The organism is Streptomyces sp. NPDC029836 (assembly GCF_055574495.1).
This window is the reverse complement of the sequence record NZ_JBVHZI010000001.1, coordinates 1,132,329-1,363,014: the sequence shown is the minus strand read 5'-3', so window position 1 is coordinate 1,363,014 and position 230,686 is coordinate 1,132,329. Positions and strand designations below refer to the sequence as shown.

At 73.5% G+C, this 230,686-nt stretch carries 105 protein-coding genes, 1 tRNA gene, 2 pseudogenes and 1 riboswitch (2 of these 109 only partly in view); of the genes and pseudogenes, 61 read left to right on the top strand and 47 right to left on the bottom strand.

Annotation, left to right across the window (positions count from 1 at the left end):
• The 8 genes from ACZ4XJ_RS05755 to ACZ4XJ_RS05720 form a co-directional block, all read left to right on the top strand.
• Positions 1–6,935, top strand: the 3' portion of a protein-coding gene (locus tag ACZ4XJ_RS05755) for a type I polyketide synthase (protein WP_468495421.1). Its footprint begins 3,592 nt before the window's first position; only the last 6,935 of its 10,527 coding nucleotides appear in the window; its start codon lies off the left edge, out of view; the stop codon is at positions 6,933–6,935.
• Positions 6,936–6,959: 24 nt separating this feature from the next.
• Positions 6,960–27,206, top strand: a complete 20,247-nt coding sequence (locus ACZ4XJ_RS05750) for a type I polyketide synthase (RefSeq protein WP_468495420.1) — start codon at positions 6,960–6,962, stop codon at positions 27,204–27,206.
• 246 nt (positions 27,207–27,452) lie between these two features.
• Complete coding sequence (locus ACZ4XJ_RS05745) at positions 27,453–32,426, top strand: type I polyketide synthase (RefSeq protein ID WP_468495419.1); 4,974 nt, start codon at positions 27,453–27,455, stop codon at positions 32,424–32,426.
• A gap of 251 nt (positions 32,427–32,677) precedes the next feature.
• Complete coding sequence (locus ACZ4XJ_RS05740; protein ID WP_468495418.1) at positions 32,678–48,340, top strand: type I polyketide synthase; 15,663 nt, start codon at positions 32,678–32,680, stop codon at positions 48,338–48,340.
• A 145-nt stretch (positions 48,341–48,485) separates the two neighbouring features.
• Complete coding sequence (locus ACZ4XJ_RS05735) at positions 48,486–64,733, top strand: type I polyketide synthase (protein ID WP_468495417.1); 16,248 nt, start codon at positions 48,486–48,488, stop codon at positions 64,731–64,733.
• A 118-nt stretch (positions 64,734–64,851) separates the two neighbouring features.
• Complete coding sequence (locus tag ACZ4XJ_RS05730) at positions 64,852–74,490, top strand: type I polyketide synthase (protein ID WP_468495466.1); 9,639 nt, start codon at positions 64,852–64,854, stop codon at positions 74,488–74,490.
• Between the two features lie 60 nt (positions 74,491–74,550).
• Positions 74,551–97,023, top strand: coding sequence for an SDR family NAD(P)-dependent oxidoreductase (locus tag ACZ4XJ_RS05725; protein ID WP_468495416.1), 22,473 nt, complete (start codon positions 74,551–74,553; stop codon positions 97,021–97,023).
• A gap of 103 nt (positions 97,024–97,126) precedes the next feature.
• Complete coding sequence (locus tag ACZ4XJ_RS05720; protein WP_468495465.1) at positions 97,127–113,974, top strand: SDR family NAD(P)-dependent oxidoreductase; 16,848 nt, start codon at positions 97,127–97,129, stop codon at positions 113,972–113,974.
• 105 nt (positions 113,975–114,079) lie between these two features.
• Here ACZ4XJ_RS05720 and ACZ4XJ_RS05715 read toward each other — a convergent pair whose 3' ends face one another.
• The 3 genes from ACZ4XJ_RS05715 to ACZ4XJ_RS05705 form a co-directional block, all read right to left on the bottom strand.
• A complete protein-coding gene (locus ACZ4XJ_RS05715) occupies positions 114,080–115,021 on the bottom strand; it encodes an ACP S-malonyltransferase (RefSeq protein WP_468495415.1) in 942 nt (313 codons plus the stop codon).
• Positions 115,022–115,287: 266 nt separating this feature from the next.
• Positions 115,288–116,145, bottom strand: coding sequence for an ABC transporter permease (locus tag ACZ4XJ_RS05710; protein ID WP_362884137.1), 858 nt, complete (start codon positions 116,143–116,145; stop codon positions 115,288–115,290).
• The gene (locus ACZ4XJ_RS05705) at positions 116,142–117,146 is read right to left on the bottom strand and encodes an ABC transporter ATP-binding protein (protein WP_468495414.1); all 1,005 of its coding nucleotides are present in this window, start codon (positions 117,144–117,146) and stop codon (positions 116,142–116,144) included. Before ACZ4XJ_RS05705 ends, ACZ4XJ_RS05710 begins: the two co-directional genes overlap by 4 nt.
• Before the next feature lie 331 nt (positions 117,147–117,477).
• Here ACZ4XJ_RS05705 and ACZ4XJ_RS05700 point away from each other — a divergent pair, with 331 nt between their 5' ends.
• From ACZ4XJ_RS05700 to ACZ4XJ_RS05690, 3 genes are all read left to right on the top strand, one after another.
• Positions 117,478–118,206, top strand: a complete 729-nt coding sequence (locus ACZ4XJ_RS05700) for a sugar phosphate nucleotidyltransferase (protein WP_468495413.1) — start codon at positions 117,478–117,480, stop codon at positions 118,204–118,206.
• Positions 118,207–118,286: 80 nt separating this feature from the next.
• Positions 118,287–118,931, top strand: a complete 645-nt coding sequence (locus ACZ4XJ_RS05695; protein WP_362884143.1) for a thioesterase II family protein — start codon at positions 118,287–118,289, stop codon at positions 118,929–118,931.
• A 151-nt stretch (positions 118,932–119,082) separates the two neighbouring features.
• On the top strand, positions 119,083–120,492 hold the full coding sequence (locus ACZ4XJ_RS05690) for a class I adenylate-forming enzyme family protein (RefSeq protein WP_362884145.1): 1,410 nt from the start codon (positions 119,083–119,085) through the stop codon (positions 120,490–120,492).
• 90 nt (positions 120,493–120,582) lie between these two features.
• Here ACZ4XJ_RS05690 and ACZ4XJ_RS05685 read toward each other — a convergent pair whose 3' ends face one another.
• The 4 genes from ACZ4XJ_RS05685 to ACZ4XJ_RS05670 all read right to left on the bottom strand — a co-directional run bounded on the left by ACZ4XJ_RS05685 (position 120,583) and on the right by ACZ4XJ_RS05670 (position 127,035).
• The gene (locus ACZ4XJ_RS05685; RefSeq protein ID WP_468495412.1) at positions 120,583–122,244 is read right to left on the bottom strand and encodes a flavin monoamine oxidase family protein; all 1,662 of its coding nucleotides are present in this window, start codon (positions 122,242–122,244) and stop codon (positions 120,583–120,585) included.
• 174 nt (positions 122,245–122,418) lie between these two features.
• A complete protein-coding gene (locus ACZ4XJ_RS05680; RefSeq protein ID WP_468495411.1) occupies positions 122,419–123,234 on the bottom strand; it encodes a 4'-phosphopantetheinyl transferase family protein in 816 nt (271 codons plus the stop codon).
• Complete coding sequence (locus ACZ4XJ_RS05675; protein WP_468495410.1) at positions 123,231–124,148, bottom strand: metallophosphoesterase family protein; 918 nt, start codon at positions 124,146–124,148, stop codon at positions 123,231–123,233. The genes ACZ4XJ_RS05680 and ACZ4XJ_RS05675 overlap by 4 nt, the downstream gene beginning before the upstream one ends.
• The gene (locus tag ACZ4XJ_RS05670) at positions 124,129–127,035 is read right to left on the bottom strand and encodes a LuxR C-terminal-related transcriptional regulator (protein ID WP_468495409.1); all 2,907 of its coding nucleotides are present in this window, start codon (positions 127,033–127,035) and stop codon (positions 124,129–124,131) included. The genes ACZ4XJ_RS05675 and ACZ4XJ_RS05670 overlap by 20 nt, the downstream gene beginning before the upstream one ends.
• Before the next feature lie 472 nt (positions 127,036–127,507).
• Here ACZ4XJ_RS05670 and ACZ4XJ_RS05665 point away from each other — a divergent pair, with 472 nt between their 5' ends.
• From ACZ4XJ_RS05665 to ACZ4XJ_RS05645, 5 genes are all read left to right on the top strand, one after another.
• A complete protein-coding gene (locus ACZ4XJ_RS05665) occupies positions 127,508–129,064 on the top strand; it encodes an acyl-CoA carboxylase subunit beta (protein WP_468495408.1) in 1,557 nt (518 codons plus the stop codon).
• 98 nt (positions 129,065–129,162) lie between these two features.
• Positions 129,163–130,152: an agmatinase gene (gene speB, locus ACZ4XJ_RS05660; RefSeq protein WP_362882183.1), complete on the top strand. Its 990-nt coding sequence runs from the start codon at positions 129,163–129,165 to the stop codon at positions 130,150–130,152.
• Between the two features lie 549 nt (positions 130,153–130,701).
• Complete coding sequence (locus ACZ4XJ_RS05655; RefSeq protein WP_468495407.1) at positions 130,702–131,526, top strand: inositol monophosphatase family protein; 825 nt, start codon at positions 130,702–130,704, stop codon at positions 131,524–131,526.
• 96 nt (positions 131,527–131,622) lie between these two features.
• Positions 131,623–133,041 carry a phytoene desaturase family protein gene (locus ACZ4XJ_RS05650; protein WP_468495406.1) on the top strand — a complete coding sequence of 473 codons (1,419 nt, stop codon included), beginning with the start codon at positions 131,623–131,625 and terminating at the stop codon, positions 133,039–133,041.
• The gene (locus tag ACZ4XJ_RS05645) at positions 133,041–133,571 is read left to right on the top strand and encodes an O-acetyl-ADP-ribose deacetylase (RefSeq protein WP_468495405.1); all 531 of its coding nucleotides are present in this window, start codon (positions 133,041–133,043) and stop codon (positions 133,569–133,571) included. The genes ACZ4XJ_RS05650 and ACZ4XJ_RS05645 overlap by 1 nt, the downstream gene beginning before the upstream one ends.
• A gap of 46 nt (positions 133,572–133,617) precedes the next feature.
• Here the strand turns inward: ACZ4XJ_RS05645 and ACZ4XJ_RS05640 are convergent, their stop codons facing one another.
• Positions 133,618–134,100 (bottom strand): Lrp/AsnC family transcriptional regulator, encoded by a 483-nt coding sequence (locus ACZ4XJ_RS05640; protein ID WP_362882190.1) that lies wholly within the window; start codon positions 134,098–134,100, stop codon positions 133,618–133,620.
• Positions 134,101–134,246: 146 nt separating this feature from the next.
• Between ACZ4XJ_RS05640 and ACZ4XJ_RS05635 the strand changes: the two genes are divergently transcribed.
• The 7 genes from ACZ4XJ_RS05635 to ACZ4XJ_RS05605 all read left to right on the top strand — a co-directional run bounded on the left by ACZ4XJ_RS05635 (position 134,247) and on the right by ACZ4XJ_RS05605 (position 142,263).
• On the top strand, positions 134,247–135,242 hold the full coding sequence (locus ACZ4XJ_RS05635) for a DMT family transporter (protein WP_468495404.1): 996 nt from the start codon (positions 134,247–134,249) through the stop codon (positions 135,240–135,242).
• Entirely contained in the window at positions 135,235–136,452 is a 1,218-nt protein-coding gene (locus ACZ4XJ_RS05630; protein ID WP_468495403.1) for an aromatic amino acid transaminase, read from the top strand. The genes ACZ4XJ_RS05635 and ACZ4XJ_RS05630 overlap by 8 nt, the downstream gene beginning before the upstream one ends.
• A 346-nt stretch (positions 136,453–136,798) precedes the next feature.
• Positions 136,799–137,380 carry a BTB/POZ domain-containing protein gene (locus tag ACZ4XJ_RS05625; protein ID WP_362882196.1) on the top strand — a complete coding sequence of 194 codons (582 nt, stop codon included), beginning with the start codon at positions 136,799–136,801 and terminating at the stop codon, positions 137,378–137,380.
• Positions 137,371–138,585, top strand: a complete 1,215-nt coding sequence (locus tag ACZ4XJ_RS05620; protein ID WP_468495402.1) for an MAB_1171c family putative transporter — start codon at positions 137,371–137,373, stop codon at positions 138,583–138,585. The genes ACZ4XJ_RS05625 and ACZ4XJ_RS05620 overlap by 10 nt, the downstream gene beginning before the upstream one ends.
• Positions 138,582–139,520, top strand: a complete 939-nt coding sequence (locus ACZ4XJ_RS05615) for a DNA-binding protein (protein ID WP_362882199.1) — start codon at positions 138,582–138,584, stop codon at positions 139,518–139,520. The genes ACZ4XJ_RS05620 and ACZ4XJ_RS05615 overlap by 4 nt, the downstream gene beginning before the upstream one ends.
• A gap of 63 nt (positions 139,521–139,583) precedes the next feature.
• Complete coding sequence (locus ACZ4XJ_RS05610) at positions 139,584–140,075, top strand: DUF3574 domain-containing protein (protein WP_362882201.1); 492 nt, start codon at positions 139,584–139,586, stop codon at positions 140,073–140,075.
• Positions 140,076–140,205: 130 nt separating this feature from the next.
• Positions 140,206–142,263 carry a SpoIIE family protein phosphatase gene (locus ACZ4XJ_RS05605; protein WP_468495401.1) on the top strand — a complete coding sequence of 686 codons (2,058 nt, stop codon included), beginning with the start codon at positions 140,206–140,208 and terminating at the stop codon, positions 142,261–142,263.
• Between the two features lie 57 nt (positions 142,264–142,320).
• On the opposite strand, the gene ACZ4XJ_RS05600 is transcribed toward ACZ4XJ_RS05605, so the two are convergent.
• Positions 142,321–145,185, bottom strand: coding sequence for a SpoIIE family protein phosphatase (locus ACZ4XJ_RS05600; RefSeq protein WP_362882205.1), 2,865 nt, complete (start codon positions 145,183–145,185; stop codon positions 142,321–142,323).
• Positions 145,182–146,168, bottom strand: coding sequence for a GlxA family transcriptional regulator (locus ACZ4XJ_RS05595; protein WP_362882207.1), 987 nt, complete (start codon positions 146,166–146,168; stop codon positions 145,182–145,184). The genes ACZ4XJ_RS05600 and ACZ4XJ_RS05595 overlap by 4 nt, the downstream gene beginning before the upstream one ends.
• 113 nt (positions 146,169–146,281) lie before the next feature.
• On the opposite strand from ACZ4XJ_RS05595, the gene ACZ4XJ_RS05590 reads away from it, so the two are divergent.
• Positions 146,282–146,929: a cysteine hydrolase family protein gene (locus ACZ4XJ_RS05590; RefSeq protein ID WP_468495400.1), complete on the top strand. Its 648-nt coding sequence runs from the start codon at positions 146,282–146,284 to the stop codon at positions 146,927–146,929.
• 115 nt (positions 146,930–147,044) lie between these two features.
• On the opposite strand, the gene ACZ4XJ_RS05585 is transcribed toward ACZ4XJ_RS05590, so the two are convergent.
• Positions 147,045–148,193 (bottom strand): glycerate kinase, encoded by a 1,149-nt coding sequence (locus ACZ4XJ_RS05585; protein WP_362882209.1) that lies wholly within the window; start codon positions 148,191–148,193, stop codon positions 147,045–147,047.
• A 143-nt stretch (positions 148,194–148,336) separates the two neighbouring features.
• Here ACZ4XJ_RS05585 and ACZ4XJ_RS05580 point away from each other — a divergent pair, with 143 nt between their 5' ends.
• From ACZ4XJ_RS05580 to ACZ4XJ_RS05570, 3 genes are read left to right on the top strand one after another with little or no spacing between them, the layout of a single operon-like run.
• Positions 148,337–150,055: a BCCT family transporter gene (locus tag ACZ4XJ_RS05580; RefSeq protein WP_468495399.1), complete on the top strand. Its 1,719-nt coding sequence runs from the start codon at positions 148,337–148,339 to the stop codon at positions 150,053–150,055.
• 52 nt (positions 150,056–150,107) lie between these two features.
• Positions 150,108–150,605: an NUDIX hydrolase gene (locus ACZ4XJ_RS05575; protein ID WP_362882212.1), complete on the top strand. Its 498-nt coding sequence runs from the start codon at positions 150,108–150,110 to the stop codon at positions 150,603–150,605.
• A gap of 57 nt (positions 150,606–150,662) precedes the next feature.
• Positions 150,663–151,091: a hypothetical protein gene (locus ACZ4XJ_RS05570; protein WP_281206374.1), complete on the top strand. Its 429-nt coding sequence runs from the start codon at positions 150,663–150,665 to the stop codon at positions 151,089–151,091.
• A 22-nt stretch (positions 151,092–151,113) separates the two neighbouring features.
• Here ACZ4XJ_RS05570 and ACZ4XJ_RS05565 read toward each other — a convergent pair whose 3' ends face one another.
• From ACZ4XJ_RS05565 to ACZ4XJ_RS05515, 11 genes are all read right to left on the bottom strand, one after another.
• Positions 151,114–151,605, bottom strand: coding sequence for a methylated-DNA--[protein]-cysteine S-methyltransferase (locus ACZ4XJ_RS05565; protein WP_468495398.1), 492 nt, complete (start codon positions 151,603–151,605; stop codon positions 151,114–151,116).
• Positions 151,606–151,616: 11 nt separating this feature from the next.
• The gene (locus ACZ4XJ_RS05560; RefSeq protein WP_468495397.1) at positions 151,617–153,101 is read right to left on the bottom strand and encodes an AlkA N-terminal domain-containing protein; all 1,485 of its coding nucleotides are present in this window, start codon (positions 153,099–153,101) and stop codon (positions 151,617–151,619) included.
• Between the two features lie 174 nt (positions 153,102–153,275).
• Positions 153,276–154,058 carry a CDP-diacylglycerol--serine O-phosphatidyltransferase gene (pssA, locus tag ACZ4XJ_RS05555; protein ID WP_384001646.1) on the bottom strand — a complete coding sequence of 261 codons (783 nt, stop codon included), beginning with the start codon at positions 154,056–154,058 and terminating at the stop codon, positions 153,276–153,278.
• 73 nt (positions 154,059–154,131) lie between these two features.
• Positions 154,132–154,788 (bottom strand): phosphatidylserine decarboxylase, encoded by a 657-nt coding sequence (locus tag ACZ4XJ_RS05550; RefSeq protein ID WP_356881049.1) that lies wholly within the window; start codon positions 154,786–154,788, stop codon positions 154,132–154,134.
• Positions 154,789–154,974: 186 nt separating this feature from the next.
• Positions 154,975–156,180, bottom strand: coding sequence for an acyl-CoA dehydrogenase family protein (locus tag ACZ4XJ_RS05545; protein ID WP_362882220.1), 1,206 nt, complete (start codon positions 156,178–156,180; stop codon positions 154,975–154,977).
• 2 nt (positions 156,181–156,182) lie between these two features.
• Positions 156,183–156,695, bottom strand: coding sequence for a MaoC family dehydratase (locus ACZ4XJ_RS05540; protein ID WP_073909130.1), 513 nt, complete (start codon positions 156,693–156,695; stop codon positions 156,183–156,185).
• 16 nt (positions 156,696–156,711) lie between these two features.
• Complete coding sequence (locus ACZ4XJ_RS05535) at positions 156,712–157,686, bottom strand: HpcH/HpaI aldolase/citrate lyase family protein (RefSeq protein ID WP_281206378.1); 975 nt, start codon at positions 157,684–157,686, stop codon at positions 156,712–156,714.
• Positions 157,683–159,743: a protein meaA gene (locus tag ACZ4XJ_RS05530; RefSeq protein ID WP_362882223.1), complete on the bottom strand. Its 2,061-nt coding sequence runs from the start codon at positions 159,741–159,743 to the stop codon at positions 157,683–157,685. Before ACZ4XJ_RS05530 ends, ACZ4XJ_RS05535 begins: the two co-directional genes overlap by 4 nt.
• Positions 159,744–159,765: 22 nt before the next feature.
• Entirely contained in the window at positions 159,766–161,103 is a 1,338-nt protein-coding gene (gene ccrA, locus ACZ4XJ_RS05525; RefSeq protein ID WP_468495396.1) for a crotonyl-CoA carboxylase/reductase, read from the bottom strand.
• A gap of 417 nt (positions 161,104–161,520) precedes the next feature.
• Complete coding sequence (locus ACZ4XJ_RS05520) at positions 161,521–162,336, bottom strand: TetR family transcriptional regulator (protein WP_384001593.1); 816 nt, start codon at positions 162,334–162,336, stop codon at positions 161,521–161,523.
• A 163-nt stretch (positions 162,337–162,499) separates the two neighbouring features.
• Entirely contained in the window at positions 162,500–164,302 is a 1,803-nt protein-coding gene (locus ACZ4XJ_RS05515) for a 3-hydroxyacyl-CoA dehydrogenase family protein (RefSeq protein ID WP_362882229.1), read from the bottom strand.
• A 459-nt stretch (positions 164,303–164,761) separates the two neighbouring features.
• On the opposite strand from ACZ4XJ_RS05515, the gene ACZ4XJ_RS05510 reads away from it, so the two are divergent.
• A complete protein-coding gene (locus ACZ4XJ_RS05510; protein ID WP_468495395.1) occupies positions 164,762–165,331 on the top strand; it encodes a HEAT repeat domain-containing protein in 570 nt (189 codons plus the stop codon).
• 66 nt (positions 165,332–165,397) lie between these two features.
• Here ACZ4XJ_RS05510 and ACZ4XJ_RS05505 read toward each other — a convergent pair whose 3' ends face one another.
• Both ACZ4XJ_RS05505 and ACZ4XJ_RS05500 read right to left on the bottom strand, forming a co-directional pair.
• Entirely contained in the window at positions 165,398–167,011 is a 1,614-nt protein-coding gene (locus ACZ4XJ_RS05505; RefSeq protein ID WP_468495394.1) for an alpha/beta hydrolase, read from the bottom strand.
• Positions 167,012–167,123: 112 nt separating this feature from the next.
• Positions 167,124–168,248, bottom strand: a complete 1,125-nt coding sequence (locus ACZ4XJ_RS05500; RefSeq protein ID WP_468495393.1) for an Rv2578c family radical SAM protein — start codon at positions 168,246–168,248, stop codon at positions 167,124–167,126.
• 173 nt (positions 168,249–168,421) lie between these two features.
• Between ACZ4XJ_RS05500 and ACZ4XJ_RS05495 the strand changes: the two genes are divergently transcribed.
• The 8 genes and pseudogenes from ACZ4XJ_RS05495 (at position 168,422) to ACZ4XJ_RS05460 (ending at position 177,239) form a co-directional block, all read left to right on the top strand.
• Positions 168,422–168,865: an SRPBCC family protein gene (locus ACZ4XJ_RS05495; protein WP_468495392.1), complete on the top strand. Its 444-nt coding sequence runs from the start codon at positions 168,422–168,424 to the stop codon at positions 168,863–168,865.
• A gap of 239 nt (positions 168,866–169,104) precedes the next feature.
• Positions 169,105–169,938, top strand: a complete 834-nt coding sequence (locus ACZ4XJ_RS05490; RefSeq protein ID WP_362882239.1) for a M55 family metallopeptidase — start codon at positions 169,105–169,107, stop codon at positions 169,936–169,938.
• Between the two features lies 1 nt (position 169,939).
• Positions 169,940–171,283: a M20/M25/M40 family metallo-hydrolase gene (locus ACZ4XJ_RS05485; protein ID WP_468495464.1), complete on the top strand. Its 1,344-nt coding sequence runs from the start codon at positions 169,940–169,942 to the stop codon at positions 171,281–171,283.
• Between the two features lie 10 nt (positions 171,284–171,293).
• Positions 171,294–173,313, top strand: a pseudogene (locus ACZ4XJ_RS05480) (prolyl oligopeptidase family serine peptidase).
• A 33-nt stretch (positions 173,314–173,346) separates the two neighbouring features.
• Entirely contained in the window at positions 173,347–173,595 is a 249-nt protein-coding gene (locus ACZ4XJ_RS05475; RefSeq protein ID WP_362882245.1) for a LapA family protein, read from the top strand.
• Between the two features lie 83 nt (positions 173,596–173,678).
• A complete protein-coding gene (locus ACZ4XJ_RS05470; RefSeq protein WP_468495391.1) occupies positions 173,679–174,281 on the top strand; it encodes a GNAT family N-acetyltransferase in 603 nt (200 codons plus the stop codon).
• On the top strand, positions 174,278–175,177 hold the full coding sequence (locus tag ACZ4XJ_RS05465) for an arginase family protein (protein ID WP_468495390.1): 900 nt from the start codon (positions 174,278–174,280) through the stop codon (positions 175,175–175,177). The genes ACZ4XJ_RS05470 and ACZ4XJ_RS05465 overlap by 4 nt, the downstream gene beginning before the upstream one ends.
• A gap of 64 nt (positions 175,178–175,241) precedes the next feature.
• Positions 175,242–177,239, top strand: a complete 1,998-nt coding sequence (locus tag ACZ4XJ_RS05460; protein WP_468495389.1) for a DUF5107 domain-containing protein — start codon at positions 175,242–175,244, stop codon at positions 177,237–177,239.
• A gap of 144 nt (positions 177,240–177,383) precedes the next feature.
• Here ACZ4XJ_RS05460 and ACZ4XJ_RS05455 read toward each other — a convergent pair whose 3' ends face one another.
• Entirely contained in the window at positions 177,384–178,247 is an 864-nt protein-coding gene (locus ACZ4XJ_RS05455; protein WP_362882252.1) for a methyltransferase domain-containing protein, read from the bottom strand.
• A 235-nt stretch (positions 178,248–178,482) separates the two neighbouring features.
• On the opposite strand from ACZ4XJ_RS05455, the gene ACZ4XJ_RS05450 reads away from it, so the two are divergent.
• The 3 genes from ACZ4XJ_RS05450 (at position 178,483) to ACZ4XJ_RS05440 (ending at position 181,951) form a co-directional block, all read left to right on the top strand.
• Positions 178,483–179,742, top strand: a complete 1,260-nt coding sequence (locus tag ACZ4XJ_RS05450) for an aminotransferase class I/II-fold pyridoxal phosphate-dependent enzyme (RefSeq protein WP_362882254.1) — start codon at positions 178,483–178,485, stop codon at positions 179,740–179,742.
• A gap of 72 nt (positions 179,743–179,814) precedes the next feature.
• Positions 179,815–180,555: a formylglycine-generating enzyme family protein gene (locus tag ACZ4XJ_RS05445; protein WP_468495388.1), complete on the top strand. Its 741-nt coding sequence runs from the start codon at positions 179,815–179,817 to the stop codon at positions 180,553–180,555.
• Positions 180,542–181,951: an amidase gene (locus ACZ4XJ_RS05440; protein ID WP_468495387.1), complete on the top strand. Its 1,410-nt coding sequence runs from the start codon at positions 180,542–180,544 to the stop codon at positions 181,949–181,951. Before ACZ4XJ_RS05445 ends, ACZ4XJ_RS05440 begins: the two co-directional genes overlap by 14 nt.
• Positions 181,952–181,977: 26 nt before the next feature.
• On the opposite strand, the gene ACZ4XJ_RS05435 is transcribed toward ACZ4XJ_RS05440, so the two are convergent.
• On the bottom strand, positions 181,978–182,604 hold the full coding sequence (locus ACZ4XJ_RS05435; RefSeq protein ID WP_468495386.1) for a DedA family protein: 627 nt from the start codon (positions 182,602–182,604) through the stop codon (positions 181,978–181,980).
• Positions 182,601–183,377, bottom strand: coding sequence for an MBL fold metallo-hydrolase (locus ACZ4XJ_RS05430; RefSeq protein WP_362882261.1), 777 nt, complete (start codon positions 183,375–183,377; stop codon positions 182,601–182,603). Before ACZ4XJ_RS05430 ends, ACZ4XJ_RS05435 begins: the two co-directional genes overlap by 4 nt.
• A gap of 147 nt (positions 183,378–183,524) precedes the next feature.
• On the opposite strand from ACZ4XJ_RS05430, the gene ACZ4XJ_RS05425 reads away from it, so the two are divergent.
• From ACZ4XJ_RS05425 to ACZ4XJ_RS05415, 3 genes are all read left to right on the top strand, one after another.
• Entirely contained in the window at positions 183,525–183,929 is a 405-nt protein-coding gene (locus tag ACZ4XJ_RS05425; RefSeq protein WP_362882262.1) for a hypothetical protein, read from the top strand.
• A gap of 155 nt (positions 183,930–184,084) precedes the next feature.
• On the top strand, positions 184,085–186,199 hold the full coding sequence (locus ACZ4XJ_RS05420; RefSeq protein WP_468495385.1) for a phage holin family protein: 2,115 nt from the start codon (positions 184,085–184,087) through the stop codon (positions 186,197–186,199).
• Between the two features lie 75 nt (positions 186,200–186,274).
• Positions 186,275–187,687, top strand: a complete 1,413-nt coding sequence (locus tag ACZ4XJ_RS05415; RefSeq protein ID WP_468495384.1) for an amino acid permease — start codon at positions 186,275–186,277, stop codon at positions 187,685–187,687.
• A gap of 121 nt (positions 187,688–187,808) precedes the next feature.
• Here ACZ4XJ_RS05415 and ACZ4XJ_RS05410 read toward each other — a convergent pair whose 3' ends face one another.
• Together ACZ4XJ_RS05410 and ACZ4XJ_RS05405 are read right to left on the bottom strand one after the other, a co-directional pair.
• The gene (locus tag ACZ4XJ_RS05410; RefSeq protein WP_362884242.1) at positions 187,809–189,383 is read right to left on the bottom strand and encodes an RNA polymerase sigma factor; all 1,575 of its coding nucleotides are present in this window, start codon (positions 189,381–189,383) and stop codon (positions 187,809–187,811) included.
• 237 nt (positions 189,384–189,620) lie between these two features.
• On the bottom strand, positions 189,621–190,382 hold the full coding sequence (locus tag ACZ4XJ_RS05405; RefSeq protein ID WP_468495383.1) for a methyltransferase domain-containing protein: 762 nt from the start codon (positions 190,380–190,382) through the stop codon (positions 189,621–189,623).
• A 57-nt stretch (positions 190,383–190,439) separates the two neighbouring features.
• Positions 190,440–190,532, top strand: a riboswitch (ZMP/ZTP riboswitch).
• A 27-nt stretch (positions 190,533–190,559) separates the two neighbouring features.
• Here ACZ4XJ_RS05405 and ACZ4XJ_RS05400 point away from each other — a divergent pair.
• From ACZ4XJ_RS05400 to ACZ4XJ_RS05390, 3 genes are all read left to right on the top strand, one after another.
• On the top strand, positions 190,560–191,429 hold the full coding sequence (locus ACZ4XJ_RS05400; protein WP_468495382.1) for a bifunctional 5,10-methylenetetrahydrofolate dehydrogenase/5,10-methenyltetrahydrofolate cyclohydrolase: 870 nt from the start codon (positions 190,560–190,562) through the stop codon (positions 191,427–191,429).
• Positions 191,430–192,100: 671 nt separating this feature from the next.
• Positions 192,101–192,577, top strand: coding sequence for a nuclear transport factor 2 family protein (locus tag ACZ4XJ_RS05395; protein ID WP_468495381.1), 477 nt, complete (start codon positions 192,101–192,103; stop codon positions 192,575–192,577).
• 88 nt (positions 192,578–192,665) lie between these two features.
• Complete coding sequence (locus ACZ4XJ_RS05390; RefSeq protein ID WP_468495380.1) at positions 192,666–193,283, top strand: TOPRIM nucleotidyl transferase/hydrolase domain-containing protein; 618 nt, start codon at positions 192,666–192,668, stop codon at positions 193,281–193,283.
• Between the two features lie 115 nt (positions 193,284–193,398).
• On the opposite strand, the gene ACZ4XJ_RS05385 is transcribed toward ACZ4XJ_RS05390, so the two are convergent.
• Both ACZ4XJ_RS05385 and ACZ4XJ_RS05380 read right to left on the bottom strand, forming a co-directional pair.
• On the bottom strand, positions 193,399–193,659 hold the full coding sequence (locus ACZ4XJ_RS05385; RefSeq protein ID WP_468495379.1) for a hypothetical protein: 261 nt from the start codon (positions 193,657–193,659) through the stop codon (positions 193,399–193,401).
• A 307-nt stretch (positions 193,660–193,966) separates the two neighbouring features.
• A complete protein-coding gene (locus ACZ4XJ_RS05380) occupies positions 193,967–196,006 on the bottom strand; it encodes a TerD family protein (protein ID WP_468495378.1) in 2,040 nt (679 codons plus the stop codon).
• 418 nt (positions 196,007–196,424) lie between these two features.
• Here ACZ4XJ_RS05380 and ACZ4XJ_RS05375 point away from each other — a divergent pair, with 418 nt between their 5' ends.
• Positions 196,425–196,847 carry a hypothetical protein gene (locus tag ACZ4XJ_RS05375; protein ID WP_468495377.1) on the top strand — a complete coding sequence of 141 codons (423 nt, stop codon included), beginning with the start codon at positions 196,425–196,427 and terminating at the stop codon, positions 196,845–196,847.
• On the opposite strand, the gene ACZ4XJ_RS05370 is transcribed toward ACZ4XJ_RS05375, so the two are convergent.
• The gene (locus ACZ4XJ_RS05370; protein ID WP_468495376.1) at positions 196,833–197,621 is read right to left on the bottom strand and encodes a helix-turn-helix domain-containing protein; all 789 of its coding nucleotides are present in this window, start codon (positions 197,619–197,621) and stop codon (positions 196,833–196,835) included. The genes ACZ4XJ_RS05375 and ACZ4XJ_RS05370 overlap by 15 nt on opposite strands.
• A 153-nt stretch (positions 197,622–197,774) precedes the next feature.
• On the opposite strand from ACZ4XJ_RS05370, the gene ACZ4XJ_RS05365 reads away from it, so the two are divergent.
• Positions 197,775–198,080: a 4a-hydroxytetrahydrobiopterin dehydratase gene (locus ACZ4XJ_RS05365; RefSeq protein WP_362884232.1), complete on the top strand. Its 306-nt coding sequence runs from the start codon at positions 197,775–197,777 to the stop codon at positions 198,078–198,080.
• Between the two features lie 36 nt (positions 198,081–198,116).
• Here the strand turns inward: ACZ4XJ_RS05365 and ACZ4XJ_RS05360 are convergent, their stop codons facing one another.
• The 6 genes from ACZ4XJ_RS05360 to ACZ4XJ_RS05335 all read right to left on the bottom strand — a co-directional run bounded on the left by ACZ4XJ_RS05360 (position 198,117) and on the right by ACZ4XJ_RS05335 (position 206,458).
• Positions 198,117–198,542, bottom strand: a complete 426-nt coding sequence (locus tag ACZ4XJ_RS05360) for an RICIN domain-containing protein (protein WP_362884230.1) — start codon at positions 198,540–198,542, stop codon at positions 198,117–198,119.
• Between the two features lie 10 nt (positions 198,543–198,552).
• Positions 198,553–199,401, bottom strand: a complete 849-nt coding sequence (locus ACZ4XJ_RS05355) for an aldo/keto reductase (RefSeq protein ID WP_468495375.1) — start codon at positions 199,399–199,401, stop codon at positions 198,553–198,555.
• Between the two features lie 239 nt (positions 199,402–199,640).
• Entirely contained in the window at positions 199,641–200,411 is a 771-nt protein-coding gene (locus ACZ4XJ_RS05350) for an ABC transporter ATP-binding protein (RefSeq protein ID WP_468495374.1), read from the bottom strand.
• Positions 200,408–203,191 (bottom strand): ABC transporter permease subunit, encoded by a 2,784-nt coding sequence (locus ACZ4XJ_RS05345; RefSeq protein ID WP_468495373.1) that lies wholly within the window; start codon positions 203,189–203,191, stop codon positions 200,408–200,410. The genes ACZ4XJ_RS05350 and ACZ4XJ_RS05345 overlap by 4 nt, the downstream gene beginning before the upstream one ends.
• Before the next feature lie 16 nt (positions 203,192–203,207).
• A complete protein-coding gene (locus ACZ4XJ_RS05340; RefSeq protein ID WP_468495372.1) occupies positions 203,208–204,473 on the bottom strand; it encodes an ABC transporter substrate-binding protein in 1,266 nt (421 codons plus the stop codon).
• Between the two features lie 161 nt (positions 204,474–204,634).
• Positions 204,635–206,458, bottom strand: a complete 1,824-nt coding sequence (locus ACZ4XJ_RS05335) for an AMP-dependent synthetase/ligase (protein ID WP_468495463.1) — start codon at positions 206,456–206,458, stop codon at positions 204,635–204,637.
• 335 nt (positions 206,459–206,793) lie between these two features.
• On the opposite strand from ACZ4XJ_RS05335, the gene ACZ4XJ_RS05330 reads away from it, so the two are divergent.
• On the top strand, positions 206,794–207,219 hold the full coding sequence (locus ACZ4XJ_RS05330) for a (2Fe-2S) ferredoxin domain-containing protein (RefSeq protein WP_468495371.1): 426 nt from the start codon (positions 206,794–206,796) through the stop codon (positions 207,217–207,219).
• Between the two features lie 49 nt (positions 207,220–207,268).
• On the opposite strand, the gene fdhD is transcribed toward ACZ4XJ_RS05330, so the two are convergent.
• Complete coding sequence (fdhD, locus tag ACZ4XJ_RS05325) at positions 207,269–208,105, bottom strand: formate dehydrogenase accessory sulfurtransferase FdhD (protein ID WP_362884244.1); 837 nt, start codon at positions 208,103–208,105, stop codon at positions 207,269–207,271.
• 205 nt (positions 208,106–208,310) lie between these two features.
• Between fdhD and ACZ4XJ_RS05320 the strand changes: the two genes are divergently transcribed.
• The 3 genes from ACZ4XJ_RS05320 to ACZ4XJ_RS05310 all read left to right on the top strand — a co-directional run bounded on the left by ACZ4XJ_RS05320 (position 208,311) and on the right by ACZ4XJ_RS05310 (position 209,915).
• Positions 208,311–209,252 carry a beta-ketoacyl-ACP synthase III gene (locus tag ACZ4XJ_RS05320; RefSeq protein ID WP_362884218.1) on the top strand — a complete coding sequence of 314 codons (942 nt, stop codon included), beginning with the start codon at positions 208,311–208,313 and terminating at the stop codon, positions 209,250–209,252.
• A gap of 161 nt (positions 209,253–209,413) precedes the next feature.
• Positions 209,414–209,659 carry a hypothetical protein gene (locus tag ACZ4XJ_RS05315; RefSeq protein WP_468495370.1) on the top strand — a complete coding sequence of 82 codons (246 nt, stop codon included), beginning with the start codon at positions 209,414–209,416 and terminating at the stop codon, positions 209,657–209,659.
• Between the two features lie 168 nt (positions 209,660–209,827).
• A tRNA-Leu gene (locus ACZ4XJ_RS05310) sits at positions 209,828–209,915 on the top strand.
• Between the two features lie 380 nt (positions 209,916–210,295).
• On the opposite strand, the pseudogene ACZ4XJ_RS05305 reads toward ACZ4XJ_RS05310, so the two are convergent.
• Together ACZ4XJ_RS05305 and ACZ4XJ_RS05300 are read right to left on the bottom strand one after the other, a co-directional pair.
• A pseudogene (locus ACZ4XJ_RS05305) lies at positions 210,296–211,015 on the bottom strand (IclR family transcriptional regulator domain-containing protein); the annotation flags it as partial.
• Between the two features lie 794 nt (positions 211,016–211,809).
• Positions 211,810–212,412 (bottom strand): RNA polymerase sigma factor, encoded by a 603-nt coding sequence (locus ACZ4XJ_RS05300; protein WP_362882872.1) that lies wholly within the window; start codon positions 212,410–212,412, stop codon positions 211,810–211,812.
• A gap of 238 nt (positions 212,413–212,650) precedes the next feature.
• On the opposite strand from ACZ4XJ_RS05300, the gene ACZ4XJ_RS05295 reads away from it, so the two are divergent.
• The 3 genes from ACZ4XJ_RS05295 to ACZ4XJ_RS05285 all read left to right on the top strand — a co-directional run bounded on the left by ACZ4XJ_RS05295 (position 212,651) and on the right by ACZ4XJ_RS05285 (position 218,026).
• Positions 212,651–214,624, top strand: coding sequence for a hypothetical protein (locus tag ACZ4XJ_RS05295; protein WP_468495369.1), 1,974 nt, complete (start codon positions 212,651–212,653; stop codon positions 214,622–214,624).
• Positions 214,625–214,926: 302 nt separating this feature from the next.
• Positions 214,927–216,642 carry a methionine--tRNA ligase gene (metG, locus tag ACZ4XJ_RS05290; RefSeq protein ID WP_468495368.1) on the top strand — a complete coding sequence of 572 codons (1,716 nt, stop codon included), beginning with the start codon at positions 214,927–214,929 and terminating at the stop codon, positions 216,640–216,642.
• A gap of 193 nt (positions 216,643–216,835) precedes the next feature.
• Positions 216,836–218,026, top strand: coding sequence for a glycosyltransferase 87 family protein (locus ACZ4XJ_RS05285; RefSeq protein WP_468495367.1), 1,191 nt, complete (start codon positions 216,836–216,838; stop codon positions 218,024–218,026).
• Between the two features lie 37 nt (positions 218,027–218,063).
• On the opposite strand, the gene ACZ4XJ_RS05280 is transcribed toward ACZ4XJ_RS05285, so the two are convergent.
• Positions 218,064–218,723 carry a response regulator transcription factor gene (locus ACZ4XJ_RS05280; RefSeq protein ID WP_362882877.1) on the bottom strand — a complete coding sequence of 220 codons (660 nt, stop codon included), beginning with the start codon at positions 218,721–218,723 and terminating at the stop codon, positions 218,064–218,066.
• A complete protein-coding gene (locus ACZ4XJ_RS05275) occupies positions 218,711–220,021 on the bottom strand; it encodes a sensor histidine kinase (RefSeq protein WP_468495366.1) in 1,311 nt (436 codons plus the stop codon). The genes ACZ4XJ_RS05280 and ACZ4XJ_RS05275 overlap by 13 nt, the downstream gene beginning before the upstream one ends.
• Before the next feature lie 215 nt (positions 220,022–220,236).
• Here ACZ4XJ_RS05275 and ACZ4XJ_RS05270 point away from each other — a divergent pair, with 215 nt between their 5' ends.
• The gene (locus ACZ4XJ_RS05270; protein ID WP_468495365.1) at positions 220,237–220,845 is read left to right on the top strand and encodes a hypothetical protein; all 609 of its coding nucleotides are present in this window, start codon (positions 220,237–220,239) and stop codon (positions 220,843–220,845) included.
• A 55-nt stretch (positions 220,846–220,900) separates the two neighbouring features.
• Positions 220,901–221,677 (top strand): bestrophin-like domain, encoded by a 777-nt coding sequence (locus tag ACZ4XJ_RS05265; RefSeq protein WP_362882882.1) that lies wholly within the window; start codon positions 220,901–220,903, stop codon positions 221,675–221,677.
• A gap of 37 nt (positions 221,678–221,714) precedes the next feature.
• On the opposite strand, the gene ACZ4XJ_RS05260 is transcribed toward ACZ4XJ_RS05265, so the two are convergent.
• From ACZ4XJ_RS05260 to ACZ4XJ_RS05250, 3 genes are all read right to left on the bottom strand, one after another.
• Entirely contained in the window at positions 221,715–222,899 is a 1,185-nt protein-coding gene (locus ACZ4XJ_RS05260) for an MAB_1171c family putative transporter (RefSeq protein WP_362882884.1), read from the bottom strand.
• Between the two features lie 19 nt (positions 222,900–222,918).
• Entirely contained in the window at positions 222,919–223,476 is a 558-nt protein-coding gene (locus tag ACZ4XJ_RS05255) for a toxin-antitoxin system, toxin component (protein WP_383990962.1), read from the bottom strand.
• A 64-nt stretch (positions 223,477–223,540) separates the two neighbouring features.
• Positions 223,541–224,209 (bottom strand): helix-turn-helix domain-containing protein, encoded by a 669-nt coding sequence (locus tag ACZ4XJ_RS05250; RefSeq protein ID WP_362882888.1) that lies wholly within the window; start codon positions 224,207–224,209, stop codon positions 223,541–223,543.
• A gap of 334 nt (positions 224,210–224,543) precedes the next feature.
• Here ACZ4XJ_RS05250 and ACZ4XJ_RS05245 point away from each other — a divergent pair, with 334 nt between their 5' ends.
• From ACZ4XJ_RS05245 to ACZ4XJ_RS05230, 4 genes are all read left to right on the top strand, one after another.
• Positions 224,544–225,416: a helix-turn-helix domain-containing protein gene (locus ACZ4XJ_RS05245; protein WP_362882890.1), complete on the top strand. Its 873-nt coding sequence runs from the start codon at positions 224,544–224,546 to the stop codon at positions 225,414–225,416.
• 248 nt (positions 225,417–225,664) lie between these two features.
• Complete coding sequence (locus ACZ4XJ_RS05240; RefSeq protein WP_362882892.1) at positions 225,665–227,014, top strand: 6-phospho-beta-glucosidase; 1,350 nt, start codon at positions 225,665–225,667, stop codon at positions 227,012–227,014.
• Between the two features lie 36 nt (positions 227,015–227,050).
• Positions 227,051–229,147 carry an MDR family MFS transporter gene (locus ACZ4XJ_RS05235; protein ID WP_468495364.1) on the top strand — a complete coding sequence of 699 codons (2,097 nt, stop codon included), beginning with the start codon at positions 227,051–227,053 and terminating at the stop codon, positions 229,145–229,147.
• 211 nt (positions 229,148–229,358) lie between these two features.
• Positions 229,359–230,021 (top strand): GOLPH3/VPS74 family protein, encoded by a 663-nt coding sequence (locus ACZ4XJ_RS05230; protein WP_468495363.1) that lies wholly within the window; start codon positions 229,359–229,361, stop codon positions 230,019–230,021.
• A gap of 58 nt (positions 230,022–230,079) precedes the next feature.
• On the opposite strand, the gene ACZ4XJ_RS05225 is transcribed toward ACZ4XJ_RS05230, so the two are convergent.
• On the bottom strand, positions 230,080–230,568 hold the full coding sequence (locus ACZ4XJ_RS05225; protein WP_468495362.1) for a nucleotide triphosphate diphosphatase NUDT15: 489 nt from the start codon (positions 230,566–230,568) through the stop codon (positions 230,080–230,082).
• A gap of 66 nt (positions 230,569–230,634) precedes the next feature.
• Between ACZ4XJ_RS05225 and ACZ4XJ_RS05220 the strand changes: the two genes are divergently transcribed.
• Positions 230,635–230,686: the 5' end (the start) of an NAD(P)/FAD-dependent oxidoreductase gene (locus ACZ4XJ_RS05220; RefSeq protein ID WP_468495361.1), read on the top strand. It continues 941 nt past the right edge of the window; only the first 52 of its 993 coding nucleotides appear in the window; its start codon is at positions 230,635–230,637; its stop codon lies off the right edge, out of view.

The window sequence follows — 230,686 nt, the reverse complement described above, 5'->3', positions numbered from 1 at the left end:
TCCGACCGGCCGCCGACGGGACGTACGCCCTCGACCTCGCCGACGACCTCGGCGACCCGGTGGCCACCGTCGGCCGACTCGCCCCGCGCCCCTTCACCGCCGCGACCACCGGCGCCCCCGACGCCACGGACCGGGTCCCGGCCGTCGTACGCGACGCCCTGTTCCAGCTCGCCTGGACGTCGCCGGCCCCGTCCGCCGGCCCGGCAGCGACCGAACCCGCCGGCGGCTGGACGGTGCTCGGCGCCGCCGACTCCGGCCGGGCCCCCGGCCACGCCGACCTGGCGGAGCTCGGCGCGGCGGTCGAGGCGGGCACGCCCGTACCCGCGTACGTCCTGGCCCCCTTCCCCCGGCAGGCCGACGACGCCTCGCCCGACACCCTGCGCGAGGCCGCGCACCGGGCCCTCGGCCTGGCCCAGGCCTGGCTGGCCGACGACCGGTTCGCGACGTCCCGGCTGGTCGCCGTGACCGCCGGCGCGGTCGCCGGACCCGGTGAGGGCATCGAGGACCTGCCGCACGCCGCCGTGCGCGGACTGCTGCGGTCCGCGGAAACCGAGAACCCCGGCCGCTTCGTCCTCGCCGACCTCGATGACCTCGCCGACCTCACGGCCCCCGCCCTCGCCGCCGCCCTCGACTCGGGCGAACCGGAGCTGTTGCTCCGCGACGCGGCCGTGCACGTGCCGCGCCTGCGCCGCACCCCGCCGACCGACCCCACCGCCGGCGTCGGCGTCACCATCGACCCGAACGGCACCGCCCTGATCACCGGCGGCTCCGGCAGCCTCGCCGGGATCGTCGCCCGCCACCTGGCCGGCGCCCACGGCGTGCGCCGGCTGCTGCTGCTCAGCCGACGCGGCGCCGACGCCCCCGGCGCCGCCGAACGCACGGCAGAGCTGGCCGCGTTGGGCGCCGAGGTCACCTGGGCCGCCTGCGACGCCGCCGACCGGGACGCGCTCGCCGCCGTCCTGTCCGCGATCCCCGCCGCACACCCCCTCACCACCGTCGTCCACACCGCGGGCGTCCTCGACGACGGCGTCATCGGATCCCTGACCCCCGACCGCCTGGACGCGGTCCTGCGGCCGAAGGCCGTCGCCGCCCTCCACCTGCACGAACTGACCCGCGACCTGCCGGTCACGGCGTTCGTCCTGTACTCGGCCGTCGCCGGCACCCTCGGCGCCGCCGGCCAGGCCAACTACGCCTGCGCCAACGCCCACCTGGACGCCCTCGCCGAACTGCGCCACCACCAGGGCCTGCCCGCCACCTCGCTCGCCTGGGGCCTGTGGGCCGAAACCGGCGGCATGATCGGCGGACTCGACGAAACCCAGCTGCGCCGCATGGAACAGCACGGCATGGGCGCCCTCTCCGCCGCCGACGGCATGACCCTGCTCGACGCGGCGCTGGCCTCCGGCCGGCCCGTCCTCGTCCCCGCCCGACTCAACCCGGCCGCCCTGCGGGCCGCCGCCGCGCCCGGCCCCGTCGCCCCCGTGTTCCGGGACCTGCTGGGTCCGGCGGGCCGCCGCACCGCGCACACCCGCGCCGACGCGAGCGACTCGCTCGCGGGCCGCCTGGCGGGCCTGACCCGCCCCGAACAGGAACGCGCCCTGCTGGACCTCGTACGGGAGCGGGTCGCCTCCGTACTGGGCCACGCCTCGGCCGAACGGATCGAACCCGGGAAGGCGTTCAAGGACCTCGGCTTCGATTCGCTGACCGCCGTCGAACTGCGCAACGGCCTCGGCGCCGCCACCGGACTGCGCCTGGCCACCACCCTCGTCTTCGACCACCCGTCACCCACCGCGCTCGCCCGACAGCTGCTCGTCGAACTCCTCGGTGAGGACGCCGAGAGCGACGACCCGCGCGCGAAGGCGAGCGGTTCCGCGGCCGACGCCGACGATCCCATCGCGATCGTCGCCATGAGCTGCCGCTACCCGGGCGGGGTCGGCAACCCCGAGGACCTGTGGAGACTCGTCGCGACCGGCGGCGACGCCATCGCCGGCCTCCCCGCCAACCGAGGCTGGGACATGGCCGAGCTGTACGCGGGAGACACGGGGAACGCCGGGCACCCGGCCGGCACCGGGACCCCGGCCGGCACCGGCAACCCGGCCGGCACCGGGAACACCGCCGGCGACGCCGGACGCCCCTTCGCGGGCGGATTCCTCTACGACGCGGACTCCTTCGACGCCGACTTCTTCGGCATCTCCCCGCGCGAAGCCCTCGCCATGGACCCCCAGCAGCGCCTCCTCCTGGAAGCCTCCTGGGAAGCCGTCGAACGCGCCGGCATCGACCCGTCCTCGCTGCGCGGAACCCGCGCCGGCGTCTTCGTGGGCGCCGCCTACACCGGCTACGACGCCCAACTGGAGCGCTCCGCCGACGCGGACGGCGTACTCGGCCACGTGATGACCGGCAACGCGGGCAGCGTCATGTCCGGCCGCGTCTCCTACGTCCTCGGCCTGGAAGGCCCGGCGGTCACCGTCGACACGGCCTGCTCCTCCTCGCTGGTCGCCCTGCACTGGGCGATCCAGGCCCTGCGGGCCGGGGAGTGCACCCTCGCCCTCGCGGGCGGCGTCACGGTCATGTCGACGCCGGGCACCTTCACCGAGTTCAGCCACCAGGGCGGCCTCTCGCCCGACGGCCGCTGCAAGGCCTTCGCGGCGGCCGCGGACGGTACCGGCTGGGGCGAGGGCGTCGGCATGCTGCTCGTGGAGCGACTGTCGGACGCCCGCCGCAACGGGCACCCCGTGCTGGCGGTGGTCCGCGGCTCCGCCGTCAACCAGGACGGCGCGAGCAACGGCCTCACCGCCCCGAACGGGCCCTCGCAACAGCGCGTCATCCGCGCCGCCCTCGCGAACGCCGGCCTGTCGGCCGCCGAGGTCGACGCCGTCGAGGCCCACGGCACGGGCACGAAGCTGGGCGACCCGATCGAAGCCCAGGCACTCCTGGCCACGTACGGCCAGGACCGGCCCGACGGGCAGCCGCTGCTCCTCGGCACCGTCAAGTCGAACATCGGCCACACGCAGGCCGCCGCCGGCGTGGCGGGCATCATCAAGATGGTCATGGCGATGCGCCACGGGACCCTCCCCCCGACCCTGCACGTGGACGAGCCCACTCCGCACGTCGACTGGACGGCCGGCGACATCACCCTGCTGACCGAGGCCACGGCCTGGCCCGCGACCCGACGGCCGCGCCGCGCCGCGGTGTCCTCGTTCGGCATCAGCGGCACCAACGCCCACACGATCATCGAGCAGGCCCCGCAGGACACTGACGCTCCGGCGCCGACGACCCCGCCCACCGGACCGGTGCCCTACGTCCTGTCGGCCAGGACCCCGCAGGCACTGCGCGACCAGGCCGCCCGGCTGCTTCCCGTGGCAACGGCCGTGGTCGAAACCTCCGCCGACCTGAATGAGGCCGAGGACGGCTCCGCCCTGGTGGACCTCGCCTACTCCCTCGCCACCGGCCGCGCCGCCCTTGACCACCGCGCGGCGTTCACCGCCGGTGACCGCAAAGACCTGCTGCGCATGCTCGCCGCCCTCGCCGCCGGCGAGCCGGCGCCCGGGCTGATCCGCGGAACGGCCACCGGCGGCACCCTGGCCTTCCTTTTCACCGGGCAGGGCAGCCAGCGGATCGGGATGGGGCGGGAACTGTACGAAGCCTTCCCGGTGTTCGCCGCCGCGTTGGACGCGGTGTGCGAGCGGCTCGATCTGGAAGTGCCGCTGAAGGAGGTGCTGTTCGGGGCGGATGCCGGTCTGCTGGATCGGACCGAGTACGCCCAGCCGGCGTTGTTCGCGGTGGAGGTGGCGCTGTTCCGGCTGCTGGAATCGTGGGGCGTGCGGCCGGACTTCGTGTCCGGGCATTCGGTCGGTGAGATTTCTGCCGCGCACGTGGCGGGTGTCCTGTCGCTGGACGACGCGTGCACGCTGGTCGCGGCGCGCGGCCGGTTGATGCAGGCGCTGCCGGCCGGTGGCGTGATGATCGCCCTGCAGGCCTCGGAGGACGAGGTCCTGCCGTTGCTGACGGACCGGGTGAGCGTCGCCGCCGTCAACGGCCCGCAGTCGGTCGTGATCGCGGGTGACGAGGACGCGGCGATGGCGGTCGTCGCATCCTTCACCGGTCGCAAGTCCAAGCGGCTCACGGTGAGTCATGCGTTCCATTCGCCGCACATGGACGGCATGCTCGCCGACTTCCGCAAGGTGGCGGACGGGCTGGCGTACGCGACGCCGCGCGTCCCGATCGTCTCGAACCTGACCGGCGCCCTGATCGCCGGGGACGAGATGGGCAGCGCGGACTTCTGGGTCCGGCACGTCCGCGAGGGCGTCCGGTTCCTCGACGGCGTCCGCGCGCTGGAAGCCGTCGGTGTGACCACGTACCTCGAACTGGGCCCCGACGGAACCCTGTCCGCCCTCGCCCAGGACTGCCTGGCCGAGGACGCGGACGCCGCCTTCGTGCCCGTCCTGCGGACCGGCCGGCCCGAGTCCGAGACCCTGAACACCGCCCTCGCCCACACCTGCACGCGTGGCGTCCCCCTCGACTGGCGGGCCTACTTCGCCGCCGCCGGGAGCCACGGCCGGCGCGTCGACCTCCCCACCTACGCCTTCCAGTCCCGGCGCCACTGGCCCGAGCCCGCCGCCCCGCACACCGGCGCGGCCGCGCACACCGGACCCGCCGACGCGAGCGAGGCCGACGCCCGGTTCTGGGACCTCGTCGAGCGCGCCGAGCCGACCGCGCTCGCCGACGAGTTCGGCATCGACGGCGAACAGTCGTTCAGCGCCGTCCTGCCCGCCCTGTCCGCCTGGCGGCGTGACCGGCAGGCCCGCGCGGAAGCCGACGCGCTGCTCTACCGCGTCATCTGGCAGCCGTGGTCCGGCGAGGGTCGGAAGCCGGCCCAGGGCCGGGGGAAGGCCGCCGGCACCTGGCTGGTCGCCGTTCCCGCGCCGCTCGCGGCGGACCCCTGGATCCGCACGCTGACCGAACGCCTGAACGGCGAGGGCGCCACGATCCTCCCGCTCCCGCTCGACGTCACCCACGCCGACCCGGCGACCCTGCGCGCCCACCTGGACGAGCTGCTCCGCGAAGCCGCGGCGGACCTCGTCACCGGGCCGGTCACCGGCGTCCTGTCGCTCCTGGCACTGGACGAGCGGCCGCACCCCGAGCACCCCGCGGTGCCCGTCGGGCTGGCCCTCACCGCCGCGCTGACCTCCGTACTCACCTCGCAGGAGTTCACCACCGGCCCGGACGCGCGGGACAGCGGCTGCGCCACCGCCCCCCTGTGGTGCGTCACCCGCGACGCGGTCGCCGCCGCACCCGCGGACACCCTCGGCGGCGCCGTCCAAGCGCAGGTCTGGGGCCTGGGGCGGGTGTTCGCACTGGAGCACCCCGACCGTTGGGGCGGCCTCCTCGACCTCCCCGAGGTGTGCGACGAGCGCGTGCTGTCCCGCCTGCCGGCCGCGCTCACCGCGGCCGGTGACGAGGACCAGCTCGCCCTGCGCGCCGCCGGCCCGTTCGTACGACGCCTCGTACACGCCGGCGTCCCGGCCGACGCTGCCGGCGCCCGCTGGACCCCGAACGGCACGGTACTGATCACCGGCGGCACGGGCGCCCTCGGCCGCCACGTGGCACGACGCCTCGCCGAACGCGGCGCCCGGCACCTCGCGCTCGTCAGCCGCGCCGGCGCCGACGCGCCCGGCGCCGGCGAGGTCCGTAAGGAACTCGAAGCGCTCGGCGCGGCCGTCACCCTGGCCGCCTGCGACGTCACCGACCGGGAGGCGCTGAGGTCCCTGGTCACGGGGCTGGCGGCCGACGGGACTCCCGTACGCGCCGTCGTCCACGCGGCCGGCATCTCCCAGCCGCCCGGCACCGGCACCGACCTGCCCGGCTTCGCCCGGGTCGTCACCGCCAAGACCGCCGGCGCCGTCCACCTCGACGCCCTGTTCGACGCGCCGGACTCCCTCGACGCGTTCGTCCTCTTCTCCTCCATCGCCGGAGTCTGGGGCAGCGGCGGACAGCCCGCGTACGCCGCCGCCAACACCTTCCTCGACGCGCTCGCCGAGCGCCGAGCGGCCCGCGGGCTCACCGCCACGGCGGTCGCCTGGGGACCGTGGGCGGAGGGCGGCATGGCCGCCGAGGGCGACGCCGAGGAACAGCTCACCCGACGCGGGCTGCCGCCCGTCGCCCCCGGCACCAACCTGACGGCCCTGGAACGCGCCCTGGCCGGCCGGGACGCGACCGTCACCGTCGCCGACGTCGACTGGGCACGGTTCGCCCCGGTGTTCGCCGCCGCCCGCCCCCGCCCCCTCATAGGCGACCTGCCCGAGGTACGCGACGCGCTGCGCGGCGACGCACCCGACCACGGCACCGCGGCGGACGATGGCGACGCGGACGTCCTGCGCAAGCTCACCGATCTGTCCGGCGACGACCGGGCCGCGGCCCTCCTCGACCTCGTGCGCGAGCACGCGGCCACGGCACTCGGCCACCCCTCGGCGGACGACGTCGCACCGGACCGGGCCTTCAAGGACCTGGGCTTCGACTCGCTCACCGCCGTCGAGCTGCGCAACCGCCTGGGCGCCGCCTGCGGCCTACGACTGCCCACCAGCCTGGTCTTCGACCATCCCAACCCGCAGGCCCTCACCCGCCACCTGCTGCACACCCTCTTCCCCGAGGGCGGCGGCGCCCCCGCCGGCGCCGACCTGGACAGCGACCCGCAGGACGCGGAACTGCGCCGCACCCTCGCCGGCATCCCGATCGGCCGGATCCGCGAAGCGGGACTCCTGGACACCCTCCTGCGGCTCGCCGCCCCCGACGCCACGGGCTCCGGCCCCGGCCCGGAGACCGCCGACGCCGTCGACTCCATCGACTCGATGGACCTCCAGGACCTCCTCGACCTCGCCCTGGACACGGGCGGGTCCGACGACGGCGGCCCCACCGGCGACACCCCCACCAACAGCTTCTGACCTGCCCGAAGTGCGGAGTAACTGATGACCACCCCGAACGAAAAAGTCGTTGAAGCGCTGCGGGCCTCCCTCAAGGAAACCGAGCGGCTGCGCCGCCGGAACCAGGAGCTCACCGACGCCTCCCGCGAACCCATCGCGATCGTCGGCATGAGCTGCCGCTTCCCCGGCGGGATCGCGTCCCCCGAGGACCTGTGGAAGCTCGTCGAGAGCGGCGGCGACGCCATCTCCGAGTTCCCCACCGACCGCGGCTGGGACGTCGAATCGCTGTACGACCCCGACCCCGACCACCCCGGCACCACGTACGCCCGCCACGGCGGCTTCCTCCACGAGGCCCCCGACTTCGACGCCTCCTTCTTCGGCATCTCGCCCCGCGAGGCCCTCGCCATGGACCCGCAGCAGCGGCTGCTGCTGGAAACCTCCTGGGAGGCCTTCGAGCGGGCCGGCATCGACCCGGCGACCCTGCGCGGCAGCCGCGCCGGCGTGTTCGTCGGCGCGTCCGCCAACGCCTACGGCGCCGGCTCGGGCGAGCTCCCCGACGGAGTCGAGGGACACCTCCTCACCGGCACCGCCTCCAGCGTGGTCTCCGGCCGGCTCGCCTACGTCTTCGGCCTGGAAGGCCCCGCCGCCACCATCGACACGGCCTGCTCCTCGTCGTCCGTCGCCCTGCACATGGCCGTCCAGGCGCTGCGCCAGGGGGAGTGCTCGCTGGCCCTGGCCGCCGGCGTCACAGTCCTCGCCGGGCCGGAGGTCTTCGTCGAGTTCAGCCGGCAGCGCGGGCTGTCGCCCGACGGCCGCTGCCGGTCCTTCGCCGAGGCGGCGGACGGCACCGGCTGGTCGGAGGGCGTCGGCGTCCTGCTGGTGGAACGCCTCTCCGACGCCCGCCGCAACGGCCACCACGTCCTGGCCGTCGTCCGGGGTTCGGCCGTCAACCAGGACGGCGCCTCCAACGGCCTGACCGCCCCCAACGGCCCCGCGCAGCAGCGCGTCATCCGCCAAGCCCTGGAGAGCGCCCGCCTCACCCCCGGTGACATCGACGCCGTCGAGGCGCACGGCACCGGCACGACCCTCGGCGACCCGATCGAGGCCCAGGCGCTGCTGGCCACGTACGGCCAGGACCGGCCCGCAGACCGGCCGCTGTGGCTGGGCTCCCTCAAGTCGAACCTCGGGCACACCCAGAACGTCGCCGGTATCGCCGGCGTCATCAAGATGGTCATGGCGATGCGGCACGGAGTGCTGCCCCGCACCCTGCACGTCGACGAGCCGACCTCGCACGTCGACTGGACGGCGGGTGCGGTCGCGCTGCTCACGGAGCAGCGGGCCTGGCCGCGGACCGGACGCCCGTACCGGGTCGGCGTCTCCGCCTTCGGCGTCAGCGGCACCAACGTCCACACCATCATCGAGCAGGCTCCGGAAGCCGACCGGACCCCCGAGGAGGGGACCGCGACCCCCGCGCCCACGACCGCCGGTCCGGTCGTGCCCTGGCTCCTCTCGGCGAAGACCCGGGACGCCCTGCGCACCCAGGCCGGACGGCTGCTCGCGCACGCCGCGGATCATCCAGGGGTGAACCCCGTGGACGTCGCCACGTCACTGGCCGTCGGCCGGGCGGTGTTCGAGGACCGCGCGGTGGTCGTCGCCGCCGACCGCGACGGCCTGCTGGCCGGCCTCGCCGCACTGGCCGAGGACGGCACGGCGACGGGCGTGGTATCGGGCACCCCGACCGTCGGCAAGCTCGCGTTCCTGTTCACCGGTCAGGGCAGTCAGCGGCTGGGGATGGGTCGCGAACTGTACGACGCCTACCCGGTGTTCGCGGAGGCGTTGGACGCGGTATGCGAGTCGTTGGATCTCGAACTTCCGTTGCGGGAGGTTCTGTTCGGGTCGGATGTCGATCTGTTGGGTGAGACCCGGTTCACGCAGCCTGCGTTGTTCGCGGTCGAGGTGGCGTTGTTCCGGCTGCTGGCGTCGTGGGGTGTGAGGCCGGACTTCGTGTCCGGGCATTCGATCGGTGAGATCGCTGCCGCGCACGTGTCCGGTGTGTTGTCGTTGGCGGACGCGTGCGCGTTGGTGGCGGCGCGTGGTCGGTTGATGCAGGCGCTGCCGGCGGGTGGTGTGATGATCGCGCTGGAGGCGGCGGAGGACGAGGTCCTGCCGTTGCTGACGGATCGGGTGAGCATCGCGGCGATCAACGGTCCGCGTGCGGTGGTCGTCGCGGGTGACGAGGACGCGGCCGTGGCGGTCGTGGATGCTTTGGCCGGTCGTAAGTCCAAGCGGCTCGCGGTGAGTCACGCGTTCCACTCGCCGCACATGGACGGCATGGTGGACGCCTTCCGTCAGGTGGTGTCAGGCCTGTCGTTCGCCGCCCCGAGCATTCCGATCGTCTCCAATCTGACCGGCGCTCTGATCGCCGACGGTGAGATGGGTTCGGCGGAGTTCTGGGTACGGCACGTCCGCGAGGCGGTCCGCTTCCTCGACGGTGTCCGCACGTTGGAAGCCGCCGGCGTGACGACGTACGTGGAACTCGGCCCGGACGGGATCCTGTCGGCCCTCGCCCAGGACTGCCTCACCGCGGAGTCCGCCACCCGGGACGCCATCTTCGTACCCGCCCTGCGCAAGGGCCGCCCCGAGGCCGAGGTGCTGGTCACCGCCCTCGCGCGGGCCCACGTCCGCGGCGTCCGCGTCGACTGGCGGGCCTTCTTCGCCGGCGCCGGTACCGGACGCGTCGACGACCTGCCCACCTACCCCTTCCAGCGGCAGCGCTACTGGATCGAGCCCGGCAGCCCGATCGGTGACCTCGGCGCGGCCGGACTCGACGCCGCCGCGCACCCGCTGCTCGGCGCGACCGTCGCCCTCGCCGACTCAGGGGGCCTCGTCTTCACCGCGATGCTCTCCTCGACCACCCACCCCTGGCTCGTCGATCACGCCGTGATGGGCAGCGTGCTGCTCCCCGGCACCGCCTTCGTCGACCTGGCGATCTGGGCCGGCGACCAGGTCGGCTGCGGAGTCCTCGAAGAACTCACCCTCGAAGCACCGCTCGTACTGCCCGAACGCGGCGGCGTACAGCTCCAGATGCACGTGAGCGCGCCCGACGCCGACGGCAGCGGTCGCCGCTCCCTCGGCCTCTCCTCCCGCCCGAAGGACGGCGAAGCCGACGAGCCCTGGACACGGCACGCCGGCGGCGTCCTCGCCCCCGCCACCCTCTCGGCGGCCCCGACACCCTTCGCCGCCGGCCAGTGGCCCCCGGCGGGCGCCGAACCCCTCCCCACGGAGAACCTCTACGCCGACCTCGTCGAGGTCGGCATGGGCTACGGCCCCGTGTTCCAAGGGCTCACCGCCGCCTGGCAGCGGGGCGACAGCGTCTACGCCGAAGTCGCCCTGCCCGAGCAAACCGCCACCGCGGCGGCCGACTTCGGCCTGCACCCCGCGCTCCTCGACGCGGCGCTCCACACGCTGGGCCTCGGAGTCCTCGGCGGCACCGACGGCGAGGGCCGGCTCCCGTTCGCCTGGAGCGGCGTGACCCTCCACGCCAACGGCGCCGACGCCCTGCGCGTGCACCTCACCCCGACGGGCCGGGGCGGCGGCATCCGCCTGGAGATCGCGGACCCGACGGGCGCGCCCGTCGCCACCGTCGACTCGCTCGTCCTGCGCGCCGTATCGGCCGAGCAGGTCCGGGCGGCGGCCACCGCGCACCACGAGTCCGTGTTCCGCACCGAGTGGACGCCGCTGCCCGCGACCCCCGCCGCCACCCCGGCCGGCGGCCGTTGGGCGGTCCTGGGCGCCGAGGTGCCCGCCGCCCTCCGCGCCGCGGGCGCGACCGGTGTCACGATCACCGTCCACGCGGACCTGGCCGAACTCGCGGCCGCCGTCGACGCCGGAGCAGCCGTCCCCGACGTCGTGTTCACCGGCTACGGACAGGCGGCGGCCGAACACCCGGCCGGCTCCGAGGGGCAGGACGCCGACGGCCGGCCCGCCACCGCGCCCGAGTTCTCCGCCGATGCCGTGCACCGGGCCGCGCACCACGCCCTCGCCCTCGCCCGAACCTGGCTGGGCGAGGAGCCCTTCGCCGGCGACCGGTTCGCCGCCACCCGTCTCGTCGTCCTGACCAGCGGCACCGTCGCGGCCGGCGACGGTGGGACCGACACGGTCACCGACCCCGTCCACGCGGTCGTCCGGGGCCTGCTGTCCTCCGCGCAGGCCGAGAACCCCGACCGGATCCTGCTGCTGGACACCGACGCCGCCACCGACACCGACGCCGGTGAAGCCTCCGCCACCGCCCTGCCCGCCGCCTTGGCCGGTGCCGTCACCGCGGGAGAGCCGCGCCTCGCCCTGCGCGCCGGGACCGTCCACGTACCGCGCTTCACCCGGGTGGCCCGGGAGACCCCGGAGACCGACACGGACCGGCCGGCGGGCGCCGGCGTCACGTACGCGCCGGAGTCGACCGTCCTGATCACCGGAGCCGGCGGGCTCCTCGGCGGGCTGATCGCCCACCGGCTCGTCGCCGAGCACGGCGTACGCCACCTGCTGCTCGTCGGCCGGCGCGGCGGATCCACCCCCGGAGCACAGCGGCTCACCACCGAACTCACCGCCGCCGGTGCCTCGGTGACATGGGCGGCCTGCGACGTCGCCGACCGGGACGCGCTGGCCGCCGTACTGGAGGCGATACCCGCCGCGCACCCGCTCGGCGCGGTCGTCCACACCGCCGGCGTCCTCGACGACGGCATCGTCACGTCCCTCACGCCCGAACGCCTGTCGGCCGTCCTGCGGCCCAAGGCCGACGCGGCCTGCCACCTGCACGAACTGACCCGCGACCTCGACCTCTCCGCCTTCCTGCTGTTCTCCTCCATCGGCGGCGTCCTCGGCGGCGCCGGCCAGGGCAACTACGCGGCGGCCAACGTCTTCCTCGACGCCCTCGCCCAACACCGCCGCTCCCTCGGCCTGCCCGCCACCTCCCTCGCCTGGTCCCTGTGGGCCGACGGCTCGGGCATGGCCGGCAGCCTCACCGACGCCGACATCAGCCGCATGACCCGTGGCGGACTGCCCCCGCTCACCTCGGCCGAGGGCCTCGACCTCTTCGACCTCGTCCACCGCATCGACGAACCCGTACCCGTCCTGATGCGCGTCGACCTCCCCGGCCTGCGCACGCAGGCCCGCGCGGGTGCCCTGTCCCCGCTGCTGCGCGGACTCGTACGGGTCCCCGTACGCCGTACCGCGGGCGGCGCCGCGGCCGGTGTCTCCGGCCTGCGGGCGAGCCTCGCCGGGCTCCCGGCCGCCGAACAGGACCGTGCGCTCCTCGACCTCGTACGCAAGCAGGTCGCCTCGGCGCTCGGCTACCCGGGCGCCGCCTCCGTCGAGCCCGGCCGGTCCTTCAAGGAACTCGGCTTCGACTCGCTGACCGCCGTCGAACTGCGCAACCTGCTCGGCGAGGCCACCGGCCGTCGACTGCCCGCCACCCTCGTCTTCGACTACCCGACGGCCACCGCCCTCGCCCAATACCTCCGCCAGGAGATCGTCGGCGACCTCGCGGACGACGCGGGCGACCGCGCGAGCGGCCCCACTTCCCGCCGGGCCGCCGCCACGGCCGCCGGCCAGGACGACGACCCGATCGCCATCGTCGCCATGAACTGCCGCTTCCCCGGAAACGTCGCCTCTCCCGAGGACCTGTGGCGGATGCTCGCCGAGGGCCGCGACGGCATCACCGCCTTCCCCGCCGACCGCGGCTGGGACCTCGACACCCTCTACAGCGACGACCCCGACCGCGAGGGCACCAGCTACGTCCGCGAGGGCGGCTTCCTCCACGAGGCCGCCTCCTTCGACGCCGCCTTCTTCGGGATCTCCCCGCGCGAAGCCCTCGCCATGGACCCCCAGCAGCGCCTGCTGCTGGAGACCACCTGGGAGACGTTCGAACGCGCCGGCATCGACCCGACCACCCTGCGCGGCAGCCGCACCGGCGTGTTCATCGGCTCCAACGCCCAGGACTACCTCCAACTGTGGCTGAACGACGGCGACGGCCTCGAAGGACACCTCGGCACGGGCAACGCCGCCAGCGTCGTCTCCGGCCGCATCTCCTACAGCTTCGGCCTGGAGGGGCCGGCCGTCACCGTCGACACCGCCTGCTCCTCCTCGCTCGTCACCCTGCACCTCGCCGCGCAGGCCCTGCGCAGCGGCGAGTGCGCCATGGCCCTTGCCGGCGCGGTCACCATCATGTCCACGCCCGGCGCGTTCACCGAGTTCAGCCGCCAGCGCGGCCTCGCGGACAACGGCCGCATCAAGGCGTTCGCCGCCGCCGCCGACGGCACCATCTGGTCCGAGGGCGTCGGCCTGCTCCTCCTGGAACGCCTCTCCGACGCCCGCCGCAACGGACACCCCGTCCTCGCCGTGGTCCGCGGCACCGCCGTCAACCAGGACGGCGCCTCCAACGGCCTCACCGCCCCCAACGGCCCGTCCCAGCAGCGCGTCATCCGCGAAGCACTCGCCGACGCCGGCCTGACCGCCACGGACGTCGACGCCGTCGAAGCCCACGGCACGGGAACCCGACTCGGCGACCCCATCGAGGCCCAGGCCCTCCTGGCCACCTACGGCCAGGACCGACCCGAGGGCCGGCCGCTGCTGCTCGGCTCGGTGAAGTCGAACATCGGCCACACCCAGGCCGTCGCCGGCGCCGCGGGCGTCATCAAGATGGTCATGGCGATGCGGCACGGCATCCTGCCCCAAACCCTCCACATCGACGAGCCCACCCCGTACGTCGATTGGACGGCCGGCGACATCGAGCTGCTGACCGAACAGCGGACCTGGCCCGAGACCGGCCGTCCGCGCCGCGCCGGCATCTCCTCGTTCGGCTACAGCGGCACCAACGCCCACGCCGTCATCGAGCAGGCCCCGCACCCCGCGGACGACTCCGCGTCCCCGACGCCCACCGCGCCCGGGATCCCGGTCCTGCCGTGGCTCGTCTCCGGCCGCACCGCAGCCGCCCTGCGCGCCCAGGCGGACCGCCTGCACCCGGCCGCGGCCGACGCCGTCGCCGCCACGGGAACCCGCGGCGCCCTCGACCTCGGCCACTCCCTCGCCGCCCACCGCGCCGCCCTGGAACACCGCGCGGTGGTGCTGGCCCCGGCGTCGGACGCCGAGTCCCTCCTCGGCCGCCTGACGGCCCTGGCCGCCGGCGAACCGGTACCGGGCCTCGTCCAAGGCGTGGCATCGAGCGGCGGCCTCGCCTTCCTGTTCACCGGCCAGGGCAGTCAGCGACTGGGTATGGGGCGCGAACTGTACGACGCGTATCCGGTGTTCGCGGCCGCGTTGGACGAGGTGTGCGGTCGGCTGGAGCTCGATCTGCCTTTGAAGGACGTGTTGTTCGGGTCGGACGCGGTCCTGTTGGACGAGACGCGGTTCACGCAGCCGGCGTTGTTCGCGGTCGAGGTGGCGCTGTTCCGGCTGCTCGCATCGTGGGGTGTCCGGCCGGACTTCGTGTCGGGGCATTCGATCGGTGAGATCGCTGCCGCGCACGTGGCGGGTGTGCTGTCGCTGGACGACGCGTGTGTGTTGGTGGTGGCGCGTGGTCGGTTGATGCAGGCGCTGCCGGCCGGTGGCGTGATGATCGCGGTGCGGGCTTCGGAGGACGAGGTCCTGCCGCTGTTGACGGACCGGGTGAGCATCGCGGCCGTCAACGGTCCGCAGTCGGTGGTGATCGCGGGTGATGAGGACGCCGCTGTCGCGGTGGTGGAGTCGCTCGTCGGCCGCAAGAGCAAGCGGCTCACCGTCAGCCACGCCTTCCACTCGCCCCACATGGACGGCATGTTGGAGGACTTCCGCCAGGTGGTGGAGGGCCTGTCGTTCGCGGCGCCGCGCATTCCGATCGTGTCGAACCTGACCGGCGCCCTCATCGCCGAGGGCGAGATGGGCTCGGCGGACTTCTGGGTCCGCCACGTCCGCGAAGCGGTCCGCTTCCTGGACGGAGTCCGCACCCTGGAAGCCGCCGGGGTGACGACGTACGTCGAGCTGGGACCGGACGGTGTACTGTCCGCCCTCGCCCAGGAGTGCCTGACGGGCGACGCGGAGACCGCCTTCGTTCCCGCCCTGCGCGCGGACCGGGGAGAAGCGGAGACAGTCGTCACCGCCGTGGCCCGGGTCCACGTCCGGGGTGTTGACGTCGACTGGTCGACGTTCTTCACCGGCACGGGCGCCCGGCGCATGGAGCTGCCGACGTACGCCTTCCAGCGACAGCGCTACTGGCCCGAGACCATCCTCTGGAACGGCCCGGTCGCCTCCACGCCGGCCGCCGGCGGGGTGGACGCCCGGTTCTGGGACGCGGTGGAGAGCGGCGACCTGACGTCGCTGGCGTCCGAACTGGACGTGCCCGGCGACGCACGCATCAGCGACCTCGTCCCCGCCCTGTCGGCCTGGCGCCGACAGGGCCAGGAACAGTCGGAGATCGACGGCTGGCGCTACCGGGTGTCGTGGAAGCCGCTGACGGACGCCGGTGCCGGTGTGCGGCTGTCGGGTGTCTGGCTGGTGGTGGTTCCTGCCGGAGGCGTGGATGACGCGGCTGTGGTGGGTGCGTTGGTCGGGCGTGGGGCCGAGGTGCGCCGGGTGGTGGTGGAGGCGGGTACCGAGCGGGAGTCCTTGGCCGGTCTGTTGTCGGGCGTCGGCTCTGTGGCCGGTGTGGTGTCGCTGCTGGCTCTGGGGGAGTCGGCGGGTGTCGTTCAGAGTGCTGTTCTGGTGCAGGCGTTGGGTGATGCCGGGGTGGGGGCGCCGTTGTGGTGCCTGACGCGTGGTGCGGTGAGTGTGGGTCGTTCCGATGTCCTGGTGTCGGCGGTTCAGGCGCAGGTGTGGGGTCTGGGTCGTGTGGCGGCGTTGGAGGTTCCGGAGCGTTGGGGTGGTCTGGTGGACCTTCCCGAGGTGTGGGACGAGCGGGCGATGGGCCGCTTGGCGGGTGTGTTGGCCGGTGGTTCTGTCGGTGAGGACCAGGTCGCGGTGCGTTCTTCGGGCGTCTTCGGGCGTCGTTTGGTGCGTGCGGTGGCGGGGGGTACGGATTCTTGGGTGCCGTCGGGGACGGTGTTGGTGACCGGTGGTACGGGTGCGCTGGGTGGTCGGGTGGCCCGGTGGTTGGCCGGGGCGGGTGCCGGGCGTCTGGTGCTGACCAGTCGTCGGGGTGTGGACGCTGCGGGTGCGGCCGAGTTGGTTGCCGAGTTGTCGGAGCTTGGTGTCGAGGTGTCGGTGGTGGCGTGTGATGCCGCTGACCGGGATGCGTTGGGTGCGCTGCTGGCCGCCGAGGCGGACACGTTGACGGCGGTGGTGCATACGGCTGGGATCCTGGACGACGGGGTGCTCGACGCTCTGACTCCGGAGCGGTTCGAGTCCGTGTTGCGGGCCAAGGCGGTTTCCGCGCTGAACCTGCACGAGCTGACCGTCGAGCTGGGTATCGAGTTGTCCGCGTTCGTGTTGTTTTCCTCGATGAGCGGCACGGTGGGTGCGGCCGGTCAGGGCAACTATGCTGCCGCGAACGCCTATTTGGACGCGTTGGCCGAGCAGCGTCGTGCTGCCGGTCTGGTCGCGACGTCGATCGCGTGGGGTCCGTGGGCCGAGGGCGGCATGGCGGCCGATGAGGCGATGGACGCCCGGATGCGCCGTGGCGGCGTACCGCCCATGAACGCCGACCTGGCGATCACCGCTCTCCGGCAGGCCGTCGGTTCGGACGAGGCGGTACTGACCGTCGTCGACTTCGACTGGGCTAAGTTCGCGCCCGGGTTCACCGCCGTACGCGTCGGCAAGCTGCTCGCCGACCTGCCCGAGGCCGAGGCCGTCACCCGGGGTGCGGAGCGGGCGGGCGACCGTACCGAGCGCGCGGGCTCTTCGCTCGCCGAGCGCCTGCGGGGCCTGCCCGCCGACGACCGGGAGGCCTTCCTCCTCGACCTCGTGCGTGCACAGGTCGCCGAGGTCCTCGGCCACTCCGGCGCCCAGGACGTCGAGGCGGGACGCGCCTTCCGCGAGATCGGATTCGACTCGCTCACGGCGGTCGAACTCCGCAACCGGCTCGGCGCCGCCACCGAACTGCGGCTGTCGGCCACGCTCGTCTACGACTACCCGACCCCGGCCGCGCTCGCCGCCCACCTGGGTTCCGAACTCCTCGGAACCCAGGTCGAGGCCGCGGGCCCGACGGTCAGGGCCGTCGACGACGACCCGATCGCGATCGTCGCCATGAGCTGCCGCTTCCCCGGCGGAGTGCGCACGCCGGAAGACCTCTGGCAGTTGGTGGCGTCCGGTACCGACGCCATTTCCGACCTTCCCCTGGACCGCGGCTGGAACGTCGACGCCCTCTACGACGCCGACCCGAGCACGCAGGGCACCTCGTACGCCCGCGAAGGCGGCTTCCTCTACGACGTCGCCGACTTCGACGCCGGCTTCTTCGGGATCTCGCCGCGCGAGGCCCTCGCCATGGACCCGCAGCAGCGCCTGCTGCTGGAAACCTCGTGGGAGGCCTTCGAGCGCGCCGGCATCGACCCCGAGACGCTGCGCGGCAGCCAGGCCGGTGTCTTCGTCGGTACCAACGGACAGGACTACCTGTCCGTGCTCCTGGAGGAACCGGCCGGTCTGGAAGGGCATTTGGGTACGGGCAACGCGGCGAGCGTGGTGTCCGGCCGGCTGTCGTACGTGTTCGGCCTCGAAGGACCGGCGGTCACCGTCGACACGGCCTGCTCGTCGTCCCTGGTCGCGCTGCACTGGGCGATCCAGGCGCTGCGTCAGGGTGAGTGCGACCTGGCCCTGGCCGGTGGCGTGACCGTGATGTCCACGCCGGGCACGTTCATCGAGTTCAGCCGTCAGCGCGGGCTCGCGGCCGACGGCCGGATCAAGGCCTTCGCCGCCGGCGCGGACGGTACCGGTTGGGGTGAGGGTGTCGGCATGCTGCTCGTGGAGCGCCTGTCGGACGCCCGCCGCAACGGACACCCGGTGCTGGCGGTCGTACGTGGTTCGGCCGTCAACCAGGACGGTGCGAGCAACGGCCTGACCGCGCCGAACGGGCCGTCGCAGCAGCGGGTGATCCGTGCGGCGCTGGCCGGCGCGGGCCTGACCGCCGCCGACGTGGACGCCGTCGAGGCCCACGGCACCGGCACCACCCTCGGCGACCCGATCGAAGCCCAGGCCCTGCTGGCCACCTACGGGCAGGACCGGCCCGAGGGCCGGCCGCTGCTGCTCGGTTCGATCAAATCGAACATCGGGCACACGCAGGCCGCGGCCGGTGTCGCGGGCGTCATCAAGATGGTGATGGCCATGCGGGAGGGGGAGCTTCCCGAAAGCCTCCACATCGACGAGCCGTCCCCGCAGGTGGACTGGCAGGCGGGTGACATCGAACTGCTGACCGAGCGGCGGCCCTGGCCGGAGACCGGCCGTCCGCGCCGGGCCGGCGTCTCCTCGTTCGGCTTCAGCGGCACCAACGCACACACGATCATCGAGCAGGCCCCGCCGGCGCCGCAGCTGTCACAGCTGTCGCAGGCGGAGCTCGGCGCGGGCGACGCGGGAGCCGTGGAGCCGAGTGCCCGGCGGATGCCGCTGCCGCTGGTGATTTCGGCGAAGAGCGGGACGGGGCTGCGGGCCCAGGCCGACCGGCTGCGGGCGCGACTCCAGGCGGACCCCGAGCTGTCGCTGACGGACGTCGGCAGGACGCTGGCGACCGGCCGCTCGGCGTTCGAGGAGCGGGCGGCGGTGACCGCCACGGACCGTGAGGGCCTGCTGGCCGGTCTCGCGGCCCTGGCGGACGGAGACACGGCGCCGGGAGTGGTGACGGGGTCGCCGGTCGGCGGGAAGGTCGCCTTCCTGTTCACCGGTCAGGGGAGCCAGCGCCTCGGCATGGGGCGTGAACTGTACGACGCCTACCCGGTGTTCGCGCAGGCTCTCGACGCCGTGGGTGCGCGTCTGGATCTCGAAGTGCCGTTGCGGGACGTTCTCTTCGGGTCGGATGCGGGCCTGTTGGACGAGACGCGGTTCACGCAGCCGGCGTTGTTCGCGGTCGAGGTGGCGCTGTTCCGGCTCCTCGAGTCGTGGGGTGTGAAGCCGGACTTCCTCTGCGGGCATTCGATCGGTGAGATCGCCGCCGCGCACGTGTCCGGTGTGCTGTCGCTGGACGACGCGTGCACGTTGGTCGCGGCGCGTGGTCGGTTGATGCAGGCGCTGCCGGCCGGCGGCGTGATGATCGCCGTTCAGGCTTCGGAGGACGAGGTCCTGCCGCTGCTGACGGACCGGGTGAGCATCGCGGCCGTCAACGGCCCGCAGTCGGTGGTGATCGCGGGTGATGAAGACGCCGCGGTGGCCATCGCCGCATCCCTCAGCGGTCGTAAGAGCAAGCAGCTCTCGGTCAGTCACGCGTTCCACTCGCCGCACATGGACGCCATGTTGGAGGACTTCCGCCGGGTGGTGGAGGGACTGTCGTTCGCGACGCCGCGCATCCCGATCGTGTCGAACCTGACCGGGTCCCTCGTCACCGAGGAACTCGCCACCGCGGACTTCTGGGTCCGCCACGTCCGCGAAGCCGTTCGCTTCCTCGACGGCATGCGGGCCCTGGAGGCCGCGGGGGTCACGACGTACCTCGAACTCGGGCCCGAGGGTGTCCTGTCCGCCCTCGGACAGGAGTGCCTGACCGAGCCGAGTGCGGTGTTCGTGCCGGTGCTGCGCAAGGGGCGGTCCGAGACGGAAACGGCCATGGCCGCGCTGGCCGGCAGCCACGTCCGCGGGATCCCCGTCGACTGGCAGACGCTCCACGGGAACGGCGCCGTACGCGTCGACCTGCCGACGTACGCCTTCCAGCGCAGCCGGTACTGGCCGGAAACGGCGCTCGGGCGACGCGGCGGGGCCGCGGGCACGGGCCCGGAGGTCGACGGGTGGCGGTACCGGGTGTCGTGGAAGCCGCTGGCGGACGTCGACGGCGCCGGCGCGGGCCTGTCCGGGTCCTGGCTGCTGGTGGTTCCGACCGCCGGCGTGGACGACACGGCCGTGGTGGGCGCGCTGAGCGGGCGTGGGGCTGAGGTCCACCGCGTGGCGGTCGAGTCCGGCACCGATCGGGAAGCCCTTGCCGGGCTGCTGTCCGGTGTGGAAAGCGCCGTCGCCGGTGTGGTGTCCCTGCTCGCATGGGACGAGTCGGCCGGTATCGGCGCGACAGCCGTCCTGGTGCAGGCGCTCGGCGATGCCGGGGTCGGGGCGCCGCTGTGGTGCGTGACGCGTGGTGCGGTGAGCGTGGGTCGTTCGGATCGGCTGGTGTCGCCGGTTCAGGCGCAGGTGTGGGGTCTTGGTCGGGTGGCCGCGCTGGAGGCGCCCGAACGCTGGGGTGGTCTCGTCGACCTTCCCGAGGTGTGGGACGAGCGGGCGATGGGCCGGTTGGCCGGGGTCCTGGCCGGTGCTCCTGCCGGTGAGGACCAGGTCGCGGTGCGTTCGTCCGGGGTCTTCGGGCGCCGTCTGGTCCGTGCCGCCGCCGTTCAGGGCGAGCCGTCCTGGGCGCCGTCCGGGACAGTGTTGGTGACCGGTGGTACGGGTGCGCTGGGTGGTCGGGTCGCGCGGTGGTTGGCCGGAGCCGGCGCCGGGCGTCTGGTGCTGACCAGCCGGCGGGGCATGGACGCCCCCGGGGCGGCCGAGCTGGCCGCCGAGCTGTCGGAGCTGGGTGTGGAGGTGTCGGTGGTTGCGTGTGACGCCGCCGACCGGGATGCGCTGCGCACGCTGCTGGCCACCGAGGCCGACACGCTCACCGCGATCGTCCACACCGCCGGAATCCTGGACGACGGCGTGCTCGACGCCCTCACGCCGGACCGGTTCGAGTCCGTACTCCGGGCCAAGGCGGTCTCCGCCCTCAACCTGCACGAGCTGACCGTCGAACTCGGCATCGAACTCTCCGCGTTCGTCCTGTTCTCGTCCGTCACGGGTACGTGGGGCACGGCCGGCCAGGCCAACTACGCAGCGGCCAACGCCTACTTGGACGCGCTGGCCGAACAGCGGCGTGCCGACGGCCTGGCCGCCACGTCGATCGCGTGGGGCCCGTGGGCCGAGGGCGGCATGGCCGCCGACGGCGCGCTCGACGCCCGCATGCGCAAGGGCGGCGTACCGCCCATGGCCGCCGGGTCGGCGATCGACGCCCTCCACCGCGCCCTCGACGCGAACGACACCGTCGTCACCGTCGTGGACGTGGACTGGGACCGGTTCGCCACCGGCTTCACCGCCGTGCGCCCCGGCAACCTCTTCGCCGAACTACCGGAGGCACGCGGTGCCTTCACCGCACGCGGGGCCGACGCAGGGTCGTCCGACGGGTCGGGCCACGGTCGGCAGTCCCTCGTGTCGCGGCTGGCGGGACTCTCCGTCGCCGAGCGGGACCGGCTGCTGCTGGACCTCGTCCGCAAGGAGGTCGCCGCGGTCCTCGGTCACGCCGGAGCGGAAAGCGTCGGCGCGGGACGGGCGTTCAAGGAACTCGGCTTCGATTCGCTGACCGCCGTCGAACTCCGCAACCGGCTGGGTTCCACCACCGGACTGCGCCTGCCGGCCACACTCATCTACGACTACCCGACCTCCACGGACCTGGCGGACCACCTGCGCGGTGAACTGCTCGGCAACGCGGAAGCGGTGAGCGCTCCCGCGGCGCGGGCGACGGCCAAGCCGGGCGACGACGATCCGATCGCGATCGTCGCGATGAGCTGCCGCTTCCCCGGTGGCGTGCGCACCCCCGAGGACCTGTGGCAGCTGCTTGCCGCCGGCGGCGACGCCATCGGCGAGTTCCCGGCCGACCGGGGCTGGGACGCGGAGGAACTCTTCGGGCCGCGCTCCGAGCAGGAGACCCCGTACGCCCGCGAAGGTGGATTCCTCTACGACGTCGCGCAGTTCGACCCCGGATTCTTCGGGATCTCACCGCGCGAGGCCCTCGCCATGGACCCGCAGCAGCGGCTGTTGCTGGAGACCTCGTGGGAGGCGTTCGAGCGGGCCGGCATCGACCCGTCGTCCCTGCGCGGCAGCCAGGCCGGCGTGTTCGTCGGGACCAACGGGCAGGACTACCTTTCGCTCGTGTTGAACTCCGCCGACGGCGGAGACGGGTTCATGAGCACCGGCAACTCCGCGAGCGTCGTCTCCGGCCGCCTCTCCTACGTGTTCGGCCTCGAAGGGCCGGCCGTCACCGTCGACACCGCGTGCTCGGCATCGCTCGTGGCCCTGCACCTCGCCGTACAGGCGCTCCGCAACGGCGAATGCTCGATCGCTCTGGCCGGTGGTGTGACGGTCATGTCGACACCGGGAGCGTTCGTCGAGTTCGCCCGCCAGGGCGGCCTCGCCGCGGACGGCCGGATCAAGGCCTTCGCGGAGGGCGCGGACGGTACGGGTTGGGGTGAGGGTGTCGGCATGCTGCTCGTGGAGCGGCTGTCGGACGCCCGCCGCAACGGTCATCCGGTGCTGGCGGTGGTGTGTGGTTCGGCGGTCAACCAGGACGGTGCGAGCAACGGTCTGACGGCACCGAACGGGCCGTCGCAGCAGCGGGTGATCCGTGCGGCGCTGGCCGGCGCGGGTCTGACCGCCGCCGACGTGGACGCCGTCGAGGCCCACGGCACGGGCACGAAGCTGGGCGACCCGATCGAGGCGCAGGCGCTGCTGGCCACGTACGGGCAGGACCGGCCCGAGGGCCGGCCGCTGCTGCTCGGTTCGATCAAGTCGAACATCGGGCACACCCAGGCCGCGGCCGGTGTCGCGGGCGTCATCAAGATGGTGATGGCCATGCGGCACGGCACGCTGCCGCAGACCCTGCACGTCGACGGGCCCACCCCGCACGTCGACTGGACGGCGGGCGAGGTGGAACTGCTGACCGAGCAGCGGGCGTGGCCTGAGACCGGCCGCCCGCGCCGGGCCGGTGTCTCCTCGTTCGGTGTGAGCGGCACGAACGCCCACACCATCCTGGAGCAGGCCCCTGAAACGCCCGATGCGATGGAGGCCCCCGAGTCACCGGAGGCCGACGAGTCCGGCGCCTGGCCGTGGATCCTCACCGGCCGTACGCAGGCCGCTCTGCGCGACCAGGCCGCCCGGCTGCTCGGCCACCTCGCCGGCGGCGGCGGGGCACGGCCGGTGGACGTCGGTCACTCGCTCGCGACCGGCCGGGCCCTGCTCGACCACCGCGCCGTGATCGTCGCGGACGGGGAGGAGGCTTACCGAGGGGCGCTGACGGCGCTCGCGGCAGGCGACTCCGCCGCCGAGCTGACCCGGGGTGTGGCGAACACGGAACAGATGGTGGCTTTCCTGTTCACCGGGCAGGGCAGCCAGCGGATCGGGATGGGGGGTGAACTGTACGACGCCTTCCCGGTGTTCGCCGCCGCGCTGGACGCGGTGTGCGAGCGGCTCGACCTGGAAGTGCCGCTGAAGGAGGTGCTGTTCGGGGCGGATGGCGGCCTGCTGGATCGGACCGAGTACGCCCAGCCGGCGTTGTTCGCGGTGGAGGTGGCACTGTTCCGGCTGCTGGAATCGTGGGGCGTGCGGCCGGACTTCGTGTCCGGGCATTCGGTCGGTGAGATATCTGCCGCGCACGTGGCGGGTGTCCTGTCGCTGGACGACGCGTGCACGCTGGTCGCGGCGCGCGGCCGGTTGATGCAGGCGCTGCCGACTGGTGGCGTGATGATCGCCCTGCAGGCCTCGGAGGACGAGGTCCTGCCGTTGCTGACGGACCGGGTGAGCGTCGCCGCCGTCAACGGCCCGCAGTCGGTCGTGATCGCGGGTGACGAGGACGCGGCGACGGCGGTCGTGGAGGCCTTCACCGGCCGCAAGTCCAAGCGGCTCACGGTGAGTCACGCGTTCCATTCGCCGCACATGGACGGCATGCTCGCCGACTTCCGCAAGGTGGCGGACGGGCTGGCGTACGCGACGCCGCGCGTCCCGATCGTCTCGAACCTGACCGGCGCCCTGATCGCCGGGGACGAGATGGGCAGCGCGGACTTCTGGGTCCGGCACGTCCGCGAGGGTGTCCGGTTCCTCGACGGCGTCCGCGCGCTGGAAGCCGCCGGCGTGACCACGTACCTCGAACTCGGTCCCGACGGGATCCTGTCCGCCCTCGCCCAGGACTGCCTGGCCGAGGCGACCGTCACGTGTGTGCCCGTGCTCCGCAAGGCACGCGCCGAGGCCGTGACCCTCGTCACCGCCCTCGCGCAGGCGCACGTCCAAGGCGTCACCGTCGACTGGACGGCCTTCTACGCCGGGACCGGCGCGCGGCGCGTCGACCTGCCGACGTACGCCTTCCAGCGCGAGCGCTACTGGATCGACTCCTTCGCGGCGCTGGAGGACGCCGCCTCGCTCGGCATCGAGTCGGCGGGGCACCCGCTGCTCGGCGCGGCGGTCGAACTGCCGGACACGGGAGGGTTCCTGTTCACCGGCCGACTGTCCCGCCGTACGCACCCCTGGTTGGCCGGCCACGTCGTGGCCGACTCGGTGGTCGTGCCCGGTGCGGCCTTCGTCGAACTCGCGCTGCGGGCCGGCGCCGAGGCCGGCTGCGGCCGGCTGGAGGAGCTGACCCACGAGGCACCGCTCGTGCTGCCTGAGGTCGGAGCCGTACAGCTCCGGCTCACCGTCGGCGGGGCGGACGACGCCGGACGTCGCACCGTCCAGGTACACAGTCGGACCGAAGCGACGGACGGCCCCACGGCACACGGCGGGACCTGGTCCCGCCACGCCACGGGCCACCTCGGCGAGACCGAATCCGAGACCGAATCCGAGACCGAATCCGGGGCCGCCTTCGAAGCCCCCTTCGAAGCCGAGTGGGCAGCCGGGGGCGTCGTCGGCTCCGTCGGCGCCGAAGCGTGGCCGCCCGCCGACGCCGTGGAGGTTCCCGTCGAAGACGTGCACGAGCGCCTCGCGGTCGCCGGGCTCCACCACGGACCGGAGCTCAGGACCCTGAACGGGATCTGGGTGCGCGGCGACGAGGTCTTCGCAGAGGTCGGACTCTCCGACGAACTGCGCTCCCCGGCAGCTGGGTTCGCCCTCCATCCCGCTCTCCTCGACGCGGCGGTACAGGCCCTGGCCGCCACCGCCGCGGACACCACCGCCCGCGAACCGCTCGCCTGGCGCGGAGTACGGCTCCACGGGGCGGGCGTGGACGTGGCCGACACGCTGCGCCTGCGGATCACCCCGGGCGGCGCGGACACCGTGTCCGTCGAACTGGCCGACGCGCAGGGCGTGCCCGTCGCGTCCGTCGCGACCCTGGTGACCCGGGAAGTCGACGTCGAGCGGTTCACGGCGCCGGCCCCCGACGGGGTCCACGACTCGCTGTTCCGCCTCGACTGGGTGCGGACGACGGCGGCCGCCCGGGTGGGCTCCGCGACCCTCGCGGTCATCGGCGCCGGCTCCGGCGCCGACTCGTTCGCCGCCGCCCTGGGCGACGCCGGGGTCCCCGTCGCGACGTACGAGGACCTGGTGGCCCTGGAGGAAGCCGTCGCCGCCGGGCGCCGGCCCGCGCCCGACACCGTGGTCGTGCCGTTCACGGCGAGCACCGGCCGCACCCCGGCCCACCCGACGGCGGACGAGGTCCACGAGGTGACGCACCGGGCGCTCGCGACCGTGCAGACCTGGCTGGACAACGGCCGCTTCGCCGGCGCACGCCTCGCCGTCGTCACCCGGGGCGCCGTGGCCGCGCACACCGACACCGAGGCCGTCGACCTCGCCCACACCCCGGTGTGGGGCCTGCTGCGCGCGGCGCAGACCGAGCACCCCGACCGGTTCGTACTCGTCGACCTCGACGGGAGCGATGCCTCAGGGCGGGCCCTCGCGGCCGCCCTCACATCCGAGGAGCCCGAACTCGCCGTACGCAACGGAACGCTGTACGTACCGAGGTTGGCCCGGGTGGACACCGTCGCCGGGACGACGGACGGGGACGACACGAAGAGCCGCATCGACACCCGCGGTACGGTCCTCGTCACCGGGGCCGGCGGCGGACTCGCCGGCCTCCTCACCCGCCACCTGGTCACCGAACACGGCGTACGCCACCTGCTGCTCACCGGCCGCCGCGGCGGCGACACGGAGTCGGCCGGCGAACTCACCACGCGGCTGACCGCGTTGGGGGCGCAGGTCACCTGGGCGGCGTGCGACGTCGCCGACCGGGCCGCACTGGCCGCGCTGCTGGACTCCGTACCGGCCGAGCGTCCGTTGACGGCGGTCATCCACACGGCGGCCGTCCTGGACGACGGCGTCGTGGACCTGCTCACTCCCGAGCGCGTCGACCGGGTGATGCGGCCCAAGGTCGACGGGGCGCTGAACCTGCACGAGTTGACCCGTCACCTCGACCTGTCGGCGTTCGTCCTTTTCTCGGCCGCCGCCGGCACCCTCGGCGGTGCGGGTCAGGCCAACTACGGTGCGGCGAACGTCTTCCTCGACGCGCTCGCCCGGCACCGCCGGGCCGGCGGGCTCGCCGCACTGTCCCTGGTGTGGGGCATGTGGGCCGAAGAACGCGGCATGGCGGGCCGGCTCACCGACGCGGAGCGGGGACGCGCCGCGCGCGGCGGTGTCGCGCCGCTGTCGGCACGGGAAGGCCTCGCGCTCTTCGACGCCGCCCTCGCGGCGGACGGCGAGCCGGTCCTGCTGCCCGTGGCCGTCGACCTCCCCACCCTGCGGGCCCGGGCCGCGGACGGCGGGATCCTCCCGATGTTCCGCGGCCTGGTCCGGACCCCCGTCCGACAGCGGCGACGGGCGACGGCGTCGTCCGTCACCTCCCCCGCCGACGGCACGACCGCGCCCGACGGGGCGGGGGAGCAGTCGCCGGCGCAGCGGCTCGCCGGGCTGGCGCCGGCTGAGCGGGAGCGGACCGTACTGGACCTTGTGCGGGGGCAGGTCGCCGCCGTACTCGGCTACCGGTCCGCAGAACAGATCGGGGAGGAGCAGGCGTTCAAGGAGCTGGGCTTCGACTCGTTGACCGCGGTCGAGCTGCGCAACCGGCTCGGCGCGGCCACCGGGCTGCGCCTGTCCGCCACCTTGATCTACGACTACCCGACCCCGGCCGCTCTCGCCCGGCAGGTGCTCGGCGAGCTGGCCCCCGAGGGGACGAGCGGCCGCAAGCTCTCCGTACTGGAGGAACTCGACCGCCTCGAAAGCACCTTCTCCTCGCTGGACCCGACGGAACTGGCCGCGACCGCCGGCGACGACGCGGCCCACGCACGGGTCGCGGTACGGCTCCAGACCCTGCTGGCCCAGTGGAACGAGGCCCGCGGGACGGACGACGAGGCGGGCGCCGGCGAGATCGAGGACGCGAGCGACGACGAGCTGTTCGCCCTCATCGACAAGAAGTTCGGTCAGGGCTGAACCCCAACCACCCCCAGGCCGTACCGCCGGAACCCCTGTTCCGGCGGTACGGCCCCGGGCTTGCCGATATTCCTCAAATATCCTCGGGCTACCCCCGGCTCCCGGATCCGACTCGAACTCACTCGAACTCACTCGGACTCACTCGATCTCCCCGGATCTCCAAGGATCCGTCCGGCCTCCCCGGAACTCCCTTGAATTCTTGAGCCGTCCCTCCACGGTCTCGACACGCGAATAGGTGAAGCGCCAGTGGCGAACGAAGCAAAGCTCCGCGAATACCTCAAGAAGGTCACGACGGATCTCGACGAGGCGTACGGACGTCTGCGGGACATCGAGAGCCAGGCCCACGAGCCCGTCGCCATCACGGCCATGAGCTGCCGCTTCCCCGGCGGCGTCCGCTCGCCCGAGGAACTGTGGGACCTGCTCGCCGCCGGCGGCGACGCCCTCACCGCGTTCCCCACCGACCGGGGCTGGGACCTGGACCACCTGTTCTCCGACGACCCCGACGAACAGGGCACCTCGACCACCCGCGAGGGCGGGTTCCTCGACGGTGCCTCCGCGTTCGACGCCGACTTCTTCGGGATCTCCCCGCGCGAGGCCATGGCGATGGACCCGCAGCAGCGGCTGCTGCTGGAAACCTCCTGGGAGGCGTTCGAGCGGGCCGGCATCGACCCGCACACCCTGCGCGGTAGCCGGAGCGGCGTCTTCGTCGGCATGAACGGCTCCGACTACCTCACCCCGCTGCTCGAAGCGAGCGAGGACTACGCGGGCCACCTCGGCACCGGCAACGCCTCCAGCGTCCTGTCCGGTCGCCTCTCTTACACCTTCGGCCTCGAAGGCCCGGCGGTCACCGTCGACACCGCGTGCTCGGCATCCCTGGTCGCCCTGCACCTCGCGGTGCAGGCCCTGCGGGCGGGGGAGTGCTCCATGGCCGTCGCCGGCGGCGTCCACGTCATGTCCACGCCCGGACTCTTCGTCGAGTTCAGCAAGCAGCGCGGACTGTCCACGGACGGCCGCTGCAAGGCCTTCGCGGCGGGCGCCGACGGCTTCGGCCCGGCGGAAGGAGTCGGCGTCCTGCTCCTGGAACGACTCTCCGACGCACGAAAGAACGGTCGCCCGGTGCTCGCCGTGGTCCGTGGCTCCGCGATCAACCAGGACGGCGCCTCGAACGGCCTGACGGCCCCCAACGGCCCCTCGCAGCAGCGCGTCATCCGCCAGGCCCTGACCAACGCGCGGCTCTCCACCGATCAGATCGACGTGGTGGAGGCCCACGGCACGGGAACCTCACTCGGCGACCCGATCGAGGCACAGGCCCTGATGGCGACGTACGGACAGGCCCGCGCCGAGGGACAACCGCTGTTCCTGGGCTCGGTGAAGTCGAACATCGGGCACACCCAGGCCGCGGCGGGCGTGGCGGGCGTGATCAAGATGGTGCTGGCCATGCGGCACGGGGTCCTGCCCCGCACCCTGCACGTCGACGAGCCCTCGCCCCACGTGGACTGGCAGTCCGGCGCCGTCGAACTGCTCACGGAACGTACGACGTGGCCCGAGACCGACCACCCGCGTCGTGCGGGTGTGTCGTCGTTCGGGTTCAGTGGGACGAACGCGCACGTGATCGTGGAGCAGGCGCCGGAGGTGGAGGCCTCCGGTTCTGGTGTGGGTTCTGGTGTGGGTTTGCCGGTGGTGCCGTGGGTGTTGTCGGGCAAGAGTGCGGCGGCTTTGCGGGCGCAGGCGGATCGTCTGGTGGGTTGGTTGCCGGGTGGTGCGGGTGTGGATCCGGTGGATGTGGGTTGGTCGTTGGTGTCGTCGCGTGCGGGTTTGGATCATCGTGCGGTGGTGCTGGGTGATCACGTGGCGGGTGTGGGTGCGGTGGCGTCGGGTGCGATGGCCGCGGGTGTGGTGACGGGGTCGGTGATCGGTGGGAAGACGGCGTTCGTGTTCCCGGGTCAGGGTTCGCAGTGGGTGGGGATGGCGGTGGGTCTGTTGGACTCGTCGGCCGTGTTCGCGGCGCGGATCGATGAGTGTGCGAAGGCGTTGGAGCCGTTCACGGACTGGTCGTTGATCGATGTGTTGCGGGGTGTGGAGGGCGCGCCGTCGTTCGATCGGGTGGATGTGGTTCAGCCGGCGTTGTTCTCGGTGATGGTGTCTCTTGCCGAGGTGTGGCGGGCGGCGGGTGTGCGTCCGGGTGCGGTGATCGGGCATTCGCAGGGTGAGATCGCTGCCGTGTGTGTGGCGGGGATCCTGTCGCTGGAGGATGCGGCTCGGGTGGTTGCCCTGCGCAGTCAGGCGATCGGTCGGGTGCTGGCCGGTTTGGGTGGCATGGTCTCCGTGCCCCTGTCCGCTGTCGAGGTGCGTGAGCGGATCGCGCCGTGGGGCGAGGCGCGGATTTCCGTCGCCGCTGTCAACGGCCCGTCCTCGGTGGTCGTTTCCGGTGAGGTCGAGGCCTTGGAAGAACTCCTGGCCGCTTGCGAGGCTGACGGGATTCGTGCGAAGCGGATCGCGGTGGACTACGCCTCGCATTCCGCCCAGGTCGATCTCCTGAAGGACGAACTGGGCGAGTTGCTCGCGCCGATCGTTGCGCAGCCCGCGCGGGTGCCGTTCCTGTCGACCGTGACGGGTGAGTGGGTCAATGGGCCCGAGCTGGACGCGGGTTACTGGTTCCGCAACCTCCGCCAGACGGTCGAGCTGGAGGAAGCCACTCGCACGCTCCTCGATCAGGGTTTCGGCGTGTTCATCGAGTCGAGCCCCCACCCCGTGCTGACCGTCGGGATGCAGGAGACCGTGGAGGACGCGGGCCGCGAGGCGGCCGTCCTGGGCTCCCTGCGCCGCAACGAGGGCGGGTTGGAACGCTTCTGGTTGTCGCTCGGTGAGGCGTACGTGCGGGGTGTGGCCGTCGACTGGGACGCCGTGTTCGCCGGTACGGGTGCCCGGCGCGTGGACCTGCCGACCTACGCCTTCCAGTCGCAGCGTTTCTGGCCCGAGCCCGCCCCCGTCGAAGCGGGGGAGCAGGCTGCGGAGAGTGTGGTCGACGCCCGGTTCTGGGACGCCGTCGAACGGGAGGACGTGACGGCGCTCGCCGAAGCGCTGGCCTTCGACACGCCCGACGCGATCCAGTCGCTGGGTACCGTCCTGCCGGGTCTGTCCTCCTGGCGGCGACAGAGCCGCGAGGAGTCCACGGTCGACGGATGGCGCTACCGGGTCACCTGGAAGTCCCGGGCCGACGATCCGACCCGGCAACGCCTGTCCGGGGTGTGGCTCGTCGTCGTACCGGAGGCCCCGGCCGGGGACGACGCCGCCGCCGGTGTGCTGCGTACGCTCGCCGAGCACGGCGCGGAGGTCCGTACGGTCACCGTCGCCGCCGGAGCCGCCGACCGGGACGCGCTCGCCACCACGCTGAAGGCCGTCACCGCCGGGGCGGACGACCCCGCGGGCGTCGTCTCCCTCCTCGCCCTCGCCGGCGATGCCGCCTTTGCCGCCGGGCTCGCGCTGTCCCAGGCCCTCGGTGACGCCGACGTGGCCGCGCCCCTGTGGTGCGTCACCCGGAACGCGGTCGCCGCAGGGCGGACCGACCGGGTCGAGGACCCGGAGCAGGCGCTGATCTGGGGTCTCGGTCGGGTCGCCTCCATGGAACAGGGGGGCCGCTGGGGTGGCCTGGTCGACCTGCCGTCGGAGGTCGATGACCGGACCTTGGGCCGGCTCGTAGGGGTGCTGGCCGGTGACGGCACCGAGGACCAGGTGGCCGTGCGGGCTTCCGGGGTGTTCGTACGGCGTCTCGTGCGGGCCCGCCTCGCCGAGTCGCCGGTCGTGCGCGAGTGGCGTCCGGCCGGTACGACGCTGGTCGCCGGGGGGACGGGCGCGCTCGGCGCGCACGTGGCCCGCTGGCTCGCTTCGAACGGTGCGGAGCACCTGGTCCTTACCAGTCGTCGTGGTCCGGACGCGCCCGGCGCCGCCGAGCTGCGCGCGGAGCTGATCGCGCTCGGCGCGGACGTCACCGTCGCCGCCTGCGACGTCGGCGACCGCGAGGAACTCGCCGCCCTCCTGGCTTCCGTACCCGCCGACCGGCCGCTCGGCGCGGTGATCCACGCGGCGGCCGTCGTCGATGACGGGGTCATCGAGACGCTCACCCCCGAGCAGGTCGCCGGTGTCCTGCGGGTCAAGGTCGACGCGACGCGGAACCTGCACGAGCTGACCCGTGACCTCGACCTGTCGGCGTTCGTCCTCTTCTCCTCCTTCGCCGCCACCTTCGGCGCCCCCGGCCAGGGCAACCAGGCCCCCGGCAACGCGTTCCTGGACGCCTTCGCCGCGTACCGGCGGGCCGAAGGCCTGCCCGCGACCTCCCTCGCCTGGGGTCCCTGGGGCAGTGCGGACGGCGACGACAGCGCGGCGGGCGACCGGATGCGGCGCCACGGCATCATCGCCATGTCGCCCGCCCGGACGCTGGCTTCGCTCCAGCACGCCCTGGACCGGGACGAGAGCACCCTCACCGTCGTCGACATGGACTGGAAGCGGTTCACCCTCGCCTTCACCGCCGACCGGGACCGTCCGCTACTGCTGGAACTCCCCGAGGCCCGGCGGGTCATCGAGAGCGCGGAACGCGAGACCGCCGACGACCTGGCCGGGGGCGCGCCGCTGACGCGGCAGCTCGCCGGGCTGCCCGAGGTGGAGCAGGAGCGCCTGCTGCTGGACCTGGTCCGCACGGCCGTCGCCGCCGTCCTCGGGCACCCCGACCTGACGGCCGTCGAAGCCGGGCGGGCGTTCAAGGAGCTGGGATTCGACTCCCTCACCTCCGTCGAGCTGCGCAACCGGCTCGGCGCCGTCAGCGGGCTGAAGCTGCCGGCCAGCCTCGTCTTCGACCACCCCACCCCGGCCGCCGTCGCCGCCTACCTGCGCGCCGGGATCGTGCCCGACGCGGTGGCCGGCGGGGCCCCGCTGCTGGAGGAACTCGACCGACTGGAATCCGTACTGGAACAGGGCACGGGCGACAACGTGGTGCGGGCCAGGGTGACGATGCGGCTCCAGTCGCTGCTGACGAAGTGGAACGACAGCGAGGACCCGACCGCCGCCGGTCCGACGGAAAACGTCGCGGCGGCCCTCGGGGTCGACGGCGCCGGTGGCGACGCGACGGCCGGTGCGGACGGGGACGTCGACGCGGCGGACCAGCTCCAGGACGCCAGCGACGAGGAACTGTTCGCCTTTATCAACAAGGGACTCGGTCGTTATTGACGGTCTGCCGATTTTCGGTGAAGATGACCAGCTCCCGTGAGTAATTGCCCGGGAAACACTGCCCCCTACGCATTCCCCCACCAGGGGTGCGTAGGGGGCAGTTAGGGGTTGTAGGGCGGGTTGGGCCGGAAATAGCCTGCGGTCGGGAGTCGCTTCGCCCGACGAGTGAAGCACTCGCATTTCCGATGTCAATTCTCGGCGCTGCACACAGTTTTCCGATGCCGTCTGCTGCAAATGGGTGGTTGCGTTACATGGCGAATGAAGAGACGCTGCGGGACTACCTGAAGCTGGTGACGGCGGATCTGCACCGGACGCGTCAGCGGCTTCGCGACGTCGAGGCGAAGAACCAGGACCCCGTCGCCATCGTGGGCATGGGCTGCCGCTACCCCGGTGGGGCGACCTCGCCCGAGGAACTGTGGCAGTTGGTCGCCGACGGAGTGGACGCCATTTCCGGCTTCCCCGTCGAGCGCGGCTGGGACATGGACACCGTCTACCACCCCGACCCCGAACACCCGGGCACCAGTTACGCCAACCAGGGTGGCTTCGTACGGGACTTCGCACGGTTCGACCCGTCCCTGTTCGGGATCTCCCCGCGCGAGGCCCTCGCCATGGACCCCCAGCAGCGGCTCCTGTTGGAAACCTCGTGGGAGGCGTTCGAGCGTGCGGGCATCGACCCGACCTCGATGCGCGGCAAGCAGGTCGGCGTGTTCGTCGGCACCAGCAACCACGACTACCTGACGGCGCTGCTGAGTTCCTCCGAGAACGTGGAGGGCTACCTCGGCACCGGAAACGCGGCGAGCGTCGCCTCGGGCCGGCTGTCCTACACGTTCGGCCTCGAAGGCCCCGCCGTCACCGTCGACACGGCCTGCTCGTCCTCCCTCGTCGCCCTGCACCTGGCCGTCCAGGCCCTGCGCAACGGCGAGTGCTCGATGGCGCTCGCCGGTGGTGCCACCCTGATGGCCGCGCCCGGCACGTTCATCGACTACAGCAAGCAGCGCGGCCTGGCCACCGACGGTCGCTGCAAGGCGTTCGCGCCGGACGCGGACGGCTTCAGCCTCGCCGAAGGCGTCGGCGTCCTCCTCGTGGAGCGGCTGTCCGACGCCCGCCGCAAGGGGCACCGCGTCCTCGCCGTCGTCCGCGGCACCGCCGTCAACCAGGACGGCGCCTCCAACGGCCTGACCGCCCCCAACGGCCCCTCCCAGCAGCGGGTCATCCTGCAGGCGCTGTCCAACGCCCGCCTCACGCCCGACCAGGTCGACGCCGTCGAGGCGCACGGCACCGGCACCGGCCTCGGTGACCCCATCGAGGCACAGGCGATCATCGCCACGTACGGCCAGGACCGCCCCGACGGGCGCCCGCTGTGGCTGGGCTCCCTCAAGACCAACATCGGGCACGCGCAGGCCGCCGCCGGCGTCGCCGGCGTCATCAAGAGCGTCATGGCGATGTGCAACGGGCTGCTGCCGCGCACCCTGCACCTGGACGAGCCGACCCCGCACGTCGACTGGTCCGCGGGAGAGGTCTCCCTGCTGACCGAGGCGCGGCCGTGGCCGCGGCACGAGGGGCCGCGCCGCATCGGCGTGTCCTCGTTCGGCATGAGCGGGACGAACGCGCACGTCATCCTGGAGAGCGCCGAGGAGGCGGGCGAAGGTTCCGCCGAGGAGCCGACCCCAGGCCGCGCCGATGGCGTTCCGGCACTCGAACCGTGCGCCGAGCCGGCCGTCGTGCCCGTGGTCCTCTCCGGCAAGACCGAGGCCGCGCTGCGTGCGCAGGCCGCGACGCTGCACGCCCACCTCACGGCCCTGCCCGAGCTGCGCGTCCAGGACGTCGCCTACGCGCAGGCACTCACCCGGGCCGCCCTGGACCGGCGGGCCGCGGTCGTCGCCGAGGACCGCGAGGAACTGCTGGCGGGGCTCGCCGCCCTCGCCGAGGGTCGGGCGTCCGCCGACGTGCTCGAAGCGTCCGCCACCGATGGCAAGCTGGCGTTCCTGTTCACGGGGCAGGGCAGTCAGCGGCTGGGTATGGGGCGTGAACTGTACGACGCGTATCCGGTGTTCGCGGCCGCGTTGGACGAGGTGTGCGGTCGGCTGGAGCTCGATCTGCCGTTGAAGGACGTGTTGTTCGGGTCGGACGCGGCCCTGTTGGACGAGACGCGGTTCACGCAGCCGGCGCTGTTCGCGGTCGAGGTGGCGCTGTTCCGGCTCCTCGAGTCGTGGGGTGTGAAGCCGGACTTCCTCTGCGGCCATTCGATCGGTGAGATCGCCGCCGCGCACGTGGCCGGTGTGTTGTCGCTGTATGACGCCTGCACGTTGGTGGCGGCGCGTGGTCGGTTGATGCAGGCGTTGCCGGCCGGTGGTGTGATGGTCGCGGTGCGGGCTTCGGAGGACGAGGTCCTGCCGTTGTTGACGGACGGGGTGAGCATCGCCGCCGTCAACGGTCCGCAGGCTGTCGTGATCGCCGGTGACGAGGACGCGGTGGCGGCGGTCGTGGCGGCCTTCCCGGACCGCAAGTCCAAGCGGCTCTCGGTCAGTCACGCGTTCCACTCGCCGCACATGGACGGCATGCTCGACGCCTTCCGCCGGGTCGTGGAGGGGCTGACGTACGCGGCTCCGCGCATCCCCGTCGTGTCGAACCTGACCGGCGCCCTCGTCACCGACGGTGAGATGGGTACGGCCGGGTTCTGGGTCCGCCACGTCCGCGAGACCGTCCGCTTCCTCGACGGCATCCGCTGGCTGGAGAGCCGCGGCGTCAGCGCCTACCTGGAGATCGGCCCCGGCGGGGTGCTCTCCGCCCTCGGCCAGGACTGCCGGAGCGCGACCGGCGCCCGCGCCGCCGCGTTCCTGCCCGCGCTGCGCACCGGCCGCCCCGAAGCCCGCTCCCTGGCCGCCGCCGTGGCGGGTGCCCACGTACGAGGCCTGTCCCCGGACTGGGTCGCCCGGTTCGCCGGGACCGGGGCGCGCCGCGTCGACCTGCCGACGTACGCCTTCCAGCGCGAGCTGTACTGGCCCCGCGACCCCTTCACCGACCTGGCCGGACCCGCCGACGGACGCGAACTGGGCACCAGCGACGCCAAGTTCTGGGAGGTCGTCGACAGCGAGGACCTGGCCGCGTTCGCCGACACCCTCGGCATCGGCGGCGACGAGCCGCTCAGCAACGTGCTGCCCGCACTGTCCGCCTGGCACCGCCGGCACCGCGACCGCGACACCGTCGGCGGCTGGCGCTACCGCGTCACCTGGAAACCCCTCACCGACACCGGGTCCGTACCCCTGTCCGGGCACTGGCTCCTCGTCGTACCCGCCGGTCACGCCGACGCCCCGTGGGCCGTCGCCGCCGCCCGGGCCCTGGCCGCGCGCGGGGTCACCGTCAGCACCCTGACGGTCGACGCGACCGTCGAGGACCGGGCCGCCGTCGCCGCCCGGATCGCGGAAGCCCTGGCGGGCACGGACGCGCCCGCCGGCGTGCTCTCGCTGCTCGCCCTCGACGAGCGGGCGCACCCCGAGGACCCGGCGCTGCCCGCCGGCCTCGCCGCCACCCTCGCACTCGTCCAGGCACTCGGCGACACGGACGTCGACGCCCCCCTCTGGGCCGCCACTCGGGGCGCGGTGTCCACCGGCCGCTCCGACCGGCTCACCGCACCGGCCCAGGCGCCGGTCTGGGGTCTCGGCCGCACCGCCGCCCTCGAACTGCCCGGCCGCTGGGGCGGCCTCGTCGACCTGCCGCCGACCGCCGACGCGCGCTCCGCCGCCCGCCTGATGGACGTGCTGGGCGGCATCGGCGCCGAGGACCACCTCGCCGTCCGCTCCACCGGTGTCCTCGCCCGCAGGCTGGTCCGCGCACCCCAGGAGCAGAGCCCCGCCGCCGAGTGGACCACCACCGGCACCGCCCTGGTCACCGGCGCCACGGGCGCGCTCGGTCGGCACGTGGCGCGCTGGCTCGCCCGTACCGGAGCCGAGCACCTGCTGCTGGTCAGCAGGCGCGGCCCCGCCGCCGACGGCGCGGAGGAACTCGCCGCCGAACTGCGGGACATGGGCGCCTCGGTCACCCTCGCCGCCTGCGACGTCGCCGACCGCGACGCGGTGACCGAGCTGCTCGCCGGTGTTCCGTCCGCATTCCCGCTGACCACCGTCGTCCACGCCGCGGGCGTCCTCGACGACGGGGTCCTCGACGCGCTGACCCCGGCGCGCCTGGCCGCGGTGCTCGGCCCCAAGGCCCACGCCGCCCAAGTCCTCGACGAGTTGACCCGCGACCTGGACCTGTCCGCGTTCGTCCTCTTCTCCTCCCTCGCCGCCGCCTTCGGCGCCGCCGGACAGGCCAACTACGCAGCCGCGAACGCCTCCCTGGACGCGCTCGCCGACCGGCGCCGCGCGGACGGCCTGCCCGCCACCGTGATCGCCTGGGGTGCCTGGGCCGAGGGCGGCATGGCCACCGACGAACTCGTCGCCGAACGTCTGCGCGCCGCCGGCCTCCCCGGGCTCCCGCCCGAACTGGCCGTCTCCGCACTGCACATGGCGCTCAGCCTCGACGAGACGTCCGTGGTCGTCGCCGACATCGACTGGGACCGTCTGGCGCCCGGCCTCACCGCCGTACGCCCCTGCCCGCTCATCGCCGAACTCCCCGACGCGGTACGGGCCCTCGCCGCGGCCGGCGCACCCGGCACGCCCGGCGCTGGTGGCGGCGCCGACGCACCCGACGGCTTCACCCGGGACCTCGCCCAGGCCTCGGCCGGTGAGCGCGAGGGGCTCGCGCTGGAGTTCGTCCGTACGCAGATCGCCGCCGTCCTCGGCTACCCGGGGCCCGCCTCGGTGGATCCCGCCATCGCCTTCCGGGACCTCGGCTTCGACTCCCTGACCGCCGTGGAGATCCGCAACCTGCTGACCGCCCGGACGGGGCTGAGGCTGCCCGCGACCCTGATCTTCGACTACCCCAACTCGCTGTCCCTGGCCGCGTTCCTCCAGGACGAACTCCTCGGCGCCCTGCCCGCCGCACCCGTCGCCCCCACCGCCGTGACCGCCCCCGACGACGACCCCATCGCGATCGTCGCGATGAGCTGCCGCTTCCCCGGCGGGGTCCGCACGCCGGAGGAGCTGTGGGAACTGCTCGCCGAGGGCCGTGACGCGATCTCCGCGTTCCCCGACGACCGTGGCTGGGACCTGGACGGGCTGTACGACCCGGAGTCCCTCACCGAGAACACCACCTACGTCCGCGAGGGCGGCTTCCTCGCCGACGCCACCACGTTCGACCCCGGCTTCTTCGGGATCTCCCCGCGTGAGGCCCTCGCCATGGACCCGCAGCAGCGCCTGCTGCTGGAAACCTCCTGGGAGGCCTTCGAGCGGGCCGGCATCGACCCCGCCACCGTGCGCGGCGAGCGGATCGGCGTCTTCACCGGCACCAACGGGCAGGACTACCTCGACGTCATCCTCGCCGCCCCCGACGGCAGCGAGGGGTTCCTCGGCACCGGCAACGCGGCGAGCGTGGTCTCCGGCCGCGTCTCCTACGCCCTGGGCCTGGAGGGCCCGGCCGTCACCGTCGACACGGCCTGCTCGTCCTCGCTGGTCGCCCTGCACTGGGCGATCCAGGCGCTGCGCGCCGGCGAGTGCACGATGGCGCTCGCGGGCGGTGTGACCGTCATGTCGACGCCCGCCTCCTTCGTCGACTTCAGCCGCCAGCGCGGTCTGGCCGCCGATGGCCGCATCAAGGCCTTCGCCGCCGCCGCCGACGGCACCGGCTGGGGCGAGGGTCTCGGCATGCTGCTCGTCGAGCGGCTCTCCGACGCCCGCCGCAACGGGCATCCGGTGCTCGCCCTCGTCCGCGGCTCGGCCGTCAACCAGGACGGCGCGAGCAACGGCCTGACCGCTCCCAACGGGCCGTCCCAGCAGCGCGTCATCCGCCAGGCGCTGGACTCCGCCGGTCTGACCCCCGCCGACGTGGACGCGGTCGAGGCCCACGGCACCGGCACCCGGCTCGGCGACCCGATCGAAGCGCAGGCCCTGCTGGCCACGTACGGTCAGGACCGGCCCGACGGGCGGCCGCTGCTGCTCGGCTCCATCAAGTCGAACTTCGGCCACACCCAGGCCGCCGCGGGCGTCGCCGGCGTCATGAAGATGGTGCTGGCCATGCGGCACGGGGTACTGCCCCGGACCCTGCACGTGGACGAGGCGTCCCCGCACGTCGACTGGACGGCCGGCGACATCGCCCTGCTGACGGAGCCGGTGGAGTGGCCCGGGACCGGGCGTCCGCGCCGGGCCGGCGTGTCCTCGTTCGGCATCAGCGGCACCAACGCCCACACCATCATCGAAGAGGCCCCCGCGCCCGCGCCGGCCGAGCCGCCCGCGCCCGCCGAGCCGTCGACACCGCACCGCGAGTCGCCGTCGCCGCTGCCGTGGATCCTGTCGGGCAAGAGCCGGGACGCGCTGCGCGACCAGGCGCGCCGCCTGCACGCCCACGCCGCACGACACCCCGAGCTGCGCCCCGCCGACCTGGGACTCTCCCTCGCCCTCGGCCGCTCCGCGTTCGAACACCGCGCCGCCGTGGTGGCCGCCGACCGTGACACGCTCCTCGCGGGCCTGGAGGCACTGGCCGAGGACGCGCCGGCCGCGGCGCTCGTGGCGGGCGCTCCGACCGCCGGCAAGCTCGCCTTCCTGTTCACCGGCCAGGGCAGCCAGCGCCTCGACATGGGCCGAGAACTCCACGACACGCAACCGGTGTTCGCCGACGCGCTCGACGAGGTCTGCGCCCACCTGGACGTCCTGCTCGAACTCCCGCTCAAGGACGTCCTGTTCGGCTCCGATGCCGCGCTGCTGGACCAGACGCGGTTCACGCAGCCCGCATTGTTCGCCGTCGAGGTGGCACTGTTCCGCCTGCTGGAATCGTGGGGTGTGAAGCCGGACTTCCTCTCCGGTCACTCCATCGGTGAGATCGCCGCCGCGCACGTCGCGGGGGTGCTGACCCTGGCCGACGCGTGCGCGCTGGTGGCGGCGCGCGGTCGGCTGATGCAGGCGCTGCCCGCGGGTGGAGCCATGATCGCCGTCCAGGCCTCGGAGGACGAGGTGCTGCCGCTGCTGACCGACCGGGTGAGCATCGCCGCCGTCAACGGCCCGCGCTCCGTCGTGATCGCCGGTGACGAGGACGCGGCCGCCGCGCTCGTCGCGTCCTTCCCCGACCGCCGGACCAAACGCCTTACCGTCAGCCACGCCTTCCACTCGCCCCACATGGACGGCATGCTGGACGACTTCCGCCGCGTCGTGGACGGACTCGACTTCGCGGCGCCGCGCATCCCGATCGTGTCGAACCTGACCGGCGCCCTCGTCACCGACGCCGACACGGGTACGGCGGACTTCTGGGTCCGGCACGTCCGCGAAGGCGTCCGCTTCCTCGACGGCGTCCGCGCCCTCGAAGCCGCCGGCGTGACCAGCTACCTCGAACTCGGCCCCGACGGGGTGCTGTCCGGGCTCGTACAGGACTGCGTCACCCCCTCGGCCGACACCCCGGACCCCGTCCTCATCCCCGTCCTGCGCAAGGGGCGCCCCGAGGGCGAAGCCCTCGTCACCGCCCTCGCCCGGGCCCACGTCCACGGCATCGGCGTCGACTGGACGGCGTACTTCGCCGGTACCGACGCCCACCGCGTCGACCTGCCCACCTACCCCTTCCAACGGCAGCGCTACTGGCCCGCGCTGTCCTACCTGCGCCTCGGCGACGTCGAGGCGATCGGCCTCGACGACACCGCCCACCCGCTGCTCACCGCCGCCGTCGCGCTGCCCGAGTCCGACGGCATGGTGTTCGTCGGACGCCTCTCCCTGTCCACGCACCCCTGGCTGGCCGACCACGCCATCCTCGGCAGCGTCCTGCTCCCCGGCACGGCCTTCGTGGAACTCGCGACCCGCGCCGGGGACCAACTCGACTGCGACCACCTCGAAGAACTCACCCTCGAAGCGCCCCTGGTGCTGCCCGAGCGCGGCGGCGTCCAACTGCGCGTCCGGGTCGGCGCCGCCGACGAGGCCGGCCGCCGGCCGCTCGCCCTGCACTCCCGCGCCGAAGGCCTGGCCGCCGAGGAACCCTGGACGCGGCACGCCGCCGGCGTCCTCGCCGAAGCCGGCCGCACCGCCGCCGACTTCGACCTGAGCGCCTGGCCGCCGTCCGGCGCCGTCGAGGTACCGCTCGACGGCCGCTACGAAGGCCTCGACGGCATCGGCTTCGCCTACGGACCCACCTTCCGCGGCCTGCGGACGGCCTGGCAGCACGAGGGCGCGGTGTACGCCGAGGTCGCCCTGCCCGAAGCCGCCGCCGACCAGGCGGGCCGTTTCGGCCTGCACCCCGCGCTGCTCGACGCCGCCCTGCACGCCATCGGCCTCGGCGGCCTCGGAGCCGACGACGGCCGGGGCCGGCTGCCCTTCGCCTGGTCCGGGGTGTCCCTGTACGCCGGCGGCGCGAGCACCCTGCGCGTACGCCTCACCCCGGCCGGCGCCGAAGGGGTCCGGCTGGAGATCGCCGACGCCGCCGGCGTCCCCGTCGCGACCGTCGACTCCCTCGGGCTGCGCCCGGTGACCGCCGACCAACTGCGGGCCGCCCGCACCACCTACCACGAGTCCGTGTTCCGCCGTCAGTGGACCGAGCTCACCGGCCTCGCCGGCCCGCAGGACGCGACCCGGTACGCCCGCCTCGGCGCGGCCGCGGACCCGGCCGCGCAGGACGCGCCGGACACCGCCCGTTACCCGGACCTCGCCGCGCTCGCCGCCGCCGTCGACGCGGGAGCGCCCGTACCCGACGAGGTCCTCCTCGACTTCGCGCCGACCCCCGGCCCGCTCTCCGCCGCGGCCGTGCACGACGCCGCGCACGACGCGCTGGCCCTCGCCCGGACGTGGCTCGCGGACGAGCGGTTCGCCGCCGCCCGACTGGTCGTCGTCACCCGGGGCGCCGTCGCCGCGATACCGGGCGAGGACGTGAGCGACCTCGCCGCCGCCACCGTATGGGGCCTACTGGGCTCCGCCCAGACGGAGCACCCCGGCCGGATCGCCCTCGTCGACGCGGGCCCCGACACGATCCCCGACGACCGCCACCCGGCCGCGCTGCGCGCCGCGCTCACCGCCGACGAGGAACGGTTCGCCCTGCGCGACGGCGCCGTACTCGCCCCGCGCCTGGCCCGCGTCGAAACCGGCGAGGACGCCCTCGCAACCGAGGCCGGCGCACCCGATGCCGGCGCGCAGGACGCTCCCCGTCGCGCCCCGGCCTTCGGACCCGACGGAACGGTCCTGATCACCGGAGCCACCGGCGCGCTCGGCGGCCTCCTCGCCCGGCACCTGGCCGCCGAACACGGGGTGCGCCGGCTGCTCCTCGTCGGCCGGCGCGGCGCCGACGCCCCCGGCGCGGCCGACCTCGTCGCCGCGCTCGCCGAGGCCGGCGCCACCGCCACCTGGGCCGCCTGCGACGTCGCCGACCGGGACGCCCTCGCCGCCCTGCTCGCGGGCATCCCCGCCGAGCACCCGCTGACGGCCGTCGTGCACACCGCAGGCGTCCTCGACGACGGCGTCATCACCTCCCTGACCCCCGACCGGCTCTCGGCCGTCCTGCGCCCCAAGGTGGACGCGGCCTGGAACCTGCACGAACTGACCCGGGACCTCGCCCCGGACCTGTCCGCCTTCGTGCTGTTCTCCTCCACCTCCGGCCTGTTCGGCGGTCCCGGCCAGGGCAACTACGCCGCCGCCAACACCTTCCTGGACGCCCTCGCCCAGCACCGCCACGCCCGGGGCCTGCCGGCCACCGCGCTGGCCTGGGGCCTGTGGTCCGTCGCCGACGGCATGGCCGGCGCGCTGGACGCCGCCGACGTCAACCGGATGCGCCGGGCCGGACTGCCCCCGCTGACGGCCGGCGACGGCCTGGAACTGTTCGACACAGCCGTCGCCCTCGACGACGCGGCCGTCGCCCTCATGCGCGTCGACACCGAGGCCCTGCGCGTCCAGGCCGCCGCCGGCGCCGTCGCCCCGCTGCTGCGCGGCCTCGTACGCGGCGTCGCCCGCCGCTCGGTCGACGCCACCGCGACCGCCGCCGGCGACGGGTCCGGTCCGCGGGCCCGACTGGCCGGGCTGTCCCCGGCCGAACAGGACCGCGCTCTGCTGGACCTGGTCCGTACGCAGGTCGCGGCCGTCCTCGGACACGCCGGTCCGGCCGCAGTCGAGTCCGGGCGGGCCTTCAAGGAGCTCGGCTTCGACTCGCTGACCGCCGTGGAGCTGCGCAACCGGCTGAACGCCGCGACCGCCCTGCGGCTGCCCGCCACCCTCATCTTCGACTACCCGGACCCGACCGTCCTCGCCCGGCACCTGCGCACCGAACTGTTCGGCGACGCGGACCCGGACACCACCCCCGGCGCCCCCGGCGGCGCCGCGGCGCCCACGACGGCCGACGACGAACCCATCGCGATCGTCGCGATGAGCTGCCGCTACCCCGGCGACGTCCGCACCCCCGAGGACCTCTGGCAGCTCCTCACCGCCGGCGAGGACGGCATCACCCGCCTTCCCGAGAACCGCGGCTGGGACACCGACGCCCTCTACCACCCCGACCCCGAACACCCGGGCACCTCGTACGCCCGCGAAGGCGGCTTCCTGCACGACGCCGCCGAGTTCGACGCCTCCTTCTTCGGGATCTCCCCGCGCGAGGCCCTCGCCATGGACCCGCAGCAACGCCTGCTGCTGGAGACCACCTGGGAGGTCTTCGAACGCGCCGGGATCGCCCCGTCGGCGGTGCGCGGCACCCGCACGGGCGTCTTCGCCGGCGTCATGTACCACGACTACGGCGCCCGCCTGCACGCCGTGCCCGACGGCGTCGAGGGCTACCTCGGCACCGGCAGTTCCAGCAGCATCGTCTCGGGCCGCGTCGCCTACACCTTCGGCCTGGAGGGCCCCGCGGTCACCGTCGACACGGCCTGCTCCTCCTCGCTCGTCGCCCTGCACCTCGCCGCGCAGGCCCTGCGCAACGGCGAGTGCTCCCTCGCGCTGGCGGGCGGCGTCACCGTGATGTTCACTCCCGGCACGTTCATCGAGTTCAGCCGCCAGCGCGGCCTCGCCGCCGACGGCCGCTGCAAGTCCTTCGCCGCCGCCGCCGACGGCACCGGTTGGGGCGAGGGCGCGGGCATGCTCCTGCTGGAGCGGCTCTCCGACGCCCGCCGCAACGGCCACCAGGTCCTGGCCGTCGTCCGCGGCTCCGCCGTCAACCAGGACGGCGCCTCCAACGGCCTCACCGCCCCCAACGGGCCGTCCCAGCAGCGCGTCATCCGCCAGGCCCTCGCCAACGCACGGCTGTCCGCCGCGGACGTCGACGTCGTCGAGGCCCACGGCACCGGCACCACCCTCGGCGACCCCATCGAGGCACAGGCCGTACTGGCCACTTACGGTCGTGAACACGGCGACGACCAGCCCCTGTTGCTCGGTTCGGTGAAGTCCAACCTCGGTCACACCCAGGCCGCGGCCGGCGTCGCCGGCATCATCAAGATGGTCATGGCGATGCGGCACGGCGTCGTGCCCAAGACCCTCCACGTCGACGAGCCCACGCCGCACGTCGACTGGTCGGCGGGCGCGGTGACGCTGCTCACCGAACAGGTCGAGTGGCCCGACACCGGGCGCCCGCGCCGCGCCGGCGTCTCCTCCTTCGGCATCAGCGGCACGAACGCCCACGCCGTCATCGAACAGGCCCCGGACACCGGTCCCGCGCCGGCCACCGCCCCCGTGCCCACCACCGCTCCCGAGCCGGCCGCCGACCCGCAGCCGCAACCGTCGTACCCGCCCGTGGTCCTCTCGGCCCGCGGTGAGGACGCGCTGCGCGCCCAGGCCCGGCTGCTCCACACCCGCGTCCACGACGACACCGACCTGCGCCCCGCCGACCTGGCCCTGTCCCTGGCGACGAGCCGCTCGGCCCTGGAGCAGCGCGCCGCGCTGGTCACCGCCGACCGTACGGAGCTGCTGGGCGCGCTCGACGCGCTGGCCCGCGGCGAGGACGCGGCCGGCCTCGTGCGGGGGACCGCGCACGAGGGCCAAGTCGCCTTCCTGTTCACCGGGCAGGGCAGCCAGCGCCTCGGCGCGGGACGCGACCTGTACGCGGCCGAACCCGCCTTCGCGCAGGCCCTGGACGAGGTGTGCGTCGAACTCGACCGACACCTCGAACTCCCGCTGCGAGAAGTGCTGTTCGGTACGGACGCCGCCCTCCTGGACCGTACGGAGTACACCCAGCCCGCGCTCTTCGCGATCGAGGTCGCCCTGTTCCGGCTGCTGACGAGCCGCGGACTGCGGCCCGACGTGCTCGCCGGACACTCCATCGGCGAGATCACCGCCGCGCACGTCGCGGGGGTCCTCACCCTCCAGGACGCCGCCGAACTCGTCGCCGCGCGCGGTCGGTTGATGCAGGCCCTGCCGGCCGGCGGCGTGATGATCGCGATCCAGGCCTCCGAGGACGAGGTCCTGCCGCTGCTCACCGACCGGGTGGGCATCGCCGCCGTCAACGGACCGCGGTCGCTCGTGATCGCCGGCGACGAGGACGCGGCGACGGCGGTCGTGGCGGCCCTCCCCGACCGCAAGTCGAAGCGCCTGTCGGTCAGTCACGCCTTCCACTCGCCGCACATGGACGCCATGCTCGCCGACTTCCGCAAGGTCACCGAGGCCCTGACGTACGCCGCCCCGCGCATCCCCGTCGTGTCCTGCCTGACCGGGGCGACCGTCACCGACGAGATGGGCTCCGCCGACTTCTGGGTCCGCCACGTCCGCGAAGCCGTCCGCTTCCTCGACGGCGTCCGCGCCCTGGACGCGGCCGGGGTGACGACGTACGTCGAACTCGGCCCCGACGCCACCCTGTCCGCGCTCGTCCCCGACTGCCTGCCCGACGACGCCCCCCGGCCCGCGCTGTGCGTGCCCGTGCTCCGCAAGGACCGCCCCGAGACGAGGACGTTCACCGACGCCCTCGCCCGCGCCCACGTCCACGGCGTCCCCCTCGACTGGACGGCGTACTTCGCCCGTACCGGCGCCCGCCGCGTCGAGCTGCCCACCTACGCCTTCCAGCGCAAGCGCTACTGGCTCGACGTCGGGGTCTCCGCCGAGGACGTGTACGCGGCCGGCCTGGACGCCGCCGATCACCCGCTGCTCGGCGCCACCGTCCCGCTGCCCGCCTCCGACGGACTCCTCCTCACCGGACGCCTCGCGCTGTCCACGCACCCCTGGCTCGCCGACCACACCGTCATGGACACCGTCCTGCTGCCCGGCACCGCCTTCGTCGAACTGGCCCTGCGGGCCGGCGCGGAGACCGGCTGCGACACCGTGGAGGAACTGGCCATCGAGGCCCCGCTCACCCTCGGCGAACAGGGCACCGTCCAGCTCCAACTGACCGTCGACGGCGCCGACGGGACCGGCCGGCGCACGCTGACCGTGCACTCCCGCCCCGCCGACGCCCCGGCCGAGGAACCGTGGACCCGGCACGCCACCGGCGTCCTCGCCCCCACCGGCCCGGCACGCCCCGTCGACCTGTCCGCGTGGCCGCCGACCGGCGCCGAACCCGTACCCACCGACGGCTTCTACCCGGCCGCCGCCGCGGCCGGCCTCGGCTACGGCCCCGTCTTCCAGGGACTGCGCGCCGCCTGGCGCGGCGAGGCCGAACTGTTCGCCGAGGTCGCCCTCGACGAGGCGTACGGGACCGACGCCGGCGCCTACGCCGTGCACCCCGCGCTCCTCGACGCCGCCCTCCAGGCCATCGGCCTGGGCGTACCGGGCGACACCGAAGCGGGCGACGGCGCCCGCCTGCCGTTCGCCTGGACCGGCGTACGCCTCCACGCGAGCGGCGCGACCAGTCTGCGGGTCCGGGTCACCGCCGGCGCGCCCGGCGGCGGCGTGGCCCTGGCCATCGCCGACCACACCGGAGCCCCGGTGGCCTCCGTCGACTCGCTGATCCTGCGTCCGGTGTCCGCCGACCGGCTCGGCGCCCACCGCACCGCGCACCACGAGTCCCTGTTCGGGGTCGAGTGGACGAAGCTGCCGCTGACCGCGGGCCCCGTGCCCGCCGACGAGCGGTGGGCGGTGCTCGGCGAGGACCGGGCCGCCCTCCGCATCGGTGGGGCGCCCCTCGACGGCCACGCCGACCTCACCGCCCTGCGCGGGGCACTCGCCGCGGGCGCCCCCGCACCGGACGTCGTGATCGTCCCGCTGACCGCGACCGCCCGCCCCGGCGGCCGGGCCGCCACGGCCCGCACCGCCACCCACCGGGCGCTCGCCCTGGTCAAGGAGTGGCTCGCCGAGGAACGCCTCGACGCGTCCCGGCTGGTCCTGCTCACCCGGGGCACGATGGCCGCCGTACCCGGCGAACACGTCACCGACCTCGCCCACGCCCCGGTGTGGGGTCTGGTGCGGTCGGCGCAGTCGGAGAACCCCGGCCGGTTCGTCCTCGCCGACACCGACGGCTCCGACGCCTCCCTCGGCGCGCTGGCCACCGCCCTCGCGGGCGACGAACCGCAACTGGCCCTGCGGGCCGGCGAAGCGTACGCCTTCCGGCTGCGCCGCGTCCCCCGCACCGACCCCGCCCCGGACACGGTCGCCCCGGCGATCGACCCGACCGGCACCGTCCTCGTCACCGGCGCCGCCGGCACCCTCGGCTCGCTGTTCGCCCGGCACCTCGCCGCCACCCACGGCGTACGGAACCTGCTGCTGCTCAGCCGCCGCGGCGACGCGGCACCCGGCGCGGCCGACCTGACGCGGGCCCTGAACGCCCACGGCGCGGACGTCACCTGGGCCGCCTGCGACGCCGCCGACCGGGACGCCCTGGCCGCCGTCCTGGCCGCCGTCCCCGCCGACCGGCCACTGACCGCCGTCGTCCACGCGGCCGGTGTCCTCGACGACGGGATCATCGACTCGCTGACCCCCGAACGACTCGACACCGTCCTGCGGCCCAAGGTCGACGCCGCCTGGAACCTGCACGAGCTGACCGAGGGCGGACAGCTCACCGCGTTCGTCCTGTTCTCCTCGGTCGCCGGCTGCTTCGGCGCCGCCGGCCAGGCCAACTACGCCGCCGCGAACGCCTTCCTCGACGCCCTCGCCCACCACCGCACCGGCCGCGGCCTCGCGGCCAGCTCCCTCGCCTGGGGACTGTGGGCGACCGCCGACGGCATGGCGGGCGCCCTCGACGAGGCCGACCTGACCCGGATGGCCCGCTCCGGCGTCGCCGCCCTCGCCCCCGACGAGGGCCTGGCCCTGTTCGACACCTCCCGCACCCTGGCGGACGCCGTCCTCGTCCCCATGCGGGTCGAACCGGCCGCGCTGCGCGCCCAGGCCGCCGAAGGCACCCTGCCGCCGCTGCTGCGCGGACTCGTCCGCACCCCCGCACGCCGGGCCGCCGCCGGCGCCGGCCGCGCCACCTCCCCGGCGGCCGGCGAACCGGTGGGCTCCCTCCAGGAACGGCTGGCCGGCCTGCCGGCCGCCGAACGCGACCAGGCCCTGAACGAACTGGTCCGCACCCAGGTCGCCGCCGTCCTCGGCCACGGCACGGCCGACGACGTCGACGCCGACCGCGGCTTCCTCGACCTCGGCTTCGACTCGCTGACCGCCGTCGACCTGCGCAACCGGCTCACCGCCGCCTCCGGGCTGCGGCTGCCCGTCACGCTGATCTTCGACTACCCGTCACCGGCGGCGCTCGCCGCGTACATCGCGGAGCGCACCGCCCCGACGGAGCCCGGCCGCGCGTCCGTCCACACCGAACTCGACAAGCTCGCATCCCTCCTCACGGCGGTCGCCCCCGACGACGCCGAACGCGCGGGCATCACCACCCGACTGCGCGACCTTCTGGCGAAGTGGAACGACACGCACAGTGCACAGGACAGCGACGCCGAAAAGCAGGACATCCAGGCCGCCACGGCCGACGAACTCTTCGACCTCCTCGACGACGAACTCGGCCTGTCCTGACCACCGACCCGGGACGGCGCCCCCGGCGCCGTCGGCGCCCCTGACGGCCCCGACGGCGCTGCGGGCCCCCACGGAACCGCGGGCCCCCGGGGCCCCGGCCACCTTGACCACTTTGAACACTTCGATCACGGGGATGGCGTAAAGAATGGTGAACGAGGAGAAGTACCTCGATTACCTCAAGCGGGCGACTGCCGATCTCCGCGAGGCACGGCGACGGCTGCGCGAGGTGGAGGAGCGGGACCAGGAGCCGATCGCGGTCGTGGCCATGAGCTGCCGCTATCCCGGCGGCATCGACACCCCCGAAGCCCTGTGGGAGCTCGTCGCACGCGGCGGCGACGCCGTCACCCCGTACCCCGCCGACCGCGGCTGGCCCACCGAGGTCCTCTTCGACCCCGATCCGGACAGCGGCATCGACGCCTACGAGCAGGTCGGCGGCTTCCTGCACGAAGCCCACCACTTCGACCCGGCGTTCTTCGGGATCTCCCCGCGCGAGGCCCTCGCCATGGACCCGCAACAGCGGCTCCTCCTGGAGACCTCCTGGGAGGCCTTCGAACGCGCCGGCATCGACCCGACCACCCTGCGCGGCAGCCGCACCGGCGTCTTCGCCGGCCTCATGTACCACGACTACGCGGCACGCCTGTTCAGTGTCCCCGAGGAGATCGAGGGGTTCCTCGGCAACGGCAGCTCCGGCAGCATCGCCTCCGGCCGCATCTCCTACACCCTCGGCCTGGAGGGCCCGGCCGTCACCGTCGACACGGCCTGCTCGTCCTCCCTCGTCGCCGTCCACCTCGCCGTCCAGGCCCTGCGCGGCGGCGAGTGCACCCTCGCCCTCGCCGGCGGCGTCACCGTCATGTCGACACCCGGCACCTTCACCGAGTTCAGCCGCCACCGCGGCCTCGCCGGCGACGGCCGCTGCAAGTCCTTCGCGGCCGCCGCCGACGGCACCGGCTGGGGCGAGGGCGCCGGCATGCTCGTCCTGGAACGCCTCTCCGACGCCCGCCGCAACGGACACCCCGTCCTCGCCGTGGTCCGCGGCACCGCCGTCAACCAGGACGGCGCCTCCAGCGGCCTGACCGCCCCCAACGGGCCCTCCCAGCAGCGCGTCATCCGCGAAGCACTGGCCGGCGCCCGCCTCGCGCCCACCCAGATCGACGCCGTGGAGGCCCACGGCACCGGCACCACCCTCGGCGACCCCATCGAGGCCCAAGCCCTCCTCGCCGCCTACGGCCAGGACCGCCCGGAGGACCGGCCGCTGCTGCTGGGCTCCATCAAGTCCAACATCGGGCACACCCAGGCCGCCGCGGGCGTCGCCGGGATCATCAAGATGGTCATGGCGATGCGCCACGGCGTCCTGCCCCGGACCCTGCACGTGGACGAGCCCACCCCCAACGTCGACTGGTCGCAGGGCGCCGTCCGGCTGCTCACCGAAACCCGGCAGTGGCCCGAGACCGGCGCGCCCCGCCGCGCGGGCGTCTCCTCGTTCGGCATCAGCGGCACCAACGCGCACACCATCATCGAGCAGGCCCCGGCCGCGGAGGCCGTGGCGGAGCCCGCCGCACCGGCCACCGCCCCCGTACCGGCCCTGTGGAACCTGTCGGCCAAGTCACCGGCCGCCCTGCGTGCCCAGGCCGAGAAGCTGTACGCCCACCTGAGCACCCACCCCGCACCGGGCGCCGGGGACGTCGCCCGCTCGCTCGCGGGCGGACGCACCGACTTCGAACACCGCGCCGTCCTCACGGCCGCCGACACGCCCGGCCTCCTCCGCGCGCTGGCATCCCTCGCCGACCCGGACCCGGAGACGACCGCACCCGGCATCACCCGCGGCCGCCCGGTCGCGGGCAAGCTGGCGTTCCTGTTCACGGGGCAGGGCAGTCAGCGGCTGGGTATGGGGCGTGAACTGTACGACGCGTATCCGGTGTTCGCGGCCGCGTTGGACGAGGTGTGCGGTCGGCTGGAGCTCGATCTGCCGTTGAAGGACGTGTTGTTCGGGTCGGACGCGGCCCTGTTGGACGAGACGCGGTTCACGCAGCCGGCGTTGTTCGCGGTCGAGGTGGCGCTGTTCCGGCTCCTCGAGTCGTGGGGTGTGAAGCCGGACTTCCTCTGCGGGCATTCGATCGGTGAGATCGCCGCCGCGCACGTGGCCGGGGTGTTGTCGTTGGAGGACGCGTGCACGTTGGTGGCGGCGCGTGGTCGGTTGATGCAGGCGTTGCCGGCCGGTGGTGTGATGGTCGCGGTGCGGGCTTCGGAGGACGAGGTCCTGCCGTTGTTGACGGACGGGGTGAGCATCGCCGCCGTCAACGGTCCGCAGGCTGTCGTGATCGCCGGTGACGAGGACGCGGTGGCGGCGGTCGTGGCGGCCTTCCCGGACCGCAAGTCCAAGCGGCTCTCGGTCAGTCACGCGTTCCACTCGCCGCACATGGACGGCATGCTCGATGCCTTCCGCCGGGTCGTGGAGGGGCTGACGTACGCGGCTCCGCGCATCCCCGTCGTGTCGAACCTGACCGGCGCCCTCGTCACCGACGGTGAGATGGGTACGGCCGGGTTCTGGGTCCGCCACGTCCGCGAGACCGTCCGCTTCCTCGACGGCGTCCGAACCCTCGCCGCCCGCAACGTCGCGCACTTCGTCGAAATCGGCCCCGACGCCGTCCTCTCCGCCCTCGCCCCCGACTGCCTGCCCGAGGACACCGGCAACGCCGCCTTCGTGCCGCTGCTCCGCACCGGCCGATCGGAGACCGACACCCTGACCGGCGCCCTCGCCCGGCTCCACGTCCGGGGCGCGGCCGTCGACTGGGACGCGTACTACGCCGGTACCGGCTTCGAGCGCGTCGACCTGCCCACCTACGCCTTCCAGCGCGAGCCCTACTGGCTCGACGCGGGCCGCCCCCCGGGCGACGTCGCCGCGGCGGGTCTGGGAGCGGCCGGCCACCCGCTGCTCGGCGCGGCCGTCGCCCTCGCCGACCTCGACGGGTTCCTCCACACCGGCCGGCTCTCGCTGGACACCCACCCCTGGCTCGCGGACCACACCGTCGCGGGGTCCGTCGTCCTGCCCGGCAGCGCGTTCGTGGAGCTGGCCATCCGGGCCGGCGACCGGGTCGGCTGCGACCTCCTGGAGGAACTCACCCTCCACGCACCGCTCGTCCTGCCCCCGCACGGCGGCGTCCAACTGCAGCTCTGGGTGGGCGCCCCCGACGCCACCGGTCGCCGCCCCCTCGGCGTGCACTCCCGCCCCGAGCCCGAGGCCGACGCCGCCGGGTCCGACACCGACGCCGCAGGGCAGCCCTGGACCCGGCACGCCGACGGCGTCCTCGCCGTCGGCGCCCCGCAGCCGACCTTCACCCCAGAGACCTGGCCGCCGGCCGACGCCACCCCGCTGAGCGTCGACGCGCTGTACTCCGGGCTCGCCGAGGCCGGGCTCCACTACGGGCCCGCGTTCCAGGGCGTCCGCGCGGCCTGGACCGGCGACGGGGCGACGTACGTCGAGATCGAGGCGACCGACGAACAGCGCGCCGAGTCGCACCTGTTCGGGCTGCACCCCGCACTGCTGGACGCCGCCCTGCACACCATGGGCCTCGCAGGGCTCGTCGAGGACACCGGCCGCGGCCGGCTCCCGTTCTCCTGGAACGGGGTGGCCCTGCACGCCGTGGGCGCCTCCACGCTGCGCGTACGCCTGTCCGCCACCGGTCAGGACACCGTGTCGTTGGCTCTCGCCGACGGCGCCGGCCAACCCGTCGCCGACATCGCCTCGCTCACCCTGCGCACCATCCCGGACGGCCGGCAGGCCCCCGGCGCGGGAAGCGCCCACGAGCACCTGTTCCAGGTGGCGTGGGCCCCGCTGACGCTCCCCGCCCAGACCACCCCGACCGACACGATTCCTCCCGTGCTCGACGCGCCCTCCGCGGTCGAGGCGCTGGACCGGCTCATCGCCGCCGACGGGCCCGCGCCCGCCACCGTCCTCGTACGCCTCCCCGCCGATCGGACCCTGACCCCCGGGGCCGTCCGCGCCGCCACGCACGACACGCTCCGCCTGCTGCGGCGCTGGCTCGCCGACGACGACCTCGCCGACAGCCGGCTCGTCCTGCTGACCCGGGGCGCGGTCGCCGTCCGCGCCGGCGACGCCGCACCCGACCCGGTCTCCGCCGCCGTCCGAGGCCTCGTCCGCTCCGCACAGTCCGAACACCCGGGCCGTTTCGTCCTCGTGGACGTCGACGCCTCGGCGGACGCCGACGCGCAAACGCCGCCGGCCGCACCGTCCGCGACCCTGCTGGACGCCGTCCTCGCCTCCCCGGAGCCGGAGATCGCCCTGCGCGACGGCGCCCCCCACGCGCCCCGGCTGGCCCGGGTCCCCGCCGGCGCCGGCAGCGCGGCCGGGGCACCCGCGTACGACGCCGAAGGCACCGTCCTGGTCACCGGGGCCACCGGTACCCTCGGCCGGCTCGTCGCCCGGCACCTCGTGGCCGCACGCGGCGTACGGCACCTGCTGCTGCTGAGCCGCCGCGGGGACACCGCGCCCGGCGCGGCGGAGCTGACGCGGGAGCTGACCGAACGGGGCGCCGCCGTGACCTGGGCGGCCTGTGACGCCGCCGACCGGGAGGCGCTCGCCGCCACCCTCGCGGCCGTCCCCGCCGCCCACCCGCTGCGCGCGGTCGTCCACACCGCCGGAGTCCTGGACGACGGCGTCATCGACTCGCTGACGCCCGAACGCCTCGACACCGTCCTGCGACCCAAGGTCGACGCGGCCCTCCACCTGCACGAACTGACCCGCGACCACGACCTGTCCGCGTTCGTGCTCTTCTCCTCGGCCGCCGGTGTGTTCGGCGCACCCGGCCAGGGCAACTACGCCGCCGCGAACTCCTTCCTCGACGCCCTCGCCCAGCACCGCCGCGCCCACGGCCTCCCCGCCCTCTCCCTCGCCTGGGGGCTGTGGGAGGACACCGACGGCATGGGCGGCGCCCTGGACAGGGCCGACCTGGAACGCATGAAGCGCGGCGGCGTCCAAGGCCTCACCGCCTCCGACGGCCTCGCCCTCCTCGACCTCGCCGACGCCCTCACGGCCGAAGCCGTCGACGCCGTCGACGCCGCGACCGGCGCGGAGCACGCGCTGCTCGTCCCGATGCGGCTGACGCCGCCCGCCGCCGGTACGGCCGTGGCCCCGCTGCTGCGCGGCCTCGTCCGCACCCCCGTACGCCGCACGGCCGCCGCCGGCCCCGCCCGCACCGGGGGAGAGCCGACCGGCCTGGAACGCAGCCTGCTCGGCCTCGACGCGGCCGGCCGGGAGCGACTGCTCCTCGACCTGGTCCGCGGCCACGTCGCCGACGTGCTCGGCCACGGCAGCCCGGACGCCATCGAACCCGAACACGCCTTCAACGACCTCGGCTTCGACTCCCTCACCGCCGTCGAACTGCGCAACCGGCTCGGCGCGGCCGTCGGCCGGCGGCTCCCCGCCACCCTGGTCTTCGACCACCCGACCCCGCTCACCCTGGCCCGCCACCTCGACGCCGAACTCGGCGGGAACACGGGCGCCACCACGACCCACGACCCCGCCGCCGCGATCGGCGTCGACGCCGGCGACGATCCGATCGCCATCGTCGCGATGAGCTGCCGCTACCCCGGGGGCGTGAGCACGCCCGAGGACCTGTGGCGGCTGCTGGAGAGCGGCGCGGACGCCATCACCGGCTTCCCTGCCGACCGCGGCTGGGACGTCGAGTCCCTCTACCACCCCGACCCCGACCACCCCGGCACCTCGTACACCCGCCACGGCGGCTTCCTGCACGACGCCGCCGCGTTCGACCCGGCGTTCTTCGGGATCAGCCCGCGCGAGGCCGTCGGCACCGACCCGCAGCAACGGCTGCTCCTGGAGACCACCTGGGAGGCCTTCGAGCGGGCCGGCATCGACCCCGCCGCCGTGCGCGGCAGCCGGACCGGCGTCTTCGCCGGCGTCATGTACCACGACTACGCCGCCCTGCTGGAGCGTTCGGCCGACGGAGCGGACGGCTCGCTGGGCTCCGGCAGCACCGGCAGCATCGCCTCGGGACGCGTCTCGTACACCTTCGGCCTCGAAGGCCCCGCCGTCACCATCGACACCGCCTGCTCGTCCTCGCTGATCGCCCTGCACATGGCGATCCAGTCGCTGCGCACCGGTGAATGCGACCTGGCCCTGGCCGGCGGCGTCACCGTCATGGCCACCCCGGGCACGTTCGTCGGCTTCAGCCGCCAGCGCGGCCTGTCGGCCGACGGCCGCTGCCGCGCCTTCTCGGCGGACGCCGACGGCACCGGTTGGGGCGAGGGCGTCGGCATGCTGCTCGTGGAGCGGCTGTCGGACGCCCGCCGCAACGGACACCCGGTGCTGGCGGTCGTACGTGGTTCGGCCGTCAACCAGGACGGTGCGAGCAACGGCCTGACCGCGCCGAACGGGCCGTCGCAGCAGCGGGTGATCCGTGCGGCGCTGGCCGGCGCGGGCCTGACCGCCGCCGACGTGGACGCCGTCGAGGCCCACGGCACCGGCACCACCCTCGGCGACCCGATCGAAGCCCAGGCCCTGCTGGCCACCTACGGCCAGGACCGGCCCGAGGGCCGGCCGCTGCTCCTCGGCTCGATCAAGTCCAACCTCGGGCACACCCAGGCCGCGGCCGGTGTCGCCGGGATCATCAAGATGGTCATGGCCATGCGCCACGGCGTCCTGCCCAGGACCCTGCACGCACAGACGCCGTCACCGCACGTGGACTGGTCGGCGGGCGCCGTCAGCCTCCTCACGGAGTCGGTGCCGTGGCCGGAGACGGGCCGCCCGCGCCGCGCCGGCGTGTCCTCGTTCGGCATCAGCGGCACCAACGCCCACACCATCATCGAGCAGGCCCCCGCCGACACCGGGACCGGTGTCCCGGCCGCCGACACCCCGGTACCGGGCGGGTTCCCGCTGCCGTTGTCCGGCCGTACGGGCCAGGCCCTCGCCGACCGGGCCCGCGCCCTGAGCGCCCACCTGGCCGCCCACCCCGACCTCGAACTCGCCGACCTCGCCCACTCCCTGGCCACGACCCGCGCCGCCTTCGACCACCGTGCGGTGATCGTGGCGCCGGACCGCGCCACGGCCACCACCGCCCTCGACGTGCTCGCCGACGGCCGTACCGCCCCCGGGCTGATCCGGGACACCGCCGGCAGGAGCGGCCGCAGCGCCTTCCTGTTCACGGGCCAGGGCAGCCAACGCCTCGGCATGGGGCGCGAACTGTACGACGCCCACCCGGTGTTCGCGGCGGCGTTGGACGCGGTGTGCGACCGGCTCGGCCCGGAACTCCCGCTGAAGGACGTGCTGTTCGGTACGGACAGTGCTCTCCTCGACCGTACGGAGTACACCCAGCCGGCCCTGTTCGCCGTCGAGGTGGCCCTGTTCCGGCTCCTCGAAGCCTGGGGCGTACGGCCGGACTTCGTCGCCGGCCACTCCATCGGCGAAATCGCCGCCGCGCACGTCGCGGGCGTCCTCACCCTGGACGACGCCTGCGAACTGGTCTCGGCACGCAGCCGGTTGATGCAGGCGCTGCCCGCCGGTGGCGTGATGATCGCCGTCCAGGCGACGGAGGCGGAGATCCTCCCGCTCCTCACCGACCGGCTGGGCATCGCCGCCGTCAACGGCCCGCAGTCCGTCGTGATCGCCGGTGACGAGGACGCGGCCGTCGCGGTCGTGGCGGCCTTCCCCGACCGCAAGTCCAAGCGGCTCACCGTCAGCCACGCCTTCCACTCGCCGCACATGGACGGCATGCTCGACGCCTTCCGCGAGGTGGCCGAGGGGTTCACGTACGGCGCCCCGCGCATCCCGCTCGTCTCGAACCTGACCGGCGCCCTCGTCGGTGAGGACGAGATCGGCACGGCGGACTTCTGGGTCCGGCACGTCCGCGAAGGCGTCCGCTTCCTCGACGGCGTCCGCGCCCTCGAAGCCGCCGGCGTGACCACGTACCTCGAACTCGGCCCCGACGGAACCCTGACCACCCTCGCCCAGGAGTGCGTCACCGACCGGACCGCGGCCGCCTTCACCGCCACGCTCCGCGCCGACCGCCCCGAGCCGCACACCCTCACCCGCGCACTCGCCCGGGCCCACGCCCGCGGTGTCACGATCGACTGGAACACCTACTTCGCCCGCGCCGGCGCCCGGCGCGTCGACCTGCCCACCTACCCCTTCCAGCGGGAGCGCTTCTGGCCGGAGACGTCCGCCCCGCTGCCCGGCGACGCCACCGGACTCGGCCTCTCGGCCGCCGGACACCCCCTGCTGGGCGCGGCCGTCTCCCTCGCGGACGCCGATGGGCACGTCCTCACCGGCCGGCTCTCGCTGCGCACCCACCCCTGGCTCGCCGACCACGCCGTCATGGGAGCCGTCGTGGTCCCGGGCACGGCCCTCGTCGAACTCGCCCTGCACGCCGGCGACCGGGTCGGCGCCCCCGCCGTCGACGAACTGACCCTCCAGGCACCGCTGGTCCTGCCGGACTCCGGCGACGCCGTCGAGGTCCAGGTCACCGTGGGGGCACCCGACCCGGCGGGCCGTCGCCCGGTCGCCGTCCACTCCCGCCCGGCCGGCGCCGACGACGCACCCTGGCTGCGGCACGCCGCCGGACTACTGACGGACGAGGTCCGCGCCGCCGGCGCCGACCTCGCCGTCTGGCCGCCCGCCGGCGCCGGCCCCGTACCGGTGGACGAGGCGTACGTACTGCTCGACGCCGCCGGACTCGCGTACGGGCCCCTGTTCCGCGCCCTCCGGTCGGCCTGGCGCCGGGACGGCGAACTCTTCGCCGAACTCGCCCTGACCGGACGGGCGCAGGACGAAGCCGACGCGTTCGGACTGCACCCCGCCCTGCTCGACTCCGCACTGCACGCCCTCGCCCTGGACGCCTCCCTCACCACGGGCCCCGACGCCGACACCCCGCAGGGCGCACGACTGCCCTTCGCGTGGAGCGGCGTACGGCTGCACGCGACGGGCGCCGCAGCGGCCAGGGTTCGCCTTGCCTCCGCCGGCCGGGGCGCGATCTCCCTCGAACTGGCGGACCCCGCCGGACGGCCCGTCGCCTCGGTGGACTCGCTGGCCCTGCGCACGGTCTCGCCCGACCAGATCGGCGCGGCCACCCGCGACGGCCGCGCGGAGTCCCTCTACCGCGTCGAATGGACGACGCTCCCCACCGACCGGGCGGCCGCCGACCCCGTCTCGCGGGCCGTAGTGGGCGGCCCCGTACCGGGCCTGGACGGCACCGCGTACGCCGATCCGAGCGCGCTGGCGGCCACCGAGGGCGACGTCCCGGACCTGGTCTTCGTCGCCCCGGACCCGGCCACCGCCGGCGCCGTGCTCCCCGCAGCGGCGCACGCCCGGACGGCCGAGGGACTGGCCCTCGTACGCGCCTGGCTCGCCGAGGAACGGTTCGCCGCCTCCCGCCTGGTGTTCGTCACCCGTGGCGCCATGCCCGCGTCGCACGGTCCGACGCCCGAACCCGTCCGCGACCTCGCGGGCGCCGCGCTGTGGGGCCTGATCCGCTCCGCCGCAACCGAACACCCCGGACGCTTCGCCCTGGTCGACCTGGACGATGCCGACGCGGGGGCCCTGCCCGAGCAGGCGCTCGTCGCCGTACTGGCCTCGGGGGAGTCCGAGGTCGCGGTGCGCGGGGGCGCGGTCCTGGTGCCGAGGCTGGCGCGGGCGTCGGCCGCCGTGGACGCGTCCCCCGAGTGGGAAGCCGACGGTACCGTCCTGGTGACGGGTGCGAGTGGCTCGTTGGGCGGGTTGTTCGCCCGTCACCTGGTGTCCGAGCATGGTGTGCGTCGTCTGTTGCTGGTGAGCCGTCGTGGTGAGGCGGCCGCAGGGGCTTCGGAGTTGTCGGCGGAGCTGGCTGGTCTGGGTGCCGAGGTGTCCTGGGCGGCTTGCGATGTCGCCGATCGGGCCGCGCTGGCGGCCGTGCTGGATGGCATCCCGGTGGAGCACCCGCTGACCGGCGTCGTGCACACGGCCGGTGTGCTGGACGACGGTGTCATCGGCTCCCTGACCGCCGAGCGGCTGTCGGCGGTCCTGCGCCCGAAGGTCGACGCCGCGTGGAACCTGCACGAGCTGACCCGCGACCTCGACCTTTCCGCGTTCGTGCTGTTCTCCTCCGCTGCCGGTGTGTTCGGTGGTGCGGGTCAGGCCAACTACGCGGCAGGCAACGTGTTCCTGGACGCCCTCGCCGCCCACCGCAACGCCCAGGGTCTGGCGGGGACCTCGCTCGCCTGGGGTCTGTGGGCCGAGACGGGCGGCATGGGGGACACCCTGGATGCCGAGGACGTCTCCCGGCTCGGTCGGGGTGGCGTGAACGCGCTCACCGCCGCCGAGGGACTGGCGCTGTTCGACGCCGCGCCGGCCTCCGGGCAGCCGCTGCTGGTGCCGGTCAAGCTGGACCTGGCCGCACTCCGCGCCCAAGCGGGCGCGGGAATGCTCCCGCCGCTGCTCTCCGCCCTCGTCCGCACGCCCACCCGCCGGGCCGCCGGGTCCGTCGAGGTCGGGGACACCCCCGCGGCAGCGCTCATCGGCCTGACGGACGCCGAACAGGCCGCGTACGTACTGGATGTGGTGCGGACCCAGGTCGCGGCCGTGCTGGGCCACGCCGGGCCCGAGGCCGTCGAGGCCGACCGGTCGTTCCGGGAGCTCGGCTTCGACTCGCTGACCGCCGTCGAGCTGCGCAACCTCCTCGGCGCGGCCACCGGGCTGCGCCTGCCGGCCACCCTCGTCTTCGACTACCCGACCTCCCTCGTCCTGGCCGAGCACCTGCGGACCGAGCTCCTCGGAGCGGTGCCCGCGACGCCACGGGCGGCGGTCGCCGTCGCCGTACGCGACGACGAGCCCATCGCGATCGTCGGCCTGGGCTGTCGCTACCCCGGGGACGTCCAATCGCCCGAGGACCTGTGGCGGCTCGTCCTGGACGGCCGGGACGTCGTCTCCGGATTCCCCGACGACCGGGGCTGGGACGTGGACGGCCTCTTCGACGCCGACCCCGGCCGGGAGGGGACGAGCTACGCTCGCGAGGGCGGTTTCCTCACCGAGGCCTCCGCCTTCGACCCGGCGTTCTTCGGGATCTCCCCGCGCGAGGCCGTGGCGATGGACCCGCAGCAGCGGCTGCTGCTGGAAACCTCGTGGGAGGCGTTCGAGCGGGCCGGCATCGACCCGCGGTCGCTGCGCGGCAGCCGGACCGGCGTTTTCGCCGGAGTCATGTACCAGGACTACGCCTCGCGGCTCGCGGCCCTGCCCGAGGGCGTCGAGGGCTTCCTCGGCACGGGCAACGCGGGCAGCGTCATCTCCGGCCGGCTGTCCTACACGTTCGGGCTGGAGGGTCCGGCCGTCACCGTCGACACGGCGTGCTCGTCCTCCCTGGTGGCCCTGCACCTCGCCGTACAGGCCCTGCGGAGCGGTGAGTGCGAACTCGCCCTCGCGGGCGGGGTGACCGTCATGGCGACCCCCGCCGCGTTCGTGGAGTTCAGCCGGCAGCGGGGCCTGGCGGCCGACGGCCGCTGCAAGGCCTTCTCCGCCGACGCCGACGGCACGGGCTGGGCCGAAGGCGCCGGCGTCATGCTGGTGGAGCGGCTCTCCGACGCCCGCCGCAACGGACACCCGGTGCTCGCCGTGGTCCGGGGTACGGCGATCAACCAGGACGGCGCGTCCAACGGGCTGACCGCCCCCAACGGGCCCTCCCAGCAGCGCGTCATCCGCCAAGCCCTGGCCAACGCGGGCCTGTCGCCCGCCGAAGTGGACGCCGTCGAGGCGCACGGCACGGGTACGACCCTGGGTGACCCGATCGAGGCGCAGGCGCTGCTGGCCACGTACGGCCGGGAGCGCGAGGGGGACCGGCCGCTGCTGCTGGGCTCCATCAAGTCCAACATGGGCCACACGCAGGCCGCCGCCGGCGTCGCCGGGATCATCAAGATGGTCATGGCGATGCGGCACGGCGTCCTGCCCCGGACCCTGCACGTGGACGAGCCGACCCCGCACGTGGACTGGGCGGCCGGTGCCGTCACGCTCCTGGAGGCGGCCACGGCCTGGCCGGAGACCGGGCGGCCCCGCCGCGCCGCCGTCTCCTCGTTCGGCTTCAGCGGCACCAACGCCCACGCCATCATCGAGCAGGCCCCCGAGCCGACCGGGACCGAGGAACGGCCCGAACCCGCCCGGACGCCCGGCAGCGTGCCGTGGCTCCTCTCGGCGAAGGACCCGCAGGCCCTGCGCGACCAGGCCGCCCGCCTGGCGGCGCACGTGATCGCACACCCCGCCCTGTCGCCCGGCGACATCGGCTACGCCCTGGCCACGAGCAGGACCGACCTCGACCGGCGGGCCGCCGTCGTCGCCGCCGACCGGGACGGATTCCTGGCGGGCCTCGCCGCGCTCGCCGCGGGCGACCGGCCGGCCGGCGTGCTGGAGGACGTACCGGCCGCCGGAAAGCTCGCCTTCCTGTTCACCGGACAGGGCAGCCAAAGCCTCGCCATGGGGCGCGAACTGTACGAGACCTTCCCGGTGTTCACCGCCGCACTGGATGCGGTGGCGGAGCATCTCGACCTCGAAATGCCCCTGCGTGAGGTGCTGTTCGGGGTAGACGCGGCTCTGCTGGACGAGACGCGGTACACCCAACCCGCACTGTTCGCCGTCGAGGTGGCGCTCTACCGGCTGCTCGCCTCGTGGGGTGTGACGCCGGACCTCGTCGCCGGACATTCCGTCGGTGAGATCGCCGCCGCCCACGTCGCCGGAGTGCTCTCCCTCGCCGACGCCTGCGAACTGGTCGCAGCTCGCGCCCGGTTGATGCAGGCGCTGCCGACCGGCGGCGTGATGATCGCGCTCCAGGCGGCGGAGGAGGAGGTGCTGCCGCTGCTCTCCGAGCGGGTGAGCATCGCGGCCGTCAACGGCCCGCACGCGATCGTGATCGCCGGGGACGAGGACGCCGCGACCGCCGTCGTGGACGCCTTCCCCGACCGGAAGACCAAGCGGCTCACCGTCAGCCACGCCTTCCACTCACCGCACATGGACGGCATGCTCGACGCCTTCCGCGAGGTCGCGGAACGCCTGACGTACGCAGCCCCCCGCATCCCGATCGTCTCGAACCTCACCGGCCGCCCCGTCGGCGACGGCGAGATGGGCAGCGCGGACTTCTGGGTCCGCCACGTCCGCGAGACGGTCCGCTTCCTCGACGGGATCCGCGCCCTCGAAGCCGCCGGTGCGACCACCTACCTCGAACTCGGCCCCGAAGGCGTCCTCTCCGCCCTCGCACAGGACTGCCTCATCCGCGACGAGTCCGCCGACGCGGCCTTCGTCCCCGTGCTCCGCGCCGGTCGCCCCGAGGAAGCCTGCCTCGCCACGGCCCTCGCCCGCGCCCACCTGCGGGGGATCCCCGTCGACTGGGAGACGTACTACTCCGGCACCGGCGCCCGACGCGTCGACCTGCCCACCTACGCCTTCCAGCGGCAGCGCTACTGGCTGGAGGCACCCGCCCAAGCCCTCGCGGGCGACGTCGCCTCCGCCGGACTCGGCGCGACCGCTCACCCGCTGCTCGGGGCGGCCGTCGACCTGCCCGACTCGGACGGGTTCCTCTTCGCCGGGCGGCTCTCGCTGCGCACCCACCCCTGGCTGGCCGATCACCGCGTCGCGGGCACCGTCCTGCTGCCGGGCGCCGCGCTGGTGGAACTGGCCGTCCGCGCCGGCGACCACGCCGGCTGCGGCCGGCTGGACGACCTCATCCTCGAAGCGCCCCTGGTGCTCCCCGAGACGGGCGGAACACAGCTGCGGCTCGCCGTGGCCGAGCCCGACGCCGACGGACGCCGGGCCTTCCAGGTCTACTCGCGCCCCGAGCAGGCCGCCCCCGACGAACCGTGGACCCGGCACGCCGACGGCGTCCTCGCCCCGGACGCCCCGGACGCCCACTCCGACACCGCCGTCGAGCCCCTGGCGGAGTGGCCGCCGGCCGGCGCCGTCGACTGCCCGCTGGACGGGCTGTACGAGGATTTCGACGCCATCGGGCTCGGTTACGGCCCCGCCTTCCGCAACCTGCGCCGCGCCCACCGGCTCGGCGACGAGGTGTACGCCGAAGTCGCCCTGGACGCGGACCGCCTCGCGGAAGCCGCCCCGTACGGCCTCCACCCGGCGCTCCTCGACGCCGCCCTGCACGCAGTCGGCGTCGGGGAATTCTTCCCCGAGGGCCCGCAGGGCGCGCGGCTCCCCTTCTCCTGGGACGGGGTCCGGCTGTACGCGGCCGGCGCCGCCCGCCTGCGCGTACGGATGGCACCCGCCGGCCGGGACGCCGTGGCCCTCACCCTGTGGGACGGGGACGGACAACCCGTCCTGAGCGTCGACTCGCTCGTCCTGCGCCCCCTGTCAACCGACGGCATCGCCACCGGCCCCGCCCGCGAGGCCCTGTTCCGGATCGACTGGACCGTCCTGCCGCCCGCCGCGACGCATCCGCCGTCCGACAGCCGGTGGGCGCTGCTCGGCGCGGACCCGCTCAAGGTGGGCGCCGCCCTGGAACGCGCCGGAATCCTCGACGACGCCGCCGAGGCCACCCACGCCGACCTCAGCGCCCTCGGTGAGGCCTTCGACCTCGCCGGGGCCCTGGGGGAGGACGTACCGGAGACGGTCCTCGTCACCCCGGCCGTCGACCTCGCGCCGACCGACCCGGCCACCGCCGCGCACGCCGTGACCCGCCACGCCCTGGAACTCGTCCAGGGCTGGCTCGCCGACGAGCGGTTCGCCGCCTCCCGGCTCGCGGTCGTCACCCGTGGCGCCGTCGCCACGGACCCCGAAGGGGACGTGACCGACCTCGCGCAGGCGGCGGTATGGGGCCTGGTGCGCTCCGCCCAGGCCGAGCACCCCGACCGGTTCGTCCTGATCGACCTCGACGAGGAGGACGGCTCCCACCGCGCCCTGCCCGCGGCGCTCGCCGGCGACGAAACCCAACTCGCCCTCCGGGAAGGGGTCGCACGCGCCCCCCGGCTGGCCCGCGCCACCCTGACCCCGGCCGCGTCGGACTCCGTCCCCGCAGGCCGGGGCCCGGACCCCGAGGGCACCGTCCTGATCACCGGAGCCACCGGCACCCTCGGCGGCCTCCTCGCCCGGCGCCTCGTCACCGAGCACGGCGTACGCCACCTGCTGCTCACCAGCCGGCGCGGCGGCGCGGCGGCCGGAGCGACGCAACTCGGAGACGAACTCGCCATGTTGGGGGCCCGCGTCACCTGGGCGGCCTGCGACGCCGCCGACCGGGACGCCCTCGCCGCCCTGCTGGACTCCGTACCGGCCGAGCGTCCGCTCACCGCCGTCGTGCACACCGCCGGCGTCCTCGACGACGGCACCATCGCCTCACTCACCCCCGAGCGGGTCACCAAGGTGCTGCGGCCCAAGGCCGACGCGGCCTGGAACCTGCACGAACTGACCCGGGAACTCGACCTGGCGTCGTTCGTCCTGTTCTCCTCGGCGGCCGGCGTGTTCGGCAACGCCGGACAGGCCAACTACGCGGCCGGCAACACCTTCCTCGACGCACTCGCCCAGCACCGCCGGGCCCAAGGACTGGCGGGCCTCTCGCTCGCCTGGGGCCTGTGGGACGACGGGGCCGGCATGGCCGCCGGACTCGACGAACAGGACCGTCGGCGCATCGAACGCGGCAACATGAACGCACTGTCGCAGGCCGACGGACTGGCCCTCTTCGACGCCGCACTGCGGGCCGACACGCCCCCGCACGAGGACGACGAACCGCGCACCCCGAGCCTCCTCGTGCCCGCCCGACTCGATCTGGCCGCCCTGCGATCCCGGGCCGGCGACCACGTCGCACCCCTGCTGCGCGGCCTGCTCCGTACGTCCGTACGGCGCAGGACGAGCAGTGGCACGAGCACGGACGCCCCGGACTCGACGGCGGAGCGGCTCGCCCAACTGCCGTCCGCCGAACGCGACCGGGTCCTGCTCGACACGGTCTGCACCCACGTCGCCCGCGTGTTGGGCCACAGCGGTGCGGCCGCCATCGCACCGGGCAGCGCGTTCAAGGAACTCGGCTTCGACTCGCTGACCGCGGTCGAACTGCGCAACAGCCTCGGCGCGGCCACCGGACTACGACTCCCGGCCACGCTCATCTTCGACCACCCGACCCCCGAGCGACTCGCCGGGCACCTGCGCACCGCACTCGGCCTCGACGGCGACGGCCCCGCCGTCTTCGACGAACTCGACCGGCTGGAAGCCGCGTTGGCAGCGTCGGAGGCGACGGACGCCGACAGCGTCACCCGTTCGCGGATCACGATGCGCCTCCAGGCCCTCATGACCAAGTGGCACACCGGCCAGGACACCGGCCGCACCACGGCCGCCGAGGACACCGACGACGACCTCGACACGGCCACCGACGACGAACTCTTCGACCTGCTCGACGACGAACTCGGCGCTTCCTGACCCGAAGCGCCCGAGCCCGCCGGGCGCGGCACGACACACCCCGTGCCCGCCCGGCGGCCCCCGACCACCACGGACAGACCCGTACGACCGCCTCTCTGGCATGGAGCCCACGCACATGGTGAACGAGGACAAGCTTCGCGACTACCTCAAGCGGGCGACCGCCGATCTGCGCCAGGCCCGCAGGCGGTTGCGCGACGTCGAGGAACAGAACCAGGAGCCCATCGCGATCGTCGCGATGAGCTGCCGCTACCCGGGCGGTGTCCGCACCCCCGAGGACCTGTGGCAGCTCGTCGCCGACGGCCGCGACGCGATCTCCGGATTCCCGGCCGACCGCGGCTGGGACGTCGAGACGCTCTACGACGCCGACCCCGACAGCGCCGGATCGAGCTACGTCAGCGAGGGCGGCTTCCTCTACGACGCCGCCCGCTTCGACCCGGCGCCCTTCGGGATCTCGCCGCGCGAGGCCATGGCGATGGACCCGCAGCAACGGCTGCTGCTGGAAACCTCCTGGGAGGCGTTCGAGCGGGCCGGCATCGACCCGACGTCGATGCGCGGCAGCCGAACGGCCGTCTTCGCCGGCGTGATGTACCACGACTACACGGCCCGCCTGGACTCCGTCCCCGAAGGCGTCGAAGGCTTCCTCGGCACCGGCAGCTCCGGCAGCATCGCCTCCGGCCGGGTGTCCTACACGTTCGGCCTGGAGGGCCCGGCCGTCACCGTCGACACCGCCTGCTCCTCCTCCCTGGTCACCCTGCACCTCGCCGTGCAGGCCCTGCGGGCGGGGGAGTGCACCATGGCACTGGCCGGCGGTGTCACCGTCATGGCGACCCCCGCCACCTTCACCGAGTTCAGCCGCCAGCGCGGCCTCGCCTCCGACGGCCGCTGCAAGCCCTTCGCGGCCGCCGCCGACGGCACCGGCTGGGGCGAGGGCGTCGGCATGCTCCTCGTGGAGCGGCTGTCCGACGCTCAGCGCCACGGACACCCCGTCCTGGCCGTCATCCGCGGCAGCGCGATCAACCAGGACGGCGCGAGCAACGGCCTCACCGCGCCCAACGGCCCGTCGCAGCAGCGCGTCATCCACCAGGCCCTCACCAATGCCCGACTGGCGGCGGCCGACGTGGACGTCGTCGAGGCCCACGGCACCGGTACGACCCTCGGCGACCCGATCGAAGCCCAGGCACTGCTGGCCACGTACGGCCAGGACCGTCCGGCCGAACGGCCGCTGCTGCTCGGCTCCATCAAGTCGAACATCGGCCACACGCAGGCCGCGGCCGGTGTCGCGGGCATCATCAAGATGGTCGAGGCGATGCGCCACGGCATCGTGCCCAAGACCCTCCACCTCGACGAGCCCACCCCGCACGTCGACTGGGAGGCGGGCGCCGTCTCCCTCATCGGCGAGACCATCGCCTGGCCGCGCACCGGTGCACCGCGTCGTGCGGGTGTGTCGTCGTTCGGGTTCAGTGGGACGAACGCGCACGTGATCGTGGAGCAGGCGCCGGAGGTGGGGGTGGAGGCCTCCGGTTCTGGTGTGGGTTCGGGTGTGGGTTCGGGTGTGGGTTTGCCGGTGGTGCCGTGGGTGTTGTCGGGGAAGAGTGCGGTGGCGTTGCGGGCGCAGGCGGATCGTCTGGTGGGTTGGTTGCCGGGTGGTGCGGGTGTGGATCCGGTGGATGTGGGTTGGTCGTTGGTGTCGTCGCGTGCGGGTTTGGATCATCGTGCGGTGGTGCTGGGTGATCACGTGGCGGGTGTGGGTGCGGTGGCGTCGGGTGCGATGGCCGCGGGTGTGGTGACGGGGTCGGTGATCGGTGGGAAGACGGCGTTCGTGTTCCCGGGTCAGGGTTCGCAGTGGGTGGGGATGGCGGTGGGTCTGTTGGACTCGTCGGCCGTGTTCGCGGCGCGGATCGATGAGTGTGCGAAGGCGTTGGAGCCGTTCACGGACTGGTCGTTGATCGATGTGTTGCGGGGTGTGGAGGGCGCGCCGTCGTTCGATCGGGTGGACGTGGTTCAGCCGGCGTTGTTCTCGGTGATGGTGTCGTTGGCCGAGGTGTGGCGGGCGGCGGGTGTGCGTCCGGGTGCGGTGATCGGTCATTCGCAGGGTGAGATCGCTGCCGCGTGTGTGGCGGGGATCCTGTCGCTGGAGGATGCGGCCCGGGTGGTTGCCCTGCGCAGTCAGGCGATCGGTCGGGTGCTGGCCGGTTTGGGTGGCATGGTCTCCGTGCCGCTGTCCGCTGTCGAGGTGCGTGAGCGGATCGCCACGTGGGGCGAGGCGCGGATTTCCGTCGCCGCTGTCAACGGCCCGTCCTCGGTGGTCGTTTCCGGTGAGGTCGAGGCCCTGGAAGAACTCCTGGCCGCCTGCGAGGCCGACGGCATCCGTGCGAAGCGGATCGCGGTGGACTACGCCTCGCACTCCGCCCAGGTCGATCTCCTGAAGGACGAACTGGCCGAGTTGCTCGCTCCGATCGTTCCGCAGGCCGCGCGGGTGCCGTTCCTGTCGACCGTGACGGGCGAGTGGGTCAACGGGCCCGAACTGGCCGCGGGTTACTGGTTCCGCAACCTCCGCCAGACGGTCGAGCTGGAGCAGGTCACCCGTACCCTCCTCGATCAGGGTTTCGGCGTGTTCATCGAGTCGAGCCCCCACCCCGTCCTGACCGTCGGGATGCAGGAGACCGTGGAGGACGCGGGCCGCGAGGCCGCCGTCCTCGGGTCGTTGCGCCGCAAAGAGGGCGGGTTGGAACGCTTCTGGTTGTCGCTCGGTGAGGCGTACGTGCGGGGTGTGGCCGTCGACTGGGACACCGTGTTCGCCGGTACGGGTGCCCGGCGCGTGGACCTGCCGACCTACGCCTTCCAGCAGGAGCACTTCTGGCTCGAAAGCGGCACCGCCGCGGAGCCCGAAGCCGCCGTTCACCCGACCGGCGCCGCCGACGCCCGGTTCTGGGAAGCCGTCGACGCCCACGACGTGGCGGCCCTCACCGCCGAGCTGGACATCGACGCCGACGAGGCGCTCACCGCGCTGCTTCCCGCACTGTCCTCCTGGCGGCGCCAGAGCCAGGAGCGGTCCACGGTCGACGGCTGGCGCTACCGGATCACCTGGAAGCCGGCCCCCGAGCCCACCTCCGCTCCCCGGCTCTCCGGTACCTGGCTCGTCGCGGTCCCCGAGGACCCGGCGGGCGCCGCGCCGGCGGACGCCGTCCTGCGCGTCCTCGCGGCGCACGGCGCCGACGTACGGCAGGTCGCCCTACCCCGCACCGACGACGCCCGGGCCGAGCTGGCCGGGCGGATCCGGGCTGCGCTCACCGACGGCCCCGCGGCGACCGGTGTGCTGTCGCTGCTGACCTCCGCCGGGACCGACGCGGCCCCGGGCGTGATCGACACGCTCGCCCTCGTCCAGGCCCTCGGCGACGCCGAGGTGACCGCCCCGCTGTGGTGCGCCACCCGGGACGCGGTCTCCGTCGCCCGCTCCGAGCAGGCCACCGACCCCGCGCAAGCCCCCGTCTGGGGCCTCGGCCGGGTGGTGGCGCTGGAGCACGGCGAGCGCTGGGGCGGCCTGGTCGACCTACCGTCGGAGGCCGATGACCGGACCTTGGGCCGGTTGGTCGGGATCCTCGCCGGCGACGGCGCGGAGGACCAGGTGGCCGTGCGGGCTTCCGGGGTGTTCGTACGGCGTCTCGTGCGGGCCCGCCTCGCCGAATCGCCGGTCGTGCGCGAGTGGCGTCCGGCCGGTACGACGCTGGTCACCGGGGGGACGGGCGCGCTCGGTGCACACGTCGCCCGGTGGCTGGCCTCGAACGGTGCGGAGCACCTGGTCCTTACCAGTCGTCGTGGTCCGGACGCGCCCGGCGCCGCCGAGCTGCGCGCGGAGCTGATCGCGCTCGGCGCGGACGTCACGCTCGCCGCCTGCGACGTCGGCGACCGCGAGGAACTCGCCGCCCTCCTGGCTTCCGTACCCGCCGACCGGCCGCTCACCGCCGTCGTGCACACGGCGGCCGTCCTGGACGACGGGGTCATCGAGGCGCTCACCCCCGGCCAGATCGAACGCGTCCTGCGGGTCAAGGTCGACGCGACGCGGAACCTGCACGAGCTGACCCGTGACCTCGACCTGTCGGCGTTCGTCCTCTTCTCCTCCTTCGCCGCCACCTTCGGCGCCCCCGGCCAGGGCAACTACGCGCCGGGCAACGCGTTCCTCGACGCGTTCGCCGAGCACCGGCGGGCCGAAGGCCTGCCCACCACGTCCATCGCGTGGGGCCCCTGGGGTGACGGAGGCATGGCCGAAGGCGCCGTCGGCGACCGGATGCGCCGCCACGGCGTCATCGAGATGGACCCCGCACGGGCCGTCAGCGCGCTCCAGCACGCCCTGGACCGGGACGAGACGACCCTGACCGTCGCCGACATGGAGTGGAAGCGCTTCGTCCTCGCCTTCACCTCCGGCCGCGCCCGCCCCCTGCTGCACGACCTGCCCGAGGCGCGACAGGCGACGGAAGCCGCCCGCACGGACGCGGCGCAGGACACCGGAGACGCCGCCGTGCTCCTGCGGCAGCTCGCCGGACAGCCCGAGGCGGAACAGGAACGCCTGCTGCTGGAACTCGTCCGCACGGCCGTCGCCGCGGTCCTCGGCTACGCCGGACCCGACGCCGTGGAGGCCGGCCGGGCGTTCAAGGAACTCGGCTTCGACTCCCTGACCTCCGTCGAACTGCGCAACCGGCTCGGCGCCGCCGCCGGCCTCAAGCTGCCGCCCACCCTCGTTTTCGACCACCCGACGCCCACCGTCCTGGCCCGGCACCTGCGGACCGAACTCGGCGGCCGGGACGCCATGGGCGCCACGTCCGCCCCGACGGCCAACGGCCCCACCGCCGGGGCGGACGCCGAACCGATCGCCGTCGTCGCGATGAGCTGCCGCTTCCCCGGCGGCGTCCGCAGCCCCGAGGAACTGTGGCAGCTGCTCGCCTCCGGCGGCGACGCCCTGTCCCGGTTCCCCGTCGACCGCGGCTGGGACGTCGAGGCGCTGTACGACCCCGACCCCAACGCCCAGGGCACCTCCTACACCCGTGAGGGCGGCTTCCTCACCGACGCGGCCTCCTTCGACCCCGGCTTCTTCGGGATCTCCCCGCGCGAGGCCCTCGCCATGGACCCGCAGCAGCGGCTGCTGTTGGAAACCTCCTGGGAGACGTTCGAACGGGCCGGCATCGACCCGGAGTCCCTGCGCGGCAGCCAGTCCGGGGTGTTCGTCGGGACCAACGGCTCCGACTACTCCCACCTCGTACGCGGCGCCTCGGAAGGCCTCGAAGGGCACCTGGCCACCGGCAGCGCGGGCAGCGTCGTCTCCGGCCGGTTGTCCTACACCTTCGGCCTCGAAGGCCCGGCGGTCACCGTCGACACCGCGTGCTCGGCCTCCCTCGTCGCCCTGCACCTCGCGGTGCAGGCCCTGCGGTCGGGGGAGTGCACCATGGCGCTGGCCGGCGGTGTGACCGTCATGTGCACACCCGGCACCTTCATCGAGTTCAGCCGCCAGCGCGGCCTGTCCACCGACGGCCGCTGCAAGGCCTTCTCCTCGGACGCCGACGGCTTCAGCCCCGCCGAGGGCGTCGGCATGCTCCTCGTCGAGCGGCTCTCGGACGCACGGCGCAACGGCCACCCGGTCCTCGCCGTGATCCGCGGTACGGCCATCAACCAGGACGGCGCCTCCAACGGCCTGACCGCCCCCAACGGCCCGTCCCAGCAGCGCGTCATCCGCCAGGCCCTGGCCAACGCCGGTGTGACCGCCGCGGAGGTCGACGTCGTGGAGGCGCACGGCACGGGCACCACCCTCGGCGACCCGATCGAGGCCCAGGCCCTGCTGGCCACCTACGGTCAGGACCGACCCGAGGGCCGGCCGTTGCTGCTCGGCTCCATCAAGTCCAACATCGGTCACGCGCAGGCCGCCGCGGGCGTCGCCGGCGTGATGAAGGTCGTGCTGTCCATGCAGCACGGCGTACTGCCGCAGAGCATCCACATCGCCGAGCCCACCCCGCACGTGGACTGGAGCGCGGGCGAGGTCTCCTTGCTGACACGACAGCAGGCATGGCCCGAGAACGGTGACCGGCCCTGGCGCGCGGGTGTTTCGTCGTTCGGATTCAGCGGGACGAACGCCCATGCCATCATCGAGCAGGCCCCGGCCGAACCGGGGCCCGACGAGCAGGGGACCCCTGTCCCGTCGAACCCCCACCCCCTACTGGTCGCGACGCACCCCGACGCCGGCGGATCCGACCGGCCGGCCCCGCTGCCCTGGCCCCTCACGGCCAGGACGGAGAAGGCCCTGCACGCCCAGGCCGACCGCTTGCTGAACCACCTCTCCACCCGCCCTGACCTGCGAAGCGGCGATGTCGGCCACTCCTTGGCCACCACCCGCAGCGCCCACGACCACCGCGCCGTCCTCATCGGCCGGCACCGGGAGGACCACCTCGCGGGCCTGGCCACCCTGGCCGCCGGAGGCACCGCACCCCTGCTCGTCCAGGGGTCGGTCATCGGGGGCAGGACCGCCTTCGTCTTCCCCGGACAGGGGTCGCAATGGGTGGGCATGGCGGAAGCGCTGTTGGACGCTTCACCTGTGTTTGCAGCCCGGGTGGACGAATGTGCGAAGGCGCTGGAGCCCTTCACCGACTGGTCGTTGGTGGACGTGCTCCGCGCCGCCGACGGCGCGCCCTCCCTCGACCGGGTGGACGTGGTCCAGCCGGCCCTTTTCTCCGTCATGGTGTCGTTGGCCGAGGTGTGGCGGGCGGCGGGTGTGCGTCCGGGTGCGGTGATCGGTCATTCGCAGGGTGAGATCGCTGCCGCGTGTGTGGCGGGGATCCTGTCGCTGGAGGATGCGGCCCGGGTGGTTGCCCTGCGCAGTCAGGCGATCGGTCGGGTGCTGGCCGGTCTGGGTGGCATGGTCTCCGTGCCGCTGTCCGCTGTCGAGGTGCGTGAGCGGATCGCCACGTGGGGCGAGGCGCGGATTTCCGTCGCCGCTGTCAACGGCCCGTCCTCGGTGGTCGTTTCCGGTGAGGTCGAGGCCCTAGAAGAACTCCTGGCCGCTTGTGAGTCGGACGGCATCCGTGCGAAGCGGATCGCGGTGGACTACGCCTCGCACTCCGCCCAGGTCGACCTGCTGCGCGATGAGCTGGCCGAGTTGCTCGCGCCGATCGTTCCGCAGGCCGCGCGGGTGCCGTTCCTGTCGACCGTGACGGGCGGGTGGGTCGACGGCCCCGAGCTGGACGCGGGTTACTGGTTCCGCAACCTGCGGCGGACCGTGGAGCTGGAGGAAGCCACCCGCACCCTCCTGAACCAGGGCTTCGGCGTGTTCATCGAGTCGAGCCCCCACCCCGTCCTGACCGTCGGGATGCAGGAGACCGTGGAGGACGCGGGCCGCGAGGCCGCCGTCCTGGGCTCCCTGCGCCGCAACGAGGGCGGCTTGGAGCGCTTCTGGTTGTCGCTCGGTGAGGCGTACGTGCGGGGTGTGACCGTCGACTGGGACGCCGTGTTCGCGAACACGGGCGCCCGGCGCGTCGACCTGCCGACCTACGCCTTCCAGTCGCAGCGCTTCTGGCCCGAGGCCGCCCCCGTCGAAGCGGAGGCGCTGCCCGCGGAAAGCGCGGTCGACGCCCGGTTCTGGGACGCCGTCGAACGTGAGGACCTCGCCGCGCTCACCGCCGAGCTGCGCATCGAGGGCGACCAGCCGCTGACCTCGCTGCTTCCCGCGCTGTCGTCCTGGCGCCGTGAGAACCGGGAACAGTCCACGGTCGACGGCTGGCGCTACCGCGTCACCTGGAAGCCCCTCGCCGAAGCCGGCAGCACCCGCCTCTCGGGGGTCTGGCTGGTCGTCGTGCCCGAGGCCCCGGCCGGCCCGGGCGGGGACGACGCGGTCACCGGTGTGCTGCGTACGCTCGCCGAGCGCGGCGCGGAGGTCCGTACGGTCACCGTCGCCGCAAGCGCCGCCGACCGGGACGCGCTCAACGCCACCCTGGAGGGCGTCGGCGACGGGGCGGACGCCCCGGCCGGGGTGCTCTCCCTCCTTGCCCTCGCCGAGACTCCCGCCGGCTCCGCGTTGCGCGAGCACGCCGGGCTGCTGGGCACCGCCGCACTCGTTCAGGCCCTCGGTGACGCCGATGTGTCCGCGCCCCTGTGGTGCGTGACCCGTGGCGCCGTCGCCGTGACCCCGTCCGAGCGGCTCCAGGACCCGGCGCAGGCCCTGCTGTGGGGCTTCGGTCGTACGGTCGCGTTGGAGTTCCCGGACCGGTGGGGCGGTCTCCTCGACCTGCCCGCGCAGGTCGACGTACGGACCCTGGAGCGGCTCGTCGGGATCCTCGCCGGTGACGGCGCCGAGGACCAGGTGGCCGTCCGGGCCGCCGGACCCTTCGGCCGCCGACTCGCCCACGCCCCCCTCGCGGACGCGCCCGTCGCGCCCGCCTGGAAGCCGCGCGGTACGACCCTGGTCACCGGCGGTACGGGCGCGCTCGGCGCGCACGTCGCCCGCTGGCTCGCCGAGAACGGCGCCGAGCACCTGCTGCTCACCAGCCGGCGCGGCCCCGATGCGCCCGGCGCGACCGCACTGCGGGACGAACTCGTGGCACTCGGCGCCGAAGTGACCCTCGCGGCCTGCGACATGGCCGACCGGGACGCCGTGGCCGGGCTCCTCGCCGCCGTACCCGCCGGCCGGCCGCTGACCGCCGTCGTGCACACCGCCGGTGTCCTCGCCGACGGCGTCATCGACGGGCTCACCCCCGAACGGTTCGCGACCGTACTCGCCCCCAAGGCGGACGCGGCGCTCACCCTCCACGAACTGACCCGGGACCTGGACCTGTCGGCGTTCGTCCTGTTCTCCGGAGTCGCCGGCACCCTCGGCGACGCCGGGCAGGGCAACTACGCCGCCGCCAACTCCTACCTCGACGCCCTCGCCGAGCAGCGGCAGGCCGACGGTCTGCCCGCCATCTCGGTGGCCTGGGGCCGTTGGGGCGACAGCGGACTGGCCGCCGGCGGTGCCATCGGGGAACGCCTCGACCGCGGCGGCGTGCCCGCCATGGCGCCGCGCTCCGCGATCCGCGCGCTCCAGCAGGCCCTCGACCACCGGGAGGCGGCCGTCGCCGTCGCCGACATCCAGTGGGAGCGGTTCACGCCCGGCTACACCGCCGTGCGGCCCAGCCCGTTCCTCGCCGACCTGCCCGAGGTGCGCCGGCTCGCCCGCGCCACCCCGGCCGGCGGAGCGGACGAAGGCGCGACGGGAGCCCCCGGGGAGGTGCTGCGCCGTCGACTGTCGGTGATGACGCAGACCGAACAGGTCCTGGCCGTACTGGATTTGGTTCGCACCCACGCGGCGACCGCTCTCGGGCACGCCGGTACCGACGAGGTCGGCGCCGGTCGGGCCTTCAAGGAGCTCGGCTTCGACTCCCTGATCGCGCTGGAACTGCGCAACCGACTGAACGCCGCCACCGGACTGAAGCTCCCGGCCACGCTGGTCTTCGACCACCCGACCCCGGCGGTCCTCGCCGAGTTCCTGCGGGCCGAGATCGTCCAGGACGGCAGCACGGCCGCCGCGCCCGGCATCGCGGAACTGGAGAAGCTCGAATCCGCGCTCTCCGTCCTCGACCCGGACGGTGGAACCCGCGCCGACATCGCCTCGCGCCTCCAGGTCCTCCTGGCGAAATGGGGTGAACCCCAGGCCCATTCGAGCGGCGAGGCCGTGGCCGAGAAACTCCAGGAAGCCACGGCCGACGAGCTCTTCGACTTCATCGAGAACGAGCTCGGTATCTAGCACAGCGGACAGCAGGCAGTAACAGCACGAGGGTTTGTGACGAGCATGGGTGAGGTTCCAATGGCGGATCAGGCTGCGGATCAGGACAAGATCATCGGCTACCTGAAGCGGGTGACGGCCGATCTGCACCAGACACGGCAGCGCCTGCGCGAGGTCGAGGCCCAGGAGCCGGAGCCGATCGCGATCGTCGGCATGGCCTGCAGGTTCCCCGGCGGCATCCAGTCGCCGGAGGGCCTGTGGGACCTGGTCTCCGGAGGTCGGGACGCCATCACCGACTTCCCGGACGACCGGGGCTGGGACATCGAGTCCCTGTACGACGCCGACCCCGACCAGCGGGGCACCTCGTACACCCGCGAGGGCGGATTCCTCGACGGCGTGGGCGAGTTCGACGCCGGGTTCTTCGGGATCAGCCCGCGCGAAACCCTCGGCATGGACCCGCAGCAGCGCCTGCTGCTCGAAACGTCCTGGGAGACCTTCGAACGCGCCGGCATCGACCCGGTGACCCTGCGCGGCAGCAAGGCCGGCGTGTTCATCGGCACCAACGGCCAGGACTACCCCGACCTGCTGCGCGACGGGGTCCCCCAGGGCGTCGAGCAGTACCTGCTCACCGGAAACGCCGCCAGCGTCGTCTCCGGCCGGCTGTCCTACACCTTCGGTCTCGAAGGCCCGGCGGTCACCGTCGACACCGCCTGTTCGTCCTCCCTCGTCGCCCTCCACCTGGCCGTGCAGGCCCTGCGGTCCGGCGAGTGCTCCCTGGCCCTGGCCGGTGGCGTCACCGTCATGTCCAGCCCGCGCGCCTTCGTCCAGTTCAGCCGGCAGCGCGGTCTCGCCCCCGACGGCCGGTGCAAGCCGTTCGCCGACGGCGCCGACGGCACCGGCTGGGGCGAGGGCGTCGGCATGCTCCTCGTCGAGAAGCTCTCCGACGCCCGCCGCCACGGTCACCCGGTCCTCGCCGTGGTCCGCGGCACCGCCGTCAACCAGGACGGCGCCTCCAACGGGCTCACCGCCCCCAACGGCCCGTCCCAGCAGCGCGTCATCCGCCAGGCGCTGACCAACGCCGGGCTCACCCCGGCGCAGGTCGACGTCGTCGAGGCGCACGGCACCGGCACCACCCTCGGCGACCCCATCGAAGCCCAGGCCATCCTGGCCACCTACGGGCAGAACCGGCCCGAGGGCCGGCCGCTGTGGCTCGGCTCGATCAAGTCGAACATCGGGCACACCCAGGCCGCCGCCGGCGTCGCGGGCATCATCAAGATGGTCGAGGCGATCCGGCACGGCGTCCTGCCCGAGTCCCTCCACATCGACGCGCCGTCCTCCGCCGTCGACTGGGCCACCGGCGACGTCCACCTCCTCGACCGGTCCGTGCCGTGGCCCGAGACCGGCCAACCGCGCCGCGCCGGCATCTCCTCGTTCGGCGTCAGCGGCACCAACGCCCACACCGTCATCGAGCAGGCCCCGCCCGCCGAACCCGCCGCCCCCGCACCCACCGGGACGGACGGCGCCACCGGACCCGTACCGCTGCTGGTCTCCGGCCACGGCGACGACGGCCTGCGCGCCCAGGCCGGCCGGCTCGCCGCCCACCTGCGCGCCCACCCCGCGCTCGCCGACGGCCCCACCGCCCTCACCGACCTCGGGCTCTCCCTCGCCACCAGCCGCTCCGCGCTGGACCGCCGGGCCGTCCTCCTCGCCGCCGACCGCGAGGGACTCCTCGCCGACCTCGACGCGCTCGCCGCCGGCGAACAGCCCGCGACCGGCGTCGTCGGCGCCGTCGGCGAGGGGAACACCGCCTTCCTGTTCGCCGGCCAGGGCAGCCAACGCCCCGGCATGGCCCGCGAACTGTACGCGACCCACCCGGAGTTCGCCCGGGCCCTGGACGAGGTCCGCGACGCACTCGACCAGCACCTCGAACACCCCCTGTACGAGGTGCTGTTCGCCGAGCCGGGCAGCGCCGGGGCGGCCCTGCTCGACGAGACCGCCCACACCCAGGCCGCCCTGTTCGCCGTCGAGGTCGCCCTCCACCGCCAGCTCGAACAGTGGGGCGTGCGCCCCGACTTCCTCATCGGGCACTCCATCGGCGAACTCACCGCCGCCCACGTCGCCGGCGTCCTCACCCTCCCCGACGCCGCCGCCCTCGTCGCCGCCCGCGGCCGACTCATGCAGGCCCTGCCCGCCGGCGGCGCGATGATCGCCGTCGAGGCGACCGAGGAAGAGGTCACCCCGCTCCTCACCGCCCGGATCTCCCTCGCCGCGATCAACGGCCCCCGCTCCGTCGTCGTCTCCGGCGACGAGCACGAGGTCACCGCACTCGCCGAGACCCTGCGGGCCCGCGGCCGCCGCACCAAGCGGCTCACCGTCAGCCACGCCTTCCACTCGCCGCTCATGGACGACATGCTCGACGCGTTCCGCGAGGCCGCCGAGGCCGTCGGCTACGCGCCGCCCGTCATCCCGATCGTCTCCAACCTCACCGGCGCCTCCGTCACCGCCGAGGAGATCTGCACCGCCGACTACTGGGTCCGGCACGTCCGCGAGGCCGTCCGCTTCCGCGACGGGATACGCGGCCTGGCCGCCCTCGGCGTCACCACCTTCATCGAGGTCGGCCCCGGCGGCGTGCTCACCGCCCTCGCCCAGGACTGCCTGGGCGACGAGGACGGCGCCACCGACGCCGTGTTCGTACCGGCCCTGCGCGCCGACCGCCCCGAACCGGCCGCGTTCGCCGCCGCCGTCGCCCGCGCCCACGTCCACGGCATCCGCGTGGACTGGTCCGCCGTCTTCGCCGGCCGCTCGGGCACCCGAGTCGACCTGCCCACGTACGCCTTCCAGCGACGCCTGTACTGGCCCGAGCAGCCCACCGCCTGGACGGGCGACGTCGCCGCCGCCGGCATCGGCTCCGCCGACCACCCGCTGCTCGGCGCGGCCATCTCCCTCGCCGACGGCGACGGCTACCTGTTCACCGGCCGGCTCTCCCTCGCCACCCACCCGTGGCTCGCCGACCACACCGTCATGGACACCGTGCTGCTGCCCGGCACGGCCTTCGTGGAACTCGCCCTGCGGGCCGGCGAACACACCGGCTGCGAACTCCTCGACGAACTCACCCTCCAGGCACCCCTGGCCCTGCCCCCGCACGGCGGCATCCAGATCCAACTCGCCGTCGACGCCCCCGACACCGACGGCCGCCGCTCCCTGACCCTGCACTCCCGGCCCGAGGACGCCGCCGACGACACCTGGGGCGAGGGCGCCTGGACCCGGCACGCCACCGGCTTCCTCGCCCCCGCCGCGCGCGACACCGCCGCCGGCACCGACCTGGCCGTATGGCCCCCGCAGGGCGCCGAAGCCGTCCCCGTCGAAGGCCTCTACGCACACCTCACCGCCTCCGGCTTCGCCTACGGGCCCGTCTTCCAGGGCCTGACCGGCGCCTGGCAGCGTGCCGACGAGGTCTTCGCCGAGATCCGGCTGCCCGAACAGGCCCACGCCGAAGCCGAACTGTTCGGCCTGCACCCGGCCCTCCTGGACGCCGCCCTGCACGCCGTCGGCATGGGCGACCTGCTGGAGGACACCGAGCACGGCCGGCTGCCGTTCTCCTGGAGCGGCGTCACCCTGCACGCCGTCGGCGCGCGCACCCTGCGCGTACGCCTGGCCCCCGCCGGCCAGGACACCGTCCGCGTCGACCTCGCCGACGAGACCGGCGCACCCGTCGCCACCGTCGACGCCCTGCTGCTGCGCCCCGTCACCCCCGACCAGGTACGGGCGTCCCGCACGGCCTTCCACGACTCGCTGTTCCGCGTCGAGTGGACCCCGCTCGCCCTGCCCTCCGCCACCACCGTCGCCCCCGGCCAGTGGGCCCTGCTCGACGCCGCCGACGCCGCCGGCTCCCCGTTCACCACCGTGCTGCCCACGGCCGCCGCCCACGCCGGCCTCGCCGAACTGGCCGCCGCGATCGAAGCCGGCGGCCCCGTACCGCACGCCGTCGTAGTACCGCTGCCCGCCACCGGCGCCGGCTCCCCGACGCCCGTCGACGCCGCGCTGCCCGCCGCCGTCGCCGGAGCCCTGCACCACGCCCTGGACCTCGCCCAGACCTGGCTCGCCGACGACCGATTCGCCGCCTCCCGCCTGGTGTTCGTCAGCCACGGCGCGGTCGCCACCACCGCCGACTCCGACGTCGCCGACCTGGCGCACGCCCCGCTGTGGGGACTGCTGCGCTCCGCCCAGTCCGAACACCCCGACCGGTTCGTCCTCGTCGACCTCGACGAGCGCGAGGAGTCCCTGCGCGCGCTGCCCGCCGCCCTGGCCACGGCCGAACCGCAGCTCGCCCTGCGCGAGGGCCGCGCCGTCGTCCCCCGGCTCGGCCGGGTCCCCGCCGTGCCCGCCGCCGACGGCCACGAGGCCCGCCCGCTCGACACCGACGGCACCGCCCTGGTCACCGGCGCCACCGGCACCCTCGGCGGGCTCGTCGCCCGCCACCTGGTCACCGCGCACGGCGTACGCCGCCTGCTGCTGGCCGGCCGCCGCGGCGAGGCCGCCCCCGGCGCCCCCGAACTCCTCGCCGAACTCCGCGCCCTGGGCGCCGAGGTCACCCTCGCCGCCTGCGACGCCGCCGACCGCGACGCCCTCGCCGCGCTCCTGGACTCCGTACCGGCCGCCCACCCGCTGACCGCCGTCGTGCACACCGCGGGCGTCCTCGACGACGGCATCCTCGAAGCGCTCACCCCCGCGCGAGTCGACCACGTCCTGCCCGCGAAGGTCGACGCGGCCGTCAACCTGCACGAGCTGACCCGCGATCTCGACCTCGCCGCGTTCGTCCTGTTCTCCGCCGCCGCCGGCACCCTCGGCGCGGCCGGGCAGGCCAACTACGCCGCCGCCAACACCTTCCTCGACGCCCTCGCCCACCGGCGCCGCGCCGAAGGCCTGCCCGCCACCGCCCTCGCCTGGGGCCTGTGGGCCGAACGCAGCGCCATGACCGGCGACCTCGCCGACACCGACCGGGAACGCATCGCCCGCGCCGGCGTCGCCGCGCTGTCCTCCGCCGAGGGCCTCGCCCTCATGGACACCGCCCGCACCTCCGGCGAGGCCACCGCCGTCCCCATGCACCTGGACCTCGCCGCCCTGCGGCAGGCCGACGCGAGCATGGTCCCCCCGCTGCTGCGCGCCCTCGTTCGGCCCGCCGCGCGCCGGGCCGCCGCCGACCGCGGCGCCGCCCCCGCCGACGGCCTCACCGAACGCCTGCTGCCGCTGACCGCCGCCGAACGCGACCGGCTGCTGTTGGCCACCGTCCGCGTCCAGGTCGCCGCCGTCCTCGGCTTCCCCGGCCCCGACGCCGTCGACCCGGGCCGCGCCTTCAAGGAACTCGGCTTCGACTCGCTGACCGCCGTCGAGCTGCGCAACCGGCTCGGCTCCGCCACCGGGGTCCGACTGCCCGCCACCCTCGTCTTCGACTACCCGACCCCGAACGCCCTCGCCGCGTTCCTGCGCACCGAACTCCTCGGCGACCTGACCGCGCCCACCGCGCCCGCCGTCGCCGGCGCGCAGGCCGTCGCCGACGAGCCCATCGCCATCGTCGCCATGAGCTGCCGCTTCCCCGGCGGTGTCAGCACCCCCGAGGAGCTGTGGCAGCTCGTCGCCGGCTCCGTGGACGCGATCTCCCCGTTCCCGACCGACCGCGGCTGGAACCTCGACGGGCTGTACGACTCCGACCCCGGCCGCGCCGGCACCTCGTACACCCGCACCGGCGGGTTCCTGCACGACGCCGCCGACTTCGACCCCGACGTCTTCGGCATCAACCCGCGCGAGGCCCTCGCCATGGACCCGCACCAGCGGCTCCTGCTGGAAACCTCCTGGGAGGTGTTCGAACGGGCCGGGCTCGACCCGGCGTCGATGCGCGGCAGCCGCACCGGCGTCTTCGCCGGCGTCATGTACCACGACTACCTGACGCGTCTGCCGGCCGTCCCCGAGGGCCTGGAGGGCTACCTCGGCACCGGCACCGCGGGCAGCGTCGCCTCCGGCCGCGTCTCCTACACCTTCGGCCTGGAGGGCCCGGCCGTCACCATCGACACGGCCTGCTCCTCCTCCCTCGTCGCCCTGCACCTGGCCGCGCAGGCCCTGCGCAGCGGCGAGTGCGACATGGCGCTCGCCGGCGGCGTCACCGTCATGTCCACCCCGGACACCTTCATCGACTTCAGCCGCCAGCGCGGCCTGTCCACCGACGGCCGCTGCAAGTCCTTCTCCGCCGACGCCGACGGCACCGCCTGGGCCGAGGGCGCCGGCATGATCCTCGTAGAGCGGCTCTCCGACGCCCGCCGCAACGGTCACCCCGTCCTCGCCGTGGTCCGCGGCACCGCCGTCAACCAGGACGGCGCCTCCAACGGCCTCACCGCCCCCAACGGGCCGTCCCAGCAGCGCGTCATCCGCGAAGCCCTCGCCCACGCCGGCCTGGGCGCGGCCGACGTCGACGCCGTCGAGGCCCACGGCACCGGCACCACCCTCGGCGACCCCATCGAGGCGCAGGCCCTGATCGCCACCTACGGCCAGGGCCGCCCCGCCGACCGGCCGCTGCGCCTGGGCTCCATCAAGTCGAACATCGGCCACACCCAGGCCGCCGCGGGCGCCGCCGGCATCATCAAGATGGTCCAGGCGATGCGCCACGGCGTCCTGCCCGCCTCCCTGCACATCGCCGAGCCGTCCCCGCACATCGACTGGAGCGCGGGCGCCGTCGAACTGCTCACCGAGTCCGCCGCCTGGCCCGAGACGGACCGCCCGCGCCGCGCCGGCATCTCCTCCTTCGGAGTGAGCGGCACCAACGCGCACGTCATCATCGAGCAGCCGCCCACCGAGCCGAACGCCGACGCGGACGCGCCCACCGGCCTCGCGCCGGCCGAGAGCGCCGGCGTCGCCGCGGGCACCGCGCTCCCGTACGTCCTCGCCGGCCGCACCCCCGACGCGCTGCGCGCCCAGGCCGCCCGCCTCGCCGAACACCTCCTACGGCACCCCGAAGTCCACCCCGCCGACGTGGCGTTCTCCCTGGCCACCAGCCGCACCGCCCTGGATCGGCGGGCCGCCGTCGTCGCCACGGACCGCGACGGACTCCTGGCCGGACTCGACGCGCTCGCCGAGGGCCGCGACGGCGCCGGGCTCGTCCGGCACGACACCGCCGACGGCCGGCTCGCCGTCCTCTTCACCGGTCAGGGCAGCCAGCGCCCCGGCATGGGCCGCGAACTGTACGCCGCCCACCCCGTGTTCGCCGCCGCCCTGGACGAGGTCTGCGCCGCCCTCGATCCGCACCTCGAACAGCCCCTCAAGGACGTCCTGTTCGACGAGGACGACACCCGGCTGAACCGGACCGGCCACACCCAGCCCGCCCTGTTCGCGCTGGAGACCGCGCTCTACCGGCTCGTCGCGTCGTGGGGCGTGCGCCCCGACTTCGTCGCAGGCCACTCCGTCGGCGAGATCACCGCCGCGCACGTCGCGGGCGTCCTCACGCTGTCCGACGCCGCCGCCCTCGTCGCCGCCCGCGGCCGCCTCATGGAACAACTCCCCGCGGGCGGTGCGATGATCGCGCTGACCGGCACCGAGGCCGAGGTCCGCCCGCTGCTCGCCGGCCACGAGGACCGCGTCGGCATCGCCGCCGTCAACTCCGCCTCCTCCGTGGTCATCTCCGGCGACGAGGGCCTCGCCCTGGAGATCGCCGCCGAGTTCGAACGGCGCGGCCGCCGCACCAAGCGGCTCACCGTCAGCCACGCCTTCCACTCCCCGCTGATGGACGACATGCTCGACGCCTTCCGCGACGTCGCCGCCTCCCTCACCTACCACGCGCCCACCCTCCCCGTCATCACCCACCTCACCGGCGCCGTCGCCGGCGAGGAACTGCGCACCCCCGAGCACTGGGTCGCCCACGTCCGCGAAGCCGTCCGCTTCCTCGACGGCATCCGCACCCTGGACGCCGAACACGTCACCACCTACCTCGAACTGGGCCCGCAGGGCGTCCTGTCCGGCCTCGGCCGCGACTGCCTCACCGAAACCGACGCCGGTGCCGACGCCGGTGCCGGTGCCGGTTCCGATTCCCGCCCGGACGTCGTGTTCGTCCCCGCGCTGCGGCGCGACCGCGGCGAGGCCGAGGCGCTCGCCGCCGCCGTCGCCGCGCTCCACACCCGCGCCGTCCCCCTGGACTGGACGGCGTACTTCGCCGCGACCGGCGCCCGCCGCACCGACCTGCCCACCTACGCCTTCCAGCGCCGCCGGTTCTGGCTGGAGGCGCCCGCCGGACACATCGGCGACGTCGAGTCGGCCGGCCTCGGCGCCGCCCACCACCCGCTGCTCGGCGCCGCCGTACCGCTCGCCGACGGCGAGGGCTTCCTCTTCACCGGCCGGCTCTCCCTGGACACCCACCCCTGGCTCGCCGACCACGCCGTCATGGGCACCGTCCTGCTGCCCGGCACCGCCTTCATCGAACTCGCCATCCGCGCCGGCGACCAGGCCGGCTGCGACGTCCTGGAGGAACTCACCCTCGAAGCGCCGCTGATCCTGGCCCCGCACACCGCGGTACGCCTCCAGCTCGTCGTGGGCGCGGCGGACCGCGACGGCCGGCGCACCCTCGACCTGTACTCCGGCGACCCCGACGCCGCCGACGACGAACCGTGGACCCGGCACGCCGCGGGCGTCCTCGCCACCGGCGCGCCCCGCCCCGCGTTCGACCTCGCCGCCTGGCCGCCGCCCGGCGCCGAGGCCGTCTCCGTGGACGGCCTCTACGAGCACCTCGGCAGCGGCGGCTTCACCTACGGGCCCGTCTTCCAGGGCCTGCGCGCCGCCTGGACCCTCGACGGCGACGTCTACGCCGAAGTGGCCCTGCCCGACGAACGGCAGGCGGAGGCCGGCCGGTTCGGCCTGCACCCGGCCCTGCTCGACGCCGCGCTGCACGCCACCTTCGTCCAGCCGTCCCCCGACGCGGACCGTCAGGGCCGGCTCCCGTTCTCCTGGCGCGGGGTGTCCCTGCACGCCGTCGGCGCGTCCGCGCTGCGGGTGCGCCTCACCCCCGACGGCGACGAGAGCATCTCCCTGCAACTCGCCGACACCACCGGGGCGCCCGTCGCCGCCGTCGACCACCTCGTGCTGCGGCCCGTCTCCGCCGAGCGGCTCGCCGGTGCCTCCCGCACCGCCCACCACGAGTCGCTGTTCCGGATCGAGTGGGTCACGGTGCCGCTGCCGTCCGCCCCGGCCGCCGACGCGACCCCCTGGGTCGTGGTGGGCGCCGACGCCGACGCGCTGCCCGGTCCCGTCCACGCCGACCTCGCGGCGCTCGCCGCCGCCCTCGACGCGGGCGCCGACGCCCCCGCGTACGTCCTGGCCCCCTGCCCGCCGGCCGCGGACGGGAACCCGCTCACCACCGACGCCGTCCACACCGCCGGCCACCGGGCCCTCGCCCTCGTCCAGGGCTGGCTCGCCGACGACCGCTTCGCCGCCTCCCGCCTGGTGTTCGTCACCCGGGGCGCCGTCGCCGGCCAGGGCGACTGGGACCTCACCGACCCGGCCCACGCCGCCGCCTGGGGCCTGGTCCGCTCCGCCCAGTCGGAGAACCCCGACCGGTTCGTCCTCGCCGACCTCGACACCGGCGCGACCGGCCCCGACGCCACCCTGCTGGCCGCGGCCCTCGGCACCGGCGAACCGCAGTTCGCGATCCGCCGCGGCACCGTCCACGCGCCCCGCCTGGCCCGGATCCCCGCCACCACCCCGCTGACCCCGCCCACGGACGGCGCCGCCTGGCGCATGGACATCGAGGACAAGGGCACCCTCGACCACCTCACCCTCGTCCCCAGCCCCGAATCCGAAGCACCCCTGGAACCCGGCCAGGTCCGCGTCGCCGTACGCGCCGCCGGCCTCAACTTCCGCGACGTCCTCAACGCCCTCGGCATGTACCCCGGCGACCCCGGCCTGATGGGCAGCGAAGGCGCCGGCACCGTCGTCGAGACCGGCCCCGGCGTCACCGACCTCGCCGCCGGCGACCGCGTCATGGGCATGCTGCCCGGCGCGTTCGGCCCGCTCGCCGTCGTCGACCGCCGCATGATCGCCCCCATGCCCGAGGGCTGGACCTTCGCCGAGGCAGCGGCCGTCCCGATCGTCTTCATGACGGCCTACTACGCCCTGCACGACCTCGCCGGCCTGCGCGAGGGCGAAACCCTCCTCGTGCACGCCGCGGCCGGCGGCGTCGGCATGGCCGCCGTCCAACTGGCCCGCCACCGGGGCGCCGACGTCTACGCCACCGCCAGTCCCGCCAAGTGGGACACCCTGCGCGGACTCGGCCTGACCGACGACCGGATCGCGTCCAGCCGCACCCTCGACTTCGAGGACACCTTCCGCACGGCCACCGACGGCCGCGGCGTCGACGTCGTCCTCGACTCCCTCGCCCGCGAGTTCGTCGACGCCTCCCTGCGGCTCCTGCCGCGCGGCGGGCGCTTCGTCGAGATGGGCAAGACCGACGTACGCGACCCCCGCGAGGTCGCCGCCGCCCACCCCGGCGTCGGCTACCAGGCCTTCGACCTCACCGAGGCCGGCCTCGACCGCATCCAGGAGATGCTCACCGAGCTGCTCGGCCTCTTCGAGGCCGGCGCCCTGAACCCCATCCCCGTCTCCGCGTGGGACCTCCGCCAAGCCCCCGAGGCGTTCCGCTACCTCAGCCAGGCCCGCCACACCGGCAAGATCGTCCTGACCGTGCCCGCCGCCTGGAACCCGGACGGCACCGTCCTCATCACCGGCGGCACCGGCACCCTCGGCGCGCTCGTCGCCCGACACGCCGTCACCGCCCGCGGCGCCCGCCGCCTCGTCCTGACCAGCCGACGCGGCGAACGGGCCGCCGGAGCCACCGAACTCGCCGCCGAACTGCGCGCCCTGGGCGCCGACGTCACCATCGCCGCCTGCGACGCCGCCGACCGCGACGCGCTCGCCGCCCTGCTCGACGCCATCCCCGCCGAGCACCCGCTGACCGCCGTCGTCCACACCGCCGGCGTCCTCGACGACGGGATCGCCGAGGCGCTCACCCCCGAACGCCTCGACACCGTCCTGCGGCCCAAGGCCGACGCCGCCCTGCACCTGCACGACCTGACCCGCCGCCTCGACCTGACCGACTTCGTCCTCTTCTCCTCCGCCGCCGGCACCTTCGGCGGCGCCGGACAGGCCAACTACGCCGCCGCGAACGTCTTCCTCGACGCCCTCGCCCGCCACCGCCAGGCCCACGGCCTGCCCGGCACCTCCCTCGGCTGGGGCCTGTGGGCCGAAGCCAGCGGCATGACCGGAGAACTCGACACCGCCGACAAGGACCGCATGACGCGCTCCGGCGTCCTCGGCCTCTCCACCGAAGAGGGCCTCGCCCTCCTCGACACCGCCCACCGCACCGGCGACGCCCACCTCGTCCCCATGCAGCTCGACCTCGCACCGCTGCGCCAGGCCGACGCCGGCATGGTCCCCGCCCTGCTGCGCGGCCTGGTCCGGGCGCCCGCCCGCCGAGCCGTCGAAGCCGGCGCCGCCCGCACCGGTACCCCGCTCGTCGAACAGCTCGTACGGCTCCCCGAGCACGAACGGGACACCCTCCTGCTCGACCTCGTACGCGACCAGGTCGCCGCCGTCCTCGGCCACGCCACGCCCGACGCCGTCGAACCCGGCCGCGCGTTCAAGGACCTCGGCTTCGACTCGCTGACCGCCGTCGAGTTCCGCAACCGGCTCGGCGCCACCGCCGGCGTCCGGCTGCCCGCGACCCTCGTCTTCGACTACCCCACCCCGGCCGTCCTCGCCGCCTACCTCAAGGACGAACTCCTCGGCTCCGAGGCCGCCGCCGCGGTCGCCGCCCTGCCGCGCCACCCGGCCGGCGCCGGCGCCGCCGACGACCCCATCGCCATCGTCGCCATGAGCTGCCGCTTCCCCGGCGGCGTCCGCAGCCCCGAGGACCTGTGGGAGCTGCTGGCCGAAGGCCGCGACGGCATCGCCGACCTCCCCGCGGACCGCGGCTGGGACACCGAGGCGCTGTACGACCCGGACCCCGACAGCCCCGGCACCTCGTACGCCCGCGAAGGCGGCTTCGTCTACGACGCCCACCACTTCGACCCCGGCTTCTTCGGGATCAACCCGCGCGAGGCCCTCGCCATGGACCCGCAGCAGCGCCTGCTGTTGGAGACCTCGTGGGAGGCGTTCGAGCGGGCCGGCATCGACCCGACGGCCCTGCGCGGCCAACAGGTCGGCGTGTTCGTCGGCCAGATGCACAACGACTACGTCTCCCGCCTGAACACCGTCCCCGAGGGCGTCGAGGGCTACCTCGGCACCGGCGGCTCCAGCAGCATCGCCTCCGGCCGCGTCTCCTACACCTTCGGCTTCGAAGGCCCCGCCGTCACCGTCGACACCGCCTGCTCGTCCTCGCTCGTCGCCCTGCACCTCGCCGCGCAGGCCCTGCGCAGCGGCGAATGCTCGATCGCCCTCGCCGGCGGCGTCACCATCATCACCACCCCCGACGTGTTCACCGAGTTCAGCCGACAGCGGGGTCTCGCCGCCGACGGCCGCTGCAAGCCGTTCGCGGCCGCCGCCGACGGCACTGCGTGGGGCGAGGGCATCGGCATGCTGCTCGTCGAGCGGCTCTCCGACGCCCGCCGCAACGGCCACCAGGTCCTCGCCGTGGTCCGCGGCACCGCCGTGAACCAGGACGGCGCCTCCAACGGCCTCACCGCCCCCAACGGCCCGGCGCAGCAGCGCGTCATCCGCCAGGCCCTGGTCAACTCCGGTCTGACCGCCGCCGAGGTCGACGCCGTCGAGGCGCACGGCACCGGCACCCGACTGGGCGACCCCATCGAGGCGCAGGCACTGATCGCCACCTACGGCCAGGACCGGCCCGAGGAGAGCCCGCTCTGGCTGGGCTCCATCAAGTCCAACTTCGGCCACACCCAGGCCGCCGCCGGCGTCGCCGGCATCATCAAGATGGTCCAGGCGATGCGACACGGGATCCTGCCCCGGACCCTGCACGTCGACGAGCCGTCCCCGCACGTCGACTGGTCCGCCGGCGCCGTCTCCCTGCTCACCGCACAGCGCCCCTGGCCCGAGACCGGCCGACCCCGCCGCGCCGGCATCTCCTCCTTCGGCATGAGCGGCACCAACGCCCACGCCATCGTCGAACTCCCGGCCGACCCGACGACGGCCCCGGTCGCCGCCGACACCCCGGGCGGTGGACACGCGGCCCCGGCCACGCTCCCGTGGCACCTGACGGCGCGCACGGCCGAAGCCCTGCGCGCCCAGGGCGAGCGCCTCCTGTCCCACCTGGACGCCCACCCCGACGCGGAACCCACCGACATCGGCCACTCACTGGCCACCGGCCGGGCCGTCTTCGAGCACCGCGCCACCGTGATCGCCTCGGACCGGGACGGATTCCGCACCGCCCTGACGGCCCTCGCCGAGGGCCGCTCGACTCCGGGCCTCATCCTGGGCTCGCCCACGGCAGGCGAGAAGCTCGCGTTCCTGTTCACCGGTCAGGGCAGTCAGCGGCTGGGGATGGGCCGTGAACTGTACGACGCCTACCCGGTGTTCGCGGAGGCGTTGGACGCGGTGTGTGAGTCGTTGGATCTCGAACTGCCGTTGAAGGAGGTTCTGTTCGGGTCGGATGTCGATCTGTTGGGTGAGACCCGTTTCACGCAGCCTGCGTTGTTCGCGGTCGAGGTGGCGTTGTTCCGGTTGCTGGCATCGTGGGGTGTGAGGCCGGACTTCGTGTCCGGTCATTCGATCGGTGAGGTCGCTGCCGCGCACGTGTCCGGTGTGTTGTCGTTGGCGGACGCGTGCACGTTGGTGGCGGCGCGTGGTCGGTTGATGCAGGCGCTGCCGGCGGGTGGTGTGATGGTCGCGCTGGAGGCGGCGGAGGACGAGGTCCTGCCGTTGCTGTCGGATCGGGTGAGCATCGCTGCGATCAATGGTCCGCGTGCGGTGGTCGTCGCGGGTGACGAGGACGCGGCTGTCGCGGTCGTGGATGCTTTGGCCGGTCGCAAGTCGAAGCGGCTCGCGGTGAGTCACGCGTTCCACTCGCCGCACATGGACGGCATGTTGGAGGCCTTCCGGCAGGTGGTGTCAGGCCTGTCGTTCTCCGCTCCGAGCATTCCGATCGTCTCCAATCTGACCGGCGCTCTGATCGCCGACGGTGAGATGGGTTCGGCGGAGTTCTGGGTGAGGCACGTCCGCGAGGCGGTCCGCTTCCTCGACGGTGTCCGCACGTTGGAAGCCGCCGGGGTGACGACGTACGTCGAACTCGGCCCGGACGGGATCCTGTCGGCCCTCGCCCAGGAATGCGTCACGCGGGACTCCGCCTTCGCCCCCGCCCTGCGCTCCGGACGGGACGAGGCCCGGACGCTGCTCTCGGCACTCGCCACCGCCTGGGTACGCGGCAACACCGTCGACCGGACCGCGTACTACGTCCCGCTCGGGACCCGCCGCGTGGACCTGCCGACGTACGCCTTCCAGCGCACCGTGCACTGGCTCGACGCCGGTCGCGCGGACGGCGACGTCGGGGCGGCCGGACTCGGCACCACCGACCACCCGCTGCTCGGCGCCGAGGTCCAACTGCCCGACTCCGACGGCCACCTCTTCACCGGCCGGCTGTCGCTGGCCACCCACCCGTGGCTCGGGGACCACCGCGTCATGGGCGCGGCCCTGCTGCCCGGCACGGCCTTCGTCGAGCTGGCACTCCGGGCCGGCGACCACGTCGGCTGCGACCTGGTCGACGAACTCACCCTCGAAGCCCCGCTGGTGCTGCCCGAGCAGGGCGGCGTACAACTGCGGCTCGCCGTCGGCGCCGCCGACCCGACGGGCCGGCGCCGCAGTATCGCCCTCCACTCCCGCCCGGAGGGCGCGGACACGGACACGCCGTGGACGCGGCACGCCGTAGGCGTGCTCGCCACCGGCGCCGAACCCGCCCCGCAGGGTCTCACCGAGTGGCCGCCGCCCGGTGCGCGAGCCGTCCCGGTGGAGGGACTGTACGAGGGCCTCGCGGACTCCGGCTTCGGCTACGGCCCCGTGTTCCAGGGCCTGCGGGCCGCCTGGCAGCACGAGGGCACGTACTGGGCCGAGGTCGCCCTGCCCGACGGCGCGGCCGACGAGGCCGCACGCTTCGGCCTGCACCCGGCCCTTCTCGACGCCGCCCTGCACGCGCTCGGACTGCGCGCCGCCGACGGCACCGAGGGCCGGCTGCCGTTCTCCTGGACCGGCGTCAGCCTGTACGCGGTCGGCGCCTCCGAGCTGCGCGTACGCCTGACCACCGGCCGGAGCGGCGACGTGGCCCTCACCCTGGCCGACGCCGCCGGAGCCCCGGTCGCCTCGGTCACCGGCCTGGCCCTGCGGGCCGTCAGCCGTGACCAGCTCGCCGCCGGACCGGACCTCACCCGCGACGCCCTCTTCCGCGTCGAGTGGACGCGGTCGCCGGCGGGCGGAACCCCCTTCGACGACTGGTCGATGCGGGGCGAGGGCGACGGGACCGAGGCCGCCTCGGTGGTGTCGCTCCTGGAGCCGACCGGCGAGGACCTCGCCGCCGCGGTGCACGCCGGGACCGGCCGGGTCCTGGAGATCCTCCAGGAGTGGGCCGCCGCCGACGGACCCGCCGGGTCCCGGCTGGTGTTCCTGACCCGGGGCGCGGTGGAAGCCCTACCGGGCGAGGGCGTGCCGGACCTGGCGCACGCCGCGGTACGGGGACTCGTACGGTCGGCGCAGTCCGAGAACCCGGGCCGCATCGTGCTCGTCGACGTGGACGTCGATGCCGACGCCGATGTGCACCGGGCCCTCTCCGCCGCCCTCGCCTCCGGCGAGTCCGAGGTCGCGGTGCGCGACGGCGCCGTCCTGGTGCCGAGGCTGGCGCGGGCGTCGGCCGCCGTGGACGCGTCCCCCGAGTGGGACGCCGACGGTACCGTCCTGGTGACGGGTGCGAGCGGCTCGCTGGGCGGGCTGTTCGCCCGTCACCTGGTGTCCGGGCACGGCGTACGGAACCTGCTGCTGGTCAGCCGTCGCGGTGAGGCCGCCGAGGGCGCCGCCGAGCTGTCGGTGGAGCTGGCCGGCCTGGGCGCCGAGGTCTCCTGGGCCGCGTGCGACGTGGCCGACCGGGCCGCGCTGGCCGCCGTACTGGCGGCCATTCCGGCGGAGCACCCGCTGACCGGCGTCGTGCACACGGCCGGCGTGCTGGACGACGGGGTCATCGGCTCCCTCACGGCGGAACGCCTGTCGGCGGTCCTGCGCCCCAAGACGGACGCGGCGTGGAACCTCCACGAACTGACCCGCGACCTGGACCTGTCCGCGTTCGTGCTGTTCTCCTCCGCCGCCGGTGTGTTCGGTGGCGCGGGCCAGGGCAACTACGCGGCGGCCAACACCTTCCTGGACGCCCTCGCCGCCGAACGCCGGGCCCGGGGCCTGGCCGCCGGGTCCCTCGCCTGGGGGCTGTGGACGGGTGTCGGCGGCATGGGCGGTGACCTGCCCGCCGGCGATCGCGACCGCATCAACCGCGGTGGCATCGGCGCCCTCACGCCGGACACCGGCCTCGCCCTCTTCGACGCGGCCCGCCGCACCACCGAACCGCTGCTCGTGCCGCTCCCGCTCGACCTGGCCGCCCTGCGCGCCCAGGCCCGTGGCGGCGTGGTCCCCGACCTGCTGCGCGGCCTGGTCCGCGTACCGGCACGCCGGGCGGCCGGACAGGCCGGCACGGCCGACGGGTCCGCGCTCATCACCCGACTGTCCGCGCTCGCGCCGACCGAACGGGAGCAGGCGCTGCTGGACCTCGTCCGGACCGAGGTGGCCGCCGTACTCGGGCACGCCTCGACCGAGGAGGTGTCGGCCGACCGGGCCTTCAAGGAACTCGGCTTCGACTCGCTGACCTCCGTCGAACTGCGCAACCGCCTCGGCGCCGCCACCGGCCAGCGGCTCCCCGCCACCCTCGTCTTCGACTACCCGACGCCCCACGTGCTCGCGGCGTACCTGCGGACCGAGGTCCTCGGCCTGACCGGGGACGCGGACGGTGCGACGACCGCCGCCGGCGCCCTGCCGGTCACCCTCGGAGCCTCCTTCCAGGACGACCCGATCGCGATCGTCGGCATGAGCTGCCGCTACCCCGGAGGCGTCGAAACCCCCGAGGACCTGTGGCGCCTGGTGGCCGGCGGCATCGACGCCATCTCCGAGTTCCCCCAGGGCCGCGGCTGGGACCTGGAGTCGCTCTACGACCCGGATCCGGACGGCAAGGGCACCAGCTACACCCGCTCCGGCGGCTTCCTGCACGACGCGGGCCGCTTCGACCCCGCGTTCTTCGGGATCTCACCGCGCGAGGCCGTGGCGATGGACCCGCAGCAGCGGCTGCTGCTGGAGACCTCGTGGGAGGCGTTCGAGCGGGCCGGCATCGACCCGGCGTCGATGCGCGGCAGCCGCACCGGCGTCTTCGCGGGCATCATGTACCACGACTACGCCACCCGCATCACCTCCGTGCCCGACGGCGTCGAGGGCTACCTCGGCACCGGCAACTCCGGCAGCATCGCCTCGGGCCGCGTCTCGTACGCGTTCGGCCTGGAGGGCCCGGCGGTCACCGTCGACACCGCGTGCTCCTCGTCCCTCGTCGCCCTGCACTGGGCGATCCAGGCGCTGCGCAACGGCGAATGCACGATGGCGCTGGCCGGCGGTGTCACCGTCATGTCGACACCGGGCACCTTCACCGAGTTCAGCCGCCAGCGCGGTCTGGCCGCCGACGGCCGCATCAAGTCCTTCGCCGCCGCCGCCGACGGCACCAGCTGGGCCGAGGGCGCGGGCATGCTGCTCGTGGAGCGCCTGTCCGACGCCCGCCGCAACGGTCACCCCGTGCTCGCGGTGGTCCGTGGCTCGGCGATCAACCAGGACGGCGCCTCCAACGGCCTCACCGCCCCCAACGGGCCGTCCCAGCAGCGCGTCATCCGCCAGGCCCTCGCCTCCGGCGGGCTGACCAGCGACCAGATCGACGTGGTCGAGGCCCACGGCACGGGCACCACCCTCGGCGACCCGATCGAGGCACAGGCCCTGCTGGCGACCTACGGGCGCGAGCGAGCCGCCGACGAGCCCCTCCTGCTCGGTTCGATCAAGTCGAACATGGGCCACACGCAGGCCGCGGCCGGTGTCGCCGGCGTCATCAAGATGATCATGGCGATGCGGCACGGGATCCTGCCCCGCACCCTGCACGTCGACGAGCCGACCCCGCACGTCGACTGGGAGGACGGCGCCGTCAGCCTGCTGACGGAGTCCATGCCGTGGCCGGAGACCGGCCGCCCGCGCCGCGCCGGCGTCTCCTCGTTCGGCATCAGCGGCACCAACGCCCACACGATCATCGAGCAGGCCCCGGACGAGACCGACGCGCACGCGCCGACCGCCCCCGAGGCCGGCACCGCACCCGTACTCCCGTACGTCCTGTCCGCGAAGTCCGCGGACGCGCTGCGTGGCCAGGCGGCCCGCCTGCGGGCCCGTCTGACGGAGGTGCCCGAGGTCGCCGCCCCGGACCTGGCCTACTCGCTGGCCACCCGACGCGCCGCCTTCGACCACCGTGCGGTGGTCGTCGCGGGGGACCGGGACGCACTGCTCCGCGGCCTGACCGCACTGGAGAACGGCGACCCGACCGACGGCGCCGTGACCCGAGGCACCCTGGGCGCGACCGGCGCCGGCAAGCTGGCCTTCCTCTTCACCGGCCAGGGCAGCCAGCGCCTCGGCACGGGACGCGAACTGTACGCAACACACCCGGTGTTCGCCTCCGCACTCGACGCGGTGTGCGAACGCATGGGCGGCGAACCGTCGCTGGAGGAACTGTTGTTCGGTGCGGACGCGGAACTCCTCGACCGGACGGAACACACCCAGCCTGCGCTGTTCGCGGTGGAGGTGGCACTGTTCCGACTGCTCGAATCGTGGGGCGTGCGGCCGGACTTCGTGTCCGGTCACTCCATCGGTGAGATCGCTGCCGCGCACGTGGCGGGTGTGCTGTCGTTGGACGACGCGTGCACCCTGGTCGCGGCGCGCGGCCGGTTGATGCAGGCACTGCCGACCGGTGGCGTGATGATCGCCCTGCGGGCCTCGGAGGACGAGGTCCTGCCGTTGCTGACGGACCGGGTGAGCATCGCCGCCGTCAACGGCCCGCAGTCGGTCGTGATCGCGGGTGACGAGGACGCGGCGACGGCGGTCGTGGAGGCCTTCACCGGCCGCAAGTCCAAGCGGCTCACGGTCAGTCACGCGTTCCATTCGCCGCACATGGACGGCATGCTCGCCGACTTCCGCAAGGTGGCGGACGGGCTGGCGTACGCGACGCCGCGCGTCCCGATCGTCTCGAACCTGACCGGCGCCCTGATCACCGGGGACGAGATGGGCAGCGCGGACTTCTGGGTCCGGCACGTCCGCGAGGGCGTCCGGTTCCTCGACGGCGTCCGCGCGCTGGAAGCCGCCGGCGTGACCACGTACCTCGAACTCGGCCCCGACGGAACCCTGTCCGCCCTCGCCCAGGACTGCCTCACCCAGGACGACGCGGCCCGGTTCGCGCCCACCCTGCGCGCCGGCCGCCCCGAATCCGAGACCCTGAACACCGCCCTCGCCCTCGCCCACATCCACGGCGCCCACGTGGACTGGGACGGCTGGTTCGCCCCGACCGGCGCCCGCCAGGTCGAGCTGCCCACCTACGCCTTCCAACGCGACTGGTACTGGCTCGACTCGGCCCCCACCGGCCCCTACGCCCCGGCCGACGCCGCCGGCTTCGGACTCGGCACGACGGACCACCCGCTGCTCGGCGCGGCCGTCGAACTCCCCGACTCGGACGGCTTCCTCTTCACCGGCCGCCTCGCGGCCACCACCCACCCGTGGCTCGCCGACCACACCGTCCTCGGCTCGGTCCTGCTGCCCGGCACCGCCTTCGTGGAAATCGCGGTCCGAGCGGGCGACCAGGTCGGCTGCGACGTCCTGGAAGAGCTGACCCTGGAAGCCCCGCTCGTCCTACCCGAGCGCGCCGGCATCCAACTCCGCCTCTCCCTCTCCGGAGCCGACGCATCCGGCCGACGGGCCCTGTCCCTGTACTCCCGGGACGAGGAAAGCCCCACCGACGAGCCGTGGACGCGGCACGCCACCGGCGTCCTCACCACCGCTGCCGACGCCCCCAACCCGCCGGCCGACCTCACGGCCTGGCCCCCCGCCGGAGCCGAACCGGTCGACCTCGACGGGCTCTACGAAGGCCTCGCCGCCGCCGGCTTCGACTACGGCCCCGCCTTCCAGGGCCTGCGCACCGCCTGGCTGCACGACGACGCCGTGTACGCCGAGGTGAGCCTCGACGAGGAGACCGCGGCGACGGCCGACTGGTTCGGCCTCCACCCCGCGCTCCTGGACGCCACCCTGCACGCGGCCGGACTCGGCTCCCTCGTCGAGAACACCGGGCAGGGCCGACTGCCCTTCGCCTGGAGCGGCGTACGGCTCCACGCGGCCGGCGCCGCCGCCGTCCGGGTCCGCCTGGCCCCGGCCGGCAACGACGCCGTATCGCTGGAGCTCGCCGACCCGGCGGGCGCACCGGTCGCCTCCGTGGCGTCGCTCGCCCTGCGGGCCGTGTCGCCCGAGCAGATCGGCGCGGCACGCGGCGGACGCCACGAGTCGCTGTTCCGGGTCGAGTGGACGCCGCTCGCCCTCACCCCGGCCCCCGCGGCCGAGCAGCGCCCCTGGGCCCTGCTCGCGGACGGCCACCCCGGGCTCGACGCGGTGGGCGTCCGCTACGAGACCCACGACGGCCTCGGCACCCTCACGGCCCCGACGCTGGTCTGCGTCCCGCTGTCATCCCCGTCGACCGACACGCAGGACGTGTCGCGTGCGGTGCACGCCGAGACGGGCCGGGTGCTGGAACTGCTCAAGGAATGGCTGGCCGACGACCGCTTCGCGGACGCACGCCTGCTGTTCCTGACGCGGGGCGCGGTGGCCGCCGTACCGGGCGAGGACCTCCCGGACCTCGTACACGCCCCGGCGTGGGGCCTGGTCCGCTCGGCGCAGTCGGAGAACCCCGGCCGGATCGTCCTGGCCGACACGGACGGCACGGACGCGTCCTACCGGGCCCTGACCGCCGTACTGGCCTCGGGGGAGTCCGAGGTCGCGGTGCGCGGGGGCGCGGTCCTGGTGCCGAGGCTGGCGCGGGCGTCGGCCGCCGTGGACGCGTCCCCTGAGTGGGACGCCGACGGTACCGTCCTGGTGACGGGTGCGAGTGGCTCGTTGGGCGGGTTGTTCGCCCGTCACCTGGTGTCCGAGCACGGTGTACGGAACTTGCTGCTGGTCAGTCGTCGTGGTGAGGCCGCCGAGGGCGCCGCCGAGTTGTCGGCGGAGCTGGCCGGTCTGGGTGCCGAGGTGTCCTGGGCGGCTTGCGACGTCGCCGATCGGGCCGCGCTGGCGGCCGTGCTGGCGGCCATTCCGGTGGAGCACCCGTTGACCGGTGTGGTGCATACGGCCGGTGTGCTGGACGACGGTGTCATCGGCTCCTTGACGGCCGAGCGGTTGTCGGCGGTACTGCGTCCGAAGGTGGATGCCGCGTGGAACCTCCACGAACTCACGGCAGGATTGGACCTGTCCGCGTTCGTGCTGTTCTCCTCCGCCGCCGGTGTGTTCGGTGGTGCGGGTCAGGCCAACTACGCGGCGGGCAACGTGTTCCTGGACGCCCTCGCCGCACACCGCAACGCCCAGGGTCTGGCGGGCACCTCGCTCGCCTGGGGTCTGTGGGCCGAGACGGGCGGCATGGGGGACACCCTGGATGCCGAGGACGTCTCCCGGCTCGGTCGGGGTGGCGTTAACGCGCTCACCGCCGCCGAAGGCCTCGTCCTGTTCGACGCCGCATGCGCCTCCGGGCAGCCGCTGCTGGTGCCGGTCAAGCTGGACCTGGCCGCACTCCGCGCCCAAGCGGGCACGGGAATGCTCCCGCCGTTGCTCTCCGGCCTCGTCCGCACGCCCACCCGCCGGGCCGCGCAGAGCACCACCGGCGGCGGCGCCGACGGGGGAGCGGACCTGCGCGAGCGCCTCTCCGGGCTCTCGCCCGCCGCACGGGACGAGGCCCTGCTGGAGCTCGTCTGCACGTACGTCGCAGGGGTCCTCGGCTTCGCCGGTCCCGAAGCGGTCGACCCGGCACGGTCGTTCAACGAAGTCGGCTTCGACTCGCTGACCGCCGTCGAGCTCCGCAACCGGCTCGGCGCCGCCACCGGCGTACGACTGCCCGCCACGCTCGTCTTCGACTACCCGACGCCGACCGCGCTCGTGGACTACCTGCGGGACGAACTCTGGCAGCACGGCGCGGCGGCCGTACCGCCCCTGCTCGCCGAACTGGACCGGATGGAGCAGTCGCTCGTCACCTCCACGCCCGACTCCGCCGGCCGTGACCGCATCACCGAACGCCTCCAGGCCCTGCTCACCGCCTGGAGCGCGGCAGCGGACGCGGCGGCCGACCTCCCGGCCGAGCCCGACGGCCCCGATGTGGCCGAGGCCCTGGAGAGCGCGACCGACGACGACCTCTTCGACTTCATCGGCAAGGAGTTCGGCATCTCATGACGCGGCAGCTCCACCCCACCCCGTCCCACCACTCTGACTCTCCGGCTTCTGTACGAGGGATGCACGCATGAACGAGGAAAAGCTCCGGTACTTCCTGAAGCGGGTGACGGCCGATCTCCACGAGACGCGCCGCCGGCTCCAGGAGGTCGAGTCGGAGGAGCAGGAGCCGATCGCGATCGTCGGAATGAGCTGCCGCTACCCGGGAGACGTCGAGTCCCCCGAGGACCTCTGGCGGTTGGTGACCGATGAGACCGACGCCATCTCGCCCTTCCCGACCGACCGGGGCTGGGACACGGGGGCACTGTTCGACGAGGACCCCGACGGCCGAGGCACGAGCTACGTGCGGGAAGGCGGCTTCCTGCACACCGCCAACCGCTTCGAGCCCGAGTTCTTCGGCATCTCGCCCCGCGAGGCCGTCGCGATGGACCCCCAGCAGCGGCTGCTGCTGGAGATCGCGTGGGAGGCGTTCGAGCGGGCCGGCATCGACCCGACGTCGGTGCGCGGCAGCCGCACCGGCGTGTTCACCGGCGTCATGTACCACGACTACGCGTCCCGACTGCGCGCCGTACCGCCGGAGGTCGAGGGCTACCTCGGCACCGGGGGCTCCAGCAGCATCGCCTCCGGCCGCGTCTCGTACACGTTCGGCCTGGAGGGCCCGGCGCTCACCGTCGACACGGCCTGCTCGTCCTCCCTGGTCACCCTGCACCTCGCCATGCAGGCGCTCCGCAAGGGCGAGTGCACGCTCGCCCTCGCGGGCGGCGTCACCGTCATGCCGACCCCCGGTACCTTCACCGAGTTCAGCAAGCAGCGCGGCCTGTCCTTCGACGGCCGGTGCAAGTCCTTCGCGGACGCCGCCGACGGCACCGGTTGGGGCGAGGGCGCCGGCATGCTGCTCGTCGAGCGGCTCTCCGACGCGCGGCGCAACGGGCACCGCGTGCTGGCCGTCGTCCGGGGTTCGGCCGTCAACCAGGACGGCGCGAGCAACGGGCTGACCGCCCCCAACGGGCCCTCCCAGCAGCGCGTCATCCGCCAGGCCCTGGCCGACGCCCGACTGACGGCCGCCGACATCGACGTGGTCGAGGCGCACGGCACCGGCACCACCCTCGGCGACCCGATCGAAGCGCAGGCGCTGCTGGCCACGTACGGCAGGGAACACACCGAGGACCGCCCGCTGTGGCTGGGCTCGGTCAAGTCGAACATCGGGCACACCCAGGCCGCCGCCGGCGTGGCGGGCGTCATCAAGATGGTCATGGCGATCCGCAACGGCCGGATCCCGAAGACGCTGCACGTGGACGAGCCGTCGACCAAGGTCGACTGGGCCGCCGGCGCCGTCTCGTTGGTGCGCGGGACGCTCGACTGGCCGGAGACCGGGCGGCCGCGCCGCGCCGCCGTCTCCTCGTTCGGAATCAGCGGCACGAACGCGCACACCATCATCGAGCAGGCACCGGCGGAGATCCCCGCCGAGGCCGCCGGAGCCACACCCCCCGACGCGACGGGAGCCGGTGGCACGGCGGGCGACGGCGTGGGGGTCGACGGCGCGGAGGGCGCGGAGGCCGCGCCGCCGCGCCGCACCGTCGTACCCCCGGCCCTCCCGTGGCCCGTCTCGGCCCGTACGGAGGAGGCCCTGCGAGCCCAGGCCGAGCGCCTGCTCACCCACCTGCGGGCCCACCCCGAGCAGTCGGCCGTCGACATCAGCCGCTCCCTGGCCACCGGCCGCGCCGCCCTCGAACACCGCGCCGTCGTCGTGGCCGGCGACCGGGACCGCGCCCTCGCGGACCTGGCCGCACTCGCCTCCGACGACACGTCCGCGGCAGCGGCGCGGATCGTCCGGGGCGAGATCGCGACCCGGGGCAAGCTCGCGTTCCTGTTCACCGGTCAGGGCAGTCAGCGGCTGGGGATGGGCCGTGAACTGTATGACGCCTACCCGGTGTTCGCGGAGGCGTTGGACGCGGTGTGCGAGTCGTTGGATCTCGAACTTCCGTTGCGGGAGGTTCTGTTCGGGTCGGATGGCGATCTGTTGGGTGAGACCCGGTTCACGCAGCCTGCGTTGTTCGCGGTCGAGGTGGCGTTGTTCCGGTTGTTGGCGTCGTGGGGTGTGAGGCCGGACTTCGTGTCCGGGCATTCGATCGGTGAGATCGCTGCCGCGCACGTGTCCGGTGTGTTGTCGTTGGCGGACGCGTGCGCGTTGGTGGCGGCGCGTGGTCGGTTGATGCAGGCGCTGCCGGCGGGTGGTGTGATGATCGCGCTGGAGGCGGCGGAGGACGAGGTCCTTCCGTTGCTGACGGATCGGGTGAGCATCGCGGCGATCAACGGTCCGCGTGCGGTGGTCGTCGCGGGTGACGAGGACGCGGCCGTGGCGGTCGTGGATGCTTTGGCCGGTCGTAAGTCCAAGCGGCTCGCGGTGAGTCACGCGTTCCACTCGCCGCACATGGACGGCATGTTGGAGGCCTTCCGGCAGGTGGTGTCAGGCCTGTCGTTCTCCGCTCCGAGCATTCCGATCGTCTCCAATCTGACCGGCGCTCTGATCGCCGACGGTGAGATGGGTTCGGCGGAGTTCTGGGTACGGCACGTCCGCGAGGCGGTCCGCTTCCTCGACGGTGTCCGCACGCTGGAAGCCGCCGGCGTGACCACGTACGTCGAACTCGGCCCGGACGGCGTCCTGTCCGCGATGGCGCAGCTCTGCCTGACCTCCGACGACAACCATGCCACCGCCTTCGTACCGACCGTGCGCAAGGACCGCCCCGAGGCGGAGACCGTCGTCACGGCCCTCGCCCAGGTCCACGTCCGAGGCATCGCCGTCGATTGGCAGGCGTACCACTCCGACACCGGAGCCGCGCAGGTCGACCTGCCCACGTACGCCTTCCAGCGCGAGCACTACTGGCTCGACGCCGGAACCCTCGGCGGTGACGTCACCACCGTGGGCCTCCGGTCCGCCGATCATCCGCTGCTCGGCGCCGCCGTCACCCTCGCGGACGCCGATGGGCTGCTGCTCACCGGACGGCTGTCGCTGACGACGCATCCGTGGCTCGCCGACCACCGGGTGATGGGCTCAGCCCTGCTGCCCGGTACGGCGTTCGTCGAGTTCGCGCTCCAGGCCGGCGAGCGGGTCGGATGCGACCTGATCGACGAACTGACCCTGGCGGCACCCTTGGTGCTGCCCGAGGAGGGGGGTGTCGAGGTTCAGATCGCCGTTGGTGCGCCGGACGAGTCGGGTCGGCGATCCGTGGTGTTCCATTCCCGTGACGCGTTGGCGGCCGAGGACGAGCCGTGGGTCCGCAACGCGACCGCGACGCTGGCCGAGGGTGAGGCGCAGGGTCCTGCCTTCGAGCTGGCTGTTTGGCCGCCGGTCGGTGCGGAGGCGGTGGACGTCGAGGGCCTGTACGAGGGTCTCGCGGATTCCGGTTTCGGTTACGGACCCGTGTTCCAGGGGCTGCGTGCGGCGTGGCGGCGCGGCGAGGAGGTGTTCGCCGAGGTGAGCCTCGGTGGCGAAACCGGCCCGTCCGCCGAGCAGTTCACGATCCACCCCGCGCTCCTCGACTCGGCGCTGCACGCCATCAGCCTCGGTTCGCTCGTGGAGGACACCGGTCAGGCGCGGCTTCCGTTCTCCTGGTCCGGGGTCCGCGTCCACGCCGGCGGGGCGGACACGCTGCGCGTACGACTCTCCAAGGCCGGACCGCAGTCGGTACGCCTGGACTTCGCCGACATCGACGGCGCTCCCGTCGCGACCGTGCACAGCCTCGCCCTGCGCACCTTCTCGCCCGAACAGCTCGGACGACCGGCCAACGCTCACGGTGACTCGCTGTTCCGCGTGGAGTGGAGCGAGACGGCCACGCCGGCGGGCTCCGCCGACGACTGGCTGATGCTGGGCGACGGTACCCAGGTGTTCGCGGACCTCGCCGGGCTCGGTGTGGCCGTGGCCGAGGGCGGCGACATTCCGGCCGTACTGGTCGTTCCGTGCCTGGAGCCGGTCGACGGCACCGTGGCCGACGCGGCGCACGCCGAGACCGGGCGGGCCCTGGCCCTGCTCAAGGAATGGCTCGGCGACGACCGGTTCGCGGACTCACGTCTCGCGTTCCTCACCCGCGGTGCCGTGGCAGCCGCGCCCGCCGAGGGCATCCCGGACCCGGCCCGTGCCGCTGTACGGGGCCTGGTGCGGTCGGCGCAGTCGGAGAACCCGGGCCGCATCGTGCTGATCGACGTCGATGCCGACGGTGACGTGCGGGAGGTCATCGCCGCCGCCCTCGCCTCGGGCGAGCCCGAGGTCGCGGTCCGCGAGGGCCGCCTCCTCGTACCGCGGCTGGCGCGTGCCGCGATGGGTGAGGAATCGCCCGCGGCGTGGAGTGCCGAGGGCACCGTCCTGGTCACGGGAGCGAGCGGCTCGTTGGGCGGGTTGTTCGCCCGTCACCTGGTGTCCGAGCACGGTGTACGGAACCTGCTGCTGGTGAGCCGTCGTGGTGAGGCGGCCGCAGGGGCCCCCGAGCTGTCGGCGGAGCTGGCCGGTCTGGGCGCCGAGGTGTCCTGGGCGGCCTGCGACGTCGCCGATCAGGCCGCGGTGGCGGCCGTCCTGGCGGCCATCCCGGCGGAGCACCCGCTGACCGGCGTCGTGCACACGGCCGGGGTGCTGGACGACGGAGTCATCGGCTCCCTGACGGCCGAGCGGCTGTCGGCGGTACTCCGCCCGAAGGTCGACGCCGCGTGGAACCTCCACGAACTGACCCGCGACCTGGACCTCTCCGCGTTCGTGCTGTTCTCCTCCGCCGCCGGTGTGTTCGGTGGCGCGGGCCAGGGCAACTACGCGGCGGCCAACACCTTCCTGGACGCCCTCGCCGCCGAACGCCGGGCCCAGGGCATGGCGGGCACCTCGCTCGCCTGGGGCCTGTGGTCCGAGGTCGGCGGTATGGGTGGCGCCCTGGACTCGGACGACGTCTCCCGGCTCGGCCGGGGCGGCGTGAACGCGCTGTCCGCCGCCGAGGGGCTGGCGCTGTTCGACGCGGCGCCGGCCACGGGCCAGTCCCTGCTGGTGCCGGTCAAGCTGGACATGGGCGCACTCCGCGCCCAGGCCGGCACCGGGATGCTCCCGCCGTTGCTCTCCGGCCTCGTCCGCACGCCCGCCCGCCGGGCCGCGCGGGGTGCCGGTGGCGCGTTCGCCCGGCAGGTGGCCGCGCTGCCGCAGGATCAGCAGTCGGCCGCCGTACTGGGTCTCGTCCGCGGCCAGGTGGCAGCCGTTCTCGGCTTCGCCGGTCCGGAGGCGGTCGACCCGGCGCGGTCGTTCAGCGAGGTCGGCTTCGATTCGCTGACGGCCGTCGAGCTCCGCAACCGGCTAGGCGCCGCCACCGGCGTTCGTCTGCCCGCCACGCTGGTCTTCGACTACCCGACTCCCACCGTCCTGGCGGAGTACCTGCACGCCGAGCTCCTCGGCCGCCAGGAGGCGGCGGCAGCGGCCCCGCTCATGGCCTCCGCGCACGATGACGAGCCGATCGCCATCGTCGCGATGGCCTGCCGCTTCCCCGGCGACGTCCGGTCGCCGGAGGACCTCTGGCGGCTCGTCCGTGAAGGCCGCGACGCCATCTCCGACATGCCCACCGACCGGGGTTGGGACATCGAGGGCCTCTTCGACCCCGACCCGGACCGGCAGGGCACCAGCTACAGCACGGCCGGTGGCTTCCTGCACGACGCACACCACTTCGATCCGACGTTCTTCGGGATCTCGCCGCGCGAGGCCCTGGCCACCGACCCGCAGCAGCGTCTGCTGCTGGAGACGTCGTGGGAGGCGTTCGAGCGGGCCGGCATCGACCCGGCGTCGATGCGCGGCAGCCGCACCGGTGTCTTCGCGGGCGTGATGTACAACGACTACGGCACCCTTCTCCACCGGGCCCCCGAGGGACTGGAGGGGTACATGGGGACCTCCAGCTCGGGCAGTGTCGCCTCGGGCCGCGTCTCCTACACCTTCGGCCTCGAAGGCCCCGCCGTCACCGTCGACACCGCCTGCTCCTCCTCCCTCGTGACCCTCCACCTCGCCGCCCAGGCCCTGCGCAGCGGTGAGTGCGACCTCGCGCTCGCCGGCGGCGTGACGGTGATGGCCACCCCCGGCACGTTCATCGCCTTCAGCCGCCAGCGCGGACTCGCGACCGACGGCCGCTGCAAGCCGTTCGCGGCCGCCGCCGACGGCACGGCCTGGGGCGAGGGCGTCGGCATGCTGCTCGTCGAGCGGCTCTCCGACGCCCGCCGCAACGGTCACCCGGTACTCGCCGTGGTCCGTGGTTCGGCGATCAACCAGGACGGCGCCTCCAACGGCCTCACCGCCCCCAACGGGCCCTCCCAGCAGCGCGTCATCCGCCAGGCCCTGGCCAACGCGGGGCTGTCCGCCGCTGAAGTCGACGTCGTAGAGGCCCACGGCACCGGCACCACCCTCGGCGACCCGATCGAAGCCCAGGCACTGCTGGCCACCTACGGGCAGGAGCGGGCCGGGGACCAGCCGCTGCTCCTCGGCTCGATCAAGTCCAACATGGGTCACACGCAGGCCGCCGCCGGCGTCGCGGGCATCATCAAGATGGTCCAGGCGATGCGGCACGGCACGGTCCCCAAGACCCTGCACGTGGACGAGCCGTCCCCGCACGTCGAATGGTCCGCCGGCGCGGTCTCCCTGCTCACGGAGTCGGTGGCCTGGCCGGAGACCGGCCGGCCGCGGCGAGCCGCCGTGTCCTCGTTCGGCATCAGCGGCACCAACGCCCACACCATCATCGAGCAGGCCCCGGACGAGGACACCCCCGCGCCCGCCACCCCGACCGGCGCGGCCCCCTCCGTCCTGCCCTACGTGCTCTCCGCGAAGTCGGTGGACGCGCTGCGCGACCAGGCCGCCCGCCTGCGGGCCCACCTGACGGAGGAGCCCGGACTCGCCGGCGTGGACGTCGCCTACTCGCTGGCAAGCCGGCGCGCCGCGTTCGACCATCGCGCCGTCGTCGTCGCCGGGGACCGCGAGAAGCTGCTCCGGAGCCTGACCGCCCTGGAGGACGGCAACCCGGTCCCGACCGGCGCCAAGACCGGCACCGTGGGCGCGCCCGGATACGGGAAGCTCGCCTTCCTGTTCACCGGCCAAGGCAGCCAGCGCCTCGGCATGGGGCGCGAACTGTACGACAGCCAGCCGGTGTTCGCCGCCGCCCTCGATGCGGTGGGGGAGCGGCTCGGTCTCGAAGTCCCGCTGAAGGACGTCCTGTTCGGGGACGACGCCGATCTCCTTCACCGCACCGAGTACGCTCAACCGGCGCTGTTCGCGGTCGAGGTGGCACTGTTCAGGCTCATCGAATCCTGGGGCGTGCGGCCGGACTTCCTGTCCGGTCACTCCGTCGGTGAGATCGCCGCCGCACACGTCGCCGGAGTCCTCTCGCTGGAGGACGCCTGCACGCTGATCGCGGCCCGTGGGCGCCTCATGCAGGCACTCCCGACCGGTGGCGTGATGATCGCGGTCCAGGCGTCCGAGGCGGAGATCCTGCCGCTGCTGACGGACGGCGTGAGCATCGCGGCCGTCAACGGCCCGAAGTCCGTCGTCATCGCCGGTGACGAGGACGCGGCCGTGGCCATCGCCGCGTCGCTCACCGACCGCAAGACCAAGCGCCTCACCGTCAGCCACGCCTTCCACTCCCCGCACATGGACGGCATGCTCGACGCCTTCCGCGAAGTGGTGGCGGGCTTGTCGTTCTCCGCCCCGAGCATCCCGATCGCCTCCAACCTGACCGGTTCCCTGATCGCCGACGGCGAGATGGCCTCGGCGGACTTCTGGGTGAGGCACGTCCGCGAGGCCGTCCGCTTCCTCGACGGTGTCCGCACGCTGGAAGCCGCCGGCGTGACCACGTACGTCGAACTCGGCCCGGACGGAGTCCTGTCCGCCATGGCGCACGGCTGCCTGACGGCGGACGCCGACTCCGATGCCTTCGCCCCGGCGCTGCGCAAGGGTCGCCCCGAAGCGGCGACCCTGACCCGGGCCCTCGCCCAGGCCCACGCGCGGGGCGTCCCCGTCGACTGGGAGGCCTACTTCGCGGGCACCGGCGCCCGGGGCGTCGACCTGCCGACGTACGCCTTCCAGCACGAGCGGTACTGGATCGACGTCCCCGTCGGATCCTTCGCCGACGCGGCCGCCGCCGGTCTGCGCCCGGCCGACCATCCGCTGCTGGGCGCCTCGGTGAACCTGGCCGACGCCGACGGACTGCTGCTCACCGGGCGACTGTCACTCGCCGGACACCCGTGGCTCGCCGACCACCTCGTCATGGGCTCGGTCCTGCTGCCCGGTACGGCCTTCGTCGAACTGGCGCTGCGCGCCGGCGACCAGGTCGGATGCGACCTGATCGACGAACTGACCCTGGCGGCACCGTTGGTGCTGCCCGAGGAGGGGGGTGTCGAGGTTCAGATCACCGTGGGTGCGCCGGACGAGTCGGGTCGGCGATCCGTTGTGTTCCATTCCCGCGACGCGTTGGCGGCCGAGGACGAGCCGTGGGTCCGCAACGCGACCGCGACGCTAGCCGAGGGTGAGGCGCAGGGTCCTGCCTTCGAGCTGGCTGTTTGGCCGCCGGTCGGTGCGGAGGCGGTGGCCGTCGAGAGCCTGTACGAGGGTCTCGCGGATTCCGGTTTCGGTTACGGACCCGTGTTCCAGGGGCTGCGTGCGGCGTGGCGGCACGGCGAGGAGGTGTTCGCCGAGGTGAGCCTAGGTGACGAAACCGGCCCGTCCGCCGAACAGTTCACGATCCACCCCGCACTCCTCGACTCCGTACTCCACGCCATCAGCCTCGGCTCCCTCGTGGAGGACACCGGCCAGGCGCGGCTTCCGTTCTCCTGGTCCGGGGTCCGCGTGCACTCCACCGGAGCGGACTCCCTCCGGGTCCGACTCTCCCGCGCCGGTACGGACGCGGTACGACTGGAGATCGCCGATACCGAGGGCGTCCCCGTCGCGACCGTGCAGAGCCTCGCCCTGCGCGCCTTCTCTCCCGAACAGCTCGGCCGACCGGCCAACGGTCACGGCGACTCCTTGTTCGGCGTGGAGTGGACCGAACTCCCTTCGGTGATCGGCGCCTTCGACAACTGGCGGATGCTGGAAGCGGGAGCGCACGGACTCGCGGACCTCGCGGACCTCGCGGACCTCGCCGACATCCCGGCGACGCTGGTCGTGCCCTGTGTCGAGCCGGCCACCGAGGACACGGCCCGTGCGGTGCACGCCGAAACCGGACGTGTGCTGACGCTCCTCCAGCAGTGGCTGTCGGACGATCGGTTCGCGGACTCCCGGCTGGTCTTCCTGACCCGCGGCGCGGTCGGCGCGGCACCGGGCGAAGGCCCGGCCGACCTCGTCCACGCCGCGGTGTGGGGTCTGGTCCGGTCGGCGCAGTCGGAGAACCCGGGCCGCGTCGCGCTGGTGGACGTCGATGCCGATGGTGACGTGCGGGAGGCCCTCGCCGCCGCCGTCGCCTCGGGCGAGCCCGAGGTCGCGGTGCGCGGTGGCGCTCTCCTCGTACCGAGGCTGGTCCGCGCGGTACTCGCCGCCGAGGCGCCCTCCCCGGAATGGGGAGCCGCCGACGGCACGGTGCTGGTGACGGGTGCGAGCGGCTCGTTGGGCGGGTTGTTCGCCCGTCACCTGGTGTCCGAGCACGGTGTACGGAACCTGCTGCTGGTGAGCCGTCGTGGTGAGGCGGCCGCAGGCGCTTCGGAGTTGTCGGCGGAGCTGGCCGGTCTGGGTGCCGAGGTGTCCTGGGCGGCCTGCGACGTCGCCGATCGGACTGCGTTGGCGGCCGTGCTGGCGGCCATTCCGGTGGAGCACCCGTTGACCGGTGTGGTGCATACGGCCGGTGTGCTGGACGACGGTGTCATCGGCTCCCTCAGTGCCGAGCGGTTGTCGGCGGTACTGCGTCCGAAGGTGGACGCCGCGTGGAACCTCCACGAACTCACGGCAGGATTGGACCTGTCCGCGTTCGTGCTGTTCTCCTCCGCCGCCGGTGTGTTCGGTGGTGCGGGTCAGGCCAACTACGCGGCGGGCAACGTGTTCCTGGACGCCCTCGCCGCCCACCGCAACGCCCAGGGTCTGGCGGGGACCTCCCTCGCCTGGGGTCTGTGGGCCGAGACGGGCGGCATGGGGGACACCCTGGATGCCGAGGACGTCTCCCGGCTCGGTCGGGGTGGCGTGGACGCGCTCACCGCCGCCGAAGGCCTCGTCCTGTTCGACGCCGCATGCGCCTCCGGGCAGCCGCTGCTGGTGCCGGTCAAGCTGGACCTGGCCGCCCTGCGCTCCGCAGCCGGTGGCGGGATGCTGCCGCCGTTGCTCTCCGGCCTCGTCCGCACGCCATCGCGCCGTGCGGCCCGGGGCGGTACGGCCTCCGGTGGCGCGTTCGCCCGACTGGTCGCCGCGCTGCCGCAGGACCAACAGCCGGGCGCCGTGATGGAGCTGGTACGCGGCCAGGTGGCCGCCGTTCTCGGCTTCGCCGGTCCGGAGGCGGTCGACCCGGCGCGGTCGTTCAGCGAGGTCGGCTTCGATTCGCTGACGGCCGTCGAGCTCCGCAACCGGCTCGGCGCCGCCACCGGCGTACGTCTGCCCGCGACGCTGGTCTTCGACTATCCGACGCCCACCGTCCTGGCGGAGTACCTGCACGCCGAGCTCCTCGGCAGCCAGGAGGCGGCGGCAGCGGCCCCGCTCATGGCCTCCGCGCACGATGACGAGCCGATCGCCATCGTCGCGATGGCCTGCCGCTTCCCCGGTGGGGTGACCTCGCCCGAGGAACTGTGGGGACTCGTCGCGGACGGCCGCGACGCCATCTCCGACATGCCCGACGACCGCGGCTGGGACCTCTCGGGACTGCTCGACCCCACCCGGCCGGGCGCCGACTACAGCCCGACCGGTGGCTTCCTGCACGACGCGCACCACTTCGATCCGACGTTCTTCGGGATCTCGCCGCGCGAGGCCCTGGCCACCGACCCGCAGCAGCGTCTGCTGCTGGAGACGTCGTGGGAGGCGTTCGAGCGGGCCGGCATCGACCCGGCGTCGATGCGCGGCAGCCGCACCGGTGTCTTCGCGGGCGTGATGTACAACGACTACGGCACCCTTCTCCACCGGGCCCCCGAGGGCCTGGAGGGGTACATGGGGACTTCCAGCTCGGGCAGTGTCGCCTCGGGCCGCGTCTCCTACACCTTCGGCCTCGAAGGTCCCGCCGTCACCGTCGACACCGCCTGCTCCTCCTCCCTGGTCACGCTGCACCTGGCCGTGCAGGCCCTGCGCAGTGGCGAATGCGACCTCGCGCTCGCCGGCGGCGTCGCGGTGATGGCCACCCCTGGGACGTTCATCGCCTTCAGCGTCCAGCGCGGACTCGCGACGGACGGCCGCTGCAAGCCGTTCGCGGCGGCGGCCGACGGCACGGCCTGGGGCGAGGGCGTCGGCATGCTCCTCGTGGAGCGACTCTCGGACGCCCGGGCCAAGGGCCATCCCGTCCTCGCGGTCGTCCGCGGATCCGCCGTCAACCAGGACGGTGCTTCCAACGGCCTGACCGCCCCGAACGGCCCGTCCCAGCAGCGCGTCATCCGCCAGGCCCTGGCCAACGCGGGGCTGTCCGCGGCGGAGGTCGACGTCGTCGAGGCCCATGGCACCGGCACCACCCTCGGCGACCCGATCGAAGCCCAGGCGTTGCTGGCCACGTACGGTCAGGAGCACACGGACGAGCAGCCGCTCTGGCTCGGCTCGATCAAGTCCAACGTGGGTCACACGCAGGCCGCCGCCGGCGTCGCGGGCATCATCAAGATGGTTCAGGCGATACGGCACGGTGTCCTGCCCAAGTCCCTGCACGTCGACGAGCCCACCCCGCACGTCGACTGGTCGGCAGGAGCGGTCTCGCTCCTCGAATCGGCCACCCCCTGGCCGGAGACGGGCCGACCGCGCCGGGCCGCCGTGTCCTCGTTCGGCATCAGCGGCACCAACGCGCACACCATCATCGAGCAGGCTCCGGACGAGGACACCCCCGGGCCCGCCACCCCGACCGACACGGCCCCTACGGCGCTGCCGTACGTACTCTCCGCGAAGTCGGCGGACGCGCTCCTCGGTCAGGCCGCACGTCTCCTGGACCACCTGGAGGGCGCGGACGACCTCAGGGCCGTCGATGTGGCCCACTCCCTGGCCACCACCCGGGCCGCCTTCGACCACCGGGCGGTGGTCGTGGCCGGCGACCGCGGCGAGCTGCTGCGCGGCCTGACCGCCCTCAGGGACGAGACCGCGGCAGCGGGCCTCGCCCGCGGCGCCGCGAGCAACGGCAAGACGACGTTCGTCTTCCCCGGCCAGGGTTCGCAGTGGGTGGGCATGGCGGCGGGCCTCCTGGACTCCTCCGTCGTGTTCGCGGCGCGGATCGACGCGTGCGCCAAGGCGTTGGAGCCGTTCACGGACTGGTCGTTGACCGATGTCCTGCGCGGTGTGGAGGGCGCGCCGTCGTTCGATCGGGTGGATGTGGTTCAGCCGGCCCTTTTCTCCGTCATGGTGTCGTTGGCCGAGGTGTGGCGGGCGGCGGGTGTGCGTCCGGGTGCGGTGATCGGTCATTCGCAGGGTGAGATCGCCGCCGCGTGTGTGGCGGGGATCCTGTCGCTGGAGGATGCGGCCCGGGTGGTTGCCCTGCGCAGCCAGGCGATCGGTCGGGTGCTGGCCGGTTTGGGTGGCATGGTCTCCGTGCCCCTGTCCGCTGTCGAGGTGCGTGAGCGGATCGCCACGTGGGGCGAAGCGCGGATTTCCGTCGCCGCTGTCAACGGCCCTTCCTCGGTGGTCGTTTCCGGTGAGGTCGAGGCCCTGGAAGAACTCCTCGCCGCCTGCGAGGCCGACGGCATCCGTGCCAAGCGGATCGCGGTGGACTACGCCTCGCACTCCGCCCAGGTCGACCTGCTGCGCGATGAGCTGGCCGAGTTGCTCGCGCCGATCGTTCCGCAGGCCGCGCGGGTGCCGTTCCTGTCGACCGTGACGGGCGGGTGGGTCGACGGCCCCGAGCTGGACGCGGGTTACTGGTTCCGCAACCTGCGGCAGACCGTGGAGCTGGAGGAAGCCACCCGCACCCTCCTGAACCAGGGCTTCGGCGTGTTCATCGAGTCGAGCCCCCACCCCGTCCTGACCGTCGGGATGCAGGAGACCGTGGAGGACGCGGGCCGCGAGGCGGCCGTCCTGGGCTCCCTGCGCCGCAACGAGGGCGGCTTGGAGCGCTTCTGGTTGTCGCTCGGTGAGGCGTACGTGCGGGGTGTGACCGTCGACTGGGACGCCGTGTTCGCGAACACGGATGCCCGGCGCGTCGACCTGCCGACCTACGCCTTCCAGCGCGACCGGTACTGGATCGACGTGCCGGTGTCCGCCGTCGGCGACGTCGCCTCCGCCGGGCTCGGCGCGGCCCAGCACCCGTTGCTCGGTGCGGCCGTCGAGCTGCCCGACTCGGACGGGTTCCTGTTCGCCGGTCGGCTGTCCCTGCGTACGCATCCCTGGCTGGCCGACCACCGGGCCGCGGACGCCGTACTGCTGCCCGGGACCGCCCTCGTGGAGCTCGGGCTGCACGCGGCACGGCGGGCCGGCTCCGCCTTCCTGGAGGAACTGACCCTGGAATCACCGCTCGTGCTCCCCGAACAAGGGGCGCTCCAACTCCGCCTCACGGTCGCCGCGCCCGACGCGGACGGCCGGCGGGCGCTGCACGTGCACTCGCGTCCGGAGTCCCGGGACGAGGAGGACGTGCGCGGCCTGGACGAGCCGTGGACCCGGCACGCCGCGGGTGTGCTCGGCGCGGCGGACGGTCGGACCGCCCCGCCGGCCCCGGCCGCGCTGGAGGCCTGGCCTCCCGCAGGCGCCGAGGAGCTCGAAGTGAGCGACCTGTACGAGCTGTTCACCGCCGGTGGCTACGCGTACGGGCCGGCCTTCCGCAACCTGCGGACCGCCTGGCGGCACGGCGACGAACTGTTCGCCGAACTCGCCCTGGCCGAAGGCCCGCAGGCCGACGCCGCCCACTTCGGCGTGCACCCGGCGCTCCTCGACGCGGGGCTGCACGGCCTCGCCCTGGGGTCCTTCCTCACCGCCGACGACGGCGAGGAGCCGGCCGGGGAAGCCCGCATGCGGGTGCCGTTCGCCTTCACGGGCGTCGGTCTGCACGCCGTGGGCGCGGACGCGCTGCGGGTACGGCTGACCCCCACCGGTTCGGGCGGCGTGTCCCTCGCGGCCTTCGACGGGGACGGCCGGCCGGTCGTGTCGGTGGAGTCGCTGCTGCTGAGGACGCTCGACCCGGCCCGACTGCCGTCGAACCGGCCCGCGTTCCACGAGTCGCTCTTCCAACTGGAGTGGCCCGCTCTCACCGGCAACCCCGCTCGCACCGACGGACGTTGGGCGCTGGTCGGGAACGACCCCCTCGGACTGGAAGACACCCTGCGGGCCGCCGGCATCGCCGCCGACGTGTACGGGGACCTGGACGTCCTCTCCGGCGTGGTGGCCGCGGGCAAGCCGGTACCGGACACCGTGCTGGTCACGTACGCCGCGCCCGGTACGCCGTCCGCTTCGGACACGGCCGAGGCCGCCCGGCAGGCCACCCGCGAGGCCCTGGAGTTCGTACAGACCTGGCTGACCGACGAGGCGTTCGCCGAGGCCCGGCTGGTGCTGGTCACCCGCGGAGCGGTCGAGGTACGGCCCGGTGAGGGCGTGCCGGACCTGGCGCACGCCTCGCTGTGGGGGCTGCTGCGGTCCGCCCAGTCGGAGAACCCCGGCCGGTTCCTGCTGCTCGACCTCGACGCGGACACCACGGGCGGGGCCCCCGGCGCCGTGCCGGCGGAGCTCGCCGCGCTGCTCGCCGTCGCCGTCGGGAGCGGGGAACCCCAACTCGCCGTCCGTGACGGAGTCCTGCACGCCGCGAGGCTGGCCCGGGTCCCCGTCGACCGGACCGAGGTGGAGGAGACCGTCGAGGACACGGCGGACCGTACGGAGCTCCCCGCGTGGGACCCGGACGGCACCGTCCTCATCACCGGAGGCACCGGCGTCCTCGGCAGCCTGCTGGCCCGACACCTGGTGACCGGGCGGGGCATGCGGCGGCTGCTCCTCACCAGCCGGCGCGGCCCCGCCGCGGCCGGCGCCGCCGAGCTGGTCGCGGAACTCGCCGCGCTGGGCGCCGAGGCGGCCGTCGTCGCCTGCGACGCGTCCGACCGGCGGGCGCTGAGCGAGTTGCTGGCCTGCATACCCGCCGAGCACCCGCTCACCGCCGTCATCCACACGGCGGGCCACCTCGACGACGGACTCGTACCGTCGCTGACCGGCGAGCGGATCGACTCGGTCCTGCGGCCCAAGGTCGACGCGGCCCTCCACCTGCACGAGCTGACCCGGGACCTGGACCTCGCCGCGTTCGTCCTGTTCTCCTCGGCGGCCGGCACCCTCGGCAGCCCCGGACAGGCCAACTACGCGGCGGCCAACGCCTTCCTCGACGGCCTGGCACGCAGTCGGCGTGCGGCGGGACTGCCCGCCGTGTCGCTGGCCTGGGGCCTGTGGGAGCAGCGCAGTGAGATGACCGGCGAGCTCACGGACGCCGACGTCCAGCGGATGGCGCGCGCCGGCCTGGCCCCGCTGTCCTCCGAGGAGGGCCTGGCCCTGTTCGACACGGCGTGCGGCTTGACCGGCGGCAGTGTCTTCGTCGCGATCCGGCTGGATACGGGCCCGCTGCGGGCCCAGGCGGACGCCGGAGCCCTCCCGGCCGTCTTCCGGGGGCTGGTGCGCGGCGGACTGCGCAGGGCCGCCGGCCACGGCGCGGGCTCCGCAGCGGCGTCCGCCGCCGCGCAGCGCCTCGCGGGCCTGTCGGCGCTGTCACCGGAGGAGCAGGAGCGGGTGCTGCTCGACCTGGTGCGGGCCCAGGCGGCCGCGGTCCTCGCCTACCCGTCGCCCGACGCGGTGGGGGAGTCCCAGGGGTTCCTGGAGCTCGGCCTGGACTCGCTGACCGCCGTCGAACTGCGCAACCAGCTGAACGCCGCGACGGGCCTGCGACTGCCCGCGACCCTGCTCTTCGACCACCCGACGCCGCTCCTCGTCGCCCAGTTGCTGCGGAGCGAACTCGCCGCGGGCCCGGGCGTCGCGGCCGGTACGGGCCGTACGGCGGGGCAAGGCGGAGAGGACGCCGACGCCGGCATGTTCGGCGCGATGCTCCAGGAAGCGGGAACGCAGGGCGAGTCCGGGCCGTTCATGGAACTGCTCATGCAGGCGTCGCGGTTCCGGCCGTCGTTCGCGTCGGCCGCCGAGCTGCGCAAGGCACCCGCCCTCGTGCGGCTCGCCCGGGGGCAGGACGGGCCCGGACTGGTCTGCTTCTCGTCGATCCTGTCGATCTCCGGTCCGCACCAGTACGCCCGGTTCGCGTCCGGCTTCCGCGGCCGGCGGGACGTGCACGCCATGGCGGCCCCCGGCTTCCTGCGCGGCGAGCAACTGCCCTCGACCGTCGACGCGGTCATCGAGGCGCAGGCCGAGGCCGTACTGGCGCACACAGGCGGTTCCCCGTTCGTGCTGCTCGGGCACTCCTCGGGCGGCATGCTGGCCCACGCGGTGGCCGGCCGGCTGGAGGCCGCCGGGGTCTTCCCCGAGGCCGTGGTGCTGGTCGACATCTACTCGCACGACGACGACGCCATCCTCGGCATCCAGCCGGGGCTGTCGGAGGGCGTCGACGAGCGCCAGGGCAGCTACGTCCCCGTCGACGACAACCGATTGCTGGCGATGGGCGCCTACTTCCGGCTCTTCGGGGGCTGGAAGCCGGAGACGGTGAAATCTCCGACGCTGCTGGTCCGGGCGCAGGAGCAGTTCTTCGACTGGCACCGTGCCACGGACGGCGACTGGCGTTCCTACTGGGACCTGGAGCACACCGTGGTGGACGCTCCCGGCAACCACTTCACCATGATGGAGCAGCACGCACAGGCGACGGCCGAAGTCGTCGAGGCGTGGTTGGACGGCACGCGCTGAGTGCGCCGGGCCCGCCGAACCGGGCCCGGCCGCACGGTCGTTGACAGCAAGGAAGGGCCCCACCCCCGCGGGGGTGGGGCCCTTCCCCGTACGGGGGCCGGTGGCTCAGGCGCCGCGTCGCACGCGCGCCGCGCGGGACCGGTCGAGGGCGGCGGCCCGCTCGCGTTCCCGGACCCGCTTCTTCGGCAGGCCCATGGCGACGACCTCGAAGTTGTCCTTGGTGACGTCGAGACGGTGGAACAGGTTGTCGGGGCCGGTCACGTACAGGGTGCCCACCCCGAGGCCCTTCAGCGACTCCACCATGACCGGCCAGTGGATCGGCCGGTCGAAGGTGTCCAGCATCATCGTGCGCATCCCGGCGGCGTCCCGCACGACACTGCCGTCGTGGTCGACGACGACGGGCATCGACGGGTCGGCGAACTCGTACGCGCCGAAGACCTCCTCCTCGGCCTTGCGGCGCAGCGCGGAGAACGCCGCGGCGTGCACCGGCGGCCGCATCGAGTACATGGAGTAGCCGCCGGCCGCGCTGATGCCCGCCGTCAGGGCGTCCAGGTCCTTCTCGCACACGGACAGCATGTGGAAACCGGCGTCGAGCCGGCCGGAGGAGTCGTACCAGGCGCCCCGGTCGTCGAACCCGGCCAGCATCTCGTCCAACCGGTCCTGCGGCGTACGGACGAAGCAGTGCGTGACGACGTCCTCGTAGGCGTCGGCGAAGTACTCCTCCTCGCAGCGGGCCAGTTCCGCGGTCAGCCGGACGACCTCGGTGAAGGACAGCGAACCCACGAACGCGGCCGTGGCCTTCTGACCGAAGCTGGGCCCCGCGCACACGGTGGGGGTGACCCCGAGCGCGTCCACGGCCCGGTCCGCCAACGCCATCGAGTTCACCAGGAACGCGATCTGGAAATCGATCGAGTAATCCTCCTCGGCGTCCCGGAAACGGTCGAACACCGAATAGCCGAGTGCCTCGTCGGCCTCCGCGAGCCGAACCCGGGCGTACGGGTCGAGCATCAGGAACTTGCCGACCTCCGCGAACGACGCGGGACCCATTCCGGGAAAAACGATCGCGGTCCCGGTCCGGGAACCGGCCGATGCGACCGCGGGTGATTCCGCGGTGGCGGCATCCGTCGTTTCGGGGGCGGGAATCGTGTCGTGCGTCGCGTCGTGAGTTGCGTCGTGAATCGCGGCGGGACGAGTCATGAGCCGTGAATACCTTTGCTTCCGGGAGGAATGTGCGGGTCGAGAAAAAGACCTCGCACCCGGGCGGGCGCGGCTGCGCCGGTCCGGGCACGAGGCCGGAGGGGAGGGGTACGGGGTCAGTCCTGGGCCCTGCGGTGGAAGCCCTTGATGCCGATCGCCCCGAAGATCAGGATCGCGGCGGTCAGCGCCGACACGTCCACCCACAGCGGGATCGATCCGGGCCCTCCGGGCGGCAGCAGCAGCGCGCGGATCCCCTCGCTGACGTACGTCAGCGGGTTGAAGGCGCACAGCACCTGGAACCAGCGGACGTCCGCCAGTCCGTGCCACGGGAACTGCGTGCAGCCCGTGAACATCAGCGGGGTCAGCGTCACCGCGAACACGATGCTGATGTGCCGCGCCGGGGCCAGCGTGCCGATGGTCAGGCCCACCGTGCTGCCGGCCAGCGCACCCATCAGCAGGACGCCCAGCGTGGCCGGGAAACTCTCCATCGGCCACGACGCGTGGTCGAGGACCAGGAAGCCCATCGGGATCATCAGCAGCGAGGCGATGATGCCGCGCAGCATGCCGAAGACCAGCTTCTCGATGGCCACCAGGGTGATCGGGATCGGGGCCAGGAGGCGGTCCTCGATCTCCTTGCTCCAGGAGAAGTCGATGATCAGCGGGAGCGCCGTGTTCTGCAGGCTCACCAGGAAGGCGTTGAGCGCCACCACGCCCGGCAACAGGACCTGCTGGAAGTCGCCCCCGGTGTAACCGAGTTCGCCGAGGACCTTGCCGAAGACGAACAGGATGAAGAACGGCTCGACGAGCACCTGGGCGAGGAACGTGCCCAGTTCGCGTCCGGTGACGAACACGTCCCGCCACAGGATGAAGAAGAACGTACGGGTCACCGAGCGGACGCCGGTCGGCGCGGGCCGCAGCTCGCGCGGGAAGTCGGCGACCGGATCGGGCGCGGGGGCGGTGGTGGTGGTGCTCATCGCAGCTCCCGGCCGGTCAGCGCGATGAAGACGTCCTCCAGTGTCGCGGTGCCCACTTTGATGTCCTTGATGTCGCAGTTCGCCGCCGAGAGGCTGGTGATGGCGGCCGGGAGCAGCGTGCCGGTCGGCGCGTCGCTGTAGAGCCGGAGCCGTACGGGCGCGTCCGCGTCGACCGGCGGACGGTGGTCCGCCGCTCCGTCCGCCGGGGCGTCCTCGCGGGGCGGCTCCACGTTCTCGACACGCGTCACCACCTCGATCTTCTCCAGCAGCCGGATGACCTCGGCGCCGCCGCCCTCCGCCGGTCGTACCGTGAGGGTGCAGGCGGTACCGCTCAGGTTCTCCATGAGCGCCTGCGGGGTGTCCAGGGCGAGCAGCCGCCCGTGGTCCACGATTCCGACGCGGTCGCACAGGCGGGCGGCCTCGTCCATGTCGTGCGTGGTGAGCACGGTGGTCACACCGCGCCCGCTCAGCTCGGCGACGCGTTCGTGGATGAAGCGGCGGGCCTGCGGGTCGAGTCCGTTGGCGGGCTCGTCCAGGAACAGCACGTCGGGGCGGTGCATCAGGGCCCGGGCGATCATCACGCGTTGGGCCTGGCCGCCGGAGAGCTGGTCGCCGCGGTCCTTGCCGCGGTCGGCGAGCCCCACCCAGTCCAGGCACTCGTCGGCGAGCCGGCGCCGGTCCGCCCGGCCCATGCCGTGGTAGCCGGCGTGGAAGGTCAGGTTCTGGCGCAGGGTGAGCGACTGGTCGAGGTTGTTGCGCTGCGGCACGACGGCGAAGGCCCGCCGGGCCTGGGCGGGATGGGCCACGACGTCGACGCCCTGCACGAACGCCCGCCCGGCCGTGGGGGCCACGCGGGTGGTGAGGATGCCGATGGTCGTCGTCTTGCCGGCTCCGTTGGGACCGAGGAACCCGAAGACCTCACCCCGGCGGACCGAGAAACTCAGGTCGTCCACCGCCGGCCGGTCACGGTCCCGGTACTTCTTGACAAGTCCGTCGACCACGACAGTGGATTCCACGGATCGTTCAGGTTTCATTTATGCCTGCGAATCGAGTGGGACGCGACGACGGCGGCCGAGGTCCGCGGGGAAGGATATCGCGTGACCGGACGCGCGTCGGGCGCCGACTGAATAGGACACGGAAGTGATGGCTTCCTGTCTAGCATGCGGGGTCACGGGGTGACCCGACCCTGAACGGGCCTAGGGGCAATGGGGAAACGGTTAGGGGGGAATAGGGGTGATCGAATATCGCCGCCGGGAAATATCCTCGCAGCGTTACCGCGTGACCGCGCCGGATCCTCTCCGATCGCCCCAAACATTTCCGCGAGGAGACCCCGTGAAAGCACTCGTCCTGTCGGGGGGATCCGGCACCCGTCCACGCACCCGGTCCTCCGCCCCCGCCGCCGGGCCCACCGCCCCCGCCACCGGCAGGCCCGTCCTCTTCGACGTCCTGGAAGGCATCGCCGAGACGGGCATCCTCGACGTCGGCATCGTCCTCGGCGAGGGCGCCGACGAGATCCGGGCGGCCGTCGGCGACGGCGCCCGCTTCGGCGTCAGCGTCACCTACCTGCCCCAGCTCCGGTCACCGGGCCCGGCCCAGTCCCTGCGCTGCGCGCGGGACTGGTTGGGCGAGGACGACTTCGTGACGTACCCGGGCGACACCTTCGTCCCGGGCGGGATCGGCGACCAACTGGAACGGTTCCGCACCGACCGCCCGGCCGCGCAGGCGGTTCCGGACCACCCCGGGGTGTACTTCTTCACGGAAGCGGTCCACCGGGCCGTCGAGGACGCGACGTCCCCGGGCGACGACGGAGCCGGTGAACCCGGCACGTCCGGTCCCGGTGGGGCCGGGTTCGCCGATGTCCTGCGCCGACTGGCCGACCAAGGGCTGGAGGTCGTCACCGGCGCGACCGCCGCCGCGGCCACACCCACCTCCGCCGCCACGGACACCACCCCGGCGGGCGCCCCGACCGCCGCCGAGGCCGCCTTCCCGCCCACCGCCGGGGCCACTGTCACGGTCACCGACACCGCCGTCGATCACGGCAGGCCGCAGACCCGTTCATGAAGGCCCTCCGCACGGGAGGCGCCGATCGTATGCCCGACCACGAGTCGTCAGGCACCACCCGATGCGGAGTTTCAGGGAGCATGACCCATGAGCACAGCCGGCCCCCCGCCGGGGAGACCACCCCCGACGAGGTCAGCCTGATCCAGATCCGGCAGCCCGCCGCCCACAGCAGCTACCGGATGATCTGCTTCCCGAGCTCACGGAACTCGCCGCTGTGCTACCTGGCGATGGCCGAGTTACTCCTGCCCACCGTGGAACTGCTCATCGTCCAGTACCCCTCCTCGATCTCCGAGGAGGACCTCGACCCGGAGGCGGGTTCGGTACTCGCCGACAAGGTCTTCGAAGCCGTACGGGGCTGGGCCGATCGCCCGTTCGCCCTGTTCGGACACCGCCTGGGAGCCGAACTCGCCTACGCCGTCGGCTGCCGGCTCGAACGGGAGACGTACACGGCGCCCCTGACCCTGTTCGTCTCCGGACGGACCGCACCAGGCCACCGCGGCAGCCTCGGACCACCCCAACTCGACTGTCGCGTTGTTGCCCTGGCGGCCCGTCACGATCCGCGTGCCACACCCGCCGCCGTCGGATCGTGGCGGCGCAGCACCTCCGGCGGGTTCGACCTGGAGGTCTTCCCCGGAGCCCAGGGATACCTGAGGACGTACCGCAGGGAGGTGGTCAACATCGTGCACGACCAGCTGATCTCGCTCGGCGAAGCGGACCCGCATTGACCGGGGTCCGCGGCGTGAGCGACCGAATTCCCATCCCTGGTGAAGCTCGCGAACCCCGCGATCCACCCCCTGAACGGGCCCGTCCCCCGGCCCGGCGGACCGCACGCCGCCCGGTCGTTGAACGGCCCAGAGGAAGGACATTGTGCGACCGATGACCGCGAAGATATGTGCAGCCGACTCGGTACGGACCATCGACGAGTTCGAACAGGACGCCCTCCGGGTGGCCGGCGCGATCCGCGAACGGGGTGTCGGCCTCGGCGACCGGGTCATGCTCAAGGCCGGCAACTCGGCGAGCTACGTGTGCGTCCTGTACGCGCTCATGCACGTCGGCGCCTCGATCGTCCTCGTCGACCAGCAGGAACACCAGGAGGAGACCCGCCGCATCGCCGTACGGACCGGCGTGAAGGTCACCTTCGTCGACGACGACACCCCCATCTACCCGGACGCCGACCCCGTCCACCTCTACGAACTGATGGTCGCCGTCGCCGACCACCAACCCACCGAACCCGCCCTGTCCTTCGACGCCTGGGGCGACCTGCCCGACGGCCTCATCATGTGGACGTCCGGCTCCACCGGATCACCCAAGGGCGTCGTGAAGTCCGGCGCCTCGTTCCTGCGCAACCTGCGGCGCAACGCCGACCAGGTCGGGCACCGCCCCGACGACGTACTGATGCCGCTGCTGCCGTTCGCCCACCAGTACGGCCTGTCGATGGTGCTCATCGCCTGGCTCACCCGCTGCTCGCTGGTGATCGCCCCCTACCGACGTCTGGACCGCGCCCTGCGCATGGGCCGCGACGCCGGGGTGACGGTCATCGACGCGACCCCTTCCAGCTACCGCAGCATCCTCAGCCTCGTCACCCGCAAGGCCTCGCTGCGCCGCCACCTGGCCGACGTCCGCATGTTCTGCGTCGGCGCCGCCCCCCTCGACGCCCCGCTGGTCGAGCAGTACCGCACCGAGTTCGGACTGCCGCTGCTCGACAGCTACGGTTCCACGGAACTCGGCAACATCTCCTTCGCCACCCTCGACAACCCCGTCGCCTGCGGCCGGGCCATGGAGGGCATCCGGCTCCGGATCGTCGACGAGGACCGCCGCGAGCTGGCCGCGGGGGAGACGGGCGAGATCGAGGTCGACACCCCCGACGCCCTCGAAGGGCAGGTGTCCGAGGACGGCACCGTCGTGCCGGCGCACGCGACCGGCTGGCAGGCCACCGGAGACCTCGGTCACCTCGACGCCGGCGGCAACCTGCACGTCCTGGGCCGCAAGTTCGCCGTCCACCGCATGGGTTACACCCTCTACCCCGAACTCATCGAGCGGAAGGTGTCCGCCGAGGGCTGCCCCACCCGCATCGTGCCGCTGCCCGACGAACTGCGCGGCTCCCAGCTCGTCTTCTTCGTCGAGGACGAGGAGCTGCGGGACGCCGCCCACTGGCGGGAGCGGCTGTGCGACCTGCTACCGGCCTACGAACAGCCCAACAAGGTAGTGGTGTTGGAGCGCTTCCCGCTGAACCGCAACGGCAAGCCCGACAAGAAGGCGCTCGCCGTGCTCGCCGCCGAGGCGTGAGGAACCCGACGTCGCGGTGAAGGCGCCCCCGCGTTCGCGCGGGGGCGCCTTCGTCCGTACCCGGCCCGCGCGCGGCGGACCGGACGCGGGTCAGTCGTCGTAGGGGAGTTCGACGGGAGCCAGCGCGTCGAAGAGGTCACCGGGGCCGGGGTTGTCCGGGTGCGTCGAGCCGCCCAGGTGGTCCACCACGCCCCACACCGCGTTCAGCGCCGTGGTCACGGCACCCTCCGCGAACCCGCCGGTCCACGACACGTCGTCGCCGCACAGGAAGAAACCGCGGTCCCCGGCGGGCAGCCCGCGCTGCATGAACTGGGTGAACAGCCGCCGCTGGTAGCGGTAGTGGCCGGGCAGGTTCGCCTTGAAGGCGCCCATGAAGTGCGGCTCGGTCTCCCAGGTGACGGAGAGCGGCTCACCCCGCACGTGCGAACGGATGTCCAACCGCGGATAGATTGCCGCGAGTTGCCCCAGCAGGGCGTCGAGCCGCTGCCGCGGGCTCAGCGTGGCCATCTTCAGCGAATCGTCGTTCCAGGTGTACGACAGGCACATCACGCCCGGCCGGTCCGGGCCGTCGTCGAAGAGGTACACGCCGCGCGGCATCCGGTCGGTGAGCGTCATGCTCATCACCGGCAGGCCGGTGGCCGGGTCCAGGTCCTTCCAGAACGGCCGGTCGGTGAGGACGAACAGCTTGGACGAGCCCATGTAGTGGGTCCGCTCCACCGCCGTCCACAGCGGCGCGCTCAGCAGCGCCGGATCGGCCTCCACCCGGTTCAGCAACGTCCACACGTGCGGGGTGTACACCACCGCAGGGAACCGGTCCCGCCGGCCCCCGGTGTCGGTGACGGCGAACCCCGGGCCGTCGCGCTCCACGGCCCGCACCCCCGGCCGGGCGCTCCCGCCGTGCAGGGAGGCCAGCGAGGTGCCCGCCGGCCAGTGCGCGCACCGCTCGGGACGGTGCTCCCACAGCCCGCGGGGAATCTGCTGGGAGCCGCCGAGGACGGCCATCTGGTGGTCGTCGGCCTCCGTGTAGACCACGCGCAGGATTTCCAGCAGCGAGTTGGGGAAGTCGGTGTCCCAACCGCCGGTGCCGAAGCCGACCTGGCCGAATATCTCCCGGTGCCGGAACGAACGGAACGCCGAACTGGTCGCGAGGAAGCCGTGGAAGGACTGGTCGTCGAACTCCCGCACCAGCCGACCCCAGACGTGCTTGAGGGTCTCCACGTCGCGCCGCCGGACGGCGTCGCGCATGGTGGCCAGCTCGGCCCGCTCCTGGAGGGACTTCTCCCAGGCGGTGGCCACCTCCTGATAGATGTCGGGGAGTTGCCCGGCGCTCCGCACGGTGTGACGTACGCCGCCCAGGTCGATCAGGGTGCTCGGGGTGTGCGGCGCCAGCGGGTTGGGGAACGGGCTGGTGCGCAGGTCCAGCAGGTCGATGTAGTGGAACAGGGCACGGGCCGATCGCGGGAAGCGCATCGCGCCCATCTCCGCCACGCAGTCCGGCTGCTCGGGGAAGGCCACCGACCGCATGCGGCCGCCGAGTTGGTCCACCTCGTACACGACCGGGCGCAGGCCCAGCCGCATCAGTTCGTAGGCGGCGGTCAGCCCGGCCATCCCGCCGCCCACCACGGCGACCGGTGTGCCGGCGCGGCCGGGAGGCAGGGAGCCCAGGCCCGCCGGGTGGTCCAGCCAGCCGTCGTAGGAGAACGGGAAGTCCGGCACGAGCATGGTGGTGGGAGCCGGGCTTGCTGATGTCATCTGGAGAACCTCTCGGGCCGGTGCGACATCGCTTCCAGGGGAACCGGGCACGAGCCGGCGCAGCCGGGGACGCGGCACGGGGCCGTCTCGGCGGGAGGGATCCACGCGCCGTACGCCGTGCGCGGTCGGTCCGGTCCTCGCACGCTACGCAGCGGGCCCCGAACCGGACAACCCCTACCGACCCGACTGCCCGGCCGCACCGGTGGCGCCGTACGGGGTGTCGCGCCCCGGTGTCCCCCCGGTGGCCGCGATCCGGTGGGCGGGGACGGCGATCGCCGTCACCACCAGGCCGCGGTGCGCGAGCCAGCGGCCGTTGAACGCGGTCACCGGCCGGCCGTCCGGGTCGGTTCCCGGCCGCAGGACACGGGCCCGGAACGTGCCGCTCCGCAGGCCGTCCGGGGCGCCCGCGGTGCCCGCGCTGCCCGGGGCGAAGTCCCCGTCGTCGTCGGCGCGGTCGTCGGCGCGGTCGTCCGTGCGGAAGGAGAGCGCGGCGTCCTCGAAGTCCAACTCGGTGCCGACCAGCGGGTACCAGGTCTTGTACACGGCCTCCTTGGCGCTGAACAGGAGCCGGTCCCGGCAGTACCGCCCCGCTCCGGCCGTACGGGCCCAGGCGAGTTCCTGGGGCAGGGCGATCGACTCCAGCACCCCCCGGGGCAACGGCCGGTCGGGTTCCGCGTCGATGCCCACCGCCATCAGGTCGGTGTCCCGGGCGAGGACGGCGGCCCGGTAGCCGGAGCAGTGCGTCATGCTGCCCACCACTCCCGCCGGCCACTGCGGCACGTTGCGCCGGCCGGGCAGCACCGGCGTCGGGGGCAACCCGAGGGCGGCCAGCGCCCGGCGGGCGCAGCCCCGTACGGTGGTGAACTCCTCGCGCCGCTCCTGCGTCGCGCCGGCCACCAGGGCGGCCTCCTCGGGGTGGAGCACGGCGGAGCCGTCCGGCCCGAACGACTCGCTCGCGCGCACCCCTTCGGGCAGCAGGGTCTCGATCACTTCCCGTCCTCTCCGGCGGTGTACGGGAGGATCTGCCGCAGCAGACCCTTGGGGTGGCCCCGGCGGCGCCACTCGCGCGGGTAGCCGATGGACACCTCCTCGAAGCGCACCCCGTCGTACCAGGTGGTGCGGGGGATGTGCAGGTGTCCGTAGACGACGGCGGCCGTGCGGAACCTGCGGTGCCAGTCGGCGGTGAGCACGGTGCCGCACCACTGGGCGAACTCCGGGTGCCACAGCACGTCCGTGGGTTCGCGCACCAGCGGGAAGTGGTTGACCAGGACCAGCGGCACCGCCGGGTCGTGGGCTTCGAGCCGGCGCAGGGTGTGCGCGACGCGCGCCCGGCACCAGTCGTCGCGCGTCGGGTACGGGTCGGGGTGCAGGAGGTACTCGTCGGTGCAGACGACACCCGCCTCGTGCGCCCGGGCCAGGGACTCCTCCTTGGTCCTGGTCCCCGCCACCCGGAAGGTGTAGTCGTACAGCAGGAACATCGGGGCGACGGCGACCGGACCGCCGGGTCCCTCCCACAACGGCCACGGGTCCTCGGGCGTGACGACGCCCAGCCCGCGGCACATCTCGACCAGGTGCCGGTAGCGCTTCTCGCCCCGCGCCTGGACCGGGTCCTCGCGCGGGGTCCACAGTTCGTGGTTGCCCGGCGCCCACACCACCTTGGCGAAGCGTTCGGACAGCAGGCGCAACGCCCACTCGATGTCCTCGGTCAGTTCACCGACGTCACCGGCGACGATCAGCCAGTCGTCGGGGTGGGTGGGGCGCAGCGATTCGGTGATGGGCCGGTTGTCGGCCATCCCGATGTGCAGGTCGCTCACCGCGAGCAACCGGGGACCGGGAGCACCGGCGGACGCGGGTCCGCCCGGGCCACCGGTCTCCTCGGCGGGATCAGGCAGTATGTGCGACATCGAGGTCCCAACTGACCGGCAGGTCTTGGCGGCGCGTGATGTTGATCTTGCGGTAGACGCGGGTGAGGTGCTGTTCCACCGTACTGACGGTGATGAAGAGCTTCGCCCCGATCTCGCGGTTCGTGTACCCGTGCGCGGCCAGGGCCGCCACCCGTCGCTCGGCGTCCGTCAGGGGTGCCGTCGCGCTCGGCCGCGAGCGTACGGGGGTCGGCAGCTGTGCGGGCGCGGGCCGGGCCGGCACGCGCACTACGGGCTGGGTGCGGTACAGGTCCTCCCGCGCACCGCGGACCTCGGCGATCCGCCCGGCCCGGCGGGTGCAGCTGCGCCCCTGGGCCGCGTCGCCGAGCTGCTCGTACGCCGTTCCCAGGTCCGTCAGCGCCCGGGCCAGTTCGCGGGAGTCGCCCTCCTCCTGGAGCAGCGTCACCGCCCGCTCCAGCAGTACGGGCCGATCGGCCGCCGGTCGGGCGGCGGCCAGGACGCGCAGCGCCATGCCGCGCACCCGGGGTCCGGCCTCCCGGGCGAGCTGTTCCCGGGCGAACTGTTCCGCCTGGTCGCGGTTGCCGAGGGCCAGCGAGGCCTCCGCCATCCCGACCCGCCAGGGCGCGAGCCCCTCCCGGTCCATGTCCCACTCGCGCATCAGCCGTCCGCAGGCCATGAAGTCGGTCAGTGCGGCGTGATGCCGGCCGGTGGCGAGCCGGTGACCTCCACGCGCGTAGAGGTAGTGCAGTCCGTACCTGGTCAGGAGCATCTGTTCCGGTACCGGGTGGTTGTCCACGAGGGCCGCCGCCGCCTCGTGGTCGCCCAGGGCGGTCCGCGCCTCGATGAGGGCGGACAACGGCATGCCTATGCCCACGCCCCAGCCCTGCGGGGTGAGTTGTCGCATCGACTCCGCCGCCAGCCGGCGGGCCAGGTCCGGCTCGCCGCGGCGCAGCGCCATGTGCGCGCGCATCGCCTGCATGACGGCGGTCCAGCCGGGGGCGTCGTGCTCGGAGGCCTCGTCGAGCAGGCGGTCCGTCCACAGGATGGCCTCGCCCAGCCGCTCCGAGTACAGCAGCGTGAGCAGGCAGGCCCGGATGGTGACGTGGCTGTCCTCGGTGAGCCGGGAGCCGGCCAGGATCCGTTCGGCGGTCTCGCCGTGCTCCTCGTCCACGGCGGCTCGCTCGCGGTGGCCCGGGCCGCTGCCGGCGCCCAGGACGCCCTGCAGGACCCGGATCCCGGTCATCGCCCAGTCCTCGGGGGACTCCGCCGGGGAGGCCGGGTCGGCCGGGCCGAGCGCGTGGTCCAGCCGGTCCACCAGCGTGGGGTAGGTGGAGGCCAACAGCGTACGTACGTTGTGCAGTTGACGGGTCAGTCGGGGATCGGACGGCTTCGGCATGGCGTCGAGGGCGTGTTCGATGGCGATCGAGGCGTCATCGACCCAGCCGTTCCACAACAGGTCGCCGACCAGCCGCAGGGAATCGGTGACGGGTAGCGTTCCTTCGCGCAACGCGGCGTTCAGCGGCTGGAGTTCCCGCGCCCAGGCCGACGGGTTCACCCGCCAGACGAACTTGGCCGTACTGGCCCGCAGCCGCAGCCGTTCCCGCTCGTCGCGCGAGCACTCCTCCGCCAGCCGCAGGCAGCTCACCGCGAACTCGACCCGCTGGGCGGCCAGCGCCGTGTGCGCGGCGGCGCTCAGCACTCCCGGCACCCACTCCTCGTCGGGGACGGCCGCACCGTTGCCCAGCAGGTGCGCGGCGACGGCCATCGGGGCCGCCCCGGCTTCGTACAGCAGCCCGGCCGCCCGCCGGCGCAACTGGACCAGGGCGTCGTCGGGCAGGCTCTCCCGTACGGCCGTGCGCACCGCGCCGTGCCGGAACCGTTCGCCCGCCAGGATGCCCGCGTCGCCCAGGGCGGCCACCACCTGCTGCACCGTCCGCTCGTCGCTCTCCACGAGCCGGGCCAACAGCGCTCGCGCGGTCGAGCTGCCCAGCAGGGCGATGCCCTGGGCGACCCGCAGGCCCTCGGCGCCGGTCCGGTGGACGCAGATCAGCGCGTTCTGCAGGAACTGTTCCCCGGCGGGGAACGCTCCGTCGGTCGGTTCCGCGGCGCGCTGCCGGTGGACGCGGTCGTCGAGGAGGCTGTGGACCAGCAGCGGGTTGCCGCCGGTCGCCTTGTGCAGGGAGAGGGCCAGGCGGGCGGTGGGCGAGGTTCCGGGCGCGTCGTCGCCCGCGGGGGCGGCTTGCCCGGTCCGCCCGGCGAGGAGGGCTTCCACCCCGCGACCGCTGAGCGGTCCGAGCCGCAGGTGCAGGCCGTCGACCTGGCGGAGCAGTTCGTCCAGGACGTGCGAGGCGGTCGTTCCCGCGTCGGGGCCGCAGGTGACGACCAGCGCGAGGTTCCCGGCCGTGGCGCGCGCCCGGCCCATGGCGTAGAGGAGGCACTGCAACGACTGGGGGTCCGCGTACTGCACGTCGTCGACGGCGATCAGTACGGGGCCGTGCGCCGCGAGGCCGGCGAGGCGGGCGTGGACCGCCATGAGGGTCGACGCGGGGACGAGTTCCTCGGCGCCGACCGGCCCGTGGAGGGCGAGGGGGCCGGCCGCCTCGCGGGTGTCGCGCAGCAGCTCCTCCACCACGCCGAAGGGTATGTGTCGTTCGGAGACGGAGGTCACGGCGCTGAGCAGGCGGATGCCCCCGTCGGCCGTGGGTTCCAGCACGCGATGGAGCAGTGCCGTCTTGCCGGAGGCGACCGGACCGCTGATGACGGCGATCCGGCAGGGTCTGGAGGGGTCGTCGGGGACTGCCCGGCGCGCGGCCGCGTGGCCGGCGCCGTGAGCGGCGGTGTGGGCCCGGGCGGCGCCGGTCACCCAGGCGGTCAGCTTGGCGATCTGTTCATCCCGCTCGACCAGCATGGCTGTAGAAGCCTCCCCTGAGATTCGGAGCGACACATCTCGGTCCTGTGGCAAGACGTGGCTATTCCTTGGAGTCCCGCACGGGGAAGTGGTGCCCGGGGAGCGCGTGGAATTCTGCGCTCGCCGTTGGTCAAACGGCAGGCCGGTTCTTCCCGTTCGGCAGGTCCGATCAAACTCTAGCAACACTCGACCGGCCTTCCGGCTGGACTCCGTTTTGAATGACACGCAGCCAAGGGGCCGTTGGTTCAGGTGAATCGGGGAAAAAGCCCGTGGCCGTATCGGGAACCTCAAGAAAACCTCAAACACTCATTGCTCAACCTTTACGGCTCTAGGGGTCGGCGCGCGCAGAATAGGGGTCGGAGACGGTGGAGGAGCCACGGTGCCCGCTCGTTTAATGGTGGGGCGCGGGCCTTTGGCGGCCCGTCGGAAGAGACGAGCCGACCGCCTCGCGGGGCCGGGGTCGAGAGGGCACATGACGACGAACCTCACCGGGAAAGTGGCCGAGTTGCGGGACCTCCGTGAGGAGGCGCGGCGCGGGCCGAGCGATCGGGCGACCCAGGCGCAGCACGCCAAGGGCAAGCTGACGGCCCGGGAGCGGATCGCGCTCCTGCTCGACGAGGGGTCCTTCAAGGAGGTCGAGCAGTTGCGTCGGCACCGGGCGACCGGTTTCGGCCTGGAGGCGAAGAGGCCCTACACGGATGGTGTGATCACCGGGTGGGGGACGGTCGAGGGCCGTACGGTCTTCGTCTACGCGCACGATTTCCGGATCTTCGGCGGTGCGTTGGGCGAGGCCCACGCGACGAAGATCCACAAGATCATGGACATGGCGATCGCGGCCGGTGCCCCGTTGGTGTCGCTCAACGACGGGGCGGGGGCCCGTATCCAGGAGGGCGTTTCGGCGCTGGCCGGGTACGGCGGGATCTTCCAGCGCAACACGCGGGCGTCGGGTGTCATCCCGCAGATCAGTGTGATGCTGGGTCCGTGCGCGGGTGGCGCGGCGTACTCGCCGGCGTTGACGGACTTCGTGTTCATGGTCCGTGAGACCTCGCAGATGTTCATCACCGGTCCCGACGTGGTCCGCGCGGTGACGGGTGAGGAGATCACCCAGAACGGGCTCGGCGGCGCCGATGTGCACGCGGAGACCTCGGGCGTGGCGCACTTCGCGTACGACGACGAGGAGACCTGCATCTCCGAGGTCCGCTACCTCATCACGATGCTCCCCTCCAACAACCGCGAGAACCCGCCGCACTTGCGTGGCGCGGACCCGGCGGACCGCCGCTGCGAGGCCCTCCTCACCCTCGTTCCCGTCGACGGGAACCGGCCGTACGACATGCTCAAGGTGATCGAGGAGCTCGTCGACGAGGGCGACGTCCTGGAGATCCACGAGCGCTGGGCGCGCAACATCATCTGCGCGCTGGCCCGGATCGACGGCCAGGTCGTGGGCATCGTCGCCAACCAGCCCGGTCACCTCGCGGGCGTCCTGGACATCCACGCCTCGGAGAAGGCGGCGCGTTTCGTCCAGCTGTGCGACGCGTTCAACATCCCGATCGTCACCCTGCTAGACGTCCCCGGGTTCCTGCCGGGTGTCGACCAGGAGCACGGCGGCATCATCCGGCACGGCGCGAAGTTGCTGTACGCGTACTGCAACGCGACCGTGCCGCGGATCTCGCTGATCCTGCGGAAGGCGTACGGCGGTGCGTACATCGTCATGGACTCGCAGTCCATCGGGGCCGACCTGACCTACGCCTGGCCCACCAACGAGATCGCGGTGATGGGCGCCGACGGCGCCGCCAACGTCATCTTCCGCAAGCAGATCGCGGACGCCGAGGACCCCGAGGCGATGCGCGCGCGCATGGTCAAGGAGTACAAGGCCGAGCTGATGCACCCGTACTACGCGGCCGAACGCGGTCTCGTGGACGACGTCATCGATCCCGCCGAGACCCGCGAGGTCCTCGCGGGCGCGCTCGCGATGCTCCGCACCAAGCACGCCGACCTGCCGTCGCGCAAGCACGGCAACCCGCCGCAGTAGACCACCGCACGCCCGGGAGCCGCCCGGCGTCCCCACCCGCGCCCGGGCCCACCAACGGGGCACCGGGCCGCCGTAGCCGGAAAGGCACCGACCGCACCATGACCGCCCAGCCCAACGGACCGACCCCGCCGCTCGCACCGACCGAGACCGACCGGACGCTGCACTTCGCCGGTCAGGCCACGTTCGGCCGCATTCCCCGCATCGACCAGGTGGAGAAGGCGGACATCGCCGTGGTCGGCGTTCCCTTCGACGGCGGCGTCACCTACCGCCCCGGAGCCCGGTTCGGCGGCAACGCCATCCGCGAGGCCTCCCGCACGCTGCGCCCCTACAACCCGGCGCAGGACGTCTACCCCTTCCACTACAGCCAGGTCGCGGACGCGGGTGACATCAGCGCCAATCCGTTCAACGCGAACGAGGCGGTGGAGACCATCGAGGCCGCCGCCGACGAACTCCTCGCCGGCGGCGCCCGGCTGATGACGCTGGGCGGCGACCACACGATCGCGCTGCCGCTGCTGCGGTCCGTGGCCAAGAAGCACGGGCCGGTCGCGGTCCTGCACTTCGACGCGCACCTCGACACCTGGGACGAGTACTTCGGCCAGCAGTACACCCACGGAATGCCCTTCCGTCGGGCCGTGGAGGAGGGCGTCATCGACACCTCCGCCCTCTGCCACGTCGGAACGCGCGGCCCGATCTACGGCAAGAAGGACCTCGACGACGACGCCAAGCTCGGCTTCGGCATCGTCACCTCCGCGGACGTGATGCGCCGCGGGGTCGACGAGATAGCCCAGCAACTGCGCGAGCGGGTCGGCGACCGGCCCCTGTACATCTCCATCGACATCGACGTCCTGGACCCCGCGCACGCCCCGGGCACCGGCACCCCGGAAGCCGGCGGCATGACCTCCCGCGAACTGCTGGAGATCCTGCGCGGCCTCGCGGACTGTCAGCTGGTCTCCGCCGACATCGTGGAGGTCGCACCGGCCTACGACCACGCCGGCATCACCTCGGTCGCCGCGTCGCACGCCGCTTACGAGCTGATCACCATCATGTCCAAGCAGATCGCGCCGGTCCGCTGGGGGATGGCGAAGTAGCCGACTCGGAAGGGGCCGGCGCGCACGGGGCGCCGGCCCCTTCCGCACGCGCGAATTTACCTGACTGAAACCCTCGGCGGGTCGCAAGTACGCCGGGCTCGGCCATACTTGCCGACGGGCACACGTCCGCGCCGACTTCACCGCACCGTCCCTTTTCGGGATGCGCCCCGGGATGACATCGCCAGCATTTCCGATGTTCCGTGCTGCCCGCGTAAATAAAAGGCCGATAAGCCGACGGCGCGTTCTGTCGTTCGCGATCGGATAAATGCGTCAGGGCGCGCGGTTCCGCTTAGAAATACCGGACGCGCCCGTCCACGTCATCATTTCGTTCATTGAGTTCACGCCCCGAGGGCGATCGGGGTGGGCGTCCGGGCGCTGCCGAGGCGGGGGTGGTGCCGTCAAGTTAGGAAACTTTACTAACAGTGTCAAGGGGGCGTCGCCGCCCGCCCACCCCCAGCCGTCCGCCGTTCATCCGCGCGTCGTGCGGTGTGCGTCGCCCCGATGGGTGCGGGGGTGGGGTTTGTCGGTCGGCCGTGCTTTGCTGGACGCATGATCGATGAATTTCTGGCCCGTGACCTGTCCGCCGTGGAAGAGGCCGTGCGCAAGGCGGCGGCCGTCGAGATCATGCCCAGGTTCCGGCAACTCGCCGACCACGAGGTGGACCAGAAGAGCGGCCCCCACGACCTGGTGACCGTCGCCGACCGGCTGGCCGAGGAACACCTCACGGCCTCGTTGACCAAACTGCTGCCCGGCTCCGCCGTCGTCGGCGAGGAAGCCGTGCACGCCGACCCGGACGTCTACCGGGCGCTGCGCGCCGAAGCACCCGTGTGGATCATCGACCCGGTCGACGGGACCCGGCAGTTCGTCAACGGCGACGCCGGCTTCTGCACCCTGGTGGCGCTGGCCCTGCGCGGCGAGATCCTCGCCTCCTGGACCTTCGCCCCGGCCCTGGACGAGCTGGCGACCGCCGTACGGGGACAGGGCGCGTACGTCAACGGCGAGCGGATCCACAGCGGTTCGCCCGAACCCGGCGCCGAACTGCGCGTGGCCACGGCCCACCCGCTGTACACGACGGAGGAGGAGCGGCGCGTCCTCGCCCGGCTGGAGGTGCCAGGCGTCACCGTCCGGCCCTGCGGTTCGGCCGGTCTGGAGTACCTGAAGGTGGCCCGCGGGGAGATGGACGCCCTCGCCTTCAACTGGCCCTCCGCCTGGGACCACGCGGCCGGTCTGTTGCTGGTCGCCGAGGCGGGCGGCACCCAGAGCACCGTCGACGGGGTGCCCTTCCGGGTGGACCGCGACAACGCCCTCCCGTTCGCCGTCGGCCGGGACGAGGCCACGACCGTACGCGTCCGCGACCTGCTGCGCGGCGCGTAGCGCGGCGACGGCGGCCCGCCGGACGACCCGCGGAGCCGATCGGCGCGGGCCGCACCATAGGGTGGGGTCAGTGCCCATCGGACGAAGGAGTCGCAAGTGCCGCCGATTCTCGATGCGGTCGTGGTGGGGGCGGGGCCCAACGGGCTGACGGCCGCCGTCGAACTGGCCCGCCGGGGCCACTCCGTGGCCGTCTTCGAGGCCGCGGAGACCGTCGGCGGCGGCGCCCGGACCGAGGAGCTCACGCTCCCCGGATTCCGGCACGACCCCTGCGCGGCCGTCCACCCCCTGGGCGCGGGCTCGCCGGTGTTCAGGACCATGCCGCTCCAGCGGTACGGACTGGAGTGGCTGCACCCCCCGCTCCCGATGGCGCACCCCTTCGACGACGGCACGGCCGCCGTGCTCTCCCGGTCCGTCGCGGAGACCGCCGCCTCCTTCGGGCCGCGCGACGCGGGCACCTACCGCCGGCTGGTCGAGCCGTTCCTCGGCAAGTGGGACACCCTCGCCCGGGACTTCATGTCCCTGCCGAACACCGCGCTGCCCCGGGACCCGATCACCCTCGCCCGCTTCGGGCTCACCGGACTGCCGCCCTCCACCTGGTTGCTGCGCCGCTTCAGGGACGACCGGGCGCGCGCCCTGTTCGCCGGGCTCGTGGCGCACGTCATGGCTCCGTTGAACGGCATCGGTACCGGCGCCGTCGGCCTGGTCTTCGCCCTCGCCGCGCACGCGGGTGGCTGGCCGCTGCCGCGCGGCGGCTCGCAGTCCCTCTCCGACGCCCTCGCCGGATACCTGCGCGACCTGGGCGGCACCATCCACACCGGCTTCGAGGTCAAGCGGCTCGACGACCTCCCGCCGGCCCGCGCGTACCTCTTCGACACCTCCCCGACCGCCCTGGCCCGCATCGCCCGACTGGGCAGCGCCTACGAGGGCTACCGGTACGGGGCCGCCGCCTTCAAGATCGACTATGCCCTGGACGGGCCGGTGCCCTGGACCGCCGAGGAACCCCGCCGGGCCGGCACCGTCCAGATCGGCCCCCACACCCGCGACATCGACGCCGCCCTGCAACTCGCCTCGGGCGGCCGCGCCCCGCGCAACCCCTTCCTCATCGCCGCCCAACCCAGCCTCGTCGACCCCGGCCGGGCACCCGAGGGCAAGCACGTGTTCTGGGTGTACGGACACGTCCCGTCGGGCTGGGACGGTGACCTCACCGAGCCCATCGAGCGGCAGTTGGAGCGCTTCGCCCCGGGCTTCCGCGACCTCGTACTGGCCCGCGCGACGTCCGGCCCCGCGCAGCTCGCGGCCCGCAACCCCAACTACGTCGGCGGGGACATCGCCTGCGGCGCGGCCTCCGGCCTCCAGCTCCTGCTGCGCCCGAAGGTCACCCTGTCCCCGTACACCACCGCCCACCCCGCGGTGTTCCTGTGCTCCTCGGCCACCCCGCCGGGCCCGGGCGTGCACGGCATGTCCGGCCACAACGCGGCCAAGGCGGTCTGGCGCCACCTTCGGAAGGCCTCCTGATGGTCCGCATCGCCCTCGTCCTCGGAGACATCACCACCGAAGCGGCGGACGCGATCGTCAACGCCGCGAACTCCTCCCTGCTCGGCGGCGGGGGAGTGGACGGAGCCATCCACCGGCGTGGCGGCCCCGAGATCCTGGCCGCCTGCGAGGACCTGCGGCGCTCCCACTACGGCAAGGGGCTGCCGACGGGTCGGGCGGTGGCCACCACGGCCGGACGCCTACCGGCCGAGCACGTCATCCACACGGTCGGCCCGGTGTGGTCGCGCGCCGAGGACCGCTCCGCGCTCCTCGCCTCCTGCTACCGCGAGTCCCTGCGCGTCGCCGACGAGCTGGGGGCCCGGACGGTCGCCTTCCCCGCCATCTCCACCGGGATCTACGGCTGGCCGATGGACGACGGCGCCCGCATCGCGGTCGAGACGGTACGGGCGGCCCGCACCGAGGTCGAGGAGGTCCGGTTCGTGCTCTTCGACGCGACCGCCCACGCCGCTTTCGCAGCGGCCATCGGCGGCCCGACGGCCGACCCGGCGTAGGCGGTCACTCCGCCCGCGCAGGCGGAAACCGCGCCCGCGCAGCCCGTCACCTCCCCCGTGCGGTCCCGCCGGGGGAGGGGCGCGGGTAAGTCCGGGTCTGCTTGACGCTGCCGTAGGCGAAGCTCGACTCGATCGAGGCGATGCCGGGAATGGCGTGGATCCGGTGGCGCACCAGCGCCTCGTACGCCTCCAGGTCCTCGATGACGACCCGCAGCAGGTAGTCGCTGCTGCCCGCCATCAGGTAGCAGTCCTGGATGTGCTCGATGACCGCCACGTGCTCCTCGAACACGCCGACCGCCTCCGCCGTGTGCCGCTCCAGGCGGATGCGGACGAAGACGGTGACGGGGAGCCCGAAGGCGACCTGGTCCACCATGGCGGTGTAGCCGCGGATCAGACCCGCCTCCTCCAGCCGGCGGACCCGGCGCAGACACGGCGACGGGGACAGCCGGACGCGGTCGGCCAAATCCTGGTTCGACAGCCGTCCGTCGGCCTGCAATTCCCGGATGATCTGCAGATCGACGGCGTCCATGGGCCCTCCCGGGGCAGTTCTTGGCAGATCCTGCCCCAAACGTATGTCCGAGCGACAGAACTGGCAATCGGCTGCCCCCGCCCAGGCCCTAGCGTTGCGGGCGAACGGACCAGACCGGTCCGCTCTCACAGGCTGGAGCAACTTCCTTGGTCGCGACCACCACCACCGGGCCGGCCGCTCCGCTCGACGCGGAGGGCCCGCGAGCCGGACATCCCGGCCGCAGCGGGCTCTCCCCGCAGGCCCGGGGCATCGCCGCGCTGCTGGTGACCGTGGCGATCTGGGCCGCCTTCGCGCTCAGCGCCCGCGCCCTCAGCGCCTCCACCCTGCTGCCCGCCGACGCCGCCCTGCTGCGCTTCGGCGTCCCGCTCGTCGTCCTGCTGCCCGCGCTGTGGCGACGCAGGGCACGCATCGCAGCGGTCCGACCCGGACCCGCCCTCAAGATCGTCTGCGGTGCGGGGGTGCCGTTCTTCCTCGCCGCCATGCACGGCGGCGCCCTCACCTCGGCCGCCTTCGTCGGCTCCATCGTCCCCGGCATGGTCCCGCTGTTCGTCTCCGCCCTGATGGCCGCCCGCGGTCGCGGCCTGCCCCGCGGCGCGCAGAGCGCCGGCCTGGCCCTGATCGCCGCCGGGGTGCTCGCCCTCGTCTGGCGGTACGTCGTCCCCGTCGACACCGACGTCCTCGCCGGCGCGGGCACCCTGCTGGTCGCCAGCGGACTGTGGGCCCTCTACACGGTCGGCCTGCGCGACGTCGACCTCGACCCCGTCGGCTCGATCGGCCTGCTCTGCCTGCCCTCCTTCGCCGTCATCGCCCTCCTGGTGCTGACCGGGGTGCTCCCGACCGGCATCGCGCACGCCGAAGGCGGCGACATCCTGCTGTTCCTCGTGGTGCAGGGGCTCGGCGTGGGCCTGTGCGCCGGCCTCCTGTACGCCTTCGCCATCCGCCGGCTCGGCGCCGAGCGCGCCTCCGTCGTCGGGAGCCTGAGCCCGGTCGCCGTCGTCCTGCTCGCCGTGCCGCTGCTCGGCGAGAGGCCGACCCTCGCCGTGCTGATCGGCGTCCCCCTCATCACCATCGGCGTCGTCCTCGCCAACCGCCGCCCCCGCCCGCACGTCCACCCGCGACCCGAGGTTCCCGCAGATGCTTGAGCTGCTCCCCCCGCCGCCCACCGACCCGCTGTGGGACCTGACGTACGAGTACGGCACCGACGAACGCCCCGAGCGGCTGAACCTCGTCCTCGGCGTCTACCGGGACCCGACCGGCCGCACCCCGGTCATGGCGGCCGTCCGCGAGGCCGAGATCCTGCTCGCCGAACGGTCCGAGTCCAAGGAGTACCGCGGGCTCTCCGGAAACGCCGGCTTCAACCGGGCCCTGCTCTCGATGGTGCTGGGCCCCGACGGCCCGGCCGACCGGGCCGCGGCCGTCCAGACCGTCGCCGGCTCCGGCGCGCTGCGGCTGCTGGCCGACCTGATCTGCCGGACCCGCCCCGGCACCACGGTGTGGATCAGCGACCCGGCGTACGTCAACCACCGGCCCATCCTGGAGGCCGCCGGCCTGACCGTGCGCACCTATGGCTGGCGCGACGCCGAGGGCGGCTTCGACGCCGAATCGGTCCTGCGCGACCTCGGGGCGGCGCGGCGCGACGACGTCGTCCTGCTCCAGGGCTGTTGCCACAACCCGACCGGCGCCGATCCCGCCCCGCGGGACTGGGCGGCCCTGGCCGAACTGGCCGCCCGCAACGGCTGGGTCCCCTTCGTCGACCTCGCCTACCACGGACTCGGCGACGGACTGGAGGCCGATCTGGCCCCCACCCGGATGCTCGCCGCCCGGGTGCCGGAGATGCTGGTGGCCGTGAGCTGCTCGAAGAACTTCGGCCTCTACAGCGACCGTACGGGTTGCGCCATCGTGATCGGCGCCTCGGCCCGGTCCGTGCGGCACGCCGAGACGGCCCTGCAGAACGCCGCCCGGACCCTGTACTCGATGCCGCCGGAGCACGGCGCCGCCGTCGTGACGACCATCCTGGAGGACGAGCGGCTGCGCCGTTCCTGGGAGGCCGAACTGGAGCTCATGCGGGGCCGGATCGCCGCCAACCGCGCTGAACTCACCCAGCAGTTGGACGCGTTGGGGTGCGCCGTCCAGGCCCGGGCGCTGGCGCGACAGAAGGGCATGTTCTCCATGCTCCCGCTCACCTCCGCGCAGATGCTGTTGCTGCGGCGGCAGTTCGCCATCTACGGCACCACCTCGGGCCGCATCAACATCGCCGGCATCCCGCCCCACCGCATCCCCTGCCTCGCGCGGGGCATCGCCTCCGTCCTGGACCCGGCCGAACTCCCGCGCCAGGCCCGCCTCGTGCGTTGAGAGGCGCGCCCCCGCCGGTCCACCCGCTCCACGGGTGCGCCCGCGCGCTGACCGCCTTTCACGGCACATGTCGGTGAATTCGTAGAAGTTCCGTGAAGCTCCTGGCCGAAATTCCTCCGGGCCCGGTGGCGGAAACGGTCGGGCCGCGGTCGCAGACAACTCGTCGTACGGATGAGGGCGTCGGGCGTGTGGCATCATGGCCGCGTCGTCGCCCCGGAATCGAAACCCTTCGGACACCGTGGTGCCGAGACGGAGGGGGTTCGGTCCCTTTCCGTGCCGGCCGGTACGAGGGCGGCGGCGTGACCGGACGAGTACGGCCGCGCAGGGGTTCGGCGGAGGACTGAGGATGAAGTTACCTGGCTCTGCGTCATCGACGTCCGAGGACAGAAGGCTCCGGCGCCGCCTGAAGAAGGTGCGCCACACCTGCGAGGGACTCCTCGCGCAGTGGGGCATGGAGCACGGGTGCGGCATCGACGAACTCCACCGCCATCTGACCGAACAACGCAACCGGCCCATCCATTTGATATCCACGCCATTTCCCGAACGTCACCTGTTCGGCATATGGCTGAAAATGGATGACTTCGACGTCATCGTGTACGAAAAAGCCGCGTCGTCCTCGCACAAAGAACACATCATCGCGCACGAATTGGCGCACATCGCCTTCGACCACAACGGCTCCCTGCAACTGGCCGGCGGTGATTCCGGCCGGCTGATTCCCGACGTCGACCCCGCCGCCGTACGCGGCATGCTGATGCGTTCCCGCTACAGCGACGACGAGGAACAGGAAGCCGAGACCATGGCCTCGCTGATCCTCGCGCGCGCCGCGAAACGGTGGACCGAACCCGCCTGGGGCGTCCCCGCCGATGCCGCCGAGATCGTCGCCCGCATCGAGAGCGGACTCGGCAAGCCGGATCAGGGGTGCGTGTGATTTACGGGATCCTCGCCTGGATCTGCGCCGTCGTCGGCATCGCCGCCTTCGCGTACCGCCTTCCGGACCTGCTGCGCAGGAAGACCGACATCGCCCTGTGGGCGCTGTGCACCTACTTCCTCTGCTCCGGCATCAGTTTCCTGGTCGACCTCGACCTGCTGCGGCTGCACATCTCCGGATTCTTCGGACTGCCCAACATCACTTCGCTGATCACCCAGGTCGCCGTCGTCATCCTGACCGCGGCCCAGCAGGTCGTCCTCGTCTACTGGTCGTCGCCGCCCGCCGAGGCCCGCCGGATGGCGCGCAACCGGGTGCTGTTCTTCACCGCCGCCCTGTGCGTCCTCGTGCCCACCTCGCTCATCGTGGGCCCCGCCGCCAAGTCCGAGACGGCCACCTCCACGATCCTGCTCAGCATCCAGGACGGCCGGTACGCCCTGTACATGTCGTTCTACCTGCTGATCTGCGCCATCGGACAGTTCGAAACCGTCCGGCTGTCGCTGCGCTTCACCAGGATGGCCAACCGCCAGTGGCTCGCCGTCGGCATGCGCACCGTCACCGTCGGCGCGAGCATGATCCTCGTCTACTGCGTGACCCGCAGCATCCAGATCGCCGGCACCCGACTGGACTTCGACGGCGCCGCCCTCGACCCCATCCAGTGGACGAGCGGCAGCATCGGAGCCCTGCTCCAGATCATCGGCTGGACGATCCCCTCCTGGGGCATCCGCGTCACCCGAGCCCGCGGCTGGGTGCGTAGCTACCGCTCCTACCTGCGGCTGCGCCCGCTGTGGTGGGCCCTGTACGAGGCCTCCCCGGACATCGCCCTGGACCCGCCCCGCTCGCTGCCCCGCGACCTCATCCCGCCGCGCGACCCGCACTACAGCCTCTACCGGCGCGTCATCGAGATCCGCGACGGCCAGCTGATGCTCCGCACCTCCCTCTCGCTGGCGGACTTCGTCCGCGTCGCCCGCTCCCTGAACCTCCCCGAGGACCCCACCTCGCCCCTGGGCGAGGCGCTCCAGGTGCGCGCCGTGCTCAGCCGACCCGCGGAGCAGCGCGCCGAGCAGGCCGACGCGGCCGACATCCCCGTCCGCCCGCCCTACGAGGACTTCCGCCAGGAGGTGGAGTGGCTGACGGAGGTCGCCTCCTCCTTCGCCGGCCTCGGCCGCCGCCGCGAGGGTGCCATCGAGGCGGGCCTGCTGTCATGACCGCCCCGCCGCTTCCCGCTCCCGCCATCGGCACCGCCCGGCCCGAGGAGCCCGGCGCGCTGCTCGGCTGCGCCCTGCACGCGATCCGCCGGCTCGTCGCCCTGGACACCGAGCGGGGCGCCACCGCCGCCGTGCCCGCCGTACGCGAGGCCCTGCGGCGGTTCCCGCAGCTGTCGGCCACCCCCGCGAGCCTGCACGCCGAGGACGGCGACCTGCTGGCCGCGCTCGCCGAACTCGCCGAGGTCATCGGCTGGATCCTCTTCGACGCCGGCCTGAACACCCGTGCCCGGCGGATGAACGCCCGGGCCCTGGCCCTGGCGGAGCTGTGCGGCGACCGCTGGACGGCGCGGCTCGTGCTCCTCAACCACAGCATGCTCGAAGCCCACACCGGCCGGCCGCGGGCGGCCCTGGCGAGCGCGGCCCGGGTCGCCGGCCCCAAGCCGTTGCCCGCCCGGGTCGCCAGCCTCGTCCTGATCCGGCAGGCCCACGCCGTCGCGATGCTGGGCGCGCGCCGCGAACCCCTCGCGCTCCTCGGCCGGGCCCGCAGCCGCTTCCTCGACGGTGTCTCAGGGCGCGACCCGCACTGGGCCTGGTGGATCGACGAGAGCGAACTCCTCGGCCACCGCGGCTGGGTCCTCGCCCGGCTGCGCCACTGGGACCGGGCCATCCCGCTCCTGCACGCCGCGGCCACCGCCCCCGGCCCGTCCTACCGGCACCTGTTCACCGCCGAACTCCTCGCGGCCCTGGCGCGCGCCGGGGCCTGGAACGAGGCGGAGGACCTCGTCGCGGAGCTCGCGCCGCGCGCCGCCTGGATCGGCTCCGTACGGACCACCGGCACGCTCCGCCGCACCGCGCGGGACCTGCGCCGCAGCGCGCGGGCGCCGGGCCGCCTCAAGGACGCGGCCGTCCACCTGCTGGAGTCCCTGCCCGCCTGAGGGCGCACGGACCGGCCCCCGCACACCCCCCGTACCGCCACCCCTCCACGTAGACAGACAGGGATGACCACACACATGCGCCAGATCCGGATACCGCTGCCCGCCGCCGCCCTCTTCGCCGTGGGCGCGCTCCTCTTCGCCGTGGGAAGACCCGTGGCCGACGTGGCGTTCGAGACACGTGCCACCACCGCCGCCGCGGAGCAGCAGACCGCCTCCCAGGTGGGCAGCCCGTTCATCTCGACCCACCTGTACTTCGGCACCGGCCGCCACAACGGCAACCCCCCGATCACCGACGAGCAGTTCATGAAGTTCGTGAACGACGTGGTCACGCCCCGCTTCCCGTCCGGCCTGACCCTCCAGGAGGGCCGCGGCCAGTGGCGGGACAAGGAGGGCGACATCAACGCCGAACGCTCCTTCGAGCTGACCGTCCTCTACCCCGTGAACGAGGCGCAGCGCCGCAACATCGACATCGAGTACATCCGCCGCCTCTACTGCAAGATGTGGGAGCTGGAATCGGTCGGCCGCGCCGACGTCCGGGCGCAGGCCGACTTCTGACCCGGCCGGTGACCGCCCGCGGCAGGGCGGGCGGTCCCCAACCCCGCGCGCTGCGCCCCGACGCGCCGTCCCAGGGGCTCGGCTAGGGTGAATCGGAAGGAAACAGGCCCCCCGGGGTGAGGTCGGTGCGTTGGACACTTACCAGTCGACGAGCGAGATGCCCGATCAGCCGATGGCGGCGGTCGGATACGCCGGCGTACTTCGCGAGCTGCTCCCCATCGCCCTCTGGCGCGAGGACGCGGACGGCCGCATCGTGGAATGGTCCCTGGCCGCCCAGGACCTGCTCGGGCACCGCCCCGAGGACATCCTCGGCCGGCCCGGCTCCGCCGTGCTCGTCCCCGAGGCCAACCGCCGGCTCGCCGACGACCTGACCCGCCGCGTCCAGGCCGGGGAGACCGTCGTCGGCACGCTGCCCGTGCGCCACCGCGACGGGCACCGCGTGGCGATGGAGATGTGGATCGTGCCCGCCGCCGATCCGCAGGGCCGTACGGGAGCGCTCCTGATCGCCGTCGAAACCTCCGAGGTCCTGCACATGCGGGACTCCCTCGTCGCCCTCCAGAGCCTGTTCACCCAGTCCCCGATCGGCCTCGCCACCCTCGGCCCCGACCTGCGCTTCCTCCGGGTCAACGACGCCCTGGCCCGGATGAACGGCGTCCCCGCCGCCGACCACCTCGGAAGACGGCTCACCGAGGTGGTGCCCGGGGTCAACGCCGCCGCGCTGGAGGCGACCATGCGGCAGGTGCTGGAGCGCGGCAGCGCCGTCGTCGACGTCCGCCGCACCGGACGCACCCCCGCCGACCCCGAGCACGACCGCACCTGGTCCTGTTCGTACGCCCCGCTGCTCGACGGGAGCGGCCGCCGCCTCGGGCTCATCGCCTCCCTCATCGACATCACCGAGGGCCAGCGGGCCCAACTCGAGGCCGAGCGGGCCCGCACCCGGTTCGCGCTGCTCGCCGAGGCCGGCACCCGCATCGGCACCACCCTCGACCTGCGCCAGACCGCCCGGGAGATCGTGGACCTGCTGGTGCCGCAGCTCGCGGACTCGGCCGACGTACAGATCCTGGAGGCGGTCCTCGACCCGGACGAGTCGGCGGCCTCCACCCGCGGCGTGCTCCGCCGGCTCGCCGCGACCTTCCCCGACCCGACGGCGCCGACCGCGAAGCTCGCCCCCGGCCAGACCTTCCGGGTCCCGGCCGGAACGGTCTACGAACGGGTCGTCACCGAGGGCGTCCCCCTGGCCCTGTTCGCCTCCGACATCCCCGCGCTGATCACCGACCCCCGCGCGCAGGACCTGCGCGACTACCTCGCCACCCTCGGCTCGGCGCGCATGGTGCCGCTGGTCGCCCGCGGCACCGTGCTCGGGGCCGTGGCCGTGACCCGGGTGCGCGAGCGCGAGCCGTTCGACGAGCAGGACGGCATCCTGATCGACGAGCTCGTCGCGCGCGCCGCCCTGAACATCGACAACGCCCGGATGTACACGACCCAGCGCCAGGCCGCCCGCACCCTGCGGCGCAGCCTCACCAACAGCGCCCTCCCCGAGGTCCCCGGCCTCGAACTGACCGGCCGCTACCTGCCCGCCAGTGACCACGACGTCGGCGGCGACTGGTTCGACGTCATCCAACTGCCCCGGGGCCGCACCGGCCTCGTCATCGGCGACGTCATGGGCCACGGCATCCACGCGGCGGCCGTCATGGGCCAACTCCGCACGGCGGTACGGACCCTCGCCCGCGAGGACGTACCGCCCGCCCGGCTGCTGCGCTCCCTCGACGCGGTCGTCGCCGACCTCGGCGAGGACGAGATGGCCACCTGCGTCTACGCCGTCCACGACCCGGCGACCGGCGGCTGCGTCATCGCCCGCGCCGGGCATCCGCCGCCTGCCTTGGCCGCCGCCGACGGGACGGTCACCTTCCTCGACGGGCCCGCCGAAACCCCGCTCGGTACCGGCGGGCAGGACTTCCGCACCGAGGAGGTGCCGCTCCCGCCCGGCAGCCTGCTCGTCCTGTACACGGACGGCCTCATCGAGGCCCGCGACCGGGACCTCGACGAGGGCATGGAACGCCTCGGCCGGGCGCTGCGGCAGGCCGCGCAGCCCCTGGAGGAGCTGTGCGAGGGGATCCTGACCCAGTTGCTGCCCACCGCCCCCCAGGACGACGTGGCGGTCCTCCTGGCCCGCACCAGGGCCCGCTGACGGACCACCGCTGGGGGCCTGCTGAGGGTTCCGCCTCCCGCGGCGGGGCGCCGCCCGTCACCAGGCGAGGTCCTCCAGCGCTTCGAGGTCCGGGGCGGGCCCCGCCATCGGCTCGGGGCCGCCGGTCAGCGACAGCTCCGCCCAGATGACCTTCCCGCGGTCCGTGTAGCGGGTGCCCCACCGTTCGGCGTACTGGGCCACCAGGAACAGGCCGCGGCCGCCCTCGTCGGTGGTCGCCGCGTACCGCAGGTGGGGGGAGGTGCTGCTGCCGTCGGAGACCTCGCAGATCAGGGTCCGGTCGTACAGCAACCGGACCCGCACGGGCGCCGACCCGTACCGGATGGCGTTGGTGATCAGCTCGCTGAGGACGAGTTCCGCGGTGAAGGAGATCTCCTCCAACCCCCACGCGGCGAGCTGGGCGGCGCCGGCGCCCCGCACCCGGGAGACGGCCGACGGATCGCCGGGCACCTCCCACTCCGCGATCCGGTCGGGCTCCAGCCGCCGGGTGTCGGCGATCAGCAGGGCGATGTCGTCGTCGGGCGACGGGAACAGCAGCGCGGCCAGTACGTCCGCGCAGGCCTGGTCGGGGCTGCGGCCGGGCTGTGACAGGGTCTCGCGCAGCAGCGCGAGACCGGAGTCGAAGTCCCGGTCGCGGTCCTCCAGCAGGCCGTCGGTGAACAGCACGAGGCGGCTCCCCTCGGGCAGCCGCAGACCCGTCGCCTCGAACGGCATGCCGCCCACCCCGAGGGGGAGTCCGGGCGGCAGCTCGGGGAACTCCACCCGCCCGTCGGCGTGCACCAGGGCGGGCCCGGGGTGACCGGCGCTGGCGATCGTGCAGACCCCGGAGGCCGGGTCGTACACCGCGTACAGGCAGGTGGCGCCGGTGATCCCGGCGGGCTCCTCCCCGGCCTCCGGGTCCTCCCCGGGTACGGCGGACCCCGCACGGCCGCCCGTCCAGGCGGGCGCGTCGCCGCCCCGGGCGGACGTACCGGCTGCCGGGCCCTCGCTCGGCGCGCCGCGCTCCAACTGGTCGATCCGGTCGATCAGCTCGTCCAGGTGTCCCAGCAACTCGTCGGGCGGGATGTCGAGGGTGGAGAAGTTGTGCACGGCCGTACGCAGCCGGCCCATCGTGGCCGCCGCGTGCACCCCGTGCCCCACCACGTCGCCCACCACCAGCGCCACCCGCGCCCCGGGCAGCGGGATCACGTCGAACCAGTCGCCGCCCACCCCCGCCTTCGCGGGCAGGTACCGGAAGGCGACGTCGACCGCGCTCACGTCGGGCAGCACCCGGGGCAGCAGACTGCGCTGGAGGGTCACGGCCGTCGCGTGCTCACGGGTGAAGCGGCGCGCGTTGTCGATGGACACCGCGGCCCGCGCCCCCAGCTCCTCGGCGAAGGACAGGTCCTCCTCGTCGAAGGCCTCCGGGGTGTCCGCGGCTCGCCAGAAGTTCGCCATGCCCAACACCACGCCCCGCGCCTGGAGGGGTACGGAGATCAGCGAATGCAGCCCGTAGTCCAGGGCCACCCGGGTACCGGCGGCGTCCTGGGCCCGCCAGCCCATCGCGGCGTTCAGGTCGGGCGCGAGCACCGCCTGCCCGGCATCCAGGGCCGCGGCCATCGGGGCGGTGGGCACCGCGAACCGGATCACGTCGCCGACGGGCTGGAGCGGCTGGTCGGTGCGCACCCCGGACATCGCCGACCGGCGCATCTCGGTGTGCGCGCCCGCGGCCGGTGAGGGTTCCTCGCCGCGCAGCACCGGCTCCAGCAGCTCGACGGTGACGAAGTCCGCGAAGCGCGGCACGGCCACCTCCGAGAGTTCCTCGGCGGTGCGCACCACGTCCAGGGTGGTACCGATCCGCACCCCGGCGTCGTAGAGCATCTGGAGCCGCTCCCGGGCCACCTCGGCGCGCCCGGCGAGCGCCGCGAGCTCGGTGGAGTCGCGCAGGGTCATGACGCTGCCCGAGGGCCGCCCGGAGAAGGTCTCGGTGGGGCGCACGTTCACCGCGAGGAGCCGGTCGCCCGCCCGGTGCACCTCGTCGGTGACGACCCGGCCCGAGGTCAGCAACTCGGCGGTGCGCGCGTCCAGGCCCAGCTCCTCCACGTGCCGCTGCTCGGCGTCGGCCGGCAGGTCCAGGAGCCGGCGGGCCTCGTCGTTGGCGAGGACCAGCCGGTGGTCGGTGTCGATGATCAGCACGCCCTCGCGCACGGCGTGCAGCACCGCCTCGTGGTGCTCGTTCATCCGGGCCATCTCGGCGGCGCCCAGGCCCCGGGTCTGACGCCGCAGGCGGCGGCTGACCAGGGCGGCGCCGCCGGTCCCCAGCAGCAGGGCGCCCGCGGCCGCGCCGAGCAGCAGCGGCAGCTGCCCCTCGACCACGTCCGCGACGTTCTCGATCTCGACGCCGGTGGAGACCAGGCCGACGACGTTGCCGCGCTCGTCCCGGACGGGCACCACCGCGCGGACCGCGTCACTGGGCTTGCCCTGGAACAGTTCGGTGAACGAGCGTCCGGCCGCGGCGCGGGCCAGGTCGCCGGCGGCCCGCTTGCCGATCAGCTCGGGCCGGGAGTCGGTGTAGCGGACGCCGTCGGTGCTCAGCACGGCGACGAAGTCCACCCCCGAGCCCTTGCGGGCGCCCTCGGCCAGCGCCTGGAGGCCGGCGGTCGGGTCCGGTCCGCGCAGGGCGGCCGGCAGGCCGGGGGCGTGGGCGAAGGCCTCTGCGGCGGCCAGCGAGCGGTTCCGGGCGTTTTGCCGGCTGTCGTAGCGGGCCTGGAAGACCAGGGCCAGCGCGGCGGCGGTGATCAATACCGCGACGATCACCGCCTGGAGCGCGAAGACCTGACCGGCGACGGTGCCCGGGGCCAGGGAGAGGCGCGCGAGCAGGCTTGCCGGCCGCGCTTCCCCGTGTCGACCCGAACGTCCGGTCATGAGCCCTTTCTAACACTGTCGCCGCGTCCCGGTGCGCCGGCCGCCGCCGCACGGTACGCGCGCGGGCTGACGCCGACCCGGGCGCCGAAGTGCTGACGGAAGGTGACCTCGCTGGCGAACCCGGACCGCCGGGCCACTTCCGGCACGGGGTGGTCGGTGCGTTCCAGCAGTTTGCGGGCCTCGTCCAGCCGCCGGCCGAGGAGCCACCGGTGCGGGGTGATGCCGGTCGCGGCGGTGAAGTGCCGGGCGAAGGAACGCGGCGACATCCCGGCCCAGCGGGCCAGCGTGGCCACGTCCAACGGCTCGTGCAGTCGGCGCAGGGCCTGCTCCCGCACCGCGGCGAGGGCCTCGGTGATCCGGTCCGCCGCCGGCACGGGCCGGTCCAGGTACTGGGCGTGGTCGCCGGTGCGGAAGGGGCCGGTCACCATCGAGCGGGCGATGGCCGCCGCGGCCTCCGCCCCGTGGGCCTCGCGCACCAGGTGCAGGCACAGGTCGATGCCCGAGGCCACCCCGGCGGAGGTCCACAGCCCGTCGTCCTCCACGTACAGCGGGGCGTCCTCGACCAGCACCCCCGGGTAGCGCGCCGCGAGCCGCGGGGCGAGCCACCAGTGGGTCACCGCCCGCTTGCCCTCCAACAGCCCAGCCTCGGCCAGCACGAAGGCCCCGGCGCACAGGGCGGCCACCGGCACGCCCCGGGCGTGCGCGGCGCGCAACGCGGCGAGGATCGGTTCGGGCGTCGGATCGTCCGGCTCGGCCAGGGCGGGCACGACCACGAGGTCGGCGGCGCTGAGCCAGTCGAGTCCGCGGTCGGGCATCAGGGTGAGCCCGCCGGGCAGGGCGATCGGGCCGCCGTCCCGCGCGCACCGGCGCAGCTCGAAGGAAGGCACCCCGGCCCGGCTGCGGTCGGGTCCCCACACCTCGGTGATGACGGCGAGGTCGAAGCTCCGGATACCGGGCTGGGCGACGATCGCTACGCGCTCCATGGGGCCACTGTGCCAGACCCCGTACGCGGCGTCCTGCCAGGCCGGCAGGATCCCATCCATCGTCGTCCCGGCCACCCCTGGGACGGGCGCGCCGCCGGGGACACGATGGAGCCATGACCGACACCGCGCACACCACGCCCCGACCGGCCGCCACCACCACCGGGGCCGCCGCCCCGCAGCTCGCCGCCGACAGCGCCCTGATCGTCATCGACGTCCAGAAGGCCTTCGACGACGCCTCCTTCTGGGGGCGGCGCAACAACCCGGCCGCCGAGGACAACATCGCCGCCCTGATGGACGCCTGGCAGGAGTCGGGGCGCCCGGTGGTCCTGGTCCGGCACAACTCGGTGCAGCCCGGATCCGTGCTGGCCGAGGACCGGCCCGGCTACGCCTTCAAGGACCTGGTCGAGGAGCGCCGCCACGAGGCGCTGCTGATCACCAAGACCGTCAACTCGGCCTTCTACGGCACCCCCGACCTGTCCCGGTGGCTCACCGAGCGGGGCATCCGCCAGGTGGTCGTCGCCGGGATCCAGACCAACATGTGCGTCGAGACCACGGCCCGGATGGCGGGCAACCTCGGCTACCGGGTCCTCGTACCGCTGGACGCCACCCACACCTTCGACCTCGCCGGCCCCGACGGGCTGTCCCTGACCGCCGACGAACTGGCGACCGCCACCGCCGTGAACCTCCACGGCGGCGGCTTCGCCCGGGTCGTGACCACCGCTCAGTTGCTGTCGGCGGCCCGCGCCCGGGTCACCGCGTAGCAGGCGAGCCGCCCGTCCGCCCCGACGGGACCCGCCGCCCCCGGGGGACGGCGAAGGCCCGGACCCCCGTCGTCGCGGGGTTCCGGGCCTTCGGCCGTACGGGCCGGGTCGTGCGTCAGAGCACGTCGGCGGCGATGGTCTGCGCGACCCGCTCCAGCAGGGGGCCGGCGTTCGGGATGGACTTCGCCGGGTCCGGCTCCAGGTCGGTCAGCGGGTAGGCCTTGCGGATGCCCGCCGCCTCCAGCGCCGCCTGGTCCAGCAGCAGCCGTCCGCAGACCGCCACGACCGGCTTGCCCGCCGCGCGCGCCGCGGCCGCGACACCCGCCGGGGCCTTGCCGTGCAGGGTCTGCTCGTCGAGCGAACCCTCACCCGTGATGACCAGCGTGGCCCGCTCCAGCGCCGGGGCGAAGCCCAGCACCTCCAGCATCAGCTCGATGCCGGGACGGAACGTCGCCCCGAGGAGCAGCGCCCCGTAGCCGATGCCGCCGGCGCCGCCCGCGCCCGGCAGCACCGCGCACTCGGCGGCCTTCGAGCCGATCGACTTCTCCAGCACCACCGCGAAGTGCGCCAGCGCCGCGTCGAGCGTCGCCACGTCCTCGGGCGAGGCGCCCTTCTGCGGGCCGTAGACCGCGGGCGCGCCCTTGGGGCCCGTGAGCGGGTTGTCCACGTCGCTCGCCAGGACGAACTCGACCTCGGCGAAGCGGGGATCGATCCCGGACAGGTCGGCCGAGGCCAGCGCGGCCAGCGCGCCGCCGCCCGGACCGACCTGTTCGCCGTTCGCGTCCAGGAACACCGCGCCCAGCGCCGCGAGCATGCCCGCGCCGCCGTCGGTGGTGGCGCTGCCGCCCACGCCGAAGACGATCGAGCGGGCGCCCGCGTCCAGGGCGGCCTTCAGCAGCTCGCCGGAACCGTACGTGGTCGCCGTCAGCGCGGCGAAGGTGCCCGCCGGCAGCAGCTGGAGGCCGGAGGCCTCCGCCATCTCGACCACGGCGGTGCCGTCGCGCAGCGCGAAAGCGGCCGTGACCTGGTCGCCGAGCGGTCCGGTGACCCGTACCTCCCGGCGTTCGAAACCGGCCGCCACGGCGGCCGCGACCGTACCGTCGCCGCCGTCCGCGACGGGGAGGGTCTCGATCTCCACGTCCGGTACGGCCCTGCGAAGGCCGGCCGTCACCCGCTCCGCGACCTGAACGGCCGTGAGCGAGCCCTTGAATTTGTCCGCGGCGATGAGCACGCGCGCGGTCTCAGTTACTGCTCCGTCCGTCACCTTGCTAATCCCTTGCTATCGAACAGTGCAGTCGCGCCCCCATGAGCCTATCCGGAGGATCCTCCTATGCCCATGGGTGGCCTACGCCACAGGCGGCGCGCCATACGGCTAAATACGGATATACGTCTGCATAGTGTGGCCGCATGAGCACGGATTCACTGGAACAGCCACGTCCGGATACTCCAGGTGGGGGGTCCGGCGACCCTGTGGACGGCACGCCCGACCACGGCGTCGTCACCATCGGCGTGATCGCCGTGCTGGCCGTCGTCGCGTGGGCCGCCCTCGGGAAGGACTCCTTCGACTCCGCCTCGGGCACCGCCCTCACCTGGGTGCTGAACAACTTCGCCTGGCTGTTCGTGATCGCCGCCGACGTGTTCCTCGTGATGTGCGTCGCCCTCGCGGCCGGCCGCTTCGGGCGGATCCGGCTCGGCGCCGACGACTCCGAACCGGAGTTCACGAACCTCGCGTGGATCGCCATGATGTTCAGCGCCGGCATGGGCATCGGCCTCATGTTCTACGGCGTCGGCGAGCCGCTCACCCACTACCTGAACCCGCCACCGGCCTCCGGCGCGGCCCCCGGCACCGGCGGCGCCGCCCTCGCGGCCATGGAGTACTCCTTCTTCCACTGGACGCTCACCCCCTGGGCCATCTACGGCATCGCCGGGCTCGCCCTCGCCTACGCGACCTTCCGCAAGGGCCGCGGCAACCGCCTCAGCTCCGCCTTCGTCCCGCTGATGGGCGAGGAGCGGGCCAACGGGCCGGCCGGCAAGGCCATCGACCTGCTCGCGGTCTTCGCCACCGTCTTCGGCACCGCGACCAGCCTGGGCCTCGGCGCCCTCCAGGTGTCCAAGGGCCTCAACATCACCACCGGCGTCGAGGACTCCACCACGGTCGAGCTGATCATCATCGGTTCGCTGTCCGCCGCGTTCGTGCTCTCCGCCTTCTCCGGCCTGCACAAGGGCGTCAAGTGGCTGAGCACCATCAACCTCGTGCTCGCCGCGACCCTGATGCTCTTCGTCTTCGTGCTCGGCCCCACCGTCTACGTCCTGGACGTGATCCCCGCCGGCGTCGGCGGCTACCTGGACGAGCTGCTGCCCATGGCCAGCCGCACCGGGGCCTTCACCGACAGCGCCTGGCTCGGCGCCTGGACCATCTTCTACTGGGCGTGGTGGCTGTCCTGGGCGCCCTTCGTCGGCACCTTCATCGCCCGCATCTCCCGCGGCCGCACCATCCGGGAGTTCCTCGTCGGCGTCCTGCTCGTCCCCAGCGGCGCCACCGTGGTCTGGTTCTGCGTCATGGGCGGCACCGCCATCCGCCTCCAGTCCACCGGCGCCGCCGACCTCGCGTCCAAGATCAAGGAGGGCACCGAGGCCTCGCTGTTCGCGATGCTCGACGCGCTGCCGCTGGGCACCGTCACCTCCTGGGTCGCGATGGTCCTGGTCATGACGTACTTCGTCACCAGCGCCGACTCCGCGTCCCTGGTCATGGGTTCCCTCACCAGCCGGGGCTCGCTGAACCCGCCGACCTGGCTCGTCGTCACCTGGGGCGTGCTGATGGCCGCCGTGGCCGCCGTCCTGCTCGTCGCGGGCGGTCTGAAGTCCCTGCAGACCGCGACCATCCTGGTCGCCCTGCCCTTCGTCATCGTCATGCTGCTGCTGTGCTGGGCCCTGGTGAGGGAACTGCGGGAGGACCCCGGCGCCGGCCCCGCCCGCCACCACGCCCTGCACGGCCTGCGCGACGCCGTGAAGGCCATGGTCGGCGACGCCATCACCGAGCAGGGCACGGCCCGCCACCCCCGGCTGCGGCGCGTCGCCGAGTCCCGGGGACGGGACCGGGAGGACGGCGGTGACCCGCAGGGGTGAGCCCGCGGGGCCGCCCTGCGGACGGCCGGCGCCGGCTGGGTAGGGTGGCGCCGTGACCACCACCGACGACTACGCCACCTACATCGCGAGCCTGCCCCGGGTGCTGGCCGGCGCGGCCGCCCTGTTCCGCGACGCCGCGGGCCGGGTGCTCCTCGTGGAACCCAACTACCGTGCGGGCTGGGCCCTGCCCGGCGGCACCATCGAATCCGACCTGGGCGAATCCCCGCGGACGGCGGCCCGGCGCGAGAGCGCCGAGGAGATCGGCATCGACGTCCCGCTCGGCCGGCTCCTCGCCGTCGATTGGTCGCTGGGCACCGGCCGCCCGCCGCTGGCCGCCTACCTCTACGACGGCGGCGTGCTCGACGACGCGCAACTCGCCTCGATCAGGCTCCAGGAGGAGGAACTCCTCTCCTGGCGGCTGGTCGAACCGGGCGAACTCACCACGTACCTCCCCGGATCCCTCGGCCTGCGGACCGAAGAGGCCTACCGCGCACTGGAATCAGGCGAGGGCACCGTGGAACTGGAGAACGGCCGCCGCCCCACCCCGTAGCGGATTCGCGGGGCAGGCGGGTACCCGCAGCGGACACGAGCAGGACAGAATCAGCAGATGATCACGATGTACGCCTGGCCGAGCACGGCCGACGGGCCCGACGCCCTCCCCATGGTCCACTTCACCACCGACCAACAGGCCGGTGACGAGGTCACCGAAGACGGCTCGCCCGTCTGGCTGTTCGACAACGCGATACGCGAGGGCGGCTGGTCGCCCTTCGAGGACTTCGAGGGCTGGTCCGCGCCCGCCGAGGGCTGGCAGGCCTTCTACCGCCGCGAGGACGACCTCCTCGCCGTCACCGGACCCGCCTCCTGCGAAGGCTGGTACCAGGGCCGCCTCGGCGCCGACCCCGCCTGGGTGGACGCGGCCTCCGCCCAGCAGAGCGTCGTCCTCCTCGCCGCCCCCGTCCAGCACCCGGACCTCTACGCCTACGCGGTGGAAGCCGGCGCCGGCTTCGCCCTCCTCGTCCCCCTCTCGGTGATCTGAGCCACCGCTCCCGCGATCCGGGCTACTTCCCCGCCCCCTCGAACTCCAGCAGCCGCACCTTGCGCTCGATGCCGCCGCCGTAGCCCGTCATGCCGCCCGAGGCACCGATCACGCGGTGGCAGGGCACGATGATGCCGACCGGGTTCTTCCCGTTGGCCAGGCCCACCGCGCGCGAGGCGCCCGGCCTGCCCAGTTCCGTCGCGAGCCGCCCGTACGACCACGTCTGCCCGTACGGGATCCGCACCAGCTGCTCCCAGACGCTGCGCTGGAAGGCGGTGCCCTCCAGCCGGACCGGGACGGTGAACTCCCGGAGCTCGCCGGCGAAGTACGCGGCCAACTGCCGGCGCACCTCGGGGAACGGCTCCTCGCCGTCCGCGACCCGCTCGCCGAAGGACTCCTCGACGGGCCGGTGGCGCTGGCCGGTCATGTACAGGCCACTCAGGACGCCGTCGGTGGCGACCAGGGTCAGCGGGCCGTACGGGCTGTCCACGACGGTGTGCTGCTTGTTGCTCATGGGTGCGCTCCTCAGACGGGCAGGTGGTTGATGGGGTGGGCGTCGGTGGCCCACAGGTACTGGACGGCGTAGGCGCGCCAGGGGCGCCACAGGGCCGCCCGGGCCGTCAGCGCGGCCGGGGTCGACGGCAGCCCGAGCCCCTGGGCGGCCCGCCGCACCCCCAGGTCGGACGGCAGGAAGGCGTCCGGGTCGCCGAGCGCCCGCATCGCGACGATCTCGGTGGTCCACGGCCCGAACCCGGGCAGGGCGTTCAGCCCGGCGCGGGCCGCTTCCCAGTCGCTGTCGATGCCCAGCGGCAGCGAACCCTCCGCCAGAGCCGCCACCAGCGTGGTCAGCGTCGTACGGCGGCTGCGCGGCATCGACAGCGTCTCGGGGTCGAGGGCCGCCAAGGCCTGCGGGGACGGGAACAGGTGCGTGAGGCCGCCCCGGGGGTCCTGGACGGGCTCCCCGTACGCGGTCACCAGCCGGGCCGCGTGCGTCCGCGCGGCGGCGGTCGAGACCTGCTGGCCCAGCACGGCCCGCACGGCGAACTCCGCCGCGTCGACCGTGCGCGGCACCCGACGCCCCGGAGCCTTGTCCACCAGCGGGGCCAGCAGCGGATCGGCGCGCAGCTGCTCGTCCACCGCCTCCGGATCGGCGTCCAGGTCGAGCATCCACCGGCAGCGGCTGATCGCGATGGTCAGGTCCCGCAGGTCGGTCAGGGCCAGCCGGCAGCCGATGTGCTCCGGCCCGGGCGTCAGGGCCACCACACCGGTGCCGTACGGGAGCCGCAGCGTCCGCCGGTAGGCACCGTCGCGCCACTCCTCGACCCCGGGGACACCGGTCGCCGCCAGGTGCCCGAAGAGGTTGTCCGGGTTCAGCGGGGCCCGGAACGGCAGCCGCAGGCTGATCGTCCCCGGGATCCGCGGCTGCGCCTCGGGCCGTCCGGCCGCCCGCACCGCCCGGGTCCGCAGGTCGCTGGGGGAGAGCGCGAAGACCTCGCGGACGGTGTCGTTGAACGCGCGGATCGAGGAGAACCCCGCGGCGAACGCGACGTCGCCCATCGGCAGCTCGGAGGTCTCGATCAGCAGCCGGGCCGTCTGCGCCCGCTGCGCCCGGGCCAGGGCCAGCGGCCCGGCCCCGAGCTCGGCGAGGAGCTGGCGCTCGACCTGCCGGGTCGAGTAGCCGAGCCGGGTGGCGAGACCGGGCACGCCCTCGCGGTCGACGACCCCGTCCTGGATCAGCCGGACGGCGCGGGCGACGGAGTCGGCGCGGGCGTTCCACTCGGGGGAGCCGGGGCTGGTGTCGGGCCGGCAGCGCTTGCAGGCCCGGTAGCCCGCCTGTTGGCAGGCCGCCGCGCTGGGCAGGAAGCTCATGTTCTCGACCTTGGGCGGCACGGCCGGACAGCTCGGCCGGCAGTAGATCCCCGTGGTGCGGACGGCCGTGAAGAACCAGCCGTCGAAGCGGGCGTCCTTCGACTGCACGGCTCTCACGCAGCGATCGGTATCGGTGTGCATGACTCCATGATTTCCACCCCGGACCCTCCGGGCTGGCGGTTTTCCGACATCAAGGCTACGCCGGACGGTCCCGCGCAGGGCTCGCGGAGGAAGGCCGGGGCACTCCGGGACATGACGAAGGCCCCGGGTGCCTGGGGCACCCGGGGCCTTCGTCATGTCGTACCAGCGGCAGCGCTACGGCAGCTGAGCCGCCCGCGCCTCGCGCCGGTTGTGCCGGAAGGTGTTGGCCCTCCGGGTCGTGGCGAACAGCGGGATGGTGGCCGCCAGGGCGATCTGGAGGGCGCATCCGGCCTGGAGCAGGATCTGGCCGCCCGGGGCGTCGAACGCCCAGGCCGCCAGCAGCCCCATGGCCCCGACGATCCAGCTGAGCATCGCGGCCGCGAGGACGCCCCGCGGCTTGGGGTACTCGACCCGGCTCACCATCAGCCAGGCCACCCCGATGATCGCCAGCAGCGTCGGGATGAAGGGCAGCTCCAGCAGCACGATCGAGACGACCGTGAGCGCGCCGAAGGGGCTCGGCATGCCCTGGAACATGCCGTCCTTCAGCGTCACGCAGCTGAACCTCGCGAGTCTGAGCACCACGGCGAGCAGGACGACGATCGCGGCCAGCGCCGACATCTTCTGGTGCGCGTCGTCGGCGACCATGCCGTAGACGAGCACGAAGTAGGCGGGAGCCAGACCGAAGCTGATCAGGTCGGACAGGTTGTCCAGCTCGGCGCCCATCGGCGAGCTGCGGAGCTTGCGGGCCACGATGCCGTCGAAGAGGTCGAAGACCGCGGCCAGCAGCATCAGTATCACCGCCGTCGCGGCGCTGTGCCGGGCCATGCCCGACTCACCGCTGCCGGTGAGGTGCGGAATGAGGATTCCGGTGGTGGTGAAGTACACCGCCATGAATCCGCAGGTCGCGTTGCCGAGGGTGAGGGTGTCCGCTATCGACAGCCGCAACGAGAGCGGCATGTCGTCCTCGGCGGACTCCTCCTCGGCGGACTCGGGCACCCATCCACCCGACGGGTTCGAGGGAGTTTCGGGGTCAGTCACGGTCAATTCGGGTCACCCCCGCGGTGGTGGCCTGACCGACCTCGACCGCGACCTCGACGCCCTCGGGGAGGTAGATGTCGACGCGCGAGCCGAAGCGGATCAGTCCGATGCGTTCGCCCTGCTCCACCTTGGTGCCGGCCGGCAGGTACGGGACGATGCGCCGGGCGACGGCGCCGGCGATCTGCACCATTTCGATGTCGCCCAGTTCGGTGTCGAAGTGCCAGACAACGCGCTCGTTGTTCTCGCTCTCCTTGTTGAACGCCGGGACGAACCCGCCCGGGACGTGCTCCACGGACGTCACCGTGCCCGCCAGGGGAGCGCGGTTGACGTGGACGTTCAGCGGGCTCATGAAGATCGCGACGCGGGTCCGCCCGTCCTTCCACGGCATGATGCTCTGCACCACACCGTCGGCGGGCGAGATGACGCGGCCCTGCGTGATCTCACGCTCGGGGTCGCGGAAGAACCACAGCATGCCCGCCGCGAGCGCGGTGGCGGGCACGGCCGCCGCGGCCCAGCGTCCGGACTTGCGGGCCCGGGTGAGGCTGAGCGCCGCGGTGGCGACGGTCGGCAGAAGCCACGGCGATGCTCCGCGAGCGATACGTCCGCCGAGGAGGCCGACGCGAGGTGCAGAGGTTTGGCTGTGGGGCATGGATGACCTTCGTAGCGGGTGATTGCCGCGCCGTAAACGGGGGGACGGGACGGCGGCTTTACTGGAATGCTATCGGTTGCGCGCAACAACTGGGCAAGCCAGAAGCCGAGTCGATGGCCGCCATCCAGTCACTGGCTGTGATCCCGTTGCGGAGGATCGCCGGGCGATCCACCGCAAATGGGACTTTCAGCCCTGGAGCCGGTACTCCTCGAGCAGGCGTCGCCCGATGATCATTTTCTGGATCTCGGCGGTACCTTCGCCGATCAGCAGCATCGGAGCCTCCCGGTAGAGACGCTCGATCTCGTACTCCTTCGAGAAGCCGTATCCACCGTGGATACGGAACGCGTCTTCCACGACTTCCTTGCAGTATTCGGAGGCGAGGTACTTCGCCATCCCTGCTTCGAGGTCGTTTCGTTCCCCGGAGTCCTTTTTGCGTGCCGCATTGACCATCATCGCATGGGCGGCTTCGACCTTGGTAGCCATCTCGGCCAGCTTGAACTGGATGGCCTGGTGCTCAGCGATGGCCTTGCCGAAAGTGTGACGTTGCTGGGCATACGAGACACCCAATTCGAAGGCACGTTGTGCGACGCCACAACCACGCGCCGCCACGTTCACCCGGCCGACCTCGACGCCGTCCATCATTTGGTAAAACCCTCGGCCCGTCTGCCCGCCGAGGACCCGATTGGCCGGAATGCGCAGTCCGTCCATGATGAGCTCGGTCGTGTCGACGCCCTTGTAGCCCATCTTGTCGATCTTGCCCGGGATGGTCAGGCCCGGACGGACCTCACCGAAGCCGGGCTCCTTCTCGACGAGGAAGGTCGTCATCGACTTGTGGGGCGCGGTGCCCTCGGGGTGTCCTTCGTCACTTCGCACCAGAACGGCCACCAGAGTGGACGTGCCGCCGTTCGTCAGCCACATCTTCTGGCCGTTCAGGACGTACTCGTCGCCGTCGCGCACCGCCTTGGAGGTGATGGCCGACACGTCGGAGCCCAGGCCCGGCTCGGACATCGAGAACGCGCCCCGCACCTCGCCCAGCGCCATCCGCGGGAGGAAGTGGTCCTTCTGCTCCTGCGTACCGTGCTGCTTGAGCATGTACGCCACGATGAAGTGGGTGTTGATGATGCCCGAGACGGACATCCAGCCGCGCGCTATCTCCTCCACGCACAGCGCGTAGGTGAGCAACGACTCACCCAGGCCGCCGTACTCCTCGGGGATCATCAGCCCGAAGAGGCCGAGCTCCTTGAGGCCGTCGACGATCTGCTGCGGGTACTCGTCGCGGTGCTCCAGCTCGGTCGCGACCGGGATGATCTCCTTGTCGACGAACTCCCGGACGGTCTTGAGGATCTCCCGCTGGACGTCCGTGAGCCCGGCGGTCTGGGCGAGTCGGGCCATGGCTACTTCCCCTGTTCCTTCAGCGTGGGCCGGCCGGGCTGCTCGCCGCCGCGCTCCTTGATGTACGTCTCGGTCGGGACCATCACCTTGCGCCGGAAGACGCAGACGAGGGTGCCGTCCTGCTTGTAACCCTTGGTCTCCACGTACACGATGCCGCGGTCGTCCTTCGACTTCGACGGCGTCTTGTCGAGGACCGTGGTCTCGCCGTAGAGCGTGTCGCCGTGGAAGGTCGGCGCCACGTGCCGCAGGGACTCGATCTCCAGGTTGGCGATGGCCTTCCCGGAGACGTCCGGCACGGACATGCCCAGCAGCAGCGAGTAGATGTAGTTGCCCACGACCACGTTCTTGCCGAAGTCCGTGGTGTTCTCGGCGTAGTTGCTGTCCATGTGGAGCGGGTGGTGGTTCATGGTCAGCAGACAGAACAGGTGGTCGTCGTACTCGGTGACCGTCTTTCCGGGCCAGTGCTTGTAGACCGCCCCGACCTCGAACTCTTCGTACGTGCGTCCGAACTGCATGGGAGTCAGGGCCTTTCTAGCCGACGGGGATTTCGAACTTGCTGGTGCGCCGCATGCCCGCCGCGCGTCCCTTGCCGGCGATGACCAGGGCCATCTTGCGGCTGGCCTCGTCGATCATCTCGTCGCCGAGCATCGCCGAACCCTTCTTGCCGCCGGCCTCGGAGGTGCACCAGTCGTACGCGTCGAGGATCAGCTCGGCGTGGTCGTAGTCCTCCTGCGAGGGGGAGAAGACCTCGTTCGCCGCGTCGACCTGGCCGGGGTGCAGCACCCACTTGCCGTCGAAGCCGAGGGCCGCGGCGCGGCCGGCGACCTCGCGGTAGCCGTCCACGTTCTTGATCTGGAGGAAGGGCCCGTCGATCGCCTGGAGGTCGTGCGTGCGGGCGGCCATCAGGATGCGCATCAGGATGTAGTGGTAGGCGTCCGCGCCGTAGCCGGGCGGCTGCATGCCCACGACCAGGGACTTCATGTTGATCGAGGCCATGAAGTCGGCCGGCCCGAAGATGATGGTCTCCAGGCGCGGCGAGGCGCCCGCGATGGCGTCGACGTTCACCAGGCCCTTGGCGTTCTCGATCTGCGCCTCGATGCCGATCTTGCCGACCTCGAAGCCCATGGTCTTCTCGATCTGGGTGAGCAGCAGGTCGAGGGCGACGATCTGCTGGGCGTCCTGGACCTTCGGCAGCATGATGCAGTCGAGGTTCTGGCCCGCGCCCTCGACGACCGTGATGACGTCGCGGTACGTCCAGTGCGTCGTCCAGTCGTTGACGCGCACCACCCGGGTCTTGCCGGTCCAGTCGCCGTTGTTCAGCGCGTCCACGATGGTGTGGCGGGCGCCTTCCTTGGCGAGCGGGGCGCAGGCGTCCTCCAGGTCCAGGAAGACCTGGTCGGCGGGCAGGCCCTGGGCCTTCTCCAGGAAGCGCGGGTTGGAACCCGGCACCGCGAGGCAGGAACGGCGCGGCCGCAGCCGGTTCACCGGGGAAGAGGGCGTGGTCATGCGGGGACCTCCGTGCTTTCGAGAGAGTCGAGCTTGTTGGCCTTGCGGATCTCGTCGACGATACGGCCGATGATCTCCGTGATGCCGAAGTCCTTCGGAGTGAACACGGCGGCCACCCCGGCCGCCTTCAACGACACCGCGTCGGCCTGGGGAATGATGCCGCCGACGATGACGGGGATGTCGCCCGCCCCCGCCGCCCGCAGGCGTTCCAGGACGTCGGGGACGAGCGCGCTGTGCGATCCGGACAGGATGGACAGTCCCACGCAGTGGACGTCCTCGGCCAGCGCCGCCGAGGAGATCTCCTCGGGCGTCAGCCGGATGCCCTGGTAGACCACCTCGAAGCCCGCGTCGCGGGCCCGGACGGCGATCTGCTCGGCGCCGTTGGAGTGCCCGTCCAGGCCGGGCTTGCCGACCAGCAGGCGCAGTCGGCCCGAGCCGAGCTCGTCGGCCGTGCGGGAGACCTTCTCGCGGACGAGGGCCATCGGCGTGCCCGCCTCGGCGGTGACCGCGACCGGGGCCGAGGAGACCCCCGTCGGGGCCCGGAACTCGCCGAAGACCTCGCGCAGGGCGCTCGACCACTCGCCGGTGGTGACGCCGGCGCGGGCGCACTCCAGGGTGGCCTCCATCAGGTTCTCGGTGCCCGCCGCGGCTTCCTTGAGGCGTTCGAGGGCCTGCTGGGTGGTGGGGAAGACGAAGGGGTCGCCGTTGCCCTGACGGTCGGAGGACTCCTGCCGTTCGGCGCGCCAGCGGCGGATGCGCTCCACGGTCAGCGCCTCGGTGGCCGGGTCGACGGTCATGATGGCGCCGTCCAGGTCGGCGGTGAGCGGGTTCTCCTCGGTCTGCTGGAAGCAGTTGACGCCGACGATCTTGTCCTCGCCGGCCTCGATCCGGGCGCGCCGCTCGGCGTGCGAGGAGACCAGCTGCGACTTGAGGTAGCCGGACTCGACGGCGGCCATCGCGCCGCCCATCTCCTGGATCCGGTCGATCTCGGCGAGGCACTCCTCGACCAGGGAGGCGACCTTCGCCTCGATGACGTGGGAGCCCGCGAAGACGTCCTCGTACTCCAACAGGTCGCTCTCGTGGGCCAGCACCTGCTGGATGCGCAGCGACCACTGCTGGTCCCACGGCCGGGGCAGGCCCAGCGCCTCGTTCCAGGCGGGCAGCTGCACCGCGCGGGCGCGGGCGTCCTTGGAGAGGGTGACGGCCAGCATCTCCAGCACGATGCGCTGGACGTTGTTCTCGGGCTGTGCCTCGGTCAGGCCCAGGGAGTTGACCTGGACGCCGTAGCGGAAGCGCCGCTGCTTCTCGTTGGTGATGCCGTAGCGCTCGTGGGTGACCTTGTCCCAGATGCGGCCGAAGGCGCGCATCTTGCACATCTCCTCGATGAAGCGGACGCCCGCGTTCACGAAGAAGGAGATCCGGGCGACGACCTCGCCGAACCGCTCCTCGGGCACCTGGCCCGAGTCGCGCACGGAGTCCAGGACGGCGATGGCGGTGGACATCGCGTACGAGATCTCCTGGACCGGGGTGGCCCCGGCCTCCTGCAGGTGGTAGCTGCAGATGTTGATCGGGTTCCACTTCGGGATGTGGTTGACCGTGTAGGCGATCATGTCCGTCGTCAGGCGGAGCGAGGGCCCGGGCGGGAAGACGTGCGTCCCGCGCGAGAGGTACTCCTTGACGATGTCGTTCTGGGTGGTGCCCTGGAGCAGGGCGATGTCCGCGCCCTGCTCCTCGGCGGCCACCTGGTAGAGCGCCAGCAGCCACATGGCGGTGGCGTTGATCGTCATCGAGGTGTTCATCTGCTCCAGGGGGATGTCCTGGAACAGCCGGCGCATGTCACCCAGGTGGGAGACCGGGACCCCGACCCGACCGACCTCGCCGCGGGCGAGGATGTGGTCGGGGTCGTAGCCCGTCTGCGTCGGCAGGTCGAAGGCGACGGACAGGCCGGTCTGGCCCTTGGCGAGGTTGCGGCGGTACAGCTCGTTGGACGCCTCGGCCGTGGAGTGGCCGGCGTACGTCCGCATGAGCCACGGCCTGTCCTTCTGGCGCTCTGTCATCTCAGGCGATCCTCTGCGGACTTCAGATGTTCCGGAACCGGTTGATGGCGTCGAGGTGCTGGGCGCGCAGCTCGTGGTCGCGGACGCCCAGGCCCTCCTGGGGGGCCAGCGCGAGGACGCCGACCTTGCCCTGGTGGAGGTTGCGGTGGACGTCGTAGGCGGCCTGGCCGGTCTCCTCCAGGGAGTAGACCTTCGACAGCGTGGGGTGGATCTTGCCCTTGGCGATGAGGCGGTTGGCCTCCCACGCCTCGCGGTAGTTCGCGAAGTGCGAGCCGATGATGCGCTTGAGCGACATCCACAGGTAGCGGTTGTCGTACTCGTGCATGTAGCCCGAGGTGGACGCGCAGGTGGTGATGGTGCCGCCCTTGCGGGTGACGTAGACGCTGGCGCCGAAGGTCTCGCGGCCGGGGTGCTCGAAGACGATGTCGATGTCCTCGCCGCCGGTCAGCTCGCGGATGCGCTTGCCGAAGCGCTTCCACTCCTTGGGGTCCTGGGTGTGCTCGTCCTTCCAGAACTTGTAGCCCTCGGCGTTGCGGTCGATGACCGCGGTCGCGCCCATGGCCCGGCAGATATCGGCCTTCTCCGGGCTGGAGACCACGCAGATCGGGTTGGCGCCGCCGGCGAGGGCGAACTGGGTGGCGTACGAGCCGAGGCCGCCGCTGGCGCCCCAGATCAGCACGTTGTCGCCCTGCTTCATGCCGGCGCCGTTGCGGGAGACCAGCTGGCGGTAGGCGGTGGAGTTGACCAGGCCGGGGGAGGCGGCCTCCTCCCAGCTGAGGTGGTCGGGCTTGGGCATCAGCTGGTTGGACTTGACCAGCGCGATCTCCGCCAGGCCGCCGAAGTTGGTCTCGAAGCCCCAGATGCGCTGCTCGGGGTCGAGCATCGTGTCGTTGTGGCCGTCCGAGGACTCCAGCTCGACCGACAGGCAGTGCGCCACGACCTCGTCGCCGGGCCGCCAGGCGTTGACGCCGGGGCCGGTGCGCAGCACGACGCCCGCGAGGTCGGAGCCGATGACGTGGTACGGCAGGTCGTGGCGCTTGCTGAGCTCGCTGAGCTTGCCGTAGCGCTCCAGGAAGCTGAACGTGGAGACCGGCTCGAAGATCGAGGTCCACACGGAGTTGTAGTTGACCGACGAGGCCATGACGGCCACCAGGGCCTCGCCCGGGCCCAGCTCGGGCAGCGGGACCTGGTCGAGGTGGAGGGACTTGCGCGGGTCCTTCTCGCGGGTCGTGAGCCCCGCGAACATTTCCGCTTCGTCCTTGTGCACGGTGATCGCGCGGTACGAGTCGGGCAGCGGCAGCGCCGCGAAGTCTGCGGCGGTGGCGGACTGCGACTGAATCGCGTCCAGGATGTCCTTCACGGTATTGCCTCCGGCGAGCGCTGATGAGGGTGCGCTGAGGGATACGCGGTGTGCGCGGGGTACGTGTGGTGTGGGTGGTGCGAGTGCCGTCGGTCCGGCGGATCGGTGGTGCGGGCCTGCCTGTGGTGGGGCGGGCGGGAGCCTGGTGACGCAGGCATCCGGGGCGCGTTCCGCGCCGAGTGGGCGTGGGCCGCGGGGACGTCCGGACGAGATTCAACGTATGGCACCCCGTGTCACTCGACAAGGCACCGCGTGCCAAAACTTTCTCTCATTTGCCGATTGACCTGCGCAGATGAGCGATGATCGATCAGAGTTACCCGCGAGTAGGGGCAGAATGGACATACGACGACGGCCGCCCCCGAAACCGGGAGCGGCCGTTGTGACCGGAACCACCCGGCCGATGGCCGGGACGGTCGCCTACTTGTTCCTGAGCGCCTCTTCGATGGTCCGCATGACCTCGTCCAGCGGGGCGTCGGTGCGGGCCACCGCGACCAGCACCTCGCCCTCGGTGCGCACCGCCGCCGGCGCCGGCGGCGCGGTGGCGCCCGCCGTGCGGCCCGCGCCGATCCCGGAACCGAAGGTCTTGCGGACGATCGAGAAGGCGTGGTCCAGCTGCGTCTCGACGTCACCCTGCCCGCCGGCCCGCAACCAGCGGCGCAGTACGTGATTGTGGGCCGTCACCACCGCCGAGGCGGCCACCTCGGCCAACAGCGGGTCGTCGTTGCCGTCGTGGTGGTCGGTCTCGTCGAAGTGCGCCAGCAGGTAGCGGGTGAACAGCCGCTCGTAGCGGGCCACCGAGGCGATCTCCCGCTCGCGCAGCGCCGGTACCTCACGGGTCAGCCGGTAACGCTCCACCGACACCGAGGGGGAGGCGGCGTACATCTTCATGACTTCCTTGATGCCCCGGCACACCGTGTCGAGCGGGTGCTCGTGCGCCGGCGCCACGTCCAGCACGGCCTCGGCGCGGGTCAGGGTGTCGTCGTGGTCCGGGAAGATCGCCTCTTCCTTGGAGCGGAAGTGCCGGAAGAAGGTCCTGCGGGCCACCCCCGCGGTCGCGGCGATCTCGTCGACCGTCGTGGCCTCGTACCCCTTCGTCGCGAACAGCTCCATGGCCGCCGTGGCCAGCTCCCGGCGCATCTTGAGCCGCTGGGCGGCCGCTCGGGTGCCGGCCGCGCTCTCCGGGACGTCCGGGGCGGAGGAGGCGCGGGGCGAGGTCTTGGCGGGCTGGGACATAGAGCGAAAGTACTTCATTCGCGCGGGGGAGCGCGCCTGTGGGGGGTGGGCGGGGGACGGATGCGGGGGAGGGCCCGCACTGGGCTCGGGAGGGTTCGTCCGCCGTGAGGGTCCGGCGGACCCGAGCAACCCTCCCCACGCATCCTGCTCGGGGCCCGGCCGGTTACCGGCGGGCGTACTCACGGAATCCGCGGCCGGTCTTGCGCCCCAGGCAGCCCGCCGCCACGAGGTGCTCCAGCAGCGCGGACGGGGCCAGACCGGGATCGCGGAACTCCTGGTGGAGGACCTTCTCGATGGCGAGCGACACGTCCAGGCCGACCACGTCGAGGAGCTCGAAGGGCCCCATCGGGTAGCCGCCGCCCAGCTTCATCGCGGCGTCGATCTCGTCGATGCCCGCGTAGTGCTGCTCCACCATCTTGATGGCGTTGTTCAGGTACGGGAACAGCAGCGCGTTCACGATGAAGCCCGCCCGGTCGCCACAGTCCACCGGGTGCTTGCGCACCTTGCCGCAGACCTCGCGGACGGTGGCGTGCACGTCGTCGGCCGTCAGGACGGTCCGCACGACCTCGACCAGCTTCATCGCGGGGGCCGGGTTGAAGAAGTGCATCCCGATCACGTCCTGGGGCCGCGACGTCGCGCGGGCCACGGCGATCACCGGGAGCGAGGAGGTGGTGGTGGCCAGCACCGCGCCCGGCTTGCAGATCTTGTCCAGCCCGGCGAACAGTTCCTGCTTGACCGCGAGGTCCTCGGCGACGGCCTCCACGGCCAGGTCCACCTCGGCGAACGCCTCCAGCGAACCGGCCGGCGCGATCCGCCCCAGCGTGGCCGCGGCGGCCTCCTCGGTCAGTCGGCCCTTGGACACCGCACGGCCCAGGGACTTCCCGATCGCGGCCTTCGCGGCCTCCGCCTTCTCCTGGCTGCGGGCCGCCAGCACCACGTCGTACCCGGCCTGCGCGAAGACCTGGGCGATGCCGCTCGCCATCGTCCCGGAACCGGCCACGCCGACCGAGGACACCGGACGGCCGGCGCCGAGCAGCGAACCGTCCGGCGGGCTCTGCAGGTCGCGGACGATCACCGAACTGCCGGGAGCCTCGTACGTGTAGAAGCCGCGCCCGGACTTCTGGCCGGTCAGGCCGGCCTCGGCGAGGTGGCCGAGGATCGGGGCCGGGGCGTGCAGCCGGTCGCCGGAGGAGGCGTACATGGCCTCCAGGACGGTACGGGCCGTGTCCACGCCGACCAGGTCGAGCAGGGCCAGCGGCCCCATCGGCAGGCCGCAGCCGAGCCGCATGGCCGCGTCGATGTCCTCGCGGGAGGCGTACTTGGCCTCGTACATGGCGGCGGCCTGGTTGAGGTAGCCGAACAGCAGGCCGTCGGCGACGAATCCGGGCCGGTCGCCGACCGACACGGGTTCCTTGCCCAGTTCGCGGGCCAGCTCGGTGACGGCCTCGACGGCCGGCGGCGCGGTGAGCACGCAGGAGACGATCTCGACGAGCTTCATCGCGGGCGCCGGGTTGAAGAAGTGCAGGCCCAGCACGCGCTCGGGGCGCTGCGACTCGGCGGCCAGCCGGGTCACCGACAGGGCGTTGGTGCCGGTGGCCAGGATGGTGTCGGGCCGCACGATCGCGTCGAGCTCGCAGAACAGCCGGTGCTTGAGCTCGTAGTCCTCCGGGACGACCTCGATGACGAGGTCGGCGTCGGCGGCCGCGCCGAGGTCGGTGAAGGTGCGGAACCGGGCGAGGACACCCTCGCGCTCCTGCTCGGTGATCAGTTCCCGGGTGACGGAACGGGCCGTGGCGGAGGCGAGGGAGGCGGTGGCGCGCCGGGCGGCGGCCTCGCTGACGTCGATGCCGATGACCTCGCGGCCGGCCCGGGCGAGGATCTCGGCGATGCCGGTCCCCATGGTGCCGAGGCCGACGACGGCGACGGTCCGGAGGGTGGACTGACTGGACGTGGACGGACGGTCCATCGCGGGACTCCAGTGGGAAGAGGGTGACGACTGAGGGTGGCGGCGCGCGGTGCACGGCGCGCGCGGAGGCCGCACGGAGCTCCGTACGGAGGATCGTGCGGGAGCACGAGAAGCGGCACGCAAGGAACGGAAGCCGTCGGCGAGGAGCCGTGCGGAAGGAACCGTGCGGGGTGGGCCCGCAGGGAAGCGCCCGAAGGGTGGGGCGCGGCGGGCCGAACGAGCGGCACGACCCTGTCCCGGGGTCCTGCCGTGGTGGTGCGGTCGAACCGACTGGTACGGGGCGGCTGCGTCACCAGGCCGTTCCCGTACGTATGGCAGTGACTGTAACCCGCTGGTAACTGGTGCGCCAGAGTGCGGAGATGTGACCTGGAACGCCCAAATGTACCGATCATCGATCATCGATCAACGAGGTCTTCGGAACGCCTGATTCCGGGGACCTGGCGCCCCTAGGGTGGGCGGGTGAACGACGTGCTGGAGCGCCTGCGGGCGGAGTCGACCGGATCCCCGGAGTACGAGGCGCTGCTCACGGCGGACCCCGACGCCCTCGCGGACTCCCTGACCTCGGCCGGCCTGCCCCTGTGGGCCCGTGAACTGGCCGCGTACCGCCTCGGCCTGGCCGGGGACCGCCGCGCCTTCGAGGCGCTGGTGCTGCTCCTCAACCACCGGGACCCGCCGCGCTGCGAGGCCGCAGCCCGTGCGCTGGCCGTCCTCGACGACCCGCGCACCGCCCGCGCGGCCGCCGCCTTGGCCACCAACTCCCTGCGCACCGCCTACGCCCTGCACCCCGTACGGCTGCTGGCCGCGCTGCGCGCCCCCGAGTCGGCCCCCGCACTGATCGCCACCCTGTCGCGGCTCCTCGCGCCGCACGACCCGTACTGGCGGGTCGCGCTCGCCTGCGTGGAGGGGCTGGGGGCGCTGGCCGACGCCCGGGCCCGCGACGTCCTGGTCCGCGCGCAGTCCCACCCCCGCCTCGCGGTCGCCGCGACGGACGCCCTGACCCGCCTGCTGGGCGGCCACCCGGACGCGTAGGGCGTCCCGTTCGGACCCTGCCGACCGGCAGGATCCGACAAGGACGACCCGGATCCCCGACCGGGGTCAGCCGCGGAAGCCCAGGAGGCCGTGCAGGGCCGCGCCGCCCGCGGACGGCGGGACGGCCCTGGTCGCCGCGGCCGGGGTCGGGGCGGGCGGGGCCGGGCAGGTGGCGTCGGCGGCCGCTCCCGTGCGCAGGTACGCGGCGAGCTTCTCGTCCAGGCACTTGTTGCCGCTGAGGGCGATGCCGTGGTTGCCGCCGCCCTCCTCCACCACCAGTGCCGAACCCTTCAACTTGTCCCGCATGCTCACCGCCCCGCCGAACGGCGTGGCCGCGTCCTCCGTCGCCTGGAAAAGCAGCGCGGGTGGCAGCTCGGAGTTCGTCACGTCCGGCGCCCGCAGCGACTCCGCGGGCCAGAACGCGCAGGGCGCGTTGTACCAGGCGTTGTTCCAGGTCATGAAGGGCGCCTTGGCGTGCGTGCGCCACATGTCGGCGCGCCAGGCGTTCCAGTCGGTCGGCCAGGCCGAGTCCCGGCACTGCACCGCCGTGTACACGCTGTACCCGTTGCCCGCCGAGGGCTCCACCGCGCCGAACCGCTCGAACGCCGCCACCAGCGGCTTCGCGTCCTGCTTCAGGGCGTACGCCGCGAAGGCCTCGGCCAGCTTCGGCCAGTAGCCGTTGTAGTAGCCGCCCGGCATGTACGTGTCCTCCAGCTCGGCCGGGCCCACCTTGCCGCCCGCCGGGGTCCCGCGCAGCGCGTCCCGCATCCCGTACCAGAGCTTCTCGATCCGCGCCGGGTCGGTGCCCAGCCCGTAGGTGGAGTCGTACTTCGCCACCCAGGCCAGGAACGCCTTGTGGCGGGCGTCGAACGCCAGGTCCTGGGCGAGGTTGTCCTGGTACCAGACCCCGGCCGGGTCCACCACGGAGTCCAGGACGAGCCGGTGCACCCGGTCCGGGTGCAGGCGGGCGTACACCGCGCCGAGGTAGGTGCCGTACGAGTACCCGAAGTAGCTCAGGCGCTGTGCGCCCAGGGCCGTGCGCAGCACCTCCAGGTCGCGGGCGGCGGAGACGGTGCCCACGTACGGGAGCACGTCCGCGTGCTTGGCCCCGCAGGACTCGGCGAAGGCGCGCACCCGCTCCAGGTTGGCCCGCTCGGTCGCCGGGTCGAGCGGCACGGAGTCGGGGCGGACGGGCTTGAAGTGCCCGGCGGCGCAGTCCAGCGAGGGCTCGCTCCTGCCGACGCCCCGGGGGTCGAAGCCGATCACGTCGTACTGGGCGGCCACGTCCTTGGGCAGGGCGGAGGCGACGAACCCGGCCAGGGCGCGTCCGCTGCCGCCCGGGCCGCCCGGGTTGACCAGCAGCGGGCCCTGGGAGGTGGCGGCGGTGTGCGGCACCCGGGTCAGGGCCAGGGAGATCTGCCGCCCGGCGGGCCGGTCGTGGTCGAGCGGGACGGGCAGGGAGGCGCACTGGAGCGTCGGGTACCGCGGGGTCGCGCAGCCCGTCCAGCGCAGCGCCGCCCGCCCGGGCGCGGCGGCGGCCGGGGCGGCGGGGTCCGCCGGCGCGGCCGTGACGGGGCTCGTCAGCACGGCGGCGACGGCGGAGATCGACAGCAGGACGGCGGCACGCTTCTTGGCGGCGGCACGCCGCGCGACGGCGCGCTTCTTCGTGGGGTGGAGCATGGGGCCTCCCAGCCGAGGGTTCTGGGCGGAATCGTCCCGGAAACCGCGCCCGGAAAGCGGGATTGGGGCGCCCATTGGCCCGATGTGATGACCCTTCACGGGTCACCGCGGCTCACAACAGGGTCAGCTGCGTCGGCCCGGCCGCCGGCACCCCGGCCGCCCCCACCGCCGGCGACCGGACCGCCCGGGTCGGGCGGGACGCCCCACTGCCGGCCGGACCGATGCCGAATTCGGCGGCCAGCCGGTGGACTTGACGGGTGATCTGGCGCTGGTACCAGGTCGGCGCGTAGGAACCGCCCGCGTACATCCGTTCGTACCGTTCGACCAGGTGGGGGTGGTGCTCGCCCAGCCAGGCCGTGAACCACTCGCGCGCCCCGGGTCGCAGATGGAGTACCAGGGGTGTCACGGACGTGGCCCCGGACTCCGCGACGGCCCGGACGGTGTCCCGCAACTGCTCCGGGGAGTCGCCGAGGAAGGGGATCACCGGGGCCATCAGCACCCCGCACTCGATGCCCGCGTCCGTCAGGGTCCGGACGGCGTGCAGCCGGGCGGCGGGGGAGGGCGTACCGGGTTCCACGGTCCGCCACAGGGAGGTGTCGGTGAAGCCGACGGACACCGAGATGCCCACGTCGGTGACCTCGGCCGCCTCCCGCAGGAGGGGGAGGTCGCGCAGGATCAGGGTGCCCTTGGTCAGGATGGAGAACGGGTTGGCGCGCTCCCGCAGCGCCTCGATGATGCCCGGCATCAGCCGGTAGCGACCCTCCGCCCGCTGGTAGCAGTCCACGTTGGTGCCCATCGCGATGTGCGCGCCGGTCCACCGGGGCGCGGCGAGCTCGCGGCGCAGCACCTCCGGGGCGTTGGTCTTGACGACGATCTGCGAGTCGAACCCGAGACCCGTGTCGAGGTCGAGGTAGGCGTGCGTGCGGCGGGCGAAGCAGTACACGCAGGCGTGGCTGCACCCGCGGTACGGGTTGACCGTCCATTCGAACGGCATGCGCGAGGCGCCCGGGACCCGGTTCACCAGGGACCGGGCCCGCACCTCGTGGAAGGTGATCCCGCGGAACTCGGGGGTGTCGATGGTGCGGGTCACGACGGCGCCCGCCCCGAAGAGCGCGGCGGGGCCGCCGGCGGGCGCGGCTGCGGTGGTGTCGGCGGCGTCGGTCGTGCCCGGTCCGCGGGCGGCCTCGTCGGGGCCGTCGGTGGCGGTCGCGTTGTCGGTCAGGCTGTCCCAGCGCATCGGCGCCTCCTCGGTGGCTCGACCCCGAGAATAGAACAAACGTTCCCATGATCGTGCGGACCGGCACCTGCGGCCCGCACGGGCCGGTGGCCGGGCGGACCGGATTTGGGTGCCCGGGCCGGAGGTGGTTGGCTTCGCCGTGACGAGCGATCACAACTGCGGGAGGAACAGGTATGGCGCAGGTCGAGGCCACCACGGAGCGGATCATCGCGGCCGACGCGGAGACCGTGTTCGACACGCTGGCTGACTACAGCGGCTCCCGCGGCAAGCTGCTCCCCGAGCACTTCAGCGAGTACGAGGTCCGCGAGGGCGGCGACGGCGAGGGCACCCTGGTCCACTGGAAGCTCCAGGCCACCAGCAAGCGCGTGCGCGATTGCCTGCTGGAGGTCACCGAGCCCACGAACGGCCAGCTCGTGGAGAAGGACCGCAACTCCTCCATGGTCACCACCTGGACCGTGACCCCGGCCGGCGAGGGCAAGTCCAAGGTCGTGGCCAGCACCGTCTGGAACGGCGCCGGCGGCATCGGCGGCTTCTTCGAGCGCACCTTCGCGCCCAAGGGCCTCGGCCGCATCTACGACACCTTCCTCGACAACCTGGCCCGAGAAGTGGAGAACTGAGCGCGGCCGTTGGCGGGCCGCCCCCGGCGGCTCACCGGTTCGGGTGGAATTCCGGCGGCCCCCGGCCGCCGGAACCCCGGCCGGTCCCGGACCGCAGGCGCCCCCCGGAGCCGGCCTCCGCTCCCCGCGGTGCCGGGCGGCGTGGGTCGGGCGGCGTGGGTCGGGCGGCGTGGATCGGGCGGGATCCGCAGGAGACGGCCTAGGGTGGGCGATCCGCGACCCGACCCACCGGGGGCCCGATGAAGATCCTCATCTCCGCCGACATGGAAGGCGCCACGGGCGTCACCTGGCCCGAGGACGTCCTGCCCGGCGCGTCCCAGTGGGAACGCTGCCGCGGCCTGCTCACCTCGGACGTGAACGCCGCCGTACTCGGCTTCTACGACGGCGGCGCCGACCAGGTCCTCATCAACGAGGCCCACGCGACGATGCGCAACCTGCTGCTGGAGAAGCTCGACGCCCGCGCCGAACTGCTCACGGGCCGCCACAAGAACCTCTCCATGGTCGAGGGCGTCCAGCGCGGCGACATCGACGGCATCGCCTTCGTCGGCTACCACACCGGCGCCGGCGCCGAGGGCGTCCTCGCCCACACCTACCTCGCCAACTCCATCACCGGGGTCTGGCTGAACGGCCTGCCGGCCGGCGAGGGCACGCTCAACGCCCACGTCGTCGCCGAGTACGGTGTCCCCGTCATCCTCGTCACCGGCGACGACCTGACCTGCGTCGACGCGGCCGGCTACGCCCCGGACGCGATCACCGTCGCCGTCAAGGACCACGTGTCGCGCTACGCGGCCGTGTGCCGCACCCCCGCCCGCACCGCCGCCGACATCCGGGCCGCCGCCGCCGAGGCCGCGCGGCTCGCCGTCCGCCACGAACCGGTGCGCGGCGGCCCCTTCACCGTCGAGGTGGAGTTCGACGCCGAACACCTGTCGCTCGCCGCCGCCGTCGTCCCCGGCGTCGAACGCTCCGGCGAGCGCCGCGTCGCCTACACCAGCGGGACCATGTACGAGGGGATCCGCACCTTCAAGACGGTCACGACGGTCGTCTCGGCGGCCGTGGAGGAGCAGTATGGCTGACATGCGCGCGGCGGCCGAGGGCAACGGGGCACTGGACGGAACGGCGTTCGACGAGGTGGTCGAGTTCACCTCCGCGCTGATCCGCATCGACACGAGCAACCGGGGCGGCGGTGACTGCCGCGAGCGTCCCGCCGCCGAATACGTCGCCGAGCGGCTGGCCGGCGCCGGGCTGGAACCCCTCCTGTTGGAACGCACCCCGGGCCGCACCAACGTGGTGGCCCGCCTCGCGGGCACCGACCCCACCGCCGCGGCCCTCCTCGTCCACGGCCACCTCGACGTGGTCCCCGCCGAGGTCGCCGACTGGAGCGTGCACCCGTTCTCCGGCGAGGTCCGGGACGGGGTGGTCTGGGGCCGGGGCGCCGTGGACATGAAGAACATGGACGCGATGCTGCTGGCCCTCGTACGGGCCTGGGCGCGCCGGGGCGTACGGCCGCGCCGGGACATCGTGATCGCCTACACCGCCGACGAGGAGGACAGCGCCGTCGACGGGTCCGGATTCCTCGCCGACCACCACCCGCACCTCTTCGAGGGCTGCACGGAGGGCCTCAGCGAGTCCGGCGCCTTCACCGTGCACGCCGGCGGCGGTCGCGCCCTCTACCCGATCGCGGCCGGCGAACGCGGCACGGCATGGCTGAAGTTGACCGCGCACGGCACCACCGGCCACGGCTCCAAGCCCAACCGGGCCAACGCCGTCACCCGGCTCGCCGCCGCCGTCGCCCGGATCGGCGCGCACGAATGGCCGGTCCGCCTGACCGACACCGTCACCGCCTGCATCACCGAACTCGCCGCCCTGCAAGGTCTGTCGGTCGACCCCCGGGCCGCCGGTTTCGACGTCGACGCCCTGTTGCCCCGGCTCGGCCCGGTCGGCGCCCTCGTCGACGCCACCGTCCGCAACAGCGCCAACCCAACGATGCTCAGCGCCGGTTACAAGCTGAACGTCATCCCCGGCCACGCCACCGCCTACGTCGACGGACGCATCCTGCCCGGCGGGGAGGCCGAGTTCATGGCCACCCTCCAGGAACTCACCGGCCCCGACGTGCACTGGGAGTTCCACCACCGGGAGGTCGCCCTCGAAGCCCCCGTCGACGGACGCACCTTCGCCGTGCTGCGCGAGTCCGTCGAGCACTTCGACCCCGACGGACACGTCGTCCCCTTCTGCATGGCCGGCGGCACCGACGCCAAACAGTTCTCCCGGCTCGGCATCACCGGCTACGGCTACTCCCCGCTCAAACTGCCCCCCGGCTTCGACTACTGGTCCCTCTTCCACGGCGTCGACGAACGGGTTCCCGTCGACGCCCTCCACTTCGGCGTCCGCGTCCTCGACCGCGCCCTGCGCGCGCTGTGAGGGGGGCCCGGTGACGGCCGTCCCCGGCCCGGACCTGCCCTACGGCAGCTGGCCCTCCCCGATCGACGCGGCCATCGCCGCCTCCCACGACGGCCGCCCCGAGTACCTGGGCGCCGTGGGCGCCGAGGTGTGGTGGACCGAGCCCCGCCCGCGGGAGGGCGGGCGGCGCACCCTCGTGCGCCGCCCCGCCGACGGGCGGCCCGCCCGGTCCGTGCTGCCCGCCCCGTGGAACGTACGCAGCCGGTTCACCGAGTACGGCGGCCTGCCCTGGGCGGGCGCCGAACGGCCGACCGGCGGACCGCTCGTGGTGTTCGTCCACCACGCCGACCAGCGGATGTACGCGTACGAACCCGACGCATCCGCCGGCACCGGCCCGCGCCCCCTGACCCCCCTCTCCACGGTCGGGGGCGGCCTGCGCTGGGCCGACCCGGTGCTGCGCGGCGCCGAGGTGTGGTGCGTGCTGGAGGAGTTCACCGGCCCCGGGCCGGGCGACGTGCGCCGGGTGACCGTCGCCGTACCGATCGACGGTTCGGCCGCCGCGGACCGCGGCGCCGTACGGGAGCTCACCGACGACCGGCACCGCTTCCGGACCGGGCCCCGGCTGTCCCCCGACGGGCGGCGGGCCGCCTGGCTGGTCTGGGACCACCCCCGGATGCCCTGGGACGGCACCGAACTGCAACTCGCGGACGTGACCCCGCACGGCGCGCTGGGCGCGCCCCGCACCGTCCTCGGCGGCCCCGACGAGGCCGTGGCCCAGGTGGCGTGGGCGGCCGACGGGAGCCTGCTCGCCGTCAGCGACCGCAGCGGCTGGTGGAACCCGTACCGGGTCGACACCGGGGGCGGCGGGGCGGTCAACCTGTGCGCCCGCGAGGAGGAGTTCGGCGGCGCCCTGTGGAAGCCCGGCCTGAGCTGGCTGGCGCCGCTGCCCGGCTCCAGCGCCGACGGGTCCGGCGGCGGCCCGCTCGCCGTCCTGCACGGCCGCGGCTCCTCGGTGCTCGGCGTCCTCGACCCCGACAGCGGCGACCTCGTCGACGTCGCCGGCCCCTGGACGGCCTGGCAGCCCACCCTGGCCGTCAGCGGCACCCGCGTCTACGGGGTCGCCGCGAGCCCGCGCAGCGCCTACGAGGTCGTCGAACTGGACACCGCGACGGGCCGCGCCCGCGTCGTCGGCGCCCACGCCACCGACCCCGTGGACCCCGCCCACTACCCGGAGCCGCAGACCAGGACCTTCCCCGGCCCGGGCGGCCGGGAGATCCACGCGCACGTCTACCCGCCGCACCACCCCGCCGTACGGGCCCCGGCCGCCGAACGGCCCCCGTACGTGCTGTGGGCGCACGGCGGCCCCACCGACCACGTGCCGCCCGCCCTGGACCTGCACATCGCCTACTTCACCTCGCGCGGCATCGGCGTCGTCGAGGTGAACTACGGCGGCTCCACCGGGTACGGCCGCGCCTACCGCGAGCGGCTGCGCGAACAGTGGGGGGTGGTCGACGTCGAGGACTGCGCGGCCGTCGCCCGCGCCCTGGCCGCCGAGGGCACCGCCGACCCCGCCCGGCTCGCGGTCCGCGGCGCCAGCGCCGGCGGTTGGACGGCGGCCGCCTCGCTGGCCGCCGGCGACCTCTACGCCTGCGCCGCGATCATCTACCCGGTCCTGGACCTGCGGGGCTTCGCCGCCGAGACCCACGACCTCGAATCCCACTACACCGACGGCCTGGCCGGACGCGGACAGACCCTGGCCCTGCGCTGCCGCGAACGCTCCCCCGGTGGCCCGCGCCGACCGGATCACCGCCCCCTTCCTGCTGCTCCAGGGGCTGGAGGACCCGGTCTGTCCGCCCGCCCAGGCCGAGCGGTTGCTGACCGCGCTGCGGGGCCGCCCGGTACCGCACGCGTACCTCACCTTCGAGGGCGAGGGCCACGGCTTCCGACGCGCGGAGACGATGGTCACGGCCCTGGAGGCGGAGCTGTCCCTGTACGCGCAGGTCTTCGGGATCGACCGGGACGACGTCCCCCGTCTGGCCCTCCACAGCTGACCGCCGACCGCCCCGCGGGCGGATCATGGGCCCATGACCCACCAAGCCCCCAAAGGCGCCTCCTCCCAGGGCCGCGGCACGTTCACCCCGGCCCGCGTGGGCTTCCTCGCCCTCGCGGTCCTCACCCTCGTCTTCATCTTCGAGAACACCCGGTCGACGGAGATCCGGCTGCTGGTCCCGATCGTCACGATGCCCCTGTGGGTGGCGCTGCTGAGCACGGCGGTGCTCGGCGGTCTCTGCGGGGCCTACCTGGCCCTGGGCCGGCGCCGCCGCCCGACGTGACGCGGGCGGCGGCGGCCGGCAGGACGAAAACGCCCTCGGTGACGATCACCGGAGGATGCCGTTCCGGCCCCTAGCCTGGGGCGATGGAACATTCGCACTACGTCGTCACCGGTCCGGCGGTCGGCCTGCGGCCCTTCCGCCCGTCCGACGGACCGGAGTTCACCGCCCGCGCGCACGAGAGCCGGCACCTGCACCACCCCTGGCTGTTCCCGCCCGTCACCGTGGCCGAGTACGAGCCCTGGGCGGCCCGCCTCGCGGGCGACGAGGGTCGCGCCGGGTTCCTGGTCTGCGAACTCGCCACCGGCGCCATCGCCGGCTTCGTCAACGTCAACAACATCGTGCTGGGCGCCTTCCGGTGCGGCGCCCTCGGCTACGGGGCCTTCGCGCACGCCGCCGGACGCGGGGTGATGGGCGAGGCCCTCGACCTGGCCGTCGAGCACTCCTTCGCCCCCACCGACCGGGGCGGCCTCGGGCTGCACCGCCTGGAGGCCAACATCCAGCCGGCCAACGCCGCCTCGATCGCCCTGGTCAGGGGCCGCGGCTTCCGTCTGGAGGGGTTCTCCCCGGACTTCCTGCACGTCGACGGCGCCTGGCGCGACCACGAACGCTGGGCCGTCACCGCCGTCGAACCCGGTCGGACGAATCCCGGGACGACGGAGGCCGCGTCGCCCAGGATGGGCTCATGAGAAGCCTCGTCCTGCTCGACGCCCCCTCCAACCTCGGCCTGCGACCGCCCGCGCCCGGCGCCGTGCCCGGCGTCTACAAACTGGCCGGCGCGCTGCGCGAGCAAGGGCTGCTGCACCGGCTCGGCGCCCGCGAGGGCGGGGTCGTCGTCCCGCCCCGCTACGACCGGGGCGACTGGCGGGAGGGCGACGGCGTCTTCCACGCGGCCGCGCTCGCCGGATACACCACCGTCCTCGCCGACCGCGTCGAGAAGCACCTGCGGGCCGGCGAGTTCCCCGTCGTCCTCGGCGGCGACTGCTCCGTCCAACTCGGCGCCGCCCTCGCCATGCGCCGCATCGGTCACTACGGCCTCGCCGCGATCGACGGGTCCGCCGACTTCCGCCACCCCGGCAACGAGGCCGTCAACGGGCCCGTCGGCGCCGCCGCCGGCGAGGAACTCGCCCTGGCCACCGGCCGCGGCCAGGCCGACCTGAGCGACCTGGAAGGCCTCGGCCCCTACCTGCGCACGGAAGACGTACGCCTGTTCGGGCTCCGGGACGGCGACGCCGACCTCCCCGAACTGCGCGCCGCCGGGATCACCGCCGCCACCGTCGGGGACATCCGCGAGCGGGGCGCCGCCGCCATGGCCCGGGCCGCGCTGGAGGGACTCCACCCGCCGCGCACGGACGGCTTCTGGATCCACCTCGACGCCGACGTGCTGGACCCGTCCGTCATGCCCGCCGTCGACAGCCCCGAACCCGGCGGGCTGCTGCCCGACGAACTGGCCGGGCTGCTCGGGGTACTGGCCCGCTCGCCGCGCTGCGTCGGCATCAACGTCACCGTCTACGACCCGGACCTGGATCCGGACGGGCGTGCGGGAGCCCTGCTCGCCGACCTCGTCGCGGACGCCTTTGCGTAATCCTGACCGGTGGTGATCCGCGGAACCCCTGTGCACCGACCGCGCCGGCGTGTTCCCTTTCCTCATGGCCACCACCGTCCGACGTGCCCTGCTGACCCTTCCCGCAGCCCCGTTGGGTCCCGACAACCCCCTTCCCGCCCTGCGCGCCCCCGACGGGGTGCACGCGCCGGACCGACGCGCGCGCGGCGGGCTGCCGCGCGACACGGACCGTCGCATCGGGCACGAGCCGCCGCGCTCGCTGCTGCCCGTACCGGTCCGCGACGGCTACGGACGCGAGCGCGCGGAGCGGGAGTTCGCATCGGTCGTCATCGACAACGGCAGGCTGCGCGTCACCGTGCTGCCCGAACTCGGCGGCCGGATCCACTCCCTGGTCCACCTGGCGACCGGCCGCGAACTGCTCCACCGCAATCCGGTGTTCCAGCCCGCCAACCTCGCCCTCAACGGAGCCTGGTTCGCCGGCGGCATCGAATGGAGCATCGGCGCCGGCGGACACGGCACCCTGTCCTGCTCCCCGCTGCACGCCGCCCCCGTCCCCGCACCCGACGGGGGCGTGATGCTGCGGATGTGGGAATGGGAACGGCTGCGCGACCTGCCGTTCCAGGTGGACCTGTGGCTCCCCGCCGACTCGGAGTTCCTGTACGTCGGCGTCCGCGTCCGCAACCCGCACGAACGCCCCGCGCCCGTGTCCTGGTGGTCCAACGCCGCCGTCCCCGAGGAGCCGGGCACGCGCGTCCTCGCCCCCGCCGACGAAGCCTGGCACCTCGGCCGCGAGGGCTCCCCGCGTCGCGTCCCCGTACCCGTGTGGGAGGGCGAGGACCGGACCCACCCGCTGCGCAGCGAGTACCCGAGCGACTTCTTCTACGCGGTCCGCGACGCGGACGCGGAGCGGCCCTGGATCGCCTCCCTCGACGCCGACGGGTACGGGCCGGCCCAGGCCTCCACCGCCCGGTTGCGCGGCCGAGAGCTGTTCGTGTGGGGCGCCGGAGCGGGCGGCCGGCGCTGGCAGGAGTGGCTGACCGGGCCCGGCGCCGGCGGCTACGCCGAACTCCGGGCCGGTCTGGCCCGCACCCCACTGGAACACGTACGCCTGGAACCCGGGGCCGAGTTCAGCTGGTTGGAGGCGTACGGGCCCCTGAGCGCCGACCCCGCCCGGGTGCACGGCGCCGACTGGGCGGCCGCCCGCAGGGCCGCCGCCGAGGCCCTGGACGCCGTCCTACCGGCCGCGGCCCTCGACGCCGCCCACAAGGCCTGGCGGGCCCGCGCCGACACCGAACCGGGGGAGCGGATCGCCACCGGCTCCGGCTGGGGCGCCCTGGAGGTGCTGTGCGCGGGCCACGACCTGCCCGGCACCCCCTTCGAGGAATCCACCCTCGGCGCCGCCCAGGAACCCTGGCTGCGGTTGTGGCGCACCGGGGTGCTGCCCGCGCCGCGCAAGGCGGGCCCGCCCGGCGAGGCCCTCGTCGCCGGGCACTGGCGGGACATGCTGGAGACGGCCCCCGCCGACCCGCTCACCGAGTACCACCTCGGCGTCGCCCAGTGGCACGCCGGTGACGTGGCCCAGGCCGTACGGAGTTGGGAGCGCGGCCTGACCCTGGCCCCCTCCCGCTGGCCCCTGCTGCGCTGCCTCGCGGTGGCCGACTCCCTCGCCGGGGATCCGCTGCGGGCCGCCGACCGGTACGCCGAGGCCTTCGCGGACCTGGTCGAGCGGAGCCGGGGCGGCGAGGCCTGGACCGCCGCCGAATCCGCCCTGGGTCGGGAGGCGATGACCGCGCTGCTGGCCGCGGGCCGGCCGGCCGCCGCCCGGGAGGTCTGGGACGGGCTCCGCCCGACGCTGCGCGAGCAGGGCCGGTTCAGGCTGCTCGCCGCCCGGTTGCTGGCGGCGGAGGGCCACGTCGGCGCGGCCCGCCGGCTCTTCGAGGACGGCTTCGAACTCCCGGACCTGCGCGAGGGCGAGGAGGCCCTGTCCGAACTCTGGGCCGAGCTGACGGACGCCCCGCTGCCGCCCGCGTACGACTTCCGGGTGCGCCCGCCGGGCGGGTCGGGCCCGGCGGGGTCGGCCTGAAGGGCCTTCACGCGGGGCCGAGTTCGGCCCGGACGAACTCGACCACCGGGCGGCGCGGTCGGGCGTGGGCGGCACCGGCCGCGTACCGGGGGTGCCGGGCGAGGGTCACCGGGCACCGCCCGTGGGGCCCTTTTGGTCGACGTGCTAGGCCCGGCAGATCAGTTCGCCGTTCAGGACGGAGAACCAGGCGTCCGGAGCCTCGCCCCAGGTGCGCCAGGCGTGGGCGGCGGCGTCCAGGTCGGCGCGGGTGGCGTGGCCGCCGTCCATGGCGATGGCCGCGTAGGCGGAGGCCGTCGTGCGGTCCGCCCACAGGGAGGACCACCAAACCCTCTCCTCGGCGGTGGCGTAGCACCACGCCGTCGCGGACGCGGTGATCTCCGTGAAGCCCGCCGCGCGCGCCCACGACAGCAGGCGCCGGCCCGCGTCGGGCTCGCCCCCGTTGGCCCGGGCCACCCGCCGGTACAGGTCCAGCCACTGCGCCAGGCCGGGGGTGGCCGGGTACCAGGTCATCGCCGCGTAGTCGGCGTCGCGCACGGCCACGATGCCGCCCGGCCGGCACACCCGGCGCATCTCGCGCAGGGCCCGTACCGGGTCGCCGACGTGCTGCAGCACCTGGTGGGCGTGGACCACGTCGAAGGAGTCGTCCGGGAACTCCAGGGCGTGGACGTCCGCCGTGCCGAAGTCGATCGCCCCGGCCAGGCCGCGTTCGGCGGCGTGGGCACGGGCCTGTTCGACGACGTCCGCCGCCGCGTCCACGGCCGTCACCCGGCCGTCCGGGGCGACCAGCAGGGCCAGGTCCGCCGTGATGGTGCCGGGTCCGCAGCCCACGTCCAGCACCCGCATCCCCGGGCGCAGTTCCCCGGTCAGGTAGGCGGCCGAGTTGGCGGCGGTGCGCCAGCGGTGGGAGCGCAGCACCGACTCGTGGTGGCCGTGCGTGTAGACGGCCGTCTCGTGGGCCGCGTCGGGCTCGGGTGCGTGGGCGTCGGTGGCTCGGGCGGTGTCGTTCATGGCGGAACCCCTCCTCGTCGAAGCGTCGTTGATCACGGTAGGGGATGCGACCGTCATGTGAGACCTGTGTTCTGACATGTGGACACGCAGCTTGTGCGGCAAGGGGATGGGATGGCCGCACGGTGGGATCTCGTGCGGGGCGTGTTCGGTGGACGGGCCGACGGGCGAGGTAGCCCGAACAGCCGTATAAAGGGCAGGTACGGGTCGGCGGCGGAAGGCGGACGCGGTGGCGGGGATGGCCGAGGGGACGACGCACGGCCCGGGCACCGCCCGGGCCTGGGGACCGGTGTCCGTGGGACGCGGGCCCGTCCGGTACGGGCCCCCCGCCCCGGAACCCGGCCTACCCGCTCTCCCGGAGCTGACCGCGGCCCTCACGGCCGCCGCGGACCGGGCCGCCCCCGAACCGCCCGGCGGCGCGGAGCCCGTACGCGAGGCCGCCTGCGGGCACTGGGCCCGGCGCGGGCTCGCCACCGCCCCCGAGAACGTGGCCGCGGGGCCCGGCGCCCCCGCCCTGCTGCTGGCCCTGCTCGGCGCGTACGGCGGCGACGTGCTGCTGCCCCGCCCCTGTCCCGCCTGGTGGACCCCGCAGATCCGCCTGCTGGGACGACGGGCCTACCACGTGCCGACCCCCGCCGAGTGCGGCGGCGTACCGGACCCCTACGCCCTGCTGGAGACCGTACGCAGGGTCCGCGCCGAGGGCGGCGACCCGCAGGTGCTGCTGCTGTCCGTGGCCGACGACCCGACCGGGACCGTGCCGCCGCCCGAACTGCTGCGGGAGGCCTGCGAGGCGGCGGAGTCCGCCGGACTGTTCGTGGTCAGCGACGAGAGCTGGCGCGACACCGTCCACCGGCCCCACGACACGCTGGTGCTGAGCCCCGCCGAGATGCTGCCCGACCAGGTCGCCGTCCTCGTCGACCTCTCCGGGGCGCTGTTGCCCGGCGGCTGGCCGGCCGCCGTGCTCCGCCTGCCCGGCACCCCCCGCGGCACCTGGCTGCGCGCCCGGACCCTGGACATCCTCACCGCCACCGGCGCCCTGATCGCGGGCCCCGTCGCCGGAGCCGCCGCCCACGCCCTGGACGAACCCGACGCGGTCACCGCGCGGGCCTACGCGGCCGCCGCCCTGCACGGCTCGGTCGCCGCCGCCGCGCACCGGGTGCTGCTGGCCGCCGGGGCGTTCGCCCGGCCCCCGGAGGCGGGCCGGCACCTGTACGCCGACCTGACGCCGCTGCGTGCCGGCCTGGCCCGGCACGGGGTGGGCGACGCCATGGAACTGGAGGACTGGCTCGGCGCCCGACTGGGCGCGGCGACCCCCGGCGGCCAGCGCTTCGCGGACGACCTGGGCGCGCTGCGGGTCCGCCTCGCGACCGGGCCGCTGCTGGGCGGCGACCCCCGACAGCGGCTGGCCGCGTTGGAGTCCCCGGACCCGCTGGGCCTGCCGCACGTCCGGAACGCGCTGGACGGCCTCGGCTCGGCCCTCGCCGAGCTGGCGGACTGATCGCGGCCCGCCGCCGAGCCGGCGCACCGCCCGCCGCCCGACGCCGAACTGGTGTCGTAGGATCCCCTGTTCATGGACGCGAGTGCGGAACCCGGGATGATCGACGTCCCGCCGGGGCGGGTCACCCTGTCGGACCGGCGGACGCGGCGCAGCTGGGCCGTGGACCTCCCGGCGTACCGGATCGCGGCGCTGCCCGTCACCCAGCACCGGTACGCCCAGGTCACCGGGGTGCGCCCGAGCGCCTCCCGGGGCGACCGGCTGCCCGTCGAGAGCGTGTCCTGGTGGGACGCCGTCCGGTTCTGCAACGCGCTTTCGCGGGGCGAGGGCCTGGCGCCCGCCTACCGCTTCCACCCCGACGGCCAGGGCGTCGACCTCGACGGGTCCGCCGACGGGTACCGGCTGCCGACCGAGGCCGAATGGGAACACGCCTGCCGGGCCGGCACCACCGGACCGCACTACGGGCCCCTCGACGAGATCGCCTGGTACCGCGGCAACTCGGACGAACGCATCCACGAGGCGGGCGGCCGGCTCCCCAACGCGTGGGGCCTCCACGACATGCTCGGCAACGTCTGGAACTGGTGCTGGGACCTCTACGACCCCGAGGTCTACGGCAGTTACCGGGTGCTGCGCGGCGGCGGCTGGTTCGACGAGCACTGGAGCTGCCGGGCCTCCGCGCGCCGCCGCAGCCACCCGAGCTTCCGGGTCGAGGACGTCGGCTTCCGCGTGGCGCGCTCCGTGGCGCCGACCCCGACCCCGACCGCGAGCAGGAACACCACCGCCCAGGACCGGAAGGAAACCGATGGACGACCGTGAGCTGGTGTTCCTGGGCGCCGCCCGGCAAGCCGAACTCGTACGCGCCGGCAAGGTGTCGGCGCGTCGGCTCGTGGAGGCGACCCTGCGCCGGGCCGAGCGGCTCGACCGCCTCGGGGCCTTCCGCGTACTGCTCGGGGAGCGCGCCCTGGCCGAGGCGGACACCCGCGACGCGGCCCTCGCGGCCGGCGGGCCCGACGCGGCGGGGCCGCTGCTCGGCGTCCCCGTCGCGATCAAGGACGAGCTGGACGTCGCCGGCGAGGTGACCGGCTTCGGTGGCGCCGCCAACCTCACACCGGCCCCGCACGACGCCGAAGCCGTCCGACGGCTCCGGGCCGCCGGGGCCGTGATCATCGGGAAGACCACGATGCCGGAGTTCGGCCAGTGGCCGTTCACCGAGTCGGCCGCGCACGGCTGGGCCCGCAACCCCTGGAACCCCGCGCGCACCACCGGCGGATCCAGCGGGGGCAGCGCCGTCGCCGTCGCCGCCGGTCTGGCCGGCGCCGCGCTCGGCGGGGACGGCGGCGGCTCGATCCGGATCCCGGCCGCCTGCTGCGGCCTGTTCGGCCTCAAACCGCAGCGCGGCCGCGTCCCCACCGCTCCGCACCCGCACCTCTGGTACGCCCTCGGCACCATCGGACCGCTCACCCGCACGGTGCTGGACAGCGCCCTGCTGTACGACGTCCTCAGCGGCCCCGCCGAAGGGGACCGCTGGGCGGCCCGACCCGCCCCGACGAGCTTCGTCCACGCCGCGTCCACCGAGCCCGGCAGGCTCCGGATCGGGTACTCGGCCGCCCCCGCGGTACCCGGCGTGCGCCCGCACCCCGAACACGTCGCCGCGCTCGCCGACACCGTACGGATCCTGCGCGAACTGGGGCACGACGTCCGGGAGGTGGACCCGCGCTACCCCGACACCACCGCTGCCTTCGCGGCCCAGTTCTGCGGCGGTGTACGCGCCGAGGCGGCGGCCGTGGAACGGCCCGAGCTGCTGGAGCGACGCACCCGCGGCACGCTGCGCCTCGCCCGACTGGCACCCGAGGCCGTGGTGGAACGGGCCGTGCGCGCGGGGGAGCGGCTGGCGAAGCGGGCCGGCCGCTGTTTCGCCGGGGCCGACCTGCTGCTCACCCCGACCCTGGCCGCCCGGCCCCGACGGGTCGGCGCCCTGGACGGAGTCGGGGCGGTCGGCGCGACGGTCCGCTCGCTGCCGATGATCGCCTACACCGCCCTGTGGAACGTCACCGGTCACCCCGCGGCTTCGGTTCCGGCCGGCTTCGGCTCGGACGGACTCCCGCTCGCAGTCCAACTGGTCGGCAGGGAACACCAGGAGACGACCCTCCTCCAGGTCGCCGCCCAACTCGAAGCGGTCCGCCCCTGGGCCCACCGGACGCCCGGCCCCTGAGCCCGCCGCCGACCGACGGGGCACGCCTACCGCCGGGCCAGCCGCCACCCGGCCGGGCCCGCGCTGATCAGCAGCGTGACGCCGACGGCCAGCGCCACGCCCTTCCAGGGCTCGGAGAACAGCGAGCCGCCCAGGATCCCGATCAGCCCGTACGTCGCCGCCCAGGCGAGGCAGGCCGGGGCGTCGCCCCGGGCGAAGCGCCGCAACGGCATCCCGGCCAACAGGCAGGCGAGCATCACCGGGATCCGGCCCGCCGGGACCAACCGCGACAGCACCAGCACCATCACGCCGTTGTCGTCGAGCTTCGCCCGCGCCCGCTCCAGCCGCTCCGGCGTGGCCCGGCCGCGCAGCGACTCCAGCCAGCGCGAGCCGCCCCGCGAATGCACCCCGCGCCGGCCCAACCAGTACAGCGCGACGTCCCCGAGGAACGCCGCCGAAGCGGAGACCCCGAACACCAGCAACAGCCCGAACGGCAGCGCCTGGTGATGGAACGCCACCACGGCCGCCGTACTCACCAACGTCCCCGTCGGGATCACCGGCACCAACGCGCCCAGCGCCACCAACACGAACAACGCCGGGTAACCGAGCGCCTGTTGCGTGCCATCCGGCGGCACCTGACCGGCGGCCGCCACCGCCTCCCGCCACGGGATCACGGCAGCCGCACCCGCTCCCCGTGCGCCGGCACCCGTACCGTCACCTTCGGCGCGAGCCGCAGCGCGTGCCGCGCGAACTCCTCGCCCGGCGCGTGGAACTCGTGCGGGCGCACCGCGTCCATGCCGATCGGCCAGTACGTCCCGTAGTGCACCGGCACCGCCGCGGCAGGAGCCAGCTCCGCCAGCGCCCGCGCCGCCCGCTCCGCGTCCAGGTGCCCCGGACCCAGGTACGGGCCCCAACCGCCGACCGGCAGCAGCGCCACGTCCACCGGCCCGACCTCCTCGGCCATCGTGTCGAACAGACCCGTGTCGCCGGCGAAGTACGTCCGCGACGCGCCCTCGACCACGTACCCCAGCGCGGGCGACCGGTGCGGCCCGAACGGCAGCCGCCGCCCGTCGTGCCGCGCGCTGACCACCCGTACCCGTACGTCGTCCCGCACGGCGACCTCGTCGCCCGGGGCCACCTCCGCCACCACCAGGTCACGCAGCTCCGCGAGCCGCTCCAGCCCCGGCACCGCCCGGCGCGCTCCGTGCGGCACCACCACGCGGGTCCCGCGCGGCACCCGGGCCAGCGACGGCAGGTGCAGGTGGTCGGAGTGCAGGTGCGACACCAGCACCATGTCGGCCCGGGCCGCCTCGGGCGGCGGCAGCGCCCCGCGCCGCCGCCGCAGGTGCGCGAACCGCCGGGCGAACAACGGGTCGGTCAGCAGCCGTACCCCCGAGTCCCGCACCGTGCACGTCGCGTGCCCCCACCAGGTGATCTCGACCGCCACTGCGACCCTCTCCCTCCCTCGACCCCCTCCCGAGCTTAGGGGTGACCGCGGGGATCCGCGCGGACGTGACCTCCCCGGACCGATCCGGCGACCCGATCCTCGCGGTCCCCTCCTGCGCGGGCCCGGATCGGAGTAGGGTCGGGCGCCATGGATGAGCTGCGCGTGGCCGCGATCGCCAGCCTGGCCCCGCTCGAAGAACTCGACACCGATCCCTTCGCCGTGGACACCCGGAGCCAGCACGCCATGTGCGCGCGCTGGGCCGCCGACCGGGGCTACGTGATCACCCGACACCTGCTGTTCTACGGGTTGCGGGCCGACCACTGCGGACTGTGGTGCGACGTGGACGACGGCCGGATCGACCTGTTCGTCGCACCCAACCCGCGGGTCCTGGCCCGGGCGCTCGGCTCGGTCGAGGAGTTCGCCGCCGAGTGCGCGCGACGCGGCGTCCCGCTGGAGACCGCCGGACTCGACGAGCCGCAGTACACCTCGGCGATGAAGGCCGAGGTGCACCGCCGGCTCTCCATGCCGACGGCCGGCTACGACGGCACGTAGGTCCTCGCGCCACATCCCCGCGCCCCCACCGCCCCCGCCATTCGCCGTACGTCCGTGCGTCACCCGTGTCCGACGCACCGTCCCACCGCCCTGTGCGACGCTGGCCGGGGGGTCGCCGGCGGGGCGCGGCCCGGGACGGAAGACGGAGAACGGGCGTGGGGCGAGGGCGTTGGCGCTGGCGGGCCGCGGGCGGTGCGTTGGTGCGGGTGGTGATCGTGTGGGCGGTGTCCACGCTCACCCTGCTCGTCCTCGCCGGGATCCTGCCCGACTTCCGCCTCCAGTCCTCCGACAGCGACAGCATCACCCGGATCGGGCTGACCGCCGCCTGGGGCGCCGGGGCCTTCGGCCTGCTGAGCGCGCTGGTGTGGCCGGTGCTCGTACGGGCCCTGCTGCTGGTGCCGGCCCTGGTGCTCGGGCTGCTCGTGTTCTTCCTCAACGGCTCGATCCTGCTGATCGCGCTCAGCCTCATCCCGGACGGCCGCGGCGCCGCGGCCCCCGAGACGGCCGTCGTCGTCGCCGCGGTGATGTCCGCGGTGGCCTCCGCCACCTCCACCGCCCTCGCGGTCCGCGACGACGAGGCGTACCGGCGGCGGCTGTACCGGCTCGCCGACCGCAGGCGCCGCCGCCAGCGCCGTACGGGCACCGAGGGCGCGGCCGAGGCCGCGCCCGGGCTGGTCTTCCTCCAGCTCGACGGCGTCGGGTACGAGGTGCTGCGCCGGGCCGCCGCGGACGGCCTGATGCCGACCGTCGCCGACTGGCTGGAGCGCAGCCACCGCCTCGCCCCCTGGCGCACGGACTGGTCCAGCCAGACCGGCGCCAGCCAGCTCGGCATCCTGCACGGCTCCAACTTCGACGTACCGGCCTTCCGCTGGTACGAGAAGGACACCGGCGAGGTGATGGTCTGCAACCGGCCCACGAGCGCGGCCGAACTCCAGCGCCGGGCCGTGCGCCGCACCGGGGACGCCGGGCTCCTCACCCTCGACGGCGCCAGCCGGGGCAACCTGTTCGGCGGCGGGGCCGACCAGCTGGCGCTGGTGCTGTCCGTCGCCGCCCGGCGGGGGCGCGACAACCGCTCCCGCGCGGGCTACTTCGCGTACTTCTCCGACCCGGCGAACGCCGTCCGCACCGCCCTGTCCTTCACCGCCGAGGTGGGCCGTGAGATCGGCCAGTCGCTGCGCTCGCGGGCGCGGCGGACCGTGCCGCGGGTGGCGCGCGGCGGCCTGTACCCGGTGATCCGGGCCTTCGCGACGGTGATCGAGCGGGACGTGGTGGTCGCGGCGGTGATGGGGGACGTCCTGGCGGGCCGCGCCGCCGTCTACGCCGACCTCGTCGCGTACGACGAGGTCGCCCACCACTCGGGGCCGCACGGCGGGGACACCGACCGGGTACTGGCCCGGCTGGACCGGAGCCTCGCGCTGATCGCCCGGGCCACCGAGCACGCCCCGCGCGGCTACCGCTTCGTCCTGCTCTCCGACCACGGCCAGAGCCCGGGGGAGACCTTCCTGGGCCGCTACGGGCTCACGCTGAAGGACCTCGTCCGGGCGGGCTGCGGGCTGCCGGTCTCCCGGCGGGCCGGCGGCACGCGCAGCGGGGCCGAGGCCCGTGCGTCGGTGCTGGCGGCCCTGCACCGGCCGGAGGACGAGGACGAGGACGCCCGGCCGCCGGCGGGCTCCGACCCGGTGGTGCTGGCCTCGGGCAACCTCGCGTTGATCTCCTTCCCGGACCTGCCCGGCCGGGCCACGCGCCGGGCGATCGAGCGGGCCCACCCCGCCCTGTTGGCCACCCTGGCCAACCACCCCGGGGTCGGTTTCCTGCTGGTGGACGGCGAGGTGCTGGGCCCGCACGGCGCGTCGGCGCGGCTCGACGTACCGGGCGCGGCGGAGGAGCTGCTGGCGCCGTTCGGCCCGGGCGCGGCCGGGGCGGTCCGCCGGACGGACTCCTTCCCGCACGTGGCCGACATCATGGTCAACTCGGCGTACGACCCGGTGACCGGGGCCGTGCACGCCTTCGAGGAGCAGATCGGCTCGCACGGCGGCCTGGGCGGGGAGCAGGCGCGCCCGTTCCTGATGTGGCCCACCGACCTGTCCGATCCGGGCGGGGAGCTGGTGGGGGCCGAAGCCGTGCACGTCGTCCTGCGGCGCTGGCTCCGGGAGGCGGACGGCCCCCAGGTCCCGCTCACCTGCCGGCAGGCGGAGGATCCCCGGCCGGAGCCCGAACCGGGCGGAACCTTTCCTTCCGTAGGGGTGCCCGCACCGGACGAAACCCGGTGATTTGGTACGGAGTTCACGGTGCCCGACCATGGGGCATCCTGCCCAGCATGTGAGACATCCCGAGGCGCACCACCCATGACCAGCACCGCAGCCCCGACCACCACCCGGGCCACGGCCCCCGCGGCGACCACGGACCCCACGGACCCCACCGCCCCGGGCGGTGCGGGCCCGCACCGCCCCCGCTTCGGCCTCCCGGTCGCCCTCTGCCTGGTCATGGGCAACATCATCGGCGGCGGGATCTTCCTGCTCCCGGCCTCGGTGGCGCCCTTCGGCACCATCAGCCTGGTCGCCTTCGCCCTCCTGACCCTCGGCGCGATCTCCCTCGCCCTGGTCTTCGGCCGCCTCGCCGAACGGCACCCGCGCACCGGGGGCCCGTACGTCTACGTCCGCGCCGCGTTCGGCGACTTCGCGGGCTTCCTCGCCGCCTACAGCTACTGGATCACCGCGTGGGTCTCGAACGCCGCCCTCGCGGTGGCGGCCGTCGGCTACCTCACGGTGCTGTTCCCCGCGATCGGGGACCACACCTGGTCGCTGTGCCTGGCGGCCCTGACCGTCCAGTGGCTGCCCGCCCTGGCCAACCTGGCCGGCACCCGGTACGTGGGCGCCGTCCAGGTCGTGGCGACCGTACTGAAGCTGCTGCCCCTGCTGCTGGTCGCCGTCGGCGGGCTGTTCTTCTTCGACCCGGCCAACCTCGGCCCCTTCCGGGCCGGCGACCAGAGCGCCGTCGGCGCGGTCTCCGCCTCCGCCGCGATCCTGCTCTTCAGCTACCTCGGCGTCGAGTCCGCCGCCGTCAGCGCCGGCGAGGTCCGCGATCCGGCCCGCAACGTGGGCCGGGCCACCGTCCTCGGCACCGCGGGCGCCGCCGCCGTGTACCTGCTCGGCACCCTCGCCGTGTTCGGCCTGGTCCCGCACGGCGAGCTGGTCTCCTCACAGGCCCCCTTCAGCGACGCCGTCAACGCCATGTTCGGCGGCACCTGGGGCGGCACGCTCGTCGCCTGCGCCGCGGTGATCTCGATGCTCGGCGCCCTCAACGGCTGGACGCTGCTCAGCGCGCAGACCCCGTACGCGGCCGCCCGGGACGGGCTCTTCCCGAAGGCCTTCGCGGTCGAGCGGCGCGGCGTCCCGGTGGTGGGCGTCCTCGTCACCGTGACCCTGGCCTCCGGCCTCACCGTCTACAACTACACGGCCGGCTCCGAGGGCGTCTTCGAGGTGCTGGTCCTGGTCACCACCTTCACCGCGACCGTCCCGTACCTGCTCTCCACCGCCGCGCAGCTGTACTTCCTGGCCTCGGGGCGGGCCGACGAGGTCGCGCGGGGCCGCCTGGTCCGCGACGCCGTCATGGCCTGCCTGGCCTTCGGCTTCTCCATGTGGCTGGTCGCGGGCTCCGGCTACGCGGCCGTCTACCAGGGCGTCCTGTTCCTCTTCGCGGGCGTCCTCGTGCACGCCCTGATGGCCGCCCGCCGCCGCGCGACCGGCTCCACTCCCTGACCGGGGCCGGACACGACGAAACCCCGGGGATCCGGCGCGGCCCGCGCCGGATCCCCGGGGTTTCGTCGTGCCGTGCACGCCCCGGGGCCGGTGTTCCGGCGTCCCGGGGCTCCCCGACGTCCTAGTCGAGGTAGTCGCGCAGCACCTGCGAACGCGACGGGTGGCGCAGCTTCGACATGGTCTTCGACTCGATCTGACGGATGCGCTCACGGGTGACCCCGTACACGCGACCGATCTCGTCGAGGGTCTTCGGCTGGCCGTCGTTGAGGCCGTAACGCATGGAGACCACGCCCGCCTCGCGCTCGGAGAGCGTCCCCAGGATCGACTGGAGCTGCTCCTGGAGGAAGGTGAACGACACCGCGTCGGCCGGTACGACCGCCTCGGAGTCCTCGATCAGGTCACCGAACTCGCTGTCGCCCTCCTCACCCAGCGGGGTGTGCAGGGAAATCGGCTCACGGCCGTACTTCTGGACCTCGATGACCTTCTCGGGGGTCATGTCGAGTTCCTTGCCCAGCTCCTCCGGAGTGGGCTCCCGGCCGAGGTCCTGGAGCATCTGACGCTGCACGCGGGCGAGCTTGTTGATGATCTCGACCATGTGCACGGGGATGCGGATGGTGCGCGACTGGTCGGCCATGGCACGCGTGATCGCCTGCCGGATCCACCAGGTCGCGTACGTGGAGAACTTGAAGCCCTTGGTGTAGTCGAACTTCTCCACCGCGCGGATCAGACCGACGTTGCCCTCCTGGATCAGGTCCAGGAAGAGCATGCCGCGGCCGGTGTAGCGCTTGGCCAGCGAGACCACGAGACGGAGGTTGGCCTCCAGCAGGTGGTTCTTGGCACGCCGGCCGTCCTCGACGAGGATCTCCAGCTCGCGCTTGAACGCGGGCTTGTGGTCCTCCTCCTCTTCGAGCTTGTACTCGGAGAACAGGCCCGCCTCGATGCGCTTGGCGAGCTCGACCTCCTGCTCGGCGTTGAGGAGCGGCACCTTGCCGATCAGCTTCAGGTAGTCCTTGACGGGGTCGGCGGTGGCACCGGCCACCATGACCGTCTGCGCCGGGGCGTCGTCCTCGTCGTCGTCGGACAGGACGAAGCCCTGGGTGCCGCCGATCTTGGGGGCCTCCTCCTCCGGCTCGTCGGCGAGGTCCTCGGCTGCCCAGTCCTCGCCCACGGCGGCGGGGGTCTCGCCCTCGTCGGAGTCCTTCGCGCCCTTCTTGCCGGCGGCGGTCTTCTTGGTCGCCGTCGCCTTCTTGGCGGCGGTCTTCTTGACCGTGCGCTTCTTGGGCTCGGCGGCGGCCTCGGCCGCCACCTCCTCCTCGGCGCCGGTCGACGAAGCGGATATCGCCGCCGCGGTGGCCGGGACCGCCGTCTTGCGCGCGCCGATGGGGCGCGGCGCGGCGGCCGCCTTCTTGGTCACGGTGCGGGCCGGGGCCGCGGCCGCCTTGCGGGGCTTCTTGGCGGGAGCCTTGGCGGCGGGGGCGGCGCTGACGTGGAGGGCGACGCCCTCCTCGTCCAGGACCTGGTTCAGGCTGCGCAGGACCCGCTTCCACTGGTCCACCGGGATGCGTCCGGCCTCGAAGGCCTGGCGCACGTCGTCACCGTTGATGTGACCCTGCTCGCGGCCGCGCTCGACGAGCGCGACGAGGGCCTCCGATTCGGCGATCTCCGGAGGGAACGTACGGGACGGGCTGAGCGACACAAGGAGCCTCTCGTTGCGAACAGATAAGGGGTGAGCGGGACATCATCGCGCGAACTCGGGAAACAGACCCGAGGGGGGTCTGTATTCCGGGGCCGCGCGAGGACACCTGTCGGTTCATCGCATGCCCGAGTCGATTCGTTACGCGCTGAATTGAGTGACCTGCGCCACGCTGTGGCCGCGCAACCGATCCGGCGAAGATCCGTCCGCTCCGCGAACGCCTTTCCGTAGGCCCTCCTCTCAGTCCGTTTTGCGGGCTTCGATGAGGAAACGGGCGGTATGCGCGACGAACGGGCCCTCGCGTTCGATCCGTTCGTGGAGCTCGCGCAGCCGGTCCCGGTACTGCCCGACCGTGAAGCCGGGCACCATCCAGATCACCTTCCGTAGAAAGTAGATCACGGCTCCGATGTCATGGAACTCCGTCCGCAGTCGTTCGGAACGCAGATCGAGCACTTCCAGGCCCGCCTTCGTGGCGTCGCTCACCGCGTCGTCGGGGTGCCGGCCGCGCCGGACGTGTTCCGGCTGCGGGCCGAGGAAGTACTCGACGAGCTCGAAGACGCTCGCCGGGCCGACCTGCTGGGAGAGGTAGGCGCCACCCGGCGTCAACACCCGGGCGATCTCGTCCCACCAGATGGTCACCGGGTGTCGACTGGTGACCAGCTCGAAGGCCCCGTCGCCGAAGGGCAGCGGAGGTTCGTCGGCGTCCGCGACCACCACCGCGCCCAAGGGGTGCAACAGGCGGGTCGCCTTCTCGATGTTCGGCGGCCACGATTCGGTGGCCGCCATCAGCGGCGGCAGCGGGCCCGATCCGGCGAGCACCTCACCGCCCCCGGTCTGGATGTCCAGAGCGGAGCGCACCCCGGCCAGCCGCTCGCCGAGGAGCCGCTGGTAGCCCCAGGAGGGCCGCTGCTCGGTCGCCCGCCCGTCGAGCCAGGAGAAGTCCCAGCCGTCCACGGACACGGATTCGGCCTCGGCGACGAGATGGTCGAAAGTGCGCGTCATGTCTCGATCGTCCCAGCTCCGGTGCCGGGGAACCAGTGGATAAGTCGACTACAGTGGGCGGCGGGCCGTGACTGGCGTTCGGGTGGATCACCACCGGGGAGCGGCCCGGCGTACTCCGTACGTCGACTGCCGCGCGCCTGGGCGAACCGCGATCCGCAGCGACGTTCAGGAGACCCCATGACGACTGCCACTGCCCAGCTGATGGACGGCACCGCCGTCGCCCGCCGCATCTCGGAGCGGACCGCCGCCCTCGCGGCGAAGATCACCGAGCGCACCGGCACCGCCCCCTGCCTGGCCACCGTGCTCGTCGGCGAGGACCCGGCCTCCGTCACCTACGTACGCATGAAGCAGAACCGTTGCGCCAAGGCCGGCATCACCTCCCGCCACGTGGAACTGCCGGCCGCGACCACCACCGAGGAACTGGTCGCCGCCCTCACCGAGCTCTCGGCGGACCCGCGGATCAGCGGCATCCTGCTGCAGCACCCCGTCCCGGACCACATCGACGAGCGCGCCGCCTTCGAGGCCATCGCCCCCGGCAAGGACGTCGACGGGGTCACCATGCACTCCTTCGCCGCCATGGGCTTCGGGCTGCCCGGCTTCGTCTCCTGCACCCCCGGCGGCATCATGCGCCTGCTGGAGGCCTACGACGTGGACCTCACCGGCAAGCACGCCGTCGTCGTCGGCCGCAGCGCCATCCTCGGCAAGCCGGCCGGCATGCTGCTGCTGGAGCGCAACGCCACGGTCACCTACTGCCACTCCCGCACCGTCGACCTGCCCTCGATCGTGCGGCAGGCGGACGTGCTGGTGGCCGCCGTCGGCAAGGCCGAGTTCATCCGCGGCGAGGACATCAAGCCGGGCGCGGTCGTACTGGACGCCGGCTACAACGCCGGCAACGTCGGCGACGTCCACTTCGAGTCGGCCGCCGCCCGTGCCTCCCTGATCACCCCGGTGCCCGGCGGCGTCGGCCCGATGACCATCGCCGTCCTGCTGGAGCAGACGGTGCAGGCCGCGGCCGCCCAGGCCGGCCTGGACCTCGCGGCACTCTGACCCCACCCCACCCGACCCGGCGCGACGGCGTCCGGCTCGCCGCGGCCGGGGGTGCGGCGCGGGGGCCCGCGGACGTTCCTGACCGTCCGGAGCCGTCTCCGGTCGTCCCCCGGGGGGCCCGGCCGTCCGTGGTGCGTCCCAGGCCCTCCGTGGTCGTCCCCGGTCGTCCCGGGCCGGACGGGTCCGCTCCGCACCCGACCGTCGCGCGCGGCGTTCCGTTCGGGCCGGGCCGGGGCGGGCCGGGGCTGACCTGGGCGTCGGCGCGGCGGGCCGGTTCGGCCCGGAGGCGGTCGGGGGCCGTCCTCGCACACCCGCTCGGCGGCCGTCCGGGGCTGACGGACGGCGGCGGCCGGTTCGCCGGGACCCCGGTCGCGCGGCGCGACGTCGTAGGCGCCGGCCCGCACAGCGGCCCCGGACGGGCGCACGAGGATGGCAGCCCGTCGCCGATGACCGATGCGCGGTGGACCTGCCGGATCCCGACCGGCGACCACCACGTCGGCGGCCCCGTCGTCACACTCCGGGCGACGAACCCGCGCGGGGCACGGCCGTCGGGGTCGGACGAGGCGGCGACATGCCCCGACAACGTCCGTGAGCCGCAAGGGCGTTCGGCGGCTTGGTGTGACGCCGGAACACAGTGGTGACGGTTCCCACCGTCCTGCTAGGAAGAGGCTATGGACACCGAAGACCTCGACCCCATGTACCGCCTGATCGCCGAGCGGGCCTGTGAGCGCGTGATCCTGGAGTTCGTCCGTGAACTCGATCTAGGTCACCCCGGCGACGTGGCCGAGCTCTTCACCGAGGACGGGGTCTGGGAGTGGCCCTTCGACGGTCGAAGGTCCCAGGGACACGAAGCACTCAGGGCCTACTTCGGCTCCCGACCCGCGGACCGGCTCTCGCGCCGCCTGTGCACGAACATCGTGGTCACGCTCACCTCTGCCACCACGGCGAACGCGACCACCTACTTCACGACCTACCGCGTCGACGGGCACACCGGGGCCGGCTACGTGCCGCCGCGGATTCCCACCCAGGTGGGGCACTATGAGGACGCGTTCCGCAGGGTTGACGGCCGTTGGCTGCTCAGCCGCCGATCCCTGTTCCTGTCCTTCGCCGGCCACACAGACCGCCTCGCGCCGCCCGACCAGCCGTAGCGGTCGGACGGAGGGTCGGTCGGCGGCGCGGTCCGGGCCCGCCGGAAAATGTCGTGCCGCGACGCCGGTCGCGGGGCAGACTCGCCGCATGGTGGACATGGGGGCATTCCGGGAAGCGGTGGACGGCTGGGCGGCCGGCGGGGCAGGCGGCCCGGCCGCTGATCTGGCCACGGGGCTCGGGCTGCGGACGGCGGTACTGCTGGAGGGGCCGAGCGACCTCGAAGCCGTCGAGGCCCTGGCCGAACGACACGGCCGTGACCTCGCCGCCGAAGGGGTGTCCGTCGTGTCGATGCGCGGGGCGATGAACGTCGCCCGGTACGCCGCCCTGCTCGGGCCCCCCGGACTGGGCCTGAGCCTGACCGGACTGTGCGACGAGAACGAGCAGGGCTTCTACGAGCGCGGCTTGGAGCGGGCCGGCACACCGGACGCGACCTTCTTCGTGTGCGCCGCGGACCTGGAGGACGAACTCATCCGCACGCTCGGCACGACGCGCGTCGAGGAGATCATCGAAGCCGAGGGCGACATCCGCGCCTGGCGGACCCTGCTGCACCAACCCGCCCACCAAGGCCGCCCCCGGCGACGGCTGCTGCGCCGCTTCCTCGGCACGCGCAAGGGCCGCAAGATCCACTACGCCCGCCTCCTGACGGAGTCCCTCCCCGCGGGCCAGGCCCCGACCCCCCTCGCGAACCTCCTCGCAAACCTGTGACCTGTCCGGCCGGACCGTGCGCGGCAACGAACATGCCACGTTGCTCATGCGGGGCCACGGCCGGGCCCCGAAAACCGAGACCAGCCTGCCCAAGCAGGCACTGTCGCCTCGGGTGCTACCGGCCCGACTTCCAATCCGCATCGAGGATGGCGGCGTGCACGGCAGCAACGATCATCGTGATCGAAAGAACGCCGCCCACCCAATTCTTCGGATTGCCGAGGATCGAGCCCACAAATGCCGTCCCGTAGATGATCGCCGCGTACACCGCCGGTACTGCCATGCTCACGACACGCTTCTTGGCTGCGATGAAAAATAGAGGCGGCGCGAGCAGGCCTGCCGATGCCGTGACCGCGACGATCCAGACGATCTTGTGCACTGTGTTCGTGTACATGCGAGCCTGGATGGGCGCGCTGACGTATGGGTTCGACATGACTCCCCTTGACGTAACAGATATCTGGTGTGACCTACGGGCCTCTTGGCCCGACGGGGTTTCGAGTGCTACGCGGACTGCCGCTTCCTCCAAATGGGGATCCAGGCCGCATGTCAATCGTGGGTTGGATGACGCGGGCACCGAGCGGTCAACCGCGGGTCGGTGAGGACCGCCATGCGTCGCGGCCATCGTCGTTTCCCCCGGCAGTGCTGGCACAGGAGAGAATCGGTGGTTTTCCCCGAGCTCAGGACGGTCATCCCGTTCCGGCAAGTTCTTTCTTCGGCGCTTGCCGGGACGTCGGGCCGTCCAGGTGGACCACCACGTTCGTGTAGAAGCGGTGAACGGCGTCGTCGACGCTGCGGATGAAACCGGACTCGGTGTTCCCGCGGCTGTTTCCCATGCTCTTGAACAGGGACAGGCGGAAGCCGGTGATGCGGGTGTTGTTGTTCTGGGGGAGCATGCCCCCCGGCTCCGGGCGGAGCCTTTCCAGCGTGCCCCGTGGCCCTCCCGTCCCTCCTTCGACCCGGGTTTCGATGTGGAGGTCCGCCGGCGCCTCCGCCAGTCGTCGGACGAGGCGTTTGGCCCAGGTCAACGGGTAACCCTGCTCGGGTGCGGGGAACTCGATCGAGGTGCGGAGCTTGCCGGTACGCAAGTCGGCGCAGATCCCCAGGATTCCGGGCGCACCATCCATCCTTAGCTCTGCCTGAAGCTTGCCGTCGAGGCAGAGCTGATCGGCGAAGTGGATGCGGCGGCTCCTCGGATCCGCTCCACGCTCGGCCCGCTGGACGGGCAGGACCTTCTGTCCGAGTTCACCACCGAGGCTGAGGCAGATCTGACGGATGAGTTGTTCCCAGCTCTCGACCACGTCCAAGGCGCGCGGGTCGCCCTGACACAGCGTTTCGTCGTTGATTCCGTTGCGTACGGGAACCCACGCCGATCCCATGTTCTGGAATCCGTGGCAGCCGGAGTTGTCGTGCCACAGGTAGTGGAGCAGCTCTTGGAGCAGCCAGGCGTGTGCCTTGTCCCCGACGCCCTCGTACCGGATCAGCATCTGCGCCTGGTAGGTGACTTCGGCCCAGGACAGGTGCCAGAGCGCCACCTTGTGCTTGCGCCGCCCGTCGATCTTGATGTCGACGAGCGGGCTGCCTTCCAATGCCACATCGTTCGACAGCGTGATCACGGCCTCGTAGCCACGACGCGCAGCGATGTCCACGTACGCCTGCACCTGTTCGGACTTCAGTTCGTTGGCGTTGGTCTTGGTCTCCACCAGGGCGGTCCAGAGCTTGCCCGCCCGTTCGACACGAATCACCCCGTCGGGACGCCGGGGCGTATCGCCGTGCGGTAGGGAAACCTCGGTGAACGTCTCCATGCGGCCCGCCGGCGCTCCGAATGCCGCGGTGAGTCTCCGTCCGAATTCCGGCACCTGCGCCATCACCGAAAGCAGTACTGACGTGGCGCGCATCTCTCGGTCACGGTCGCTCTTGAGCGCCGAGAGCGGGAAGAGCCTGGCCTGTTGCCAGGAGTCGTTGTCCGCCAGGGACTTCCGGGTGACGCTGGGCAGCGTGACCTTCTTCTTGACGGTGCGGGGCCTCGCCACCTTCCTCGGCGCCCCCTCGTCGACGGGCGGACGGGGATCCGGAATCGAGCCCGGAGGGACTTGAGGCAGCCGCCCAACTGCCGGAGCGGAGATGGGCGTGACGGTCTCCGCGCTGCTCGCCGCACCGTTCGACAGGTCCTCCGCGTCCGCGCCGTCATCGATGTCGACACCGAAGTCCGCCGCCAGACCCGCCAGGCCGGCGTCGTAGCCCTGTCCGACAGCACGGAACTTCCACTCTTCCTCCCGTCGGTACAACTCGCCGAAGATGATCGCGCTCACCGTGCCGGCATCGTCAATGGCGTAACTGAGAAGCCTCTCCCCGCCCCCATCGACCAATGTCACCTTCAGGTCTTCCAGTTCCCCGAAGCCGGCTCCCTCGTAGCGGCTCGCCGCCACGACCATCCGCTCGATGCCGGGTGGAACCGCGGTGAGGTCGAAGCTGATGCGGTCCTCGTCGCCGCTTTTCGTCGGTGTCTTCCCGAGCAGTTGCACGCTTCCATCAGCGGCAACCGCGTTGTTGTAGAAGTAGAAGTCGCCGTCACCGCGTACTTTGCCGTTCGCGTCGAGCAGCAGGACGGACACGTCCGCGTCGCCCTGACCGGTCGGACTGACCCAACTCAAAGCGACGATCAACGAGCCGACGTTCTCGCTCAGCCCGGCCAGTGCCACATTGGAACCCTTGATCATTTCAAGCATGAAACCCCCCAGATTTCGCCACTCGGGCATCCGGCCACCCCGCTGAGCTGCCCACCCGGAGCCCCTGCGGTGTGACGCGCGACACAATCAGGAACTGTAGTGCCCGATAGCGAGCTCATGGGGGCGTCCGGGAACACAAGCGCAAGAACCGAGGTGCAACAAGGCGGCTTCAGCGGTTCCGCCGGCCCGACCGTGTCGACGGGCCTCCGAGGTGGGCCCGGTGCGGAGCGTGAGCGGATCCACCGGGGCGTGGCGCGGCCGCCGGCGCGCGTTTCTCAGGGGAGGGGCTTACGTGGGAGGTAATCGACCCCGGTCCGGGGCGGCGGCACAGTGGGCGCATCGGGTTCCGGGGGCGCGCACTCGCCTCCGGGGTCCGGTACCCAGCCCGCGCACCCGACCTCGATGGAGGCTGACCGCCATGTCCGCGACCCTGTTCGGTATCGCCCGCACCACCGTCCCCCGGACCGCCCTACGCCGCTTCCTCGCGCTGGACGCCGTCGTCACCTCCGGGAACGGCCTGGCGTACGCGGCCTTCTCCGCCCCGCTCGGCCGCCTGCTCGGCGTCGACGGGAGGCTCCTGCTCGGCCTCGGGGTCTTCCTGCTCCTGTACGGCGCCGGCGTGGGACTGCTCGCCACCCGGCCCCGGCCGGCCGGCTTCCCGGTGAAGATGGTGATCGAGGCCAACTACGCCTGGGCGGTGCTCAGTCTGGTCGCCCTGTTCATCGGCCCGGCGCCCACCACCGCGGGCGCGGTGTGGATCCCGGCGCAGGCGCTGACCGTCGCCTCGTTCGCGCTGCTCCAGCAACTGGCGCTGCGCGCATCGGAGTCAGGAAGCCGTTGAGCGCAGGTACTTCGCCGTCGCCGCGTCGGCCGGCAGGAGCGTTTCGATGGCCAGCTCGGCGACGGTCACGTCCATCGGCGTGTTGAAGGTGGAGATCGACGACACGAAGGACAGGATCTGCCCGTCGTGTTCGACGCGCAGCGGCAGCGCGATGTACGGGACCTGCTCGCGGGCCTCGGTGTCGCCGGGTCGGTCCGCGACCGGGTACGCGGCGACCTCCTCGTACAGGGCGCGCAGCGCGGGGGAGCGGGCCAGCGCGATCTGTCGCTCCATCTGCTCCAACAGGTGACCGCGCCACTCGCGCAGGTTGTGGATCCGCCGGGCGAGACCCTCCGGGTGCAGGGTGATCCGCATGACGTTCAGGGGCGGGGCCAGCAGGTGTTCCGGCATCCCGTCGAGGAGCGCCATCACGGCCCGGTTCGCGGCGACGACGTCGTACGTGGCGTCGACCACCAGGGCCGGGTACGGCTCGTAGGCCGTCATCAGCCGTTCCAGGCTCTCGCGGAGCACCTCCATGGCCGGGGCGTCCAGCGCCGTGTGCGCGTACCGCGGGGCGTAACCCGCCGCCACCAGAAGGGCGTTGCGGTCCCGTACCGGTACGTCGAGGTGCTCGGCGAGCCGCAGCACCATCTCCTCGCTCGGCCGGGACCGGCCCGTCTCCACGAAGCTGATGTGTCGGGAGGAGGAGTCGGCGCGGCCCGCCAGCTCCAACTGGCTGATGCCGCGCCGCTCCCGCCAGGTGCGCAGCAGATGTCCCACAGTCGCCGTCGTCATGGCTCCGACGTTAGCCGAGGAGCGCGGCGGCGAAGCCCCTCGGGGACACGCACGGACCGTGCCGCGGAGGGGCCCGCGCGGGCCGTGCTGTGCGAACCTTGACCCCACGTCACGGACGTACGACGGGCGTACCCGAGGATGAGGAGCCGGTGCATGCCGAGTGAGCCGCTGTCGCAGAAGGAGATCGAGGACCGCCTGCGGGAACTCCCGGGTTGGGCCTTCGAGGACGACCGGATCGTCCGCACCTACCGGTTGGGCACGCACTTCGCGGCCGGCGCCCTGGTCGTCCACATCGCCGCCGTCCAGGAAGAGTTGAACCACCACTCGGACCTGACCCTCGGCTACAACACCGTCAGGTTGTCGGTCAACAGCCACGACGCCGGCGGCGCCGTCACCGCGACCGACTTCGCGCTCGCCGAACGCGTCGAGACCCTCGCCCCGGCCCACGGCGCGAGCTGAACCCGTCGTGGGGGCCGGGGACGAGGGCCCGCTCCACTACACCGGCTCCAGCCGCCACCACTGGGACGGGGAGTCGGTGTCCTCGCCCTGACGGGCCCGGCCCTCCTCATCGGCCTCCAGGGACAGCCCGCTGATGCAGGCGATCAGCGACACCACCCCGGGGTCGTCCAGGTGCCGCTCGACGAGCCACTCCTGGGCGCCGAAGGCGTTGGGCCGCCACACCTGCACCCGGGCGCCGGCGTCCGTCGAGGCGTTCGCGACGTCCAGGCGCCGCTCGTTGTCCTCGCTCACCACGTGGAAGACGCCGCCCCCGCTGTGCACGGGGGAGATCCGCCAGCGGCGGGCCGTCGCCGGCGCGGGCGGCCCGTCCGGGCCGACCCGCACCCGCGAGGCGCCCTCCAACTGGAGCACCAGCCCGCTCTCGACGTTCCTGATCCGGTAGAGCCCGTCGGAAAGGTTCACGCCGGCGCCCTCAGACGTCGAAGACGGCCGGGTCCGGCCCGATGCGCCGGCCCGCCGCGCTCGCGCCGAGGGCGTCCAGCGCGGCGAGGTCGGCGGCGTCCAGCTCGAACCCGAAGACGTCCAGGTTCTCCCGGATCCGGGCGGGGGTCACGGACTTCGGGATCACCACGTTGCCCAGCTGGAGGTGCCAGCGCAGCACCACCTGGGCGGCGCTGCGGCCGTGCCGGGCGGCGATCTCCGCGACGGCGGGCAGCGTCAGCAGCTCCTTGCCCTGACCCAGCGGGGACCAGGCCTCGGTGGCGATGCCCCGCTCCGCGTGCAGGGCGCGCAGCTCCTCCTGCGGGAACAGCGGGTGGAGCTCGATCTGGTTCACGGCGGGCACGAGGTCGCTCACCTCGCCGAGCCGCTCCAGGTCCCGGGGACGGAAGTTCGACACGCCGACCGCCTTCGCCCGACCGTCGGCGGCGATCTCCTCGAAGGTCTTCCAGATGGTGAGGAAGTCCTCGCGCATCGGGCGCGGCCAGTGGATCAGGTACAGGTCGACGTGGTCGAGGCCCAGCTTGCCGAGCGAGTCCTCGAAGGCGCGCAGCACCGCGTCCCGGTCCCAGGTCCGCTTCGGCCCGTTCCACAGCTTGGTGGTGACGAACAGCTCCGCGCGCGGCAGGCCGGACTCGGCGAGCGCCCGCCCGGTGCCCTCCTCGTTGCCGTACACGGCCGCCGTGTCGATGCTGCGGTAGCCGGCCTCCAGGGCGGTGCCGACGGCCTGTCGCGCCTCGGAGTCCGGGACCTGCCAGACGCCGTAGCCGAGCCGGGGCATGAGCGTGCCGTTGTTGAGCTTGACGGTGGGGACCTGGTTCACGTGCGGTCGATTCCCTCGGGTCGGTGCGGTCGCGGCCCGCCACGGGGTACGGGTACGGGCCACGGTGTACGGGGGGCCACAACCGGCCCCCCGTACACCGTATTCCCGCCGGCCGGCGCGATGTCGGCCGGCCGGCCCGGTGCCCGCGAACCGTGCCGACCGGCGCCGTGCCCGCGAACCGTGCCGGCCCGCCCCGTGCTCGCGAACCGTGCCAGCCCGCCCCGTGCTCGCGAACCGTGTCACGTCGTACCGAGGTACGCCTCTCTCACCCGGGGATCCGCCCGCACCTCGGCCGCCGTCCCCTGGGCGAGGACCGTGCCGAGGTCCAGGGCGACGACCCGGGCGCACAGGTCCATCACGAAGGCCACGTTGTGCTCGACCAGCAGCACCGCGCAGCCCTCCCCCTGGGCGAGCCGGCGCACCACCGCGGCGAGCTGCTCCCGTTCCGGCGCCGACATCCCCGACGCCGGCTCGTCGAGCAGCAGCACCCTCGGCGGGTCGGCCACGGCGCGCGCCAGCTCCGCCATCCGGGCCCGGCCGACGGGCAGCCCGCCCGCGTACCGCTCCCCGAGCGACCCGATCCCGCAGGAGGCCAGGACCCGTCGACCCCGCTCGCGCCGCTCCCGCTCCCGGCGGCGGCGCGTCGGGAGCCCCAGCAGGTCGGCGCCGAGACCGCCCCCGCCGCCCCGCCACTCCTGGGCGACGAGCAGGTTGTCGGCCACGCTCAACTGCCCGAACAGCTGCTGGCGCTGGAACGTACGGTGCATCCCGTGCCGGGCCCGCCAGACGGGGGAGCGACGGGTGACGTCCGCCCCGTCGAGCAGGATCCGCCCCCGGTCGGGCCGCCGGATCCCGGACAGTACGTCGAACAGCGTGGTCTTGCCGGCACCGTTCGGCCCGATCAGCCCGCACACCTCCCCGGCGCGGACCCCCAGGTCCACCCCGGTCAGGGCCCGCACCCCGCCGAAGCGCACACTGATCCCGCACGCCTCCAGCACGTAGCCGCTCATGTCGCCATCCCCAGGTAGGCCTCGGTCAGCCGGTCCGGCTCGACCTCGGCCCGCGGGCCGCACCAGGAGACCCGGCCCTGGGAGAGGTAGGCCACGGTGTCGGCGATCCCCAGGATCTCCGCCGCCTTCTCCTCCACCAGCAGCAGCGCGCTGCCGGCGTCCCGGATCTCGGTGAGCAGCCCGTACACCTCGTCCACGACGCGCGGCGCGAGCCCCAGCGAGGGCTCGTCCGCGATCAGCACCTGCGGCGGGCGCTCCAGCAGCGGGGCGAGGGCCAGCATCTGCTGCTCCCCGCCCGACAGCGCTCCGGCCACCACGGCCCGCCGCTCCCCGAGGCGCGGGAAGCGGTCGTAGACGGCGGCCCGGGCGGCGGCCTCCGGGAGGTGGAGGGTCAGGTTCTCCTCGATGGTGAGCGCGGGGAAGATCCCCCGCCCCTCCGGTGCCAGCAGCACCCCGGCCCGGGACCGCAGGACCGGCCCGTCCCCGGTGGCGTCCCGACCGCCGACGAGGACCGCCCCGCCGGTGACGGGCAGCAGCCCGGCGGCGACCCGGCAGGCGGTGGACTTCCCGGCGCCGTTGGGCCCGAGCACGGCGAGGATCTCGCCCCGGCGCACGGTGAGGCCGACCCCGCGCAGGACGAGCCCGCCGTCGTACCCGGCGGTGACGTCACGCAGCTCCAGCGCGGGCACGCCCGGCGCCGCCGCGCCCCGGCCCGCGTGCCCGCCCCCGGACGCCGCCGGCCGACGGGCGGGCGGGACGGTGACCGGGCCGGCGGTGGTGCCCGGCTCCGGCTTCTCCCGCGCCACCGGAGCGGTTCCGGTCCCGGTTCCGGGCGACGGGTCCGCGCCGGCGGGCGCGGCGCCCCCGGCGGCGGCCGCCGCCCGCCGTGCCCGGCGTACCGGGAGGGCGGCGCAGTACCCGTCCGGATCGTTGGCGAGGGCCAGCCCCGCCAACCCGAACAGGATCACCGGGAGGTGCGCCGATTCCGTCACCCAGTCCGACAGCACCCGCGGCGCCACGGCGAACACCAGCCCCGCCACCACCGCGTACTGCGGCCGCCGCACCCCGGCCGCCACGACGACCGCGAGCCACACCAACCCCGTCATGGCCGTGAAGTCGGTCGCCGTGATCCGGGTGTTGTACGAGGCGTACAGGACCCCGCCGAACCCGGCCAGACCGGCCGACAGCATGAACAGCGTCAGCTTCGTGCGCAGGACGGACACCCCGGAGGCCATGGCCGCCGCCGGCGCCGACCGTACGGCGAGCATCGCCCGCCCCGACGGCGAATCGCGCAGCGCGCCCAGCGCGGCGGCCACGACGGCGACCAGGACGACCAGGGCCACCCCGAAGGCCCGGTCGTCCGACAGGTCCAGCGGGCCGATCACCGGCCGCGGGACGGACCAACCGGAGTCCCCGTTGCGCAGCCACCGCAGTTGGAACAGCACCTGGTCGGCCAGGAAGGCAAGCGCCAGCGTGGCCAAGGCGAGAGAACGCCCGCCGAGCCGCAGCGCCGGCAGCGCGACCAGCGCCCCGAGCAGGGCCGCCACGCAGGTGCCCACCGCCAGCGCCGCCACGAAGGGCCAGCCCCGACTCATCAGCAGGCCCGCGACGAGCGCGGACCCGGTGACGAAGGTCGCCTGGGCCAGCGACACCATCGCGCCCAGCCCGGTCACCACGGTGAACGACATGAACACCAGCGCGATGGCCAGGCCCTGCGCGAGCAACCCCGTCCAGAAGGGCGTGGTGACGGTGTAGAACGCCGCGCACAGCAGGGCGGCGGCCACCGCCCAGCCACCCCAACGGCGGTTCCACGACGCGCCCGCGAGATGGTCCGGGGACGGTACGTCGACCGCGGCGACCCCGGCGGTGCGCGCCCGCCGGGTCAGGACGAGCAGCCCCCCGAACAGGATCAGGAACGGCACCGCCGTGCGGAACCCGGTGATCCCCTCGGCGAAGGAGGCGTAGCCGGCGACCAGGTTCTGCAGCACCCCGAGCCCCAACCCGCCCGCGAAGGCGAGCGGTACGGACGCGAACCGGCCGATCACGGCGGCGGTCGCCGATACGAACAGGAACAGGGTGAAGTCGTGCGCGGACAGCCCCAGCAGCGGGGTCGCGAGCACCCCCGCGAGCCCCGCCAGACCCGACGAGATCATCCACGCCACCGAAGACAGCCGGTCGGCACTGATCCCGCGCAGCTCGGTCAGCGACCGGTTGTCGACGGCGGCCCGCAGCCGCAGCCCCAGCCGGGTGCGCCGCATCAGCACCCACAGGGCGACGGCCACCACCGCGGTGACGACCCAGGTGATCAGCTGGTCGGAGTCGATGCCCACGCCGTCCGCGAGCTGCCAGGACATGGCCGGGCTCGGCCCCACCCCGGGCAGCCCGAACTGGTTCTCGGCGGGCGCGACCGGCGCGCCCGCCGCGCCCAGCAGCTCCACCGTCCACAATCCGGCGGCGGGCAGCGCCACGAGCAGCCCGATGGTCGCCACGATCTGGGCGGTCTCCCCGACCCGGGCGAGCCGTCGGAACATCAGCCGGTCCAACCCCCAACCGAGCCCGGGCGCCAGGACGCACACCACCAGCAGCGCCGCGGGGACGGCCGGCCACCCCAGTCCGGAGTGCAGCTCGTAGAAGGTGAGCGCGCACAGGTAGGCGGTGGCGCCGTGCGCGAAGTTGAACAGCCCGGACGCCGAGTACGACAGCACCAGCCCGGTGGCCAGCAGCGCGTACAAGGCGCCGGACACCAGGCCGCTCAGCACGAAGACGAGCAGGTCTCCCATCCCGCTGCCCCGTCCCTCAGCCGAAGGGGATCGGTTCGTGGCACGTGAAGGGCACGGACACCTCGTACTTGCCCTGCCTCAGCTGTACGAGCGCCCCGCAGCCGAAGCTGTCCTTCTGCCCCTTCGGCTCCGACCGGTCGCCGACGAGGGTGCCGGTGTCGGAGAACCCCTGCGCGGCGGCCTGGAACGAGGCGACGGTCAGGTCCTTCCCTGCCTTCTGCGCGATGGACAGGAAGAGGTCGGCTGACATGTAGCCGGTCAACATGTGCATGTTGAGCGGGACTTCCTGACCACCGGCCGCGGCCTTGATGTCCGCCTTGAAGCGGGTCATGCCGGCGCTCTGCGATTCGAAGGGCTCGAACTGGAGCAGGACGTGCACCCCGTCGAGGGCCTGCTTTGTGGCGTCCTTGGCGAGCAACCCCGGGTCGTAGTCCGTCGGGTCGGACAGCAGCCCCTGGTAGCCGCCGCGCTTGAGCGCGGTGAACAGGCCGATGTTGTTGGGGGTCTGCATGACGGAGATGACCGCGTCGGGGGCCTTGCCGCCGTTGCCGGCGAGGATGTCCTTGACGTACGCCGACCAGTCGCTGGGCACGGCGGTCGCCGGGACCGAGGCCTTGGCGTAGGACACCGTGAACCCGGCGCTGGTGAAACCCTGTTGGAAGGTTCGGATGCCGAACTTGCCGGCGTCGCTGTCGTTCGCGATGATCGCCACCGACTTGCCCCGCTTGCCGCCGAGCACCTGGCCGATGCCCTCGGGCCAGGTCTGGTTGATGCTCCCGCCGGGGCTGGGGACCAGGCAGCCGTTGAACCCGTAGATGTACTTGGGGCCGCAGAAGGACGGCAGGGTGCCCCAGCCGAAGGTGGGCACCTGCTCCTGTTCCAGGAAGTCGGCCCCCGAGAAGGTCACCGAACTCATCGGGGAGACCGCGAACACCTTGTCCTGCTGGACGAGCTTGCGGGCGGCGGCCAGGTTCTTGCCGGGATCCTGGCCGTCGTCCTCCGCGCCGATGTAGTCGATCTTCCGGCCGTTGACGCCGCCCTCCGCGTTGGCCCGCAGGTAGCGGGCCTTGGCCCCGAGGTCGGTGTCCTTCTTGCTGTAGCCCCCGGCGCTCGTCATCGACACGATGCCGCCGACCTTGATGGAGTCGGCGCTCACCCCGCGCACGGCCTGCGTCCCGCCCCCGGGCTTGCCGGGATCGGTGTGGCTGGAGGCGGAGTTGCAGGCGGAGGTGAGCGCGAGGGCGGCCGCCACGGCGGCCAGGGCGCGGATGGGTCGCGGCATGGGTGGGATCCCCCTCGGGTCGGAATCCCCGCATTCTGTGCGTGACCTGACGTACCGTCAATATCGATGACGAAATGAAATGACGAACCGTCAGATTTATTGGAGTGTCCCGTCGGAGGTCCGTCCCGGGTGCGCCGCGCGGGCCTGCCGAGGGCCTGACGTCACGACGGGTACAGGTCCGCGACCTCCCGCGCGTACGCCTTCTCGATCGCCCGGCGCTTCAGCTTCAGCGACGGGGTCAACAGACCGCGCTCCTCGGTGAACTGCTCGGCCAACACCCGGAACGTCCGGATCCCCTCGGCCTGCGAGACCAGGGTGTTGGCCGCCACCACCGCCCGCCGCACCTCGGCCGCCAGCTCCGGATCACCCACCACCTCGCTGGCCGTCAACTGCGGCGATCCCCGCATCGACAGCCAGTGGGCGACCCCCTCCATGTCCAGGGTCACCAGCGCCGCGATGAACGGCCGGTCGTTGCCCACCAGCACGCACTGCGCCACCAGCGGATGCGAGCGCACCCGCTCCTCCAACGCGGTCGGCGACACGCTCTTGCCGTTGGAGGTCACCAGGATCTCCTTCTTGCGCCCGGTGATGGTGAGGTACCCGTCGCGGTCGAGCCGGCCCAGGTCCCCGGTCGCCAGCCAGCCGCCGCGCAACACCTCCGCCGTCGCCCGGGGATCGTTCAGGTACCCGGAGAACACGTGCCCGCCGTACAACCACACCTCCCCGTCCTGCGCGATGTGGACCGTACTGCCCGGGATCGGCTGTCCCACCGTCCCGTACTTCGTCGCCCCCGGCGGGTTCGCGGTGGCGGCGGCGGACGACTCCGTCAGCCCGTACCCCTCGAACACCCTGATGCCCGCGCCGTCGAAGAACAGCCCGAGCCGTCTCGACATCGCCGAGCCGCCCGACATCGCGTGCCGCACCCGACCGCCCATGGCCTCGCGGACCTTCCCGTACACCAACCTCTCGAACAGCTGGTGCTCCATCCGCAACCCGGCCGACGGTCCCGGCCCGGTTCCGAAGGTCTTCTCCTCACGGGCCTCCGCGTACCGCACCGCCGTCTCCACCGCCCGGTCGAAGGGACCCGTACGCCCCTCCGACTCGGCCTTGCGCCGGGCCGCCGCGAACACCTTCTCGAAGACGTGCGGCACCCCCAGCACGAACGTCGGCCGGAACGCGGCCAGGTCCGGCAGGAGTTCCGCCGCCGCCAGCACCGGCTGGTGCCCCAGTTTCACCCGCGCCCGCACCGCCGCCACCTCCACCATCCGTCCGAAGACGTGCGCCAGCGGCAGGAACAACAGCGTCGACGGCTGCTCCCCCGGCCCCGCTCGGAAGACCGGCTCCCAGCGGGCCACCATCGTGTCCGCCTCGAACATGAAGTTCGCGTGGGTGAGCACACAGCCCTTGGGCCTGCCCGTCGTCCCCGAGGTGTAGATGACGGTCGCCACGGCGTCCGGGGTGACGGCCCGACGGTGCCGGTGGACCACGTCCTCGGCGACCGTGCGGCCGTCCGCCACCAACTCCTCCACCGCGCCCGCGTCGAGCTGCCACAGCCGCCGCAACCCGGGCAACCCCTCGACGCCCGACCCGACCGTCATCGCCTGGTTCTCGTCCTCCACCACGCACCCGACGCAATCCGCGTCCCGGAGGATCCACTGGACCTGGTCCGCCGAGGACGTCGGGTAGATCGGCACCGGCTGCGCCCCGATCGCCCACAGCGCGAAGTCGAACAACGTCCACTCGTAGCGGGTGCGGGACATCAGCGCGACCCGGTCGCCGAACCGGATGCCCTGCGCGAGCAGCCCCTTGGCCAGCGCGAGCACCTCCCCGGCCAGTTCCCGCGAGGTCACGTCATGCCACACCCCGCCCGCCTTGCGACCGAGGACCACCCGGTCCGGGTCCTGCCCCGCGTACTCGAAGACCACGTCGGCCAGACCGCCGACCGGCGTGCCCGTGACCACGGGTGGGACGGTGAACTCGCGCAACATCCCGCTCCTCTCCCTGGGGCGCCGCGACGCTACCCCACCGGGCCCCACCCCCGGCAGCCCCCGGTAAACCTCCACAAGATCCCTACGGGCAAGGACCGGGCCCGGTCCGACCCCGCCCGGGCGCCCGCCCGGCGGCCCGGAGTCCGGCCCCCGCCGGCCGGCCGGCGCCGCCACTTCACGCGGGCCTGCTGAGCCGGTCCCCGCCCGCCAGGGTCTGCGCGGTGCCGGCCCGACGACGTGCCCAGGACCCGGTGGCCGGCACCGCCGACGATGTGGCGGAGGTCTCCCGCGCCGTCCAACACCCCGCCCCACAGGGCCGGTAACGTGCGTCGGTGACCTGGATACGCCCGCTCGCCGCCAACGCCCCACGCCCCTGCACCCTGGTGGTCTGCCGGGGCTGCTGCTGCGGGGACCCCCGCAAGAACCCGGGCTCCGACCACGCCGGTCAACTCGCCCGGCTGCGCGAGGCGGCGGCCGCGTCGGCGGGCCTGCTGGCCGTCCGCACGAGCGACTGCCTCGGCCCGTGCGCCCAGGCCAACGTCATCGTCGTCCAGCCCACCACCGAGAACCGCCGCCGGGGAGCCCGCGCCGTCTGGTTCGGCTTCGCCCTGGACGACACCGCGACGGACGAGATCATCGCCTGGGCCGAGTCCGGCGGACCGGGCAGCACCCCGCTCCCCGCCGGCCTCGACCTCCACCGCATCGACCCGCCCGACCTGAAACCGGCCCCCGCCCCGCGCCGCGGCCGTCGCCGCTAGGGCGTCCCTCCGGGACGGCGCCCGACCGGCAGGACGCGCGAGGGACGCGCTAGGCCTCCGGCAGGGTGATCCGGTGCTCGCCCGCGTACACGTTCATGTCCCGGCCCCGCAGGAAGCCCACCAGCGTCAGGCCCGACTCCAGTGCCAGGTCCACCGCCAGCGAGGACGGGGCCGACACCGCGGCCAGGACCGGTATCCCGGCCATGACCGCCTTCTGCGCCAGCTCGAAGGACGCCCGGCCCGAGACCAGCAGCACCGCGCCGGTCAGCGGCAGCCGACCGGCCCGGGCGGCCCGCCCGACGATCTTGTCCACGGCGTTGTGCCGCCCCACGTCCTCCCGTACGTCGAGCAGCTCGCCCGCCGCCGAGAACAGCCCGGCGGCGTGCAGGCCGCCCGTCCGGTCGAACACCCTCTGCGCCGCCCGCAGCCGGTCCGGGAGCTCGGCGAGGAGATCCGGGGTGACCCGTACCGGATCGTCGGCGATGCCGGGGAAACGGGACGCGGTGCGGACCGCGTCCAAGCTGGCCTTGCCGCACAGACCGCACGAGGAAGTCGTGTAGACGTTGCGTTCCAACGTGATGTCGGGCAGCGGCACTTCCGCGCCCAGCTGCACGTTGACCACGTTGTAGGTGTTGGAACCGTCCTCCGTCGCGCCCTCGCAATAGGTCACGGCCCGGACGTCCGAGGCGTGCGCGATCACGCCCTCGCTCACCAGGAATCCGACCGCCAGTGCGAAGTCGTCCCCCGGCGTGCGCATGGTGATGGCCAGCGGTTTCCCGTTCAGCCGGATCTCCAACGGCTCCTCGGCGACCAGCGTGTCCGGACGCACGCCGACCACCCCGTTCCGGATCCGCACGACGCGGCGCCGTTCGGTCACCCGTCCCATGGTGATCGACCATCCGTTCTGTCCCTCGTCGCGCACCTGACGAGGACATTCTCCCGGATCTGCGGCCCACGACGTCCTCGGCAGGAAGTTGCTCGGAATTCTCCAAACATCGGTGTGAGATTCCTGTCGGGTCACGCGCCCCCGTACCGGCCGGTAGCAGGCGAAGCTGGAAAATCCTGACGTCCAACAGAGGGGGACCCCGCCCATGACCGGTTCACGCGTGGTGGCGCTAGGGCACTACCAGCCCGCGAAAGTGCTCACCAACGAGGACCTCGCGGCCATGGTCGACACGAACGACGAGTGGATCCGGTCCCGGGTCGGCATCCGGACCCGGCATGTCGCCGGCCCCGAGGAACCGGTCGACGAGCTGGCCTACCAGGCCGCCGGGAAGGCCCTCGCGAACGCGGGACTGACCCCCGACGACATCGACCTCGTCCTGGTGGCCACCTCCACCGCCATCGACCGCTCGCCCAACATGGCCGCGCGCGTCGCCGCCAAGCTCGGCATGCGCGGCGGCCCGGCCGTGATGGACATCAACGTCGTCTGCTCGGGCTTCACGCACGCCCTCGCCACCGCCGACCACGCGATCCGGGCCGGCTCGGCCACCCGCGCCCTGGTCATCGGCGCCGACAAGATGACCGAGATCACCGACTACACCGACCGCGCCACCTGCGTCCTCACCGGCGACGGCGCCGGCGCGGCCGTCGTCGAGGCCTGCGCGGAGCCCGGCATCGGACCCGTCCTGTGGGGATCGGTGCCGGAGATGGGCCACGCGGTGCGCATCGAGGGCACGCCCCCGGTGTTCGCGCAGGAGGGCCAGTCCGTCTACCGGTGGACCACCAGCCAACTGCCGCCGCTCGCCCGCAAGGTCTGCGAGAAGGCCGGGATCACCCCCGAGGAACTCGCCGGTGTCGTCCTCCACCAGGCCAACCTGCGGATCATCGAGCCCCTCGCCGCCCGCATCGGCGCCGTGAACGCCGTCGTCGCACGGGACGTGGTGGACTCCGGGAACACCTCGGCGGCCAGCATCCCGATGGCCCTCTCCAAGCTCGTGGAACGCCGAGAGATCCCCGCCGGCGCCCCCGTCCTGCTGTTCGGCTTCGGCGGCAACCTCTCCTACGCCGGCCAGGTCATCCACTGCCCCTAGCCGCGGGCCCACCACCCGGGCCGTCCCCGATGCCGTGTCCGTACCGGCATCGGGGACGGCCCGGGGCCCGTACGACCTGAGGGGGAGCGGGATTCGCCCGGCAGGACCGGACCTCGGTCCCGCGCTGGCCCGCCGACGACGCGACGGACGTCCGGTACTCCGTGAGGACCACCGGCGGCCGACGCCTCCTGAAGGCCACCCTCCCCGACCGCACCCTCCCCGCCCGGTGCGCCGCGCACCCCGGGGCCGCGCCGAAGGCGCCGGAGATCGAGGCCGAGTGGTTCCCCGAGGGCGTCGAAACCCGGCCCACCGTCCGCTGCGGCCCCTACTACGTCTCCCTGGACGGCGACACCCTCTACGCGTGGCAGCTCAACGACGACTGGCTGAACGCGGGCGCCGACCGCTGATCACCGGACCCCTTCGCGAGACGATCCGTCCTGCCGGCCGGCGTGAGGCATGCCCGCAGGTCAGCGCGGCGTGGCGGACTGCGGGCGCCCCGGATATCTGGTCGGAACCCCGTGGATCCTTTGCTATTGTTGTCCATGTCGCCGCGGGAAACCGGGGCCGACCACCTGGTCCGGGTGGCGGAATGGCAGACGCGCTAGCTTGAGGTGCTAGTGCCCTTTATCGGGCGTGGGGGTTCAAGTCCCCCCTCGGACACCAGTGAGCAGGAGCCCCACACATCGTGTGGGGCTCTTCTGCGTTCCCGTTCCCCCGGGGGAGGCGGGCGGGCGTCACACCCGGAGCACCCCCAGGCCGTCGGGCGGCGGGAGGGTGCCGGGGACGACCTGGGTGAAGGTGCGGGGGAGCGAGAGGCGCGGCCCGTCGGCGTACGGGGCGTCGAAGAGGTAGGCCGTCGCCGCCGCGGGGTCGCTGACCAGGTGGGGGCCGTCCGGCGCGGGCGCGCCGCAGGTCATCCGGGTCAGCGGGGCGCGGAAGAGCCGGCCCAGGTGGCGCAGCGTCTCCGGGGTCATCCGGGTCGACGGGGGCGCGACCTCGGGCGCGGGCTCGGCCCGCGGGGCGTCCGGCGGGATGGCGCCCGAGAGCAGCAGGGCCAACAGCACCGGGACGGCCTTGCGGCGCAGGGCCTCCGTCGCCGGGCGCAGCCGGTGGGCGTGGGCGGCGGGCAGGGACAGGGCGAGGCTACCGGCCGCGTCACCCGTCGCGATCGGGACGGCCGCGCAGACGACACCGGGGGAGTACTCGCGGAGGTCGAAGACGGGGGCGCCCGGAGCGACCGCGTCCAGGGCGCTGAACAGGGCCCGGCTGTCGGTGATGGTGCGCGGGGTGAGCCGGGCCGGACGGTGACGGGCCACGTGGTCGGCCCGCCCGTCGTGGTCGAGCTGCGTCAGCAGGCACTTGCCGACCGCGCTGGCGTGCGCGGCCGCGCGGAAGTCCACCCACTCCCGGACCGGCGGGGCCCCCGGCCCGTCCGCCATCTGGGTGATCCGGACCTCGCCCTCCGCGTACCGACTCAGGTAGACGGCGGCGCCCGCGCTGTCGCGGGCCAGGGCCAGTGTGCGCTGGAGCTGACCGGCCAGGCCCTGTCCGCCGGGGGCCGCCAGCCGGTCCAGGGCGGGGCCGCGCGCCCAGACCCCCGCGCCCGGACGGTACGCGTACTCCTCCTCGCACAACATGGCCAGCAGCGGGCCGAGTTCCGCCTCGGCCAGGCCCGTCTCCCGGCTCAGCCGGCCGGCCCGGACGCCGAGCGGGTGCCGCTCCAGGACCCGTACGAGGTCCAGCGCGCGCCGCGCCTGCGCCATGGCCTCGCCGGTGTCGGCGCTTGCGGCGGGCCGGGAGCCGGCCGCGCGGGCGGCCGAGGTCAGCGCGGGATGGCGCAGCGGGCCCGCGCCGGGGCGGGGCCGGGGGGCGTGCGGCGGGAGCGGCGGCAGGAACGCGGCCAGTACCGTGACCAGCCCGGGCGTCGGCAGCGGTACCGGGCCCAGGTCGGGATCGTCCGACTGGTCGACGTAGCGCAGGACCGCGGCCTGGGCGCACAGGCGTACCTCGCGCAGCTCGCGGCGGGCGCTCGGGCGGAAGCCGCGCAGGCCCACCTCGCGGGCCCAGACGCGGGCGTCGTGGTGTTCACCGCGTCGGGAGTGGTCGAGGAAGAGGCAGTACGCGGCGCTCGCGGTGCGGGCGACGCCGGAGCCGGCGGCGAACTGCCACCAGAACCGGGATCCCTCGCGCAGCCCGGCCAGGTGCAGCAGGCAGCCGAAGACGACCGCGCCGGGCAGGTCGGCGTGCCGGCTGTCGAGGAAGCGACCGAGGTCGTGCTCCGCGCGGGGGTCGCAGACGACGGTGAGGCAGACGGCCTTCAGGTCGCGGCGGGCCCGCTCGGCGTCGAGGGGGCAGTCGCGGGCCGGATCGCTCCAGCCGAAGGGACGGCGCCGGACCCGGACGGGGGCGGGCACCCCCGGTGCGAGGGGGACGCGCAACAGGCGGGCCTCGGCGGCGCCGAGGTCGTAGTGCGGGTAGCGGTCGCGGACGCCGGCCCGGTCCAGGAACTCGGCCAGCGCGCGCGGGTCCCCGGCGCGGTCGCGGCCCTCCGGCGGCCTCATGAGTCGCCGGCGGCGTCGAGCAGCCGGGCCAGCCGTCGGTGTGCCTGGCCGAGCTGCGAGCGGACCGTGGCCTCGTCGACGCCCATCACGGCGGCCGCCTCGCCGGGGGTGCACCGGAGCCCGTAGCGGAGCATCACGGTGTCCCGTTGGCGCTCCGCGAGGCGGGAGACGGCGGAGTAGAAGCGGATCGTGTCGGTCAACACCTCGTACTGATCGGCGTGCGCCTCCTTGAGGGCGGCCTCGAAGGCGCTGATGTCCATCGGCTCGGGCTGCCCGCACCGGGGGTCGCGACGACGCTGCCGGTCGACGAGGCGCTGCTTCAGGACGGTCCAGGCGTACGCGTCGAGGCGGTCCATGTGGAGCATCCGGAGCCACTCGTTCATGATCGAGTCGAAGGTGGCGTCCACGGCGTCCTCGGCGGCGGCGTCGGAGCCGAGTTGGAGGTACGCGAAACGCATGTACGCCGGCCGCCGGTTCGCGTGGAAGGCCCAGTACGACAGGCGCGCGGTCGGATCCCACTGGCTCATCGGCGTCGGCTGCCGGCGCCGACTCGGCAGCCCCACGGCCCCACCGGACTCCTCCGGTCCGCCATCGTTCACCGTTCTTCACCTCATCCCCTGGTGCGGGGGCCATCAGAGCAGCACGGGCGCACTCGGAGGGCGCAGAGAAGAAACCTGGAAATATTACGTTCGGTGATGTCTGATTCTTGATCGACCTTGACCGCGTAACGGCCTGACCAGTGCGTATGCATATGCCGGAGGCGTCCCCGGGGGTCGGTGCACATCCGCGGCGGGCCACGACGTGTGACCATCCCAAGATTCACTCGTTTGTCTGAGCGTGGCCACCTCACAGCGATTCGGCTCCACCGCCGTCGAACAGGCCGAGGCGGTGCTCGTCGAGCACTACCCCCACTTGGTCCGCCTCGCGTACGTCTCCCTCCCGGGCTCCCTCGGGCGGCACACCCGGGTGCTGCTGGCGCACCGGGTCGTGCAGCGGGCGCTGCCCCGGGCCGGCGGCGGCCCCGATCCGGGCGGACCCGGCGGCCCCGACAGCCCGGGCGGACCCCTGGGCGGCGTACGGGTCCGGGTGCTGCGCGCCGCCCTCGCCCCCGCCGGGCGGGCGCGCGCCCTGCTCGCCCGGGTCGGCTGGCCGGCCGCGCCGCCCTTCGTCTGGGGGCTGCGGTTCTGGCCCCCGGCCGGCGGGATCGACGAGGCGGCCCGGCTGTTGGAGGGGGCGCCGGCCCCGGTCCGCGCCGCCTTCGTGCTGCACCGGCTGGACGGACTGCCCGAGGAGGCCGTCGTACGGCTGCTCGGCGCGGCCGGCGCCGCCGACCCGGCCGACGGGGTCCGCGAAGCCCTGGCCGTACCCGTCGACGCGGAGCTCCTGTCGGCGCTGCGCGCCCCGGAGTTCGACTCCAGCGTGGTCAGCACCCGGCCCACCGACCTGCTGCGCCGCCGCCGCAGGGTCCGCGCCGGGTGGGCCGCCGTGGCGGCGGTGGCCCTGATCGGCGGGGTCCTCGTCGCCGACGGGAGCCCGGCCGGAACCCCGACCGCACCCGCCGCGGGGCCGGTCGCCGCCGGGGTGCTCGACCCCGCGCGACTGCTCCGGGTCCCGGCCGAGGCCTGGGCCGACACCGCCCGGGTCGACTTCACCGCCTGGCCCGCGCGCGGCGCCCGCACCGCCGACCGCTCCCTCCTCGCCCGGGCGCTGGGCGCCTGGGCGGCCCGGCCCGGCGGCGTCACCGTCACCGCCGCCCCCGGCACCGCCACCGATCCGCCGGCGCACCACCCCCACCTGCTGTACGCCGGGAACGTCCCGGGCCCGGCGTCCGGGGCGGCCGGCGCGGAGGCGGCCCGTGCGGTGGTGCTGCTCCTCGACGGCGACCGCGTCGTGCGCTACACCGAAGCCGCGGCCGGTCCCCGCGGGCGGACCCTCGACTTCGCCCGCACCGACGAGGCCGGGGTCACCACCGCAGCCGCCCTCGCCCTCGGCCCGCGCGCCGACGGGGAACCCGCGCGCTACCTGCTCGCCCCCTGGATCGCCGGCGCCGGCACCCGCGATCTGCTCCGCCCCGGGGACGCCACCACCGCACTGGCCGTCGGCGCCGACGGGGTCACGGCCCCGGCCGCGGTGCCCCGTGCCGCCGGGCCCTGCGACGCTTGGCCCGCGCTCGAACTGACCTCCTCCGCCCGGATCGTGGAGAAGCACTCCTTCGTCCTCGCCGACCTGGGCACGCCGACCCCCGTCCACCTCACCTACACCCCGCTCCCCGACGGTCCCGGGGCCGTCGCCGCCCGTCAGCCCCGCGAGGCCACCGGCTCCGCCGCCCGTGCCGCCTGGGCACCCGTCGCGTGCCGGCTGCGGGAGCTGCGCGGCGGCGGCGTACGGGCCGTCAACGTCTGGGACTTCGCCGCCGCCGAACTCCCCGACGGCGCCGGCCGTGCCGTGTGGACCTGCACCCGCGCCTCCGGCTGGGCCGGGCCGGGCGACGTCCTCGTCCAGCTGCGCCTGCCCGCCGGGCCGCCGCAGGACGTCACGCGCGCCCGGTCCACCGCCGCCTGCGGACGCTTCGGCCAACACCTCCTCGCGGGCACCCGCTGGCGCTCCCCGGCGGGCCGCTGGTACCTCCTCGCCGCCGGGAGCCGCGAGGTCGCCGGCATCACCGCGTCCGGCGCGGTCCGCGCGGAGGCGAACGGCCGCACCCTGACCGCCCCGGCCGCCGCGGAAGCCGCTCCGGTGTCGCTGACGGGCCGACTCGTGAGCGGCGGCCGGATCACGGCGCTCGACGGGGCGGGGGGCGGCCGGGACTGAGGGGGCAGGTGGGACCCGGGGGACGGGCGATCGCGCCCGCGGTGTGTGCGGTGTCCGTCGCCGGGGGCGGACCGCCGTCGCGGCCGGTCCGGGTCCCGGACGCCGGTCGGTGGCCTGGTCCGCCGCCTGTAGCATGGGCCCATCGCGAGGGCCGTGACGGAGAGGTCACGACCCTCGCTTTTGCGTTACGTCCACCCCGACAGAATGCGGCGCGTGCCCTTTCGACGGTTCGATACGATGAACCCCATCACAATCCGTCACCGGCACATCGTCACCGCATGAACGAAATGGAGCATCCGAGGATGGCTCGACACCTGATCACCAGCGCGCTTCCCTACATCAACGGGATCAAGCACCTGGGCAACATGGTCGGGTCGATGCTTCCGGCGGATGTGTACTCCCGGTACCTCCGCCAGCGCGGCCACGACGTCCTGTACATCTGCGCCACCGACGAGCACGGCACCCCCGCCGAACTCGCCGCGAAGGAAGCCGGCATCTCCGTCGCCGACTTCTGCGCGCAGGCCCACGACGCCCAGAAGGCGGTCTACGACGGCTTCGCGCTGTCCTTCGACTACTTCGGCCGCAGCTCCTCCCGGCAGAACGCGGAGATCACCCAGCACTTCGCGCGCAAGCTCCAGGAGAACGGCTTCATCGAGGAGCGGGCGATCCGGCAGGTCTACTCGCCCGCCGACGAGCGCTTCCTGCCGGACCGCTACGTCGAGGGCACCTGTCCGCACTGCGGCTACGACAAGGCCCGCGGCGACCAGTGTGAGAACTGCACCCGCGTCCTGGACCCCACGGACCTGATCGAGCCCCGCTCGGCCATCTCCGGCTCCACCGAGCTGGAGGTCCGCGAGACCAAGCACCTCTTCCTCCTCCAGTCCAAGCTCCAGGTCGAGGTCGAGGCATGGGTCGCCGAGCACGAGGAGGAGTGGCCGCAGTTGGCGTCCTCCATCGCCCGCAAGTGGCTGACCGAGGGCCTGCACGACCGCGCGATCACCCGTGACCTCGACTGGGGCGTGCCGGTCCCGGCCGACACCTGGCCCGAACTGGCCGCCGACGGCAAGGTGTTCTACGTCTGGTTCGACGCGCCGATCGAGTACATCGCCTCCACCAAGGAGTGGGCGGACGCCGAACCGGCCGACCGCGACTGGAAGTCCTGGTGGTACGAGGCCGAGGACGTGCGCTACACGCAGTTCATGGCCAAGGACAACGTCCCGTTCCACACGGTGATGTTCCCGGCCACCGAGCTCGGCACCCGCGAGCCGTGGAAGAAGGTCGACTACGTCAAGGCCTTCAACTGGCTGACGTACTACGGCGGCAAGTTCTCCACCTCGCAGAAGCGCGGCGTCTTCACCGACCAGGCCCTCGCCGTCCTCCCGGCCGACTACTGGCGCTACTTCCTCATCGCCAACGCCCCCGAGTCCGACGACTCGTCCTTCACGTGGGAGCACTTCGCCGCCACGGTCAACAAGGACCTCGCCGACACCCTCGGCAACTTCGTCAACCGCGTCCTGTCCTTCTCGCGCAAGCGCTTCGGCGACGACGTCCCCGCGGGCAACGCGGCCGGCGAGGTCGAGGCGAAGCTCGGCGACCAGATCGCCGACCTGCTGGCCGAGTACGAGGGCCACATGGAAACCCTCCAGTACCGCAAGGCCGCCGCCGCGCTGCGCGCCCTGTGGTCGGCCGGCAACTCCTACCTGGAGGAGAAGGCCCCCTGGTTGGAGATCAAGACCGACCCGGAGGGCGCGGCGCTGACCCTGCGCACCGCGATGAACCTCATCCACCTCTACTCGGTGGTCTCCGAGCCCTTCATCCCGGCCTCGGCGCGCGCCATGCGCTCCGCGTTCTCCCTCGCCGAGGACACCGCGACCTGGGTGACGCCGGAGCAGGCGAAGGCGCTGGACGCGGTCCCGGCCGGCACCCCGTTCACCGTCCCGCCGGTGCTCTTCGCGAAGATCACCGAGGAGGACCTGGAGTCCTACCGCGAGCGCTTCGGCGGTTCACCGGAGGCCTGAGGCCCTCGGAGGCCCCAGGCTCCCACGCTCGAACGCCCGGAGGGGCGCGGCCCCACCACGGGCCGCGCCCCTCCGGCGCGTGCGGGCGGCGTCGGAAGGCCGGCGGACCGGGCCGGTGGTAGGGAAAACCCCACCACGAAGAGGCCACCTGGGCATGCAGACCCGCAGGGGGCCGCACGGCTGGAATGGGTCCATGACCCCTTCCCTCACCGCCCGGTGGACCGCCGGCTGGTTGCTCGCCGCCGGCTGGGCCTTCTCGTTCCCCTTGTTCTCCTCGCTCGGGCCGCACCGGCTGTGGGGGTGGTGCGCGGGCGCCGGATACCTCGCCGCCGCCGGGGCCCGCGCCTTCGGCCGGCGCCGTGCGGCGCTCGGCGCGGCCCTGCTCGGGGCGATCGCGATACCGCTGGTGTACCTGGTGCTGACGGGACAGGGACAGTCGGAGGTCGGCGTGATCGAACGGTCCGGGCGGCTCCTGCTCCGGACCGGACGGATCTACGTCGACCAGCCCGCCGGAGTCGAGGAGTACACCCCCTACCTGCCCGGCATGGCGCTCCTGGGCGTGCCCCGCGCCCTGCTGGAGGGCGCCTTCGGCGCGGGCGGGAGCTGGGCGGTGCGGCCGCTGGGGGACGCCCGGATCTGGTGCGCGGCCGTCCTGTTCGGCGCCCTGTGGGCGGGGCGCCGGCTGCTCGGCGGCACCCGCTCGCCCCTGCTGCCGGTGCTGGTGGCCTCGCCGGTCGTGGCGCTGCCGCTGGTGGTGAGCGGGGTGGACCTGCCACTGGCCGGCCTGTGCTGCCTGGCGCTGGCCGCGGCCGGATCCGGGCGGCCCGGGCTGTCCGGGGCGGCGCTCGCCGCGGCCTGCGCCCTCAAGTGGACCGCGCTGCCCGCGGTGGCGGTCGCCGTCGCGCTGCTCGGGGTGCTGCGGGGAACACGGGCCGCCGTACGCTGCGCGGCCGTCGCCGTCGGGGGTACGGTCGCGCTGGTGCTGCCGGGCCTGTTGCTCCAGCCGGCGGAGCTGTGGCGGCAGGTGTTCGCCTTCCCCACGGGCCGCGCGGACGTCCCCACCCCGGCGAGCAGCCCACTGCCAGGACACCTGTTGGCGGAACTCGGCCCGTGGGGGTGGTATCTGACGGTCGGTCTGTTGTTGCTCGGCGGTGTGGCCGTCGCCGTCTCGTTGGTGGTGCGGCCGCCCCGTACGGTCGTGGCCGCCGCCCATCGGCTCGCCCTCGGCCTGACCCTGGCCTTCCTGTTGGCGCCGGCGGGCCGCTTCGGCTACCTGGCACTGCCCGTGCTGCTGGTGGCCTGGGCCCGCACCGCGACACCGGTGGGCGCGTCCCGCGTGGTGGCCCGCTCCCGGCGGCGCCCGGAGCCGGCCGGGGCCCGGTAGGGATCCCCGCGCGGACGGCCCCTGCGGTGCGGGCGGCTCACGCCCCGGCGGAGCCGCGGAGGTGGGCGAGGACCGCCAGGACGCGGCGGTTGCCCTCGGTGGGGTCCAGCTCCAGCTTCGCGAAGATGCTGCCGGCGTGCTTGACCACCGAAGCCTGCGTGATGAAGAGGCGCTCCGCCACCGTCTGGTTGTTGAGCCCTTCCGCCATAAGGGACAGCACCTCCCGCTCACGCGGGGTGAGGCGGCCGAGGGGCTGGTCCCGCGGCGCGGGGGCGAGCAGGACGCGGACCACCTCCGGGTCGATGACGGTCTGCCCGGCGTGCACCCGCCGCAGGGCGTCGAGGAACTCGGTCACCTCACCGACCCGGTCCTTCAGCAGGTAACCCAACCCGCCTCCCGGCCCCGCCGAGAACAACTGGGTGGCGTACGCCGTCGCCACGTACTGGGACAGCACGAGCACCGGCAACGAGGCGTCCCGGGACCGCAGTTCGAGCGCCGCGCGCAGGCCCTCGTCGCGCAGGCCGGGCGGCATCCGTACGTCGGTGACGACCACGTCCGGCCGCTCGGCCTCCACGGCCCGCAACAGCCCGGCCGCGTCGCCGACGGCAGCGAGGACCCGGTGCCCGCCGAGGGTCAGCAACTCCGACAGGCCGGCCCGCAGCAGTACCGAGTCCTCGGCGAGGATCACTCGGAGCACGGCACCTCCACCCGGAGTTCCGTCGGCCCGCCCACCGGACTCGACACGATCAGCCTGCCCTGCAACATCGCCACCCTGTCCGCGAGACCCGCCAGACCCGCCCCCGCGCCGGGATCCGCCCCGCCGCGGCCGTCGTCGGTGATGGTGAGGGTGAGCCGGCCGTCCTCGACCCTACCGGCGACACCGACGTGCGAGGCGCCGCTGTGCTTGGCGGCGTTGGCGAGGGCCTCCGTGACGGTGAAGTAGGCCGTGGTCTCCACCGGTTCGGGCAGCCGGGGCACCGGCAGGTCGACCGTCACCGGCACCGGATGGCGCAGCGCCACCTCGGCCACGGCCGCAGCCAGCCCGTGGTCGCTCAGCACCTGGGGGTGGATCCCCCGTACCAGGTCACGCAGTTGCTCCAGGGCCAGCTTCGCCTCACCGCGTCCCCGGGTCACGAGACCGGCCGCGCCGGCCGCTCCGGGAACCTTGCGCAGCTCCATCTCGGCCAGCCCCAACGTCATGCTGAGCGCCACCAGTTGCTGCTGCGCCCCGTCGTGCAGGTCCCGCTCGATCCGGCGCCGCTCCGCCTCGAAGGCGTCGACCAGACGCACCCGCGAGCGGGTCAGCTCCAGTACCCTGCCGTCCTCCTCGCGCGGCCCCAGCAGCAGGCGGGCCGCCTTCACCTGCGCGCCGCTGAGCAGCGCGCCCGCGTACGCGGTGACCACCAGCCCCACCAGCCCCACCGCGCTCCCGGCCAAGCCCTCCACGGGATCCGCCACCGCGCGGCCGGGGATCAGCATCACGGTGTCCGGGGCGATGGCCCACACGAGGACGGGCGTGGCGATCAGGATCGCGGAGAACGCCAGCAGCGCGATCACCCCGAACCCGGCCGCCCCGAACACGGGCCCCAGCAACGCGGCGTACCCGAACTCCCGCCAGGTGGCCCGCTCCCGCAGCCGCGTCCGCAGCCAGGCGGCCGCTCCCGCCCCGGCCAGGGAGGTGTGCGGATCCGCCACCGGGTGCGGATCGACCCAGCGCAGCCGGTGTCGCTCCAACGTCCCGAGCGGGACCGCGCCGGCCACCGCGGCGAGCAGCAACCCCAACCCGATCCCGACCACGGACAGCACCACCCCGAACCCGACGAGCACCACCAGCACCACCAGCACCGGATACCCGAGCACGGCCCCGCTCGCGAGGTACGCCCAGCAACGCCACGGCCACCACGATCCGAGGAACCGCAGCGGCCGCCGCACCACGCCCCACACGGCAACGGCCGGCCCACCACCGGGGGCGTCCGCGACGTCGGGCCGGGGCATGGATCTCCTCTGCGCGTAGGTAGGTTGCGGACCGGGGCAAGCCTACGCAAGGCAACCGCGGGGTGGTGCGCCGCACCGGCGGGCCGCGGTGGGTACCGCCCCGGGGCGTTCGAGGTTCGGACACAGATCCCGCCCGGTCCGCCGCGTGTCGAACTCGCCCCTTGATCGTTTCTTCAGCCGTAACCCTCATGTGGCTGCCGATCGAGAGGACCGCGGTGACGGCTTGGCAGTACTTCGCCGGGGCGGGCCTGGTGGCCGCGCTCTGCCCCCTGCACGGTCACGTGGCCGTCGCGGGTGACGGCAACGGTCGCGGCGCCCGGGTGGACGTGTGCGTACCCGGTGGGACGGTACGGCCCCCCGGCGGCCGGCCGCGTCCCGTCGAGCCGCCCGTGGCGCGGCCCCCGGCGGCGTCCCCGGTGACGCCCACCCCCGGGGTCACGGTGTCCCCGGCCGGGGAGCCCACGGTGCGCCACCCCGGGGTCGCCCCGGGCCTCCCCGGGGTTCCGGCGCTCCCCGCCCCGTCCGACCCCGCCGGCCCGCCCGGGGCCGCGGCCCCGGCGCCGGGTGACGACGCGAAGCCGGCACCGGCTCCGCCGGCCGCCGGGGAACGACCGGAGACCGCGTCCGCCGAGGCCGTCGCCCCGCCCGCGCCCAGGGCCGCCGCCGCCTTCGCCAGTGCCTTCCGCATGCGCCCGTACCACTCGGCGGCCTTGGAGCGGCGCGGCCCGGACGGTCTCGGCACCATGACGCTCATGGCCGTCGTCACCACCCCCGCCGTACTCGCGGCCGCCGCGCTGCGCCCCCGCTCCAAGGGCCGCGGCTAGCGAAACCGCCCCCCGCACCCCTCGTACCACCGCACCCACGAACGGGAGATCCCTCGTGTCCGAATGGCTGGTCCTGGCCATCGCCATGGCGCTCGTCTGCGCCGTCGTCCTCACCATCACCACGATCCGGCACCGCCGGGTCGCGGCCGACGAGGACACCAGCGAAACCCCCGACGTGATCGAGTACATGACGATGATGGTCGGGGTGGTCTACGCGATCGTCCTGGGCCTGGCCATCGCGGGCGTCTGGGAGGCGCGCGGCGCCGCCGAGGACAGCGTGCGCCGCGAGGCCCAGTCCCTGTACGAGGTCACCCAGCGCGCCGACGTCTATCCGGCCGCCGTACGCGACCGGATCCGCGGCGAGGTGGACGCGTACGTCACCCACACCGTCGACGTGGACTGGCCGCGGCTCACCGCCGGCGAGGCGACCACCCCCGAGGGCGGCGTGCTCCTCGGCAAGCTGCGCACCGACGTCACCCACCAGAGCCCGGCCACCGAACTCCAGGCCCAGGCCTACCAGCCGCTGCTGGACCACATCGCGACCGCCGACGACGCCCGGCACTCGCGCACCCAGAGCTCCGGTTCCACCCTGCCCGGGGTGGTCTGGTTCGGGCTGCTGGTCGGCGGCATCGTCACGATCGGGCTGATCTTCACCCTGCAGATCCGCCGCTCCGGGCGCGAACTGCTGCTGGCCGGCCTGTTCAGCGCGCTGATCGTGTTCCTGCTGTTCATGGTCTGGAGCTTCGACGCACCCTACGGGCGGGACGGCATCGACTCCGCCGGACCGTTCCAGGACCTGTTCCCGGCGGTCTCGGTGACGGCCTCCCGCTGAGCGCGGCCGGTGGCGCCGCCCGATCCCCGTCCGGGGGTCAGGCCCCCGGCAGGGCCGGGTGCCGTCGGGCGGCGGCCACCAGCGGCGAATGCCGCAGGGCGTGCGAGATCCGGACGAGGTCGCGCGGCCCGTCGGCCATGATGAGCACCTGGTCCTCCGCGTCCGCGTCGAGGTCCCCGAGGCCGTCCGGGTCGGCGGCGCAGGCCCGGACGGCGGCCGCCACCATCGCCGCGTCGGCGACCGCGCCGGCGGTCTCCTCGTCCGCGCCGTCCGCCAGGGCCCGTTCGTAGGCGTCCTCCCGCTGTCGGCGGTCGAAGCAGGGGCCGAGGCGCAGGAACCCGTCGTGGATGTCCGACTCCCGCTGGATCACCCGGATCTCGGCCGGTGACCACCAGGACATCCGGACCGACGGCGTCCCGCGCGGGGCGGTGCTGTGCACCTCGTGCCACAGGGCGCCGAGCCGCCGGTACGTCGCCCAGGTGTGCCAGTGGTCGGACGCCCGCTGGCACACCAACGGCATCACGAAGCCCACGGCGCTGACCAGCGCCCCGGCGGAGGCCAGCGGAGGGGCGGCGTAGGTGCTGAGGTCGTCCAGGTTGTGGCCGGTCCAGCGGGCGATGACCGCCGTGAACTTGGTGGCGTCGTAGGTGAGGCTGAATGCGTACCCCGAGACGATGGTCACCAGACCGGTCCGCAGCCAGCCGTGCACCTGGAGGGACCAGCGCCAGCACATGGCGACCATCGTCACGGCGGCCACGTTGTGGGCCAACAGGTAGAAGGCGATCATCACGCGGATGTACGGGGTGTTCGCGTAGTGCGTGTCGAAGTCGCGCAGCCGTTCCTCGGGCACGTCACCGAGTACGAACAGCACGATGATCGCGACGATGACGACGGCGTAGCCGGCGATCCACCGTTGCGAGGTGCGCCGCGTCTCCTCGGGCGGACCGCCGCGCCAGTTGAACACCAGGACCAGGCAGGAGGCGCTGAAGGCCGTCATCAGGCAGTAGACCAGCGGGGCGGAGAGGTTGGGGATCCCCGTCCAGCGGTTGACGGCCGCGATGGTCGGCGGGGCGGCGAACGTGAACACCGCTCCGGCCAGGACGAGCAGGACGCAGACGGACCGCAGGAGCGGATCGCGCCAGTTGCTGCGCAGCGCCGGCAGTTTGAAGACGAGGGAGATCGCCATCGCGGCTGCCGGGATGTAGTAGTCCTGACCCTTCAACGGTGGTTCCTGTTCGACATCAACGTTCTTTCCTGTGCCCCCGGTAGCCGAGCGAGGTCTCGATGCGACCCGCCAGTTCGTCGCGTTGGGCCGGGGCCCGGTGGCCGGCGGATCCGGCGAGCCAGGTGCGACACCTACTGCCGAGGAGTAACCCGAAGGTCTCGGCCTCGGTCTCCTCCTGGACGTCGGCGCGGGTGCGCGCGGCGACCCGGCGGACGGTTTCGCCGAGGTCGGCCTCGTCGGTGAGCAGGCGGGCGGCGACGGCGGCGCCGTCGACGTGGTGGCTGCAGTGACCGGCCTTCATGTGCCACAGCTCGTGGCCGAGGATCACCAGCTGGTGGTCCGGCGCGGTGCGTTCCTCGATGACCACCAGGTCACGGTCCGCCATGTCGAGCCACAGCCCGCTCGCCGTGCCCTGCGGGAACGCGGCCATGCGGAAGTCCACCCGACGACCCCGGTGCCGGCTCATGCCCTCGCACAGGGCGGCGTAGAGGTCCACGGGTTCCACGGGGGCGGTCAGCCTGATACCGGCCACCAGCTCCGCGCACAACCGCCGCTGCGCTCTGCCTATGCTCACCGTTCTCCCCGTCGGCGTGGATCCGGATCAGGATTCAAGGATCAGATCCAGACTTTCGACTGGGTCATGATTCGTTCGGTTTGACACTTTCGAGAAGCATGTCCAGCCATTCGGTCACCTTGTCCCGGTGCTTGTCGCTGGGCAGTTGGGCGGCGCGCCAGGCGATGCCCCGTACACCGTGGTTCTGCAGGAGTCTTGCCAGCGGATCACCGGCCGAAGCGGCTTCCGCCGGTACGGTTTGCCGCTCGCGCCCCGCGAAGTCCTGGAGCAACTGCTGCTCGGTGCGCTGGAGGGCATCGGTGAGGGCGTCGGCGTCGTGCGCCGTGAGGAAGCCGGCGTGCACTCCGAAGAAACGCTGGATCGCGTCACAGTGTTCCATGGTGGGGCGGCGGTCGCCGTTGATCAGGGCGCCCGCCTGCTGCCGGGACATCCCGGCGCCGTCCGCGATCTCCTGCTGCGTGTAGCGGCGACCGTTGGGTTTGACCCGGGTGCGTCGGAGCAGGTCAAGGCGCTGGAGGAAGCGGGCCTGGAGATCGGGTTCACCGGCGGGTCGACCGTCGAGGAGGGTTTTGATCACGTCCGTCGGGACACCTGAAGCTTCGGAGAGTCGCCGCAGGTCGAAGACCTGGTTCAGGGGGCGGCCCATTTTGTTCGCGAGCTCGGCGACCCGCGTGACGGTCGCTGCCAGGGGCGCGTTGGCCACCGCGACGGGAGCCGGGAAGCCGTCTGTCACCAGTGGTTCTCCTAGATCGCGCGAGGTCAGTGGGCACGTGGTCGGCCTCAGGGAATCTATCCGCTCTGCCTCGGGAGAGCTAGAACTTGCCACAGCTGTGGCGGGAATGAGCTGTCGCCAGGCTGGAATTGCCACAATAGTTGACACTCGAATGAAGTCGGTAGCAGGATCGCCACACGGAAATGAAGATCCAGACCGTGAGGAGGGGGAGCTCTCGGTGCCACATCTCGCAGCGGTGGGCCCGTCCGATGGCCTCGTCCGAGCCGGTGAGGAACGCCTGCCGGGCGAAGAATCCGCGCGTGGCGCAGTGCGGTCGGAACGGCGCAAGGAGATTTTGCGCCAGCGCCGTGAGGAACTCGGGCTGAGCCAGGAGGACCTCGCGTCGCGGCTGCGCATCAGCGTGCGCGCCTACGGAAACTGGGAGCGCGGACTCGTCAAGGAGTGGACGGACCGCAAGCTCCTCGCCCTGGCCGAGGCCTTGGAGATGAGCGAGCGGCAGTGCTTCTGGCTCTTCCGGGTCATGGTCGACCGCGATCCGCCGCCCACCTGGCGCGCGGCCGAGGAGAGTCGGCTGCCCCAGGACCCGGCCCAGCGCGACTACCTGTGTGACTACGCGGCCCTGATGGAGGCCGTGCCCTACCCGAGTTTTCTGGTGGACCACCGATGGGACGTGGCCCTCACCAACTCCGCCTTCGACCAGCTCTTCCAGTCGGTGCGCCCGCATCCGACGGCCCTGCCGGACGACAACTTCCTGCGCTTCGTGCTGTTCCACCCGGACGCCGCGGCCGTGCTGGAGGACCACGAACCGGCATGGTGCGTACCGCTGCTGGCACAGTTCGCGACCGCGCTGTCGGCCGCGCCCGAGGACGAGGGGCTGCGGAGCATCCGGCAGGAGGTGGCCCGGGACCCGTTCATGGAGGCCGCCTACCGCTACGGCGTCCCGCACTGGCTGAGCACCCACGGCGAGGGGGCGGCCGAACAGGACGGAGCGGTACGAACGGTCCGTCATCCCGACCCGGAATGGGGCGCGGTGCGCTGCCGCATGGTGGCGGAATCCAGCCGAATGCTGGAAGCGATGGGACTCACCCGGATCACCCTGGTGCTCTCGGCCCCGCAGGGCCTGCCCAAGGGGCCGGTGCGCGGCGGGGGCGGAATCCCGCAGCAGCAGGGGGCGCGGCTGCGGGCCGTGCCGTCGCTGGAGGACTGACCGGCCGGGGGCATCGGCCCTCCGCCCGGGTGTCGCGGTGGGGTGCCACCGCTCGGATGCCACGATCCGTGCCACGATCCGCGTCACGCGCGGAGGCCACGGACCGTGGCATCGTTCGTGTGGGGGGACCGCGGCTCCCGGTGGGTGCGGCGGGCCCTTCGGGTCCGACGGGTCCGGTGGTTCGGCGGGTCCGGTCGGTCCGGTGGTTCGGCGGGTCCGGTGGTGACGGCGAAAGGGCGGTAAGAGGCGTGCGGTTGACCATCCTCGGCGGGGGCGGATTCCGCGTCCCGCTCGTGTACGGAGCACTTCTCGGGGACCACGCCGAGGGCCGGGTGTCCCACGTGACCCTGTACGACGAGGATCCCGGCCGGCTCACCGCCATGGCCCGGGTGCTCGCCGGCCAGGCGGCCGGCGTCCCGGACGCCCCGACGGTCACCGCCACCCGCGACCTGGACGAGGCCCTGCGCGGGGCCGACTTCGTCTTCTCCGCCATCCGCGTCGGCGGCCTGGACGGCCGGGCCGCGGACGAGCGGGTGGCGCTGGCCGAGGGGGTGCTGGGTCAGGAGACGGTCGGCGCGGGGGGTGTCGCGTACGGCCTGCGGACGGTGCCGGTGGCCCGGGAGATCGCGCGCAGGATCGCCCGTACGGCGCCCGAGGCCTGGGTCATCAACTTCACCAACCCGGCCGGCGTGGTCACCGAGGCGATGGCCGAGGAGCTGGGCGACCGGGTCATCGGCATCTGCGACTCGCCGGTCGGGCTCGGCCGCCGGATCGCCCGACTGCTCGGCGCCCGTCCCGAGGAGGCCTGGATCGACTACGTCGGCCTCAACCACCTCGGCTGGGTACGCGGCCTGCGGATCGCCGGCCGCGACGAACTGCCCCGACTGCTGGCCGACACCGCGGCGCTGGAGTCCTTCGAGGAGGGCCGGTTGTTCGGCGCCGAGTGGCTGCGCTCGCTGGGGGCGATCCCGAACGAGTACCTGCACTACTACTACTTCAACCGTGACACCGTACGGGCCTACCAGGAGGCCAAGCAGACGCGCGGCGCCTTCCTGCGCGACCAGCAGCGCAGCTTCTACGCCGAGGCCGGGGGCCCCGGGGCGTCCGCCGGATCCGCGCTCTCGGCCTGGGACCGGACGCGGGCCGAGCGGGAGGCCACGTACATGGCCGAGAACCGGGAGGTGGCCGGCGTCGGCGAGCGCGAGGAGAGCGACCTGGAGTCCGGCGGCTACGAGAAGGTCGCCCTTGCCCTGATGCGGGCCATCGCCCGGGACGAACGCGCCACCTTGATCCTCAACGTCCGCAACCGGGGCACCCTGTCCGTCCTCGACGCGGAAGCGGTCATCGAGGTGCCCTGCCTCGTCGACGCGAACGGAGCCCACCCGGTCGCCGTCGCCCCGCTGCCCCTGCACGCGGTGGGGCTGGTGACCTCGGTCAAGGCGGTCGAACGGGAGGTGCTGGCCGCGGCGCGGAGCGGTTCGCGGACGGACGCGGTCAAGGCCTTCGCCCTGCACCCGCTGGTCGACTCCGTGAGCGTGGCCCGCAAGCTGGTCGACGGCTACGCGGCGGAGCACCCGGGCCTCGCCCACCTGCGCTGATCCCGGGCGGGGATCACCCGTACGGCCTCGTGCCGCATGCGGGACGGCGGGTGCGCTGTGAGAGTGCGATGTGTGACCACAGCCCCCGCCACGGCCCCCGCGCCCCCCGTGCTCGACCGGCGGCGGCGCAACGTCATCTTCGGCACGATCATGCTGGGTGTGCTGCTCGCGGCCCTCGACCAGACCATCGTGGGCACCGCGCTGCCCACCATCGTGGCGGACCTCGGCGGCGGCGACCACATGTCGTGGGTGGTGACCGCCTACCTCCTCGCGGAGACCGTCTCGACGGTGCTGGTCGGCAAGTTCGGTGACGTCTTCGGCCGCAAACTGATCTTCCAGATCTCCGCGATCGTCTTCATCACCGGCTCCTTCCTGTGCGGCCTCGCGAGCAACATGACGCTGCTGATCCTGTGGCGCGGTGTCCAAGGCATCGGCGCGGGCGGGCTCATGGTCACGGCGATGGCGCTGATCGCCGACGTGGTGCCGCTGCGCGAACGCGGCAAGTACCAGGGCGCGATCGGCGCCGTCTTCGGCGTGGCCACCGTCATCGGGCCGCTGCTGGGCGGCCTGTTCACCGACTCCCTCAGCTGGCGCTGGTGCTTCTACGTCAACGTGCCCATCGCCATCCTCGTGGTGATCGCGGCGGCGCGGACCATCCCCACCGTCCGCGCCGCCGGCAGGACCGTGATCGACTATCTCGGCATCGCGCTGGTCTCGGTCGGCGCGAGCGCCCTGATCCTGGGGACCAGTTGGGGCGGCAACGAGTACGCCTGGTCCTCCCCGGTGATCATCGGCCTGTTCGCGGGCGGCGTCGTGGCCCTGGCCCTGTTCTGCCTGGCGGAGGTCCGCGCCGCGGAACCGATGCTGCCCATGCGGCTGTTCGGCAACCCGGTCTTCTCGATCTGCTCCGTCCTGAGCTTCGTCGTCGGCTTCGCGATGCTCGGCGCGATGACCTTCCTGCCGACCTACCTGCAGTACGTGGACGGGGACTCGGCCACCATCTCGGGCGTCCGGACCCTGCCGATGGTCATCGGACTGCTCATCGCCTCCGTCTTCAGCGGCAATTTCGTCAGCAAGACCGGCCGCTACCGGATCTTCCCCATCCTCGGCTGCGCGGTGATGGGCCTCGGCCTGTACCTGCTGTCGCTGATGGGACCGGGCACCAGCGCCTGGTTGGCGTCCCTCTACATGTTCGTGCTGGGCACCGGCATCGGCCTGTGCATGCAGGTGCTGACCATCGTCGTGCAGAACACCGTCGACTACGCCGACCTCGGTACGGCCACCTCCGGCGTCACCTTCTTCCGTACGCTGGGCAGCGCCTTCGGGACGGCCGTGTTCGGCACCATCTACGCCAACACCCTGGCACCCGCCCTGAAGACGGCGGTCGGCGAGGCGGCCCGCGCCACGGGCGAGGACCCCGCGCGGCTGGCCGCGGCCGCGCAGAGCCCGATGGGCGTGCGCGGTCTCGATCCGGAGGCGGCGGGCCCGGTGATCGCCGCGTACTCGGACACCATCCAGACGGTGTTCCTGTGGACGGTGCCCGTGGCCGTGGTCGGCTTCGTGGTCGCGCTGTTCCTCAAGGAGGTCAAGCTGCGGGACTCGGCCCGCGCCGGATCCACCGACATGGGGGACGGCTTCGGTTCGCCCGCCACGGCCTCCGGGGACTCCGCCAAGCTGCTGGAACTGGCGGTCGGGAAGATCGTGCGGAACATGGGCGCGCAGGACGCGCGGGGCATCGTGAACGCCTCCGACACCCGGCTGGACATCGCGGGCGCGTGGGCGGTCATGCAGGTCGAACGGATGACCCGGACGATCGGCCACGCGAGCCTCGGCCTCATCGCCGGGCGGCGGTCCGTGCCGCCCGAGGTCCTGCTCCCCGTCTACGACCGGATGGTGGAGGAGGGATACCTCACGCGCGACGATCACTTCTTCTCCCTCACCCGGGCCGGGCAGCGGGAGGCGGACGTCATCTCGGCGGCCTGGGCGCAGTGGCTCGGCGACCAGTTGGAGAAGGACCGCGGCCGGCCGCGCAGCGCCGAACTGCGGGTGGCGGCCGACGCGATCGCGAAGCGGCTGCTGGCGGAGGACCTGGCCGAGGGCAACTTCGCGCCGTACGCGGGGCAGCGGGCCTGAGGGGGGCGCTCCGGTTCGCTCTCGCCGGGCGTGGGGGGAACCGTCGTGCGGACCGGGGGACTCCCGTACGGACCGGCGGAACCTCGGGTGACGCGGGGGAACTTCGGGTGGAGCCGGGGGAACTCCGGGTGGAGCCGGGGGAACTCCGGGTGGACGCCGGACGTCCTACGGGGTGAGACGCGTGCGGTGACGGGGACGACGGGGGACGAGCATGGCGATCACACTGGCCGAGGAGATCATGCTGTTGTCCCTGGACGACGAGTCCGGGGCGGCGAAGCAGCGGCAGGCGGCCGGATGGGCGGTCGCGGGCGCCCTCCTGCTCGAACTCGTCATGGCGGAACGGATGTCGGTGTCGGGCAAGTACTTGACGCTCGTCGACCCCACCCCCACCGGGGAAAAGCTGCTCGACGGCAGGATCCTGTCGATCCGGACCTGGCTGCGGGACCGGGACAAGCGTCGGGTGACGGAGTGGCTGACCAAGGACGCCACCAAGGCGGTCGCCGCCACCCTGGAGAGCCTGGGGGAGCGCGGGCTGGTCGTCGAAGAAGTGCGCAAGGTCCTCGGGGTGTTCCCGCAGCGCCGTTACCCCGAGGCCGACGGCTCCGTGGAGCGCGCCCTGCGCGAGCGGCTCGCCGCGGTCGTCCTGGAGGGCGCCGAGCCGGACGAGCGGACGGCGGGGCTGATCGCCCTGCTGCACTCGGCCAAGCTGCACAAGTTGGCCTTCCCGGGGGCGGAGGGCAAGGCGGTGGTCCCGAGGATGCGGGAGATAGCCGCCGACGAGTGGGCGGCCGAGAGCGTGCGCGTCGCGATCCGCGACATGCAGGCCGTGATGGTCGCGGTCACCGCAGCCACCGTGGTGGCGGCCACCGCCTGAGGTTCGGGGCGCGGAGGCCGTCGGGCGGGCCTCGGACGGGCCGCGGCGGGCCCGTCGTTCAGGAGTCGGCGTCGGCCTTGTTGCGGCAGGTGTACGAGGCGTCCTGCGGCGGGGCGGTCAGGTCGGGGCGCCAGCTGTGCAGCACCGCGGCCGTAGGGGCGTAGAGCTCCGCCGGAATCCCGGTCGCGGCGAACCACTCCCAGCGGACGATCTTGTGGGGCTCGGTCACGCGGGGCGTGCCCGTGGCGGAACGGGTGACGGCGGCCGCCGTCAGTCGGGTCACCCCGGACGCCGAGTCGATCCCGACGGCGAGCACCTCGACGGCCCCGGGCACGGCGCGCAGGTCCGTTTCCTCGGCCAGTTCTCGGGCGGCGGCCTGTTCGAAGCCCTCACCGGGGTCGACCTTGCCGCCCGGGAGCTCCCAGCGGCCGTCGTGCGCCTGCCCGAGCAGGATCCGGTCATCGGCCCCGATCACGATCAGCCCGACGCCGACCACGGCGTGGGGGCGGGGCGCGGCTCGTCCGGGGCGTTCGTTCCCGTCGGTCATGGTTCCATTTGCCGGTTCGGCAACGTGATTTGTCAAGCGCCGCCGGCCGGGCGCACCCTCGCGGCCATGGACGATGTGACGCGGACCGAATACGACGTGGTGATCGTGGGCGGAGGAG

Coding starts and splice junctions, on each gene's coding strand:
- ACZ4XJ_RS05750 (WP_468495420.1), top strand. CDS start 6,960: ATGACCACCCCGAACGAAAAAGTCGTTGAAGCGCTGCGGGCCTCCCTC.
- ACZ4XJ_RS05740 (WP_468495418.1), top strand. CDS start 32,678: ATGGCGAATGAAGAGACGCTGCGGGACTACCTGAAGCTGGTGACGGCG.
- ACZ4XJ_RS05735 (WP_468495417.1), top strand. CDS start 48,486: ATGGTGAACGAGGAGAAGTACCTCGATTACCTCAAGCGGGCGACTGCC.
- ACZ4XJ_RS05725 (WP_468495416.1), top strand. CDS start 74,551: ATGGCGGATCAGGCTGCGGATCAGGACAAGATCATCGGCTACCTGAAG.
- ACZ4XJ_RS05715 (WP_468495415.1), bottom strand. CDS start 115,021: ATGGGTCCCGCGTCGTTCGCGGAGGTCGGCAAGTTCCTGATGCTCGAC.
- ACZ4XJ_RS05710 (WP_362884137.1), bottom strand. CDS start 116,145: ATGAGCACCACCACCACCGCCCCCGCGCCCGATCCGGTCGCCGACTTC.
- ACZ4XJ_RS05695 (WP_362884143.1), top strand. CDS start 118,287: ATGACCCATGAGCACAGCCGGCCCCCCGCCGGGGAGACCACCCCCGAC.
- ACZ4XJ_RS05690 (WP_362884145.1), top strand. CDS start 119,083: ATGACCGCGAAGATATGTGCAGCCGACTCGGTACGGACCATCGACGAG.
- ACZ4XJ_RS05685 (WP_468495412.1), bottom strand. CDS start 122,244: ATGACATCAGCAAGCCCGGCTCCCACCACCATGCTCGTGCCGGACTTC.
- ACZ4XJ_RS05675 (WP_468495410.1), bottom strand. CDS start 124,148: ATGTCGCACATACTGCCTGATCCCGCCGAGGAGACCGGTGGCCCGGGC.
- ACZ4XJ_RS05670 (WP_468495409.1), bottom strand. CDS start 127,035: ATGCTGGTCGAGCGGGATGAACAGATCGCCAAGCTGACCGCCTGGGTG.
- ACZ4XJ_RS05665 (WP_468495408.1), top strand. CDS start 127,508: ATGACGACGAACCTCACCGGGAAAGTGGCCGAGTTGCGGGACCTCCGT.
- speB (WP_362882183.1), top strand. CDS start 129,163: ATGACCGCCCAGCCCAACGGACCGACCCCGCCGCTCGCACCGACCGAG.
- ACZ4XJ_RS05655 (WP_468495407.1), top strand. CDS start 130,702: ATGATCGATGAATTTCTGGCCCGTGACCTGTCCGCCGTGGAAGAGGCC.
- ACZ4XJ_RS05645 (WP_468495405.1), top strand. CDS start 133,041: ATGGTCCGCATCGCCCTCGTCCTCGGAGACATCACCACCGAAGCGGCG.
- ACZ4XJ_RS05640 (WP_362882190.1), bottom strand. CDS start 134,100: ATGGACGCCGTCGATCTGCAGATCATCCGGGAATTGCAGGCCGACGGA.
- ACZ4XJ_RS05630 (WP_468495403.1), top strand. CDS start 135,235: ATGCTTGAGCTGCTCCCCCCGCCGCCCACCGACCCGCTGTGGGACCTG.
- ACZ4XJ_RS05625 (WP_362882196.1), top strand. CDS start 136,799: ATGAAGTTACCTGGCTCTGCGTCATCGACGTCCGAGGACAGAAGGCTC.
- ACZ4XJ_RS05615 (WP_362882199.1), top strand. CDS start 138,582: ATGACCGCCCCGCCGCTTCCCGCTCCCGCCATCGGCACCGCCCGGCCC.
- ACZ4XJ_RS05610 (WP_362882201.1), top strand. CDS start 139,584: ATGACCACACACATGCGCCAGATCCGGATACCGCTGCCCGCCGCCGCC.
- ACZ4XJ_RS05600 (WP_362882205.1), bottom strand. CDS start 145,185: ATGACCGGACGTTCGGGTCGACACGGGGAAGCGCGGCCGGCAAGCCTG.
- ACZ4XJ_RS05595 (WP_362882207.1), bottom strand. CDS start 146,168: ATGGAGCGCGTAGCGATCGTCGCCCAGCCCGGTATCCGGAGCTTCGAC.
- ACZ4XJ_RS05590 (WP_468495400.1), top strand. CDS start 146,282: ATGACCGACACCGCGCACACCACGCCCCGACCGGCCGCCACCACCACC.
- ACZ4XJ_RS05580 (WP_468495399.1), top strand. CDS start 148,337: ATGAGCACGGATTCACTGGAACAGCCACGTCCGGATACTCCAGGTGGG.
- ACZ4XJ_RS05570 (WP_281206374.1), top strand. CDS start 150,663: ATGATCACGATGTACGCCTGGCCGAGCACGGCCGACGGGCCCGACGCC.
- ACZ4XJ_RS05565 (WP_468495398.1), bottom strand. CDS start 151,605: ATGAGCAACAAGCAGCACACCGTCGTGGACAGCCCGTACGGCCCGCTG.
- ACZ4XJ_RS05560 (WP_468495397.1), bottom strand. CDS start 153,101: ATGCACACCGATACCGATCGCTGCGTGAGAGCCGTGCAGTCGAAGGAC.
- pssA (WP_384001646.1), bottom strand. CDS start 154,058: ATGCCGCTCTCGTTGCGGCTGTCGATAGCGGACACCCTCACCCTCGGC.
- ACZ4XJ_RS05550 (WP_356881049.1), bottom strand. CDS start 154,788: ATGCCCCACAGCCAAACCTCTGCACCTCGCGTCGGCCTCCTCGGCGGA.
- ACZ4XJ_RS05545 (WP_362882220.1), bottom strand. CDS start 156,180: ATGGCCCGACTCGCCCAGACCGCCGGGCTCACGGACGTCCAGCGGGAG.
- ACZ4XJ_RS05540 (WP_073909130.1), bottom strand. CDS start 156,695: ATGCAGTTCGGACGCACGTACGAAGAGTTCGAGGTCGGGGCGGTCTAC.
- ACZ4XJ_RS05535 (WP_281206378.1), bottom strand. CDS start 157,686: ATGACCACGCCCTCTTCCCCGGTGAACCGGCTGCGGCCGCGCCGTTCC.
- ACZ4XJ_RS05530 (WP_362882223.1), bottom strand. CDS start 159,743: ATGACAGAGCGCCAGAAGGACAGGCCGTGGCTCATGCGGACGTACGCC.
- ACZ4XJ_RS05520 (WP_384001593.1), bottom strand. CDS start 162,336: ATGTCCCAGCCCGCCAAGACCTCGCCCCGCGCCTCCTCCGCCCCGGAC.
- ACZ4XJ_RS05515 (WP_362882229.1), bottom strand. CDS start 164,302: ATGGACCGTCCGTCCACGTCCAGTCAGTCCACCCTCCGGACCGTCGCC.
- ACZ4XJ_RS05505 (WP_468495394.1), bottom strand. CDS start 167,011: ATGCTCCACCCCACGAAGAAGCGCGCCGTCGCGCGGCGTGCCGCCGCC.
- ACZ4XJ_RS05500 (WP_468495393.1), bottom strand. CDS start 168,248: ATGCGCTGGGACAGCCTGACCGACAACGCGACCGCCACCGACGGCCCC.
- ACZ4XJ_RS05495 (WP_468495392.1), top strand. CDS start 168,422: ATGGCGCAGGTCGAGGCCACCACGGAGCGGATCATCGCGGCCGACGCG.
- ACZ4XJ_RS05490 (WP_362882239.1), top strand. CDS start 169,105: ATGAAGATCCTCATCTCCGCCGACATGGAAGGCGCCACGGGCGTCACC.
- ACZ4XJ_RS05485 (WP_468495464.1), top strand. CDS start 169,940: ATGCGCGCGGCGGCCGAGGGCAACGGGGCACTGGACGGAACGGCGTTC.
- ACZ4XJ_RS05475 (WP_362882245.1), top strand. CDS start 173,347: ATGACCCACCAAGCCCCCAAAGGCGCCTCCTCCCAGGGCCGCGGCACG.
- ACZ4XJ_RS05470 (WP_468495391.1), top strand. CDS start 173,679: ATGGAACATTCGCACTACGTCGTCACCGGTCCGGCGGTCGGCCTGCGG.
- ACZ4XJ_RS05465 (WP_468495390.1), top strand. CDS start 174,278: ATGAGAAGCCTCGTCCTGCTCGACGCCCCCTCCAACCTCGGCCTGCGA.
- ACZ4XJ_RS05460 (WP_468495389.1), top strand. CDS start 175,242: ATGGCCACCACCGTCCGACGTGCCCTGCTGACCCTTCCCGCAGCCCCG.
- ACZ4XJ_RS05455 (WP_362882252.1), bottom strand. CDS start 178,247: ATGAACGACACCGCCCGAGCCACCGACGCCCACGCACCCGAGCCCGAC.
- ACZ4XJ_RS05450 (WP_362882254.1), top strand. CDS start 178,483: ATGGCCGAGGGGACGACGCACGGCCCGGGCACCGCCCGGGCCTGGGGA.
- ACZ4XJ_RS05445 (WP_468495388.1), top strand. CDS start 179,815: ATGGACGCGAGTGCGGAACCCGGGATGATCGACGTCCCGCCGGGGCGG.
- ACZ4XJ_RS05440 (WP_468495387.1), top strand. CDS start 180,542: ATGGACGACCGTGAGCTGGTGTTCCTGGGCGCCGCCCGGCAAGCCGAA.
- ACZ4XJ_RS05425 (WP_362882262.1), top strand. CDS start 183,525: ATGGATGAGCTGCGCGTGGCCGCGATCGCCAGCCTGGCCCCGCTCGAA.
- ACZ4XJ_RS05415 (WP_468495384.1), top strand. CDS start 186,275: ATGACCAGCACCGCAGCCCCGACCACCACCCGGGCCACGGCCCCCGCG.
- ACZ4XJ_RS05405 (WP_468495383.1), bottom strand. CDS start 190,382: ATGACGCGCACTTTCGACCATCTCGTCGCCGAGGCCGAATCCGTGTCC.
- ACZ4XJ_RS05400 (WP_468495382.1), top strand. CDS start 190,560: ATGACGACTGCCACTGCCCAGCTGATGGACGGCACCGCCGTCGCCCGC.
- ACZ4XJ_RS05395 (WP_468495381.1), top strand. CDS start 192,101: ATGGACACCGAAGACCTCGACCCCATGTACCGCCTGATCGCCGAGCGG.
- ACZ4XJ_RS05390 (WP_468495380.1), top strand. CDS start 192,666: ATGGTGGACATGGGGGCATTCCGGGAAGCGGTGGACGGCTGGGCGGCC.
- ACZ4XJ_RS05380 (WP_468495378.1), bottom strand. CDS start 196,006: ATGCTTGAAATGATCAAGGGTTCCAATGTGGCACTGGCCGGGCTGAGC.
- ACZ4XJ_RS05375 (WP_468495377.1), top strand. CDS start 196,425: ATGTCCGCGACCCTGTTCGGTATCGCCCGCACCACCGTCCCCCGGACC.
- ACZ4XJ_RS05370 (WP_468495376.1), bottom strand. CDS start 197,621: ATGACGACGGCGACTGTGGGACATCTGCTGCGCACCTGGCGGGAGCGG.
- ACZ4XJ_RS05365 (WP_362884232.1), top strand. CDS start 197,775: ATGCCGAGTGAGCCGCTGTCGCAGAAGGAGATCGAGGACCGCCTGCGG.
- ACZ4XJ_RS05350 (WP_468495374.1), bottom strand. CDS start 200,411: ATGAGCGGCTACGTGCTGGAGGCGTGCGGGATCAGTGTGCGCTTCGGC.
- ACZ4XJ_RS05345 (WP_468495373.1), bottom strand. CDS start 203,191: ATGGGAGACCTGCTCGTCTTCGTGCTGAGCGGCCTGGTGTCCGGCGCC.
- ACZ4XJ_RS05340 (WP_468495372.1), bottom strand. CDS start 204,473: ATGCCGCGACCCATCCGCGCCCTGGCCGCCGTGGCGGCCGCCCTCGCG.
- fdhD (WP_362884244.1), bottom strand. CDS start 208,105: ATGGGACGGGTGACCGAACGGCGCCGCGTCGTGCGGATCCGGAACGGG.
- ACZ4XJ_RS05320 (WP_362884218.1), top strand. CDS start 208,311: ATGACCGGTTCACGCGTGGTGGCGCTAGGGCACTACCAGCCCGCGAAA.
- metG (WP_468495368.1), top strand. CDS start 214,927: ATGGCTCGACACCTGATCACCAGCGCGCTTCCCTACATCAACGGGATC.
- ACZ4XJ_RS05285 (WP_468495367.1), top strand. CDS start 216,836: ATGACCCCTTCCCTCACCGCCCGGTGGACCGCCGGCTGGTTGCTCGCC.
- ACZ4XJ_RS05275 (WP_468495366.1), bottom strand. CDS start 220,021: ATGCCCCGGCCCGACGTCGCGGACGCCCCCGGTGGTGGGCCGGCCGTT.
- ACZ4XJ_RS05235 (WP_468495364.1), top strand. CDS start 227,051: ATGCGGGACGGCGGGTGCGCTGTGAGAGTGCGATGTGTGACCACAGCC.
- ACZ4XJ_RS05230 (WP_468495363.1), top strand. CDS start 229,359: ATGGCGATCACACTGGCCGAGGAGATCATGCTGTTGTCCCTGGACGAC.
- ACZ4XJ_RS05225 (WP_468495362.1), bottom strand. CDS start 230,568: ATGACCGACGGGAACGAACGCCCCGGACGAGCCGCGCCCCGCCCCCAC.